Below are 225,482 nucleotides of genomic sequence, written 5' to 3'. Positions count from 1 at the left end.
GTGGTGGTCATGCGCTGGGCCTCAACAGGGCGGCAACGTTGCCGCGTGAACGGAAAATCAGGATGCAGAGCAGCACGATGGAAGCAGCCTGCCCGAGGCTGGTTTGCTGGCGGTCCAGCAGGATCTCCAGACCGCAGATGCACAACGTGGCGCCAAACACGCTTGCCAGCAGCGAAATGCTGCGCCGGTACCGCGCATCGCCTCGGGTGTAGCAAGCAAGGCGCAAGGCACTCAGCAGGTAGGCGATTGCCGCGATCAACTGCACGGCCAGTTCGATGTTCTGCATATCAGGTGCCCCCTCTGATGCGACGCCAGATGTCCCAGATATCCGCCTTTTCCACCCAAACCATCAGTTTGATGCTGATTGGGATGACCACCAGGGCACAGAGAAAGGCGCTGCCACCGCTGGTGATAAACGGAATTGCCTGTAAAGCCATTGGCGCGAACAAGTAGCCCACGCCGGCGGACAGAAATAGTGAGCCCAGCCGTTGCCAGACCTTCAGGTCCCGCTTGGTGCTGGTAACCAGCCATGCACCGAGGATGGCGCCGAATAGCGCCCCGTCATCGATGACTGGCGTGACGCTGGCCAGGCCCAAGCCAATGAGCAGGCCAGACACAACGCTGGAAGTCGGATCAGCCATGGTGTGGGTTTCCTTGGTTGCGGAGGGTCAGTTCCATAGCTGCACCATCTGCCGCTGGGGCGCGCTGGTTTGGGCTTCGGGCATGTTGACGACAAGGCCGTGCGGCAGGATTGGGCCGTGGTCAGCCAGGCCAGGGTTGGCTTCAAGCACGGCCTCGGTGACGCCAGCAGTGCGGCCGTAGAACCGCCAGCAGAGGGCGTCAACGGTGTCGTTTTGGTTCGTGCGGACAGCGACGGGCATCAGATCAACTCCACGGTGGTGCGGCTTAAACCGAGGAAGTCACGCACGGCCCAGCGCAGATCGCGGCGGTAGTCGTCGATGGTCGGGGCTGTTTCTTCTGCTTTATCGGTGCCGGTGTTGGTTGCGCTGTAGTCGCGGTACCGCTCGCAGACTTCGGCGCCGGTACCGGCCTCGATCGCACGCCGGTACAAGTGAGCCTGGACTGATACATCGTTGATCTTGTCGTCAGGGACGTCGGCCAGTGTGGTGTAGCCGGCGGCCAGTTGTTGGGCCTTCCACAACTTCAGCTCACGATTGAGGTTGATCGCTGCAGCGATGACGGCAGTTTCCAGGCGAGCGGGGGTGACGCTGTTGTCGATGCGTAGAGTGGCGCGAAGCTGCTCAAGGTCGATTGAGGGCCAGAACGGGTCGGTGTTGATGTGACCGCCGGTAACTGGGCCGCTGGCTACAAATGCGCTCATGGAACAGCACTCAGAAAATGGGTCGCCGGTGGTCGGGGCTTCATGTTCAGGAGGAGCGGCCTGGCCGATCCGCCCCGAGCCGGCGGGGTGCGTGGGGACGCTCGGTTAGCTGCTGGGAGCAGCAAATTTCTTGAGGAGGCGCTCAACGCGCTCCAGATCCTTCTTGCCGCCGCAGTTGGTGTTCAGCTCGATGGCGCGGGCCAAGTGAGTTCTGGCGGACTCCAGAGTGCCAAGGACGATCAAGCGGTTTTCTACCGGATCCTCGTCGGAGACTTTCTCGGCATATGCCTTACCCAGCGCCAGGTGTAGCTTGGCCTTGGCCTGATCAGGCATGTCCTCGTCACCTGCGATCTGCTCGGTGCGTAGTAGTAGATCCAGGTCAAAGGTTCCACCAGCCTTTTGCGCTTTCAGTGCAACTTCGGCGATTTCTTCCGCGACGATCGTGCCGGTGGTGCGTTCGAATCGGTCAGGCATCAGCAGCGCGTGGTGGATCACGTATTCCGCAATGTCCAGGGCGCCGGCAAAGTCCGTGGCGTCCATGCGCCAGACCATCAGCGTGGTCAGCACCTGGTCCTGGGCGCCTTTGCCTTCGGCGAGAACACCTTCCACATAGGGGACATACTCCGGCAGCAATTGCCGTTTCAGTTCCGCCTTGCCTTCGGTCGACTGCACCTGTTTCAGGCGCAGATAGTCCTGCTGGAGCTTCGCGAGGTGCAGCTCATAAACGGATGCGCCTTCCATGGTCATGGCTGGGCCTGCCACGGCAGCCGCCGCAACGGCTGCTGTGACGCGCTGGAAGTGACGGCGACAAGGGTTGGTCATGATCGCCGGCCTCAGCTCAGGGTGATGTTTTCGGCCATGGCAGCGCAGCCCAGGTCTTCAATCACATAACTTTCGTTGACCGATTCGAAGTTCTCGATGCGGTCGCGTTTGGCGTTGTCGACGACGGTGCGTCGGCGAGTGTTTTCCTGCCAGTAGATCGACAGGTTGTCGAGGCGGGTCACCAGCAGGCCGTTTGGCGGGAAGTGCGGCACGCGCACTGCGGGCAAGTTACCGATACGTTTCTGGCTGGTGACGATATCGGCCGCAAGCATTTCGGTCGGCGCCTGGGTTTTGTTGATAATCGGGAAGTACTTGTCGGCCAACAGTTGGCGACCGCAGATCACCACCAGGTCGGTGTCTTCCTGATACCAGGGCTCGATGAACTCGTTGACCATGCTCACGACCAGGGCGTCGATGTTTTCGAAGTCCTTGCCAGCGCCGATCTGGATCTTTCCGCTGCCGTCGACGACTTCCTTCATCACACGAGCAGGGTTTTCCAGGCGCATTTTCTCCAGCCAGCCAACGTTGACGTCCTGCAACAGTTGGTTGAGCGTCGGGTTGGAGGTGGAGGCACGACTGGTGCCGTTCCAGCCGATCATGATCCGGTTGAGTGCCTGGGCCTTGATGATGGCGTCGCGAATACGCGCCTGGAAGTCCTTGAACTTGGCCCACTGATCCAGCTTCTGGTAACGGATGCCGGTGTCGAAGTTGGTCTGGGTGCAGACGTACCCACGGTTGTCCAGTCCGCTCGGGTCGCGCGGCTCGCGGTCCTTGACGGTTGTGTCGGTGGTGCTGGCGATGGTGCCGTCGATACCGATGCCGATTTTTTCACCCGACTGCTCGGACACGCCAAACACGTTGATGGCACTGAGGAAGGCGCTGGACTCCTGGATACGGGTTTCCAGGGTCTGGGCCACGCTCGGTGCGGCGGTAAATTTGGTGGTGACGTCGCTCACGCCATGCAGTTGCGCGAGTTGTTGCAGGTAGGCGTTGTACATGACGCGGGTATCGTTACGCATGGTGTTCTCCGATGTTCCTTGGCTGGGTGTTGTCCGTGTGGTGGATCAGCAGTCGGTGACGAGCGCGCCGTCACCGCCCGTAGCCGGCGGGCGAACGGAGTGCTGCGTTTTTTGTCCCGTGGTGTCCGGGGTTTTTTCGAGCTGAGTAACCAGTGCCGAGAAGTCGGCGGACAGCTTGTCGTGGGCTATCTGCAACTTTTCGCGGGCCGACTTTTCGACGGCGAAGGTTTCGCCCTGGCTGGCGACATGCTCGGCCATGGCCTCGACGGCCTCGCCGAGTTCAGTGAATAGAGCGGCGTCCTTGCCTTCCTTGTCCTTGCTCTTGCCGAGGAGTTCGAGAACGCGGGTGAACAGGCCTACGACCTTTCCGCTTTCGTCCTCAACTTCTTCGAATTCAAGTTCGATCTCGACAGCCTCGGAAAACAGGTTGCCAGGATCGCGCTTACGGGCTGCCAGTGGGTTCATGTCCGGGTGTTGAGCGCTGAACGTCAGCATCTCGGTGCCCAGGCTGGCCGGGGTGTCGGTAACCGCGATGCCGTCCAGGTAGGCCCGCCCGGTGTCGGCGAATTTCGGACGAATCTCGATGCTGGTGTACATTTTTTGACGCGCCTTGTTCATCGTGATCAGGTCGGCGGTCGGTTCAATCCGGGCAAATAAGGCGAGCTTTTTGGCGCCGGCAATATCGACTTCTTCGGTCTTCAGTGCGACCACATCGCCGTAAGCACGGAATGGGCTGTCGGGCAGCAGGCTGCGCATGTGCTCGATCCATACCCGCGCACCGTAGGTGTTCTGGCTGTAGGTCTCGGCGGCATCGACCAGCCATTGCCGTTCGATCTGGCGACCGTCAGTGGTGGCGCCTTCGACGGCGACGCGGAAGAACTTAGAGAGCTGTTTTTTGCCTGGGTTGTCGGTTTTGCCGGCCATGCGTGGATCCTCAGAGCGGTGGCTGTGTGCCTTGGCGATGAGCGCATGTTGTTGAGCGCGAGCGCGACGGGCAACGAGACGCTGTTGTAGATCGAGGGACTACAAGGACCGGAGCGAGAACTGTACGCGCGCGGGCGGCAGCATCTGCGCCATGAATGCCATTGTCGAATTGCCCACTGATCACCGCCGCCATGCCAAGCACCTGTATTGGCAGGGCTATCGCGTGTGCGAGATCGCTGAGCTGATCGGGGAGAAAGAAAAGACCCTGCACAGCTGGAAGGCCCGCGACGAATGGGACCGGGCGACACCTCTGGAGCGTATCCAGGCGGCGACCGAAGCCCGCCTGGTGCAGTTGATCCTCAAGGACCCCAAGTCAGGATCGGACTACAAGGAAATTGACCTGTTGCACCGTCAACTGGAGCGGCAAGCCCGCATTCAGCGCTTCAATGACGGCGGTACCGAAACCGAGCTGAATCCGAACCTGGCCAAGCGCAACGAGGGGCCGAAGAAGGCGCCGAAGCGCAACGAGTTCGACGAAGAGCACATCGAAAAGCTGACTGAGGCGTTCATTGACGGCTGTTTCGGTTATCAGCTGGATTGGTACAAAGCGGGTAACCAGCGAACCCGGGCGATCCTCAAGTCACGGCAGATCGGCGCGACATACTACTTCGCCCGCGAAGCGCTGATCGATGCGCTGACGACTGGCCGCAACCAGATATTCCTGTCGGCCTCTAAAAACCAGGCGCATATCTTCAAGGCCTACATCCAGGCCTTTGCCCGCGAGGTGGTGGGTGTCGAGCTGACGGGCGACCCGATCATTCTGGGGAATGGTGCGGAGCTGCACTTCCTGGGCACCAACGCCCGGACCGCGCAGGGCTACCACGGCAATTTCTACTTTGACGAATTCTTCTGGACGTTCAAGTTCAAGGAACTGAACAAGGTCGCCAGCGGCATGGCGATGCAGAAGCAGTACCGCCGGACCTACTTTTCGACGCCTTCCAGCATGGCGCACGAGGCCTATACGTTCTGGACGGGCGAGCGGTTCAACAAGGGCAAACCGGCGGCGCAAAGGATAAAAATCGACGTCTCCCATGACGCCCTGCAGCAGGGGCGGCTGTGTGAGGACCGGGTCTGGCGGCAGATCGTCACCATCCTCGACGCGGAGGACCGTGGCTGCGACCTGTTCGACCTCGACGAGCTGCGCCAGGAGTACGACGCCGAGGCGTTCCAGAACCTGCTGATGTGCCAGTTCATCGACGACGGGGCGAGCATATTCCCGCTTGCGATGTTGCAGCCGTGCATGGTGGACAGTTGGGACCTCTGGGCCGAGGACTACAAACCGTTTGCCGCGCGGCCTTTCGGGGATCGTCAGGTCTGGGTGGGTTACGACCCAGCAGAGAATGGTGACAGCGCAGGGTTGGTGGTGATCGGCCCGCCCATGGTGCCTGGCGGCAAGTTCAGGGTGCTGGAAAAACACCAATTCCGGGGCATGGACTTTGCGGCCCAGGCTGAAGCCATTCGCCAGGTCACCAGACGCTACTGGGTGACCTACATCGGGATCGACATCACCGGCATGGGCTCTGGCGTGGCGCAGCTGGTGAAGCAGTTCTTCCCGAACATCACCACGTTCAGCTACTCGCCCGAAGTCAAAACCCGCCTGGTGCTGAAGGCTTATGACGTCATCAAAAACGGTCGTCTGGAGTTCGATGCAGGCTGGACGGACATGGCGCAGTCGTTGATGGCTATCCGCAAAACAATCACCGCCTCCGGGCGCATGTTCACTTACACGGCCGGTCGCACAGACGAGACGGGCCATGCCGACCTGGCGTGGGCGCTGTTCCACGCACTGCACAACGAACCCCTTGAAGGGCAGACCACGGCGAATACCGGATTTATGGAGTCCTACTGATGAGCAGACGTAAGCGCGGAACCCAACTGGCCACCGCTCAGCCACCCGTTGAAGGGGACTTGCTGCCGCCTGAGTCCGGGCCGGTTGAAGCGTTCACTTTCGGTGATCCCGCTCCCGTGCTGGATAGCCGGGAGATCCTCGACTATCTGGAGTGCTGGGCCAATGGGCGTTGGTTTGAAACACCGATGTCCATGGATGGCCTGGCAAAAACGACCCGGGCCAGCGTGTACCTACAGTCGGGGCTGAACTTCAAGCGCAACATGCTCGCCCGCACGTTCGTTCCCCACCGTCTGTTGAGTCGCCAAGCCTTTGAGCAGTTCGCCCTGGACTGGCTCTGGTGTGGCAACTGCTACCTGGAAAAGCGCAACAACATGCTCCGTAACACCATGGGCCTGCTGCCTCCACTGGCGAAATACATGCGCCGGGGTGTGGACATGGAGACCTATTACCAGGTGCGTGGCTGGAAGGATGAGCACGAGTTTGCCCCCGGCTCGATCTGCCACCTGCGTGAGGCTGATATCAACCAAGAGATCTACGGCCTGCCGGAGTGGCTGGCAGCGCTGCAAAGTGCGCTGCTCAACGAGAGCGCCACGCTGTTCCGGCGCAAGTACTACAACAACGGCAGCCACGCCGGTTTCATCCTGTACATGACCGACGCGGCGCAGAAGGAGGAGGACATCGACTCACTGCGCACCGCGCTGAAGAACTCGAAAGGGCCAGGCAACTTTCGCAACCTGTTCGTGTACGCGCCGGCCGGGAAGAAGGACGGCATTCAGCTCATCCCGGTGAGTGAGGTCGCTGCCAAGGACGAATTCAGCTCGATCAAGAACATCAGCCGCGACGACTTGCTCGCGGCGTTGCGCATTCCACCGCAGTTGATGGGCATCGTGCCGCAGAACGCGGGCGGTTTTGGGTCGTTGCGAGAGGCTGCTGAGGTTTGGGCGGTCAACGAGCTGGAACCGTTGCAGGCGAGGCTGGCCCAGGTCAACGAGTGGCTGGGTGAAGAGGTTGTCAGCTTCAAGGAGTTTGAGCTTCCAACGGGGGGGAAGTAGTACCCCCGCGCAGTAAACGAGGCGACGAGCTGGTGCGCTAACACCCGCTCGACGCTGAATCACTCGAACACGCCGAGTGCTCCAACCAAGGCCTCGCCCCACTGCGCAGGGGGTGCGAAGCCTAAGCGAATCCAATTATCGAAACAAGGATCACTTATGAGCACACCAATAATCCCGTGGATGGGCGGCAAGCGTCGCCTGGCAGATCGTCTTATTCCGCTGTTTCCGCCGCATGAATGTTACGTCGAGGTCTTTGCCGGCGGCGCAGCGCTTTACTTCATGCGGCCCCAGGCTGCGCCGGTTGAAGTCCTCAACGACATCAACGGCGACCTGGTGACGTTGTACCGTGTCGTGCAGAACCACCTAGAAGAGTTCGTGCGCCAGTTCAAGTGGGCGCTCAGCTCCCGCCAGGTGTTCGAATGGCAGAAGATGACCAGGCCGGAAACGCTCACCGACATCCAGCGGGCAGCGCGTTTTTTCTACCTGCAGCACCATGCTTTCGCCGGCAAGGTCAGTGGACAGACCTTCGGTACCGCAACAACTGGCCCAGCCATTAACCTGCTGCGGATTGAGGAGAACCTGTCTGCAGCTTGGCAGCGGCTGTCTGGCACCTATGTCGAGAACCTGGGCTGGCTTGAATGTGCTGAGCGCTACGACCGGCCGCACACATTCCATTACATGGACCCACCTTACTGGCAAACCGCCGGCTATGGCGTGGACTTCCCCTTTGAAAACTATGAGCGGATGGCCGACTTCATGCGGCGGTGCAAGGGCAAGGTGATGGTCAGCATTAACGATCACCCAGATATCCGACGTGTATTTGAAGGGTTCCATTTCGAGATGGTGGACATTCGATACAGCACGGCGAATCAACGACAGGGGAAAGTCGAGGTCAGCGGGGAGTTGGTAATCATGAATTGGGAGCCAGCAGTATTGGGAGGGCTGTTCTAGGGAACTGACTGAATCAGACTATTATCCTTGTTCCTCGTGTTGCCCACGGCGGTGCTGACCTTGAGTCATTCAATGGTCTCGGCTGGCTCGCCCTGGTGCAGCACATTGCTTGGGACGTTGACGGTCATATTCGCTCTCGGGTCAGACGTTGGCATCCTGTTTTTGGTGTACTCCTACGTTTCGCCAAATATTTGTGCTTCAGAACCGACCTATGTTTCGATAGTTGTGCGGTTTTTAGTTATTTAAATACTGGAAAATATCTTTTCAAGAAAAAGCTGCCCATTTCAAAAGCATAATCTGGTTGACCATCTTCCATTATGCGATAGCAATAGATTTTTCCAAGCCGTGCCGATGGAATCTCTCCTGCCTTTCCCTGAGAGATTTTTAAAAAGTCTCTAGCTATGCAAAAGCTAATAAAGTCTGCGACTTCAAGTAGGTAATGTGATCCGGGAATCATGAATTTTGGCTCAGGAATATAAATTCCGGCCGCTAGATACGTGAAGAGGCGAGTATATTGCAGTCCTAGGAAACATTCCAACGCCCATCCCTCTGTACGCTCCCCAGATGTCGAATCTTTTATATTATCAAAATGCCAAATAACTCCTTTTTTGTTAATTCGCATGGTGTCAAGTGTAGCTAGCAAAGCTTGCTTAAAGAGATCTTCTTTTTGAGTCTTTATAGCTGAAGCGTTGTCCTTGCGTGCGTCGCCGAGGACTATAGCGCTGGAGAAGTTAAAACACACAAGCTCCGGTGATAAGTCTTTAATCATCTTGGCGAAACGCTGGCCATAGTTGATTTTTTCAGCAACTCCTGGAAAGGCGAAACGCCTTTCTGGTCCACTATCACTCCAGATTTCAGTGAAATGATGAGTCCATGTTTCGGGTGCAAGATCGGGTCTGGCATCCAGTTTGAATTTGTTTAGTTTTGATTTTATTAATTCATGTTTGCTTCTGTGTAATCCTATCAGTGTTAAGCAGAAGAAGTGTATACGTTTTCCGTTGAATTCAACGATTCTTCCCGCTTCATCTCCATATAACCCCCATGTTCCATCACGGTCTATTATGGGTATATTGTGATGATAGTCTAGCATGCAGTTGCTACATTTAACCGGAACAGAGACGGGTATCCATCGACCATCACCATGGTTTGGTACTACTGCTTCGTGGGGGTACTTCATGTCCCCTAACCAGTCTATAGCGTTCTCCGTCCCACAAGCTGAGCAACTTGAAGTAGTAGCCTCAAGCTCTATCAGGTTCAATCCGGGATTTTTCCGATATTGTTTCTTATTGTTCGCCATGAACTTCATCCAGGTTTTTGGTGTCGAGAGGACGGGTAACTAGCAGTTGTGCGGTACATGCTTGCCTTTTCCGTAAAGGTGTCCGCTCTACGGACACCTTTCTCGCGGCAGTTGTTGCTGATCACCTGTCTTGAGTTGCTGTAGCCGAGAATCGTGCAAACATCCTCGGCACAAAACCAATGCTCTTCGTTCACTTCGCTCATAACTCGCACCGGCAACGCTTCAAACTCAAACAGTATGGGCATGATCATCGGTGCGTTCCTTACGAGTCTTGTCCAAAATGTGGCATCGAGCAGTTTGCCCAGCCTGGCTGCGATCGGCAACTCGATCTGCACCTGGCGCGCGCCGTCGTCCCCCCACCTCGCCTGCGGGCTAAATGGGTCGTTTTTTCTGCGCCCCTGCGGACTACTCCGGGCCGCTCAGGCTGGGCGGTAGCTTGGCGTTGTGGGGAGGTCGAAAGCCTGCGGAACCCTGCACCGAGGCGGTATTTCTTCTGAAGGTCTGGAGGCGTTGCTGTGATGGTAGAGGGGGGGGGATTTCAAAAAGAGTAATTTCAGTAATCACCTTCGGGAAAGGGGCTGGAGGCCGCGTATTCCGTGGGCTTTGAGATTACAAAAAGGAGTAACAGAGAAGTAATCGAAAAGGTAATTATTGGCCAATATATTGATTTTAAAGGGCTTTTTTGAAATGGGGAATTACATTTATAAAGAGTAATCAGATTACTTCAATATTACTTAAAAATTACCTTTTGATCGAAATTATAAATCCTTTATTTTCAATGGCTTGAGCGTAAAAATCGACCAAGATTACCTATGTTACTCTTTTTTTTAGCCCGGAAAATTTTGGCAATCATGGTCTCCACATGCAGGCGTGCACGTGTAAACGGCGGTTATCGATCATGCGATGTCTCTGGTCTGCGCCGACACAAAAAAGCCCCCGCACCAGGCTCGAGTGCGGGGGCTTTTTTACATAAGTGGCGTATTGGTAGCGCGATGACCTACCCTTCGCGTCAGTCCAAAATGCCACGACCCGGCTCGGCTGGCTTGCCAAGCACATAGGCCACATGCGAAACGCCAACGTTATTCGCATTGGGCACTACGGCCAACAACTTCCAGCCCTCGGCCAACTTCTTGTTGGCACTGGCTGCACCGGCCACCTGAACCACTTCTACCGCGTCACTCATCTGCATACGTCCTACTCCCTGTGGTGGTGGCCTATTGTAAGCGCAGCCGCAGATAAGGTGGGGGTTCCTTTCAGATCGGATGTTGTAGAAACTGATTTGACTCAGCGCGTACTTGGGCTTAGATGTCGCAAAAAACCTATAGGGAAAAATTTATGCCCTTACTACATCGATACGAATCCCTACTGCTTAAAAAAAACGTATGCCTATCAGAGTCCTACGCGCATCGTATGAGCCAGTGCCTAGCATTACGGCTTCAATACTGTTCATCGCTCAGAACGATCAATAAATTTTCGGTATTAGATGAGATCGCACTGCTTGAAAAACTATCGACAAGTCGGCCTACGGGTACAAAAGCAGCTGAAAAATTCAGAGGTCCCATTTTAGGACGGTTCTGGCACAAGCATTACTTTGACGCAAAGCATCTGCCCCAGAACATCTTGAACAAATGGTTCGGCGATTACGCAGTGAAGCAGGGACTGCTGAAGATGAAGCTACATGAAGTATTGAAGTCGGACGAGGATGATACGGATATGGAAAAGTACTGGGAGGCTAAGGCCAACCGTGTGGCACATGCACTCGTCTATGGCGGGGTTGAAGCGAGAAGAAATAGAGGGGCGTTGACAGGCGAATGGATAATTTATTATGAGCATGCCGGACTGAATTATTATTTAGATTTAGCTGACCACAAGGAATTAGAGGATCAGCAAAAACTTTTTGATCGCCTGATGGATGAATGCGCGTGGGAGTACCCCTTCGCGTTCAGCTCGTCAGATTAGTGGAAAGTTTAGGCTGTTTTATTGGTGTTAAGATAATGCAACGCCGAAGCGTTCTTTCTTAAGAGGAAGTGGAGGTTTTGTTCCTGTTAGGTTTTGAATTAATGTTTCTGTTAGTTTGATGTCTTCATCTATGTCCTTTATTTCTTTTTCGTAATCGTCGAGTGAGATTTTATTTGCTTTAAGAAGGTCGGAAAGCTGTTTTTGTTGGTCGTGAAGAGAGGCCAATTCTTTTGTGGTGATTTTTAATGCGTGCAGAGTGGTTTTTCTGAACTCTACCTGTGTGTTTTCATTGAGTTGCAGTAGTTCTTCGGTATATTTGCCAAACTTTGAGTGGGTGAGCATTGTGCCATTGGCTGCATCAAATTTTAGGTGCTTGCTCATTATGTAGTCACAGGGGTTAACAATGTAAGGCCCTTTCTTTTCGTCTGTGGGCCAATCATTGTTTTTTCGTGAATTACAGCTGCCGCAGCAGTAGTACAGATTTTGATAGTCGCATACCAGTCCGGCAAATTTTAAGATGCCTTTAGGTTTATAGTGATCAACGCCAAAGTTCAGGTTTGGGGCGCTACTGTCCGGTTGACGGCAATAAACGCACGTTCTTGAGAATTCGTGCTGCAAATAGCGTTTATAGGTTTGATATCGTTTGAATAGTCTAGGCGTCAAGGATCTTGAATGCTTTGACTTTGGGTATTGAAATACTGTGATTGTCAAACTGAAAGTCCTAGGCGTTGGGCGCGATTCAATCTCGATTGCTCAACTGACTTTATTGAATCTATAGAACTTTCCAAGTGGCTAATTTGCTCCGCCGTAACTCTTGGGGATTTTTCGATAAGCCTTGAGTTAAGGATTTCTAGTCGTGCAATCATTTCTGCTGACACAGAGTCGTTCGCGTATTTTATTGCAAGGAGTCTTATGCGTGATTCTGCAATTTTACTGACTTCTATATCCTTGGCGCTGACTTGATGTTCGTTGCCCAAAGCGCGGAAGGGAGCGCAATCAACAGCCTTCGGTACCAATGACGTTGAGTCAAGTTGACTGGTGGTTTTGGCGAGTTTTTGGAACGATTCAATGTTTCGATTAGCAGAGTTCGTGCCAGGATATGCTGTGGCTAAAAACTGAGTTGCGCCAAAGATCGAGTTGCTCGCTGGAGGATTAGACCTCAATGGTGCTTGCGACGTATAAAACATCGAAGGAGAAGGAATGGGGGCGACGTCTACGTAATATTCCATATTTAAACCCCTTTTCTAGATCTTAAGTCCGTTGATAGGAACTCTCTAGCTTTCTCAGTAATCGACCAGTCGAAAATGTCAAATGCCTGGCGGTGCATCACATCTACTGCGTCCAAGGCATCTGACACTAAGACTTCGGTACGATAAGTGTCAGTGTCAATTAAATAACTAGGTCTTACTGGCTGTTCCGGATTTCCATGGTTAAGTTGAATTCCATGTTGGAGTAGGCAACCCCCATCGTCAGCCAATAGCTGCATTCTTCCCCCAAAGTCATTAATGCCAATGAAATGTCTGGAGGTAATAGATGCCGTCAATAGTGGGTTGACCCAGGCTGTTATGTCTTCATCTGAGGTTTTCAGTATGTTGATATATCGAAGCCCAATTCTAGTGAAAAAGTCCGAGTCAATTATTTTTTCTGCAGCATCTATGACTTGAAGGATTCTTTCTCGTAGATTGCTAAATCCAGAATAAGTAGTTGTTTCAATCGCTATGCTATTTTCTTTTAAAGAAATGCTCCAGTTCGACTTAGCAGATCTAAAAACGTGAACATTGCTGGAGCCTGCGCTATTTGATCCGACGCCGAGAGTAAATTCATTATTCATCTCCAGGATTGGATAGTCTTTACGAAGCGCTTTCACAAATGAGGAAGGTGGGCGTTGTTCGCCCAGCTCAATTAGCGTCGGAAATCGTAATTCGCAAACAGCCTGCTTCAAAAAGTTATGCTTGAAGCGATTCTGGTTGTCAGACCGCGTAAGTACTAATTCGTCAGCTTTCCAACTTGCGCTCATGAGGTACTCGTCGCTAGGTACAAAAAAGGTGGCTATGATTGCACGGAATCTAAGTGCTGTCAGTATCCTAGGCGAAATCAGCCACACCTGCCCTAAAAAATCAAGCTATTCGTTCAAGTTGGCAAAGATTTTCCTTAATTTACGGTCGTTTGGCTTTCATCGTCCGAATGACTCACGGGAAAAGTCTTTGTGGCTCATCGCCATTCACGGGAGTTATTCGCGTCTTCTCAGTCGAGCTAGTCCCTGTTTCACAAAGCCTGAGTTTTCACCAATGGCATGAAGCGCCCCTCGCGCGTTCTCCCCGGCCTCCGAGCCGTTTTGCTGCTCTACCCATAGCGTCAGCTCCATGACTGCTGCCTCTAGGGCCAGTTGGTTGAGGTACATCCTTTCAAGCACGTCTACCAAAGAATATTCGTGTGCCATTGTCGGCTCCTGCATCAGACTGGTTTGAGCATAGCAGCGGCATTGAGCGGCTTAGATTTGATATTTTGATAACCCTCGCTCGTTACCAGGCGGTCGTTCACTCATAAGGCAGCGTGGGTGCTCGGGAATGTTCTACTTGGTACGAAAGTGGTACGGCCGATTAAGGGCAGCGCTGTAGTGCCCGTATTGTGAGGCCTGTAGGTTTAGGCGTTCCAATCCATCATCGGGGCGACGGAGAAGCGGCGGGAGAGGGCTTGCAGTGGAGCTATGACTGAAGGCATTGGGATCTGGAATGGAGAATGCGAAGGGTGAGCAGTTTATCAGGAACGGGTTTGAAAGGCCGGGTATTGATCGTCTGGCACGAGACTCAGTTTTAAATAAATCTGTCCCCTTTTTTCCTGGATTGCTACGCGAAGCAGTTGGACAGCGATATGGGCGAGCTCTTCGCTTATATCGATAGCTGCGCCTTAGTCAAATATTTTGGCCAACATCCACAGATCGAACTGCGTTATGTCCTGGCCTGTCTGCGAGATACCAATGAGGCAAATAAGACAATTTCATCAGCCCGCTGCATCGTCTAACGAGGCATCGCTCCGTCCATAGATGGGGTTCGCCGAACGAATCCAATTATCGGCGTATTGTGGACGCTCAGTTTGTAGGGCGTGTTTAACCACCCATTACAACCTTAAGCCTAAATCCCAAGGGAACGTCGAAATTTCTGAAGTTACTGACACCGCAGCCCAGTTGATCTTCAATTTATCCGCAGGAGTTATAAGCACGGCTTCGTTCCTGTCCCACTGGAAATCATCATCTATTAAAAGGGGCCCCGGAATGTGCGGGTTTAACACCCCGAAAGCGATGTGGTGAAAAGCTCCTCGTGGCCCTTCACTGCCTGTGATCAGTAGTTCACTATGCCGAGTGGAATCATTGAACGTTAATGAAAGATGATCCACTTGGAGATCAGCCACGACTATTTTCCCTAGCGGGGGCAGTCAAAATGTAATGCAGGGAAATCAAACGTCGTTTTTTCATCTGTGAGCGCTACGGCGAGTGTTAATAGAGAACGGTTAGCGTCGAATGTTAGAGAAACCAGGGAGTCGGAAAATCGGTAGCCCCACCAATTTTCGGCAATCCTATTCGGTGGTCCAAGTTGCTCTTTAATCCATTCCGCAGGGGCTCCCAATTCAATGCCCGTAAAGATGTTTTTAGGCGTTTTTTTTGCCTGTAGCAGTACAGACGGTCGTCCAAGTCTGGATCTCAAAGTCCTAATGCCTTGCGTTCCCATCGCTAGCCACAGAAGTGTAGCGCTGCCGAGAAACCCACCGATGGCGTTTATAGCAATGTCAGCAAGGTGTAGAGAATTAGCTAAATCAATGAATGTGCTCATGGCTCCACTCTAAATTATCTGAAGTTTTTAATGGTAGCCGTCATCGCCCCGCCCGTAGATAGGCACAGGGCAGCTTTTGGCCGAATATTGCCGTGAACGAACAGCACTCGATTTAGAGACGCACGTCAGGGATGGTTTGAAGGGCTATAGGGTGATGCGAGGTTCTTGTTACGGTTCAACTCAGTACTCGACGGGGCCAAAATGCCCTTTATACCCGACTTGGGTGAGGACTAAGCGATTGATGCGCTACTTAAGGCCGCTCTGTTCTCAGAGTGCAGCTTCCACGGCAGAGTTGAGCTCCTTACTCAGGTTCCCCAGGTGAGCCCGAAGCACATGGTCCTGTTCATCGAAAAATTGCTTGAGGGTATACAGGTAGTCCTTTTTTTCCCTGTAGCCATAGGGGGTGATGAGGTGTGTACGCATCACATTAGCTAACGGTGCCAAGTGCGCATGCTGCTCCAAATCACGCAGGGTCGTGAGCGCCACACCAAGCAATTCACCCTTGAGTCGGCGGGGCAAGCGCGGAGATGTCAAGATAGCCTGCATAACTCGGCCGATGGCTTCCGCGGCTTCGAAGGAGATGTAAACGTGATTGCCTTCGAGTTGGTTGGGTCTTAGCACGTCGCCAGGTTTCGTTAGCGATTCGGCATCTCTAACCCACACCGCGGTAGCGTCAACGATTTCGTACAACAGGTAGCCCAGCGGTGTTGGGAACTCATAGTCCTCGTCTTCGGGGCGAACTTCGCGAGCGCGATCGACTAAACGTCCAGCGAAATGAGGCATGTAGTGGAGCCACAAGTGATCAGCGGTACGCTGATGCAGGCCTTCCAGGACCATTATCCTGAAGAACCAGATGCCTGCATAAATCGGGTCGTGGTGTTTTCCAACATCTTTAAAGGTAAGCAGCCGCCCGTTGAATTTCTTTTCTAGAGCTTCATCTGCATCAATTCGCGCGAGTACGGCCTCGCCAATAGACCGGTAGACCCCGAGTCGGGCTGCTACGCCAACATCGGCAAAGTAGAACCGCAAGATGCGGTTCTCATCAGGCAGCCTCAAGCGGCGTCCGCCCTCGCCGAAGTTTTTGTTGTTCTTGAGCTCGCTGTACAAGACGCTAGCTTCATTTGCCAACAGTGCGTTGAAGAACTCGTCTTGGAAGTCCTCTTCAAAGCGTGTTGCGCGCTCCATGACCTCCATACAAAGGTATGGTCGAACGATTGCGAGGTGTCCAGCAAGTCGACGGGATGACAATAATCGTTTTACGACGATGGCGGCACGGCGCTGCAGCCGCTGCGAGGGGCCAACCAGGTCAGCAAGCCACTCGCGAAAACTGAACCATTTGCGGAATAACCAGTTTACCGGAGCACCTTCTCCTAACGAGAAGGATCCGTCGTCTCGGAAGATTAGTTGGAAGTCGGGTCGTGGGGGGCGAATAGCGCTGGCCAAATGGTTTCGCACGCTCTCTGGCGCCGCAAGATCAAGAGCAGATGCGAGATGACGATGCAGCAAGTCAGCAAGCTCATCTAGCTTACCTGCGTGCAATAGTGAGGTGCTCAGGTCATCGAATAGGCCTAGGTTCCACCGTGTAAGCTTCGTCCTGCGCGACCGCCAGTAGACAAATCCAGCGAGGAGTAGAAACAGCAGGTACTGGGTGGCGCTCTTGTCGAATCCCCATAGCCAGGGGCCAAAGCTAGGCACTCCTAGTGTGGAGAGTACGGGCTGGAAAAAAAAGCCATGGATGACTAGCAGGGCCGACCAAATAACCAGCCAGTCGAACCAATTCAAGCTTAACCGGAAGCTGAGTCTGGCAGTGCTAGGCACGATCGCCCACACCGCAGCGATTAAGCCTAGCATGGTGAGTAATGCGCTAGTGTCAATGCCAGCAGGGTTCATAAAGTGATTCAACCGTATAATAACTGTGGGGCCAAGGATTTTACTGAAGCAGTTGTGATTGTTACGGAGCAGCACCGTCTTCACGGACACATTGATGGCCTGCCCGGCACTCCCACTTTGCATAGCTCATATTGCAGTCAGTGGGTACTAACTGCTATTGCTGACGATTCGCTTCGAAAAGAACCAAGCATAGCACTGACAATGCTTGGGATTACTGCATCCAGCGAGAAAGGGACTGATTTTCAGTGCATAAGAATGGTGTTGATACGAAATTGGTGCTGATGGTCGGCGGTAGCGCTGTAGTGCCTGTACTGTGAGGGCTTTAGGTTTAGGCCTTCCAACCCATCATGGGTGCAACGCTGAAGAGACGGGACAGGGCTTGCGGTGGCGCTATGTCTGAGGAAATTGGGATCTGGGACGGAGATTGCTAAGGGTTAGCAGTTTATAAGGAATGGCTTAGAGAAGCTGGGGTTGATCGTACGAGACTAGATCAATATTAAATAAATCTGTCCCCTTTTTTCGATGAAAAGTGGTCGTGGTTAGAAAGGCTATATTAGAAGCTGAGACGATTTTCTTAATTCTTGGGGAGGAGAAATGGAATTTAATAATCGTGAGATTTCTATAATAATTTGGACTGCTGTCGCTATTATTGCTATGTGTTTCCTGAGAGATATCAGGAGTAATTTACTTGAAATATTTAAAGCTTTTTTTAGTCGTCATTTTCTAGGTTTTTTTTCGCTAGCTTTTTTATGGATGACTGTCTGCGTTTACGGCCTGTATCGAGTTGATTTGTGGGAGTATGCAAATCTCAAAACAACCATTGTATGGGGTGCGACGTTTGCCTTCAGCTCAATGTTTAGTTTATCTAAGATTAGATCCGACAGGTCTTTTTTTAGTGGGCTTGTTAGCGGTGCTGTAAAGCCGACAGCCATCGTTGTGTTCGTTACTAGTCTCTATTCTTTTTCTTTGTGGGTGGAGATTTTTCTCGTTCCGCTTGTGGTCTTTCTTAGTTTGCTTAGCGCGGTTTCTTCCCGTGAAGAAAAAAATGCAATGATTACAAAGTATTTAGATCGTTTGGTCATCGTTATAGGTGTCGCATATTTGACGAATGCTGCTTTTGAGATGGTCAATGATTTTACTTCTTTTGCAAGTGGGACAAACTTCAAGGATTTCTTTGGTCCGGTAATTCTCACTTTTATGTTTTTCCCTTTTCTTTATTTATTTGGGCTATACGGGGCTTACGATGTTGCATTTGCTCAAATAGGATTGAGGTTGAAAGATGAGAAGATAGCGGCTTACGCCAAGCGGACTGCATTGATGATGTTTAGAACAGATGTCGAGTTAATGCAGCAGTGGCTGCTAGAATTGCATAACTGGGCCGCATCAGGCCCCGCAGAAATCAAAGCTTCAATTGTTTCTATGAAATACCGAAGACGCAGAGAAAAAAAACCTTTGTCTGTAGCTAGCGCTGATGGGTGGGTGCCCCGAGACGCTCGAAGATTTTTGTACGGTTTTCGGTTGGAGATTGATACGTATAGACCTGCGTATGGGTACGAGAATTGGTTCGGAAACTCAAAGTATATCGAGGTTGGTGCTAACTTTCGATCTTCTAATATTTCCTATTACATAAGAGGTGGGGAGGATGTTGTAAGGCACGTGAAGCTCGTGCTTAACGTGAATTCGGAAGAGGATATAGCAATTGCTGAAGATAGCTTTAGGGAGATTGCTGAAAGTTTGCTTAGGGTAGTGTTTGACTGTGTGCCGAGTTCTTTGGAGGCACCATTGAATGAGGCTGAGAATATGAGGTGTGTTGTTGGGGGACGTGGGGTGCAGTTCTGTAAGGAAATGTATGTGCGCGGAGCGCCTGGAGGTTACACAAGATCTATTGGAATTTATAACGATGATGCCTTTTGTGATGAAGGGGATTGAGTCCGATTTGGTTAAAGTCGGACTCTGTTGATTATGCGGCTTTTCCCATAAGTTTCCTTTGCTCAGTTGTAGCTTTTTCGCATTGTCGATCAATGTAATCTGCTAGGTCTCTTATGTGTATGCCAAGCGCCGCTTTCTGGCTTTCTGGCTACCTGCGCCAAGAGGAGCGATTGGAATATCAATCTCGGCATCCAAACATTTTCGCCTGAATTTTTCGACTTTCAGATTCATATAATCATTGCAAATAATGTCTAGTGGGATTACGGCGCAGTCTTCGTATTGAGCCATCAGGAGGAATAGATGTGAACGGTACGGATTTATTTTACGCCTAATAATCTAGTTTCAATCTTAAATAAATCCGGCCCGTTTATTCAATCACCCGTGCGACGGAGAACCAGCGGGAGAGGGGAGCGGTTTGTAGGGGCATGAGGGATCAAAGTTAGCAAGGCGAATGGGGTGCAGTTTATTAGAGATAGATCCTGGGTGTGGGGAGGTCTTTCCACGCCGTTCACAATCTCTTTTCGTTTGGAATACGCCCACGTTCGCACGTTGATGATGCGTTGGTATAGTGGTCAGACCCCGACATTTGTTTTATTCGGGTGGACGTCGATTGAAACAAGTTAGATGACCGATGAGTTATCTAACTTGAACGCAGAACTAGACAGCTGGCGCGACTTTTTTTCCGTGAAGGGTTATTTGGACGTGAGGTGCCCCTTCTACTGTGCCGGATAGTGAAACTGTTCCACCTTCATAATCGATATTGCCGTTAGCATTTAGAAGGTAGTTGTCAACGCCTGCGACATTTGTATTGCCCGCACGCCACATGCTGACCTTAAACTGTCCAGTAAAAGCTCCTGAGGTAGTCGGTACTTGTCCTTGATAAAGATAGTTCGGGTCTCCTCCGTTAACGGAGCCGTCTTTGATTACTACGAGACCGTCTCCATGATCTGGGCGGTTAGATCTAAAAGCTACTGAAAAAATACCGTTAGACATTTTCATAATTCCTAGATTGATAGCGTTTTGATGCTAGCTCCCTGCTAGGAATTCGCAATTTATTAGGAAGGTTACATACGTGGAAATGTTACTTAATGTGTGTTCTGAGAAAAAAGTGGTCCGTAACCCTCCGGGAAATTTCCCACGCTTTTCTCAGCTTGTCCCTCAGACCTCGCATCGCTAACCTCCTCAAACCGCTGGAAAACCAGCGGCCGGATGTGGAAGTCCGTACCAGCTAAGACGCAATCGCCTATAAACACCAGCCGGCTTTTTTTCACGCCTGTATCATGTGTTTTGGCGGCTGTGCGCGGGGCACTTCGGTGCGCCGGGTCCTTAGCCCTGGTCTTCCACACCTGCGTACAGCTGCCACCCTCATGTGGAAGTGAGATTGGCAGTTCCTGAATAGTTAAGGAGCTTCGCCATGTACAAAGTCACGCCGAATCCGCCTCATGCCTCAACTGCTGCACCCACTGACGCCAAGCTTCAAGCTGCGGCTCAGCGTGCCATCCATCATTACTTGCCGTCATCTGATGAAGATGCACCCGCCGACCAGTCAAGCAACAACCTATTCCTCGTCAGCCCTGACATAGACACCGAAACTCTCCTAGCCAACGCCGCTGAAAACCTGGAATCCGCCAACCAAATGGCCGCGACCTTGGCTTTCGACCTCGATGAGCCCCATCGCGCCATAGTCTTGGGTATCCAGCAGCTAATCGACCTGAGTGCTCTACTCGTTGACCGAGCCTTGGAGCAAGTCGCGCCTGTAGGCAGCACGGCCACCGCCTGACGCCGAACCCTGCCGCCTTACCCCAAGGCGGCAACCTGAACCCATCCTGTCATCCAGCAAAGTTTCATAATTCCCTGCGCTTTTGAGGTCTACGATCCTCCTTAAGAGAGGACCTATACGCCTCCAGCCCAAAGGGAACTGAAAAATGATCTCCAATCTCGTCAAAGTCGTGATGGTCGCGGGCACGTTGCTGTTGGCCGCTTGTTCGACGGGTTCGTCGGACGTGAGTAGCGACCCGTGTTTTTCAGGGGGATGCCAGGCGTTTGGGGACCATAGCCCCAGCAAGGCCGCCAAGATGAATTTTGGGGGCAGCGCGCTGGGGAGCAGTTACGGGGAGTATGGTTCGGGGTTGATGCATGATGACTGAGTGAGTGGGTGGGGCAGTCATTTACTTGGTGACTGACCCACCGCTTTCGCGAGCAAGCCCGCTCCCACATTGGATCGTGGGTGGGGTTTGGAGGTGTGGCGTTAGTGGCCGCCTTTCATGCGGCGGGCGATCAGGTAGATGCCCAAACCCAGCAGTGCCGTGGCAGCGCCGATGTAACCCGTGCTGGTCCACCCATACCCCGCCGTAATCGCCATCCCACCGAACCACGGCCCCAGCGCATTCGCCAGGTTGAACGCCGCGTGGTTGGACGCCGCCGCCAGGCTCGGTGCCTCATGTGCAATGTCCATCAAGCGGATTTGCAGCGGCGCGGCCATGGCGATCATGGTGCCGACCAGGCCAATACCCAGCAGTACGCTCCACAGCGAACTCGCGGCAAAGGTGAAGAAGATCAGCACGGCCATCGACCACACCATGATCCAACCCACTGCGCGAAATTGCAGGCGGTCAAACAGTTTGCCGCCGGCGATGTTGCCGATGATGCCGCCTACGCCAAACGCGGCCAGACCGAAGGGAATCCACTGCGGCGAGACTTTGGTCACTTCGAGCATTGTCGGCGCCAGGTAGCTGAACACGCAGAACATCCCGGCAAACCCTATAGCGCCAATGGACAGCGCCATCCACACCTGCGGTTTGGTGAAAGCGCGCAGTTCTTTGCGCGGGTCGCTGCGGGGTTCGTCGTGGCGATCCGGTACGAATTGCCAGACCAGCGCGATGGTGCACAGGGCAATGGCGCTGACCAGTGCGAACGCCGAGCGCCAGCCCAGGTGTTGACCGAGGAAGGTGGCGATGGGGTTGCCGAGCAGCATGGCCAGGGTCAGGCCCATCATCACCCGCGCGACGGCGCCGGCACGTTTGTCGTTGGGCACCATGCTGGAGGCGACCACGGCGGCGATGCCGAAGTAGGCGCCGTGGGGCAGGCCGCTGATAAAGCGGAAGGCCACCAGCGAGCCGAAGGTTGGGGTAAACGCGGTGGCCAGGTTGCCGAGGGCATACAGCCCCATCAGCAGCAGGAGCATGTGTTTGCGCAGCAACTTGGCGCCGAGGATGGCCAGCAGCGGCGCGCCGACCATCACGCCCAACGCATAGGCGCTGATGGCATGGCCCACTTGCGGCTCACTGAGGTTGAGGTTGTGGGCGATGTCGGGCATCAGGCCCATGATGGCGAATTCGCCGGTGCCGATAGCGAACGCGCCCACGGCCATGGCAGCTTCCATTTTGGCGGCGCTGCGCGCGGGCAGCACGTGCCCGGGTGTTTGGTGGATAGACATGGATCGCTCTGTTTGGATGGATGACACGGTGGAGAGCCGCCGATGCTACGCAAGCAGCGACGAAGGTGTCTAGAACAGCCTTTTTCGGCAGAGTTCCCTCCCTGTGACCCCACGTCGCGCCTGTCGAGCTTGACACTGGGGCGTTAAAACCCGCGATTTAGAGCTGTCAATTGGCCAAACAGCGCATACCGGCTGTTTGCCGTGATATTCTGCGCGCCGTCTTGGTCTAGTCTTTCTCCGGTGCGTACACCCGTATACGTCCCGGCGGTTGGCTGTCGCCCAGGTAGCTGAAGCCAATAATGATAAGAAGTCAGCGCAGAAGGGACATAAAAGTGAGGTCGATACGTCGGCCTTGTGTGCCCACCCTGCGGTCCCCGAATGAATGTGCAAACCCCGCGGTGCGTTGCCTGGCGCAGCGTGATTGAGGGTTGCCCATGATCAGGGGCGGTGGGGCGGATGGCGTTTTATCATAGGTGCTACTGATGTTTAAAAAAGTAAACACTGCCCTGCTGGGGCTGGCTTTGTCGATGGGGATCACTTCCGTTCACGCGGAAGAGGCAAAGAAAGTCGATGTGCTGCTGATCGGCGGCGGCATCATGAGTGCAACCCTGGGTGTGTGGCTCAATGAGTTGCAACCGGATTGGTCGATGGAGATGGTCGAGCGCCTTGATGGCGTGGCCGAAGAAAGCTCCAACGGCTGGAACAACGCCGGTACCGGTCACTCGGCTTTGGCTGAGTTGAACTACACCCCGGAAGACAAGAACGGCAACGTTGAAATCCCGAAAGCGGTCGAGATCAACGAAGCGTTCCAGATCTCCCGTCAGTTCTGGTCCTGGCAGGTTCAGCAGGGCGTCCTGAAGAACCCGCGTTCGTTCATCAACTCCACTCCGCACATGAGCTTCGTGTGGGGCGATGACAACATCAAGTTCCTGAAGAAGCGTTACGAAGCGCTGCAAGCGAGCCCGCTGTTCGCCGGCATGCAGTACTCCGAAGACCCGGTTCAGATCAAGAAGTGGGTCCCGCTGATGATGGAAGGGCGTGACCCGAACCAGAAAATCGCGGCCACCTGGACCCCGATCGGTACGGACGTGAACTTCGGCGAGATCACCCGCCAGTTCGTCGCTCACCTGCAAACCACGCCGAAGTTCGACCTGAAACTGTCGAGCGAAGTGCAGGACATCACCAAGAACGCCGACGGTTCGTGGCGCGTCAGCTACAAGAACCTGAAAGACGGCACCAAGACTGAAACCGACGCCAAGTTCGTGTTCATCGGCGCGGGCGGCGGTGCACTGCACCTGCTGCAGAAGTCGGGCATTCCTGAAGCCAAGGAATACGCGGGCTTCCCTGTGGGCGGTTCGTTCCTGGTAACCGATAACCCAACGATTGCCGAGCAGCACCTGGCCAAGGCCTACGGTAAAGCTTCGGTTGGCGCACCGCCGATGTCGGTTCCGCACCTGGACACCCGCGTGCTGGATGGCAAGCGCGTGATTCTGTTTGGCCCATTCGCGACCTTCTCGACCAAGTTCCTGAAAGAAGGCTCGTACCTGGACCTGCTGACCAGCACCACCACCCACAACATCTGGCCAATGACCAAAGTCGGTATCCGCGAATACCCACTGGTCGAGTACCTCGCTGGCCAACTGATGCTGTCGGATGACGACCGCTTCAAGGCGCTGCAAGAGTACTTCCCGAACGCCAAGAAAGAAGACTGGCGCCTGTGGCAAGCCGGTCAGCGTGTGCAGATCATCAAGCGTGACGAAGAGCAGGGCGGCGTCCTGAAACTCGGTACCGAAGTGGTCAGCTCGGCTGACAACACCATTGCAGGCCTGCTGGGTGCATCGCCAGGCGCGTCCACCGCGGCTCCGATCATGCTGACCGTGCTGCAGAAAGTGTTCAAGGAACAGGTTGCTTCCCCGGCCTGGCAGGAAAAGCTGCACCAGATCGTGCCTAGCTACGGCACCAAGCTGAACGACAGCCCGGAAGCTGTGGCTAAAGAATGGGCCTACACCGCCAACATTCTGCAGCTGACGCCTCCGCCAGCGATTCCGCAACTGACTGCTCCAAAAGCCACCGAGGCTGCCAAGCCTGCGGCTGAGCCGAGCAAGCCAGCTTCTGACATCGCGTTGTAAGACGTTGGCGAGGTCCTGATTCAGGATCAACCCGATGTAAAAAAAGCCCGCTGAACCGGTAACGGTCAGCGGGCTTTTTTGCAGGTGTTACCAGCGCGCGGGCAACTCGACCTGGCGCTCTGCAGCCGCCAACGCTGCCTTCAGTCCTTCTTTATCCAGAGGTATGCAGTACGCCGGCTTGGCGCGTTCAAACCGCCAGCTCTCATCCAGTCCGCCGGCATCTACGGCGTCGAAGCCGATCTCGTCCAGCAGGGCGATGACTTGCGCCTTGGCCGCCGGGTCATCCGCTGCGACCGGGAGCGCACGCCGGTCCGGCGCACCGCGGGTGCGGGCGTCCTGGGTCAGGTCCGGCGCCAGGATGGCATTGAACACTTTCACCACCTTCGACTGCGACAGGTGCTCGGCCACCAACCGGCTGGTGGTGGTTTCAAAACGGTCGAGCACGGGAATATGGCCGCCGCGATTCGGGTAGTAGTTGTTGGCATCCATCACGGTTTTGCCTTCCAGCCACTGCGCCGGCACGCTGCGGTAGTGCTCGAACGGAATGGCCAGCAGCACTGATTCGCCAAATTGCGCCGCCTCTTGCGCGGTGCCCACTTGAACCCCGCGAATGCCACTCAGCACGCTGCTCATGGACTGCGGGCCACGGGAGTTGCTCAACATCACTTCATGGCCGGCGGCCAACGCCAATTGCGCAACAGCGCGTCCGATAAAGCCTGCTCCGATGATGCCAATTTTCATGTCGGTGCTCCTTCGTTGAGAGAGCCGTTATGATGATTGGCTACTGGATGGGGATAAATGCCCGTTCGGGTCTGGGTGTTGTTACTGGGAGTGGTGAATGATGGATCGCCTTTCAAGCATGAGTGCCTTTGTGATGGCTGCCGAGCTGGGGTCCTACGCCCGGGCCGCCGAGCGCCTGGAAATGTCGCCGCAGATGGTGGCCAAGCATGTGGCGGCCCTGGAGCAGCGGCTGGGCGCGCGTTTGCTCAACCGCACCACACGCCGGCAAAGCCTGACGGAACTGGGAAGCGCGTACTACGAACGTTGCAAACATATCCTGACGGAAGCAGAGGCGGCGGACTCCCTCGCGCAGATGATGAACGACACGCCACGGGGCAAGCTCAAGGTCAGCGCGCCCGTGACTTTTGGCTCTTACAGCCTGATGCCACTGGTGACCGAATTTTTACGGGACAATCCCGAGGTCGAAATCGACCTGCACCTGACCGACCGGTTTGTCGACCTGGTGGAGGAGGGCTACGAGGTGGCGTTTCGCATCGGCCCGCTGGCGAACAGCAGTCTTACCGCCAGGCCGCTGCAGCCCTATCGCCTGGTGGTCTGCGCGTCGCCGGAATACCTGGCCGAGCGAGGCACGCCAGTGACGCCCGCAGACCTTGAACACCACGAGTACCTGGGATACGCCTACTGGTCACGCCCGGCTGATCGCGAATGGTCGTTCTACCAAGGTTCCATCCTGCACAAGGCCCAGGTCGCCAGCCGCCTGCATGTGAATGAAAGCCGGGCGTTGATGACTGCGGCGCTGGATGGTTTTGGGATTGTCCTGGGGCCAGAAGAATTTTTACGCTCGGCTCTGAAGCGTGGCGAACTGGTGCGCTTGCTGCCAGAGTTTGAAGCGCCAAGCCGGCAGATGCATCTGCTCTACACGGCAAACCGCCAGCGCACCGCCAAGCTGCGGCGATTTGTCGACGCGGTGCTGCTGCGTTTCGGCCCGCCCTAAACGCTGTAGCCGGCTTTGACCTGCTCATGCACATGCAGCGCCAACAGGTTGCTGCTATCGCACAGCAAATACAGGTGATGCACCGGCAACGGCGGCAACTCTGCCCCGGCGATCACCCGCGTCAATCCCTTGCCCATCCGGCTCTCTTCCACCAAACCCACCGCCATCCCGCTGCGGATGCAGGCTTCAACGGCCGGCGAACTCGCGCTTTCCAGCAGCACCCGATAGTAAGTGCCGTGCTCTTTCAGGGCCCGAATCGCTGCGGCGCGATAGGGGCAACCTGACAGTTGCACGGCAATCGGCAGGGGCGCCTGCGGTGGATAGCTGAAGTGTTCGGCGGCGACCCATAGCGGCTGGATTTCCCCCAGGCGCTCGCCTTGCTCCAAGGGCTGGGCGCTGACAATCAGGGCCAGGTCCAGCTGCTTGCTGCTGAACAACGTCAACAGTTCGCCACTCGAGCGCGCTTCTACCTCCAGCTCCAACAGTGGGTTGTCGGCGACCAGGCGGGGCAGAAATTCCTGCATGAAGTCCGGGGCATATGAATCAGGTAGACCCAGGCGGATTTTGCCCTGCATGCGTTGCGGTGTGAGCGAGGCCAGCAAGCGGTCGTGGCTCTTGAGAAACTCGGTGGTATCGCCCAGAAGTTTCCTGCCGTACATGGTCAGCTCAACCCCTTGGTTGCTGCGGCTGAACAGGCGTTGGCCGACCTGATCTTCGAGCTTTTTGATTTGCGTGGTCACCGTCGAAGCACTGCGGTGCACGTGATTGGCCGCTTCGTTGAATCGCTGAAAGCGGGCAACGGCGTGGAAGGTACGCAGTAGATCGATGTTCAGTTGTTTGCTCATGATTCCACTTTTCAGGATTAGTGGTGCAGCTTATTCAAATATACAGAATCATGCGCGGCCCTTAGCCTTTTGGTCAATCAAGCGAACCGGAGGCTCAATGAAACGATCGACCTTAGGGCTGCTGCTGTTACAGATGGTGTTCGTCCTGTCCTGGAGTTCGGGCTTTATCGGCGCGAAATTGGCGACCCAGAGCGACGGCATTTTCAATGTGCTGTTCTGGCGTTTTTTACTGGTGTCGTTGTGCCTGGCGCTGTTTTTGAACGTGCGGCTGCTGAAGGTTTACTGGGCGCAGATCCGCCATCATGTGGTGATTGGTTTCCTCTCGCAGTTTCTGTATTTGACCTGTGTCTACGTGGCGATCCAGAACGGCTTGCCGCCGGGGATAGCGGCGATCATCGCGGCATTGCAGCCGTTGATGACGGCAGCGCTGTCATCGGGCAGCGTGGTCGAGCGCAGTGGTGGCTGGCAATGGCTGGGGTTGATGATCGGTTTTACCGGCGTGTCGATTGTGATCGCGGGTCAGTACCGCAACAGCGGGGTCGAAGTCGGGTTGGTCATGTATTTACTGCCCCTGGTGTCGGCGCTCGGTCTGACCTTGGCCACGCTGTACGAACGCCGGTCGGCCCAGACTCAGTCCGGTGACCTCGGCCTGGCGCTGTTTATTCAGTCATTGCTGACCTTGATCGGATTTGCGGCGGCAGTGCTTTACACCGATACGCTGAGCATTCCCCGGGCTCCCGATGTGTGGGTCTCCATCATTTGGCTGACGGTGTTTTCAACCTTCGTGGCGTACCTGAGTTTGTGGATGTTGCTGCGGTTCATGACAGCCACCCATGTGGCGGCCCTGGTATACCTGGAGCCACCGGTGACACTGGTGTGGGCGGCACTCATGTTTGGCGATGTGATTTATGCATCGACGTATATAGGAATCGTCGTGGTGGTGGCGGGGCTGATTTTGGTGCGTTTGAAGCAACCGGTCGCAGCGTGTACATCCTGAAAAGGTCAGTTTTTCTTTACCTACCGTCCACCCGTGGGTTCAGCAAGCTGACAGTTGGCACCTGTTAAAAAGTCTTATAGCCAAGCAGGAGCGCGGCTGGAACAAGGGGGCATTTTTTCTGGTGTAAACGCTGGGCGGTGACGCCCGAGGATTCTGTATGTTGTTACGTTATGCGGCATTGGCGGCTCTGGTCGTCGCGGCTTCCGGGTGTGTAGAGGAGCGGGTCGTGCATGATCGACGACCGGTGCAGCGTGAATATGTAGAAGTCGTCGCGCCGCAACCGCCGCCGGTGCAGGTCATTGAGGTCGAGCCGGAAGGGCGGCCAGGTTACCTGTGGTCGCGTGGCTACTGGCGTTGGGAAGGTGGGCGCTATGTGGCGGTGCATGGTCACTGGGAGCCGGAGCGCCCGGGTTATCGCTATGTGCATCCGCATTGGGTACAGCGCAATGACGGCTATCACTGGCAAGGCGGCGGTTGGGTTCGCTGACCGTTTTTCCGTAATTTAAATCGGCTTCTTCGTACCCAGAAGCCGAACTTCCCTGAGCAGCGCCGCGCCTAACTGGCCGGTGCCAAGCTCCTTGTAACCTACAGCTTTAACATCGCCATTCTCTTCCGCCTGGATGAGGATCACTGGTGTTTCCTTGCCGGTGCCTTCGTCGACATGCATGGCGTACTGCGGGATATCCAGCTTGATCGGCGTGCCTGCCGCCTTGCCCTTCACATTGATCAGAAACGCCGCACAACCGGTGTCCACATCCTGACTGGTAGCGGAGCGCCCGCTGACGAAGCAGGTGTCGGGCAGGTCGGGCCAGGTGATGGCTTCGGCGAGGGCGAGGGAGGGCATCAGCGTCAGGAAAAGTAGCGGAAGTTTGCGCACTTTGGTTCTTCCAGATTTGGGTCAGTCGTCATGCATATGACGTGGATAGGCCAAAGGTTACGCGAACCGTGAAAGAGAGTTCCAGCCAGCCAGGAGGATTTTGATGCCTGCTTGGCGCAGGCGTGTGTCATTTGATCAATGCTGATCGGTTTGTCGAGGCAAAGAATCAGACCTTATCAGCGCTTGAACGCTGACTGTTGTGGGTTGAGGCTCAGGTTTGTTGTTCATTGACCAGGTTCCTTGGGCAAACTTTTGGATGCGCTGAGTAGCGCCAGGCGGTAAAAAGATAGCCCAACCGCTTTCTTCCCGGCATCGAATACTGCTGCTCAAAGAGATACAACATATGACCGACCGCCACCTCATCATCCCCACCTCCATGCACCCCATCGTCGAACGCGCCGGCTACGTCCCGGCGGTAAAAGTCGGCAAGACCCTGTACTGCGCAGGCCAGGTCGGCCGCACGGAAAACCTGGAAGTCATCACCGACCCCGAGGCGCAGTTCATCGCAGCCTGGGAGAGCCTGCGGCTGGTATTGGAGGAGGGTGGGTGCACCTTCGAAGACGTGGTCGACATGACCACCTACCACGTGAACCTGAGCGAACACATGGCGGTTTTCCGTGAAGTGAAAAACCGCGTGTTCCCCCGAGGGTTGTGCGCCTGGACGGTCATTGGCGTATCAGAACTGGCCAATCCAGGCTTGCTGCTGGAGATCAAGTGCGTAGCGGTTCAGCGCTGACTCACTGCACCACGCGGTAGCACGGCACGTAGGCGGCGCCGCCTGGCAGTTTCATCCGGTGCTGCTCCACAAACGCCTTCAGCAACTCGTCCAGCGGCTTCATGATCGCCGGGTCGCCATGGATCTCATACGGCCCGTTCTGCTCGATCAGGCGGATGCCCTTGTCCTTGACGTTGCCCGCCACAATCCCCGAGAACGCTCGGCGCAGATTGGCCGCCAGTTCATGGGGCGGCAGGGCGTGGCTCAGTTGCAGGCTGGCCATGTTGGCATGGGTCGGATCGAACGGGCGCTGGAAGCCTTCGTCGATCTTCAGCAGCCAGTTGAAGTGGAACGCGTCGTTGCGCTCGCGGCGGAACTGTTTGACCGCTTTCAAGCCGACGGTCATCTGCCGTGCTACTTCAGCCGGGTCGTCGATGATGATCTGGTAGTGGGCTTGGGCCGCTTCGCCGAGGGTTGCGCCGACAAACGCGTGCAGCTGTTGCAGGTACGGCGCGGCGTGTTTCGGCCCGGTGAGGATCACCGGAAACGGCACGTCGCGGTTGTCCGGGTGCATCAGGATGCCCAGCAGGTACAGGAACTCCTCGGCAGTGCCGGCGCCGCCCGGGAAGATGATGATGCCGTGGCCGACGCGCACGAAGGCTTCCAGGCGCTTTTCGATGTCCGGCAAAATCACCAGCTCATTGACGATCGGGTTCGGCGCCTCGGCGGCGATGATCCCGGGCTCGGTCAGGCCCAGGTAGCGCCCGCCGGTAATGCGTTGCTTGGCGTGGGAAATGGTCGCGCCCTTCATCGGGCCTTTCATCACGCCGGGGCCGCATCCGGTGCACACGTCGAGGCTGCGCAGGCCGAGTTCGTGGCCGACTTTCTTGGTGTATTTGTATTCTTCGGTATTGATCGAGTGCCCGCCCCAGCACACCACGATCTTCGGCTCGACGCCCGGGCGCAGGGTGCGGGCGTTGCGCAGCAGGTGGAACACGTAGTCGGTGATGCCCTGGGAACTGCTCAGGTCGATGCGCTGGCTGTCCAGTTCGTTTTCGGTGTAGACGATGTCACGCAGGGCGCTGAACAGCATTTCCCGGGTGCTGGCGATCATTTCGCCATCGACGAAGGCGTCGGCCGGGGCGTTCAGCAGTTCCAGGCGCACGCCACGGTCCTGCTGGTGGATGCGCACTTCGAAATCTTTATAGGCGTCGAGGATGGTCTTGGCGTTGTCGATGTGCGCGCCGGTGTTGAGAATGGCCAGGGCGCATTGACGGAAGAGGGTGTAGATGCTGCCGGTACCGGCTTCGCTCAGTTGCTGGACTTCACGTTGCGACAGCGTTTCAAGGCTGCCTTTAGGGCTTACGGAGGCATTGATGACTTGTCTTTGGGGCATTCTGATTCCCTGAAAGCACGGCCACCGGACCATACATGGCCAGTGGCTTGAGGATAGTGCGCGCCGTTTTCGGTCGCATTGGACTGGCATTTTCCCCGGCACTGGAGCCGAGCGCAAACACCGTCGCGCACCATCATGCCGCAGAAGTTACTGAATCAGCTTCCAGTTTTTGTAGAAAAACCGCCGCAAGGTAAAGACCGCTCCGGCAAAGCCCGCGATCAGGCCGTTGAGCAACGACGGCACCAGGGTTGGCCGCACGATGTCGATGAACAGGCAGTAGCGCTTGGCGTCGTTCTTGTTGAAGGAGGCGTGCATCAGCGTGTCGTCGAAGATAAACAGCGGGTCATCGTGCCAGTAGTGCTTGTGCTTGCCGACCTGGATGTAGACGCCGTCGTGATGGGGCGCCGGTGCCATGTTGTAGAGCACGCGGAACATCATGCGCAGCGGGCCGAAGTGAAACGAGGTGGAACGGTTTTCGTTGAACACCGACACGCCGATGGTTTTCACGTAGGGCAGTTTTTCCCGCAGTTGAGGGATATCCAGGGTGGTCTCGATCGGGCGGCCGTACCATTGGAAAAACAGCATGCCGCGTTTTTTCTCGGCCATGCGCTCATCCAGGTACTGGATGATCTCGTCTTTGTTGGCCATGGCGTCGTCGATCACCTTTTGCAGGTCTTCGCGCCAGGCCGGCGGCAGGTCGTTCATTTTATAAACGTGGCGATTACGCTGGCTCAACAAATCGAACAGCGTGTTGAACGGTGCCAGCAGCCAGGTATTGCGCCCGTTGCCGATGAAATACTTCTTGATGGTCGCGCTGTCATACAGGCCATTGCGCAGGAAGTCATACAGTCCACAGAACACCACCAGCAGCAGAAACACCAGGGTGGTCTTCGGGAAGCAATAAATGAACAGCAATACGCCAAGGACCCAAGCGGCGGATGCCAGGCGTTTGCGGATGACACTCTTACTCATGAAACTGGGCTCCATCGGACGGTTTTCGATTGCTTCAAAACCGTCCGCGATTGACTGGCAGGCCAGGCAAAGGAGTCAGTCAACCCGTGGGCATCATGCCCGAGCCGAAACATATCGAAATAATATGGTCATGATAGGGTGTTATCGCCCTCACGTGGCGTTTTAAATGCTGGAAATTTGTGAAGTCGCAGCACAGATTTTTACCGTTGTCCCTCTAAAATGCCTCGGCGGATGGTCAGGTCGGCGGTGTTGCGGATAGCATTTTGTGAACAGAAGATTTGCGACTATCGTGACGCTTCGGTTTTCCGGGCGTCATAGACCGGTACGATTGACGCTGTAATGGCCACCATTGGCCTTCGGCACCTTGGAAGAGGCAGAAATTTTATGATCATCAAACCGCGGGTTCGTGGCTTTATCTGTGTGACCGCTCACCCGGTTGGCTGTGAAGCGAATGTCAAAGAGCAGATCGACTACGTGACCGAACACGGTGCCATTGAAGGCGGCCCGAAAAAGGTGCTGGTCCTCGGGGCTTCCACCGGCTACGGCCTGGCTGCGCGCATCAGCGCGGCCTTTGGCTGCGGCGCCGACACCCTGGGCGTGTTTTTTGAGAAAGAAGGCGAAGAAGGCAAGCTCAGCTCTGCCGGCTGGTACAACAGCGCCGCGTTCGAGAAGTTTGCGCTGGAAAAAGGCCTGTACGCCAAGAGCATCAACGGCGATGCGTTCTCTGACGAGATCAAGCGCCTGACCATCGAAACCATCAAGAAAGACCTGGGCAAGATCGACCTGGTGGTCTACAGCCTGGCCGCGCCACGCCGTACAGACCCGCAAGGCGTGGTGCACAACTCCACCCTGAAACCGATCGGCAAGGCCGTGACCCTGCGCGGCATCAACACCGACAAGGGCGTCGTGGTCGACACCACCCTTGAGCCGGCCACCCAGGAAGAAATCGACGGCACCGTGAAAGTCATGGGCGGCGAAGACTGGCAGCTGTGGATCGACGCCCTGCGTGACGCCGACGTGTTGGCCGAAGGCGCCAAGACCACTGCGTTCACCTACCTTGGCGAGAAGCTGACCCAGGATATCTACTGGAACGGCTCCATCGGCGAAGCCAAGAAGGACCTCGACAAGAAAGTCCTGACCCTGCGCGAAAACCTGGCGGCACTGAAGGGCGATGCCCGTGTGTCGGTACTCAAGGCCGTAGTGACCCAGGCCAGCTCGGCGATCCCGATCATGCCGCTGTACCTGTCGCTGCTGTTTAAAGTGATGAAAGAGCAGGGTACCCACGAAGGTTGCATCGAGCAGGTCTACGGCCTGTTCAAGGACAGCCTGTATGGCAAAGAGCCCAAGCTCGACGCCGACGGCCGCCTGCGTGCGGACCTCGCGGAACTTGAGCCGAAGGTTCAGGACGCGGTAGCGGCCCTGTGGAATCAGGTCTCTGACGACAACGTCAACGAGATCAGCGATTTTGCCGGCTACAAGGCGGAGTTCCTGCGCCTGTTCGGTTTCGAGATCGACGGCGTGGACTACGACGCTGACGTCAATCCGACCGTGAAGATCAAGGGCCTGGTTCAGGCTTAAGCGCTTCGGGTAATGAAAAAGCGGCCTCCAGGGGCCGCTTTTTTGTGCGCGTCATGCCAGACTGCGGCCGTTATCACACCCACGCTAACGGAGGATCTTCATGACGATTCGTGCAGTCGTTTTTGATTTCGGCGGTGTCCTGTTCGACTGGAACCCGCACCATCTCTACCGCCAGCTGATTGCCGACGACCATGAGCGCCAGCAGTTTCTGGACACGGTCTGCACCCAGGCCTGGAACACCGAGCAGGACGCCGGGCGCAGCCTGGCCGAGGCGACCCGCACGCTGATTGCCGAGCATCCACAGCACGAACCCTTGATCCAGGCGTATTACGACCGCTGGCACGAGATGCTGCGGGGCGCATTGCCGGAGGGTGTGGCGATCCTCGAAGCCTTGCATGAGGCAAAGATGCCGCTGTTCGGCCTCACCAACTGGTCCGCCGAAACCTTTCCCTATGCCCGGGCCAACTACCCGTTCCTGCAATATTTTCGCGACATCGTGGTGTCCGGCGAAATCAAGTTGATCAAGCCCGATCCCGCGATCTACCACGCCAGCCTGGCTCAGGTGCGCGCCCATCTGCCGGATATCCAGCCGGGTGAAGTGGTGTTTATTGACGACGTAGCCGGCAATATCGAGGCGGCCATTGCGCTTGGTTGGCAAGGGATTCACCACGTATCTGCCGCGCAGACCCGTGAGCGCTTGATCGAACTGGGGGTGAGCCTCTAGCGCGCCCATTTCTCCATGACGAAATCCACAAAGGCCCGCAGCTTGGGCAGGCGATAGCGGTCTTGGGCGTACAGCAAATGCATGGGCCGGCTGGGCAGTTGGTAGGACGTCAGTAATGCCACCAGTTTCCCGGCCCGCAAGTCTGGCTCGACCAGGGCGTCAGGCAGCATCACGATGCCCATGCCTTCCAGGGCAGCCTGGCGCAAGGCCTGCGAACTGTTGATGGTCAATGAGCCGGAAACCGGAATTTCCACTTCGCCCTCTGCGCCGCGCATTCGCCACAACTTGTCGGCGTTGCGCCAATCGTCGGTCGCCGGGTAAGCGAACGCCAGGCAGTCATGTTGTTGCAGATCATCGGGGCGTCGAGGTGTGCCACGGCGCGCCAGGTACTCCGCAGAGGCGCAGAGGGTGATGGTGTAATCCTGCATGGGGCGGGCAATCAGGCTTGGAGCGTCCAGCTCGCCCAAGCGGATGGCCACGTCGAAGCCGCTGTCGACCATGTCCATCCGCTGGTTGCTCAGCACCACGTACAGCTTGATCTGTGGGTAGCGCCGGGAAAATTCGCTGAGCGCCGGTGCCAGGCGTTCGGTGCCAAAGGCCGGGGGGGCGGTGATCCGCAGCAGGCCCTTGGGCACGTCACTGTTGGCTTGTTCGGCCATCTGCTCGGAGTCGGCCACCAGGCCCAGCACCTCCAGGCACCGCTGGTAATAAATCCCGCCAAACTCGGTCAGGCTTTGCTTGCGGGTGGTGCGCTTGAGCAGGCTGACGCCCAGGCGTTGTTCCAGCGCGCGCAGGTGATTGCCGACCATGGTGGTGGACATGCCGCACGCCTGCGCCGCCGCCGTCATGCTGCCGGCTTCCACCACTTTCACGTACACCGTCATCGCCTGGAACAGATCCATTATCAAGCCCTGATTTAAAGTGATTGCAGTGTTGTGCAGTTTATCCAGCTCAGGTGGCTAACGATACTGGTGCCATCACTACGATGCACTGGAGCCTGATGCCATGACCGCCGCCTGCCTGATGACCACTTATCAACCGTCGCCCCTGAGCTTTACCCGTGGCCTTGGCACGCGCCTGTGGGACCAGCAGGGCCGTGAATACCTGGACGCGGTGGCCGGTGTGGCGGTGACCAACGTCGGTCATTCCCACCCACGGCTGGTGGCGGCCATCAGTGAGCAGGCGGGTTTGCTGCTGCACACCTCCAACCTTTACAGCATCGACTGGCAGCAGCGGCTGGCCCAACGACTGACCCAGCTTTCTGGTCTGGACCAGGCGTTCTTCAACAACTCCGGTGCCGAAGCCAACGAGACGGCACTGAAACTGGCCCGGCTGCATGGCTGGAAAAAGGGCATCGAACAGCCGCTGGTGGTGGTGATGGAGAATGCCTTTCACGGGCGCACCCTGGGCACCATGTCCGCCAGCGACGGGCCTTCCGTGCGGCTCGGGTTTCAACAGTTGCCGGGGGATTTTATCAAGGTTGGCTTTGGGGACTTGAAGGCCTTGGAAGCCGTGACCCAGAAGTTTGGTGCGCGGATTGTGGCGGTGCTGCTGGAGCCGATCCAGGGCGAAAGCGGTGTGCAGGTCGCGCCGCCGGGTTATCTGAAAGCCTTGCGCGAGCACTGCACCCGGCAAGGCTGGTTGTTGATGCTTGATGAGATCCAGACCGGGATCGGCCGCACGGGTCGCTGGTTTGCTTTCCAGCATGAAGGCATCTTGCCGGACGTGATGACTTTGGCCAAAGGCCTGGGCAACGGCGTGCCGATTGGCGCGTGCCTGGCGCGGGCCTCCTTTGCGCAGTTGTTCACCCCCGGCAGCCACGGCAGCACCTTTGGCGGCAACCCGCTGGCCTGTCGCGTCGGGTGTACGGTGCTGGAAATCATTGAAGAGCAAGGCTTGCTGGACAATGCGGCGCAACAGGGCGAGCGGCTGCTGGCGCGCCTGCGGGTGGAATTGAGTGAGCATCCCCAGGTGCTGGCGATTCGCGGGCAAGGGCTGATGATCGGCATCGAGCTGGCAAGCCCGCATCGCGACCTGGCCCAGCGTGCGGCGCAAGAGCATGGCCTGCTGATCAACGTCACGCGGGCCAAGATCATTCGCCTGCTGCCGCCGCTGACCCTCGATGCCAAGGAAGTGGAAATGATCGTGCGCGCACTTTCCCGGTTGCTGGACTAGACATGGATGAGGCTGACGCGGAGCGTCACTGGCTGCATTCCCACGCAGAGCGTGGGAACGATCCTCAAACGGGGTAGCCGGAGCCCACCTGCACCCCGTTCAGCCATTCCTGATTCAGGGTCTCGGTATCCCCCAGGTAGTCCAGCAACCAGGCCATGGCCGGCGACAGTTTGTTCTGCGCCCACGCCACGCACGACGGGCTGGCGGGGAAGGGCCGGGACAGTTGCAGGGCACTCAGCTCGCCGCGGTCGATCCATGGCTGCACCAGGTGCGCCGGTGCCATGCCGACGCACAGGCCGTCCCGCAGGCAATCAATCGCCGAAGCCCAGTGCGGCACCACCAAGCGACGCTGGTTATCCAGGGTCCAGGTGTCGCGCTTGGGCAGGTTGCGCGAGGTGTCGGTCATGCACAGGGAGGCGAAGGGCCGCAATTGGTCATCGCTGAGCAGGCCTTCTTCCGCCGCCAGCGGATGGCGGCTGCTGACCACGCACAGCCAGTTCAGCAGGCCCATGTCGCGAAACGTGAATTGACTGGCCACCGGCACCGCGCTGGTGGCGCCGATCACGATATCGGTGCGGTCATCGGCCAGGGCATCCCACACACCGTTGTACACCTCGTATTCCATCAGCAATTCCACCTCCGGGAACTGCCGATAGAAATCCAGCACCAGTTGCCGACAGCGCTGCTGTTTAACGATGGAATCCACCGCGACCTTCAACTGGCCACTCCAGCCATTGGCCACTTGCTGGCACAGCCGGCGGGTGCCGAGCATTTTTTTCATGACGCCACGAGTTTCGTCGACGAACAATTTACCGGCGGGCGTCAGCTCCACGTCCCGATGACGTCGGACAAACAGCGGCACTGCCAGCCACTCTTCGATTTGCCGCACGGTGTAGCTGATGGCCGATGGCACGCGGTGCAGTTCCTGGGCGGCGGCGCTGAAGCTGCCGTGGCGGGCCACCGCATCCACGACATCCAGGGAGTATTCAGACCACATGGGGATTGCCTTCAAAAATATTGATAAGAGTGTTCAATTATTATCGCTTCACAGGGAAATGCTCAGCTTCATAATAGGCGCCAGTCAGCAAATAGTTTGATGGCAGTTTATACAAGGCTTCAATGAAAAATTCTTTTGGATTCACCTGGTACCTGGCGGGGCTGAGCATGCTCGGCTATCTGGCCATGGATATGTACTTGCCGGCGTTTGGCGCCATGGGCGAGCAACTGCAGATTTCCCCCGGCGCAGTGGGCGCAAGCCTGAGTATTTTCCTCGCCGGCTTCGCTGTCGGGCAGTTGCTGTGGGGGCCGCTGTCCGACCGGCTCGGGCGCAAGCCGGTCCTGCTCACTGGCCTCTCCCTGTTTGTGCTCGGTTGCCTGGGCATGTTCTGGGTCGAGACCGCACCGCAACTGTTGGCCTTGCGTTTTGTCCAGGCGATTGGCGTGTGTTCCGCCGCTGTCAGTTGGCAGGCGCTGGTGATCGACCGCTACCCGGCGGACAAGGCGCATCGTGTGTTCGCCGGCATCATGCCGCTGATGTCTCTATCACCGGCCCTGGCGCCGCTGCTGGGGGCGCTGATGTTGAATCACTGGGGCTGGCAGGCGATCTTCGGTGTGTTGTTGGTGGTCTCGCTGCTCCTGCTGCTGCCTACGTTGTTTCTCAGACCGCTGCCGAAACGCCTGACAACCGATGCCGAACGTTCCCGGCTCGGCTATGGGCAATTGCTCAAGTCGCGGGTGTTCACCGGCAACGTGATGATCTTTGCCGCGTGCTCGGCCAGTTTCTTTGCCTGGCTCACCGCCTCGCCGTTCATCCTCGGCGGCATGGGCTACAGCCCCAATGACATCGGCTTGAGCTACGTGTTGCCGACGCTGTCGTTCCTGATCGGTGGCTACAGTTGCCGCAGTGCATTGCAGCGGTTCCAGGGCAAGACTTTGTTGCCGTGGCTGCTGCTGGCGTACTGCATCAGCATGGTCGCGTTGTACCTGGTCGCGACCTTGACCGTGCCGACGCTCGCCACCTTGCTGATTCCGTTCTGCCTGATGGCGCTGGTCAATGGCGCCAGCTATCCGATCGTGGTGGCGAATGCGCTGATGCCGTTTGCAGAAAATTCCGGCAAAGCGGCAGCCTTGCAGAACACCTTGCAGTTGGGCCTGTGCTTTCTAGGGAGCCTGATTGTGTCGTCGATGATCGACCAGCCGCTGTTGATCACCGCGATCGTGATGCTGGCGACCGCGCCATTGGCCGTGTTGGGCTATTGGCTGGCGCGGCCGAAGGTTGACGATGCGGATGCCGACCTGGTGCGCGCCCGCTAGAACGTCACTTCCATGTTCACCGTCGGCGTTGATGTGCGGCTGCCCCGGCCGCCGTCTACGCCGAATTTGTTATGCCAATACTCGTAACCCACCCCCAGATACAGGTTCGGCTTGACGCTCTTTCCCGGGCGCACCGCCACCATCAGCGCGGCGCGCATCAGGGTTTCCGGCGCGGTGTCGCGGCCATGGAAGTCCTCGCCTTTTTCCCCGACGTGATTGATAAACCCCTGGAACTTCGCCCCGTGGGCGCCTATCTCGAAAGGCCGCATCCAGGCCAGGTTGAGCATGTAGGTATCGTCGAAGGTATGGTCGGGTTCTTTCGCGCCGGGAATGCCGGAATGGTTTCTTTCCTTGTAGTACATCAGGCTCAGGTCCAGCACGCCGACGGTGTTGAACTTCAAGGTCGGGCCAATCACCAGTGCACGTTTTTTCGCCGAGGCCAGGTTGTTGTTGCGGTTGGCGTCAAAGCCGAAGGTGAGGGCGTAATCCTTGATCACCCCGGTGCCCAGCGGCACATCGAATACCCGTGAGGCATACAGCTGATGCCGGTACACGGCATACACTTCGCTGCCGCCGTGGTCGGTGCCCTTGCGTGGGTCGCGGCTGTCGGACAGGAACACATCGAGGTTCAGGTAGTTGCTGCCGTACTGGTAGCCGCTGGCGTGGGTGAAGCTGTAGATACGCTTGCTGAATTCATCCGGGTTGTTCGGATTGGTGAACTGCTGGCCGTAGCGAAATCCTACGCTGTTGTTCATCCATTCCAGCGCGACAGCCTCCCCGCCGCCGAACAGGGTGAGTAATACGGTTGCGCCGTGCAGTGCCTTTTTCATTGTTTTAATTCCTTTGGCGTTTTGGCTCATGGCGACCGCGCAAGGGTCGCCGGGCGCAGTATCGGCACATCCGATGTGGGTTCCAAAGAACAGAATCTCGCCTGGGCCGATGCCGAAACGGCAGCACTGAAGCTGGCCTGGGAGTCAGGAAATACGCGGCGCCGAGGGCGTTTCCTGATGTTCGCGCAAGTTGATTTCTTCACTGAGCAGATGGGCCATCGCTTGTACCGCCATCGGCAAGTCCCGATCTTTGCGGGCGTACAAGCCGAGGTCGCTGAAGATCCCGCCCTGGTCGCTGAGTGGGATGTGCAAGAGTTCGCCACGGGCCAAATCGGCCTCCACGCCAATGCGCGTCTGGAACGCGATGCCCAGTTGCTGGCGCGCCAGTTGCCGGGCCAGTTCCATTGAGTTGCTTTGCAGCAGCGGCTTGTTCGCCGCCGAACGCTTGTGCAGCGGCGCGATCAGGTGATGAACCGAAAGTTCGCTCTTGGCCTGGATCACCCCGTGTTCACAGCAACGTGCATAACTCACGCACGCCTCGCCGGCCAATGGATGCCCCGGCGCCATCAGCGCACCCAAGCGGAAATGGCCGACACACACCTGGATGGTTTCGCTGCTGCGCGGTAAGGCAAAGGCCAGCCCCAGGTCAGCCTGGCCGTTGACCACCGCGCCGGGAATCGACTGCGAACCTTGCACCGTGACGCCAACGGTCACTTTCGGATAGCGCTCACGCATGCGCTTGAAGGCGGCGGGCAGCAGTTCCACGGTGGCGCCTTCCACCGTGGCGATTTCCACATGGCCGGTCTGCACGCCGTTCAAGCCGTCCAGTTCGCCGCGCACGCGCTCCACATCCTGCAACAGGACACTCACGTGGCGGGTCAGGATCTCACCGGCAGCGGTCAGGCGCAGCCCGCCGGGCAGGCGCTCGAACAGCGCCGCGCCCACTTCGTCCTCCAGCTTGAGGATCTGCCGGTTCACCGCCGAAGACGCCACATTCAGGCGGCGTGCGGCTTCGCGGATCGAGTGGCAACGGCGAACCATGTCGAAGTAGTAAATCGCCGGAGCGTGGATGCGCAGCTTGCGGTTGAGCATTTTTTTCAAGTCCTTGTGCGCAGCACTTCGAGCCACGGGGCAGGGCGGCTGAATGGATTTTTGTAACGCCGTTGGTGGTCTCTTTGTGAAACTGATTGTATACAACTCTATGGACATCCAATCTTTCTATTGCATACAGTGAGTGCACAACAAAAACAGAGAACCCCTCACCATGACTATCCCGAAGGCGTCACCGCAGCGGCCAGAAGACGAGAATCTCGGCGTCGCGGCCAACATGGCTTACGGCCTGCAGCATGTGCTCACCATGTACGGCGGCATCGTGGCCGTACCGTTGATCGTCGGCCAGGCGGCCGGGTTGTCCCCGGCCGATATCGGCCTGCTGATCGCCGCCTCGCTGTTTGCCGGTGGCTTGGCCACGCTGTTGCAAACCCTGGGGTTGCCGTTCTTCGGCTGCCAGTTGCCGCTGGTGCAAGGGGTGTCCTTTGCCGGGGTGGCGACCATGGTGGCGATCGTCGGCAGCGACGGCGCGGGCGGTATCCCGGCGATACTCGGGGCGGTGATGGCCGCGTCCTTGATCGGCTTGCTGATCACCCCGGTGTTCTCACGAATAACCAAATTCTTCCCGCCGCTGGTCACCGGGATTGTGATCACCACCATCGGCCTGACCCTGATGCCCGTCGCCGCCCGCTGGGCCATGGGCGGCAACAGCCGCGCGGCGGATTTCGGCAGCATGCCAAACATCGGTCTGGCGGCGTTGACTCTGGTGCTGGTGTTGCTGCTGAGCAAGATCGGCAGCGCGACCATCTCGCGACTGTCGATCCTGCTGGCAATGGTGATCGGCACAGTGATCGCGGTGTTCCTCGGCATGGCTGACTTCTCCAGCGTGACCCAGGGCCCGATGTTCGGCTTTCCCACGCCCTTCCATTTCGGCATGCCAACCTTCCATTTGGCGGCGATCATTTCCATGTGCATCGTGGTCATGGTGACCCTGGTGGAAACCTCGGCGGACATTCTCGCAGTGGGTGAAATCATCGACACCAAGGTCGACTCCAAGCGCCTCGGTAATGGACTGCGCGCGGATATGCTGTCGAGCATGTTTGCGCCGATCTTCGGTTCGTTCACCCAGAGCGCGTTCGCCCAGAACGTCGGGCTGGTGGCGGTGACCGGGGTCAAGAGCCGCTACGTGGTTGCCACCGGCGGGATATTCCTGGTGATCCTCGGCCTGCTGCCGTTTATGGGGCGGGTGATTGCGGCAGTGCCGACTTCAGTGCTGGGCGGTGCCGGGATCGTGCTGTTCGGCACCGTGGCTGCCAGTGGTATCCGGACCTTGTCCAAGGTTGATTACCGCAACAACATGAACCTGATCATCGTCGCCACTTCCATCGGTTTTGGCATGATCCCGATTGCGGCACCGAGTTTCTATGACCACTTCCCGAGCTGGTTCGCGACCATTTTCCATTCAGGGATCAGTTCGTCGGCGATTATGGCGATCCTGTTGAACCTGGCGTTCAACCACTTCACCACGGGCAACTCGGACCAGCAGTCGGTGTTTGTTGCGGGGACTGAGCGCAGCCTGTGCTTCCAGGATGTGGCGGCGTTGCGGGACGGGGATTACTTCAGCGGCGGCAAGTTGTTTGATGCCGAGGGCAAGGAGATTCCGTTGCTGGCAGAAGTGCCGAAGAAAGCGGTGGTGCAGGGCAGAGCGCAGACCAGCGAGGTGTAACAGCCACAAAGAGTCCAATGTGGGAGCGAGCAAGCCCGCTCCCACATTTTGATCTCAGCCAGTCTTGAGCGTTCTGTGGGGTACGGAACAAGCCTCATCCAGAAACTGCACCACTGTCCCCATGCACGCCTGTCGCTCTTCAACATGGGGCATGTGGCTGGAGTCTTCGAACAGCGCCCAGCGCACATCGGCGATCTCATCCAGGAACGGCTTGACCACCAGCGGCGTGGCCTCGTCATGCCGGCCGGAAATCACCAGGGTCGGCACATTGACCTTCGACAGACGGCCAATCACGTTCCAGTCTTTCAAACTGCCAATCACATGGAATTCCGTCGGGCCGCTCATGGCGTGGTACACCGTCGGGTCGGAATCCACCTGGGCGAAGGTGCGGGCGACTTCTTCCGGCCATGGATTGACCCGGCATACGTGCTGGTCATAGAAAATCCGCGAAGCCGCCAGGTACTCAGGGTCTTGATAGGTGCCGGCCTGTTCGTGCTTGAGCAGGGTCTCGTGCACGCCTTCTGGCAGCAGCTTGCGCAGGCGGTTGGCCTCGGCGACCCAGGTCCGCATGCAGGTCGGCGAGTTGGCCGGGATAAACGCACGCAGGCCCTTGGGTTGCAGGATGGCGTGTTCGCTGCCGAGCATGCCGCCCCAGGATTGCCCCAGGATTGCGTAGTTGTTGCTGATCTGCAGGTGGTCCAGCAGATTGTCCAGTTCTTCCAGGAACAGGCCGACGGTCCAGAATGAAGGGTCTTTATCGGGCAAGTGCGTGGAACGGCCATTGCCCAGTTGGTCGTAGTGAATGACCGCGTGGCCACTGGCAGCCACGTCCTTGTAGGCGTCGACATAATCATGGGTGCAGCCCGGGCCGCCATGGAGGATGACCAGTGGCGTGAGGCCGCTGTTCAGATCGCCGGTGACCCGATACCAGGTCTGGTAGTCGCGAAAAGCCGCATAGCCTTCGCGAATGGTGTCGATGAATTCCATTTCGTGCCCTGCCCTGAGGAAAAGTGATCAGGCACACGATAGTCGGCACAGAAAGTTTAAGTAACTAGCAAAACAGCTAGGTTTTGCCTTCGTATCAGTCTTCCAGCAACCGGTAATGGGTGGCGCGCACGACCGCTTGTACCCGGTTCTTGGCCCCCAGCTTATGCATGGCCGACGCCAGGTGCAGGGTGACAACGGCCAGGGAGCGGCTCAATTGCGTGGCGATTTCGGCGGCGGTCAGGCCGTCGGCGGCCCATTTCAGGCATTCGCGCTCACGCTTGGTCAGGCGGATGTGCGGGTACGAGCGCAGTTCCTTGCTGAACAGCGGGTAGGCGGCTTCCTGCAAGGCGTGGGTAATCAGGTTGAAATCCGACAGGGTCTGGCGAGCATCCTCCAGCACCGTGCTGGCCTTGCCGGTGCGCAGGCCGGTCAGTGAGGCGAAGCCGCCACGGGGCAAATGGATCGGCACGCTGACGCCGCAGGTCATCTGCCGGTCGTGCAGGTAGCTGGAAACGGGGGCGTGGCAGGGGTCGATGATCTTTTGCAGCGCGGTATCGGCCTTGGCCTCGTAGGACCAGACAAACGGTGAAACCGTCGACAGCGCGAGGTGTTGCACTGGATCGATCTGATAAAAACCGGAGCTGCACCACAAGCTGTACCAGTCGGGTGGCGTATTGCGCAGTTGCAGCACAGAAGGGGTGATCAGTGCACCATTATGGTCAATGGGCACGGGGGTGTAGTCGTAGACCAGCGCATCAAAACCCAGGTCCTGGGCCAGTACGAGGGTGTTGTCCATCTGTTCATCCAGGCTCCTGCCGGGGATGAGACGGTCATTAAAGGCAGTTAACCTGGCCAGCATCCGTTCTGCTCCCGAATTCGTTTGAATCTCGTCTTGCTGCAAGTAGAATGCCACGCCCCGGCGAAGGACTGCCAGACCAAACCTATAAGAATTACCAGGTTATGGACGCGCGGCATCCTCGGTAGTGTTGGCCTTTAAACGGCCACTATCCCCAGGGCCGACACACAACAAGGAATGTATGCATGTGGCGTGAAATTGCCCCCGACCAGCAGTACAACGTGCAAGTCGATGGCCACAACCTCGTGGCCTACAGCTTTGGCGAAGGCGATGAAGTGTTGCTGTGCCTCAATGGCGGCCCGGGGCTGCCTTGCGACTACTTGCGCGACGCCCATGGCTGGCTCAAGGACAACGGCCTGCGAGTGGTTGCATTCGACCAGCTTGGCACCGGCGCATCAGCCAGACCGACCGATGTTTCGCTGTGGGAAATCAGCCGTTATGTCGAAGAAGTCGAGACGGTGCGCCAGGCCTTGGGCCTGGGGCGCGTGCACCTGCTGGGACATTCCTGGGGCGGATGGCTGGGCATCGAATACGCCATTCACTACCCCGACGCGCTGAAAAGCCTGATCCTGGAAAACACCGTCGGCGACATTCCGCACCTGTCACTGGAGCTGGAGCGCCTGCGCGGCGCCCTCGGTAGCGAGACCGTGGCGATGATGCAACGCCACGAAGCCATGGGCACCCTCGACCATCCGCAGTACCAGGCCGCCATCACCTTGCTCAATTACCGCCACGTCTGCCGCCTGGACGAGTGGCCGGCGCCGGTCCAGCGCTCCCTCGGCGACTGGAACATGGGGCCCTACGAAACCATGCAGGGCCCCAACGAATTCCTCTACATCGGTAACCTCAAGGACTGGAATCGCATCCCCGAGATGGCCGAATTCAAGATGCCGATACTGATCACCACCGGCCAGCACGACGAACTGACCCCGGCCTGCGCCATGCGTATGAAAAGCGCGGCCAGGCACGCTGAATTGCACGTGTTCCCCAACAGCAGCCATATGCCGTTTTACGAAGAGCCCCAGGCTTACTTTCCGGTGCTGCTGGACTTCCTTGCTCGTCACCGAGGCTGACGGATGAACCTGGCGCGTTACCGTTTTGTGCTATCCCGGCCACTGCAATTGCTGCCGGTGCTGTTTGGCATCAGCCTGATCACCTTTGTACTGGTGCGTTCGATTCCCGGTGACCCGGCGCGGGCCCTGCTGGGTTCGCGCAGCACCCCGGACGCCTTGCTGAAGATCCGCGCCCAGTACGGTCTCGACCAGCCACTGTGGCTACAATATTTCTACTTCCTGAAAAACCTGCTCAAGGGCGACCTCGGCCAGTCCCTGCTGTACAAGGTCGACGCACTGAAACTGATCGTCACCCGCATCGAGCCGACCCTATTCCTGGTGCTCGGCAGCGTGCTGCTGGCGCTGTTGATCGCTGTGCCGCTGGCCACCGTGGCCGCGCGTAATAAAGGCGGATGGGCGGATAACCTGATCCGGCTGTTTACCACGGTCGGCCTGGGCATGCCGGCGTTCTGGCTGGGCCTGATGCTGATTCTGTTGCTCAGCGTGCAATGGGGCCTGTTCCCGGTGTCCGGGTATGGGCGCACTTGGCTGGACAAGGCGCACCACATGGTTCTGCCGTGCCTGACCATCGCCCTGGCCCTGTCGGCGGTGCTGGTGCGCAACCTGCGGGCGAGCATGTTGATGGAATTGCAGGCCGATCACGTCACCGCCGCCCGGGCCCGCGGCTTGTCGGAGGCGGCGGTGTTTCGTCGCCATGTGCTGCCCAACTCCCTGGTGCCGGCGGTCAACCTGCTGGCGGTGAACATTGGCTGGCTGATCAGCGGCACGGTGGTGATCGAAAGCCTGTTCGCGATTCCCGGCATCGGCCAGTTGTTGGTGCGCGGGATTTTCACCCGCGATTACATGGTGGTGCAGGGCGTGGCGATGGTGCTGGCCTGTGCCACCGTGCTGGTCAACTTTGTTGCCGATGTGGTGACGGTCGCACTGGACCCGCGAGTGAAGATGCAATGAGCAGCCGCCCCTTGATTGCCCCGTGGCGCTTGCGCCTGCGCTTTGGTTTCCGCAATGGCCGGCTGACGGCGGCCTGGGGTCTGTTGATTCTGCTGACATGGCTGGCGCTGGCGCTGTTCGCCCCGTGGATCGCACCGTTCGATCCAATTGCGCAAAACACCGACATCAGTTTGCTGGGCCCCAGCCTCGCCCATCCATTTGGCACGGACAACTACGGTCGAGACATTCTTTCGAGGGTGATCTGGGGCGCGCGCATCGACCTGCAACTGGCGGTGGTTGGGGTGATCTTCCCGTTCCTGATCGGCACCTTTGTTGGCGCGGTGTCCGGTTATATCGGCGGGCGTTTTGACAGTTTCTGCATGCGGGTGATCGACGTCATCCTCGCGTTCCCGTTCCTGGTGCTGATGCTGGCGATCATGGCCATTCTCGGCCCGGGTTTGAAGAGTTTCTATATCGCCATGGCGCTGGTGGGCTGGGTGTCCTACGCGCGGCTGATCCGCTCGCAGATCCTGGTGCTCAAGGAAAGCGACTTCGCCCTGGCCGCCAAAAGCCTGGGCTTTGGCCATGGGCGCATTCTGTTTCGGCATTTGTTGCCTAACGCGATGTTCGGCTCGATTGTGTTCTCGATGTCTGACGCGGTGCTGGTGTTGCTCAACGGTGCAGCCGTCAGCTACCTCGGCCTGGGCGTACAGCCGCCGACCGCCGAGTGGGGCACCATGGTTGCCGAAGGCCAGGCGTTTATCACCACCGCCTGGTGGATTTGCACCTTCCCGGGCCTGGCCATCGTGACCCTGGCCATGGGCTTCAGCCTGCTGGCCGATGGTGTGGCGCAAGTGCTGGGGGATCGCTCATGAGTCTTCTGCAGGTGCAGGACCTGAGTGTGATCGCCAACAACACCGGGCGCGATGTGACCTTGGTGGACCGAGTCTCCTTCGACCTGGCCGAAGGTGAAATCCTCGGCCTGGTGGGCGAAAGCGGTTCGGGCAAGACCATGGCCTGTCGCGGGCTGATGCGCTTGCTGCCGTCCCCGAGCTTGCGGGTGCAGGGCGGCTCGTTACGTTTGGCCGGCCAGGAGTTGCTCACGCTGGATGATGCCGGGATGCGCGCGGTGCGCGGCGGGCAACTGGGGATGATTTTCCAGAACCCCAGCAGTCACCTCGACCCGTTGATGCGCATCGGCGAGCAGATCGCCGAAGGCATCCGCCTGCATCAGGGTGCATCGAAAAAGACGCGCGCTTGCAGGCCATCGAGGTGCTGCGCCAGGTTGGTATTCCCGATCCCCAGGTGCGAATCGACAACTATCCTCACGAGTTTTCCGGCGGCATGCGCCAGCGGGCGATGATCGCCGTGGCCTTGGGCTGTAATCCAAAAGTGCTGATCGCCGATGAGCCGACCACCGCCCTCGACGTGACTGTGCAGGCCCAGATCCTGCGCTTGTTGTTGGACCTGCGGGACCAGCGCGGCCTGTCGATCATCATGATCACTCACGACCTGGGCGTGGTGGCGCAAACCTGTGACTCCATCGCCGTGATGTACGCCGGCCGCTTGTGTGAGCACGGCAGCAAATACGAACTGCTGGCACATCCGCAACACCCGTACACCGCCGGCCTGATCGAGTGCCAGCCCGCCACCAGCAGTGGGCACGCCTTGTTGCGCACCATCGCCGGGCAGCCGCCGCTGCTCGATGCCTTGCCCAAGGGCTGTCGGTTCAACCCGCGTTGCCCGCAAGTCGGCACCTTGTGCACCGAGCTGTTGCCGGAAGGCGCACGGGTTGCCTGCCACTATCCCCTGGGAGTTCGCCCATGACGTTGTTACAGGTGAATGACCTTGAAGTGCGTTTTGCCGCCGCTGGCAGTGGCCTGTTTGGCCTGAATAAACAGTGGGTGAGGGCGGTCAATGGGGTGTCGTTGACCCTGGCGGCCGGCGAAACCCTCGGGTTGGTGGGCGAGTCCGGCAGCGGGAAAAGCACTCTCGGGCGGGCGATCCTGCACCTGAATCCCATCAGCGCCGGGCAGGTGGTGTTTGATGGCATCGACATGGCCCACGCCGGGCCTGTCGACATCGCGCGTTTGCGGCACGAGACGGCGATGATCTTCCAGGATCCCTATGCGGCCCTGAACCCGCGTCTGACGGTCGGCGAAACCATCGCCGAAGTCCTGCGGGTGCAGCGCAAGGTGGCGTCAGAAAACATTCCACGCCGGGTCGACGAATTACTCGACCTCGTAGGCCTGCGCCCCGAACTCGCCAGCCGCAAGCCCGGCTCTCTCAGCGGCGGCCAGTGCCAGCGCGTCGGCATCGCCCGGGCGCTGGCGGTGGAGCCGCGGCTGATCATCGCCGACGAATGCGTGGCTGCCCTGGATGTGTCGATCCAGGGCCAGATCATCAACCTGCTGCTGGAACTGCAACAGCGCATGAACCTGGCGATCCTGTTTATCGCCCACGACCTGGCCATCGTCCGCCGCCTGTGCGACCGGGTGGCGGTGATGTACCTGGGGAAAATCGTCGAGGAAGGTCCGGTGGAGGCGGTATTCACCACGCCGCGCCATCCCTACACCGCAGCGTTGATCCAGGCGATCCCGGAGATTGATCCGTACCGCCCGTTGCCCAGCGAACCGTTGCCGGGCGAGCCGCCGAGCCCACTGAAGCTGCCCAATGGTTGCGCCTTTCACCCGCGTTGTCGGCATGCGCGAGCCGTGTGTGCCGAGGTATTGCCGCCGACTCACGTCGTGCAAACGCATCGGTACAGTTGCGTGCTTGAAGAACCTTTGCTTTGAACCCTTCCTGCCGATCATGAACAACCGCCGTTATAGACAAGGAGTTATGACATGCAATCCCGTCACTTGAAGTTGCTCGCCGCCGCCACACTCACCGCGTGGTCGCTGACCGCCGGTATCGCCCACGCGGCCGGTGTACTCACCATCGGTTGCCGCGAAGACAGCACCACGTTTGACCCGATCAAAAGCGCGCAGAACCGCGACACCTGGGTGTTCGCCAACGTCTACGACACCCTGGTGCGCGTGGACAACCTGGGCACCAAGATGGAACCGGGGCTGGCCGAAAGCTGGGACATTTCCAAGGACGGCCTGACGTACACCTTCAAACTGCGGGCTGCGAAGTTCTCGGATGGCTCGCCGATCACTGCTGACGACGCCGCCTTCAGCCTGTTGCGCATTCGCGACAACAAGGCCTCGCTGTGGAGCGACCCGTTCAGCCTGATCAACACCGCCAAGGCTGCTGATCCGCAGACGCTGGTCGTGACCTTGAAAACCCCGGCGGTCGCCTTCCTCTCGCAACTGGCTTCGCCGACGGTGTCGATCCTGTCGGAAAAAGCCATGACCAAGATGGGCGAAGACGCCTACTCGGAAAACCCGGTGACCTCCGGCGCGTTTACCGTGGACGAGTGGCGCAAGGGCGATCGGGTGATCCTGAAGAAGAACCCGAACTTCTGGCAGGCCGGTAAGGTGAGCCTGGATGGCGTGGAGTGGGTGTCGGTCACTGACGACAACACGCGCATGCGCATGGTGCAGAACAACGAGCTGGACACGGCGATCTTCGTCCCGTTTTCCCGGGTTGAAGAGCTGAAAAAAGACAAGAACGTGGTAGTCCACTCGGACCCGTCGACCCGTGAAGATCACCTGTTGATCAACCACGCCCACGGCCTGCTGGCCAAGCCGGAAGTGCGTCAGGCGCTGGACATGGCCATCGATAAACAATCGCTGGTGAAAACCGCCACCTTCGGCCAAGGCACCGTGGCCTATTCCTACATCCCAAAAGGCTCGCTGTACCACTACGCCAACAACCTGCAGCGCCCGTATGACCCGACCGAAGCCAAGAAACTGCTGGCTGCGGCCGGTGCCCAGGACTTGAAGCTCAACTACGTGGTCAACGCCGGCAACGAAGCCGACGAGCAGATTGCGGTGATGATCAAAGATCAGTTGGCCAAGGTCGGCGTGACGGCCAACCTGCAAAAGGTCGACCCGACCCAAAGCTGGCAGATGCTGGTGGACGGCGAATACGATATTTCGGTGATGTACTGGACCAACGACATCCTCGACCCGGACCAGAAGACCACCTTCGTGCTGGGCCACGACACTAACCAGAACTACATGACTCGCTACAAGAACGACAAGGTCAAGGACCTGGTGGCGGCCGCACGGATCGAGGCGGATCCGGTCAAGCGTGAGCAGATGTATGTGGACCTGCAGAAAATGGCGAAACAGGATGTGAACTGGATCGACCTGTACTACAGCCCGTACATCAACATCTCACGCAAGAACGTGAGCAACTTCCTGCAAAACCCGTTGGGGCGCTTCACCCTTGAGGAAGTGGTGAAGAACTAAGTTTTTAGCCGCACCACGAACCAATGTGGGAGCTGGCTTGCCTGCGATGCTGGCACCTCGGTGTTTCAGTTACACCGCGGTGATGCTATCGCAGGCAAGCCAGCTCCCACACAGACCGTGTCAGCTGTTATTGCGCGTCAAACGCCTGCCCATTGATGCCCGTACTGTCCGGCCCCATCAGGTACAGGTACACCGGCATGATTTCTTCCGGTGTCGGGTTATCGGTCGGGTTCTCCCCTGGATACGCCTGGGCCCGCATGCTGGTGCGGGTGGCGCCCGGGTTGATGCTGTTGGCCCGCACCGGTGCAACGTTATCCAGCTCGTCCGCCAGGGTTTGCATCAGGCCTTCGGTGGCAAACTTCGACACCCCGTACGCCCCCCAATAAGCCCGGCCCTTGCGGCCCACGCTGCTGGAAGTGAACACCACCGACGCATCCTGGGACAGCTTGAGCAGCGGCAATAGCGTGCTGGTCAGCATGAACATCGCGTTGACGTTCACGTGCATCACCCGCATGAAGTTCTCACCGGACAACTGCTCGATGGGCGTGCGCGGGCCGATGATCGAAGCGTTGTGCAGCAGGCCGTCGAGGTGGCCGAATTCCTTTTCGATCATCGCTGCCAGCTCATCGTATTGATGGGGCAGGGCGGTCTCCAGGTTGAACGGGATCACCACCGGCTGTGGCTGGCCAGCGGCTTCGATTTCGTCATACACCTGGGCCAGGTTGGCTTCGGTCTTGCCCAGCAACAGCACGGTGGCGCCGTGGGCCGCATAGGTTTTTGCCGCTGCGGCACCGATTCCGCGACCGGCGCCGGTGACCAGGATGACCCGGCCCTTGAGCAGTTCTGGACGTGCGGAGTAATCAAACATAAACAACCTCGACAAAGTTCACAGAAAATCCATGTGATTAATTGCGGCTAAGGCTGGCTAAGGCTTCTGTGGCGAGGGAGCTTGCTCCCGTTCGACTGCGCAGCAGTCGCGAAAAGCGGAGCTGCTTCGCAACCCAACGGGAGCAAGCTCCCTCGCCACAAAGTTGCATCTACCTCAGGCAGTCCCAATCAGCAGCTGCACAGCGCGCTATCCAGCACTTTGCGCAATTCCAGCGGGTGATCCACCACCACGTCGGCACCCCAGTTGCGCGGGTTGTCGTCCGGGTGGATATAGCCATAGGTGACCGCCGCGGTGCGGGTGCCGGCGTCGCGGCCCGATTCGATGTCCCGCAGGTCATCACCCACGAACAGCACGCTCGCCGGGTCCAGGTCGAGCATCTTGCACGCCAGGATCAACGGCTCCGGGTCCGGCTTGCTGTTCTTCACGTGGTCCGGGCAGATCAACAGTGCCGAGCGTTCCGCCAGGCCCAGTTGCTGCATGATCGGTTCGGCAAAGCGCAGTGGCTTGTTGGTGACCACGCCCCAGATCAGCTTGGATTTCTCGATATCCACCAGCAGCTCTTCCATGCCTTCGAACAGCTTGCTGTGAATCGCGCAGCCCTTGAGGTAACGCTCCAGGAATTCCTGGCGCAGCTCTTCAAAGCCTGGGGATTCGGGGTCCATGGAAAAGGTCACGGCAACCATCGCCCGGGCGCCGCCGGAGATTTCATCGCGGATGTGCTGGTCGTTCATCGGCGCCAGGCCGCGGTCAGCCCGCATGGCCTGGCAGATGGCGATAAAGTCCGGCGCGGTGTCCAGCAGGGTACCGTCCATGTCGAAAAGAACCGCTCGCAACTTCACAGGCTTACTCCTCGCGCAGGGTCTGGATCATGTAGTTGACGTCAACGTCGCTGGCCAGCTTGTAGTGCTTGGTCAGCGGGTTGTAGGTCAGGCCGATGATGTCCTTGACGGTCAGCCCGGCCTGGCGGCTCCAGGCGCCCAGCTCGGAAGGGCGGATGAATTTCTTGAAGTCATGGGTGCCGCGAGGCAGCAGCTTCATGATGTATTCGGCACCGATGATCGCGAACAGGTAGGCCTTCGGATTGCGGTTGATGGTGGAGAAGAACACCTGGCCACCGGGCTTGACCATACTGAAGCAGGCGCGGATCACCGAGGATGGGTCCGGCACGTGCTCGAGCATTTCCAGGCAGGTGACCACGTCGAACTGCCCGGGCATCTCTTCGGCCAGCTCTTCAGCGGTGATCTGCCGGTATTCAACGCTCACGCCGGATTCCAGCTGATGCAACTGGGCCACGGCCAATGGGGCTTCGCCCATGTCGATACCCATCACGGTGGCGCCGCGTTGGGCCATGGATTCGCTGAGAATCCCGCCGCCGCAACCTACATCCAGTACCTTCTTGCCGGCCAGGTTGACGCGCTCGTCAATCCAGTTGACCCGCAGCGGGTTGATGTCGTGCAGGGGTTTGAACTCGCTTTCGCGGTCCCACCAGCGATGGGCGAGGGCTTCGAATTTGGCGATTTCAGCGTGGTCGACGTTGCTCATGGGGAATCCTCTAAATCTGATAAAACGTTTTGCTGGCCCTGGCATGTGCTGCCAGGGCCAGCGTTATTCGCTGTGTCCGCTGATGCGCTGGCCCCAGGCGATGGCCGTGGCGCACACCTGTTGCTCATCCAGGCGGGTCAGTTGCCGGTCGTCGAGCAATTGCTTGCCGCCGACCCAAAGGTGTTTCACACAATCGCGTCCGGTGGCATATATAAGCTGTGAGACCGGATCGTAGATCGGTTGTTGCGCCAGGCCCGACAGGTCGAAGGCCACGATATCCGCAGCCTTGCCGACTTCCAGCGAGCCGATTTCACTTTCCAGGCCCATGGCCCGGGCGCCGTTGAGGGTGGCCATGCGCAAGGCGCGATGGGCATCCAGGGCGGTGGCCGAGCCGGCGACGGCCTTGGCCAGCAACGCGGCGGTGCGGGTTTCGCCCAGCAGGTCGAGGTCATTGTTACTGGCGGCACCGTCGGTGCCTACTGCCACATTGACGCCGGCTTGCCACAGGCGTTCCACCGGGCAGAAGCCGCTGGCCAGTTTCAGGTTGGATTCCGGGCAGTGGATCACGCTGGTGTTACTTTCTACCAGTAAAGCCAGGTCGTCATCGCTGATTTGGGTCATGTGAACGGCCTGGAAGCGCGGCCCCAGCAAGCCCAGGCGGCCCAGTCGTGCCAGCGGGCGTTCACCGCGCTGTTCAACGGACTGCTGCACTTCGAAGGCGGTTTCATGCACGTGCATGTGGATCGAGGCGTCCAGCTCCTCGGCGATCATGCGGATTTTTTCCAGGTTTTCATCGCAGACGGTGTACGGCGCGTGGGGGCCGAAGGTGATTTTGATCCGTGGGTGATGCTTGAGATCGCCGAACAGCTCGACGCCCTGGCGAATCGCCTCGTCGGCGTCAGCGGCACCGGGAATCGGGAAATCCAGGATCGGGATGGCGATTTGCGCACGGATGCCTGCGTTGTGCACGCGTTCGCTGGCGACTTTCGGGAAGAAGTACATGTCCGAGAAACACGTGATGCCACCTTTTATCTGCTCGGCGATCGCCAGGTCGGTGCCGTCGCGCACGAAGGCTTCGTCGACCCACTTGGCCTCGGCGGGCCAGATGTGGTTTTCCAGCCAGGTCATCAGTGGCAGGTCGTCGGCCAGGCCGCGAAACAGCGTCATGGCCGCGTGGCCGTGGGCGTTGATCAGGCCGGGGCTGAGCAGCATGCCCGGCAGTTCGCGCACTTCGGTCGCTGCGAGCTTCAAGGCCGCAGCGCGTGGGCCGATAAACGCAATGCGTCCGTCACGAATGCCCAGGCCGTGCTCCTTGAGCACTACGCCGGCAGGCTCGACAGGTACCAGCCAGGTGGGCAGCAGCAATAAGTCGAGCGGGGCGGCAGTCGGTGTCATCGAGGGCAGTTTCCCAAGCATCTATAAAGAACGGCGAAGTATACCCGAGCGTCCTGGCTGGCGGATCGCTATAATCGGCGGCTTTTGTTCATGAGTGCGGGGTGAGGGATGCGCGATCGACTGTTGGCAGCGGAGAAAGTGAAGGCCATCGACTGGCGTGATGGCGCACTGTACCTGCTCGATCAGCGTATTTTGCCGTCTGCGCAAACCTGGGTCGCCTGTACCAGTGCGGCGCAAGTGGCCGAGGCCATTCGCTTGATGGTGGTGCGCGGTGCACCGGCCATTGGCATCAGTGCGGCGTATGGTCTGGTGCTGGCCGCCCGTGCTCACATCGCTGAGGGCGATGACTGGCAGGCCGCCTGGGAAGAGGACTACGCGCTGCTGGCGGATTCCCGTCCGACGGCATCGAATCTTTTCTGGGCGATGAAGCGTATGCGCGATTGCCTCGATCGGCTCAAGAAACACGCCGACCCGCTGGCGGTACTCGAAGCCGAGGCGGTGGCAATTCACCAAAGCGACCGCGAAGCCAACCTGACCATGGCGCAACTGGGTGTGGAACTGATCCGCAAGCACCAGGGCAACGTCCAGGCGATTCTTACCCATGGCAATGCGGGCGCGCTGGCGACGGGCGGCGTCGGTACGGCCCTCGGCGTGATTCGCGGGGCGTTCCTGGAAGGCATGGTGGAGCGAGTCTACGCCAACGAAACCCGGCCCTGGCTGCAAGGCTCGCGGCTGACGGCCTGGGAGTTGGCCAATGAGGGCATCCCTGTCACCGTGAATGCCGATTCGGCCGGCGCGCATATTCTCAAGACCAAGGGCGTGACCTGGGTGATCGTCGGTGCCGACTGCATTGCGGCCAATGGTGACGTGGTCAGCAAGATCGGCACGTATCAGTTGGCGGTGTGCGCCATGCACCACGGCGTGCGCTTCATGGTGGTGGCAGCCAGCTCCACCATCGACCTGATGGCGGCCAGTGGTGATGACGTGCCGCTTGAAGAGCGCGACGCCCGGGAGCTGCTGGAAGTCGGCGGCACCCGTGTAGCCGCCGATGTAGACGCCTTCAATCCGGTATTTGACGTGACGCCAGCGGACCTGATTGATGTGATCGTCACTGAAAAAGGCATCGTCGAACGCCCGGACACGGCGAAGATGGCGCAATTGATGTGTCGTAAACGCCTGCATTAAGGCAATTCGCCTCCAAAAAACGCCCTGGATTCATTTCTAAGCCCCTCTCGTCGCCGTCAAGCCTGTCATCCGTCAACTTACTATGCTCCATGCGCATCAGGGGGATAGGTGCGTGGCGGCGATTGTGATAACATCCGGCGGTTTCCAGGGTCACCCCAAGGGGTAACCTTTAATGCGCAGATCCGTGTCATAACTCGTTGATTTGTCGTAAGTCGTTGCCAGGCATCATGCCGGCAGCGGCGAGCTTCGTTCGTCCCATAGGATGTGACGAGGTTTCACCCGAAAAAGGAATCAGGCTTCTCATGGGCGAACTGGCCAAAGAAATCCTCCCGGTCAATATCGAAGACGAGCTGAAACAGTCCTACCTCGACTACGCGATGAGCGTAATTGTCGGTCGGGCACTGCCTGATGCGCGCGATGGCTTGAAGCCCGTGCACAGGCGTGTGCTGTTCGCGATGAGCGAGCTGGGTAACGACTGGAACAAGCCGTACAAGAAATCTGCCCGTGTTGTCGGTGACGTGATCGGTAAGTATCACCCTCACGGCGACACTGCGGTGTACGACACCATCGTTCGGATGGCCCAGCCGTTTTCCCTGCGCTACCTGCTGGTAGACGGCCAGGGTAACTTCGGTTCGGTCGACGGCGATAACGCTGCGGCCATGCGATACACCGAAGTGCGCATGACCAAGCTGGCGCACGAGCTGCTGGCGGACCTGCACAAGGAAACCGTGGACTGGGTGCCGAACTACGACGGCACCGAAATGATCCCGGCGGTCATGCCGACCCGTATTCCCAACCTGTTGGTCAACGGCTCCAGCGGTATCGCCGTGGGCATGGCCACCAACATCCCGCCACACAACCTCGGTGAAGTGATCGACGGTTGCCTGGCCCTCATCGACAACCCCGAGCTGACCGTCGATGAGCTGATGCAGTACATCCCCGGCCCGGACTTCCCGACGGCCGCGATCATCAACGGTCGTGCCGGCATCATCGAAGCCTACCGTACCGGTCGTGGCCGCATTTACATGCGCGCCCGCTCGATCATCGAAGACATCGACAAGGTCGGTGGCCGTCAGCAGATCGTCATCACCGAACTGCCTTACCAGCTGAACAAGGCGCGTCTGATCGAGAAGATCGCCGAGCTGGTTAAAGAGAAGAAACTGGAAGGCATCACCGAACTGCGCGACGAGTCTGACAAAGACGGTATGCGCGTGGTGATCGAGTTGCGTCGTGGCGAAGTGCCTGAGGTGATCCTCAACAACCTCTACGCCCAGACCCAGCTGCAAAGCGTATTCGGTATCAACGTGGTTGCGCTGATCGACGGCCGCCCGCGCATCCTGAACCTCAAGGATCTGTTGGAAGCCTTCGTGCGTCACCGCCGCGAAGTGGTGACCCGCCGTACCGTGTTCGAACTGCGCAAGGCCCGTGAACGCGGCCACATCCTGGAAGGCCAGGCGGTTGCGTTGTCGAACATCGACCCGGTCATCGCCCTGATCAAGGCCTCGCCGACCCCGTCGGAAGCTAAAGAAGCCCTGATCAAGATGCCGTGGGAATCCAGCGCCGTAGTGGCGATGGTTGAACGTGCCGGTGCCGATTCGTGCCGTCCGGAGACCCTGGACCCACAATACGGCCTGCGCGACGGCAAATATTTCCTGTCGCCGGAACAGGCCCAGGCCATTCTGGAACTGCGTCTGCACCGTCTGACCGGCCTGGAACACGAGAAGCTGCTGGCCGAGTACCAGGAGATTCTCAACCAGATCGGCGAGTTGATCCGCATCCTCAATAGCGCCGTGCGCCTGATGGAAGTGATCCGCGAAGAACTGGAAGTGATTCGCGCCGAATACGGCGACGTGCGCCGCACCGAGATTCTCGATGCCCGTCTCGACCTGACCCTGGGTGACATGATCCCGGAAGAAGATCGCGTCGTGACCATCTCCCACGGTGGCTATGCCAAGACCCAGCCGTTGGCTGCGTACCAGGCCCAGCGTCGTGGCGGTAAAGGCAAATCGGCTACCGGCGTCAAGGATGAGGACTACATCGCTCACCTGCTGGTCGCCAACAGCCACACCACGCTGCTGCTGTTCTCCAGCAAGGGCAAGGTGTACTGGCTGAAAACCTACGAAATCCCGGAAGCGTCCCGCGCCGCCCGTGGTCGTCCGTTGGTCAACCTGCTGCCGCTGGACAGTGATGAATACATCACCACCATGCTGCCGGTGGACGAGTACACCGAAGGTCACTTCATCTTCATGGCCACTGCGAAAGGCACCGTGAAGAAGACCCCGCTGGAATCCTTCAGCCGTCAACGCAGCGTGGGCCTGATCGCCCTCGAACTGGACGAAGGCGACGTGTTGATCAGCGCGGCCATCACCGATGGCGAGCGTGAAGTCATGCTGTTCTCCGATGGCGGCAAGGTCACGCGTTTCAAGGAATCCGACGTTCGCGCCATGGGCCGTACCGCCCGCGGTGTGCGCGGCATGCGTCTGCCGGAAGGGCAGAAGCTGATTTCGATGCTGATCCCGGAAGAAGGCAGCGAGATCCTCACTGCTTCCGAGCGCGGTTATGGCAAGCGCACCGCTATCAGCGAGTTCCCGGAGTACAAACGTGGTGGCCAGGGCGTTATCGCCATGGTCAGCAACGACCGCAATGGCCGTCTGGTCGGCGCGGTCCAGGTGCTCGACGGCGAGGAAATCATGCTGATTTCCGACCAGGGCACCCTGGTGCGTACCCGGGTTGATGAAGTGTCGAGCCTGGGGCGTAACACCCAGGGCGTGACCTTGATCAAGCTGGCCAAGGACGAAAAACTGGTCGGCCTCGAGCGTGTCCAGGAGCCATCGGAAGTGGAAGGCGAAGAGCTGGAAGGTGAAGAGGGGATTGCACTCGAGGGGCAAGTGATCGGCGATGCCGATGACGGCGTCGACGAGCCAACACTCGACGCTGCCGCAGACGAAGAAGAACCGCAGGAATAAGCGGACACACAGGGGGCGGATGAAGATTCGCCCCCTTGTTGTTTGTCCCTTTTGAAAATGTTGAAACCCCGAATTATTGCACCACCCCACCAGATCAGAGTGAGATTGGATGTGAGCAAGAGAGCCTATAACTTCTGTGCCGGTCCCGCGGCGCTTCCTGAAGCAGTCCTGCAGCGCGCGCAGGGTGAACTCCTCGACTGGCATGGAAAAGGCCTCTCCGTGATGGAAATGAGCCATCGCAGCGATGAGTTCGTGTCCATTGCCACCAAGGCCGAGCAGGATATGCGCGACTTGCTGGACATCCCATCTGACTACAAAGTGTTGTTCCTGCAGGGTGGCGCGAGCCAGCAGTTTGCTCAGATCCCGCTGAACCTGCTGCCGGAAAGTGGCACTGCCGACTATATCGATACCGGTATCTGGGGGCAGAAGGCTATTGAAGAGGCGTCCCGTTACGGTCACGTCAATGTGGCGGGCACTGCCAAGCCTTACGACTATTTCGCCATCCCCGGGCAGAACGAGTGGAAGCTCTCGAAAGACGCGGCCTACGTTCACTACGTAGCGAACGAAACCATCGGCGGCCTGGAATTCGACTGGGTGCCGGAAGTGGGCGATGTTCCGCTGGTATGCGACATGTCGTCGGACATCCTTTCGCGTCCTATCGATGTGTCCAAGTACGGCATGATCTACGCCGGTGCGCAGAAGAACATCGGCCCGAGCGGCATCCTGGTCAACATCATCCGTGAAGACCTGCTGGGGCGTGCGCGCTCGCTGTGCCCGACCATGCTCAACTACAAGGTCGCGGCCGATAACGGCTCGATGTACAACACCCCGCCGGCCTTCGCCTGGTACCTGTCGGGCCTGGTGTTCGAATGGCTGAAAGAGCAGGGCGGTGTGGCTGCCATGGGCAAGCTCAATGAAGAGAAGAAACGTACCTTGTACGACTTCATCGACGGTAGTGGCCTGTACAGCAACCCGATCAACCTGACCGATCGCTCGTGGATGAACGTGCCGTTCCGTCTGGCTGACGACCGCCTGGACAAGCCATTCCTGGCCGGCGCCGATGAGCGCGGCCTGTTGAACCTCAAGGGCCACCGTTCGGTAGGTGGCATGCGCGCCTCCATCTATAACGCTGTCGATATCCACGCCGTCAAGGCGCTGGTGGCTTACATGGCAGAGTTCGAAAAGGAACACGGCTAATGTCTGAGCAAGAACTCAAGGCGCTGCGCGTACGCATTGACAGCCTGGACGAGAAAGTCCTGGAGCTGATCAGTGAGCGCGCGCGGTGCGCCCAGGAAGTTGCACGGGTGAAAATGGCGTCCCTGGCTGAAGGCGAAGTGCCGGTGTTCTACCGGCCGGAGCGTGAAGCCCAGGTGCTCAAGCGCGTGATGGAGCGCAACAAGGGCCCGTTGGGCAACGAAGAAATGGCGCGGTTGTTCCGTGAAATCATGTCTTCGTGCCTGGCGCTGGAACAGCCGCTGAAAGTGGCTTACCTGGGCCCTGAAGGCACCTTCACCCAAGCCGCGGCCATGAAGCATTTCGGCCACGCGGTGATCAGCAAGCCGATGGCAGCGATCGATGAAGTGTTCCGTGAAGTGGCAGCCGGTGCGGTGAATTTTGGCGTGGTGCCGGTGGAAAACTCCACTGAAGGCGCGGTCAACCACACCCTCGACAGCTTCCTTGAGCACGACATGGTGATCTGCGGCGAAGTTGAGCTGCGTATCCACCATCACCTGTTGGTGGGTGAAAACACCAAGACCGACAGCATCAGCCGCATCTATTCCCACGCCCAGTCCCTGGCCCAGTGCCGCAAGTGGCTGGACGCGCACTACCCGAATGTGGAGCGCGTGGCAGTGTCCAGCAACGCCGAAGCGGCGAAGCGGGTCAAGGGTGAGTGGAATTCGGCGGCGATTGCCGGCGACATGGCCGCTGGCCTGTACGGCCTGACGCGCCTGGCCGAAAAAATCGAGGACCGCCCGGATAACTCCACGCGCTTCCTGATGATTGGCAGCCAGGAAGTGCCGCCGACCGGCGACGACAAGACGTCGATCATCGTTTCCATGAGCAACAAGCCTGGCGCGCTGCATGAGCTGCTGGTGCCGTTCCACGACAACGGGATTGACCTGACGCGAATCGAGACGCGTCCTTCGCGCAGCGGTAAATGGACTTATGTGTTCTTTATCGACTTCGTCGGCCATCACCGCGACCCACTGGTCAAGGGTGTGCTCGAGAAAATCAGTCAGGAAGCCGTGGCACTCAAGGTGCTGGGCTCTTACCCGAAAGCGGTTTTGTGAGGCTTTAACATGAGTGGCAACTTCCTCGCCCTGGCACAGCCGGGCGTGCAACAACTGTCGCCTTACGTTCCGGGCAAGCCTGTGGATGAGCTGGCGCGTGAGTTGAATCTGGATCCGTCGAAGATCGTAAAGCTGGCCAGTAACGAAAACCCGATGGGCCCAAGCCCCAAGGTATTGGCTGCGATTCGTGACGCGCTGGCTGAGCTGACGCGTTATCCGGATGGGAATGGTTTTGAGCTCAAATCCTTGTTGGCGGAAAAATGCCGCGTTGAGCTGAATCAGGTGACCTTGGGTAACGGCTCCAACGACATTCTGGAGCTGGTCGGCCGTGCCTATTTGGCGCCGGGCCTGAACGCTGTGTTCAGCGAGCACGCGTTTGCGGTCTATCCGATTGTCACTCAGGCCGTTGGTGCCGAGGCGCGCGTGATTCCTGCGAAAGACTGGGGGCACGACCTGCAGGGCATGCTGGCGGCCATCGATGAGCAGACCCGCGTCGTGTTTATCGCCAACCCGAACAACCCGACCGGTACCTGGTTCAGCGCCGAGGTGCTGGACAACTTCCTGCAAGACGTCCCGGAGCACGTGCTGGTTGTGCTGGACGAGGCTTACATCGAGTACGCCGAAGGCAGCGACCTGCCGGACGGCCTGGACTTCCTCGCGGCTTATCCGAACCTGCTGGTCTCGCGTACGTTCTCCAAGGCTTACGGCCTGGCGTCGCTGCGGGTCGGCTATGGCCTGTCCACGCCGGTGGTGGCCGATGTGCTGAACCGCGTTCGCCAGCCATTCAACGTCAACAGCCTCGCGCTGGCGGCGGCTTGCGCTGCGGTGCAGGACGCTGAATACCTTGAAGAAGGCCGTCGCCTCAACGAAAGCGGCATGTTGCAGTTGCAGGAAGGCTTCAGTGAGCTGGGCCTGGGTTGGATTCCTTCCAAGGGCAACTTCATTTGTGTCGACCTGGGTCAAGTGGCCGCTCCTGTGTTCCAGGGCCTGTTGCGTGAAGGTGTGATCGTGCGTCCGGTGGCCAATTACGGCATGCCGAACCACTTGCGCATCACCATCGGACTGCCTGCTGAAAACAGCCGCTTCCTCGAGGCGCTGGCCAAGGTTCTGGCTCGTGGTTGATGTCACTGCATTGCAACCTGCTGTGCCTATGATCGGTCGCCTGGTGGTGGTCGGTCTGGGATTGATCGGCGGCTCCTTCGCCAAGGGCCTGCGGGAAAGTGGCCTGTGTGGCGAAGTGGTCGGTGTGGACCTGGACCCGCAGTCGCGCAAGCTGGCGGTGGAGTTGGGCGTGGTGGACCGCTGTGAGGCGGACCTCGCCGTTGCCTGTCGGGGTGCGGATGTCATTCAGTTGGCGGTACCGATCCTGGCCATGGAGAAGTTGCTGGCGCTGTTGGCCGGCATGGATCTTGGGCAGGCAATCCTGACCGATGTCGGCAGTGCCAAGGGCAATGTGGTGCGTGCGGCGCGGCTGGCCTTCGGTGGCATGCCTGCGCGCTTTGTGCCCGGGCACCCGATTGCCGGGTCTGAGCAGAGCGGCGTTGAGGCGTCCAATGCGCAGTTGTTCCGTCGCCATAAAGTGATTTTGACGCCGCTGAATGAAACTGATCCTGCGGCACTGGCCGTGGTGGATCGGCTCTGGCGCGAGCTGGGGGCGGATGTGGAACATATGCAGGTCGAGCGCCACGATGAAGTGTTGGCCGCGACCAGTCACCTGCCGCATTTGCTGGCGTTTGGCCTGGTGGATTCGCTGGCCAAGCGCAACGAGAACCTCGAGATTTTCCGTTACGCCGCCGGTGGTTTTCGCGACTTTACCCGGATCGCCGGCAGTGACCCGGTGATGTGGCACGACATCTTCCTCGCCAACCGCGATGCAGTGTTGCGTACCCTGGATACGTTCCGCAGTGACCTCGACGCCTTGCGCGACGCGGTGGATGCGGGCGACGGGCATCAGTTGTTGGGCGTGTTCACCCGTGCGCGGGTGGCGCGGGAGCATTTCAGCAAGATTCTTGCGCGTCGGGCTTATATGGATGCGGCTGCAAGTGCGGATGACCTGGTGTTTCTCGCCAGCCCCGGTGGCTGCTTGAGCGGGCAGATTCGGGTGCCTGGGGATAAATCGATCTCCCATCGCTCGATCATGCTCGGCTCCCTGGCGGACGGCGTCACCGAGGTAGAGGGTTTCCTGGAGGGTGAAGATGCCCTGGCGACCTTGCAGGCGTTTCGCGACATGGGTGTAGTGATTGAAGGCCCGCACCATGGGCGCGTCACCATTCACGGGGTTGGCCTGCATGGCTTGAAGTCGGCGCCAGGTCCGATCTATCTCGGTAACTCCGGCACCTCCATGCGGCTGTTGTCCGGTTTGCTGGCGGCTCAGAGCTTTGACAGTGTGTTGACGGGTGATGCCTCGCTGTCCAAGCGTCCGATGAATCGCGTGGCCAAGCCATTGCGCGAAATGGGCGCGGTGATCGAGACCGGACCGGAAGGACGCCCACCGCTGACGATTCGCGGTGGCCAGGCACTTAAGGGGCTGACCTACGCATTGCCAATGGCCAGTGCTCAGGTTAAATCCTGCCTGTTGCTGGCCGGGTTGTACGCCGAGGGTAAAACCTCGATTACCGAGCCGGCGCCGACCCGTGATCATACCGAGCGGATGTTGCGTGGGTTTGGTTATCCGGTGGAGGTGGCAGGCGCTACGGCTTCGGTCGAGTCCGGTCGCGCGCTGACCGCAACGCATATCGAAGTGCCGGGGGATATTTCCTCCTCGGCGTTTTTCCTGGTGGCGGCGTCGATTGCCGAAGGCTCCGAGCTATTGCTTGAGCATGTGGGCATCAATCCGACCCGTACCGGGGTGATCGATATCCTGCGGCTGATGGGCGCGGATATCACCCTGGAAAACCAGCGGGAAGTGGGTGGCGAGCCGGTTGCGGATTTGCGTGTTCGCGCGGCCCCATTGAAGGGGATCGAGATCCCAGAAGCTCTGGTTCCGCTGGCTATAGATGAGTTCCCGGTGCTGTTCGTGGCTGCGGCATGCGCCGAAGGCCGAACGGTATTGCGCGGGGCGCAGGAGTTGCGGGTCAAGGAGTCCGATCGGATCCAGGTCATGGCCGACGGTCTGCTCGCCCTGGGCGTGAAGTGTGAACCGACACCTGATGGGATTATCATCGACGGTGGCGTGATAGGCGGCGGCGAAGTGCATGCCCATGGTGATCACCGGATTGCCATGGCCTTCAGCGTGGCCTCCCTGCGAGCGGCTGCGCCGATTCGTATCCATGACTGTGCCAACGTGGCTACGTCTTTTCCGAATTTTCTTACATTGTGTGCCCAAGTCGGCATCCGTGTTGCCCAAGAGGCTCAATTGTGAATATCAAATCACCGGTGATTACCATCGACGGGCCAAGTGGCTCGGGCAAAGGCACGATCGCCGGCATCCTGGCCAAGCGCCTGGGCTGGTGCCTGCTGGACTCCGGGGCGCTGTACCGCTTGCTGGCGTTTGCTGCACGCAACCATGGCGTCGACCTGACCAACGAAGAATCGCTGAAGCTGCTGGCTGCGCATCTTGATGTGCAGTTCGTCGGGGCGACGGAAGGTCATCCTCAGCGCATCATCCTGGAAGGGGACGATGTGACCGATGACCTGCGTAACGAACAGGTCGGTTCCTGGGCTTCCCAGGTCGCCGCATTGCCGGCGGTGCGCGACGCTCTGCTGCAGCGCCAGCGGGCTTTTCAGGAGCCGCCGGGTCTGGTGGCCGATGGCCGCGACATGGGCACGGTGGTGTTTCCTGAGGCGCCGCTGAAGATTTTCCTGACTGCCAGTGCCGAGGAGCGGGCCCGCCGCCGTTACTTGCAGTTGAAGGGCAAAGTCGATGGTGTTAGTCTGTCGAGTCTGCTAGATGAGATCCGTGCACGCGATGAGCGTGATACCCAGCGTGCGGTAGCCCCGCTCAAGCCGGCGGCTGACGCCATACAGCTGGATTCCACGGAGTTGTCCATCGAGCAGGTGCTGGAACGCATCTTGAGTGAAATCGCCATTCGCGATATCGCCGGGTGACCAAGAAGGCCGCAGGGGACCAGTCATAGTCCTGTGGTGCTTCTTTTAATTGAAACTGACCCACACCGTCTGGGGTGTGGAGATGGGCGTATTCTTCGCCCTTATCAACAGGAATTAAAATGAGCGAAAGCTTTGCGGAACTCTTTGAAGAAAGCCTAAAAACCCTGAACCTTCAGGCAGGCTCCATCATCACCGGTGTTATCGTTGATATCGATTACCAAGCTCGCTGGGTAACCGTTCACGCTGGTCTGAAGTCTGAAGCTCTGATCCCGCTGGAACAGTTCTACAACGATGCTGGTGACCTGACTATCAATGTCGGTGACGAAGTTCACGTTGCTCTGGACTCGGTTGAAGACGGTTTCGGTGAAACCAAGCTGTCCCGTGAAAAAGCCAAGCGCGCTGAATGCTGGATTGTTCTCGAAGCAGCCTTCGCAGCTGAAGAAGTGGTCAAGGGCGTTATCAACGGTAAGGTTAAAGGCGGCTTCACTGTCGACGTTAACGGCATCCGTGCGTTCCTGCCAGGTTCTTTGGTCGACGTTCGTCCTGTGCGCGACACCACGCACCTGGAAGGCAAAGAACTCGAATTCAAGGTCATCAAGCTCGACCAGAAGCGCAACAACGTTGTCGTTTCCCGTCGCAGCGTCCTGGAAGCAGAGAACTCCGCCGAGCGTGAAGCTCTGCTGGAATCCCTGCAGGAAGGCCAACAAGTCAAAGGTATTGTCAAGAACCTCACCGATTACGGCGCATTCGTCGATCTGGGTGGCGTCGATGGCCTGCTGCACATTACCGACATGGCTTGGAAGCGTATCAAGCATCCATCGGAAATCGTCAATGTTGGCGACGAGATCGATGTCAAGGTTCTGAAGTACGATCGTGAGCGCAACCGTGTCTCCCTGGGCTTGAAGCAGCTGGGCGAAGATCCATGGGTCGCTATCAAGGCTCGTTACCCAGAAAGCACTCGCGTCACCGCGCGTGTTACCAACCTGACCGACTACGGCTGCTTCGCAGAGCTGGAAGAAGGCGTGGAAGGCCTGGTACACGTTTCCGAAATGGACTGGACCAACAAGAACATCCACCCTTCGAAAGTCGTACAAGTCGGCGACGAAGTGGAAGTTATGGTTCTGGACATCGACGAAGAGCGTCGTCGTATCTCCCTCGGCATCAAGCAGTGCAAATCTAACCCATGGGAAGATTTCTCTGGCCAGTTCAACAAGGGCGATAAAATCTCCGGCACCATCAAGTCGATCACCGATTTCGGTATCTTCATTGGTCTGGACGGCGGCATCGACGGCCTGGTTCACCTGTCCGACATCTCCTGGAACGAAGTTGGCGAAGAAGCTGTTCGTCGTTTCAAGAAGGGCGACGAGCTGGACACCGTTATCCTGTCGGTTGACCCAGAGCGCGAGCGCATCTCCCTGGGTATCAAGCAGCTGGAAAGCGATCCGTTCTCCGAGTACGTTCAAGAGAACGACAAAGGCGCAATCGTTAAAGGCATCGTGAAGGAAGTTGACGCTAAAGGCGCCATCATCACTCTGGCCGACGATATCGAAGCGACTCTGAAAGCCTCCGAAATCAGCCGTGACCGCGTTGAAGACGCGCGCAACGTTCTGAAAGAAGGCGAAGAAGTAGAAGCCAAGATCATCAGCGTTGACCGCAAGAGCCGCGTAATCCAGCTCTCCATCAAGTCGAAAGACGATGCTGAAGAGAAAGAAGCTATCCAGAGCCTGCGCGACAAGCCAGCTACCTCTGAGCCTTCTGCTGGTCCTACCACTCTGGGCGACCTGCTGCGTGCACAAATGGAAAAACAGAACTAAGTTCTGTCAGACCATAGAAAAAGGGCGACTTCGGTCGCCCTTTTTTGTGCCTGGAATTTGGTGTTGTGTGCAACGTCGCCTTGGCGTTATGCGGCTGAGGCGCTGTCGTCTCGCTGGCAGTTTATTCGACCTCGTAGGCTGTATCTGACAGTGAATGCGCTGAAGTGGCTCCAGCGAGGCTGAGCGAGAGCTGGCTGTCGTAGTGCGTAATGCCAACTCTCTTCGAGTTACACCCCAAGTCTTTGAATATAAGTCAATACATGGGCTGTTCAAATTCCTCCGGTCATGCTAAAACCTTCGAAGCGCTTTTCCTAGCTGCTTGAAAAAGAAGGGAAAAATATGACGAAGTCGGAGTTGATCGAACGAATTGTCACCCATCAAGGGCTGCTCTCATCCAAAGATGTGGAGCTAGCCATCAAGACTATGCTTGAACAGATGTCGCAGTGCCTGGCCACCGGCGATCGGATTGAGATTCGTGGGTTTGGTAGCTTTTCGCTGCATTACCGGGCGCCGCGTGTGGGGCGTAACCCGAAGACTGGCCAATCCGTTAGCCTCGATGGCAAGTTCGTGCCTCACTTCAAGCCGGGCAAGGAATTGCGGGATCGGGTGAACGAAGATGAGGAAGAAGGCGTCTGAGTGTTTTTGGGGTAGGAGAAGGTTATGCGTGGGGTTAAGCGCGTTGCGGCAGTAGTGACTGTATTGGTTGTTGCTTTGGTGGTTCTGGTTTTTGTGCTGGAGAACCAGCAGGGCACTTCGCTTTCGTTCTTTGGCTCGTTTACTGGGCAAATGCCGGTGTCGGTATTTGTCGTGATTGCTCTATTTATTGGCATGTTGATAGGGCCGTTTTTGGGCGCTTTGACGCGAGTTCGGCGTCCTAAGCCCGTTCCGGTGAGGCGGAGCTAGAAACCGTATCCATCGCCTGCGCCGGGATCGGTATGCTGGTGTAGTGACCGCCTGTCAGATAATTCTGCTTTCCGACTAACGCCTTGTTTTCTGCAGGCGTGCGTCCTGGGCCGCCGTAAATGTTGCAGAGTTGTCGATATTGGTCTGTTTACTCGAATTTTCTTTCTGTTACTCCCTCTCGGATGGGCTTGATAAGGGCGATCCCTAGGCGTTAGGGAAACCTCCTACAGTCATGTCAAGACTTGTAATATGTCAGAGAGGTGACAGAATGCCATCTGTTCTCGATAACGGGCATTTTGTGAGCTAAAAATTTGGCAAAGACGCCGGGTTTTTGGCGGTCAACCAATTAGAATAAAAAATACGCAATTTGGTCTGCATAACGAGCCCGCAGTTTCTCTTTGAAGGCAGGTTTTTGTTGTGAGTAGTAGCTTACGTTTTCCGCCAGTACCTCAGTCCGAAGAGATCGACATTGTCGAGCTCGTGCAATCCGTCTGGCAGCAGAAAAAGTTGATTTTGAGCCTCGCGCTCGGAGTAGGATTGCTTGCGACGGCCTATGCTTTTTTAGCGACTCCTGAATACTCGGTGAATAGTGTATTGCGGCCTTCTGCACTTAACGAGCTGGATGCACTTAACCGATCCGAGGTATATAAACTGCCTCCGGAGGCAGCGCTGATAGGGGTTGGTGCTTCACTTGAGTCCTATGAAACGCGTTTGAATTTTTTTAGAGAAAATCAAAAGCTTTTTGACGCATTCGTTCGTCCGGGTCAAACTCTGGAGCAGAGTTTTGAAGAGTTTAACCGTAATTCAATTGTTCTAACTCGATCAGACGCTCAAAAGGCTGGAGTTGTTGGTGCGGAGATTACCCTTCAGTTGAATTATCCGGCGGGTATCGATGGGGTTTCGATACTTAACGGCTTTGTTAACTATGCCATTGAAACCGAGCGAAGAAAAATTGCCTCGGATATGAGTGTTATCGTTCAGAATCGTCTGAATGAAATTAAAGGCAAGTTGAGTGCGGCAAGGGCTGGCTACGATAACGACAAGCAGGCCCGAATAGCTTCTTTGCTTGAAAATGATAATTTAAAACGTGCTCAACTAAAGGACGAACTCAGGGCCTTGCGGGCTCAGCTGAAAGCGTTACGTGCAGATAGAATTTCCCAACTCGATGAGGCAATCGCTATTGCGCGTTCGCTGGGTATTAATAAACCCACGACGCCGTCGTTGTTCGGGGAAGCGGGGCGTCCGAACGCCCATATGATGAAGACTGAGATAAATAATCAGCAGGTGCCTCTGTATTTTATGGGGACGCAGGCATTGCTTGCAGAACGGGCTGCTTTACAGCGTCGGACCAATGACGATTTCGCTGATGGTCGGATAGCTCAAATTTCGAAAGATCTTCAATTGCTGCGTTCAAACCGTGAAGTCGAGTTGTTGAATAGTCGTGCAAGCGAAGAACTCTTTGTCAATGGCGTTCAGCCTTTGCGTGCAGAAATGGCGCGGTTGCAGAATTTAAATATCGATTTGGATCGACTCAAGCTTGTAAGCATCGATCGGCAGGCTTTGGAGCCCACAAGTCCAATTAAGCCCAAGCGGTTTTTGGTGATTGTGCTCGGTGTTTTCTGTGGGATGCTTTTAGGGGGCGGTTTTGCAGTCGCTTCCTATTTTTTAAGGCGCTCTCATCGCTCGAAACCGAATGATTCGCCGTCTTTAGAGCTGGATCATGTCCAGTAAGGGCATCGCATGTCCGTGTGGTGTGGCGAAATAGTGGCCTTTGTGAGCGTGGGGTGGTCTCAGTTGCGTTCCATCCACTCGGTCGAAGTTAAGTGGCGCCAGGAATTGGGTAGCCTTGCACGGCGCGGATGAGGCGCTGTGAATAATTTTTCCATGCTTGCCTGATGGCAGACACATTGCGTGCTTGTTGAATTTATCCTTGTAGCTAAGGTCGTAAAGGAGGGAGGGATGCACGCTCCGGGCGGTATCGTGAGCTGAGCCTTTCAGGCATAATATCCATGCTTTTTGACACGGTACTGATGCAGAGTGTCAAGCATAAACAGGTATTCAACTCGCACCAACAACTGGCCTTGAGACGCCAGGGTGGTGATTCGATTTGGCCTGACGCTATAACAAGAGCTTGGAGTGTGGATGGACAGTAATCTAGTTAGTATTTTTGAATTTGTTGTGATTTTTACGTTGGTCGGGGCCCAAGTTTTTGATGTCTATGCCGTCATGGTGCGGGCGAAAGTAAACGTAGATGGCACTACACAGGTCTTAGCTGTTTCTAACTGGATTCAGTACTTGGCAAGAATTATGAATATGGTTTCCGTGTTCAGTATATCTTTATTGCTCGAGAGTAAAATAAGCACCATTGGCGTGCCAGCGATGTTTGGCTATTCAATGTGTCTTGGGTTGGTGATGATTGGGCTTGTTTGCAAGTTTAGCTTTACGGGGCCAGTACTCAGAGTGCTCCAGAGGTTAGGCTTTGCTCAAGTGTTCGGTGAGCCTGGAAAAAAAGCTTATTGGTGGCATGTTGAGTTTGATTTTTTCTCAAGGCTTACTTGGTTTTCAGTTCTAGTTAGTTTATTTATTAACTTGGCTATTATTATGCCTTTTATGTTGAGTGTCAGATATCCTGAAGTTAGGATGACGCTGGCATATACTGGGCAACTGCTTAATTTCTGTGCCTCAATTATTATGTTTACCTACGTTGATCGTGTTTTTTTCAAGGCGCTTGATGCAGGTAATGAATTTGCATGTGCGAATAAGATCATTACAGGCAAGATTATTGCCCAGCTTATATTAGTGTTCGGCGTATTTTGCTTTTATGTTGTACTGGGAGGGTGAGTTGTGAGTGCGGAAGCTAACGCCGTAGACAAACCTGATAGGGCTGGACCGCGCTCACGTTTATTTTCAGACAGAGGGTATGTTTACTTAAACGTTTTTTTTGTATGTGTGCTTTTGGTCGTGTATTACCTTATGGGGGGTGGCGCTTTTCCGGACTACCCAAATTACGTAACCATCGTGAATAACGGTGGTTATTTGTTCAGTAAAGATGAGTACATGGCGGAGTGGATCTCGCGATTTTTTTTAAGTCAAGGCCTATTTTTTTTCGATAGCGCTGAGCATGTGGTCGATCTTTTTGCGTTGATCGTCCAGGTTTTTTATATTTTATTCGTCTTTTATTTTGGTGTGGTTAAAGGCGGGATCTCTCGGCGGGGATGGTTTTTTTTTACGGCAGTGTTGGGGCCTTTGTTGATTACGACCGCGCTTCGTGCTTCGCCCGCTTATATATTGATTGCTTATATAGCGGCAACGGGCGGCCGGCTTAATCTGAAGTTTTTGCTGCTTTCTGTTCTGGCCGTTTCATTTCATGATTCGGCGCTCATATTGGTAGTTCTATATGCTGCCAGTTGTCTAATGGCGCGTGTATTTAGAGTCGTGGGTCCGGCTTTTTATCAGATTTTAATGTGGTGTTCCCTTGTGGTGATATTGTTGTCGCAGCAAGTAGCACTTGCGTTGTTTTCGGTTGTCTCTAAGCTGGATATGGGTATTCGATCGGTTTACTTTCAAGAGTTGCCGGAGACGTCGATTGTAAAAAAAGTTTTTTTGGTTGTGATATGGATCGTCGCGTATACAACGATTAAAAACGTAGCCGTGCATGCGCGGACGAAGATTTTCGTTTGTGGTTCCATGCTGCTCACTGCGCTTTCTTTTTCACTCAATGAAGTTGCCGGGATCCGATTTGCATTGTATGTACTAGGGAGCTGCGTGCTGGCCAAAGGCGCCTTTATATTTAGTGGGCAGCACAATAGCCGGTACCGTCAGATAGATGTTGTATTGGCGGTTGCATATTTTGGTTTGGTATTTATGGATATTCTTCGAAATGCGAGAGGTGCATGATGGCTAAAATTGCAGTGCTATTGGCAGCTTACAATGGCGAGTCATTTATTGTTTCTCAAGTGAATTCGATCTTGTCGCAATTGGATGTAAATGTTGACCTTTATATTCGTGATGATGGGTCGACGGACAAGACGGCTAGCATTATTGACGAATTCTCAAATTTGCTTGGCGTAAGAGTCATCAAGGATGGGGAAAGTACTCGGTCTGCTGCTGGGAATTTTTTCAAGATTCTTTCGCAGATTAATGTCGCGGACTATGAGTATGTTGCTTTTGCTGATCAGGACGATATTTGGGATCCTGAGAAGCTGAAGCGTGCCGTTTCAAAAATTGTCGAAGGCGGTCATCAAGGTTATAGTGCAGATCTGATCGCGTACTCAAACTCAAAAGGTCATGCTCAATACCTGAAGAAGTCTTATCCGGCTAAAGAGTTTGATTATCTGTTTCAAGGCGCGTCGGCGGGCTGCACTTATGTGATGACGTCAACGTTGGCTGCTCTTGTTGTTCGCTCTACGGTTGAACTTCGAAGTGAAGATTTTATAGGTCGTTCTCATGACTGGCTGGTTTATGCGATCGCCCGCGCTCATCAGATGAGCTGGTGCTATGACGCTTATGCTCCAATTTTCTATAGGCAGCATGCTAGCAATGTTTACGGTGCGATGACGACAGTGGGCAGCCTGCTGGAAAAAGTCAAACTCGTCCGTGGAGGTTGGTACAGGTCTAACGTGCTGTGGATAGCCGAGCATTGTGGCGCAGGCGAAAAAGAGAAAGATATTATTAAGTTGGTGAGAGGGAATAGTTTCTCTGATCGTCTAAGGTTGATGGTGCAGGTGGGGTCCTTCAGGCGCAAGGCATCTGAGAGTCGTGTATTGAGTGTGTTCTTATTATTTGGGCTTTTTTGATATTATGAAAAGATTAATGGATATAGTTGTTTCGGGGATAGGTTTGATTTTGCTGTCTCCTGTCATGATCGTTGTCTATTTTTTGGTGCGATACTATTTGGGCGGGCCGGTATTCTTCCGACAGGTCCGGCCCGGTTTTGAAGGTAAGCCCTTCGAAATGCTAAAATTCAGGACAATGCTTGATGCTACCGACGCGACTGGGGCGCCTTTGCCTGATTCGGAGCGCCTGACCAAGTTCGGACGATTTCTCAGGGCCAGCAGCCTTGACGAGTTGCCCGGTTTGATAAATGTGCTGAAAGGGGATATGAGCGTCGTAGGGCCGAGACCCTTGCTGATGGCCTATCTGCCCCTATACAGTGCAGAACAAAATCGCCGGCACCTGGTACGCCCGGGAGTGACAGGGCTTGCTCAGGTCAGTGGTCGAAATGCGCTCTCTTGGGAGGAAAAATTCAAGCTGGATGTCTGGTATGTGGATAACCAATCTTTGCTGCTGGACTTGAAAATTATTATTTTGACCTTCAAGAAAGTGTTCTTGCGAGAGGGCATCAATCAAGAGGGGCAAGCAACTATGGAAGCCTTCAGGGGTTCCGCCGACAATGCAATTGATGGGGAAAAGAAATGAGCAAAGAAATTCTGGATTTGATCGCTGAAGCCAAGGAAGCTGATGAAGGTTCCGTGAATCTGGGCGATCAGTTGGATTGGGATTCTATCGCTGTAGTAACCTTTATGGCTTTGCTTTCCGAGCGGGATATTAGCGTTTCTGCTGATGGTTTGAATAAGTGCGACACGGTAGATGATGTCGTGGCTCTGGTTGCTGCCAAAAGTGCTTGATAAGTATTAGGTTTGTTTGATCCATACTGCTCAGGTGTTTAACACGTTGGGCAGTTTGGTTTTTTATTTAATGGTTTATCGATTTTGCTCGGTATAGCGTTGCACAAGAATTGATGAGGAATGGGTGCTTATGAATGATGAACTAGACTCAAAAAAAATCGAAAGGGATTTGGTTGAGTCATATTGGCATCCCTTGTGCTTCAATTCTGACTTGCCGAACGATAGAGATTTTTTACGTTTTGATGTCTTGAATTTTGAAGTGGTCATCTTTAACGATAAGGGCCGCTTGATAGCTTTCGATAATCGTTGCCCCCACCGCGGCAGTCGATTTTTTACTGAGGATCATGGCAACCGCGGCATTATCTGCAAGTACCACGGATGGAGTTTTTCGGATGGGCGCCTGCGGATACCGAACGCAGCCTCGTTTGTGGGATGTGATATTGAAAACGCTTCGCTCAATCAGTTTAAGCTGGATACCTGCGGCGATTTGGTTTTCTTTGGTGTTAACCCTGAGGTGTCTCTCCAGGAGCAGATCGGAAGTCACGTGTACAGCGTCGTCGAGCGCTTGAGCAGAGACGTGCAGGCTTGTAGCGATTTTAACCGTTACGAGTTCGAGTGCAATTGGACTATCGCGCTGGAGAATGCGCTCGAGCCTTATCATATCCCTCTGATCCATCGTAATACGCTCGCCACGTTAAAGTTAGGTGTTGGAGAGAATGTATTTGAAGGTGAGAACTCTATCTGGTACTCGCCGGTAGAGGACGAGAGGGTGCAGCGTCGTCTCTCCGGGCTTAGTAAGTTTTTTGAGACGACGAATTCTTACCAAGGTTACATGAGTATTTTTCTTTTCCCTTTCGCGATGATCTCATCCACGTTCGGGTACTCATACTCCATGCAGAACTTTTTTCCTTCTCCCAAGGGGGATCGCGCATTTTTTACCAGTCGACTCTTTCCTGCCCGTGCATCAGACTCGCGTTACAGTGAAATTACAGACCTTTTTTCGAAGTCGACAGCTGAACTGAATCGCAAGGTTTTTGAAGAAGATCATGAAATATGTAAGAGAGTCCCTAGTGACTCTTGGACTGTTTCCGCTCCAAAATACTTGAGTTCCTTAGAGCAGAAAATTGCTCATTTTCGTCAGTCCTGTGCAAAGTGGGATAAATAGCGGTGTTCTCTCACTGTTTTTATTGCGGTCTTTTATTCCTGTTTGTCGGTGAGGGTGAGTGATTATGTCAGCCAGTCAGTTTAAAGATGTAAGGGTTGTAAATAACGTCCGGGTTGAAGGCGTTGCATGTTCGATGCCGGAAAATATTTCTGAAGTCTCCGACCTTGCCGAAAAGTTTGGCGAGGAAAATATTCAGAAGATTATGGCGAGTACGGGTGTCTTCCGTCGGCATGTAGTCGATAGCGAGTGTTCATCTGATCTTTGCGTCGCTGCGGCCGAGCGTTTGATTGCAGACCTTGCGGTGGATCGCGCTTCTATTGATACGTTGATTTTCGTGTCACAAACTCATGATCATACTTTGCCCGCCACTGCTTGTATCCTGCAGGAGCGCTTGAAACTTTCCCTCGGTGTTGCAGCGTTCGATGTTGCTTTGGGCTGCTCAGGCTACGTTTACGGCCTATGGCTAGCTTCCTCCTTGATATCCGGTGGCGGCAGCCGACGTGTGTTGTTATTGGTAGGAGATACCATCAGTAAAATTGTTTCAGAAGAAGATCGTTCGGTTGCGGCCCTATTTGGTGATGCCGGCTCGGCGACGTTGCTTCAATATGATGAATCGGCGCAACCGATTTCCTTTGCGCTAGGGACAGATGGGCGCGGTGCGAACAATCTTATTGTTCCTGCGGGCGGCTTTCGTGATCGTACCGGCGCGTTCAGTGATAATAGCGAACCGGAAGTACGTGGCCCATTCGACTTGTTTATGAATGGGGCGGAAATTTTTGCCTTTACTTTGGCGCGCGTACCCGCGTTGGTAAGGGCACTTCACGAAAGTCGTCAGGATAGCGGGGAAGGCATTGATCATTATGTCTTTCACCAAGCCAACAAATTCATGCTGGAGCATTTGGCAAAACGCATGAAGTTGCCTCGAGAAAAAGTTTTGCTTGATTTGGAAAGTGTAGGGAATACGAGCTGTACGTCCATACCACTTGCGCTTTCATTAGCTGACCTTGAAAAAGATAACAGGGTAACGGGCTTGATGATGTTGGCTGGTTTTGGTGTTGGCTACTCTTGGGCGGGTTGTATTATAAACTTTGATAACGTATGGGTAAGCCCTATGACTTATACCCGTGATTTGAAGGAGCCGGTATGACTATGGCTAATCCGTTTTCCCTTCAGGGCAAGCATATTTTGGTGACTGGAGCCTCATCCGGAATTGGACGGGAGGTTGCGGTATGGCTAAGTTCGCAGGGTGCCCGTATCACGTTGGTCGCCAGGGATACGCCTCGCCTGGAGGAAACGCTCCAGCGACTGGAGGGCGAGGGGCATGCCATCGCGGTAGTGGACTTTTTGACTGAGCCAGATGTGTCGGGCTGGATGAAGAAGATTGCTCGGGAAACGACAGCGTTTGACGGGTTGGTTCATGCGGCAGGTATTCAGGCCCCTATGCCCATTCGCGCGACTAGCTTGGCGCACTGGGAAAGAGTGATTTCGACAAACGTAACATCGTCGTTTTCTCTTATTAAGGCGTTCCGACAGAAAGGTGTATGTCAATCCGGCTCTAGTATCGTGCTTATTTCCTCGGTAATGGCTAAGGTCGGTGAACCAGCGCTTCTGGGATATTGCGCGAGCAAAGGCGCGGTGGAGTCAATGGTCAGGGCGGCAGCCATCGAGCTTTCTCGTGAGGGTATTCGGGTTAATTGTGTGGCGCCTGGCGTCGTGAAAACTGAAATGGCAGAGACGCTCAAAGACTTGGTCGGGGGAGAATCGATGGAGATTATCGAACAGAAGCACCCGTTAGGCTTCGGTTCTCCGGCAGACGTCGCTTATGCGGTCAACTATTTGCTTTCTCCTGCTGCTCGCTGGGTAACCGGTACTTCCCTGGTCGTCGATGGTGGGTACCTAGCATGAGTGCCAAAAAGTTTGTCATAGTTGGCGCGGGAGGCTTTGGGCGCGAGGTGTATGTCTGGTTGAAAGACTGGATTGAACTTAGCGCGAGTCCATCGGAGTACCAGATCATCGGATTTCTGGATGATGCACCTGCGGCCCTGGAGCGTTTTCCAGAGATGCCACCGATTATTTGTTCCATTGATGTTTATGAGCATCAGGACGACGTGGCTCTGGTCTGTGCTATTGCTGATCCAAAGATCAAGAAGATCGTTTCGGATAAGTTGCTCGAAAAAGGAGCGCAGTTTTTCTCTCTTGTTCACCCGACGGCGATCGTAGGCACGCGGGTGGTTATCGGCGAAGGGGTAGTCATTTGCCCTAATACGATTCTATCCACCGATCTGGAAATTGGTAATTTCGTGACGATTAACTCCGCTACTACTATTGGACATGACACGTCTGTAGGGAGTTATAGCACCGTTAGTGGACACTGTGATGTGACCGGTGGTGTTCAGTTGGCAGAGGGTGTTTTCATGGGCTCTCATGCGGTGGTTGTGCCCAAAGTGACCGTGGGTGCATATGCTGTCATTGGGGCATCTTCGGTTGTTATACGCAAAGTTGCATCGGGCTCCACAGTATTTGGTGTTCCTGCTAAACGAATAGCTGGGTAAAAAGATGAAATTTGCAAAAATCGTTGCCATTGAATATGAGCTGCCTAGCCACTCGTTAAGTAACGAAGACTTGGCGCGGGAATTTCCAGAATGGGATGTTCCCAAAATATTCGGAAAGACTGGGATTAATAACCGTCGAATAGTTGCTGCGGACGAGTGCGCGTCTGATTTAGCTTTTCGTGCTTGTGAAAAGATTTTTGATTCTGGCGTTATTGGCCGGTCAGACGTCGATTGCTTGATATTATGCACGCAAAGCCCGGACTATGTTTTACCCGCAACCGCCTGCATTCTGCAACATCGATTGAGCCTACCTACTTCATGTGCCGCTTTTGACTACAACCAAGGCTGTTCAGGCTTTATCTATGGTTTAGGTTTGGCGAAGGGGCTTATAGAGACGGGGCAGGTCAAGAATGTATTGCTGGTTACTGCTGAAACCTACAGTAAGTATATTCACCCAGGTGACAAGAGCGTGCGTACGCTTTTCGGCGACGCGGCGGCGGCAACGCTAATCCGTGCAGCCGATGAGACTGTGGCGCTTGATCGCTTCCGTTATGGAACCGACGGTTCTGGCGCGGAGAGCTTGATTGTTCCGGTGGGAGGCTCGAGATTTCCGGCAACGTTGAATCTTGACTTGGAAGCACGTCAGGATGAAAGCGGTAACATCCGGACCGACGCGAATCTTTACATGAATGGTCCGGCAATCCTGGAGTTTTCCCTGAAGCGTGTTCCAGAGTTGTTCGAGTCCATATTTGATGAAGACTTCACAATGGACATGGTCGATCATTTTGTGTTTCACCAAGCCAATAAGTTTATGCTTGATGCGCTAAAACGAAGACTGAAGCTGCCTGAAGATAAATTCGTCAGGGAGTTTGAGCATTGCGGTAATACGGTGTCCTCCACGATACCTATTGCGCTGAAGGAGTCCCTCAAGAAGGGCAATATTAAAGCAGGCGACAGGGTCGCTTGTGTCGGATTTGGCGTTGGCCTTTCCTGGGCGGCATGCACTGCCCGCCTTTGACTCTTGTGTGCTAGACGCGTTGCGATCTTAATTTTATAGGTATTGGTTATGCTGAATTCTCCATTCGCTCCTTGGCCGTCATTTACAATTGAAGAGGCAGATGCCGTTCGAGACGTGGTTCTCTCGAACAAGGTTAACTACTGGACAGGCCCAGAATGTCGAGAATTTGAAAAGGAATTCGCGGCTTTTACCGATACCAAATATGCCGTTGCGCTTGCAAACGGCACCGTGGCCTTGGATTTGGCATTGAAGGCATTGGGAATTGGAGCGGGTGATGAGGTCATCGTTACCTCCCGCACATTTCTTGCCTCTGTCTCAAGTATTGTCAATTCGGGTGCGACCCCGGTTTTTGCCGATGTTGACTTGAATTCACAGAATATCACTGCTGACACCATCAGTAAGGTCGTTACTCCTAAAACACGGGGTATTATCTGCGTCCATTTGGCAGGATGGTCCTGCGATATGGACGAAATAATGGAGTTGGCACGTATCCATGATTTGAAAGTCATTGAAGATTGTGCTCAAGCCCATGGCGCGCTTTACAAAGGGCGACCTGTTGGATCTATTGGGCATATTGGTGCTTGGTCATTCTGCCAGGACAAAATAATGACCACCGGCGGTGAGGGCGGTATGGTCACTACCAATGATTATGAGCTATGGGCCCGCATGTGGGCTTACAAAGATCATGGGAAGAGTTGGGAAGCCGTTTATCAGCGTGAGCATGCTCCTGGTTTTCGCTGGCTGCATGAGAGCTTTGGCACCAATTGGCGCATGTTGGAGATGCAAGCCGTCATCGGAAGAATTCAGCTTCGAAAAATGGCCCAGTGGCAGGCTACCCGACAGGTGAACGCGGAACGTATCTGGGCTTGTGCTGAAAAGTTGCCTGCGCTGAGGGTCCCAGCAGTCCCGACTGAAAGTCGACACGCTGCCTATAAGTGCTATGTCTTTGTACGTCCGGAACTTCTCAGTGAAGAGTGGTCCCGTGATCGTATTCTTGCTGAGATAAACTCTCGTGGTGTGCCAGCTTTCTCAGGCTCTTGCTCTGAGGTGTATCTTGAAAAAGCATTTGATAATACAGGCTGGCGCCCGGAGATTCGTCTGCCAAACGCACAGGTTCTGGGTGAGACCAGTTTAATGTTTTTGGTTCATCCGACATTAACCGCAGAACAGATCGATTTGACTTGCCAAGTATTAGCCAACGTCCTGAGTGAGGCGACCGCTACAGTATGAGCGTCCTGAGGAAAAATGGATTTGAGCAAGTGATGATTGACCGGTTCAGGAGCGACAGAGGTTGAAAGGGGTTATGGATAAGGTTCGTACACATTTGTTAAGCCTTTCGCGTCGTCAGAAACGCGTTCTGCAGGTTATCGCGGATATTACCCTTGTGTGGGTCGCGTTGTGGATGGCCTTTGTCGTGCGTCTGGGCATTGATGAAATGATCAACCCGGTCAAAATGCATTTCTGGCTCTTCATTTGTGCGCCGGTTGTTGCTATTCCCTTATTTATACGCTTTGGCATGTATCGCGCGGTAATGCGATATTTTGGTAACGATGCATTAATTGCTATTGTCAAAGCAGTCAGCCTGTCGTCGTTGATTCTGGCGTTTGTAGTTTACTGGTACAGTAATCATGAGAACGTTGTACCCCGTTCTATCATCTTCAACTACTGGTGGTTGAGTTTGATAATGATTGGGGGAATGCGTCTCGGGATGCGTCAATATTTCCTTGGCGACTGGTTTGCCGCAGTACAGCATGTGCCGTTCACCAGTCGCCAGGATGGATTGTCTAAAGTTGCCATTTATGGGGCTGGGGCTGCTGGTAACCAATTGGTCGCTGCGTTGAGAATGGGTCGAGTGATGCGGCCCGTGGCTTTTATTGATGATGACAGCAGTATTGCTGACCGCGTCATTTCAGGTTTGCAGGTGTTTAAGCCCAAACACATTCAGCAGATGATCGATGTGACCGGGGCTCAAGAAGTTCTCCTCGCAATACCGTCGTCCTCCAGGGGCCGCCGCCGTGAAATCCTTGGTCTGCTCGAAGGCTTTCCTCTGCATGTTCGAAGCGTTCCCGGCTTCATGGATCTGGCAAGCGGTCGGGTGAAGGTTGATGATATTCAAGAAGTGGATATCGGTGATTTGCTCGGCCGTGACTCTGTACCGGCTCAGGCGGAGTTGCTGGAGCGCTGTATCAGGGAGCAAAGTGTATTGGTAACGGGGGCAGGTGGTTCTATCGGCTCCGAATTGTGCCGGCAAATTCTCGATTTGCGCCCTACGGTCCTTCTGCTGTTCGAACACAGTGAATTTAATCTTTACAGTATTATGTCAGAACTGGAACTGCGAATTAATCGTGAGTCGCTGCCGGTCCGGTTGCTTCCTATTCTGGGCTCGGTACGCAACCAGGATAAGTTGCTGGATATCATGAAAACCTGGCATGTCAATACCGTGTATCATGCGGCGGCCTACAAGCATGTGCCCATGGTGGAGCACAATATTGCCGAGGGTGTATTAAATAACGTTATTGGTACCCTTAATACTGCCCAGGCAGCGTTGCAGGCGGGTGTTCAGAATTTCGTATTAATCTCCACGGATAAGGCTGTACGACCTACCAATGTAATGGGTAGCACTAAGCGGTTGGCCGAGTTGACGTTGCAAGCACTAAGTCGCGAGTCGGCTCCCGTGTTATTCAATGACAAGTTTAATGTTTCTCATGTGAACAAAACACGCTTTACGATGGTTCGCTTCGGAAATGTACTAGGCTCTTCAGGATCGGTCATTCCGCTGTTTCATAAGCAGATTAAGTCAGGCGGCCCATTAACTGTTACCCATCCGAAAATCACTCGTTACTTTATGACTATTCCTGAAGCCGCTCAGTTGGTTATACAGGCGGGGTCAATGGGGTTGGGGGAGATGTTTTTGTATTGGATATGGGGGAACCTGTCAGAATCGTCGAGTTGGCCGAGAAAATGATTCACCTGTCCGGGTTGAGTGTTCGGTCTGAAAAAAATCCCCATGGTGACATTGCTATTGAATTTACTGGGCTCCGACCTGGTGAAAAGTTATACGAAGAATTGTTGATAGGCGACAATGTGGTTGCGACACAGCACCCGATGATCATGAGTGCTAATGAGGACTTTATATCCTGGGATACGCTCAGGTTGAAGTTGACCGACCTCCTATCTGCTGTTGATGAAGACGATTACGGCCGAGTTCGTCAACTGCTGCGCGATACGGTTAGCGGTTATGCACCGGATGGTGAGATTGTTGATTGGATTTATCAGCAGCGTCGTCTTGAACCCTGATCTGACAATCTATACAAAGGCCATCTAGTGATCGGCCTTTGTATAATTTACGTAGCGTTTAATACTAAATTAATCAGGTGTGTGGTGTTGTCGTACTATTCCCTGGTGTCAAAGAGTTTTAATAACTCTTGCAGGAATGCCGGCCGCGACAGAGTAGGAGGGTATATCTTTTGTTACGACAGCCCCGGCACCTATGACAGAGCCTTTTCCTATAGTCACACCTTTCAGTATCGCCACTTTTTCACCGATCCAAACATCATCTTCGATGACGACAGGAGCATATACGAGTTTTCTTTGGTTGGGGTGTTTTAGAAGTTCTTCTTTGGTTATTTCCCCATGGTCATGATCAGTTATATAGACTTGGCTTGCTATTAATACGTTGTGACCAATGTTTATCGAGTGAAGTGCTGCAATATGGCAGGCGTCGTTGATTTCAACGTGGTTGCCTATGGTCAACGTTATTTTACCCTCATTATGATTGGCTGCTTCTATCCGACAATACTGTCCGGTTGTAAATCCACGTCCAATTGACATGTTTCCCCAACCTCTTATTCGGGTTGGTTGTCTGATAATTCGTGCAGGGCGATAGAATATTTTTGTCGTTGTAAAAGACCAGGCTAGCCTGAAGAAATCAAGCATTGAATACTTTGATCTCATGCTGGGTTCCATGGAACTCTCCATTTCCAATTTTTATGAATTTTATGTTGTATAAGTGGGGCGCGTGATTATACCCAAAGAAAGGCGCGGGAGAAAGGGGGAGTAGAAACTGGGGATTCTCCAATGAGATATTGGGGCGCGCGCGGTTAATAATTTTTTAAGTGGTGTTGTAAAGGTTTTTTATGGTTTTTATTCGGTATACACGTGTTTAATCAAGTCGGTAGCTGAGTCGAAGTAAATTCGTAAACTCGAGTGCGTCTGCGTTTTTGATTGTTGTGAATGATATTTTTGTTGCTTCTAATGAGTGCTGAGATTGGTTTAGCGATCACTACTACATGCTGATACTGGCGATACAATGCCGCTTTCGTAGCTTACACTTTGTAACGTCGCCATTTTTGACTAATGCTACATATCACCTAAGTTTGAAAAGCAGCTTCGGAAAAGCTGCTTTTCCCTTATCGATGTCATGGAGCGTCACCAATGCATAAAGCGTATCTCTCGTCCCTCGTCTTCGCCTTCCTCACCAGCCTCTCGCTAGCCACCACGGCCGCACCCGCCCCCAAACCCGAGACCCCAACCCCCATCGCCGCCCAAATGACCAAGGTCGACCAAACCACCAAAGTCAGCCTCAACTCCGCTGACGCTGAAACTCTGCGCCGTGATCTATTCGGCATTGGCGCCGCCAAAGCGAAGGCTATCATCGCCTACCGCGAAACCAACGGCCCCTTCACGGCGATAGATGAGTTACTGGAAGTAAAGGGAATCGGCAAGGCGCTTCTGGAAAAGAACCGCGACAGGCTTGAGGTGAAATAAGAACCTGAAAACAGCCGAGGAGGCCGGTCATCGACCGGCTTTCTTTTGTTCAACAACCTCCGCCTTCAAGCTCCCCCGCACCACATCAAGAATCCGTGTCGCCAACTCGGCACTCTCCACGCTTCTTGCCAGCACCAACGCCCCCACCAGCGTCGACATCAGCACCAGGCTCTGCTCCCCGGCATTCGGGTTGCCAAGCGCCGTTTCAACCTGTTTGAGTCGAGCATTGAGGACTTCATCGGTGGTGCGGCTGTTCTGCCCACGCAACCCCATCTCCGATGACATCGTCGTCAGCGGGCAGCCTTGATCCGGAGAGGTCTGGTGCCATTCAGACAGATAGCTGTCGATAAACGCTTCCAGCGGCCGTTCCTGGCTGAATAGCATTGCGCAATGCGCATCCAGCTCTGTCGCCGCCGCCTGTAACGCCTTCTCTACCAACTCATCCTTGGACTTGAAGTGCGCATAAAACCCGCCATGCGTCAGGTTCAGCGCTTTCATCAGTGGCTGCAAACCGGTCGCACCGATGCCGTCACGGCGAAAGCGTACCGAGGCTTCCTTGATGATGCGCTGGTGGGTTTGAGCTTTGTGGTCTTGTGAATAGCGCATAGGACGGCCTCCGAAACATCAGGCCATATTAACCAAGCTTGGCTGGGCATACGCGGGTGTTTACAAAATTGTGCGGCTCAACGGGGAGCCGCTTCAGCCTCAGCGATCCTGGGCATCCTTGGAGTCCGCCTGGGCATTTCGCTCTGCCACGCGCTGGCGTTGTTCATCGGTCAATTCAACCTTGTTGGCGCTGTCTCGCAGCATCAACAAACCACCGACGATCGAACCGATCGCGACCACTAATATCAACCAGGCATACCACGGCATAGGGCTCTCCTTGAGGCAGCAAACCGTGGGAAAATTTCCCACGGTAATGACTGCTTTGAGTAACGGGCTTTCTTAGTAGTTCATTGTAGGCCCGTTCTGCCCCGGTAACCTTAAAGCCCGGTCAACATCGCATCCGCCGGCGCATCGGCGCGGTCTTGCGCGGTCAGTTGGAAGTACACAAACCCCACGACCATGAAGCCCAGGAAGATCAGCCCTATCAGCGCGTTGAACCACGCCATCGCCACCAGGCACACCACGGCCAGTACCAGCGCGATCCCCGGTACGATGGGATAACCCGGTGCGCGGAAGGTGCGTTCCAGCAGCGGTTCGGTCTTACGCAGTTTGAACAGGCTGAGCATGCTCATGATGTACATGACGATGGCGCCGAACACGGCCATGGTGATCATTGCTGCGGTCAGGGTCATGCCACCCAGGTTAATCAGTCCGTCGCTGTAGATGGCCGCGATACCGACGATGCCACCGGCGATGATTGCCCGGTGCGGCGTCTGAAAGCGCGACAGTTTGGCCAGGAAAGCGGGCAGGTAGCCCGCGCGCGCCAGGGCGAAGAATTGGCGGGAGTAACCGAGGATGATCCCGTGGAAGCTGGCCACCAGGCCGAACAGGCCGATCCACACGAGCATGTGCAGCCAGCCTGAGCTGTCGCCGACCACGGTTTTCATTGCCTGGGGCAGCGGGTCGTTGATGTTCGACAGGGTGCGCCAATCGCCGACGCCGCCGGCAAAGAACATCACGCCCATCGCCAGGATTACCAAGGTGAGGATGCCGCTGATGTAGGCCTTTGGAATGGTGCGCTTGGGATCTTTCGCTTCTTCGGCCGCCATGGCGGCGCCTTCGATGGCGAGGAAGAACCAGATGGCAAAGGGAATCGCCGCGAACATCCCGGCAATCGCCGGCGCGCCGAAGGTGTCGGAACCGGCCCAGCCATTCAGGGCGAAGTTGCTGAAGCTGAACGCGGGCGCGACTACGCCCATGAACACCAGCAGTTCGGCGACGGCGAGCACGCATACGACCAGTTCAAAGGTCGCCGCCAGCTTCACGCCAAGGATGTTCAGGCCCATGAATACAATGTAGGCCCCGACGGCCGCGTGTTTCGGGTCGAGGGCCGGGAACTGCACATTCAGGTAGGCGCCGATGGCCAAGGCGATAGCGGGCGGGGCGAACACGAATTCAATCAGCGTTGCCAGCCCGGCAATCAATCCGCCTTTCTCACCAAATGCCCGGCGGCTGTAGGCAAAGGGGCCGCCAGCGTGAGGAATCGCGGTAGTCAGTTCGGTGAAGCTGAATATAAAGCAGGTGTACATGGCGGCGACCATCAATGAGGTCACCAGGAAGCCCAGTGTTCCTGCCACGCCCCAGCCATAGCTCCAGCCGAAATACTCCCCGGAAATCACCAGTCCGACGGCGATGCCCCACAAATGCAGGGTGCCCAAGGTGGGTTTGAGTTGTGTGTTCATCGTGTAGCGCTCCCTGAACGGTTTGGAATGTTTCAGGGCATTGCAGCGGACATGCCATTCATCAATGCCATGTCGTAAAGGCGCCGAACTGTCGCCGAGGGGACGGTTTGGCGTTTGAATCATTTCAAGCGCTGCACCAGATGAGGGCGTTGGTGTCTGGTCTGACGCTATCGCGGGCAAGCCCGGCTCCCACATTTGAAGTGCATACCCCCTGTAAACCCCGCATAAACCCACTCTTTACGCCGTCTTTACGCCCCACCCATACCGTCGCTCTCGTTCCTTTACGCCACTCCTGCGGACAATCCTCCTACACGCGGCAGTCGCCGCACGACGGAGAAACTTCCATGAGCGTTCTGGACGGGGTGTCACTGCTGTTGGCTGTGGCGCTGTTCATTTATCTGCTGGTTGCGCTGTTACGCGCGGATCGGAACTAGGAGCAGGCTATGCACAGTTATGACTATTGGCTGATCATCGCCTTCTTTGCCTTGGTGCTGATTCCGGCACCGGCCCTGGGGCGGTTCTACTACAAGGTAATGGAAGGGCAGCGAACCTGGCTCACGCCGGTGTTCGGTCCGGTCGAGCGCGTTTGCTATCGCCTCTCGGGTGTCGATGCAGATCAGGAACAGAGCTGGCAGAAATATGCGCTGGCGTTGCTGGCGTTCAACCTGGCCGGTTTCGTGCTGCTGTTCGCGATCCTGCTGTTCCAGGACTATCTGCCGCTGAACCCGCAGAAATTGCCGGGTCAGGAATGGACCCTGGCGTTCAACACCGCCATCAGTTTCATGACCAACACCAACTGGCAGAACTACAGTGGTGAAGCGTCCCTGAGCTACCTCAGCCAGATGGCTGGCCTCACCGTACAGAACTTCGTCAGTGCGGCCACCGGTCTCGCCGTCCTGGTCGCGTTGTGCCGTGGGATCGGTCGCAAATCCACCAAGACCTTGGGCAACTTCTGGGTCGACATGACCCGCGCCACCCTCTACGGCCTGTTGCCGTTGTGCCTGGTGCTCGCGTTTTTCCTGGTGTGGCAGGGTGTGCCACAAACCTTCGCTCATTATGTGAACGCTGTGACCCTGCAGGGCGTTGACCAGGTGATCCCACTGGGCCCGGCCGCCAGCCAGATTGCGATCAAGCAATTGGGCACCAACGGAGGTGGCTTCTTCGGTGTCAACTCGGCGCATCCATTTGAAGACCCGACCGCCTGGGCCAACCTGTTTGAGCTGGGCGCAATCATCCTGATCCCGGTCGCGCTGGTGTTCACCTTTGGCCACTACGTGAAAGACCTGCGTCAGAGCCGGGCGATCCTCGGTTGCATGCTGGCCTTGTTCATCATCGGTGGTGCGACTGCGATGTGGGCCGAGTACCAGCCCAACCCGGCGCTGAACAACCCGGCGGTTGAACAGGCCGCGCCGCAGGAAGGTAAAGAAGCGCGCTTCGGCACCACCGGTACCGTGTTGTGGTCGGTGGCCACCACCGCCGCGTCCAACGGTTCGGTCAACGGCATGCAAGACAGCCTCAATCCCCTGAGCGGGATGGTCTCGCTGGTCAACATGATGGTCGGCGAGGTGATCTTCGGCGGCGTCGGTGCCGGCATGTACGGCATGTTGCTTAACGTGTTGATCGCGGTGTTCCTCGCCGGCTTGATGATTGGCCGTACACCGGAATACCTCGGCAAGAAACTCCAGGCCAAGGAAGTGCAATTGCTGGTCGTGACCTTGCTGGTGATGCCGGTCGGCACCCTGGTGCTGGGTGCCATCGCCGCCAGTCTGCCTGGCCCGGCCGGTGCCATCAGTAACCCTGGCCCCCACGGTTTCAGCCAGTTGCTGTACGCCTACACCTCGGCCAGTGCCAACAACGGTTCGGCGTTCGGCGGCTTCAGTGCCAACACCACGTTCCACAACCTGATGTTGAGCCTGTCGATGTTGCTGGGTCGCTTCGGCTACATCCTCCCGGTACTGGCCCTGGCCGGCAGCCTGGCGATGAAGAAGACCGCACCGATTGGCCAGAACAGCTTCCCGACCCACGGCCCGCTGTTCGTGACCCTGTTGACCGTGACCATTTTGCTGGTGGGCGGCCTGACCTTCCTGCCGACGCTGGCACTTGGGCCTATCGCTGAACACTTGAGCATGGGCTTCTAAGGGGATATGAAAATGAATATGCCTGCAAAAAACGCGGCTCCGGTGAAAACCCAGGAGCCGGCCAAGACCGCAATGTCGGCCCTGTGGCGCCCGGCGCTGGTCCAGGCGTTCGTCAAGCTGAACCCGCGCCAGCTGCAACGTTCGCCGGTGATGCTGGTGGTCGAACTGACCGCGATCCTCACCACCATCCTGTGCTTCGTGCCGGATGTTGCCGTACCGACCTACGTCGCCGTGCAAATCGCCGTGTGGCTTTGGTTCACCGTGCTGTTCGCCAACTTCGCCGAAGCCTTGGCTGAAGGTCGCGGCAAAGCCCGTGCCGACAGCCTCAAGGCGGGCAGCGAGGGCCTCAGCGCCCGCCGCAAGGAAACCGACGGCAGCTTCAAAGTCGTGCCGGCCACCAGCTTGCGTAAAGGCGATGTGGTACGTGTGGTCGCCGGGGAAATGATCCCGGGTGACGGCGAAGTCATCGAAGGTATTGCCGCGGTCAACGAAGCGGCCATCACCGGTGAATCGGCCCCGGTCATCCGTGAATCCGGCGGCGACCGCTCGGCCGTCACCGGCAACACCCGCCTGGTCTCGGACTGGTTGATGATCCGCATCACCGCCAACCCGGGTGAGTCGACCCTGGACCGCATGATTGCCCTGGTGGAAGGCGCCAAACGCCAGAAAACCCCCAACGAAATCGCGTTGGATATCCTGCTGATCGGCCTGACGCTGATCTTCCTGCTGGTGGTGGTGACCCTGCAGCCGTTCGCCCACTTCGCCAATGGCAACCTGCCGCTGGTGTTCCTGGTGGCGCTGTTGGTCACGCTGATTCCGACCACCATCGGCGGCCTGTTGTCGGCCATCGGTATTGCCGGTATGGACCGCCTGGTGCGCCTCAACGTGATCGCCAAATCCGGTCGCGCGGTGGAAGCGGCGGGGGACGTGCACGTACTGCTGCTGGACAAGACCGGCACCATCACCTTTGGTAACCGTCGCTGCACCAACGTGATCGCCGCGCCCGGTGTCAGCGGCAAGGAACTGGCCGAAGGCGCGCTGCTGGCGTCCCTGGCGGACGACACGGCCGAGGGTAAATCCATCGTCGAATACCTGCGTGGCCTGCACCCGCAAGCCGAGCCGTCGACGGATGAGTTGACCTCGGTACCGTTCAGCGCCGAAACCCGCTTGTCCGGCGTCGACTACCAGGGCCGTGTGTTCCGCAAAGGCGCCGTGGATTCGCTGCTGGCCTTTATCGGCCTGCAACGCCGCGACCTGCAACCGGCGCTCTCCCGGGAAATCGACAAGATCGCCCAGAGCGGCGGCACGCCTTTGCTGGTGTGTGCCGACGGCAAATTGCTCGGCGCCATTCACCTCAAGGACGTGGTCAAGCCAGGCATTCGTGAACGTTTCGCCGAGTTGCGCAAGCTGGGGATCCGCACCGTGATGGTGACTGGCGATAACCCGCTGACCGCCGCCGCGATTGCCGCTGAAGCCGGCGTGGATGACGTGCTCGCCGAAGCCACGCCGGAGAAAAAGCTGGCGCGTATTCGTCACGAACAGAACGACGGCCGCCTGGTTGCGATGTGCGGCGACGGCGCCAACGACGCCCCGGCGCTGGCCCAGGCTGACGTCGGCATGGCAATGAACGACGGCACTCAAGCTGCCCGTGAAGCGGCCAACATGGTCGACCTCGACAGCGACCCGACCAAGCTGCTGGACGTGGTGCAGATCGGCAAGGAATTGCTGGTGACCCGCGGTGCGCTGACGACGTTCTCTATTGCCAACGACGTGGCCAAGTACTTCGCGATCCTGCCGGCGCTGTTCGCCTCGATCTACCCGCAACTGGGTGTGCTCAACGTGATGCACCTGCAAAGCCCGCAGAGCGCGATCCTCTCGGCCATCGTGTTTAACGCCCTGATCATCGTGGTGCTGATTCCCCTGGCACTGCGCGGTGTACGTGTGCAGGCGGCGAGTGCGGCGGCGTTGCTGCGCCGCAACCTGCTGATCTACGGCCTGGGCGGGATTGTGGTGCCGTTTGTGGGCATCAAGGCGATCGACATGCTGTTGACCGCGCTGCACCTGGTTTGACCCGATGCCTGCAGGCGCCGGCAAACCGGTGCCTGCAGGTTGCAATAACCGAATCGAGGAATTTGAAATGTCCAACATAATCCGCCCGGCCCTGAGCCTGCTGGTGTTGATGACCCTGATCACCGGCGTGGCCTATCCCCTGGTTGTCACTGGCGTGGCACAAGTCGCGTTCCCTGACCAAGCCAACGGCAGCCTGGTACACGATGCCAGCGGCAAGGTTCGCGGTTCGAGCCTGATCGCCCAGGATTTCACCGGTGACGGCTGGTTCCACCCGCGACCATCTGCCGGTGCGTTTGCTACGGTTTCCAGCAGCGCCAGCAACCTCGGCCCAAGCAACCCAGCGCTGGCCACTCGTGTATTTGAAGATGCCAAGAAACTGCTGGTACCAGACCAGGGCCCGGTGCCGATGGCATTGCTGACTACCTCCGGCAGCGGTCTTGATCCACACTTGCCACCGCAGGCGATTGCCTATCAACTGGCCCGGGTAGCCGCCGCACGTAATCTGCCGGTGGCGACCCTGGAGCGCTTGATGGACGAGCACATCGAAAGCCCGTTGGTGGGGCCGCCGGTGGTGAACGTGCTGGCGTTGAATATGGCCCTGGAAAAACTGTAAGCCGTGGCGCCGCTTTCGCGAGCAAGCCCGCTCCCACATTCGACTGAGTTTCACCTTTGGAATGCGGTCAAATGTGGGAGCGGGCTTGCTCGCGAAGGCGGACTCAAGAAACCCACATCAACACCTGAAGGAAGACCGCCCGCATGAGCGACTCCGGCCGCGCCGATGCCCTGTTAGCCGATCTACCCCGGGACGGCCGTGGCCGGCTCAAAGTCTTCCTCGGCGCCGCGCCCGGCGTGGGCAAGACCTACGCCATGCTCCAGGCCGCTCACACCCAGCTGCGCCAGGGCGTGCGGCTGATCGCCGGCGTGGTGGAAACCCACGGCCGCGCCGAGACCGAAGCCTTGCTCAGCGGCCTGCCACAACAGCCGCTGCTGCGCTCCGAATACCGCGGCGTGATGCTGGAGGAAATGGACCTCGACGGCCTGCTCGCCGCCAAGCCCAAACTGGTGCTGGTGGACGAACTGGCCCACAGCAACGCCCCCGGCAGCCGCCACGAAAAGCGCTGGCAAGACATTCAGGAATTGCTCTCTGCCGGCATCAACGTATTCACCACAGTCAACGTCCAGCATCTGGAAAGCCTCAACGACCAGGTGCGCGGCATCACCGGAGTGCAAGTGCGCGAGACCTTGCCTGACTGGGTCTTGCAGGAAGCCGATGAGCTGCTGCTGATCGACCTGCCATCGCGCGAATTGCTGGAGCGTCTGCGTGACGGCAAGGTCTACGTGCCGGAACAGGCCCGTGCCGCCATCGATGCGTTCTTCACCCAGACCAACCTCATGGCCTTGCGCGAGCTGGCGATGCAAACCGCTGCGGCCCACGTCGACGATGACCTGGCCCAGGGTTATCGCCAGTTGGGCCAGGCGGCACCGGCTGTGCGTGGCCGGTTGCTGGTGGGTGTGGACGGCGATGCCCAGGCCGAACGCCTGGTGCGTCATGCCAGCCGTGTGGCCCAGCGTCGGCATTTGCCGTGGAGCCTGGTGCATGTGGATAACGGCCGGGTGCGGGATGAACAATCGCGCCTGCGCCTGCAAAACGCCCAGCAACTGGCCGAGCGTCTTGGTGGTGAAGTGGTGTTGCTACGGGCGGGGGAGGTGGCGAAGACACTGATCCAGCACGCCGCCGAGCGTCGTGCCAGCTTGATCCTGGTGGGGCAATCCCGGCCGCGTTGGCATCGCACCGTGTTTGGGGGTGGCTTGGCCTCACGCTTGCTGCGCAATGCCCGGGGCCTGGAAATCAACGTCCTCGACAGCGACGAAGTGCCGGCTCCGCCACGCCTGCCGGATGTGCGTGGGCTGGTGTGGTTTGACTATGCCCTGGCCGTGGTCGCGACGGTCATCGCCGCTGCCGTGGCGTGGGGAGTATCGAGCGTTCTACCGTTGCCCAATATCTCGCTGGTGTTCCTCGCGGCGGTATTGCTGGTGGCGGTGCGCAGCAGCCTGGGCCCGGCGCTGGCCACGGCGGCACTCTCGTTTTTGACCTATGACTTCCTGTTTATTCCGCCGAGCTTCTCCTTCGCTATCCAGCGTGAAGAAGACGTGCTGACGTTGTTGTTTTTCCTGCTGATGGCTGCGCTTACCGGCAATCTTGCGGCCCGCCAACGCCGTCAGTTGCAGGCGTTGCGCGACACCCAGGAAGAAACCAGCGAGCTGCTCGACCTGTCCCGCAAGCTCACCGCCGCTACCGATCGGCAGGCGGTGATCAGTGCCGCCGCGCATCATCTGGAAGGCTGGAGTGACCTGCAATTGTGCCTGCTCAACCGTGATGGTCAGGGCGACTGGAAGGTCGAGACAGGTGGCCCAATTACCTTTACCGAAGCCGAGCGCGCCGCCGCCGATTGGGCCTGGCAGCACGATCAACCGGCCGGCATGGGCACCGGCACCTTGCCGTTCGGGCGCTGGTGGTGGTGGCCGTTGTCCGGTGAAGAAGGCCCGTTGGGCCTGCTGGGTGTCAGCCCAAAACCTGGGCTCGAATTGAGCGGCCAACGCCGTCGTCTGCTCACCGCCTTGAGCCAGCCATTGGCCCAGGCCCTGGCCCGTGCGCAGCTCGGCCAGGAACTGGAAGCGGCACGTCTGCACGGCGAAACCGAGCAATTGCGCAGCGCCTTGCTGGCTTCCGTGTCTCACGATTTGCGCACACCGCTGACCTCCATGCGTGGCAGCATTGACAGCCTGCTGGCCCTCGGCGAGGCGATTCCCCTGGAAGACCGCCGGGAGTTGCTGGAAGGTACCCGTGATGAAGCCGAGCGCCTGGATCGCTATATCCAGAACCTGCTGGACATGACCCGCCTGGGCCACGGCGCCCTGAAGCTGGCGCGGGATTGGGTCTCGCCCGGCGACATCGTCGGCAGCTCCCTGGGCCGTTTGCGTGCGGTGCTGGCGCCGCTGCAAGTGACCACCGACGTGCCGCCCGAACTACCGTTGTTGTATGTGCATGCGGCCTTGATCGAGCAGGCGCTGGTCAACGTACTGGAAAACGCTGCACGCTTCTCACCGCCCCAAGGCCGCCTGCAACTCAGTGCTGGCGTGCAGGGTAATCAATTGTTCTTTGCCGTTGCCGATGAAGGTCCGGGTATTCCCGAGGCGGAGCGCGCGAAGATTTTCGACATGTTCTACACCGCCGCCCGCGGCGACCGGGGCGGGCAGGGTACCGGTCTCGGCCTGGCGATCTGCCAGGGCATGGTCGGTGCGCACGGCGGGCATATCAGCGTGGCAGACGGCATCGAAGGCCGCGGCACCTGCATTACTTTATTTCTGCCATTGCAGGCCCAGCCTGGCCTGGAAAGCGAACCTTGAGCTACCCTCTTTTTTTCACGGATTTTGATTGGACACCATGAGCCAGACTGCGACGATTTTGGTCATTGACGACGAACCGCAGATCCGCAAGTTCTTGCGTATCAGCCTGGCCTCCCAGGGCTACAAAGTGATCGAGGCCGGCACCGGCAACGAAGGCCTGGCCCAGGCCGCCTTGAGTAAACCGGACTTGCTGGTGCTCGACCTCGGCCTGCCGGACATGGACGGCCAGCAGGTGCTGCGCGAGTTTCGCGAGTGGTCCACGGTGCCGGTGCTGGTGCTGTCGGTGCGGGCCAGCGAAGTGCAAAAGGTCGAGGCGCTGGACAACGGCGCCAACGACTACGTGACCAAGCCGTTTGGCATCCAGGAGTTTCTCGCGCGGGTGCGGGCGTTGTTGCGCCAGGCGCCGGCGGGGGAGGCCCAGGAAGCGGCACTGCGGTTTGGCCCGCTGACGGTAGACCTGGCTTATCGGCGGGTGCTGCTGGACGGTGTCGAAGTGGCGCTGACCCGCAAGGAATATGCAGTGCTGGCGCAACTGGCGCGGCATCCCGGGCGGGTGATTACCCAGCAGCAACTGCTCAAGGATATCTGGGGCCCGACCCATACCGAAGACAGCCATTACCTACGGATTGTGGTGGGCCATCTGCGCCAGAAACTGGCAGATGATCCGACTCAGCCACGGTTTATCGTGACTGAGGCCGGGGTGGGCTATCGGTTGTTGAACACCGAGGCCTGAAGCGTTAGCTCAACCTGTGGCGAGGGGAGCTTGCTCCCGCTGGGCTGCGCAGCAGCCCCAAAATCCTGGGAGCGCTTCGCACTCCAACGGGAGCAAGCTCCCTCGCCACAAACGCTCGGTTCATAAATACTCAGTGTTGCTCACTCTCATACCGATCCAGCGTATCGCTCGCGATCTCCCGCCCCAGCGCGATCAACTCCGGCGCTTTGTAAAACTCGAAAAACCGGCACACCCGCTTCGGCACGTTGATCAGAATATCCGGCGGGTACCCGGCGATCTTGTACTGCGCCAATGACGTCTGCATCACCTCGAAGCTCTGGTTGATCAAATCCAGCAGCGACGCGGGTCCCACGTTATCGATGATGAACGAGCCGGTCGCCGACTTTGGCGCCCCGGCCTTTTCCGGTGCCGCCGCCGGTTGTTGCGCCTCGGGTTCGGCAGAGTCCAGCCACGGGTTGATATCGGCGGCCTGGGCCAGCAGCGCTTCCTGTTCCAGCATCAACAACTGCTCGGCCTGCTTGCGCCGAAACGGCAAGTGCGAACCCAGTGAACGCACCAGGTTATCGAAGCGGCTCCTGAACGCCGGCGGACGCTGGATCACTGGAAGCTTGTACTGCTTCTGGTTGGTAGAGTTGAGGTTGACCGCAATGATCAGGTCGCAATGGCTGGACACGACCGGCACGATCGGCAACGGGTTCAGCAGGCCGCCGTCCACCAGCATGCGGTTGCCCTGCATCACCGGGGTGAACAGGCTGGGAATTGCCGCCGAAGCGCGCATGGCCTGGTGCAGGCAGCCTTCCTGGAACCAGATTTCCTGCTGGTTGGTGAGGTCGGTGGCCACGGCGGTGTAGGGGATGCGCAGGTCTTCGATATTGATCTCGCCGACGATCTTGCGGATCTGCCCGAACACCTTTTCGCCACGAATCGCCCCCAGGCGAAAGCTCACGTCGACCAGTCGCAGCACGTCCAGGTAATCGAGGCTTTCGATCCAGTTTCGGTACTCGTCCAGCTTGCCCGCAGCATAGATCCCACCCACCACCGCACCCATGGAACAGCCGGCGATGCAGGCGATGTCATAGCCGCGTTTTTCGATTTCCTCGATCACGCCGATATGGGCGTAGCCCCGAGCGCCACCGGAGCCCAGCACCAATGCAACACGTTTCTTCATGACCTGATCCTTCGCAAAACAGGTGCCCACAATGCACCCATCGAGGGTCGGGCTTCAATCATCACGGTCACAACCGAATATTTTCGCGAGCGAGCCATTGGGCTCGGGTATGCTCTGGCAATCCGCACTGCGGATTCAGGCAGTCGGATAAGGCACTTTTCGGTGTAGGCAACGTCTACACCTGTGACTGTTTTTTCTTTTCTTGAGGTGTCATTTGATGAAAGCCTGGATGTGTGTACCTGTGATCGTGTTGGCCCTGGCCGGTTGTGCCGGGAAAACTGCTTATCGCGACAGCTGCGGCACTCAACTGGACGCTGCGTGGCACGAACTGGACCTGGCCAAGGCCGAAGGTTTTGCCGGTACTGTGAGTTACTCCAAGGCTCTGTCGTTGTTGACTGGCGCCAAGACCCAGCAGCAGTTCGAAGCCTTTGAAGGTTGCTCGGAAAAGGCCGAGAAAGCGCGTTTCTATATTCGTGAGTCGCGCGCAGGACGTTGATCCTGATCAGGGTGCCAAGGAAAGGTAGTCGATAGTGTTGTGTGGCGTTTGCCCAAGCAGGCGCCCGATCTTCAACAGGGGAAACAGGCATGGCAGCGTTGGTCGATCAGCTAGTCGCTCAGGTCATCGGCCTGGAAGTAGGGTTACTGAGCTGCCAGGCGCGCCTCGCCGCCGTCACGGATGACGAGGCCCTGCACGATCTGCGCACCACGGTGCGGCGCTTGCGCAGCCTGTTGCGGCCATTACGCGGGTTGCCCGGCGTCGAGCAGCTCGAACAGGCCGCCAGTGCCGTGGGCCAACTGACCACGCCGTTTCGCGACCGTGAAGTGTTGGCGGCGTACCTCCACCAGCATGGTCATCACGAAGCAGCTGAGCGGCGTATGCGGCAGCAGCCAGCCACCTACCGCTCGGTGGCACAAGGGCCGGAGCTGGCGCAACTGCTGTTGATCCTCGAAGCATTCCCCCGCTTTATCCGCGCATCCCAACGGCAGAAATTGCTCAAGGGTTTGCGCACCCGCATTGAAAAACGCCTGGCCAAGCAATGGAAAAAACTCGGCGAAGCGTTGCACGATCCCAACCATGACCGCCATCGCCTGCGCCTGTTGATCAAGCGTGTGCGTTATGCGGCCGAGGCTTATCCCGAGCTGGATAAGCTGCCCCCCAAAGCGGTGTCCCGTCTCAAGGCCGCCCAAGGCGCCCTCGGCGATTGGCACGACTGCTGGCAATGGCTGGCGCAAGCCGGGCACGAACCTGATTTGCAGCCGTGCGTATCCGGCTGGCACCGCACCATGGCCGAGGCTGAAGGGCAGGCGGACCGTGTGTTGGATAAACTGAGCGCCGACTGCTTCGCTTGAACCTGCGGCCTATCTGTCCGGACTTTTGGCTGGAATAGGTGCTGTGCGGCGCAGGCCGGGTGGTTAAGATCCCTCAATCCTTTCTTCAAGTTGAGATCGCCATGCGCTTTAGTGATTTGCTCGACGCTGCCCGCAACCACCCGCTGGACGTTTCGATCCCGGCCGAATGGGCCCAGGGCCGTGCCACGTTCGGCGGCCTGGTCGTGGCGTTGGAGTACGAGGCCCTGCGTGCGCAGGTCCCGGCGGATCGCCCGTTGCGTTCGCTGGCGATTACCTTTGTCGGCCCCGTGGCGCCGGATGTGCCTGCCCGCTACGAAGTCGAAGTGCTGCGCGAAGGCAAGGCTGTCAGCCAGTTGCTGGGCCGTGTGGTGCAGAACGGTGAAACGATGACTTTGGTGCAGGCCAGTTTTGGCGCGTCGCGGCCGTCGCAAATCGACGTCGCCGCTGAACCCGCGCCCACCTTCAAACACTGGGATGAGTGCCAGGAGCTGCCCTACGTCAAAGGGGTGACACCGGAATTCATGCGGCACCTGGCGATGCGTTGGAGCGTCGGCGGGCTGCCATTCACCGGTAATAAATCCCGTGAGATGGGCGGCTGGGTGCGCTTGCGTGGCGACGTGAAAGAAGAGCCCCTGACCGAAGCGCATATCCTCGCGCTGGTCGACGCATGGCCACCTTCGGTGTTACCGCACCTGACCCAACCAGCACCGGGCAGCACCCTGACCTGGACCATCGAATTCGTCCAGCCGCTGCAAACCCTCAGCACCCTGGACTGGTGTCAATACCGGGTCCACATCGAGCATGCCCGCGACGGCTACGGCCATGCGGCTGCGCAGCTGTGGAGCCCCGACGGCCAGTTGATTGCTATCAGTCGCCAGTCGGTGGTGGTGTTCGCCTGAGCCCTCAGACCAACAGGTGTTGATCGTCGGAGGCATCGCTGGTGCGTGCCTCCAGGCTGCGACCGTGATGCTGCAATGCCAGCGCGGCCACAATGCCGACAACCCCGATAGCGACGCTCGCCAGGTTCTCGCTGAACACTCCGGACACCATCAGCAGAAAGCCGATCACCAGCAGCGGCAGCGCCAGCAGCTGCAACACTTGATTGGTCGCGTGCTGATGATTCTGCGGGTGAGTACGCCATTGCCAGGCGGGGAGATTTGGATGACGTTTGCCCATGATCGTGATTCCTCTGTCCGTTGAAATATCTTGAACAGAGTGTAGGGCGGGCAGGGCGGGGCGGCGAATCAAGGATGGCTATGGAGGCCATAGCCATCCCTTCAGTGTTTACAGCTTCAATTGTCCGATGGCCTTGCTCAGTTCTCCGGCCAGGGTCGCCAGCTCATTGCTGGTGGTCGCCGAGTCCACGGTTTGTTGCACGGTGTTCTCGGTGACGTCACGGATGCTCACCACCGCCCGATTCATTTCCTCGGCCACATGGCTTTGCTGTTCGGCCGCCACGGCAATCTGCGTATTGCTCTCACGCATCTGCGCCACGGCCCCGGTGATTTCAGCGAGGGCAATCCCGGCCTCTTGCGCCTGTTGCACACAGTCGTCGGCCTTGAACGAGCTTTCCTGCATAAAATCCACCGCGTCCCGGGTGCCGGCTTGCAGGGCGGACACCATGCGGGTGATTTCATCGGTGGAGCTTTGCACCCGCTTGGCCAGGTTGCGTACTTCGTCGGCAACCACGGCAAAGCCCCGGCCCATTTCGCCGGCGCGGGCGGCTTCAATGGCGGCGTTGAGGGCCAGCAGGTTGGTCTGTTCGGCGATGCTGTGAATCACCCCGACCACGCTGTTGATTTTCTGGCTGTCCTCGGCCAGTTTCTGGATCATTTCGGCGGTCTGCTGCACACCCGTGGACAGCCCGGCAATCGAGCGCTGCACCCGGCTGACCACTTCCTGGCCGCTGCCGGCGAGGGTGTCGGCAGTCTGGGACAGGTCGCGGGTGGCGCCGGCGTGCTGGGCGATGTGGTAGACGGTGGCGGTCATCTCGTTGATTGCAGTCGCGGCCTGGTCGGTTTCGCTTTGCTGGCCGAGCATGCCGTGTTGCACCTCGTTCATGCTGCTGGCCAGGCGTGCGGCGCCGTCGTCCAGTTGCTTTGCGGTGCGCGCGACGGTGTTGACCACTCGCTGATAACCCGCCTGCATCGCGTTAAAGGCACTGGCCATCTGCCCGACCTCGTCCTTGCATGCCAAGGGAACGCGGGCCGAGAGGTCGCCGGTTTTTTCGACGTGCAGCATCACGTCTTTCAAGGTGTTGAGCTGGCTGAGCAGAAAGCGGATCAGCAGCTGTGAGGCGCCGAGCATGGCCAGCATCAGAATCATCACCGCTACGGCGTAGTTGGCGAAACGGTCTTCGAAGACTTGGCTCAAGCTGGGTCCGTAGGCCAGCACGGCGACCTGCTGACCGTCGGCGCGGCTGATCACTTCGGCGCCCATCAGCGGGTTTTCGCCGAACAACGGCATGTGATTGAAATCCACCCAGCCACTGGCGGTGGCCAGGGCTGACAGATCCTCGTCGCCCAGTTGTGGGACTTTGCCCTTGGCATAGGTCAGCCAGTGCTCGCCCTTGGGCAGCGGTTGGCCGGCGGGCCAGGCACTGAGCAAGCGCGCCTGGGCTTGCGCCGAAGCCTGGGAGGCTTGACTGCGGGCCTGTTGTTCGAGCTGCACGGCGTACAGCACCAGCAATAGGGTGGTGATGAAGGCGACCGCGTTCACGGCCCAGAATTTGTACTTCAGTGAGATGTTGCTAAGCCAGGCACCCATGGAAGGTTTTCTCTGATAGCGGAAACAGCATTGGCAAGGTGCCATTATTGTGCCGCTATCGGCCCGGCAGGTTTTGATATGGGTCAATGCGCCGCGTCAATCCGGCACAGGCAATCCAAAAAAGGCGCGGGCGCAGGCTGTGCTGTGTTGCGCCAGGTCTTCCACGGTTTCTTCACGGTGCAGGGCGACTTCCCGCAGGACTTCCGGCAAATAGGCGGGTTCGTTGCGACCGTTTTTGGGCTTGGGCCGCAAGGTGCGGGGCAGCAGGTAGGGCGCGTCGCTTTCCAGCATCAGACGACCACGGGGAATTTCCCTGACCAGCGGATGCAGGTGCGTCCCACGGCGCTCGTCGCAGATCCAGCCGGTGATGCCGATGTGCAGGTCCAAGTCGAGGTAGCTGAACAGCGCGCGCTGCTCGCCGGTGAAGCAGTGCACCACGGCGGCTGACAGGTGATCACGGTAGTCCCGCAGGATTTCCAACAGGCGCTGGTTGGCGTCACGCTCATGAAGAAAAACCGGGAGCTTCAGTTCCACGGCCAGGGCCAGGTGTTCTTCAAGGACTTTTTCCTGCTGAGGGCGCGGCGAGAAATCCCGGTTGAAGTCCAGCCCGCATTCACCCACCGCCCGTACCCGGCTTTCCTTGAGCAGACCGCGCAGGCGCCTGGCGCTCTCGGCGTTCCAGTCACTGGCGGAGTGGGGGTGGATACCGGCGGTGGCGAACAGGCGTTGGCCGCTTTCGTCCAACTGCTGGCACAGTTCCAGGGCCTGTTCACTGCCGTCAACACTGGTGCCGGTGAGCACCAATTGGCTCACCCCGGCGGCGTAGGCGCGGTCGAGAACGGCCTGGTGCTTTTCGTCGAAACTTGGGTTCGTCAGGTTGACGCCGATATCAATGAGTTGCATGGTGCTACCTCCGCCTGCGGTCGGAAAGCATATCAGAGCTGTAGATTTATAAGAAAAGCCAAGAACTACAACGAGTTAAAGCTGTCTTTGAAAGTCGCAAGTAACACCGTGTTTGGTTTGTCGCCATCTGCCGTGCCACCCTTGCGCCCAAAGCCTGCGCTCATGGCGCTCTGTTTCTGTCCCCCAACGCCTCGTTTTTCGCGAAGCAATGGGCAGTATTCTTTCTTCCGGAGAGCGGATGATCCGACCCTCGGCGTTGCTTATGTTGTGCCTGACGTTACTGCTGCCCATGGCCGCGGTTGCGCGTCTGGACGGGCCGCTGGAAGTCACCAAGCCCGGCAAGGTCCGTGACCTCGCGCAGATCCGCAGCAGCCGCACCTTGCGAGTGCTGGTCAACCAGAGCCGTAACAGTTCCGGCGAAGTCCAGGGCCAGGCCATCGGTGTTGAATACCACCGGCTGCGTGCTTTCGAGCAATACCTCAACGGCCACGCCCGTGACGGTGAGGAGATCAGCCTCAAGATTATTCCCAAGGCCAAGGACCAATTGATCGGCGCGTTGGCGCGCGGTGAGGGTGACCTGGTGGCCCCCGGCGAATTACTGGATATGAAGGCCGCTCACAAGATTGCCACCAGTGACCCGATTGCCAGCGACGTGCCGCTGTGGCTGGTTGGGCTCAAGGGTGAGCGGCGGTTTACCAAACTCGAGCAATTGTCCGGGCGCACGCTGGCCTTGACCACCGGCAGCGCTGCGTCGGACGCGATCAATCAGGTCAACCAGAAGCTGGCGCTGCACAAGTTGCCGCCGGTGAAGGTGGAGTGGGTCGACCCCAGCCTGGCGGTGGAAGACGTGCTGGAGATGGTCCAGGCCGGGATTTTCCACCTGACCATTGTCGAGCGACCGATTGCCGAGCGCTGGGCGAAGATCCTGCCCAAGCTGCGGTTTGACCGGCAGGTAGCCATCAGTGAGCCGGGCGAAGAATATTGGTTTGTGCGCCAGGATGCTTCGATGCTGCGGGCCAGCATTGATCGTTTCCTCAAGACTTACCACACGCCGTCCGATCAGGACGTGGCGTTCCAGCGCATCTATCGCCGCCTGTACCAGGTGCGTTATCCATTGGCCCGTGCTGACCGCCAGCGCCTGGAAAAACTGCGTCCCGTACTGCAAAAGCATGCCCGAGAACAAGGCATGGACTGGCTGAACCTGGCCGCGTTGGCGTTCAAGGAATCGGCCCTCGATCCCGGCGCCCGGAGCAGCGGCGGCCCCACCGGGTTGATGCAGATCACCCCGTCGGCGGCCCAGCGGGTTGGGGTCAATAACATCGAAAGCCTGGACAGCAATGTGCAGGCCGGCGCGCGGTACCTGGCGATGATCCGGCGCAAGTTTTTCTCAAGCCCCAAGCTCAACGAGCGCGAGCGCATGGCGTTTGTGCTGGCGGCCTACAACATGGGGCCGGAGCGGGTCCAGGGAATGCGTGCCGAAGCGCGGCGGCGGGGACTTAACCCAAACCAATGGTTTTTCCAGGTTGAGCGCATTGCCATGGAGCAGGTGGGAATGAGCGGTGTCAGCTATGTTAATAGCGTGAACAAGTATTACCTGGCGTTTGATCGGGAACGGGAGTCGTTGGAGCCGGCAGCGCCGCGAGTTGCGTCACGGAAATAATCTATTAAATCGATGGTTATTAGCCGTTTTATCGGCTTTTATCATTACTTAAACTGATTAATATAGCGGCCAACCCAACCCCTACATCGAAAAGGATTATCAGCATGAGCCCATTGATCACCCGCATCCTCTCCACCCGCGCTGGCTATGGCCTGACGATCCTGAGGATTTTTGTCGGGATCATCTTCGCCGCCCACGGTTCGCAGAAACTCTTTGGCTGGTTTGGCGGTGGTGGCCTGGCGGGCACTGCCCAGTGGATGGAAAGTATTGGCCTGGCCCCAGGTACCCTGATGGCGGTTCTGTCCGGCGGTACTGAGTTCTTCGCCGGTCTGGCGCTGATCATTGGCTTGCTGGCGCGTCCTGCGGCTCTGGGCTTGTCGATCATCTCCCTGGTGGCGATTTTCTCGGTGCATATCCATAACGGTTTGTTCATGGCCAACAACGGTTACGAGTTCGCCCTGGCGTTGCTGGGCGGTACGCTGGCGGTGTTGTTGGAGGGGCTGGCAAATTGTCTGCCGACCGCGCCATCACTCACTGATACCGCGAATCTCCCTTTAAAGGCCCGCCTTGTGCGGGCCTTTTCGTTGCTCGGGATTCTTGACACCGCCCTACAGGCTTCTCTAGGATGTTGCTTGCGCCGATTTAAACAGCTAATTGCGGGGCGCCACCGGTGACTGATCACAGTCCCGACAGAAGCCAGAGCCATGGGCCCGCTTCGAAATTCCGCTAAAGCGCTGGTTCGGTGTTGCCTCTCACCTGCCCGCAGACTTTTGAGGCAGAGACACGACACGATGAATGCACTACGCCCCCTCATACGCTTGGCCCCGATCACCGCGGACCTTACCCAACGCAATCCGAAAATCCTCTTGGGCGGCAAGCACCAGCCGACGCTACTGCGTTATCTGGATGGTTGGCCACGTCGCACCGGGCGGCCTTCGGCCTTTTTGATTCAGTTTGTCGAAGACGGCGACTCCCTTGCGCGCTTTGCGTCCAACAGCTTTGACCTGGCCGTTATTCAAGCCCCCAGTGCCAGCGACGCGAGCGAAGTGATACGGCAGTTGACCCGGATTGCTCGGCAAGGGCTGATAGCCCGGCGTTGAACCCTCAGTGATTCGCCGCAGGAGGCAGATGCTGGCGACGGCGACGCAGCAGGAAAATACCCCACGCAATCAGGCACAGTATCAGCGGTACAGGCAGGGTATTGAGCAGCTTCACTTTGCGCTCCAGGGCGTGAACCTCGGCATATGACTGAACCTTCAGCGCTTGAATCTCCATGGGTATTCGCAAGCGTTCCCTGTTGAGTGCTTGCAGCAATGTGTTGGAAGGTACCGCCTGGGCCCCCGGGGAAAGCGTCCGGGGGTTCAGCAATTGCCATTCCTTTTCCGTTTGCTCCAGGCGTTGCGCACGTTCGGCGGACTTTTCCTGGAAGGCCCGTGCCGCCTCTTCGCGCATTGCCTGTAATACCTGCAGCGATCGACCGCCACCTACTCGGGGGCGAACGTTCATCAGGGTGTCAGGCGCTGCCAGGTTATCCAGGGTGTTCAAGACAAACATCGCGTTATCTGACGAGGGGCCACTCGGCGCGTGGTTGTCGTGGAGCATTCCAGCCACACGATCGCTGAGCAGATCAGTGTCCGCGACCACCACGACATGGATGTGCGCAGCCTTTTGCAAGCCGGCTTTACGCCCGCTGATCCCATCAGGAAAAACAGAGTAGGCGGGCCCCTCAATGCGGGCGGCGATGACCTGTTGCTGGCCACGGGCGGCAGCCTCATTGATCAGTGAATCGAACTGCGCCGGCAGGGCATAGCGCTCAGCATCAAACAGGGCCGCTTGCCCGGAGCTTTGCAGCAGTGGGGTGAAGGTGATGCGGCTCTTCTTGGCGGGGGCCAGGGCACCGCTGCTCAAGACATTGACGCTGTGGAGTTTCCAGGTGCTGATGTCATCCTGTGCCATCGCCGGGCGCGGCAAGGTCAACGCAGCAGGATGGCGCACGGCGGGCTGGCCTGTGGTCATGATCACTGAGGTGGCATGGTCGTGATCGGCGATGACCTTATTTGCGGGCATCTGGATGCCCCAGGCGCTCAGCAATGCTTCCAGTCTGGGGTTTTCCGGGGCTGTGACGCTGGTATCCAGCCCGGCAAGCGGGTCGATAAACATCATCAACTTGCCTGCACCCAATACAAACTGATCGATCGCGTACAGGGTTGGATCAGGCAGTTTGCCGGGATGGACCACCATCAAGGTTTTGACGTGTTCGGGAATTTTTTCGATGCCTGGCTCCAGGCTAATGAGGTTGAATTGGCGGCGCAGCGCCTGCAATGACTGCCAGGGAGGCGTATTCAGGCCGCTTTGCTCATCCCGTTCGCCGTCCATTGGCAGCGTGGAGATCAGGCCTATCACCGGTTGCTCCGGGTGGATCACTTTATGAAGCAGGTGGCTGATCTCATATTCCAGCAGCGACTCCCGGTCCAGGCTGAATGCCTGAATGCTATGTGGCCCATGAGCCGTGCTGGTGCCGACAAGGCCGAAGAATCCTTGTTGGTCGTCGAGCCCCAATAACCTGGCTTTGTATTCGTCTTCTGAAAAAGGCTTGGGATCGATGAGGTGCAGGTTGATTTTGCCCTTTGCCGCTTTTTCATACTCCTTGAGCAACCACTCGACCCGCTTACCGTAGCTTTTTACGGCATTGGATTTTTGCGGATGTTTGCTTGAGTTGAAAAAGTACAGGTCAACCGGTCGCTCCAGTGAGGCGAGCAGTGTCCGTACAGGTTCGGATAATGTATGGATTTTATGCTCTGAAAAATCCAGCCGTATAGTTGGAAGTTTAAGTGCCCACACCAAGTTAAAAGCAAGAAAGAGTAACAGTAGGGTGATGATAGTGATGCTGGCGCTTAACGGCGTTCTCATCGTGACGTGTCCTTCTCAACGGCTTCTGACGTTCAGGGCAATGGTCGTCATGGCGAGAAAGGCGACGATGATGCTGATGAAGTACAAACTGTCTTGAAGCGCCAGTACTCCTTGGTCTATGGCGTCAAAGCGTGTTGACGGACTGAGGGAAGTAATGCGGTCGATGAGCCAGATCGGGGCTTGATGTTCAATGGCATCAAGAATGGAAGACAGTTCGCTCGCGACCAGCAGCAAACACAGGGTGACCGTAAATATGATGATCCGATGGTTTGTCAGTGTGCAGATAAAACCGCCCACCGATAGGTAACTTCCGGCTAATAACCAACTTCCAAAGTATTGGGACGCAATGACTGCATTGTCCGGGTTTCCAAAGTAATTGACGGTGACAACCATGGGAAAGGTCAATATCAAGGCAATGCCAGAAATAATCCAGGCTGCCAAAAACTTCCCGACTACTCTCTCGAAACCTGTGACGGGCAGGGTGCTCAGGAAGTCCACGGAGCCCGCAGTGTGCTCATCCGCCCAGAGTTGTGTGGACAGCACAGGGGTCAACAGCAAATAAAGCCAAGGATGCAGCTGGAAGAATCCATGTAAGTCAACGCTGTTTTGCTCCAGTAGTTGGCTTGTATGCAAGCCAACTACGGCGGCGGCTGTCAGGAAAGCTGCAGTGCTCAGGTAAGTGACGGGCGCGGAAAAGTAACTGGCCAGTTGACGCTTGATGATGACCGGTAGAAGTTTCAAACCGAAGCCTCCTGGCTCATGTGATGGATGACGTCATCCAGGCGTCCAGGCTCCAGGTTCAGGGCATTTATTTTCCAGCGGCGGTGGGTGATCAGTGCGTTGATATGGGGGTAAATGGTTTGCCCCGGCATGGCGAGTACGGTCACTGTGCCGGGCGTCTCGCGGTCCTCCTCGATGCCGGCGACCCCGGGTAATACCGCCAGTGCCAACAGGTCCAGCGGCGTGTCGGCTGCAAGGGTGACTGCTTGGTAATGCCGGGAACTGCGCTGCAGTTCGGGCAAGGACGTGTCTGCCACTAATCGACCGTCGGCGATGACCAATGCCCGATTACAAATGCCGGTCAACGCTTCGGGCGTGCGGGACGCGACGATGATCGTCATTTCGTCGGTCAGCGACTTGATGAGCATTCTGACTTTGTGTTTCTGGTCGGCATTCAGACCTTCCGTTGGCTCATCGAGCAACAGCAGGTGGGGGTCATGCAGGATTGCCTGAGCGATGGCTACTTTGCGTTTCAACCCTGCCGGGAGGGTTTCGATGGGGTATTTGAGTATCCGACAAAGTTCAAGCCGTGCGGCCGCGCGGTCAATCATCTTGCGCTTTTCTGCGCCGCGGAATCCGCGTATGTCGGCAATAAAGCTGAGAAAGCCCTTTACGCTCATTGTGCCATGGCTCAGGCATTGTTCTGGCTGGTAGCCGGTGATTTTCTTCGCCTGGAGTGTATTGAGGACAATATCGTTACCGAATACTTTTACATGCCCTGAAGAGGGGAGAATCGAGCCTGCTATCATTTTGACGATAGTTGTTTTCCCCGCACCATCATTTCCAAACAATCCCAGGCATTCCTGAGGTTGGACATTAAATGAAAAGTCGTGGACGATGTTTTTCCCGCCCATCTTTTTTGTCAGGCTCGTTATCTCGATCATTATGCTTTTCTACTGAATGTTTATAGCAAGGCTCGTTAAGACGAGGCCTCGATTAACCTGCATGAGCGGCAGGTTGTGAATGTTAGAAAAGTCAAAAGTTGAAATATTTTGTTGTGTGCGTGTCCAGGGTCGTATTGTTAAAAAATGGTACGTTCAATAGGCAGTCTTGGAAACGTTGTAGCGCATGAATAAGATAAGTCCTACGTGTCAAGCGATGGCTCGCTGAAACAATTGTGAGGCTTTTGATGTTTTAATTATTGTCGTTGTTTATTTGGCGTGTATTTGTTCTGCCAATTTGAAATGGAGCCTGAACGTCATGCTGCTTCTACGTACCCTTGTTCTTGAACAATCCGGGCATGATGCGCCGGTCAACGGCGCACTGCTTTGTGGTTTTGCAGTGGCCCAGATCGCTTCGAACTTCCTTGCCTATAGTCTGGATGAAGAGACAGAACCCGGCAGTTCACGGGTATACATCGCAGCGTTGCGCAAAAAGTCCGATCGGTACTTTCTGGGCGCGATAGATTCCAAGGAAGACCTGCAGACAGCGACCCATGTCTTCAAGCAAATACTGACGCTTGCCGCGGCAGCCGGGACCAAGTCCGCAAACACCGGCGAAGCTCAGATTCCGTATCATTTTATTGACCTGAAAGGCTGCAAGCTGCCCCCGCCAGGCCTGAAGATCATCACTCGTTGACGATCAAGAAATCCCTGGTGATGAAGGTCATTACCCTGGGAACGTCGACGGCCGGTTTGCCTGCCATCGAAAGCAACTCATTGATTGTCCCGTCTATTCGTTTCTCCTCAAGGATGATTTCTCCTCCAAGGGCCGCGGACCCTTCCGAGCCCGCGCCGCCGGTGCCCGAACCGGAGTTACAGGCACCCGTGGATATGTTCGAGATAACCGAGCCACTGATCGAGCCGCCCATCGAGGCGCCGGTAGTCGTCGCGCCACCGCAGGCACCGGTAGCGCCACTGTCTGAACCCGCCCACCAGGCGTCGCCGCCTGTCCGGCAGGAAGCGCCTTCATTGTTCGAGGTGGACGATACGCTGGCCAATCTTTCCCGAGTGGCGCAAGAGTTGACACAGCAAAAGCTCAGCGTGCTCAAGCAGGAGGAGGCGCTTGAGCAACTACGCCTTGAACTGCGCCAGAAAAAGCTCGAGCTTGAGCAGGAGAGTCAACGGAGTGCCGAGAGAACTGCCGAAAAAGAAGCGTCCCTGGAACAGTTGGCCCGCACGCTGACTACCCGGGAGGAGCATCTGGCGGGGTGCTCGGTGTTAAACCAGGCAGAGCAGCGTCGAATGGATGAGCGTGCGCGCTACCTGGAAAGCGAGGAAGCCCAGGTGCGCAACCGTGAGCGGTTGGTTGGTCACAAGGAGCAACAACTTACGGCTGCACTGGTTCAGTTGCCTGCCCTGCGGGAAAACCTGAGGGGCGTGCTTCAAACCTTGGACGAGTCGCTTGCACGGCTGGCTGAGACCGGACGCAGCCAGCCTGAAAGCCGGCCACTTCAGCTGGATGCAGATTGACGCTGGGGGTCGGAATCCATCGGTGGGTCTGGCTACTTTCCTGTGTTCATTTATCATCGACCTCCACCGCTGGTATCGGGCGTTAAATGCGTTGTGCCGGATGCAGCAGCGAGTCTGAACATTGGAAACTTCCAGGGGATGTAGAGCTTTTGAGCACCAAGCTGATTACCAAAGAAGGTCATGAAGCCCTGAAAAAGGAGCTTGATTACCTGTGGCGAGAAAAGCGTCCTGACACCACCCGTAAAGTCACGTGGGCCGCCTCCCTGGGGGACCGGAGCGAAAACGCTGACTACCAGTACAACAAGAAGCTGCTGCGGGAAATTGATCGTCGGGTGCGCTATTTGCGTAAGCGCCTTGAAGACATGCGCGTGGTGGAGTACATGCCGGAGCAGGAAGGCAAGGTGTTTTTCGGCGCTTGGGTGGAGATTGAGAACGAGCAGGGCGAAACCAAGCGGTTTCGCATCGTCGGTTACGATGAGATCTATGAACGTATGGACTACATCTCTATCGACTCACCCATGGCGCGTGCGTTGTTGCGCAAAGAGGTGGATGACGAGGCGCTCGTGCAGACTCCAAGCGGCGAAGTGTGCTGGTGGATCACCGCCATCGAATATGTGAAGTGACAACGGATGGCCCGCCCTCTTTGCTGAGGGCGGGCCATTTGCGTTTTCAGCCCTCGCGCAGCACCGTCAACGGGCTGGCGTTCAGTGCGCGGCGAGTGCCGAACACACCGGCTCCGCCGATCAGCACGGCACCGATCACCGGCAGCAGCAACAGCCACGGATGCGGGTGCCAGGTCAGGTCGAACGCGTAGCGATACAGCACCAGTGTCACCAGTTCCGTACCCAACGCCGCCAACAGGCCGCTGACCGCGCCCAACAGCCCGAACTCGATACGCCGCGCCTTGACCAGCAACTTGCGCTCTGCTCCCAGCGCCCGCAGCAGGGCACCTTGGCGAATCCGCTCATCGAGGGTTGCCTGGAGCCCGGAGAACAACACAGCCATCCCCGCAGCCAGGACAAACAACAGCACGTACTCAACCGCCAGGGTGACCTGGGCCAGGATGCTGCGCAGCTGTTCAAGCAGTGCCTCCACTTGCAGGATGGTCACCGCCGGGAAGGCCCGGGACAGGTCGACGATCTGCTGGTCATGGCCGGGCGCCAGGTAGAAGCTGGTCAGGTAGGTGGCGGGCAGGTCCTTCAAGGTGCCTGGCTGGAAGATCATGAAGAAGTTCGGCTGGAAGTTGTCCCAGTTGATCTCCCGCAGGCTGGTAACCCGCGCTTCACGGTTTTCCCCGCCGACGGTGAAGACCAGGTGATCGTTGAGCTTGAGTTTCAGGCTGTCAGCGACCTTGGCCTCCACTGAAACGCCGGGAATCTCGTCAGCCGGTTGCGCTGTCCACCACGAGCCCGCCGTCAGCTTGTTGCCCGGTGGCAGGTCGGCGGCCCAAGTCAGGCTCAAGTCCCGCTGCACTGCGCGATCGCCGCTGGAATCCTTGCTGACGATCTCCTGCACCGGCGCGCCATTGATGCTGATCAATCGTCCCGGTACCACCGGATACAACGGAGCAGACTGTGCCTGCAATTCCAGCAGGCGTGCACCGAAGGTGTCTTTGTCGGCAGGCAGGATGTTCAAGGCGAAATAGTTGGGGGCGTCCTTGGGCAATTGGTTTTGCCAGGTGTCCAGTAATTCGCCCCGCAGCAATGCGATCAAACCCATCGACAACAGGATCAGCCCAAATGCCAGGGACTGGCCCGCCGCCGCCAAGGGATGACGCAGCAACTGGCCCAACCCCAGGCGCCAGGGCAGGGAGGCCCGGGCCAGCAGGCGCCGCAGGCTTTGCAACAGGAGCAGGAGCAGACCGCCGAGAACCAGTGCAGCAATCACGCCGCCACCCAGCAGGGCGAAGGTCAGCACCAGGTCGAGGCTCAAGCGCCACATGATCAGGCCCAGGGCGAACAGCGCGGCGCCGTAGACCATCCAGGTGCTGGAAGGGATCGGCAGCAGGTCGCGTCGCAGTACCCGCAGCGGTGGCACGCGCCCCAGTGCGGCCAATGGCGGCAGGGCGAAACCGGCAAGGGCGACCAACCCGGTACCAATCCCGGCAATCGCCGGCAACAGCCCACCGGGTGGAACGTCCGCCGGCAGCAGGTCATGCAACAGCGCAAACAGCCCCAATTGCGCCAGCCAGCCGAGCAGGGCGCCGGTCAGGCTGGCCAGCAGGCCCAGCACGGTCAATTGCAGGCTGAACAGCAACATGGTCTCGCGCCGGGACAGCCCGAGACAGCGCAATAAGGCACTGGCATCAAAGCGTCGACTGGCGAAGCGGTTCGCCGAGAGTGCCACTGCCACGCCGGAGAGCAGCACTGCCACCAGGCTGGCCATGTTCAAGTAACGTTCGGCCTTGCCCAGGGCGCCGCCGATCTGCTGGTTGCCGTCGCGCGCATCCTGCAGCCGCTGGTTGGCAGCCAGGCCGGGCTTGATCAGGTCGCGGTAGGTTTGCAGTACGGTGCCGCCTTGGGGCGCGCGCCACAGGTCGCGATAACTGACGCGGCTGCCGGGCTGCACCACGCCGGTGGCCTCGAGATCGGCCAGGTTGATCATCACCCTGGGTGTCAGGCTATAGAAGTTGCCGGCACGGTCCGGCTCGTAGGTCAGTACGCGGGCCAGGCGCAGGTTCTTCATGCCGACGTCGATGCTGTCGCCGATTTTCAGGCCCAGCGCTGTTAGCAACCGTGCTTCCACCCAGGCTTCGCCGGGCTTGGGCGAACCGCCGGTGGTTTCCTTGCCGAAGGGCTCGGCGGCGCTCTTCAGTTCGCCGCGCAACGGATACTCGTCGTTGACCGCCTTGATGCTGGACAGCTGGATGCCATTGTCGGTGGCAATAACGCTGGAGAACTCCACGACCCTGGCGTGCTGCAATCCCAGTTCGGTGCCACTCTGGATTTGCTCGGTACGGGCGGGTGAGCTGCCTTCCAGCACCAGGTCGGCCGCGAGGAATTCCGTAGCGCGCAGCATCATGGCGCCATTCAGGCGTGCACCGAAGTAACCGATGGCGGTGCTGGCGGCGACGGCCACCAGCAGGGCGAAGAACAGCACACGCAGTTCGCCGGCGCGGGCATCGCGCAGCAGCTGGCGAAGGGCAAGGCTGAACAGGCGCAACAAGGGCAAGCGTGCCATCAAGGCTCCAGGGGCGCGACCATCAGGCCGGCTTCAAGACGGATCAGGCGGCGGCAACGGTGGGCCAGGCGCTCGTCATGGGTCACCAGCACCAGGGTCGTGCCGCTCTCTTTGTTGAGTTCGAACAACAGGTCGCTGATGCGCTCGCCAGTGTGGCTGTCGAGGTTGCCGGTGGGTTCATCGGCAAACAGCACATCCGGTTCGGCGGCAAACGCCCGGGCAATCGCTACCCGTTGCTGCTCGCCACCCGAGAGTTGGCGCGGTGAGTGGGTGAGGCGCTGGCCCAGGCCGACGCGCTCCAGCAGGTGCCTGGCCCGTTCGCGGGCGTCCTTGCGGCCATCCAGTTCCAACGGCAGCATCACGTTTTCCAGGGCATTGAGGCTGTCGAGCAACTGGAAGGACTGGAACACAAACCCCACGTGCTCGGCGCGGATGCGCGCACGCTGGTCTTCGTCGAGAGTACTCAGGGCTTGGCCGGCGAGGGTGACTTCACCGCTGCTGGGCAGGTCGAGGCCGGCCAGCAGGCCGAGGAGGGTGGATTTGCCGGAACCGGAGGCGCCGACGATAGCCAGGCTATCGCCCTTGTTCAGTTCCAGGCTCAGTTCGTGCAGGATAGTCAGTTCACCTTCCGCGCTGGGAACCACTTTGCTAAGGTTTCGCGCGGTGAGAATGCTTGCGCCCATGGAGAATCCAATGCGAATGTGGTTTTTGAGTGCTGGCCTGGCCTTGATGTGCATGGCCCAGAACGCAGCGGCGGGTACAGTCCTGATCGTTGGGGATAGTATCAGTGCCGGTTTCGGGCTGGATACCAGCAAAGGGTGGGTAGCGTTGTTGGGACAACGGCTCAAGAGCGAAGGTTTCGACGATAAAGTGGTCAACGCCTCCATCAGCGGCGACACCAGTGCCGGAGGCCTGGCGCGGCTGCCGGCGGCGCTTGCAGAGCATAAGCCGGACCTGGTGATCATTGAGCTGGGCGGCAATGACGGTCTGCGTGGGCAGCCACCCGCGCAATTGAAACAAAATCTTGCATCGATGATCGACCAGTCCAAGGCCAGCGGTGCCAAGGTGCTGCTGTTGGGCATGCAGTTGCCGCCTAACTACGGCCCGAAATACACCACTGCGTTTGCGCAGGTTTACGGGGATCTGGCCAAGGAAAAAAGCGTCCCGCTGGTACCCTTTTTCCTTGAAGGCGTCGGCGGCCATCCCGAGTTGATGCAGGCTGACCAATTGCACCCGGCGGTTGGCGCGCAGGGCAAGTTGCTGGAAAATGTCTGGCCAACGCTAAAGCCACTGCTATGACGCTTTTCTAGCAGCGGTCTTTCGGCTAAGGTGGCGCCCCCCGATTTGGAGCCCCCGATGTCGCGTCCTGCCTGGTCCCTGTTTGCCTACCAACTGATCGAGCCTGACGAACAGCTGGATCTGTTCGCCTGCCAGGAAGTCCGGGTGCATCTGGTGACGCGTCAATTGGAGTTGGGTGGGTCCATCGATCGCACCCTCTGCGGTACGTTATTGCCCGCCCAACCGCGTTGGTCGTCGGTGGATCGCTCGATCTTCCAGGACCAGCGTTTGTGCCCCCTGTGCCGGGCGATCCTCGAGTCGCAAAAACGCGGCACACCGCCGATCTGGCCAGAGCTGCGCTTCGAACTTTGAATATGGGTGCCCGCCGGGCAGCCGTGTACAATCCATTTTTTACTACCCGTCGATCTGCGAAGGAATTCCCGGATGTTGTCGCGCCTTTCCGCCGTCACCTGCTGCCTGTCTCTTGCTGCGCTCTGCGCGGCTGGTCCTGCTGCAGCCTTGCAGTTGCCTTTGCCGCCACCGGGTGAAGATATCGTTGGCCAGGTCCAGGTGATCAAGGCCAAGTACGAAGATACCTTCGCTGACCTGGGCACCACCTACGACCTGGGCTATTCGGAGATGGTCGCGGCCAACCCGGGCGTCGATGCCTGGTTGCCGGGGGCGGGTACCGAGATCGTGTTGCCGACGCGCTTCATCCTGCCACCCGGCCCCCGTGAAGGCATCGTGATCAACCTGGCGGAATACCGGCTCTATTACTACCCCAAGGGCCAGAACGTGGTGTACACGTTCCCGTTGGGGATTGGCCGTGAAGGCTGGGGTTCACCGGTGGCTCACACCACCATCACGGGCAAGATCCCGAACCCGACCTGGACCCCGCCAGCCTCGATCAAGGCCGAGCACGCGGCCAATGGCGACCCGTTGCCCAACGTGGTGCCGGCCGGCCCGGACAACCCGTTGGGGCCGTTCAAGTTCACTCTGGGCACGCCCGGCTACCTGATCCACGGCTCCAACATGAAGTTCGGCATCGGTACCCGTACCAGTCATGGATGCTTCCGCATGTTCAACAACAACGTGCTGGAAATGGCCGACATGGTGCCGGTAGGGACGTCGGTGCGGATTATCAACGATGCCTACAAGTTTGGCGCAGCCGGTGGCAAGGTCTACCTGGAAGCGCATACGCCGTTGAACGACGATGGCACTCCATCGGTCGTCGACAAGCACACTGCGGTGATCAACGCGTTGCTCAAGCGTGAAGACCTGTCCAGCAACCTGCGGGTCAACTGGGACCAGGTGCGTGACGTCGTTGCGGCTGAAGACGGTATCCCGACGGAAATCGGCGTGCCCGGTGGGGCACCTATGGTGTCGAGTACGCCGGTCGATCTGCAGCAATAAGCCTGCACGATCCATAACCTGTTATCGCCTCGCGCGGTGACGGGTTTTTTATTGTCTGGAATCCAGCCAAATTGCGGGCAAAAAAAAGCCGATCCAAGAATGGACCGGCTTGATAACAACCCCGAAGGATTATTACTTGCGGCTTGCTTTTTCAAGCATGCGCAGAGCGCGCTCGTTAGCTTCGTCAGCAGTCTGTTGTGCTTTTTGAGCAGCAGCCAGAGCTTCATCAGCTTTACGATAGGCTTCGTCTGCACGAGCCTGGGAGCGAGCTGCTGCGTCTTCAGTTGCAGTCAGACGAGCTTCGGTTTCTTTGGAGACGCTGCTGCAACCGGTAGCCAGAACTGCGGCCAGAGCCAGAGCAGAGAATTTCAGAACGTTGTTCATCGTGTTCCCCTTCAAGGACTTTCTATTAAATGGCTACTTTCTCAGAGTGAGCTAATAGCCGGCGTACATACTACCCATTACTTGTAGTAAGTAAACTGACGTAGCGCAAGAAGCAAAAAAAATTCTCGCGCCCAATCTATTTTGGCTAATCTTTTGAGAGTCTGTATAAAAAATATCCAGATTTTTGCACTCGGCCGAGGATTGGATCCAGCCTGAAAGGGCCGGCTGGCATGTGTTAAGCCATGTAAACATAAGTCACTTTATATATCGTCCCTGACACTATTGTTCAGATTGTCTTTTCGGTCTTCGGTATCTTTTGTGCATGTTGAGGTGACTTTAAGAGCGCGTGTTCGTCTCAAGCTTCAACTGCCGGCAATGTTCAGGCCATCGACGTAAGGAATCTCGATTGGCCCTTTCTATGTCCGCCAGCGCAACGGAAGACGAGCGCGTCTTGAGCAATTGTGCGATTGGCGCCTACTATTTCCCTGTGCTGGTTGTGAGCGCTAGTGCAAGGCACTGGTGGCTTTTCTCGTTGTCGAAACCGGCACCGGGTGGCGTAGATGTTCCTTCGCCGGAAAAACATCGGTAAGGTAGGGGTCAGAAACCAAGACCCGCGAGGAGTAGTGATGAGCGAGGCGTTGTCCATCCACCATGACCAGGCTGGTCATCAGTTCGAGACCAATGTGGACGGTCATCGTGCCTATCTGACCTATATGGACCTTGGGAAGCAGACCCTGGATATCTATCGCACCTTCGTGCCCAACGCATTGCGAGGCCGTGGCATTGCTGCCGCGCTCACCGAAGAAGCGTTGAAGTTCGCCGAAGAGGCAGGTTATACGGTTATCCCGTCATGCTCCTACGTGGAGCGCTATATGGAGCGCCACCAGCGCCATGCCGCAAAGCTGTGAGCATTGAGTAGGGCGGGGCGCAGAGCATCCCAGGATGCATTCCCACGCAGAGCGGGGAACGATCAAAAAAAACGCCGGGTTTAGCCCGGCGTTTTTGTGTCCGCAGTGTTTGCTCAGCCGCGTTGGCGCTTGGGCAACACGTCCTTGAGCTTGGCATGCATGCTGCGCAAGGTGGTCTCGGTGGCAGCCCAGTCGATGCAGGCATCGGTGATCGACACGCCGTATTGCAGGTCGGCCAGATCCTTTGGAATCGCCTGGCAGCCCCAGTTCAGGTGGCTTTCGACCATCAGGCCGATGATCGACTGGTTGCCTTCCAGAATCTGGTTGGCCACGTTCTCCATCACCAGCGGTTGCAGAGCCGGGTCCTTGTTGGAGTTGGCGTGGCTGCAATCGACCATGATGTTCGGCTTGATCTTCGCCTTGTTCAGCGCCTGTTCGCACAGGGCCACGCTGACCGAATCATAGTTGGGCTTGCCGTTGCCGCCGCGCAGTACCACGTGACCGTAGGCGTTGCCCTTGGTGGTGACGATGGACACGCCACCTTCCTGGTTGATACCCAGGAAACGGTGCGGGCTGGACACCGACTGCAGGGCGTTGATCGCCACCGTCAGGCCGCCGTCGGTACCGTTCTTGAAACCCACGGCCGAAGACAGGCCGGAAGCCATTTCCCGGTGAGTCTGGGATTCGGTGGTACGTGCACCAATCGCCGACCAGCTGATCAGGTCTTGCAGGTACTGCGGGGAAATCGGGTCCAGGGCTTCGGTTGCCGTCGGCAGGCCCATTTCCGCGAGGTCCAGCAGCAGTTGACGACCGATGTGCAGGCCATCCTGGATCTTGAAGGAGTCGTCCAGGTACGGGTCGTTGATCAAGCCTTTCCAGCCGACGGTGGTACGCGGCTTCTCGAAATAGACGCGCATCACCAGGTACAAGGTGTCGGACACTTCTGCCGCCAGCACCTTCAGGCGCTCGGCGTATTCGTGGGCAGCCTTGAGGTCATGGATCGAGCACGGCCCGATGACCACGAACAGGCGGTGGTCGGTGCCGTCGAGAATCTCACGGATGACTTCGCGGCCCTTGGTGACGGTCTGCAGGGCAGCGTCGCTCAGGGGGATTTCGCGCTTGAGCTGATCGGGTGTGATCAGGGTCTCGTTGGATTCGACGTTAAGGTCGTTGATCGGTAAATCAGCCATCGTGTTACTCGTCAGGGTCACGGGTGCCGGCCGCCAGCGATCCCCGTGCGGCGGAGCACAGCATGATTTAAGTGCAGCGGGGAGCCGAACCTTAGCGCGTTACAAGGCTGCGAGACAATGGGCAAAGGCCGCTTTAATCCAGCGCTGGCTGCACAAAAGCCTCATGGGAGAACTCGCCGGCATGGCGCGTGACCCATTCCCGGGCCAGGGCTTCGCTTTGCCAGGGTGTCGGCCCGGAGCCTTCGTGGAGGCGGCAGTAGCGTTCGATCTGGCACACTTGCTCACCCATCCGCGCACCGAACAAGGCCTGTTCATCGGTAAAGGTAATACCGACGCGGTAACCGTTTTCAGCTTTGCGGCACCACGCTACGTAGCCCGGATAGCGGGCTGTCTGGCCCAGTGCAGGGATATGCATCTCGATGGCCATGCCTTGGCGCCAGGCGCGTGGGTAATTGCATGCGACGCCGCCCAGGCCGATAGTGTGCAGCCGTTGGCGGGAAATGCCGGAAATGGGACGTTGGGTTAATTCGACAGCGACATCATCAGGGTGAGGAAAGAAACGACCCATGCACACGGACTCCGAGCACCGTCCAGTTGACGGCGGTGGCAGCAGTATAGTGAAAGAACTGCACCTTACCGATCTGGATATCGACCAGCAATTATTGGGGCTTCCCGGCACCTCGCTGGTGGTGTTCACCGGTGACGGTTGCTCGCGCTGCCGCTTCCTGCACCAGCAACTGCCCGGTTGGGACTTGCCGGTGGACCGGGTCTGTTGGGTGGATGCTGGCCACAATGGCGGCGCGGTAGAGCGCTACGAGATCTTTCATTTGCCCGCGTTGTTTGTGGTGTGCGACGGGAAATTCCATGGAATATTAGCGTCACTGACGCGTCTGACCGCCGGCGACCTGAAGCAGGGTGTGCAGCAGGCGCTCAAACGACTACCAGAGGAATTGCCATGACCGAAGTTGCAAAAACACAGTCGCCCCGGATCGGGATTATCGGCACCGGGGCCATTGGTGGCTTCTACGGTGTGATGCTCGCGCGTGCCGGTTTCGATGTGCATTTCCTGCTGCGCAGCGAGTACGCGGCGGTCAGCGAGCGCGGCCTGCAGCTCAACAGCACCCTCCACGGAATCGTGCGCCTGCACCCGGTGCAGGCCTATGCCCGCGCCGCCGACATGCCGCCGTGCGACTGGCTGCTGGTGGGCACCAAGTCCACGGGTAATGTCGAACTGGCCCCAACCATCGCCCAGATTGCCGCCCCGGACGCCAAGGTCGTGCTGCTGCAAAACGGCCTCGATGTCGAAGACAGCCTGCGGGAACACTTGCCGCCGTCGCTGCACTTGCTGGGTGGCCTGTGCTACATCGGCGTGCACCGTTCCGGTCCCGGGATTGTCGAGCATCAGGCGCTGGGCCGGGTCAACCTGGGTTACCACAGTGGTCCCGCGGCCAACGATGACACTCATCGGCAGGCCATTGTCGAAGCAGGTGCCGCACTGTTTCACCAGGCCGGCATCGACTCCCAGGCCATGGCCAATGTGCATCAGGCGCGCTGGCATAAACTGGTGTGGAACGTGCCTTACAACGGTCTGTCCGTCGTGTTCGGCACTGGCACCACGGCGATGATGGCGGATGAATCCAGCCGTGAACTGATCCAGGCGCTGATGGCCGAAGTGGTGCAGGGCGCCCACGCCTGCGGGCATGAAATCCCCGCCAGTTACGCCGGGCAGATGTTCACCATGACTGAAAGCATGGATGACTACCTGCCCAGCATGTATCACGATTACGTGCACAAGCGCCCGCTGGAACTGGCGGCGATTTACGCACGCCCCTTGGCGGCGGCGAAGGCGGCGGGTTGTGAATTGCCAAGAATGCAGGCGCTGTACCAGGCCTTGAGTTTTATGGATCGGCATAACCGCTGATTGGGGGGAACACCATGGCAAAGGGATTGGGCGACAAACTGGTGCTGGCGATTTCCTCGCGGGCGCTGTTCGACCTGAGCGAAAGCCACAAGGTCTACCTGGCCCAAGGGGTCGAGACCTATCGCAAGTACCAGATCGACCACGAGGATGAAATCCTCGAGCCCGGCGACGCCTTCCCGCTGGTGAAGAAACTCCTGAGCCTCAACGCCAGCCTCGGCCGTGCCCGGGTCGAGGTGGTGCTGGTGTCGCGCAACAGTGCAGACACCGGCCTGCGCGTGTTCAATTCGATCCAGCATTACGGCTTGGACATCTCCCGCGCCGCGTTTGTCGGCGGGCGCAGTCCTTATCCTTATCTGGCGGCGTTTGGTTGCCACCTGTTTCTGTCCACCCATGCCGAGGATGTGCGCAGCGCCCTGGATGCCGGGTTTGCCGCAGCGACCATCCTCTCGGGCGGCGCACGTCGGGCCTCCAGCGCCGAGTTGCGGATTGCCTTTGACGGCGACGCGGTGCTGTTTTCTGATGAGTCCGAGCGCGTCTATCAGTCGGGAGGTCTTGAAGCCTTCCAGGCCAGCGAGCGGGAGTCGGCCCGCGAGCCATTGCGCGGCGGACCGTTCAAGGGCTTCCTGGCGGCGCTCAACTTGTTGCAACGTGAGTTCCCGGACGAGTCCTGCCCGATCCGTACTGCACTGGTCACTGCGCGTTCGGCGCCGTCCCACGAGCGGGTGATTCGCACGCTGCGGGAATGGGATATCCGTCTCGACGAGTCGCTGTTTCTCGGTGGCCTGGAGAAGTCGGCGTTCCTCGAGGCTTTTGCCGCCGATGTGTTTTTCGATGACCAGGAAGGGCATTGCGAGAAGGCCCGGGAGTTCGTGGCCACCGGGCACGTCCCCCACGGCATCAGTAACGAGTTGAAAATTCAGACCGAGGGCTGAGCACTGCCAAAGGCGCTGCTAAGCTGAATCAATCCCCGCCATCCTGGCTACCCAGGAGGTTCTATGATTCGTTCGATGCTGTACGCCACTGACCTCGGTCTATATGCACCTTATGTGATGCAACATGCCCTGGCGCTGGCGCGAACGTTCAAGGCCGATCTGTATGTGATTCACGTGGTCGAGCCCATCGGGCTGTTCGCCGAATCCGTGTTACAGAGCTACCTTGATGAGAAGGCCTTGAGTGAATGGCAAAGCCAGGGCCTGACGACAGTGATGGCGACCATCGAGCAGCGGGTGCTCGACAGTTTTCGCGAGGAACTGGGGGAAGGGGAGCAGGACCTCAAGTTGATCCGTTCGGTGCGGGTGATCCAGGGCGACCCCTGTGAAGTGATTCTCGACCAGTCGCAGAAACTCTCTGTGGATTTGCTGATCGTAGGTAGTCACAGCCAGGCGGTCGGTGTGGCGACGCCCCTGGGAAGAACCGCTGCTCGGGTGCTGCAGCTGTCTCAGGTGCCGGTGTACCTGGTGCCACTTTTACAGCGCCGCCGCAGTGATGACGTGTGATTGGTAGAAAACGATAAAAAGTTCTAGATTTATCAGTCCAACCTTTAATATAGTTATATACCGTCGCTGATACCCGTGGCGTCTATCCGCTTTGAGGGACACATATGAAGCTTCAACAACTGCGCTACATCTGGGAAGTGGCGCACCACGACCTCAACGTTTCCGCTACTGCTCAAAGCCTTTACACCTCGCAACCCGGTATCAGCAAGCAGATCCGCCTGCTCGAAGATGAGTTGGGCGTTGAAGTGTTCGCACGCAGCGGCAAGCACCTGACCCGCGTCACCCCGGCCGGTGAGCGCATCATCACCACCGCCGGCGAGATCCTGCGCAAGGTCGAAAGCATCAAGCAGATCGCCCAGGAATTCTCCAACGAGAAGAAAGGCACCCTGTCGATCGCCACCACCCACACCCAGGCACGTTATGCGCTGCCGCCGGTGATCAGCAGCTTTATCAAGCAGTACCCGGACGTGGCCTTGCACATGCACCAGGGTTCGCCGATGCAGATCGCCGAGATGGCCGCCGACGGCACCGTCGATTTCGCGATTGCCACCGAAGCGCTGGAATTGTTCGGCGACCTGGTGATGATGCCGTGCTACCGCTGGAACCGCTGTGTGGTAGTGCCTCAAGGTCACCCATTGGCCAAGCTGCCGAAGCTGACCCTGGAAGCCCTGGCTGAATACCCGATCGTGACTTACGTGTTCGGTTTCACCGGCCGTTCGAAACTCGACGAAGCCTTCAGCCATCGTGGCCTGACGCCGAAAGTGGTGTTCACCGCAGCCGACGCCGACGTCATCAAGACTTATGTACGCCTGGGCCTGGGTGTCGGTATCGTCGCCAAGATGGCGGTCGACACCAAGCTCGACAACGACCTGGTGGTGCTCGATGCCAGCGAACTGTTCGAGTCCAGCGTGACCAAGATCGGTTTCCGCCGCGGCACCTTCCTGCGGGGTTTCATGTGCGACTTCATCGAGAAATTCGCGCCGCACCTGACGCGCGAAGTGATGGCCAAGGCCATCCAGTGCCACAACAAGCAGGAACTGGAAGAGCTGTTCGACGGCGTTGAACTACCGGTTCACTGATCGTCTTACTTGACCTCGGTAACAGCAAACTGTTGCCGAGCGCCCCCCACCAGAATCTCCACCTCATCCCCTTCGAACTTGCCCACCAGGCTTTTGCCCAGGGGCGAGCGTGGGGTGATGACGGTCACCGGTTGTCCCACCACATCGACCTTCAAGCCTGCGCCGTCCGGCGCCAAGAATAGCCACTGCTGGCGATCGTTTTCATCCACCAGCCCCAGCAATGCGCCCACTTCGATCCCGCGCTGGTCATCGTAGGCACGCAGTTGCATGTTCTGGCAGAGCGTCAGCGCCTGCTTGATCTCCTCGACGCGCCGGGCCTGGCCGGCGGCCAGGTAGGACGCTTCCAGCCCCAGGGTGTCGTACTTGTTCTCGGCGATGTTTTCTTCATGAGTCGCGGTTTCGTACGCGGTTTGTGCCGCGCGCTGGGCGATATCAAGATCGACCGCGAGCTTATCCAGGACCAGTTGGTGAACGGCGTGCTTATTCATGGGTGGCTTTCGTGATCAATCGCAAAATTGCAGGACGTTGGCCCGGCTCTTGTCGTTGGGGGCGTTCTGGTCCTGTTGCAGCCAGAACTGGCATTTGGGGTTGGACAGGTTGCGCGGGTTGTTGCGGGCCTGGTCCAGGGTCTGCTGTTGCTCCTGCTTGCGCAGGTTCTCCTGGTACTGCTCGAACATCCGGTTAGGCGGCTCCGGTGCAACCACCTCCGGCTTGCCCAGTTGCTGCACCACTCGGGCCACCGGCGCTACGGTTTGCTCAGGCAGGTAGCGGGACGCCAGCCACAGGCTCAGCACAATGGCGATAAACCCCAGCCACAGGCCGAAGGCCACGGCGATACTGAGTTTGAACAGCGAGAACGAACGATCAGACATGGTGGCCTCCTGGCAGGCACGTGCGGCATGGCGCCGATTGTCCCACAGCCGCGCGCAGAATAATCGCGATCAACCCTTCGCAATCGAGGCATTTATACGGACAATCGAGCCTTTGAGCGTTGGAGCCCGGAATGAAAGCCCGCTGGGATATTTTTTGCAGCGTCGTCGACAACTACGGCGACATCGGCGTGACCTGGCGCCTGGCCCGGCAATTGGTGGCGGAACACGGTTGTGGGGTGCGCCTGTGGGTCGATGACCTGCGGGCGTTCGAACGCATGTGCCCCGAGATTGATGTGCAGGTGCACCAGCAGTGGCAAGAGGGCGTTGACGTGCGCTACTGGCCCTCCGACTGGCCGGCGACCGACGCGGCAGACGTGGTGATCGCCGCGTTCGCCTGTCAATTGCCGCCTGACTATATGGAAGCGATGGCCGCGCGCGACCGCACGCCGCTGTGGATGAACCTGGATTACCTGAGCGCCGAGGATTGGGTCGTGGGTTGCCACGGTTTGCCGTCGGTGAAATTCAAAGGCGTGCAAAAGTACTTCTTCTTTCCCGGATTCCGTCCCGGCACCGGAGGTTTACTGCGTGAGGCGGGGCTGCTGGAGCAACGCGATGCCTTCCAGCGAAATGCCGCCGCCCGGCAGCAGTTTCTGCAGGCGCTTGGGGTTTTCCCGGCCGCCGGCGCGCGACTGATGTCGTTGTTCGCCTATGAAAACACCGGGCTGGCCAGTTGGCTCGACGTGCTGGCCGCCGATGGGCGCGCCACTCATCTGCTGGTGCCGGAAGGGCGGATCCTCGGTGACGTGCAGCGCTGGCTGGGTGTCGAGTCATTGAAAACAGGCGACGTGCACCGGCGCGACGGGTTGACCGTGCAAGTGCTGCCGTTCGTGCGCCAGGAGCAATACGACCGCCTGTTGTGGTGCTGCGACTTCAACGCCGTGCGCGGCGAAGACTCGTTTGTGCGGGCGCAATGGGCCGGGCGGCCGTTGCTGTGGCATATCTATCGCCAGGACGAAGACATTCACCTGGACAAGCTGGACGCCTTTCTCGAGCTGTATACCGAAGGCTTGTCACCGGCCGCGAAAACCGCGTTGGTCAGCCTTTGGCAAGCCTGGAACGCTGATGGCAATATGGCACATAGCTGGAAAATGCTGCTGGAACACTGGCCGGAAGTGACCGCGAATGCCGAGAAATGGGCTCTGGAACAAGGCTCGCGGACCGATCTTGCGACGGCGCTGGTACAGTTTTATGTAAATTGGATATGATACGCGACCTTGATTTTTGTAAATCCCATCCAAATTTCGGATATTCGCAATGAAAACTGGTAAAGAACTGAAACCCGGTACAGTGATCCGTCTCGAAAACGACCCTTGGCTGGTTCAGAAAGCTGAGTTCACCAAGTCTGGTCGTAACAGCGCAATCATGAAGACCAAGCTGAAGAACCTGCTGACCGGTTACAAGACCGAGATCGTCTACAGCGCCGATGACAAACTGGACGACGTGATCCTCGACCGCAAAGAAGCGACCCTGTCCTTCATCAGCGGCGACACCTACACGTTCATGGACACCACCGACTACACCATGTACGAGCTGAACGCTGAAGACATCGAAGCCGTTCTGCCATTCGTGGAAGAAGGCATGGAAGACGTCTGCGAAGCTATCTTCTTCGAAGACCGTCTGGTTTCCGTAGAGCTGCCGACCACTATCGTGCGTAAGGTTGCCTACACCGAAGGTTCCGCTCGCGGCGACACTTCGGGCAAGGTGATGAAGCCTGCCAAACTGGCTAACGGTACCGAACTGCAAGTGGCCGATTTCATCGAAATCGACGACCTGATCGAGATCGACACCCGTGAAGGTGGTTCGTACAAAGGTCGCGCCAAGAAGTAATTCTTGCGCCACCGGTACGACAAAAAAAGCCCGACCATGAGTCTAATGCTGTTCACTTAAGCATTTGAGCCCACGCCGGGCTTCCTAGAAAATCCGATACCAGACCTCTGGCATCGGATTTTTTATGTCTGTTCAACAGGACCTGCTTGACCTCGGCGACCTTTTCAACTTCTGCGACCTGAGCACCTTTACCCAAAATATTCCCATTGAGTGGGTAGCGTCTGCGCTGGATCTTTCCAGTCAGGCCACCATTCGCCGGCGTCGCCTGCCCGCTGATCAAGTGCTTTGGTTGGTACTGGGGATGGCGCTATTTCGAGATGAGCCGGTTCACGAAGTGGCCAGACGTTTGAACATCTGCGCCCAAGGCCTGGCTTCTGACCACTTGTTGGCCCGCAGCGGTGTGACCGAGGCGCGAAAGCGGCTCGGTGCCGATCCTGTTGAGTGGCTGTTTCGCAAGACCGGTACTCAATGGGGGGCGGAGCGCTACGACGATGATGCCTGGCACGACCTGCAGGTATTCGCGGTGGACGGTGCACTTTTACGCACTCCGGATACGCCCGAGCTGCGAGATCACTTTGGATCGGGAAACACCCCGAGTGAGCGCCAGACACCGTTTCCCATGCTGCGCCTGGTGGCGCTGATGAATGTGCGTTCGCATGTGATCCTGGATGCTCAATTGAGCCCTTACCGACGCAGTGAAATGCGCTTGGCCGACGAGTTTTTGCAGCAGATTCCCGACCACTCAGTGACGCTGTTCGACAAAGGGTTCTGGGGCGCCGAGCTACTGTCGAGTTTGAGCCGTTCGGGCACCCACCGTCATTGGTTGATCCCGGCAAAAAAAGGACTGGTCTGTGAGGAAGTGGCCCGTTACAGCGTGCATGACCGTTTGGTGCGCATGAAAGTCTCACCGCAGGCCAGAAAGCGAAATCCGGTCCTTCCATCGCACTGGGAGGTACGTGAAGTCAGCTATGAAATACAAGGCAAAGTGAAGACCGTCATGACGTCCTTGCCGGCCGAGACCTACAACACCAAGGCCGTTGCCAAGCTTTATCAGGAACGCTGGGAGATCGAGCTGGGCTTCAGGGACATCAAGAGTTCGATGCAACAGAACGCTATGACCTTGCGCAGCAAAAAAGTCGAGCTGATTTATCAGGAGGTGTGGGGACTTTTGCTGGCTTACAACGTAATTCGTCGGGAAGCCAGTCAGGCAGCGGTGGCGTTTGGCCGAGCGCCCTCGGACATCCGTTTCAAACCGGCTTGTCAGTACATCGCGGTGCAATTGATTGTGATGGCTGCGGCCAACCCGATCTCAGCGACAGGGAGACGATTGGCAGAGTTAAGGGCAGGTATCGGAGGATTGTTTCTGGATCACCGTCCAAGGCCTTCGAGGCCAAGGACGGTGAAGATCTCAAAAACCCGATTTCCAGTAGACCGTAAGGCTGCTCCGCTTAAGTGAACAGCATTACGACCATGAGTCGGGCTTTTTTGTGGGCGCGGTTTGGATCAAACGGTCACGTGCAGGCGCACATCGACGTTGCCACGGGTGGCGTTGGAGTACGGGCAGACCTGGTGGGCCGCGTCGACCAGGCTTTGTGCTTCGTCCTGGGCCAGGCCGGGCAGGCTGACGTGCAGGTCGATGTCCAGGCCGAAACCGCCGGGGATTTGACCGATGCCGACATGGGCAGTGATCGAAGCGTCATCCGGGATCTTGCGTTTGGTCTGGCTGGCGACGAATTTCAGGGCGCCGATAAAGCAGGCGGAATAACCGGCGGCGAACAGTTGTTCCGGGTTGGTGGCCTGGCCACCCGCGCCGCCCAGCTCTTTTGGCGTGGAGAGTTTTACGTCGAGGATATTGTCGTTGGAAACAGCGCGACCATCACGGCCGCCGGTGGCGGTGGCTACTGCGGTATAGAGAGTTTGCATGGTGATTTCCTCGTTTGTATTTGCGCTAATTGTTTGTGCGCTAAGTAAGTGGCGAGGTGAATGTATCGCGCAAATAGTTGGCGCGCAATATATATTTTGAAAATATTTTGCCTGCCTTGATGGCGAGGCTCTGCACAAACAAATGTGGGAGCGGGCTTGCTCGCGAATGCAGTGGATCAGTCAATGCATCTAGTGACTGTCACACCGCATTCGCGAGCAAGCCCGCTCCCACATTTTTGATGCGTGGTGCCTTTAGAGGGAGACTTGCAGGTTTTTCCGCAGCGCGAGTAAATCCCCCTGAAGCTTGCGCAGTTGTTCGATGTCCATCCCGCTGGCGCCCAGAATGCACTGCGGAATATCCATCGCCTTGTCCCGCAGGGCACGCCCGGCATCGGTCAACTCAACCACCACCACACGCTCGTCTTCACGGCTGCGGGTCCGGCTGAGCAGGCCTTCGGCTTCCAGGCGCTTGAGCAGCGGGGTCAGGGAGCCGGGATCCGTCAGCAGGCGATTGCTGATTTCGCCTACGGTCAATCCATCCTCTTCCCACAGCACCATCATCGCCAGGTACTGCGGGTAGGTGAGGCCGAGGGCTTGCAGCAGGGGTTTGTAGACCTTGGTCATCAACAACGAGGTGGAATGCAGGGCAAAACACAGTTGGTTGTCGAGCAACAAGGATTCGCAGGTATCGAGGGGCTTGGTCATGGCGGTGCCTTAAAACGTATCTGGCTTCGAATCTAGCGGGCAAATGTTTAACGCGCCAGACAATTCTGTTCGCTCGGTCAGCCAAAGGCGCTTTGCAACGCAAGATCCCACGGCGGTACGGGGCTGAAGCGCGCCTTGAGGTATTCCAGCAATAACCGGCTGCGGGCGTTGGCGTGTTGCTCCAGGCGCAGGGCATAGATGCCGGCGGTTTCAGGCGTCGGCAAGCCGTTCTCGCAGAACAGCGGCACCAGTTCGCCGCGCACCAGGTATTCACTGGCGAGCCAGGTAGGGAGGTGGGCAACGCCAAGTCCGGCCAGCGCCCCGGAGAGCAGGGCTTCGGCGTTGTTGGCGCTCATGCGAATGCGTTGCGGGCGGTAGGTGGTCTTGCGGCCGTCCAGTTCAAATCGCCAGGCGAACATCGGTGCCAGGCCTTCCCAGTCCAGGCCGTCGTGTTCGTTCAACTGGCTGGGATGAGTCGGTGTGCCACGGCTTTTGAGGTAGGCCGGGCTGGCGCAGGCGATGCGCACGATGCTGGCCAGGGGCGTGGCGATCAGCCGGGTGTCGACGATATGCCCGGCCCGCAGCACCAGGTCGACTTTGCCCAAATGCTCGCCCTGCATGTCGACAAAGCTGTCGATCAGATGCAGATGTACGTCGAGGCCCGGGTACACGTTAAGAAAGTCACCAATGGCAGGCGCCAAGTGGCGCCGCCCGAAGGCAGCCGGGGCGTCCACGCGGATCAACCCTTCAGGCGCATGGCTCAGCGACACCGCTTCGGCCCGCGCCAGTTGCAACTCGCTGACAATCCGGCGGGCGCGCTCGGCAAACGCCAGGCCGGCGGGCGTCGGCACCACGGCATGGGTGCTGCGTTGAAACAGCCGGCTGCCCACCGAGCTTTCCAGGCTGTCGATGCGCCGCGCTACTGCCGAGGGCGTGAGCGGGTGTCGGCGCGCGGCCGCAGAAAAGCTTCCGGCTTCCAGCACGTCGAGAAACAGACTGAGTTGATCGGTCAGGGTATTGGGGTTCATCAGCGTCTGCTTATGCGAAGTCGGCACAGCCATTGTGCGTTGCTGTGCGTTTCCGCGCCAGAGCGGACTGCGTAGCATGCAAAGCCTGGGAATAGGCGGGGGCGAAGTGGTGGCAGATTTAGCGTTGTATTTGGCACTGGGTGTCGCGTTGGGCACTGTCGGCGGCTTGTTCGGCATTGGTGGTGGGTTAATTGCGATTCCAGTGTTGGGTGTGTTTTTTGGCCTGGACCAACAGATTGCCCAAGGGACAGCTCTGGTGATGGTGGTGCCGAACGTGATGCTCGCGTTGTGGCGTTATCACCAACGCAACCGGATTGAACTGCGCCACGCATTACCGCTGGGCGTGATGGGGTTTTCCTTCGCCTGGCTGGGCTCGATCTGGGCGGTGGGGATCGATGCAGACGTGATGCGCGTGGGCTTTATCGTCTTTTTGCTGGCATTGGCGTCCTACAACCTGCTGCGAATGTTTACCCACAATGCACCGCCTTCGGCGCAGATGCGCTACTCCTGGCCGTGGCTGGGGGTGCTGGGGGCGGCGTCGGGCTCCATGGGCGGCTTATTCGGTGTGGGCGGCGCGGTGGTGGCCACGCCGGTGCTGACCAGCATCTTCGGCACCAGCCAGGTGGTCGCCCAGGGGCTGTCGCTGGCCCTGGCCTTGCCGAGCACCAGCGTGACCCTGGTGACCTACGCCTGGCACCATGAAGTGGATTGGCTGATCGGCGTGCCCCTGGCCGTCGGCGGCCTGCTCAGCATCAGTTGGGGGTGAAAGTTGCCCACGCCATGCCAGAGCGTATGTTGCGCGGGCTGTTCTGCGGGTTCCTGGCGGTTTGCGCGGTGATGCTGACCTTTAAAGTTTGAAGCCTTCGAGGATGTATTCGGCGAGGCATTCGGTGATCGGTGAAGTGGTGCGTGGGTTGCGCAACAGCCGCAGATTGACCGAAGGCAACGGCGGAAAACCATCCGCCGCGCCCAATATGCGCAGGTCTTCGGTCACCAGGCTTTCCATGTTGATCGTGACTGCCAGGCCTGCTCCCACCACCGCCAGGATCGCGGCACCGTTAGAGCTGTGATACGCCAGTCGATATTCCTGGCCTTGGGCGTCCAGTGCAGCGCGTGCCCATTGTGTGCAAAAGCTGTCGAGGCCGGAAATCGCCAAGGGCAGGGCGCTGTGCTCATCCATGCAGAAGCAAGGTGCCGCTACCCAGACCATGCGTTCATGGCGCAGCAGTTCGCCGATTTCATTCCCCGGTTCGCGGCTGATAACCGTCAAGTCCAGATCCCGGCGCTGCATCAGCACCGGCGACGATTCGCAGTGCATTTCAATCTGGATCAGCGGGTAAGCCTTGGAGAAGCGCTTGAGAATCCCCGGCAAGTAGCGCATCACATAATCGTCCGGGGTGCCGATGCGCACCAGCCCGACCATGTGCGGCTCACGCAGGGTGTTGAACACCTCGCTGTGCAGCTTCAGGATCCTGCGGGCATAGCCCAGCAGCACCTGGCCTTCGGGCGTCAGCCGCACCTGACGGCCATCGCGCTCGAACAACTTGCGCTGCAACACGTCTTCTTCCAGGCGTTTCATCTGCATGCTCACCGCCGACTGCGTGCGGTTGACCTGCTCGCCAGCGCGGGTGAAACCACCCTGATCAGCGATGGCGACGAAGGTGCGCAGCACTTCAGTGTCGATACTCGGGTAGCTGGACAATCGATCAATCTCCGAGATGTATTGCATAAGAAACATTCGTTGGATTGATCATAGCGCCAGGCACAGACTTCAGTCATCCCCACTGGAGGGCGAGATGATGAAAGGTCAAAGAGGTTTTGTGCTGATGGCGAAGCGGCCGTTTTCCGGGCTGCTCCAACTGGGTTCCCGATGGCTGGCCGTGCACCGTGAACGCCAACTGTTGATGAGCATGAGCGATGAGGCGCTCAAGGACATCGGGCTCAACCGTGGCGATGTCGAGCAGGAAAGCCGCCGGCACTTTTGGGAAGATCCGCTGCGAAAATGACGCGGGATGCAGTAGGGTGGTTCGCGAGCACACAAGGAGAGTCACATGCCCGCAGAGTTATCCTTTTCCCTCAAGCAGGCGCGGCGCCTGGCGCTGGCTGCCCAAGGCTTTTCCGGGCGCCAGCCGCCGGCGTCGATCAAGCCCGCACAGGTCAACCGCCTGGTTGAGCGTTTGGGTGTATTGCAGATTGACTCGGTGAATGCGGTGGTGCGCTCGCACTACCTGCCGCTGTTTTCCCGGCTGGGTAACTATTCTCCGTTGATTCTTGAACAGGCCGCCTGGAGTTCGGGGCGGCGGCGTTCGCTGTTCGAGTATTGGGGGCATGAGGCTTCGCTGTTACCCATGGCGCTGTACCCATTGATGCGCTGGCGCATGGAGCGGGCGGCCCGGGGGCAAGGGATTTATCAGCAAATGGCGCGTTTTGGTCGCGAGCAGCAGGCCACCATCGCCCGGGTGCTGGGCATCGTCGAACAACAAGGCGCCCTGGGTGCGGGCAGTTTGTCGACCCGCGAGGAGCGCGCCGGCCCCTGGTGGGACTGGAGCGATGAAAAGCACGCGTTGGAATGGCTGTTTGCCGCCGGCCAGGTGACCGTCGCCGGGCGTCGCGGTTTTGAGCGGCTGTATGACCTGCCGGAGCGCGTGATTCCGGCCGACGTTCTCCGGCAAGCCCCGTTGGACGAGGCCGAAGCGCAGCGCGGCTTACTGCTGCATAGCGCCACGGCATTGGGTGTGGGCACCGAAAAAGACCTGCGGGACTACTTCCGCCTCGACCCGGCCGACAGCCGTGGGCGCCTGGCGGAACTGGTCGAAGACGGGCAATTGATCACGTGTGAGGTCCAGGGCTGGAAACAGCCGGCTTATTGCCTGCCCGAGCCAAAAGTCCCGCGCAAGGTGCCCGCCAGCGCGCTGTTATCGCCTTTTGATTCGCTGATCTGGGAGCGCAGCCGTACCGAGCGTTTGTTCGATTTCCGCTATCGGCTGGAGATCTACACGCCTCAGGACAAGCGGGTGTACGGCTATTACGTGTTGCCGTTCCTGCACAACGAGCGAATCGCCGCGCGCGTGGATCTACGGGCGGAGCGGGCGGCCGGACGCTTGGCGGTGCATGCCGTTCACGAGGAAGAGCCGGGGCTGGACGAGGAGGGGATGCAGGCGCTGGCCCTGAATCTGCGGCAGATGGCCGACTGGCTCGGGCTTGAGCAGATCCAGCTCAATTGCCAGCGGGCCAGTGCGGCACGGTTGCGGGTGGCGCTCTTAGCGCTTGACCTGTTTTAGCGTCTCGGCGATCAGGAACGCCAATTCCAGCGACTGATCGGCATTCATCCGTGGGTCGCAGTGGGTGTGATAGCGGTCCGACAGCCCGTCTTCGGTAATCGGCCGCGCGCCGCCGATGCACTCGGTGACATTCTGGCCGGTCATCTCGATATGAATCCCGCCGGCATACGTGCCTTCGGCTTCATGCACCTGGAAGAACTCCTTCACCTCACTGAGGATCTGCGCGAAGTCCCGGGTCTTGTAGCCGCTGCTGGCCTTGATGGTGTTGCCGTGCATCGGGTCGGAACTCCATAGCACCTGCTTGCCTTCACGTTGCACCGCGCGGATCAGGTTCGGCAGATGGTCGCCGACCTTGTTCGCCCCCATGCGCGCAATCAGGTTCAGGCGGCCTGGGTCGTTATCCGGATTGAGGATGTCGATCAGGCGGATCAGGTCATCGGGATTCATGCTCGGGCCGACCTTGACCCCGATCGGGTTGTTCACCCCGCGCAGGAATTCGACGTGGGCACCGTCCAGTTGGCGGGTGCGGTCACCGATCCACAGCATGTGTGCTGAGCAGTCGTAATAGTCGTTGGTCAGGCTGTCGCGGCGCACGAAGGCTTGTTCGTAGTTGAGCAGCAACGCCTCGTGGGCGGTGAAGAAACTGGTTTCCCGCAGTTGCGGCGAGCTGTCCATGCCACAGGCGCGCATGAACGCCAGGGTTTCATCGATACGGTCGGCCAGTTGACTGTACTTCTCGGCCAGGGCCGAGTTGGCGATGAAGTCCAGATTCCACTTGTGCACCTGGTGCAGGTCGGCAAAGCCGCCCTGAGCAAACGCCCGTAGCAGGTTCAGGGTGGCGGTGGACTGGTGGTAGGACTGCAGCAGGCGGTCCGGGTCTGGCACGCGGCTTTTTTCGTCGAAACCGATGCCGTTGACGATATCGCCACGGTAGGCGGGCAGGGTGATGCCGTCGATGGTTTCATCGTTGGAAGAACGCGGCTTGGCGAACTGGCCAGCCATGCGCCCGACCTTGACCACCGGGCAACCGGCGGCGAAGGTCATCACAATCGCCATCTGCAGCAGCACCTTGAAGGTGTCGCGAATCTTCGCCGCCGAAAACTCGGCAAAACTCTCGGCGCAATCGCCACCTTGCAACAGGAAAGCGCGACCCTGGGTTACCTCGGCAAACTGACGGCGCAATTCACGGGCCTCACCGGCAAACACCAGCGGCGGATAACTCGCCAGGTTCTGCTCGACCTGCGACAAGTGCGCAGCGTCAGGGTACTGGGGTTGTTGCTGGATCGGCAGGGCGCGCCAGCTGTCGGGGCTCCAGGGTTGGCTCATCATGAACTCGAGTGATTTGCGGTCGGGCGGTCATGTTATCAGCAATTAGTACGTGACCTGCTGCCGCCGGTTCGCCGACAATCCCGCCTTTCCCGTTGGCACGCCGTTAGGAGTTGCAATGTCTGAGGAGCGCGTCGAGCGCCTGCTGGCCGAGGTCCATGATGACTTCGGCATGATCCGCGTGCTGGAAGTGGCCGATTACCGCTTTCTCGAGTTTGGCGATGCCATTGAGCAGAGTTGCGTGTTTACCGCTGACCCGAGTTGGCTCGAGTATGACTATACCCGGGCGATGCTGATTGGGGCGTTGTGCCATGAGCAGCCGGAGAGTGCGTTGTTCCTGGGCTTGGGCGCCGGGACATTGACTCAGGCGTGCCTGAAGTTTTTGCCTTTGGAAGATGTTGAGGCCATTGAGTTGCGGCCTGATGTGCCGCGCCTGGCCATTGAGTACTTGGGGTTGGATGATGATCCTCGGCTGTATATCCGGGTTGGGGATGCTTTGGAATTGCTGCCTTCCGCTGAGTCGGCGGACCTGATTTTTGTCGACCTGTATACGGATGTTGGTCCCGGGGTGGGGCACCTGGCCTGGACGTTTCTGGAGAATTGCCAGAAGAAGTTGAATCCTGGTGGGTGGTTGGTGATTAATCAGTGGGCTACCGATGACGGCAAGCCGTTGGGCGCGGCGTTGTTGCGTGGGTTGTATCACCGGCATTATTGGGAGCTGCCGGTGAAGGAGGGGAATGTGATTCTTTTGGTGCCGGCGGACCTGGATCAGGAGCTTGATCTGGCTGCGGTGTCTGCGCGGGCTGAGGGGTTGGCGTCGCGGTTGGGGTATTCGTTGCAGTCGCTGATTAAGGCGATTCGGCCGGCTACGTAGGGTTTTGATTGTGTACATATCCGTTGCTGCGGTAACGGCTGCTTAGGGTTCCGCTCTTACAGCGGGTCACTTTTGGCAAACGCCCCAAAAGTAACCAAAAGGTCTTTGCCCCACCACTCGGTGCCTCGCCTAGGCTCGGCATGCCCGCACTCCGGCCCGATTCCGCGGGCCGCCGCGACGGGCCATCCATGGCCCGGCGCGGCTAAATCGGCATCCCTGCCGATTTACCCGCTCCACCGTGCCTACTTGCGGCCATCGTGGTTAACGGGGCCCGCAGATCAAAATCAAAAGCAAGAGCAAGAGCAAGAGCAAGAGCAAGAGCAAGAGCACAGCGGCCTACCGGCCGGCTTGAGTGTTAAGAGCAAAAGCAAAGACCAGAGCGAAAACAGATCTGCTTTTCTGTGGGAGCTGGCTTGCCTGCGATGCAGACAACTCGGTTTTTCAGATACACCGAGGCGATGCCATCGCAGGCAAGCCAGCTCCCACATTTGACCGTGCCCGCTTTAGCTTTTGATTTTGCTCTTCAACACTCAAGCCGGCCGGTAGGCCGCTGTGCTCTTGCTTTTGATCTTGATCTTAGGCGCCCCGTTAAACCACGCTGGCCGAACGCAGGCTTTGGAGCGTGGGTAACCCGGCAGGACGCCGGGTTAGCCGTCCTGGGCCAGGGATGGCCCATGACGGCGGCCCACGGTCCAAAGCCGGAGTGAGGGCACACCGAGCCTAGGCGAGGTGCCGAGTGGTGGGGCAAGAGCGTTTTGCTTACTTTTGCGCTCTTCAAAAGTGAGCCGCTGTAAGAGCGGAACCAATAGTGGCCGTTACCTAAATAACGGATATGTACCCCGCCCCAAGCCCCCTCTACAATCAACAGCCTTTAAAAACCCCAGGCCGCTTCTCGACCATCGCCCGTACACCTTCCTTGGCATCCTCACTGTTCAGCAGTTTCTCCACCAAAACGGGCAACCCGGCCGCCGCCGCGGTCTCCCCCTCGATTCGTGCCTGGCGCGCCGACATCAGCGTGGCCTGCACCCCCAGCGGTGCCTGCTGTGCAATGCGATTCGCCAGCACCACCGCCCGGGGCAACAAATCCTCGCTGGCCATCACCTCCTGTACCAACCCCAACCGCAGCGCTTCATGAGCATCAAACTCATCCCCGGTGAGCAACCAGCGCATGGCATTCCCCCACCCCGCGATCTGATGAAAACGTAACGTCGCTCCTCCAAAAGGAAAGATCCCACGCTGTACCTCCATCTGCGCAAAGCGGGTATTGCTGGCACACAGGTTGATATCCGCCGCCAGCATCAACTCGATACCAATGGTCAGGCAGTACCCCTGAGCCGCAACAATCACCGGCTTACTGACCCGGGGCCCCGCGAAAACTCCCCACGGATCACAGCCACCCAGAGGCGGTTGCCAGCCTTGTGCCATCGTCGGCCCCACATTCGCCAAGTCCAACCCAGCGGTAAAATGATCGCCATGCCCGAAGACAATGGCCACCCGCGCCTCCTCGTTGCGATCAAATTCGCCATACGCAAGGCTCAGCTCATTGAGCAATTCCAGGTCGAACGCATTGCGCTTGGCCACGCGATCCAGACCCAACAACAGGATATGACCCTGCTGTTCACGGCTGACGCGGCTGCTGCTGGCTTGGTTCATGGGGTGTGCCCTCGGGCGCAAAGGGAGGTTTCGGACCGAAGGGCCCGCTGTGAAAGGTGAAGCGTTTAAGCGTCATGACCAACAGGGCCGGGCCTTTGAAAAATAGACCCGCTCACCGCAATGCGCAAAGCCTTTGATGCAGAGCCGTTCACCTGTGTTTTCCGATAAAAAAAGCTCCCTTTTTCAGCGATTTCCGGTATAGTGCGCGCCGGCCTTTAACCGGGCCGCGTTTAGGTAGCGCAATTCCCCGAAGTCAGCTTCGGCTGCACGTCCGCATAGCGGACTCTTCCTTGACGAATCTTTTTCATTCATTCGTTTTCGCAAATCCCCGCCGACAAAGCAGCCAGGGCGACTCTTGAGTCTCAACACGGCATGCGCAGCTTTGGAGCATGGGTCTTTGCGGATGCACTTAGAGGCAGACCCATGACCCAGGAAACCGGCGGCTTCGCCGCTTTTAATCTTAACCCGAATATTCTTGCTGCCGTCATCGCGACTGGCTACGAAGAACCTTCGGCTATTCAGCAGCAATCGATCCCGATCATCATGGCCGGCCAAGACATGATTGGCCAAGCGCAAACCGGTACCGGTAAAACCGCCGCGTTCGCCCTGCCAATCCTGCACTGCATCGATCCTGCCAAGCGCGAGCCGCAAGCCCTGATCCTGGCGCCAACCCGTGAGTTGGCGCTGCAAGTAGCAACCGCTTTCGAAACCTACGCCAAGCAAATGCCGGGCGTTACCGTTGTGGCCGTTTACGGCGGCGCGCCTATGGGCCCACAACTGAAAGCAATCCGTAACGGCGCACAGATCGTTGTCGCCACTCCGGGCCGTCTGTGCGACCACCTGCGTCGCGACGAAAAAGTGCTGTCGACCGTGAACCACCTGGTTCTGGACGAAGCTGACGAAATGCTCAAGCTGGGCTTCATGGACGACTTGGAAGTCATCTTCAAGGCGCTGCCAGCAACCCGTCAGACCGTACTGTTCTCGGCTACCCTGCCACAGTCGATCCGTGCCATTGCCGAACGCCACCTGCGCGATCCGCAACACGTGAAGATCCAGACCAAGACTCAGACCGTTACCGCGATCGAACAGGCTCACCTGTTGGTTCACGCTGACCAGAAGACCTCGGCTGTATTGAGCCTGCTGGAAGTCGAAGACTTCGACGCCCTGATCATGTTCGTGCGCACCAAGCAAGCGACCCTGGACCTGGCCAGCGCCCTGGAAGCCAAAGGCTACAAAGCCGCTGCGCTGAACGGTGACATTGCCCAGAACCAACGTGAGCGTGTGATCGACTCCCTCAAGGATGGCCGTCTGGACATCGTTGTGGCGACCGACGTTGCCGCTCGTGGCCTCGACGTTCCACGTATCACTCACGTGTTCAACGTTGACATGCCTTACGATCCAGAGTCCTACGTTCACCGTATCGGCCGTACCGGCCGTGCCGGTCGCGAAGGTCGTGCATTGTTGCTGGTGACTCCACGTGAGCGCCGCATGCTGCAAGTGATCGAGCGTGTAACCGGTCAGAAAGTTGCCGAAGTCCGCCTGCCGGATGCCCAGGCTGTTCTCGATGCCCGCATCAAGAAACTGACCAACAGCCTGTCGCCGCTGGTGGCTGACGCTGAATCGACCCACGGCGACCTGCTGGACCGCCTGACTGCCGATATCGGTTGCACCCCGCGTGCCCTGGCTGCAGCCCTGCTGCGCAAGGCTACCAACGGTCAGGCCCTGACCCTGGCTGCGATCGAGAAAGAACGTCCACTGGTGCCGAACAACGCTCCGCGCGGTGATCGTCCAGAACGTACTGGCGACCGTCCAGACCGTGGTGATCGTGAGCGTCGTGCTCCGGTTCCATTGGCTGAAGGCCGTGCTCGCTGCCGTACCGCGCTGGGTGCGCGTGATGGTATTGCTGCCAAGAACCTGCTGGGCGCTATCCTCAACGAGGGTGGCCTGGCACGTGAAGCGATCGGTCGCATCCAGGTGCGTGACAGCTTCTCCCTGGTGGAGCTGCCGGAAGATGGGCTGGAGAAACTCCTGACCAAGCTGAAGGACACTCGCGTTGCCGGTAAGCAGTTGAAGCTGCGTCGCTACCGCGAAGATTGATCCGCCCTTGGGCTGATTGATCGAACATAAAAAATCCCCGACTGGTTCGGGGATTTTTTTTGCCTGCGATTAAGCGAAACGATAGATATCCATGCCCAGCGCGCCCATGGTGAAGCCTTGGTGGGCTGCGCTGAATTCACCGCCGGCGCCCCGGGCGAAATACAGCGGCAGCAGATGCTCATCGCTGGGGTGGCTGCGCACGGCATGGGGGGCCTGGCGACGATAGTCGTGCAGGGCGGCTTCATCGTTGGCCGCCAGCTTGCTGACCATCCAATCGCGAAAATCCCGGGCCCAGGGCTCGATGCTTTCGGGTCCGGCATGCCAGTCCAGTTCGCCGAGGTTGTGGGTAATGCTGCCGGAGCCGATCAGCAGCACGCCTTGTTCCCGCAGGCTCGCCAGTGCATGGCCGACACGGGTTTGCAGGGCAGGGCCCATACGGCTTGGCAGCGATACCTGCACCACTGGAATATCGGCCGCCGGGTACATCAACGACAGCGGGACCCAGGTGCCGTGGTCGAAGGGGCGCTGGTCATCAATCCGCGCCTCCAGGCCGTCAGCCTTGAGCAATTGGACAATCTCGGCGGCCAATGCCGGGTCACCGGGCGCCGGGTACTGTACGGCGAACAGTTCTCGCGGGAAGCCGCCGAAGTCGTGCCAGGTCTCGGGCGCGGCGCTGCCAGTCACGAGCAACCCCTTGCTTTCCCAGTGTGCCGAGACCACCACAATGGCCTTGGGGCGTGGCAACTCGGCTGCCAGGCGCTTGAGTGCCGGGCCGCTGGCACCGGGTTCCAGGGCAAGCATCGGTGAACCGTGGGAGATAAACAGGCTGGGGAGCATGATCGGGTCCTGAGGGTTAAGATGGGACCATCTTCAATCAGATCATTGATCTAAATCTAATATAAGTTTTAGCGCTATTTGATCAAGTTTTAGGGTGAATCATGGAGCCTGGATTTTGGCATGAGCGTTGGGCGCGCAATCAGACGGGCTTCCATCTGCCCGAGGTGAATCCTTACCTGCTGCGCCATTGGCCCGGCCTGGGCGTGGCGAACGGGGCGCAGGTGCTGGTGCCGTTGTGCGGCAAGAGCCTGGACCTGGTGTGGCTGGCGAGCGTCGGGCATCGGGTGATGGGGGTTGAACTGTCGGAAAAGGCCGTTGAAGGGTTTTTCAGCGAGCAGGAACTGACGCCACAAATCAGTCAGCGGGGTGTCTTCAAGGTCTTTCAGGCGGGCTCCATCGAACTCTGGTGTGGGGATTTCTTCGCGCTGGATGCTGGCGCAGTGGCTGATTGCCGGGCGCTTTACGACAGAGCGGCGTTGATTGCCCTGCCGCCGTTGATGCGGGAGCAGTATGCCGCGCACTTGAACGGGCTCCTGGCGGGAGGCAGCCGTGGCCTGTTGATCACCCTCGACTATGAACAGGCGCAGAAGGCAGGCCCGCCGTTTGCGGTCAGTGATGAGGAGGCGAGGCTGCTGCTTGGTGCGCAATGGGGCCTGGATGTACTCGAGGAGCAGGACATCCTGGGTGACAGCTGGAAGTTTGTTCAGGACGGCGTCACGCGCCTCGAAGAACGGGTGTATCGGTTGGCCAAGGGCTGAATCGCACCCACAAAAAAAGGGGCGATCAAATCGCCCCTTCTTCTTGTCGCTGTCAGCTGCGACGACGCAGTGCGTCAATCCGCTCTTCCAGCGGTGGGTGGCTCATGAACAGGCGAGCCATGCCTTGCTTGATGCCACCGTTGATGCCAAAGGCCGTCAGGGTGTTCGGCATATGTACCGGCAAGCCCTGTTCGGAGCGCAGGTGCTGCAGGGCGCTGATCATGGCGCCGGTACCGGCCAGGCGAGCTCCGGCTTCGTCTGCGCGGAATTCCCGTTTACGCGAGAACCACATCACGATCGAGCTGGCGAGGAAGCCCAGCACCAGTTCGGCGAAGATGGTCGCCACGTAGTAGGCCATGCCCTGGCCTTGTTCGTTCTTGAAGATCACCTTGTCGACGAAGTTGCCGATGATCCGCGCAAAGAACATCACGAAGGTGTTCACCACGCCCTGGACCAGCGCCAGGGTGACCATGTCACCGTTGGCTACGTGGCCGATCTCGTGGGCGAGCACCGCCTTGATTTCATCCGGCGAGAACCGCTCCAGCAAACCCTGGCTGACGGCCACAAGGGCGTCGTTCTTGTTCCAGCCGGTGGCAAAGGCGTTGGCTTCATAGGCCGGGAAGATCCCGACTTCAGGCATCTTGATCCCGGCTTCGCGGGACAATTGCTCGACGGTTTGCAGCAGCCATTGCTCATGACGGGTACGTGGCTGGGTGATGATCTGGGTGCTGGTGCTCATCTTCGCCATCCACTTGGAGATGAACAGCGAGAAAATCGAACCGGCAAAACCAAAGACCGCACAGAAGATCAGCAGCTGATTGAGGTTCAGATCAACCCCGTTGGCCGCCATGATCCCATTGAAGCCGAAAAGGCTCAGCGTGATGCTGGCAATCAGCACGACCGCCAGGTTAGTGGCCAAGAACAGCAGAATGCGCATCATGGTTGTAGAATTCTCCTCATGCTAAATATGTCGCGTACTGCGGGGTATATAAGGTGCAGCATGGGGCTATTCAACCGAGGGACTATTTCAAACTGTGTCCTACAGCCTGAATGTAGAGCCTTGAAGGGAATTTCCGAGGTTTGAGGCGGCTCGGCTGTCTCGCTCCATTACCTTGCGGCCCTGTAATTATAGGGTGATGCCCGAACAAGGGTGGGCCCGTTGAGTGTAAAAGGCGAAGGGCCCCGCGCAGGGCAGAGAAGTGTTGCCAGATAATCGCTGTACGACCTCAGTTGGGCCGTACAGCGCAATGTCCATTACTGGCGATAAGACTTCAGGAAGTTGCCGATGCGACCGATGGCCATCTCCAAGTCATCCACCCGCGGCAAGGTGACCACCCGGAAGTGATCCGGCCACGGCCAGTTGAACGCTGTGCCCTGGACCACCAGCAGCTTTTCCGACAGCAGCAGGTCGAGCACGAACTTCTCGTCATTGAGGATCGGGCACACTTTCGGGTCGATCCGCGGGAAGGCATACAACGCGCCCATGGGCTTGACGCAGCTGACGCCCGGAATTGCGTTCAGCAGTTCCCAGGTGCGGTTGCGCTGCTCCAGCAGGCGGCCTTGTGGCAGCACTAGGTCGTTGATGCTCTGGTAGCCGCCCAACGCGGTTTGGATGGCGTGCTGGCTCGGCACGTTGGCACACAGGCGCATGTTGGCCAGCATGTCGATGCCCTCAATGTAGCTCTGGGCATTGTGCTTGGGACCGGAAATCGCGATCCAGCCGGAACGGAAACCCGCCACCCGGTAGGACTTCGACAGGCCGTTGAAGGTCAGGCACAGCAGGTCCGGCGCCAGGGAGGCGGTGCAGATGTGCACGGCGTCGTCGTACAGAATCTTGTCATAGATCTCGTCGGAGAACACCACCAGGTTGTGCTGGCGCGCCAGTTCGAGCATGCCCAGCAGCACTTCCTTGGAGTAGACGGCGCCGGTGGGGTTGTTCGGGTTGATGATCACCAGGGCCTTGGTGTTCGGCGTGATCTTGGCCTTGATGTCGGCCAGGTCCGGGAACCAGTCCGCGCCCTCGTCACACAGGTAATGCACCGGATGGCCACCGGCCAGGGTGACGGCGGCGGTCCACAGCGGGTAGTCGGGGGCGGGCACCAGCACTTCGTCGCCGTTGTTGAGCAGGGCCTGCATGGACATGACGATCAGCTCGGACACGCCATTGCCCAAGTAGATGTCTTCGATGCCGACACCTTCAACCTGCTTCTGCTGGTAGTACTGCATGACGGCCTTGCGCGCGCTGAACAGGCCTTTGGAGTCGCTGTAGCCCTGGGCGGTCGGCAGGTTGCGGATCACGTCCTGGAGGATTTCGTCCGGCGCTTCGAAACCAAAGGGTGCCGGGTTGCCAATGTTCAGCTTGAGGATGCGATGGCCTTCCTCTTCCAGGCGTTTGGCGTGCTTGAGCACTGGGCCGCGAATGTCGTAGCAGACGTTGGCGAGCTTGTTCGATTTGCTGACCTGCATGGCGATGTGATCCTGAAAATGAACGATCCAGACGGTGTGAGGACTACCGTGCTGAGAATCCTGCGTTGGCCTGACCCATAAATACGTTTGAATGCCGGTAACGCGGGTGCCAGACTGGCGCTTTGAAGAGGCGCAATCATACGTGCCGCCTGATCCATGGAAAAGACACAGATCAGGCTTTTTCAGTTGCCGAGGTGTACCGATGGAAAAGTTGCAGAAAACCGTTGATGAATGGAAAGCCATGCTCGACCCGGAGCAGTACAACGTGTGCCGCCTCAAAGGCACCGAGCGACCGTTCAGCGGCAAGTACAACGGCACCAAGACCGACGGCGTTTACCACTGCATCTGCTGCAATGAGCCGCTGTTCGATTCCAGGGCCAAGTTTGACTCCGGCTGCGGCTGGCCCAGCTTCTACGAGCCGATTGCCGAGCAGGCAATGGTCGAGATTCGCGACATCAGCCACGGCATGATCCGTACTGAAGTCACCTGCGCCAAGTGCGATGCGCACCTGGGCCACGTGTTCCCGGACGGTCCGCCGCCGACCGGGTTGCGTTACTGCATCAATTCGGTGTGCCTGGATCTGGTGCCGCGCTAAACCGTCAAGCTCCTGCGGGCCTTCGCGTCCGCAGGGACCTTTATATCAAGGTATAAGTCTGAGCAATTAAATTGCACACAATTGAATTGCCTACTATCGTTCAGTTCTTCTCATTTCTTCCGAGGCACTGCCATGAGCGACAACCTGCTGAGCATCCCATGCACCACCATCAAGGGTGAGCAAAAGACCTTGGCCGATTTCGCCGGCAAGGCGATTCTTGTGGTCAACACTGCCAGCAAGTGCGGCTTCACCCCGCAATACAAAGGGCTTGAGGAACTCTGGCAGCATTACAAGGACCAGGGGCTGGTGGTGCTGGGCTTTCCCTGCAACCAGTTCGGCAAGCAGGAACCGGGCAACGAAGGCGCCATTTCCGAGTTTTGCGAGCTGAACTTCGGTGTCAGCTTCCCGCTGTTCAAGAAGATCGACGTCAACGGCAGCGATGCTCACCCATTGTTCGTGCAGCTTAAAAAACAGGCCCCGGGTTTGCTGGGCTCCAAGGGCATCAAGTGGAACTTCACCAAGTTCCTGATCGGCCGCGACGGCAAGGTGGTCAAGCGTTTCGCCCCGACCACCAAGCCTCAGGACCTGACCCAAGAGATTGAAGCCCTGCTCAAATGACCGACCTGTCTTTGGCGCTTGACGACCAACTGTGCTTCAAGCTCTACGCCGCCTCCCGCGCGGTTACCCGGGCCTACAAGCCGATGCTCGATCAGTTGGGGCTGACCTACCCGCAATACCTGGTGATGCTGGTGTTGTGGGAATGGCAGGCTGCAGCGGTGTCGCAGCCTACGGTCAAGGCCTTGGGCGAGCGCTTGATGCTGGATTCCGGCACGCTGACGCCGCTGCTCAAGCGCCTGGAGCAGCTGGCTCTGGTGCGGCGTCAGCGCAGTGCGCAGGATGAGCGTGAAGTGCACCTGAGCCTGACCGATGAAGGTCGACACTTGCGTGACCAGGTACAGCCGCTGAAGGCCCGCCTGTTGTGTGACAGCGGGGTTGACCTGAACCAGGCCGATGCCTTGCGTGACGGCCTGGATCAGCTGTTGCGACAGATCAAAGACTTGTCGTAGTCGGCACCCACAGGTCGAGCAACGCCTTGAGTTCTTCCCGGCGAAACGGCTTGGCCAGGTAGTCATTCATGCCTGCCGCCCGGCAGCGCTCACGCTCCTCGGACATGGCGTTGGCCGTCAGCGCGACAATCGGCAGGTCAGGCCAGCGCCCGCTGCGACGGATTTGCCGGCTGGCCTCATAGCCATCCATCACCGGCATATTGCAGTCCATCAACACCATGTCGAAGCTTTGTTCTTCCAGCAGCTTGAGGGCTTCTCCACCGTGGGCGGCGACGATCACCTCGCAGCCGAGCTTGCCGAGCATACCCTTGGCCACCAGTTGATTGACCGGATTGTCTTCCACCAGCAGGACGCGTGCCCGGTGAGCGAGTGGGCCGGTTTCCAGCTGGATCAGGTCAAGCACCACGTCCGGATCGATGCGCAGGTTGCGTTGCAGAATCTGATACAGCGCCGTGCGGCTCAGGGGCCGGGCTTGTTGTTGCAGCGGCGCCAGGGCCGCGACTTCTTCGCTGGGCATGAAGTTGCCGTAGGCGGTCACCACCAGGATCGGAGCGGTGATCGACGGGCGCAGGCGAAACAGGCATTCGGGGCAGTCGGTGATCAACAGGTCAGGGTTCTGCCCACTCAAGTCATCGTCAATGGAGTAGCAGCGCGGCGTCAGCCCCCAACTCGGCAGCAGGCTATTGAGCAGTTCCGCCAGGCCGCTACTGCTGCTGGTGATCGCGATCACGTCCCCAGCCAGCGGCGCCAGGCGCACAGCCGGTAAATGTGTCGGCAGTGGCAGGTCGGCGCAGAACTGGCTGCCAAAGCCGGCCTCGGAGCTGATGCTCAGGCGGCCCTTCATGGCCTCGCACAGGTTGTGGGTCAGCGCCAGGCCCAGGCCGGTCCCGCCAAACTGGCGGGTGATGCCCGCACCGGCTTGGGTGAACGGCTGAAAGATTTTGACCTGAGCATCCTGCGCAATCCCGATACCGGTGTCGCACACCTCGATTTTGACCCGGCCGGCCTGGGCGCTGAGGCGCACGTCCACCCGGCCAAAGCGCGTGAACTTCAGGGCGTTGGACAGCAAATTGCTGACGATCTGCCGTACCCGCGTCGGGTCGCCCAGCACTTGGGCGGGAAACTGCGGGTCGATCAGGCACGTCAGCTCCACGCTGGGTGCGGCGTTTTGCGAGAGCAGGTTGGCGGTGTCTTCCACCAGCGAGCCAAGGTCGAACGGGATGCTTTCCAGTTCCAGTTGGCCGGCGTCGAACTTGGACAGGTCGAGGATATCGTTGAGCAACTCCACCAGTACTTTGCCCGAGTCATGGGCGATCGACAGTTGCTGACGTTGCTCGGCATTCAGCGGGCTGTCGAGGGAGAGGGCGATCATCCCCAGCAGGCCGTTGAGCGGCGTACGGATTTCATGGCTCATGTTGGCGAGGAACGCCGCCCGTGCCTGGGCCATGGACAGGGCCGTCATCTTCGCCGCTTCCAGTTCGTCGTTCGACAGCGTCAGTCGATGATTGATGGCCTTGAGTTCGGTGGTGCGCGCAGAAACGATGTCTTCCAGTTGCCCGAGATATTCAGTCAGGCGGTTTTCGGCGTGTCGGCGTTGCTGGATCTCAGTCTCCATGTTTTCAAACTGCTGGTTGGCAACGTTGACCAGTACGCCGATCTCGTCGTGCTCGTGCCCCGGCGGGCAGTCCAGGCGCTCGTGCTTGCGTGAGCTCAGCTCGCGGATGATGCGCACCAGCGGCTTGGTCAGCATCACGTAGAACAGCGCCAACAGAATGCCGGTGAGGATCAGGCTGCGGGCAAAGCCGTTGAGCAGGGTAATCTCGGCGCGGCGCAGGAAGCGGCTGCCGAACGCGTAGGTGTCGACGTCCAGGCGCAATACGCCAAGGGCGTCATTGGGCATATGAGTGAGGTACAGCCGGTCTTCGAATTGGCGGTTGGCGCCAAACAGGAAGTCGCTGATGGGACGGTAGCTGCTTTCCTTGCGCGGGCGTTGGACATCGGCCAGGACCAAACCGTTGTTGTCGATCAATTGGGCGCGGGTGATGGCAGGGGAGTGCAAAAGCCCCAGGGTCAGCTCCTGGGCCAGTTCGGCGTCGATGTTATAGGCGATGCGTGAAGCCGGGTTATGGCTGATTTCAATCAGCGCACGTATTTCCCGGTTGATGGAAGCGTCTTCGCTGGCATAATCAATCCCAATCTGTATCAGGCTGAGCAAGGTTCCCAAGACGAATCCGACCAGCACTGTCAGTCTGGCTTGTTTATAAGACAAGCGGTGGGCGAACTTGATATCCATCGGGTGCTGTACCACTTTACGTTTCCTTTCGCCCGGCAAGCATAGCTGAACATCCACAGGCTCAAACTTGCCCGGCATGAATCGATTTTATTCGGTGCAGCCCTGCACGGTCTGCCCCAGGGTTGCCAATACGCCATCTTTTACAAGAACTTGCCAGAGGAATAGTCGTGGATTCTCGATTGAATGCCTTTCTTGAGCGTGCCGACGCGGTACTGGCTCGCCTGGAGCCCTTGTTACCCGCGCCACGCGAGGCCGTTGACTGGAACCATTGCCTGGCTGCCCGCTGGCAGCGCGAAGGTCGCAGCGGCTTTTTATTGCCGCTGGAAGTCAGCCTGGACATGCGCCTGTCCGACTTGATCGGCGTGGATAAACAGCGCGAACAATTGGCCCGCAACACCCAGCAGTTTCTCGACGGCCTGCCGGCCAACCATGCGTTGCTCTGGGGTTCGCGCGGCACCGGTAAATCGTCCATGGTGCGCGCCTTGCTGGCCCAGCATGCCAAGGCCGGTTTGCGCCTGATCGAGATCGAGCGCGATCACCTGGCGGATCTGCCGCGAGTGGTCGAGCAACTGATCAAATTGCCACAGCGCTTTGTGTTGTTCTGCGATGACCTGTCCTTCGAAGCCGGCGAGAGCGATTACCGGGTGCTCAAGAGTGTACTCGACGGTTCCCTGGAGCAGGCGCCGGAAAACGTCCTGTTGTATGCCACCTCCAACCGTCGTCACCTGGTGCCCGAGAACCAGAGCGATAACGAAAACTGGAAAACGATAGACGGCGAACTGCATCCGAACGAAGCGGTGGAGGACAAGATTGCCCTGTCTGACCGTTTTGGTTTGTGGCTGTCGTTCTACCCGTTCAATCAGGAGCACTTCCTGGATGTGGTCGAGCACTGGATCGGTGAGTTGGCGAACAAGGCCGGTTTGCAGTGGCAGCGCGATGAAGAGCTGGACATCCTCGCGGTGCGCTGGGCAACCGGGCGTGGCAATCGCAACGGCCGTTGTGCCTATCAGTTCGCCCGCTATTGGGTGGGCCTCAAGTTGTTGGAGCGTCAACCATGATCGATTTGCAACAGTCCGGAGTCGGCCTTGATGGCTACGCCATGCTTCATGCACAGCTGGAATCGCTGTTGGCGGATGAGCGGGATTTCATCGCCAATGCGGCGCAGTTTTCGGCGTTTCTGTTCAACCAGCTGGATGACTTGAACTGGGCGGGCTTCTACCTCAACCGCAATGAAGAGTTGGTGCTCGGGCCTTTCCAGGGGCAGATCGCCTGTGTGCGCATTCCGTTTGGTCGCGGTGTGTGCGGTGCGGCAGCGGCCTCGCGGCAAACCCAGCGGGTGGAAGACGTGCATGCATTCCCGGGGCATATCGCCTGTGACAGCGCGTCCAACAGCGAGCTGGTGGTTCCGCTGGTCAAGGACGGGCGCTTGATTGGTGTGCTGGACCTGGACAGCCCGTCGCTGTCGCGGTTTACCCCGCAGGATCAGGCCGGCATCGAGCAGTTGGCGGCGATTTTCCTGCGGTTGACCGATTGCTGATGGACTGAGTCTTTTTGTAGGAGCGAGCAAGCTCGCTCCTACAAATTACCGACGGTCGAGCACGTCCAGTTGCATCTGCAGCATCCTTTCCAGTTCAAGCATGGATTTCTCCATCGCCTTGATACCCACCTCGATAACGTGCTGATTCTCGCCTTGGCCACAGGCCTGCTCCAGCGCCTCGCATTGTCCGGCCAGGATGTCCGCCTGGATGATCCGTGCGGCGCCCTTGATCTTGTGAGCCTGCTCGATCAGGTCCTGGGGGCCGCTTGTTGCGCCAGCAGGACCATCAGTTCGGCTCGATCATGCCGGCTGCTGCTGAGTAACTCTTCAAGCAGGCGCTGGCTCAACTGAGGGTCGCCGCCTGTCATCGCGTCCAGGCTTTGAAGGGTGAACACGCTGCGCATTGGCAGCGGGCAGACTTGTGCCAGTTGCTGTTCCAGCGCGGTGAGGCTGATGGGTTTGAACAGGCAGTCATTCATGCCCGCGTCGAAGCAACGTTGTTTCTCCTCGGGTTGGGCGTTGGCGGTAAAACCGAGTATCACACAGGGCGTTTTTTGCTCACGCTGCTCATACTCGCGGATGGAATGACTCAACTCGTAGCCGTTCATGATCGGCATATTGCAATCGGCAATGACCAGGTCGAAGTGTTCCTCGCGCCATGCCTGGAACCCCGCAGCGCCATGATGGGCCGCGGTGAACTGATGCCCCAGGAAGCCCAGTTGCTGGCACATGAGCAAGCGGTTGGCAGGATGGTCATCCACCACCAGCACATTGAGTACCGGTGCCGGCGTGGTGGCGGCAGGCTCCAGTTTATCTACCGCCTTGACCGGCTGCAGGCTGGTCATCTTCAGGCTGACGTGCACCTGGGTGCCCACCATGGGCACGCTGCTCAGGCTCAATTGCCCGCCCATCATGGCGCATAGGCTGCGACAGATCACCAGGCCCAGGCCGGCGCCGCTCCTGGCCAGGTGCCCGGAGTTGTCGGCTTGGGCAAAAGGTTCGAACAGGCGTAACTGGTCTTCGCGATTGATCCCGATGCCGGTGTCCTCCACCACCAGCTTCATCTCGATTTGTTGAGGTTGCCCGGTCGCCTTCAATTGCACCTTGATCTTCACCTGGCCGCGTTCAGTGAACTTGATCGCATTGCTCACCAGGTTCGACAGCACCTGCTTGAACCGCAACGGATCGATCAGTACGTCGGTGTCGCCGGCATCGGGTGTGAACTCCAGCACCAGGCTCAGGGTTTTCTGGCGCGCCAGGCCGTCGAACACACGGACCACCGACTCGATCACCTCGCGCAGGTTGACCCGCTCCGGCGCCAGGCTAAGGCGGCCGGATTCGATGCGTGCGATGTCCAGAATGTCGCCGATGAGCTCCAGCAAGTCCTTGGCCGAGTTGTAGGCGACCTCAATGGCGGGGCGATCGAGGTGCCCCTGGTCGGCGCGCTTGAGTGTCAACTCGAGCATGCCGATGACGGCGTTCATCGGTGTGCGGATTTCGTGGCTCATGGTGGCCAGGAACGTGCTTTTCGCACGGTTGGCTTCGTCGGCACGCTCCTTGGCGGCGCGAAGTTCATCGAACAACTGGCGCCGTTCGCTGATATCGATCCAGCCGCCAATGATGCCCTGGACCTCGCCCATGGAGTCGCGGTACGGGAGAATCCAGTGGTAGATCGTGAGTTTTTTCCCATGGACATGCAGGGTGCGATCAAGGATCAGTGGTTTGCCCTCGGCCACTACCCGCTGATAGTCGGCATGGTATTGGGCCGACTCCGTCTCTAGCGCCATGCTCATCTGGGTGATGCTCTTGCCGATGACGTCTTCACGCTTGACGTCGAACGTCTGCAGGTAGCTGTCATTGCAGGTTTGCAGAAAGCCGTTGTGGTCGCGTACGTAGATCGGATGGGGCGTTTCATTGACCAGCGCCCGCATGAACTCGAACTGGTCGTTCAGGGCGCGCTCGGCCAGTTTTCGATGCTTGATCTGACGCTGCAGGTAGCCGTTCCAGGCCAGGGAAATCAACAGCAGCAGACCGGTGCCGATGATGATCTGTGCAATCAGGCGGTGGTAATTGCGCCAGTAGCCATCGGATGCCGCGTTGTAGCCGCGCCAGCGGCTGTTGATCGCCGCCATCTCATCCGGGGCGATACTCAGCAGCGCCTTGTCCAGAATCGAACTCAGCTCCGTGGCATCACGGGACGTCGCCAGGGCAAAGGTCGCGGGCAACGTGCCGATGCTGGAGCTGATCTGCAATTTGTCCTGGAATGCCGGAGAAGAAAGTAGATAGTTGGCGATCACCAAGGGGTTCACCGCGCCGTCCACCTGCCCTTGTGCCAACAATTCCGATGCTTTGAAGGTATCCCCGGTTTCCACCAGGTTTATCTGCGCAAACGCCTGTTGCAGGAATTTTTCCAGCTGATTGCCCTGGGTAATCGCCAGGCGCTTGCCGGCCATTTGTTCAAGGCTTGTGGGCGCGCCCGGCTCTTTGCGGGTCAGCAATACATAGGAGTTTTCCAGGTAGGGGCGGCTGAAGTTCAACCGGGACTCGCGGCCGGTGCTGGGGGTAATTGCGCCGATGATGTCGGCTGCGCCGGTTTGCACCAGTTCAATCATGTTGGCGACGTTACGCTCGTGTTGAATCTTGAAGCGCAGGCCGGTTCGCAGGCGGATCAGCTCCAGCAGATCGGCTGTGACACCCCGGAAGTTGCCGTCGGTATCGAAGAATGTCAGGGGCGCAAGGGTTTCATTGACCACCACCTTCACCACCGGGTGATTCTTGAGCCAGCGCTCTTCACGCAGGGTCAGTTGCAGCTTGCGGTCGGTCAGGAGAATGTCGCTGCCCGCACTCCAGCGCTTGGCGATGCTGTCGCGTTCATAGGTTGATATGCCATCGAGCACTGAGTCGATGATGCTCAGGAGAGTGGGTTGATCCTTGCGCAAGGCGAAGCTGAATCCGTGGGCCTCGTGCTTGCCGAAGTTGGCCATGCGGATATTTTTCAGGTAGCCCTTGTTGATCATGTAATGAGTGGAAATGGTATCGCCCAGGAATACATCAGCCTGGTCGAATGCCACCGCGTTCAAGGCATTTTGATAGGACGGGTAGGCGTGGATGGTCGCCTTTGGATACAGCGCCTGCACTTCATCCATGGGCAGGTAGTGGTAGACAAGGCTCAGGCGCAAGCCCGCCAGGCCGTCGCCAAGGTTACGGTTTTCACCTTCACGGGTGACCAGTACCGGCTGATCCACCGCGTAGGGCAATGACAGGGCGATGTCGGGATTCGCCGCTTCAAAGCCGTTGGCGGACCCCAGAAAGTCGATATCACCGTTTTGCAGTGCCTGGATCGCGGCTTCCCGGGTGGAGTAGCGCAATACCTTCAGCGGTATTGCCAGCGTCCTGGCCACCAGGCCGGCGTAATCGGCGGTCAACCCTTCATAATCCCGCCCACTGGAGGTGATGTCGAAGGGCGGGTAGTCTGGCGCTGACGTGCCCAGTATCAGTTCCCGTTTGTTCTGCAGCCACTGGCGTTGTGTCTTGTTCAGTGATGTGTCCAGTTGAACGGCACCGGCGCGCCCCAGCAGCGCGTATTGCTCGGGAGCCGTTTGTTCGGCAGGCACGGCAGTGCTGAGGCACACCCCGATACTCAATATGATTAGATAGTCCTTTAAACGCCTGGGCATCCGATTTCTCACACTAGCGCGTTACGTTTTGCCATCTCGATAAGTTCTACCAAGGATTTGGCTTTTAGTTTTTGCATGAGCCTTTTTTTTGTAGGTGCTGACAGTCTTGTTACTGAGAAACATGCCCTTGGCTATTTCCTTGTTCGTCCGGCCTTGTGCGAAAAGTTGCAATACCATGAGTTCGCGATCATTGACGACTTTGAAAAGTTCGAGCTCTTCATTGCAATCTGTTTCACTAGTGCTGCCATTAAGGGCCTGGCTCGGAAAGTAGTTGTAACCTGACAAGACTGCCCTGATGGCACTCAGTAGCTCACTTAAGTCACCTTCCTTGCAGACATATCCGTCGGCGCCGGAGCGCATGCACCGTGTGGCGAACAGCTTCGGGGTCTGGGCGGTGAGTATCAACGTCTTGGTCGGCGTGCTCATTGAGTTGAATCGGCACAATACTTCCAGGCCGTCGAGTTTAGGAATACCGATATCAAGGATGATCAGGTCCGGCTGGCACTCCTTGACCATTTGTATGGCGTCACAACCATTGTCGGCTTCTCCAACTACTTTATAACCTTCATGTTCCAACAACATTCGAATGGCAAGTCGTATAACAGGGTGGTCGTCGATAATAAAAACTGAGTTCATGATCATATTCCATACAAGCGCAAATAAAGTCGGCACATTAGCTCACATGGCAATGCAGGAGGATGAGCTTGATGTGGAACAAACGTAAAACAAGAATATTCCTACATCAAAAAAAGCAACGGATTACGCTCTGTCGGGTATTTGTTGTTCGGGTGTAAGAATTTTGCGTGAGTGGAATTTAAAAATAAGTGCCCGTGGCGGAGCAGCGTTATAACGAAGAGTTTTCGAAGTGGGCGGGCGTTTAACTTCCTACTTTCCTGTTGAGCGGGGAGGGGCGCGATTGGCGTATGAGTTCGCTCAGCTCAAAGTGGTTCAGCGGCTTCGACAAGTAGCCAAGTAACGGAAAGTTGCGCTCGTGTGCCTGGGCGTTGAGGTTTTGCAGTTCGTTCACGGGCAGGCCGCTGAGCAATATCGCGGATTTTATAAAGCCTCTGCGGTTGGCGATTTCAATCAACTCCAGCCCGGGCAGGTCCGGCAAACATTGATCACACAGCAGAATATCGAATGGCCTGTCGGTTTCTGTCATCAGGCGCATTGCCTGCTCGGCGTTCTCAGCCAGGGCCAGGTTGTGGTAGCCATAGTTTCGCAACAGGCACTGGGTGGCCAGCAATTGAAAGGGGTGATCCTCCACCAACAGGATACGAAGTTGTTCGAGCATGGGTTTTTCCATGAAATGGCCAAGTGCCCTGAAGACGCTCCGCCAGGGCGTGTAGTTAGAAGGTAATGGGCCCGCCAGCGATGGGGCGCAGAAATGTGTCGAAAGACTGCGGTTTGGGCGCGCGATTATTCATCGCGGCGGGGAGGAACTTCGATCAGGCCGCTCTGTTCCGTGCGTAGGGCGATTCTTTGAAAAGCAGCCCTGGCCATAAGCCAAGGCGCTGCTTCATTGCGGGCTGGAACGCCCGGTCATTTCTCGGGCCATCTCACTGGCGTAGCTGTCGGTCATGCCGGCGATGAAGTCGATCATGCGCAGGAAGGAGGCGTGCAATGACCACGACGGGTCCGGGGCGCTATTGCCCAGCAGGTCGAGGATGCGCCGGTTCTTGAACGACGGGGTGCGACCGCCATGTTGTTCCAGGGCCGCACCGCAGAAGGCGTTCAAGAGAATTTCCAGGGTGGTGTAGGCGCCGATTTCATGCAGGGTCTTGCGCTTGTCCTGGAAGATTTTCTTGCGCGCCATGTCCTTGGCATCCAGTACGCAACGCTTGGCGGGGCCGTGCATATGTTCCACCAGGTCCCCCGGCAGGGTGCCGGCCAGCAACGCTTCCTGTTGTTCGACGAACGCCCGGGCAGCGGCGTTGGTCAGGTGTTCGATGGCCTTGCCCCGCAGAATCGCCAGTTTGCGTCGCCGGGAATCCTGCGGGCCGAGTTGCCGGTAGGTTTGCGGTAAATCATCGCCCACCAGGTCCAGTAGCAGGGACTCGACCTCGGCGTATTCCAGCAGCTCCATTTCCAGTCCGTCTTCGAGGTCGATCAACGCGTAGCAGATATCGTCGGCCGCCTCCATCAGGTACACCAACGGATGCCGGGCCCAGCGCTGTTCTTCCAGTTGCGGCAAGCCGAGCTTCTGGGCGATCTGCTCAAGAATCGGCAGCTCGCTCTGGTAGCAGCCGAACTTGTGTTTCTTGTAGCCCAGTGAGTCGGCGTGGCGCGCGGTCCAGGGGTATTTCAGGTAGGTACCCAAGGTGGCGTAGGTCAGCCGGGTGCCGCCGTCGAACTGGTGGTATTCCAACTGCGTCAGTACCCGGAAGCCCTGGGCATTGCCTTCGAAATTCAGGAAGTCATTGCGTTCGGCGCTGGTCATGTCATCCAGCCAGCCACGCCCCGACGCCTGCTGGAACCAATGCCGGATCGCGTCCTCGCCGGAGTGACCAAAGGGCGGATTGCCGATGTCGTGGGCCAGGCAGGCCGACTGCACCACCATGCCCAGGTCGCTCGGGTCACACCAGTCGGGCAGGGCGCTGCGGAGGGTCTCGCCCACACGCATGCCCAGAGACCGTCCCACGCAGCTGACTTCCAGGGAATGGGTCAGCCGCGTATGGATGTGATCGTTGCTGGTCACCGGATGCACTTGGGTCTTGCGGCCCAGGCGGCGAAATGCGCCGGAGAAGATGATGCGGTCATGGTCTTTGTGAAACGGGCTGCGGCCCAGCTCTTCGGGACTGTGCAGCGGTTTTCCAAGGCGTTCGCGGGTAAGCAGGGTGGGCCAATCCAAGGCGGGTACTCTCCGTGCGGTGAATGACGCCTCCCAGCTTCCCGGTTCAGCCGGGCCTTCGCAAGCGAAAAACTACAAGCCGACGGCGTCGATATCGATTAACAGCAGGCGCCGACCGTTATCAAAGAATTGTCCGGCAGTCAGGCAGTATTGGTTGGTCGTGGCATCGCGATAGGTCGAAGACAGGGTCAACCGCCGCTCCTCCCAACCTTCGGCCAGCAGGTGATAAAAATACGGGCGCCATGACCAGTTATGGCCCAGGTAGCGGCCGTCGGCTTGCCACGCGCCCTGGTGCCATTCGAAGTTGGGCGTCAGTTGCGTGCCATGCCGGTCGCACTGGTAAAAACGCAGCAGCCAGGGAAATGCTGGCAATTGCGGCAGTTGGCTCAGCGGTGCATGGGTGTGGGCCCAGGTTTGCAGGATCTGCATCAGTTCCGCCAGTTGCTGGCGCAGTTGCATGATCCGGCCACGCTCCGCCAGCTTCTGTTGGACATACGCGGTGCGCAGTTGGGCGAAGCGCGGCACGAATGCGTCGGTGGCGAACCAGTCCAGTTGGGCCTGGGCGAACAGGTAACCCTGGACATAACGGGAACCGCATTCCAGGGCGAAATTCAGCTGGGCCTCGGTCTCGACGCCTTCGGCAATGATCCAGCAGCCGGTTTTTTCCGCCATTTGTGCCAGCGCCCGCACCACGTCCCCGCTCGGCCCTCCCCGGGCAGCCGCCTGGAACAGGCGCATGTCCAGCTTGAGGATGTCGGGCTGCAAGGCCAACACGCGGTCCAACTGCGAATACCCGGCGCCGAAGTCATCAATGGCAATCCGCGCTCCGGCCTCGCGGTAGCGTTCCACGACTTCGGCCAAGCGCAGGATATCGCCACCCAGCTCAGTGATCTCGAACACGATGCGGCGCGGGTCGACGTTATGCACCTGCAACTGCTTCAGGCTCGGCAAGGCCTGCCCCGGGCGCAGCCGGCTGATCCAGCGTGGCGAGATATTCAGGCTGAGGAACCACTCTTGCGGGGCCTCATGCAGACGGCTCAGGGCATTGTCGCGGATCTGCCGGTCCAGGCGGCGCAAGGCCACGGAGGGCGTGCGCGGATCAGCAAACAGCGGACCCACCGAGCGCAGTTGGCCATTCGCCTGGCGTAGTCGGCCCAAGGCTTCTACGCCGGCGATGCGGCCGGTGGCGGTGTCGATGAATGGCTGGAAGCTGGCGAGCGGTTGCCCGTCGATCACAGGGCCTCCTTAAAAGACCGGAATAAAAAGGCCCGACCCTCAACGGTGAGGGCCGGGCCTGATCTGTTTGCAAGAATGCAGCCAGCGCGGCTCAACTTTTGCGCGAAGCACCTTGCATGGCCAGTTTGATCAACGGGATCAGACCGGCGCCAAGCCGTACCAGGCGAGTCATGGTGCCGATCCCGCCGCTCTTGGCGCCTTTGCCGGTAAGAAAGCCCAGCAGCGTCACCACGCCTACGCCCCACAGCGGCGCGTGCTTGATGCCGAAACCGTCCTGCCAGCTCTGGCCCATGTTGCGGACCTTTTGCAGCGGCAGCATCAGTTGCTGGGACTCGTGACGAATTTCCTGGCGGTGCATTTCCATGCGCAGGCGGATCAACGCCTTGCGCATCTCCCGCCGGGAAGTGTTTTGCGGCAATTCAGTCATGCTCATGGCAGCAGGCGCTCCCGGTCGTTGGCCAACTCTTCGAGGGTGGCGTGGAACGGCGTGGACTCATCGAACACCGCCGCCTTCAGGCGCAACCCGCAGAACGCTGCGGCCAGTATGTAGAACACACACAGGCTGATGATCCCGGTCAGGCGGTAGGTATCCCACACCAGAATCATCACCAGCGCCGACAAACCCACCAGTAACAGCAAGGCAAACACCAGCGCCAGGCCGGCGAACAGCAACAGGCTGACGGTGCGGGCCTTCTGCTCCTGCAACTCGATGCCAAACAGCTCGACGTGGCTGTGCAGCAAACCCAGGACAGCCGCGCCCAGGCGCCGCGATGTAGAACTTGGGCCCGTGGTCGAGCCGGATTCGCCGATAGACATGATTAGCGCCTTGTAGCCAGCAGGCCGATCAAAAAGCCTACGCCGGCTGCAATGCCGACGGACTGCCATGGGTTGGCCTGGACATAATCCTCAGTGGCCGTGACCGCCGCCTGCCCGCGTTCGCGCAGCGAGTCTTCGGTCAGTTGCAGGGTTTCACGGGCCTTGAGCAGGCTGTCGTGAATCTTGCTGCGCAGCTCGTCTGCCTGGTCACCGGCGAGGATCGCCGTGTCGTCCAGCAGCTTCTCGGTATCGCTGACCAGGGTTTGAAAATCCGCCATCAGTATATCTTGAGCAGTCTTTGCCGTTTTTCTGGCCATGGTTATCTCCGTGAGTAGCGGGTCTGTTTACTTTTGGTTTCGAGTCACCGGCATCGGTGAAGGTTCACTGCAATTGTCTGGTACAGCTTTTGCTTTGCCTTGGTGCGCAGGCCTGGGGCCTTGCGCTGAATCCGGGCGGTTGGGGCTAAAACCCCGAAAAACCTTACCCTAAATAACTAAAACTCGCGGAAAAACCCTGTCGGATTCTGCCTTTCTCAATGATCGCTGCGCTAAAGCGGTTCACGGCCTCAACAGAGGGTCGGACCGCCGGTGCCAATTTAGTGCGCATCATGAAGGTCATGAACTGCTTTGGTGCTTTTTCCTGCATGTGCAGGCCTGCCATCCTCCATGGAAAATTTGCAAAGTGCGGTGGATACCCTCGTCCACAGTTCCAACACGCTGTTCATTCTGATTGGTGCGGTCATGGTCCTGGCCATGCACGCCGGCTTTGCCTTCCTGGAAGTCGGCACCGTGCGCCAAAAGAACCAGGTCAATGCCCTGTCGAAAATCCTCAGTGACTTCGCCATCTCCACACTGGCCTATTTCTTTATAGGCTATTGGATCTCCTACGGCGTGACCTTCATGCAACCGGCGGCGGTGATCAGCGCCGACCACGGCTACGGCCTGGTGAAATTCTTCTTCCTGCTGACCTTCGCCGCAGCGATCCCGGCGATCATTTCCGGGGGGATTGCCGAGCGTGCACGTTTTGCGCCGCAACTGTGCGCCACCGCGTTGATCGTAGCCTTCATCTACCCGTTTTTCGAAGGCATGGTGTGGAACGGAAATTACGGGCTGCAAGCCTGGTTGCTGGCCAGCTTCGGCGCGAGCTTCCATGACTTTGCCGGCAGCGTGGTGGTGCACGCCATGGGCGGCTGGCTGGCGCTGGCGGCGGTGTTGCTGCTCGGCCCGCGCCAGGGACGTTATCGGGAAGGGCGCCTGGTGGCGTTCGCGCCGTCGAGCATTCCATTCCTGGCGTTGGGCTCGTGGATCTTGATTGTCGGCTGGTTCGGCTTCAACGTCATGAGTGCGCAAACCCTGTCCGGGGTCAGCGGGCTGGTGGCGGTCAACTCGTTGATGGCGATGGTCGGTGGCACCGTGGCGGCATTGGTCATCGGGCGTAACGACCCAGGCTTCTTGCACAACGGTCCGTTGGCCGGGCTGGTCGCGATCTGTGCCGGCTCCGACCTGATGCACCCGGTAGGCGCGCTCGTGACAGGTGTAGTGGCGGGCGGCTTGTTCGTCTGGTTCTTCATCGCGGCCCAGGACCGCTGGAAGATCGACGATGTGCTGGGTGTGTGGCCGCTGCACGGGCTGTGTGGCGTGTGGGGCGGGATCGCCTGCGGGATCTTCGGCCAGACCGCCCTGGGCGGCCTGGGTGGCGTGAGCCTGATCAGCCAGTTGATCGGCACCGCGCTGGGGGTAGTGGTAGCCCTGGCCGGCGGCTTCCTGGTGTATGGGGTGATCAAGCGCGTTTACGGGCTGCGCTTGAGCCAGGAAGAGGAGTATTACGGCGCGGATTTGTCGATCCACAAGATTGGCGCGGTCAGTCAGGATTGAGGGGCGGTTTCCATTTAGGGTGTTATGTCTTGCCGCTGATAGTATGGGCAAACAACAATAGCCAATAGCCAGGCGACGCCCTTTCAAACGGAACTTGAATGCCAACCTCTCAACGATTGCCCCTCGCCTGTAGGCCAATAAACATCTTGGGGTCGGGGCATGCACTGCCTGAACACATCGTCACCAGCGCGCAACTGGATGCTGAACTTGGCCTAGTGGCCGGCAGCGTCGCGCGCATCAGTGGTGTCACCCAGCGGCACGTTGCCGGCCGTAGCGAAAACGCCGCGAGCCTCGGAGCCATCGCCGCGCGCAGGGCATTGCTGGCAGCGGGGCTGGCGCTCGACCAGATTGACCTGGTCGCTTGTGCCAGTGGTACCATGGACCAGGGCATGCCGTGTAACGCCGCATTGTTGCACCGCGAATTGGGGCTGGGCGATTCCGGCATTCCCGCCATGGACATCAATGCCAGTTGCCTGGGGTTTATCGCCGCGGTTGATACGCTGTCCTGGCCACTGCTTGCCGGACGCTACCAACGCATTTTGCTGGTGTGTTCGGATATCGCTTCCTGTGGCCTGGACTGGCAGCAGGTGGAAGTCTGCGCAATCTTCGGCGACGGTGCCGCAGCGGTGGTGCTGGCCGTCAGCGACGGCGGGTCGAAAATCCTCGCCTCGAACCTCAAGACGTATTCCGAAGGCGCAGATATGTGCCAGATTCCTGCCGGTGGTTCGCGTCATCACCCACGGCGAATAGATGGGCCGTTCGAACCGCTGACCAGTTTTTCAATGCAGGGCAAAAGCGTGTTCCGACTGGCCGCCAAACATCTGCCCATGCTGGTGGATGAGCTGCTTAGCCAGGCCGGTTTGACCAAGCCCCAGATCGATTGGGTCATCCCTCACCAGGCCAGCCAACAGGCGATGCAACATGCGGCCCGGCGCCTGGGGTTTGCCCCGGACCAGGTCATCGATATCTTCGCCCGGCACGGTAATCAGGTGGCCGCGTCACTGCCCACCGCACTGGATATCGCCATTCGTGACCAGCGTATTCAGCGCGGCCAGCGGCTGATGCTGATTGGCACCGGCGCGGGCTTGTCCCTTGGCGGCATGGTGCTGGAATACTGATGAAAATTCTCGTCACCGGTGGCACCGGATTCATTGGCCGGCACATTGTCTGGCGCCTCGCCGGCCAAGGGTGTGAAGTGCAGTTTACCGGCCGTAATGCCCGCGCTGCGGCCGAGGTCATTGGCCTCAGCCCTGGTGTGGCATCTTGGGTACCGCTGGAGCACGGTACGTCAGGGGCTTGCAGCACAGTGCTCGATGCCTCGCAGGATTGTGCAGCAGTGGTTCATTGCGCGGCGTTGTCCTCGCCATGGGGCACGCCGTCGGCATTTGCCCGGGCCAATCTTGATTCCACTGCCGAGGTGCTACATGCCTGCCGCGTCAACCAGGTGAAGCGGTTGGTGCATCTGTCCACACCCAGTCTGTATTTTGCGTTCCGTGATCGTCTCGGCATTCGCGAAGACGAACCGCTGCCACCGCCGGTCAACGAATATGCCCGCAGCAAGGCGTTGGCGGAAGGACGGGTGCACGAAGCCGGGCTTGCTGAAGCGGTGATCCTGCGCCCACGGGCGGTGTTTGGCCCATGGGACGCCACCTTGATGCCACGTTTGCTGCGGGTGATGCAGCGCGGGCCGGTTCCTCTGATGCGTGGCGGACAGGCGCAACTGGACCTGACCTGCGTCGACAACCTGGTGCACGCGGTGATGTTGAGCCTGACCCAACCGCTACCGCGGGCGGTGTGCACCTATAACGTCAGCAATGGCACGCCGTTGACTGTCGGGGACTTGCTGCAACGCGTCGCCAATCAGTTTCAACTGAACCTGCGCACCCGGCGCTTGCCATGGCGATTGATGGACGCAGTGGCTCGGATGCTGGAAGCCAGCGCACACCTGAGGGGCAGCGGCGAGCCTTTGCTGACGCGGTATGGTGCCGGTGTGCTGGCATTCAGCCAAACCCTGGACCTGAGCACCATCCGAAACGAGTTAGGCTACCGCCCGCTAGTGACGCAGGACGAAGGCATTCGCCAGCACGCGCAGTGGTGGCTTGCCCAACAAGGAGTGGGAGCATGAGTCGTACGGTGAGCCTGAGTGTGCTGCGGGCCGGCTGGTGCCAACATCTGGAATGCATGGCCGACCGGGGAGGGCGCTGGGCACCGACACGCTTTCCGGCGTTGTGCGGCTTGATCCGACATCCCGACGCGGGCTGGATACTCTACGACACCGGTTACGCCGAACACTTTTTTAGCGCCACACAAGCACTGCCTGAGCGCCTGTATCGCACCGCGGTGCCGGTCGAGTTACCGGTGAAAGAACAACTGCTCGCGCAATTACGCGCGTTCGGTATTGGTCCCGATGACATACGCACGGTGATCATTTCGCATTTTCACAGCGATCATATCGCCGGGCTCAGAGACTTTCCCAAGGCCACGTTCATTGCCCTGGATGCCGACCGCAAACACATCGAAAGCCTGCGTGGCCATCGCTGGCGAGCGACCCTCGGCGGTCACCTGCCGGCCTTGTTGCCCGACGATTTCGCCGCGTGCTTGACCCTCGCCGATACCTGCAAAAAAGCTGCGTTGCCGCAGTGGATGGCGCCTTTTCGCCAAGGCATCGACTTGCTTGGCGACGCCAGCCTGCTGGGCGTACCGCTGCCGGGGCATAGCGAAGGACAGTTGGGGTTGTTCATACCCGATGCCCAGGGGCGGCCAGTGTTTCTGGTGGCCGACGCGTGCTGGTCGATGCCTGCCTGCCGTGCTGGGCGGCTGCCAGCGCCACCGGCCTTATGGTTTGCCAGCCACGATGCCCAACAGTATCGTCAAACCTACAGCGGCTTGGGCACCTTGATCCGCCGCGAGCCGGCCGTAGCGGTCTTGCCTTCTCATTGCACCCATGCCTGGGAGGCGTTCGGCGATGAGCGGTGAGCGCTTGATTGGCACATTGCGCAGCGCGCTCAGTTTCCTGCATAGCCGCTACCGGTTGAGATTTACCCGCCGGGAACAATTGGAAGCCTGGCAGGCTCGGCAGCTGAAGTACTTCCTGCGACGGGTATTGCCTCAGTCTCAGCGTTTCAAGGGCAAGGTGGTGACGGATTTGAGCACGTTGCCGCTGATGGACAAAGCCACGTTGATGGGGGATTTCGCCGGGTTCAACACCCGCGGCTTGAGCCTGGAGGAGGTGCTGCCGCTGGCACGCCAGGCTGAAGTATCCCGGGATTTCAGCCCGACGCTGGGTGACATCACCGTCGGCTTGTCGAGCGGGACCTCGGGAAATCAAGGCGTATTCCTGGTCAGTAGCCTGGAGCGGCAACGATGGGCCGGGATCCTGCTGGCTCGCGCTTTACCGCGTCATCTACTGCCACGCCTGCTTCTCCCATGGCATGCGCCGCTGCGCATTGCGTTCTTTCTACGGGCCAACAGCCGGCTCTATACGACACTGGCGAGTCGTCGCATCGACTTTGCTTTTCACGACCTGACCCTGGGATTCGACGCAGCGCTGGCGCGTCTCAACACTCAGCAGCCCGACGTACTGGTGGCGCCGGCTACGGTACTGCGCGGGTTGGCCGAAGCAGAGCTGGCAGGGCGACTCTCCATCCGTCCCAGCCATATCCTGTCAGTGGCGGAAGTCCTCGAAACAGCCGATGCTGAAGGGGTACAGGCAGCGTTTGGCGTGGCTCCGCGGCAGATTTACCAGGCCAGTGAAGGCTTTCTTGGCTACACCTGCGAAAACGGCACTTTGCACCTGAACGAAAGCCATCTGCACATCGAAGCGGATTGGCTGGACGCCGCGCGCACACGTTTTCAGCCGATCATCACCGACTTCTCCCGACGAACCCAGTTGATCGTGCGTTACCGTCTCAACGACGTTCTCCGGGTTGCCCAGGCGCCTTGCGCTTGTGGGCGTGTCGAGCGTGCGATTGCCGCCGTCGAGGGCCGTGTGGATGACATTCTTTGGCTACCCGACTTGAGCGGTGTTCAATTGCGAGCGCTCTATCCGGATGTGCTGCGGCGCACCTTACTGATGCATGGCGAGTGCTTGCAGGAGTATGAAATCCATCAGCAGGGCTTGCACTGGCAGATCAACGTGCAATCTGCTGCCAACTACGCCGACCTGTGCCAGGCCTTGATGCAGAGCATTCACGCATTGTGCTGCCAACAGGGGCTGCAACTTCCCGCATTGAGCTTTGGCCAGTGGCAGCCGCCGCCGGCGTATGCCAAGCGCCGCCGCCTGAAACTGCTGCAACTGCCCGAGGGTATGCCATGCATGTACTGATTCTTGGCGCGCGCGCCCCAGCCTGCCTGGAATGGGCGCGGGCCTTTGATGAGGCGGGCTGGACGGTCAGCGTGGGGGATTCCTTGGGCCAGCCGCTGAGCCGTTTCAGTTGTTCGGTGCAGCACTTTGTACGCCTGCCGGAACCTCGACAAAATCCAGCAGCCTGGATCACGGCATTGGCACAGGTGATCCAGGCGCAGCGCATCGATTTACTGCTGCCCACCTGCGAGGAAGTGTTTTACCTGGCCCACGGTCTCGAACGCCTGGCGCCGCTTTGCAGGGTGTTGACCGGCGATTTTGCCTTGCTGCATCGCTTGCATCACAAGGGTCGTTTCGCAGCCATGACGGCGGGCTGGGCGTTGGCGGCTCCTGAAACCCGCCTGTTGACTGATCGCCTGGAGGTACAGGCATTGACGTGTGAAGCGAGCCAGTGGGTGTTCAAGCCGGCATATTCGCGCTTTGCCTCCCAGACGTTGATCCGCCCGACAGTCAGGCAACTGGCAAAGGTACAGCCCAGTGAAGCGGCGCCTTGGGTGGCGCAGCGGTTTATCGAGGGCCGTGAATATTGCAGTTTCAGCGTCATGATCGACGGTGAGTTGCGCGCCCATAGCTGCTACCACCCGCGCTACCGGGTGGGACGTGGGTCGGGGATTTATTTCGAGCCTTGCGCACCGGCGCCGGTGCGCCAGTTCCTCGAACAATTCGGTCGCGAAACTGGCTACACCGGGCAGGTGGGTTTCGACTTTATTGAAGATACGGCTGGACATTTTCATGTGTTGGAGTGCAACCCACGAGCCACCAGTGGTGTGCATCTGTTCGATAATCAGCGCAGGCAACTGGTCGCCAGCCTGAGTGGCAGCGGCGTGCTTGAGCCGACCTGCGAACCCCGGATGATTGCGCTGGCGATGCTCCTGCTGGTGGCGCCAAAGCAGGTGTTGAACGCGGGGTTCTGGCGTGACTATGCCGATGCCCGCGATGTGATTACCCGCAAAGGTGATTTCTGGCCGCTGACCGCGCAAGTGCTGAGCCTGGCTGAAATTATCGCGCGCGCGGCTTCCCGGCGTTGCGGCCTGCTGGCCGCGTCCACCGCAGACATCGAGTGGAACGGCCAGCCGTTGAGCGAGGACCTGCCATGAGATTGCTACTCGAAGAGCAACTGCTCAGTGAGCCCGTCCGCGCCCACGACAGCCTCGCCCGGCGCTATGTGCGTACGTGTGCCGGCGGCGCGCTGATCGGCAACGTCATTACCCGCATGGCGCTGCTCGACACAGGGACGCAGCAGTTTCCCGTCAGTATCACCGAGGGCCTTGAGCCGGATGACAACTGCTACGTGGTGTCGCCTCAAACTGCTTATAGCGGCTACGCCCGTGAAGAGATCAAACGCCTTGGCCGGCCCTGGCTGACTTGGCCGCTTAAGATCCTGACTCAGGGCGTGAACCATCTGCTGCGCCGGGCCAATGTCGACAAACTGGTGCAGGTCAACAACTGGCTGCTGTCCACCAACCTCTACCCAGGCGACTGGGACATCACCGAACTGTCGGCGATCACCGCCTTGTTGCGTCGAACGTTTCCCGATCATGGGTTTGGTTTTCGCTCTCTGAATGACTTCAGCAATCGGGAGCTACGCCTGAATCTGGAAAGCCTTGGCTACCTGAGTATTCCCAGCCGACAGGTCTATCTGTTCGATGGACGGGCTGGGGCGCAGGCTTCATTTCTTAAGCACCACAACACTCGGCTGGACGCCACGTTGCTGCGCCGCAGCCCCTATGAAGTGGTGCCGGGCGCGGCGCTGGATGACGCCGACTTTCAACGCATCGAGCATCTTTATAACCTGCTTTACCTGAACAAGTATTGCAGGCTGAACCCGCACTATAGCGCCCAGTGGATGCAGCGCGGCCAACGTGAAGGTTGGTTGGAGATGCGGGCTTTACGCAATGCTGAGGGGCGCATTGACGGTGCCCTTGGCTGGTTTGCCAACGCTGGGACGCTCAGCACCCCGATAGTGGGTTACGACACCGCCCTGCCGCAGCGGGCCGGGTTGTATCGCCAACTCACGCGGTTGTGCTTGCAAGAGGCGGTTGAGCGCGGCGTGGTGTTGAACTTCAGCTCGGGCGCTGCCGAGTTCAAACGCTTGCGCGGGGGCCAGCCGCAGATCGAGTACAGCCTCATCCATGTCGCCCATTTGTCCTGGGGTCGCAGGTGGGTGTGGCATGTCCTGAGCCACCTGTTGCATGGCATCGGTGTGCCCTTGATGCGTAAGTTAAAACTATGAGTCAAGTAAACGGCTGGTGGCCGGTAGCCTTGAGCCACGAGCTGCGAAATGCGCCGTTGGCACGCCAGTTATTTGGCCTGCCGTTGGTGCTGTTTCGGGGTGAAGGTGGGGACGTCGCTGCTTTACCTGATCGCTGCCCGCATCGCTTTGCGCCATTGAGCGCAGGCAAGGTTCGCGATGGGCAGATCGAATGCCCCTATCACGGTTGGCGATTTGCCGCCGATGGACGTTGTACGCGGGTGCCGGGCACAAAACTGGCAACCTGCAGCAAGCCGTTGCTGGATAGCTGGCATAGTTGCGAGGCCGACGGGCTGGTATGGGTCAGTCTTGGTCCTGAGCGTCCTCAAACACCTCCCACTGCGCCTGCCCCGCAACAGCAGGATCTGGACACGTTCTGGATGACCGATCAGGTGCAGTGTTCACTACAAGACGCTGCGGAGAATTTTCTCGACGGTTTTCACACGCATTTCGTGCATGCCGGGTGGATACGCCACGACAGGCAGCGGCAAAAACTCAGTGTTCGTGTGCGCGCCCTCGCAGATGGTGTCGAGGCAGTCTATAGCGAAGAGGGCAAGCAATCAGGGTTAATCTCGCGCTGGTTCGAGGGGGAGCGTGGCGTCAGCATGGGACGCTTTCGCTTGCCGGGTTTGGCAGAGATCGAATATCGCGATGCGCGCGGCGGACTTAACCTGCTGGTCAGCGCCTGGATGACGCCGGATGGCGATGGCCAAGTGCGCTTGTTTGCCCGGATTGCCACGACGCGCGGGGTATTGCCGGGGCTACTCAAACGGTTGGTATTGCGCCGGTTGTTCCGGGTGATCTTGCGCCAGGACCGTCAGATCCTGGAGCGTGTCAGCGCTAATCGAGTGCGCTTTCACACCACACCTGCGACGCCCCTGGATGGGCCGCAAGACCTGCTTGGGCCGAGCATTCGGCAGTTGCTGGAGCACGGCCAGCCACTGGTCTTTGCCGAGCGGGAGCTGGAGATCTGGCTCTAGGGGCATGAGGATGGGGTCGTGTTGCCAAGAGCCGATATCCGGGTGTACCTCATCCACCCGTGGTGGCTCCTGTTGTTGGCCATGCTGATCTGCACTGTCCCGACGCTGGTAGAATAGGCACCTGATTCTTCTCGGACCCTTTGCCATGCTTCCTGAATGTCAGTTGTTCGGCACCTTGGGCTGCCATCTTTGCGAGTTTGCCGAAGCGGAAATCATGCCGTTGGTCGAACACGGCCTGCTGGTGGAGTTGGTGGATATCGCCGATTCCGAGGCCTTGTTCGAAGCCTACGGCCTGCGGATTCCGGTGCTGCGCCGGGTGGACACGGGCGCTGAGCTGGACTGGCCGTTCGATGAAGCGCAGGTGGTGAGCTTTCTCCTCTAGTACTCGGCGATGGCGAGTTCCCGATTATTCAGTTACTGTATGTTTGTACAGCGATTGAATGAGAGGGAACGCCCGTGGTGAATGTTGAACAACTGAAAAGCAGCGTCAATCGCATGTCCGCCGACGTCGTGCGCGATGCGGTGAACGAGCTGCGCCTCGATGGCCTGGTCACGGAAGGCAAGACGCCGTTTAACAAAGTGCATTTCAATACCTGCTTTGCCGAGATCGAAGCGCTGTTTCAGCGTGCCGGTTATCACAAGCAGTTGGATGTGGTGGGCTATCAGGGCTTGCTGTATGCGCTTTACGATCCGGGCCGTTGGGAAGCGGTGGATGTGCTGCGCTGGCTCAAGGAATTCACCGAAGCAGCCAGTGCGTCGCCAGCGCTGCGTGGGGAATTGGCCAAGGCCTGAATCTGTGCTGGGCCTGATCCGGTTGCATGCGGGATAATGCCCGCCTGTATGTCCACGCTTTGAGCCTGCCCATGTCCGTTTTTTCCGCTGCCCAGCATCAAGCCAGCACCTTGTACCTGCCGCCGGGCGCCTGGGCGACCGTGCTGGATTGCCTGTGCGAGCACTTCCCGGCCATCAGCCGCGAACAATGGCTGGACCGCATCGCCCGGGGCCGGGTGCTGGACATCAACGGTGCACCTATTACTCAGGACCTGGCCTACCGCGAAGGCTTGTGCATCTACTACTTCCGCGAAGTGCCGAACGAGAAAGTGATCCCGGTGCAGGAGACGATCCTCTACGCCGATGAACACCTGGTGGTGGCCGACAAGCCGCACTTCCTGCCGGTCACGCCTGCCGGCGAGTACGTCGAGCAGACCCTGTTGCGGCGTTTGATCCGTCGCCTGGACAACCCGTCTCTGGTGCCGCTGCATCGCATCGATCGGCATACCGCGGGGCTGGTGCTGTTTTCGGCAAACCCTCAGACGCGCTCGGCGTATCAACAGCTGTTTCCCACGCGCAAGATCGACAAGTTCTACGAAGCCATTGCTCCGGCATTGCCTGGGCGGACTTTTCCGCTGGTGCATAAAAGCCGGTTGGTGGACGGCGAGCCGTTCTTTCGCATGCAGGAAGGCGAGGGGGCGAGCAATACCGAGACGGCGGTCGAGGTGCGGGAAAAAAATGGCGACCTGTGGCGCTATGGCCTGTTTCCGGTGACCGGCAAGAAACATCAGTTACGGGTGCACATGACGGCGTTAGGCGCGAGTATCTGCAACGATCCGTTCTACCCCGACGTCATCAAGGATGCCGAGGACGATTACGCCAACCCACTCAAGCTGCTGGCCCAAGGCGTGCGCTTCATCGACCCGGTCACCGGTCTGGAGCGAAACTTCCGCAGCGAGATCAGCCTGGACTGGTAAACCCCAGGAACGAAAAAGCCCGCATTACGCGGGCTTTTCGTATCTGGCGTTAAGACTTACAGGTCTTTAACGGTGCGAACCTGATCCTTGTTGATCTGGGTGCGCTTGCCATCCAGCTGTTCGAATTCGTAGAAGCCGGTGGACTTATCGAATTTAGGAGTGTCGACGGCCTGGATTTCGCGACCGTCATTCAGGGTGATCACTGTAGGCGAGGCGCAACCGGCAAGGGTAGCGAGGCCCAGTGCAAGCATGAGAGCGGCGATGGTCCGTTGAGTCATGAGTTTGTCTCCGAGAGAATGCTTTGTTGAGTACTGACCTTGTGACGTGTGCAACGTCGGCAAAGTTCCTTGTTCGATGTTCATTCTGACACGCTGGGCGGGCGGTGCAACAACTCAGGTGTATTGAGGTTGGCCAAGCGTGGGTCGTCGGCAGGACAATCCAGGGCTTTGGCCCCCAGTGCCTGCATGATTCGGCGCGGGCTGCGCTCGCCGGTTGCCCAGGCTTCATCGAACCGCTCGCGCAGCAGCGTCGGTATGACGCAGAGCAGAGGCTCCCAGAAATCGCCGTGGCGCACCATCACCGGCAGCAATGGATTCTGCTGCGCTGTGCTGCGCAGGTCGGCGAGCAATCGCGCGTCGATCTGCGGCACATCGCACGGCAATACCAGCAGATGCCCATGCTGCGCCACCGCCAGTCCTGCACGAATGCCGGCCAGTGGCCCCGGGAAGTCCGGGCTGTCATCGCCGACCAATTGATCGGCGTAGGCCGCGTACTGCGGCTGGTTGCGGTTGCAGGAGATGATCAGGTCGTCGGTCAAAGGCCGTACCAGGCGATGCAGGTGCGCAATCAGCGGCTGTCCGTGCCAGTCGAGAAGACCCTTGTCGAGGCCGCCCATGCGCTGGCCACGGCCGCCGGCCAGCAACAGGACGGAGCAGGGCAGTGGGAAGGAATGGCTTGGCATGGCAGCTCCAGCGGGCAGTGAAATGGGGGGCTGTGATATAACATCGGGCTGTTCCTTCGACAACCGGACCGAGCCATGAAAGCCAAGGCTGATGCGCCCTTTGTACCCCTGAATATCGCTGTATTGACGGTCAGTGACACCCGCACCCTGGAAACCGACACCTCGGGCCAGGTCTTCGTCGACCGCCTGACCGCCGCCGGCCACCTGCTGGCCGAGCGCGTGTTGCTTAAAGATGACCTGTACAAAATCCGTGCGCAAGTGGCGCACTGGATTGCCGAAGACGTGGTGCAAGTGGTGTTGATCACCGGCGGCACCGGCTTCACCGGCCGCGACAGCACCCCGGAAGCGGTGAGCTGCCTGCTGGATAAACAGGTGGATGGTTTCGGCGAACTGTTCCGGCAAATCTCCGTGGCCGATATCGGCACCTCCACCGTGCAGTCCCGCGCCCTGGCCGGCCTGGCCAATGGCACCCTGGTGTGCTGCCTGCCTGGCTCCACCAACGCGGTGCGCACCGGATGGGACGGGATTCTCGCCGAGCAACTGGATAACCGTCACCGCCCGTGCAACTTCGTTCCGCATTTGAAACAGGCCGAGCCCTGTGAATCCCGTGGGTAAGCCGGGCAAGACCGGCGCGTTGATGCCGGTGGAAGATGCCCTCGAGCAACTGCTGGCGATGGCCGAGGCTGCGCCGATTCGCGAGCAGGAAACGTTGCCGTTGGCCGAGTGTGATGGGCGGGTGTTGGCCCAGGCGCTGATCTCTACCCTGGACTTGCCGCCCTGGCCCAACAGCGCCATGGACGGTTACGCCCTGCGCCTGGCGGACTGGACCGGCGAGCCATTGGTGGTCAGCCAGCGCATTTTCGCAGGCACGGCACCGGAGCCTTTGGCCGCCGGCACCTGTGCGCGAATCTTCACCGGTGCCCCGGTGCCGGAAGGCGCGGACTGCGTTGAGATGCAGGAAAACGCAGTGGTCCTTCCCGATCAGCGGGTGAGCTTCACCGAAGCGTTGCAGGTGGATCAAAACATCCGTCCCCAAGGCCAGGAAACCACGGTGGGCGAGTTGGTGTTGCCAGCAGGTACACGCCTGGGCCCGATCGAGTTGGGCCTGGCGGCTTCACTGGGTCGTGATCGGCTGGAGGTGGTGCGACGCGCCCGCGTGGCCGTGCTGTCCACCGGCGACGAGTTGATCGAGCCGGGCCTGCCGCTGGGTCCCGGGCAGATCTACAACAGTAATCGCCGGGTGCTGTGCAGTTGGCTGGAGCGCCTGGGTTGCGAAGTGGTAGATGCCGGGATCCTGCCGGATGATCTGGAAAAAACCCGCGAGCGCCTGGGTGCATTGGGCTCGGTTGACCTGATTCTGTCCACTGGCGGTGTGTCGGTGGGCGAGGCGGATTTTCTCGGGATTGCGCTGCGGGAAGAGGGCGAGCTGGCGCTGTGGAAGCTGGCGATCAAGCCGGGCAAGCCGCTGACGTTCGGGCATTTCCGTGGCGTACCGGTGATCGGCTTGCCGGGTAATCCGGCGTCGACCCTGGTGACCTTTGCCTTGCTGGCGCGGGCCTACCTGTTGCGCCGCCAGGGTGTGGAAGACGTGCAGCCATTGCGCATAGAAGTCCCGGTGGGATTTGTCTGGGCCAAGCCGGGGAATCGCCGTGAGTATTTGCGCGGGCGGCTTGAGCAGGGCAAGGCGATCATCTACCGCAACCAGAGCTCGGGTGTGCTGCGCAGTGCGGCGTGGGCTGAAGGTTTGGTCGAGGTGCTGGAAGGCACGACGCTGGAGATCGGTGATCGGGTCAACTTCATTCCGTTGAGTGAAGTCTTGAACTGAGCCCGGTCTATCAAACAATGAAAATCAAAATGTGGGAGCTGGCTTGCTCGCGAAAGCGGTGGATCAGTCGCCCGATGTATTGACTGACCCTCTGCATTCGCGAGCAAGCCCGCTCCCACATTTGATTTGTGTTCATCCTGCAATCAAGGCAAATCACGACTCGCGTAAAACGCACTCAACACCTTCACCAGGTGCGCCAGGTCGTGGCTGCCGCACAGCTCGCGAATCGAGTGCATGGCAAACGTCGGCAGGCCGATATCCACGGTGCGCACGCCCAGGTGGCTGGCGGTGATCGGGCCGATGGTCGAGCCGCAACCCATGTCGCTGCGAACCACAAAGCTCTGCACCGGCACTTCTTCGGCCATGCACAGATGGCGGAAGAACCCGGCGGTTTCGCTGTTGGTGGCGTAGCGCTGGTTGCTGTTGACCTTGATCACCGGGCCGGCATTGAGTTTCGGGCCGTGGTTGGCGTCGTGCTTCTCGGCGTAGTTGGGGTGCACGCCGTGAGCGTTGTCGGCAGACACCAGCAGCGACTTCTGGATGGTGCGTACGAATTCATCACCTTCCGGCAGCAGGCGGCGCAATGTCTGCTCCAGCATCGGGCCGTCGGCACCACAGGCGGAGCATGAGCCAACTTCTTCGTGGTCGTTGCACACCAGCACGCAGGTTTCGTCGGTTTCGGCGGTGAGCAAGGCTTGCAGGCCGGCGTAGCAGGACAGCAGGTTGTCGAGGCGGGCGCCGGCGATAAAGTCGCCATTGAGACCAATCACAGCGGCGCTCTGGGTGTCGTAGAAACTCAGCTCATAGTCGAGCACCACGTCAGCGTTCAAACCGTGTTCACGGGCCAATTGCTCGGTAAGCACCGCGCGGAAGTCCACACGCTCGTCACCGGCAAACTGCGCGAGGATCGGTGGCAGCTCGGTCTGGGCATTGATCGCCCAACCCTGGTTGGCTTCACGGTTCAGGTGAATGGCCAGGTTGGGGATGATCGCGATGGGCAGCTTGAAGTCGATCAGTTGGCTTTCGACCTTGCCGTCGCGGCGGAAGGTCACACGGCCGGCCAGGGACAGATCGCGGTCGAACCACGGTGCCAGCAACGCGCCGCCGTACACTTCCACACCCAGTTGCCAGAAGCCCTGGCGTTGCAGTTCGGGCTGTGGCTTGACCCGCAGGCACGGGCTGTCGGTGTGGGCGCCGACCAGGCGAATACCGCCTTGCAGGGGCGAGTGACGGCCGAGTTTGAAGGCGATGATCGAGGAGTCGTTGCGGGTGACGTAGTAGCGACCGTTGGCCTCGGTGGTCCAGGTCTCGCGCTCGTCAAGACGCTGGAAACCGGCCGCTTCCAGGCGCTGTGCAAGGGCGGCGGTGGCATGGAATGGGGTAGGGGAGGCCTTGAGGAAGTCGATCAGGCCTTGGTTCAACTCTTCGCGCATAAGTAGCTCCAGACAGCAATGGCGCGAGTTTACCGTCCGACGGGATAAGTGCACAGAACAAATGTGGGAGCGGGCTTGCTCGCGAATGCGGTGGACCAGTTAGCTCATTCAGCGACTGACACACCGCATTCGCGAGCAAGCCCGCTCCCACATTTTAATTGCGTTTACAGGTTAAAACGGTGCGGGGCACTCGAAGCGCAGGCGCTCGCCGCTCTGGGGATGGGTGAAGCTCAACATGCTGGCGTGCAGGCACAGGCGCGGCCAGGCAGCCAAGGCCTGCTCATGGGCGTACAAGCCATCGCCCAACAACGGATGCCCGATGGACAGCATATGCACACGCAGTTGATGTGAGCGGCCGGTAATCGGCGTCAGCTCAACCCGGCACCAGTCGCCGCAACGCTCCAGGACTTTCCAGAAGGTCAGCGCGTTCTTGCCGAACTCATGGTCCACCACGTGCCGTGGCTTGGTCGGCGGGTCATAGCGCAATGGCAAGTCGATGCTGCCGCTGTCCAGTTCCGGTTGGCCCCAGCAGAGTGCGGTGTAGGCCTTTTCGGTTTCCCGGTCATGAAACTGGCGCGACAGTTCACGGTGGGTATCCGCGTCACGGGCCAGCAGGATGATCCCCGACGTTTCCCAGTCCAGTCGATGGACGATGCGGGCTTCGGGGTAGCCGTTTTCCTGCAGGCGGGTGATCAGGCAGTCCTTGTTGTCTTCGGCGCGACCGGGCACCGAGAGCAGCAGGGTAGGCTTGTTCACCACCAGGACAGCGGCGTCCTGATGAAGGATGTGGACATTGGACAACGGCATTAAAACAGCCTCGTAACAAACGCCAACGGCGGCTCGCTCACCCGGCCCCGTGAGGGGAGCCAGGTAACCGAGCCGCCGTGGCGACCGCCTTTTCGATCAACGATCAGGCAGGGTGATATTGAGTTCCAGAATCGAGCAGCTGCCGTCATTTTCCAGGGCGACATGCACGTCATCGTTACCGATATTGACGTACTTGCGGATCACCTCCACCAGTTCCTTCTGCAAGGCTGGCAGGTAATCCGGGGTGCTGCGTTGGCCGCGTTCGTGCGCCACGATGATCTGTAGACGCTCTTTCGCTACCGACGCGGTACTTGGCTTTTTGTTGGCGCGAAAGAAGTCGAGAAATTTCATTGTTTAGTTGCCTCCAAAGATACGCTCGAAGAATCCCTTCTTCTTAACATCGAGGAAGCGATGTTCCACGGTCTTGCCCAGCAAGCGATCAACTGCATCGCTGTACGCCTGGCCGGCGTCGCTCTGGTCGTCAAGAATCACCGGCACGCCTTGGTTGGATGCCTTCAGGACGGCCTGGGATTCCGGGATCACACCCAGCAGGGTCACGGCGAGGATTTCCTTGACGTCTTCAACGCCGAGCATTTCGCCGTTGCTGACGCGCTCCGGGTTGTAGCGGGTGAGCAGCAGGTGTTCCTTGATCGGGTCTTCACCTTTCTCGGCGCGCTGGGACTTGCTGGCCAGCAGGCCGAGCATGCGGTCCGAGTCACGTACCGACGACACTTCAGGGTTGGTCACGACGATGGCTTCGTCGGCGAAGTACATCGCCAGGTGAGCGCCGGTTTCGATACCTGCCGGGGAGTCGCACACTACGTATTCGAAGGTTTCCTTCAGTTCAGCGAGGACTTTGCCTACGCCTTCCTTGGTCAACGCATCTTTGTCGCGGGTCTGGCTGGCGGCCAGCACGTACAGGTTCTCAAGGCGCTTGTCCTTGATCAGGGCCTGTTGCAGGTTGGCTTCGCCGTTGACCACGTTGACGAAGTCGTATACCACGCGGCGTTCACAGCCCATGATCAGGTCGAGGTTACGCAAGCCGACGTCGAAGTCGACGATGACTGTCTTGTGGCCGCGCAGAGCGAGGCCGGTACCGATAGCGGCGCTGGTGGTGGTCTTACCCACACCACCCTTGCCGGATGTAACCACGAGAATCTTGGCCAAGGTGTTTCACCCCTAAGGAAAAAGGACGTTCAGTCCCTGAAAAACATCTCTTGAAACTCGCTGCAGGCGGACAGCCTTTGTAGGAAAAAGATGTGGTTTCCGTAGGGGAAACGCCAACTTTCAATTATTCCTACACAAGTATTGCCGGTTTCGCTGTGCTATCAGAGTCTAGAGATGCTTGGAAAATGCGGCAGTATCCGTTAAAGACGGATGATGTTCAACACATCGCCCGACAGGCTGACTTGTACCCCGGCCCCCACAGCGGATCGCGGCGCAAATCTTCCGAAACCTTGTACTGGCCTGCGATGGACACTAGCTCAGCGGTCAACTGCTGGCAAAAAATACGGGCCTTGGTGTCACCCTTTATGCCGGCCAGTGCACGACCGCGCATGGGGCCGTATACATGGATGTTTCCGTCGGCAAGAAGTTCCGCCCCCGGGCTTACCGGGGCGATGACGACAAGGTCGCCACCCTGGGCGTAAATCTGCTGCCCGCCCCGTACGGGAGAGGTGATGATCTTTGTAGGCTTGACCGTCGGCTCCGGCGGTTTCTCCGGTTTTTTCTTCTCTTCGCCGACCAACGGGTCGAGCGGACGCTCGCGGGCACCCGACGGCGGCAGTACTGGCAATTCAATGGCGATTGCGGCGGCAATGTCTTCGATACGGCTGGCACGAATCGCCAGGGTGCGCAGGCCATGTTGGCGGCACACACGCATCAATCCGGGCAGGTCGACAGCGCCCTGGCCGGCGGGGAGTTTGTCCAGGGCCAGCACCAGCGGCGCATTGTTGAAGAAGTTCGGCGCGAGGGCGACCTTGGCGGCGAGCTGGCGGTCCAGGGCGTCAAGGTCATTGCGGGCCAGTTCCAGCACGGTAATGGCGAGCATGCTGCCTTTCAACTGGAACACGGGATCTTGGTCTAGCGGTTCGGTTTGGCTCATGGTCGGCAAAGCGGCTTGTCACGAAAAGTGTCGAGACTTATAACGAGAACATCCGCTAGCCGCAAGCCGGGTCGAACCGTTGTAGAATGCGCGGCCGTTGTCTTTACCGGAATCTTTAATGGATCGCCCGCGTTTTCGAGCAGTATTTTTTCACCCGCGCTTCTGGCTGTTATGGCTGGGACTCGGTTTGCTGTGGCTGATTGTGCAGTTGCCGTACCGGGCGTTGCTGGGGATTGGCCGTACCTTGGGGGCGGGAATGTACCGGGTAGCCGGTGAACGTCGGCGCATTGCCGCACGTAACCTGGAACTGTGCTTCCCGGAAAAGTCTGCCAAAGAGCGTAAACATTTGCTCAAGGAAAACTTCGCGTCCACCGGCATCGCCTTCTTCGAGATGGCCATGAGCTGGTGGTGGTCCAAGCCGCGCCTGGCGCGCCTGGCCCATGTCGAAGGGCTGGAGCACCTCAAGCAGGCGCAACTGGAAGGCAAGGGCGTGATCCTGATGGCCCTGCATTTCACCACCCTGGAAATCGGCGCCGCCTTGCTCGGGCAGAAGCACACCATCGATGGCATGTACCGCGAGCACGGCAACCCATTGTTCGATTTCGTCCAGCGCCGTGGCCGCGAGCGGCACAATCTTGATTCCCTGGCCGTAGAGCGCGAAGACGTGCGCGGCATGCTCAAGCTGCTGCGGGCCGGCCGTGCGATCTGGTACGCACCGGACCAGGACTACGGCGCCAAGCAAAGTATCTTCGTGCCGTTGTTCGGCATTCAGGCCGCTACCGTCACGGCCACCAGCAAATTTGCGCGTCTGGGCAAGGCGCTGGTGGTGCCGTTCACTCAGGAGCGCCTGGCTGACGGCAGCGGCTATCGCCTGGTCATTCATCCGCCGCTGACCGACTTCCCCGGTGAAACCGACGAGATCGATTGCCTGCGCATCAATCAGTGGGTCGAAGCCTCCGTGCGCGAATGCCCCGAGCAATACCTGTGGACCCACCGCCGCTTCAAGAGCCGGCCGCCAGGTGAGCCTAAGCTGTATGAAAAACGCCGTCGTTGATCTGAAGTCCCCAAGCACCATGGAGTGATGCAATGCGCTCAGCTGAACCGGTCACAGGCTTGATTCTTTCCGGCGGCGGGGCGCGGGCCGCCTATCAAGTGGGGGTATTGGCGGCGATTGCCGAGCTGTTGCCGCCGGGGGCCGCCAATCCGTTTCCGGTGATTGTCGGCACCTCGGCCGGGGCGATCAATGCGGTCAGCCTGGCCAGTGGCGCCATGGACTTTACCGCTGCCATCGAGCGCCTGACCGCTTTCTGGCAAGGCTTTCGCAGCCACCTGGTGCTGCGCAGTGATTGGCCCGGGGTGATCAGCCAGGCCAGTCGATTCCTTATCCACAGCCTGCTGGGGCTGGGGGCACAGGTGCCGGTGGCGCTGCTCAACAGTTCGCCGTTGCGGGATTTGTTGCGTGACAAGCTGCACCTGGAAGGCATCGAGCAGTCGATTCGCGAAAAACACCTTCACGCCGTGGCTGTAACTGCCTTCGGGTACGAGTCCGGGCAAGCCGTGACCTTCTACCAGGGCGGCGGCACCATCGACGCCTGGCTGCGACATCGGCGTATCGGTATTCCCACCCAACTGACCGTTGAACACCTGCTGGCCAGCTCGGCGATTCCATTGCTGTTTGCCCCGGTCAAACTCGATCAGGAATATTTTGGTGACGGTGCAGTGCGGCAATCGGCACCGATCAGCCCCGCGCTGCACCTGGGAGCCAGCCGCGTGCTGGTGGTGGGCGTCAGTGGCAACCCGCGCGGCAACGACCCTTCGAACCCGGCACGTACCTTCACCGGCCAGGAGCCGACCTTGGCGCAGATCGGTGGGCACATGCTCAACAGCACGTTCATCGACAGCCTGGAAAGCGATATTGAATTGCTCGAGCGCCTGAACCAGTTCAGTCATGTGTTGCCGAGCAACGCGGCGATACAAGGTTTGGCGCCGGTGGAGGTGCTGGTGATTGCACCAAGCCAACCGATCGACGAAATCGCGGCGCGTCATCGCCAGGAATTGCCTGCGGCATTGCGCCTGTTTCTGCGCGGGCCGGGGGCGACTAAAACCAGTGGCGCGGGCGTGCTCAGTTACCTGCTGTTCGAGGCGGGGTATTGCAGCGAATTGATCGAATTGGGAAGGCGGGATGCGCTGGCCAAGCGCGAAGAGTTACAGCGGTTTCTAGGCCTGACACCGAACTGAATGTGGGGCTGGCTTGTGTGGGAGCTGGCTTGCCTGCGATGCAGGCACCTCGAAGTTTCAGTTACACCGCAGTGATGCTATCGCAGGCAAGCCAGCTCCCACATGGAGGCGCGGTGTTACTTAGAAGTGGTACTTCACCAACAAACTCGCCGTGTCCTGATTGGTCTCGAACGCGCCGCTGTCCTGGATCCCGTACTTGTTCTTCCAGTAGTCGTATTCGATACCGACATACAACTGCTTCTCGCCCCAATGCAGCGCCTTGCCCAGGTCATATTTGATCTGTGGGTTGAAGTGCAGGTTGGCGTGGTAAGTACCACGGGCGTTCTTGTCGTTATCCACGACCCAGTCCATAAAGCCGTCGATCAGCACATTGGAGTTGCCCACCGGGATCGTGTACGACCACACCGGTGTGATCTGCCACACCCCATCACCCGGGCGGTTGCCTTCGGTCTGGCGCTGGTAGAAGTTCAGCTGGAAGTAGTCGAAACCAGGGATTGCCAAGTCGAAGCCCGGGCCGAGCAAGTACGACTCGTTGTCGCCTTCGCCGAACTCGTAAGTGAACGCCAGCAACACGTCCTTGATCGGGCCGAACGACAAGTCTTTGTCGAAGATCTTGCCGAACGACAAGCGTGGGCTGAACTCGCCGTAGTAAGTACTTGGGCCGACATTGCCGTCTTCCTTGCCGTTGTAAAAGATGCGGTCGAGGAAGAAGAAGTTGTCGCCGTACTTCCACGCGTCGGCGTGTTCGAAGGTCACGGTTTGCTGGATCTGCGGGTTAACAGTGAAGTTCTTGCCCCACAGATAAGTCAGGCTGTTGTTCTGCCACTGCAGCAGATCACCGGCCATGGCCTGGCCCCCGGCCAGCAGGGATCCTGCCAGCATCAGGCTGTTCACAGTACGTTTCATTCGGTTGCTCCCGAGGTAAAGGTTTCTGGTTTTTTTTCTAAGCGGACGCTCTGGTGTGGCGTCTTTTTGCTTGCCGCAAAAATCGTCTGTTCGGTCAGCTTTAATGCGTTTAGCAAGAGCTGCGCCAAGGTGTTTAAAAAGCCAAAAAATCCCCGTCGGCTGTGATGAACACAGTCGAATTCGGAGAGTTTTTGCACACGTTGGCTGCGGACTTGGGGCCCGGGTAAGTTGGCCTTGCAGTCAGCTTTTACATTCGCTGTTTTTTTTTGAGTCGATTTGAGCGGGCGCCGAGAATACTGACTCCGAAGCCGGTGCTCAAGTGCGCTGTTACAGCGCGCGCGGGGCGAGAATGGGGCACGGCGCGTGGCCGGTCCCGGATGAATGGCGTGCATGGTGTGTTCCCTGATCGTTATTGTTTTTGTTGTGACGCAGGAATCAATGTGGGTGTGCGTGAGCGCTTGCGGCCGCGCGTTCGGCGCCGCCCAGAATGTTGAATAACAGGTTCAGCGACAGCGCGCTGAGGGTGGCCATGGCGATGCCGCTGTGAGTGATCGGGCTCATCCACAGTGGCAACTGCGCAAAGAACTCGGGACGCACGACCGGGATCAAACCCATGCCGATACTCACCGCCACCAGCAACTGGTTACGGCGGTCGGCGATGTCGGCTTCCTGGAGGATCTTGATCCCGGTGGCCGCCACCATGCCGAACATGGCAATCGCCGCACCCCCCAGCACTGCGGGTGGAATCGACGCTACCAGGAACGCGGCCTTGGGCAGCAGGCTCAGCACGATCAGAAACGCCCCGGCCATGATCGTCACCGAACGGCAGCGCACACCGGTCATCTGCACCAGGCCGATGTTTTGCGCGAACGAGGAGTGGGTAAAAGTGTTGAAGAAGCCGGCAAAAAACGACGCGCCGGCATCACACAACAGGCCGCGACGCAGCATCTTCGGCGTGACTTCCTGGCCGGTGATCTTGCCCAGGGCGAGGAACATCCCGGTGGACTCGACGAAGATAATCACCACCACCAGGCACATCGACAGAATCGGCGCCAACTCGAACTTCGGCATGCCGAAATGCAGTGGCGTCACCACTTGCACCCACGGTGCTTGAGCCAGGCCGCTGAGGTCGACCATGCCGATCATCCCGCACAACCCATAACCAAGGGCCATGCCAATCAGCACCGAGATATTCACCCAGAAGCCGCGCATGAAACGGTTGATCAGCAGGATAGTGGCCAGCACTAGCGCGGCAATCGCCAGGTAAATCGGTGAGCCAAACGTGGACGCCGCCGCGCCACCGCCGGCCCAGTTGACCGCGACGGGAAACAGCGAAAGGCCAATGGCGGTGATCACAGTGCCGGTCACCAGCGGCGGAAAGAAGCGTACGACCTTGGACATGAACGGCGCGATCAGGATGCCGAAAAAGCCGGCGGCGATGGTCGCACCGAAGATCCCTTGCAGGCCGATGCCGGGCATGCCTGCCATGGCGACCATGCTGCCGACTGCGGCGAAACTGGCGCCCATCATCACGGGCATGCGAATGCCCACCGGGCCGATGCCGAATGACTGGACCATGGTTGCGATGCCCGCCACCAGCAGGTCGGCGTTGATCAGGAAGGCGATTTCTTCACGGCTCAGGCCTGCGGCCTGGCCGATGATCAAAGGCACGGCGACGGCGCCACCGTACATCAGCAAGACGTGTTGCAGGCCTACCAGAATCAGTTGCAAGAGGGGCAGCCGCACCATGGCGGGCGCGGCAGGAGTCTGCGTTTCTAGCTGGGACATGCAACACCTCGGATCTTTTTATTGTTGTGTTGTTCGGCATTCAATTGCCGGGTGGAACTCATTCGTCAAAGCACACCGCAGATCTCAACTGTAGGAGCTGGCTTGCCTGCGATAGCGGCGGTGAATTCAACATCGCTATCGCAGGCAAGCCAGCTCCCACATTGGGTCCTGCGTTAATCAGTCAGTTGGTACGTGCCCCCTGATTGATCCAGGTGCCAATCAAGTCCCGTTCCTGCTGGGTCATCTGGGTGATATTGCCCAGCGGCATGATCTGGCTGGCCACGGCCTGCGCCTGGATGCGCGGGGCCATCTGCTGGATCTGCTGCGGCGTATCAAACATCACCCCGGCCGGTGCGGTGCTGAACAGCGGGCTTGTCGGTTTGGCCGAATGGCACACCGCACAGCGCTCCTGAATCACCCCGTGGACCTTGTCAAAATCAATCGAGGCCTGGGCCGGTGCTGCTTCGGCAGGCGCCGGTGCAGGTGTCGCGGGTGCAGCCGGTTTAAGCCCGCCACCCAACGCCGTTTCCGGCAGCGGCTGGTACTCGATGGCCGCCGGTGCCTTGGCCACTTCCGGTGCAGTCGCCACCGGTTTTGGACCGGTCACGTAGGCCAGGCAAATCATCGCCAGCGCGCCAACCGGCAAGGTCCAGGCATATTTCTGGCTGTTATGACGGGTGTTGAAGTAGTGACGCACCAACACGGCCGCCACCGCGATGCCCGCCAGGATCAGCCAGTTGTATTGGCTGCCGTAGGTGCTCGGGAAGTGGTTGCTGATCATGATGAACAGCACCGGCAAGGTGAAGTAGTTGTTGTGGCGCGAACGCAGCAAACCCTTGGCCGGCAGTGCCGGGTCGGGCGTGCGGTTTTCCGCGATGGCCGCCACCAGCGCACGCTGGGCCGGCATGATGATGCGGAACACGTTGCCCACCATGATGGTGCCGATCACGGCGCCCACGTGCAGGTACGCACCACGACCGCTGAACACCTTGCTGAAGCCGTACGCGGCGGCAATCAACAGCACGAACAGGATCAGGCCGAGCAGGGCGGGGCGCTTGCCCAGTGCCGAGTCGCAGAGAAAGGAGTAGATGAACCAGCCGGCCAGCAGCGAGCCGAGGCCCAGCAACACACCTTCCGGACCGCTGAGGCTGCTGCCCGGGGCCAGCAGGTACAAGGTCGGGTTGGCATAGAACACCACGCACAGCAGCGCGATGCCGGACATCCAGGTGAAATAGGCTTCCCATTTGAACCAGTGCAGGTTATCCGGCATGGTCGGCGGGGCCAGTTTGTATTTTTCCAGGTGGTAGATACCGCCACCGTGGATCGCCCACAAGTCACCGGCGAGGCCGTCCTTGGGGTTCACGCGATTGAGGTTGTTTTCCAGCCAGACGAAGTAGAACGAAGCGCCGATCCAGGCGACGCCAGTGATCATGTGAACCCAGCGCACGCTCAGGTTCAGCCATTCCATCAAATGTGCTTCCACAGTCTTTACCTCTCGCCTGTCACTCTGTCGTCGAGTGATCAGACCTTCTCTTATTGGTGGGGGGCGAGGATCAACCGCTCATCCTCTTTGAAAAAATGCTCATCGCAGTTATTGCCTGTGCCACTGCGATCAACCACCAGGAAGTCATCCCGCTTTTCGATCGTCAGCACCGGGTGGTGCCAGACGCCGCGATGGTAATTAATGCCCTGCCTGCCGTTGGTAACGAAGGCGCGGACCAAGCCCGATACAGGTTCATCGCCAAGTGGCGCGACCACGATCAGAAAGGGGTTGCCGAGCAGCGGGATGAAAGCCTGGCTGCCCAGCGGGTGTCGTTCCAGCATGCACACGGTCAGCGGCATGTCCTGCGCGTCGGCGCGGAAGATGCTGATGATCGCGTTATCTTCTGGCGTGGCGGTTTGCACCGTCGCCAGTTTATGAAAGCGCATGGTCGACCCGTTGTTGATCATGAAGTGATCGCTGCCATCGGTTTCGATAACGTCTCCGAAAGGGGCGAAGGCTTCTTTGGTCAGGGGTTCGATCATCAGTGTGCGCATGGCTGTCTTCTTAATCTTGTGTATGGATCGTTCCCACGCTCTGCGCGGGAACGCCGCCCTGGACGCTCTGCGTCCGCTCTTGTGACGCAGAGCGTCACGGTATGCATTCCCACGCAGAGCGTGGGAACGATCGGGTGTTACTTCGAGACCTTGCCCAAAACCCGCAGGCGGCTCACACCACCATCCGGGAACACATTCAGACGAATGTGGGTGATCGGGCCCAGCGCCTTGATCTGCTCGGCAAACGTGTGTTCAGCGTGCATTTCCAGTTTCTGCGCCGGCAGCAGTTCGCGCCAGAACAGCGATTGGGTTTCGATCTGGCTGTCGGTGCCGCCTTTCACGAACGCGCCCTGGATCGAGCAAGTGTCCGGGTAGTTGCCCTTGAAGTGCAGGGTGTCGACCACGATCTTCTCGATCTCGCCCGGGTGGCCCAGGGCGACGATCACCCAGTCATTGCCCGGCGTACGACGACGTGCGGTTTCCCAGCCATCGCCCATGTTGATGCCACGGCCCGGGTTGAGGATGTTGCTCATGCGCCCGAAGTGTTCATCGGAGCAGGCCAGTGCGCGGCCGCCGTTCAATGCAGCAGCCAGGTCCACCTGTTCGTTGTCGCCCACCGCCGACCAGTCGCGGAACGGAATGCCGTACACACGCAGACGGGCCACGCCACCATCCGGGTAGATGTTGAAACGCAGGTGGCTGAACGCCTGGTCGTTGTTGATCTCGTGGAAGTGATGGCTGTTGCCTTGCAGCTCCACCGCCGACAGCACTTCAACCCACTGGGTGTTGTCATCCGGCTCGCCGGACGCCAGGAAGCAGGCTTCCAGGGACGCCGATGGCGGGAAGTTGCCGGTGAAGAATGAAGTGTCGATGTCCACGCCTTTGATCGAACCCGGTACGCCCAGGCGGATCACCGCGCTGTCGTAACCTTCGAAGCGCTTGCGGCGCGACTCCCAGCCGTCCATCCACTTGCCGTTGTCATCGAAAACGCCCTCCTTCCACACGGCCGGGGTCGGCTGGAACAGGCGGTTGGCGTCGGCGAACCAGTCATCGGTAACAGAGATGATCTTGGTGCCCAGGCGGGCGTCGGCCAGGTTGACGAACTTCTCGAAAGGTACGGCGTAAGCTTTCATTCTTCTTGTCTGCCTTAAAGTAAGTGGCTTGGGATGCTCGCCAGGCCCTGGGCGTTCATGAACCGCTCGGGCCAGGTCTGCTAAAGGGTCAGTAATCGGAACAACGCGATTTTATTGATCTCGGCCAGCGCGCATTTGAACTCGGCTTCCACCGAGTTGTGAATGCGCGTTTCAAACGCGGCGAGGATCTGGTGCCGGTTGCTGCCTTTTACCGCCATGATGAAGGGAAACTTGAACTTGGCCTTGTAGCCATCGTTCAGCTCGGTGAAGCGAGAAAACTCTTCGGCCGTGCATTGGTGAATACCGGCGCCAGCCTGTTCATTAGTGCTGGCTTCGGTCAACTGGCCCTGGACGGCCGCTTTGCCCGCCAGGTCCGGGTGAGCGTTGATCAGGGCCAGTTGACTGGTGTGATCAGCGCTCAACAGGATGTCGCTCATGCGCTGGTGCAGGGTTTCGATCTCGTCGATCGAAGCGTCCTGGCCCAGGTCGAAGGCCTTTTCGGCCACCCATGGCGAATGTTCGTAGATGTCGGCGAAGGCTTTGACGAACGCGTCGCGGCTCAGGGTCGAGGGTTTCAGGGTCTGGAACGCAGTCATTTGGCGGCTCCCTGGAAAGGGTGCACGTCATGCCAGTGACGGGCGATGTCGACGCGGCGGGTAAACCACACCTGATCATGGCCCTTGGCGTATTCGATAAAACGCTTGAGGGCGGCCAGGCGTGCCGGGCGGCCGATCAGGCGGCAGTGCAGGCCGATGGAGAGCATCTTCGGTGCGTCAGCGCCTTCGGCATACAGCACGTCGAAGGCGTCCTTGAGGTATTCGAAAAAGTCGTCGCCCTTGTTGAAACCCTGGACCTGGGTGAAGCGCATGTCGTTGGTGTCCAGGGTGTAGGGGATCACCAGGTGCGGCTTGCCGGTCGGGTTGTTGGGTTCCCAGTAAGGCAGGTCGTCGTCGTAGGTGTCGCAGTCGTAGAGGAAACCGCCTTCCTCCATCACCAGCCGCCGGGTGTTGGGGCCGGTGCGCCCGGTGTACCAGCCCAGGGGGCGTTCGCCGGTGAGCTCGGTGAGGATGCGGATCGCTTCGAGCATGTGCTCGCGTTCCTGGGCCTCATCCATGTATTGGTAGTCGATCCAGCGGTAGCCGTGGCTGCAGATCTCGTGGCCGGCGGCGACCATCGCGCGGATCACGTCCGGGTGGCGCTGGGCGGCCATGGCCACGGCGAAAATGGTCAGCGGGATATCGAATTCCTTGAACAGCTTGAGGATGCGCCACACGCCGGCCCGGCTGCCGTATTCGTACAGCGACTCCATGCTCATGTTGCGCTCGCCTTGCAGCGGTTGCGCCGAGACCATTTCCGAGAGGAAGGCTTCCGACTCTTTGTCGCCGTGCAAGATGTTGCGCTCACCACCTTCTTCGTAATTGAGTACGAACGACAGGGCGATACGGGCCTTGCCCGGCCAGTGTGGGTGAGGAGGGTTACTGCCGTAACCGATCAGGTCGCGTGGGTAGTCAGCGCTCACTGCAGTCTTCCTTCTTGTTCGTGGTAGCGGTGTGTGTGGCGGCCGGGCAGCGGAAAGACTGGGTGGCGTCACAACGATGACTGATTGTATACAACTTAGTGTGCACTTTGTAAGCCTGTATTTCTGCATTTTTTCCGCAGGGTCTTTGCAGAGTAGCACTGCAAGAAACCTGCCTGACTGGTCAGCTAAATTGAAAAAAACCTCATTCACTGTAGGAGCGTGCTTGTTCGCGAAAAACCTGAGAACGCCTCGGTAACCCTGAAGCGCTGCGTTATCGTTGACGATCTTCGCGAGCACGCTCGCTCCTGCAGAATCGGCGTCAGCAACGGAGAGCGGGCTTGTTGAATTTATTGTGTACAATTTTTTTGAAAAGTGTCTTAATCAACCATCACCGGCTTTTTCAGTGACCTGAAAAGGTGCGGTCTTTCACTTTACTGACTTCGGGAGGCGCGCAGACGCTATGGGACGTTTGACCACACACGTATTGGACGCCGCACATGGCTGCCCCGGCAGCGCGATCAAAGTTGAGTTGTACCGTGTCGAGGGCGCACAGCTTGAGCTGGTCGCCAGCACCCTGACCAACAGCGACGGCCGCTGCGATGCACCCCTGCTGCAAGGCGATGACTACCGCAGCGGTGTCTATCAGTTGCAGTTCAGCGCCGGCGATTACTACCGCGCCCGCGGTGTGCAACTGCCCGAACCTGCGTTTCTCGATGTGGTAGTGCTGCGCTTCGGCATCAGCGCTGAACAGGATCACTACCACGTGCCGTTGCTGATTTCGCCTTACAGCTACTCCACCTATCGCGGTAGCTGAGTCGTCACCGCGCTTCACACCCCCAAAGCTCTTCGTTGGTTTTTCGCCCGCTCACACTGCGGGCTTTTTTTCGCCTGCTGATCGGGCCCTATCTATGTAAGGCCCGCCGGGTGAACGCAGTGCCTACCCTCGCAGTTTTCATCTGGAGCGGTTGGCAACATGACCATGGAACCCGATCAACCTGAGCCTGCGGACGAAGGGCAGGACCTGCCTGCGATGGACCTGGCGCGCATCCGCCATAGCCTGATGCGCCGGCTCAACGCCAGCCCTACGCCCAGTCGCTTTATCAACGACCTGCACGCCGCCCATGGGCGCTGCAACGAGTCGGGTCGGCAACTGCGCCGGATCATGTACCACGCACCACGAATCCAGCGGCTGGTGCGTGGAGTGCTGCGTGAGCATTTCAGCCTGGACCCCGACACCCTGTGGTTCACCGTCGCAGCACTGCCCGGCCAGCCTGGCCGGGTGGACAGCCTGACGGAGCGGGCCATGGCCTTGCTGCACGTGCGGGTGTTTCCCCTCAACATCAATCAATTCACGCGCTTGAGCCTCCAGGGCGAACCCGCCGCCAGCGTACGGTTGACCCCGCGGGAAATCCTGAACCGGGTGAATGCGCTGGACCTTCCGGCGCGTATCGGTGCGGCAAGGGCGGACTATTGGCAGGGCTTGTCGCCTGGCAGCGCGTTGTCGCGCACCGAGCACTGTGTGCAGTTGCAGCGCCGTTTTTGGGTGGATAAGGCCCTGCTGGCCCATGCCCTGTGCCAACTGTCGGACGACGGCCTCGACATGGTCCTGGGCCTGGTCGATGCTTCCACACCGCAAGCGCGGCAGCGTGCGGGCGGCGACTGGGCATCCTTGTACGCCAGTGAATTGCAGTGGGGCGCAGTGCCACTGGGCGGCGCGCTGCACCTGTGCCGGCGTGGCGCGGGCCAGGACCTTCGGCAAGTGGTTTACCTGCCCGGCGCGGCCCAGGGGTTTTATGAGTTTGCCAGTTGGGCGGCGATGCAGCGGGATCTGCCGGCGGTGATCCTCGGCCTTGGGCGCGCGAGTCTGCCGCTGCGCCGTCAAGATGAATGGGCAACGCAGCCTTTCAGCGTAAGCCGTGGGACTGAACTGACCGCCGATGCCCTGCGGTACAGTGCATGGGTCCAGATCCAGGTTCAGGGCGACAACGAGTGGGAGTGCCTCGATCTCCGGCGTGCAGGCGGGACATCACCCGGCTTGAGTTTGCAACAGCGCCTGCACCAAGTGGAGCGCGCGCGGCGGCCCGTGACCGGCTCGCCTTTGTTGAACCAGGCCATCGAGCAATTGTTGGTGTGGGACCACAAGCGTCGCGCCAGGGAAATCACCTGTGGGCTGCTTCATCCCGGCATGGCGGTACGAACCCGTGAGGCGCTGGTGCAGCGCCATGAGCGGGGTGTGCTGGCGTTGCTGGACTCGAAGGATTTGCTCAGGGACTGCCCGCCGTATGACGGCTTCATCGCCCTGCAAACTCAATGGCAGGAGCAGGTGTCAGTGGTTTCTACACTGCTGGAAGGCCAGGAGGCGCAACTGGCCGTGCGTGAGTTCTGGCTACAGACGCCAGCCGGAAGCGCGCATAACCGGGTTGCGCAATTGTTGAGCGGGCAGCGCAACGCCATGCTCCACGAGGCGCACTTGCAGCGACGGTTGGGGCTGATCACCGAGGCCAATCTGGCGGCGCTGAAAGAGGCCCTGAACAAAGGCGACGCGCCCCGCAGTTGCCGTGTGTTAAGCCTGTCCTTTGGCCAGTCCGGGCAACCGCTTTTCCCGTTGCATGGAGTGTTTGTCGTCACCACGCCTCAGGGCCTGAGCCAGCCGGCACTGCCGGAGCCCGTGCTGTTGCAGGTGCCGGGCAAGGAGGGCGGATTGCAGACGTTTACTTCCCTGGACGATCTCTCTGCCAGCCTCGATGCCAGTCTCAAAAGCCCGGATGGCTCTGCATTATGGCGTTGTGTAAGCCGTGACCAGCGGCAATCTGCGCGGGAGCTGGTGCGCGGCCCAGGCGTTGCTACACTGGTGCTGGTCTACTTTCAGGTGATAGAGGGCAACCTCCTGTCCGAGAGTTTTCAGGCATGCATCCGGCGTGCGCAGCAGCACCTGCGTTGGGTGGACGCCGGCGGGCGGCCGTTCAGCGAGGTCAGCGATACCGGGTTGGCGCGTACGTTGTTGTCCCTGGAGCTGGCGCATCAGCTACACGTGCCGGACAGTGCCGCCCGGGCACTGGCGCTGGCCAATATCAGCCTGCTACGGCTGGCGGCGGCCCAGGCGAAAGCGCTGCCGACGTGGCTCGCGAGCGCTGGCCAGGCAGTGCGCAAACGTTATCAGCGCCAATGGCTCCAGCACCTCGACAACAGCGCGGTGCTTGAGCATCAGTTGGCGCTGGCGTTGCCCAGCCTGGAAGCCTTTGCGCGCAGCACCTTGATCGAGCGGCTGCGCCGGGACGGGCTTTACCCGCAGCTGGATATCGACCAACCCTTCCTCGACATGCCCGACGATGTCAGTAGCCATTGGCAGTCTCACCCTCAACGGCCGGCGGGAGATTCCGGGGTGCGGGTGGTGGTCAGCCCGCAACGCAGCACCTACAGCCTGTTGCAACTGGCATTGCACAACCTCGATGCAGAGGCGCCCTGGACCGGGCTGCGCCTGCACTACAGCCGCTACCTGAGTGAGCAGTGGGCCAGGCGCTTGCCGGCCAAGGCGTTGATCGAACTGGTTTCCAGCCTGGATGTGGCAGGGCAGTACGAGCAATTGGTGACCCGGGCCTTTTACCCCGCGAAGGACCAGGCGCCTGCGTTACCGCCGGGGCTGGCCGAACGGCCCTTGAGCCAACAGGCACGCCTGGCCTTGTTCAGTGCCACTCAACAAGGCCTGAGTGCGGCGGGCCAACGCCTGTTTGCCAGCGCGCTGGCCGCGCGCACATCGCAGGACCTGCACAAGGACGGTCACGCGCTGCAACTGTGTTGCGTGCACCTGGCGGCCCTGACGCTGAAACAGCCTCGGCATGTCACGGGCCTGCTGTTGATCCATGACCTCACCTCGGCCACGACGCTGCTCTACTGGCCCCGGGTCAAGGGTCATGCACCATTGACCGAGCATGCCAACCTCACGATGGCGATGCAGGTGTTGATGGCGGTGGCGGCGCGTCCGGAAAATCGAGCGGCGCTGGCGCTGCAGATTGCGCCGGGGTGGGAAGAGGAAGCGCTGGCAAGTTACCCGGTGCCGGTCAGTCCCTTGCCGTGGACGTTTGACTGGCGCTCGGTGGCCGAGCACGTCCATGTGCCTTTTGCGCAGTCAATGATTGCCAGCCTGATGTGGGCCTACGAAGGCATCAAGCGCTGGTTCGCGTTGCGCCGCCAGCAACCGGCCGCGACGCTGGCGGAAATTGAACGGGAGATTGGCGAGCAGATCGAACAGGATCCCCGGCAGTGGCTGGGTATTACCCGCACCACGGGCAGCGACATGTTGCGAATCCTCGCCCATGGCCAATTGCTGGGCCTGCACCGGGAGGTGCGAGCCATGGCCAATTCACGCCGTGCGCTGCAAGACTACCGTCAGCTGCGCCTCGACGAACAGTCGGCGGCGCGTGCGCGGGGCTTGTTATCGTTTATTCCGGGCGTGAGTATCGGAGTCAATCTGTATGAGCTGTTGCTCGCCGCCCGCCGTGCCCATCACAGTGGCGACCCAGCGGATGCGGTGGCCGCCGGTTTTGCGGCATTGGTATTGGTGGCTGATGTGGCCCTGTCTTTGGCGCCTCAGGGCAAAGCCAGCCCCAGGTTGGGGGCGCTGCTAACCCGGGTCAGACACCGCCAATGGCTGCAGGACGGTGGTGTTGGCAACCTGCGTCTGCCATCCCCGGTCAGAAACCTCAAAGGGTTGGACGCGTTCAAGAAGCCACCAGTGATCGAGGAGGCCGTGACATTGCATGGACCGGTCAACAAGGGCAGCTACGTCAAGGGCGGCGAGCAATTTATCCTCGACGGGGATTCCGCGTACCCGGTGTACCGTCGTAATTCTGAACAAACCCTGCGCTTGAAAAATACCCACAACGAAGGCCAGGACGAGCTGCTGCTGTACGTGGAGCAATCCGGCGAGCGATTGCTGGGAGCCGATGCGCCCGAACCCCGGCCCGGGCCCAGTTCCGGGATCTATCGGCCGTGGGAAGCGCCGCGGGTAGGGAGTGAATGGATTGCCCCGGTTGTGCCACATACTGAGCGCCTGGCCCGGCAACCGCCGTTGGCTTCCAGTCATTGGCAAGCCTGGGGCCAAGGGTTGGAAGGGCCTGGAATCCAGGAAATATCGCCGTCACGGAGGTTGTATCGCATTCAGGGAGAGAGGCCCTACGACGCGGTCAGGTTTGGGGATAAATATTATGAATTGTTGCCCAATGGTTCGACGGCTCCAGCGGGCATCATATTTTTAAAGCAGCCCGAGTTGCTTCCTGTAGCGATCAGGGATGAGTTAACGCGGTGGATGCTGCCTGGCCCGCGCGAGCAGCCGATCCCGGCCACCTTTGGTGCCGATCAGTTATGGACCCCACGCGCGCCGCTCTTCACCCGGCCCATTGCGGAGTACGTTGGCGACGCTTTTCCGGACCTGACGCCGGCCAGTCGCTATTTCGTCACCACACGGCTGCTGGAAATAGCCGACACCGGCCGTTCGATGACTGCCACCCGCATGCTGAACATTCGCGCAACCCTGGATGAGTGGCTGCCACCTTTTCCCGAGGCGTCGGGCCAGACCGACGACCTGTTTCGCATGCTCAGGCCACTCACGCGACGGCAAAAATTGAGCGTCAATATTGGCCGGGAGGGGACAACACCGGGGCTTGAGCGGGTCGATTTCGTGCCGTTGACGCCGATCGCCTCCGACGTACTCATCAAACCTGCCGAGGGCTCCGGTCACGCTCGGCCGATCGTTGCCCAGCATGCGGTGTTACAGGTGCTGGAGCGTCAGGGCTTTGCCATTAAAAAAATACACAAAAGCAGCACCGCAGGACTGTACAACTTATCGTGCACGCATCCGAAGTCCAGCAACCTGTATTACGTATTGACGCGCTGGAGCGACTCGTCGAACGTTCGTCTGAACTCGGGCCGCATGGTGCAACTGTCTGACGCTTGGTTGCGCCATAGTGCCCAGCAGCAACCGCAGATTTACAAGCCGATCATACGGGCACTGGAGGAGGGGCGTCTGGTCCGGATAATTGGGGGCATTCAACAGATCGGGCAAGGTAATCCGGTGACGGTGTTCTTTGTCAAAATGGAGCGTTTCTAGGCGGGCCCGGTAGCGTCGGCGCCACCGGGCCAGGCGGGTCAGCGACTCAATAAAGAGGCCGCCCCCGCGCCACTAAACAACCCGGCGCTGATCCGGTTGAACCAGCTCTGGCCCTTGCCGCTGCGCAGGTAGCGCGCGGCACCATGGGCGCCGAGGCCGTAGGCCAGTTTGCACAGCAGGTCGAGCACGGTCCAGGTGGCGATCATGATCAGCAACTGCGGCAAAAAGGCCTGCTGGGCACTGAGGAATTGCGGCAGGAAGGCGGCGAAAAACAGAATGTCCTTCGGGTTGCTGGCGCCCAGCACAAAGGCGCGCCCGAACAGCGCACGAAAACGCGGAGTCGCCGCCACTTGTGGTACGTCGGCACTGTGGGACGGTTGCCGCGATTGCTGCCAGCTCTGCCAGGCAAGGTAGAACAGGTACAGCGCGCCGACGATCTTCAGGGCGCTGAACAGCTGTTCCGATGCCAGCAACAACGCACCCAATCCTAGCGCCGAAGCGCTCAACAGGCAGATGGAAGCGATCACCCCACCGAGAAAGGCCGGGTATGAACGGCGCAGGCCGTAGTTCAGGCTGTTGCTGATCATCAGCAAGGACAGGGGGCCGGGGATCAGGATCACCACCAGCGCAGCGCCGCTGAACAGCAGCCAGGTTTCCAGACTCATTGCATTCCTCCATTCGTACAAAAGCCCCACCCGACGGGGTGAGGCAGGGTCAAGCAGGTTGGCCTACAGGAACGCGAACTTGGCGATGAAGATCGCGCAAAGCACCCACAGGCTGATGGAAATTTCCTTGTGTTTACCGGTGCCGGCCTTCAGCGCCACGTAGGTGATAAAACCCAACGCGATGCCATCGGCGACGGAAAAGGTCAGAGGCATCATGATCGCCGTGACGATCGCCGGAATGCTGTCGGTGGCGTCGTCCCAATTGATATGGGCCATGCCGCTCATCATCAGCATCGCCACATAGATCAACGCGCCTGCGGTGGCATAGGCCGGAATCATGCCAGCCAGCGGCGCGAAAAACATCGCTGCGATAAACAGCACACCCACGGTGACGGCGGTCAGCCCGGTACGGCCACCGGCGGCCACCCCGGCGGCGCTTTCCACATAACTGGTGACGGGCGGCACGCCGACCATGGCGCCGAACACGCTGGAGGCACTGTCGGCTTTCAGGGCGCGGGAAAGGTTTTCGATCTTGCCGTCGGCATTCACCAGGCCTGCGCGCTGGGCGACGCCCATCAAGGTGCCGGCGGTGTCGAACATGTGCACAAACAGGAAGGCGAACACCACGCTGATCATGCTGACGTTGAACACGCCCATCACGTCCATCGCCATCCAGGTCGGTGCCAGGCTTGGCGGGGTGGCCATGATGCCGTGGTATTCCACCAGGCCCAGGCCCCAGCCGGCGAGGGTCACGGCGATGATGCTGATCAGGATCGCGCCGAATACCCGGTGGTAGCTGAGGATCGCAATCAGCAGGAAGCAGATGGCCGCCAGCAGCGGAGCGGGTTCATGCAGGGAGCCGAGCTTGATCAGGGTGGCCGGGCTTTGCACGATGATGCCGGCGGTTTTCAGGCCGATCACCCCGAGAAACAGCCCGACACCGGCGCCCATCGCGTGGCGCAGGCTCACCGGAATGCTGTTGAGCAGCCACTCGCGAATACGCGAGAGCGTCAGGATCATGAACAACACCCCGGAGATAAATACCGCACCCAGTGCGGTCTCCCAGTTGTAGCCCATGGTCCCGACCACGGTGTAGGTGAAAAACGCGTTCAGGCCCATGCCCGGCGCCAGGCCTACTGGCCAGTTGGCGTAGAGCCCCATCAGCAGGCAACCCAGCGCGGCGGCGATGCAGGTGGCGACAAACGCCGCGCCGTGATCGATGCCGGCGTCGGCCATGATGTTGGGGTTGACGAAGATGATGTAGGCCATGGTGATAAAGGTCGTGAGGCCAGCGATCAGCTCGGTCTTCACTGTGGTGCCATGCAAGCGGAGTTTGAACAGGCGTTCCAGCCAACCGTTGTGGGTTGGCGAGAGGTCGAGCGTAGGGGCTTCGGATTTGCGGCTTTCCACAGCAAGTACTCCTCAAGAGTTTTATTGTTATTTCCAGCGCCGGACACATGAGTGGGCAGCAGCGCTTTGAGGTACCAGCGGGTTTTGTTGACCAATAGGTCAGGAACTCGCACGAAGCGAATTATGCTTTTGTATACAAATAAAGCAAATAATGTTTTGTATTTTGTGTGCGAAAAGGATCAAAGGCAATTCAGGATTGGCCACTGAGTGCCTTGTTTACCGCCAGCCAGCCTTCTACTGCCGTCTCGCCAGCCTCGGCAAACGCCCGTTGCAGCAGCTTCACTTGCTCGCGCCGCAGGGATTGTTCGAAACGCTGACCTTCCTCGGTCAACTCCAGCAAGCGCTTACGTTTGTCGGTCTCGGACGCCACGCTGTTTACCAGGTGCATTTCCTGCAGTTGGCGCAGCGGCATGTTCAACGCCTGTTTGCTCACCCCGAGCAATTCCAGCAACTCCTTGACGCTCAAGGTCGGGTAGCGCGCGATAAAAAACACAATGCGTTGATGCACCCGGCTCAAGCCGCGACGTTCAAGCATTTCGTCGGCCTTGGCGGTGAACGCTTGGTAGCCGAAGAAGAAGGCTTCCATGGCGGTTTGTTGGCTGGTCTGGTTTTTAAGGTCAAGCATATTGACGTATCCGCCCAAGTCGTCGTAATTTCGGTCAACCAGTTTGACGTATTTCCCTCAGGCTTCGCTACCGGTGACCCTTATGGCCTTTTCAGAACGTGTTTCGCGCCTTAAAAGCTCCTTGATCCGTGAAATCCTCGCGGCGGCGCAAAAGCCGCAGGTGATGTCCTTCGCCGGTGGCCTGCCTGCTGAAGTGATGCTGCCCAAGCTGGATTGGACGGACATGCCGCTGAACATCGGCCAGTACGGCATGAGCGAAGGCGAGCCGCAGTTGCGTGAACTGCTGGCGGCCGAGGCGCGGGTGCTGGGTATTCCGTGCGAGGCCCGTCACATCATGGTGGTCAGCGGCTCCCAGCAAACCCTGGATCTGGCGGCCAAGCTGTACATCGACAAGGGCACCAAAATCCTGCTGGAAGGCCCGACCTACCTGGCGGCGTTGCAGATATTCCAACTGTTCGGCGCTGATTGCCTGACCGTGCAGCTTGAGGCGGACGGTCCGGACCTTAAGGCGCTACGCAACAGCCTTGAGCAGCACCGTCCGTCCTTCGTCTACTTGATCCCGACCTTCCAGAACCCCTCGGCCGTGCGCTACAGCGAGGCCAAGCGCGAGGCCGTCGCCGCGCTGCTGGACGAGTTCGGCGTGACCCTGGTCGAGGACGAGCCCTACCGCGAACTGACCTTCGACGGCGGCAGTGCGCAACCCATCGTCAGCCGGTTGAAGAAGGCCAGCTGGATCTACACCGGCACCGTGTCCAAGACCCTGCTGCCCGGCCTGCGGGTCGGTTACCTGATCGCCAGCCCGGACCTGTTCCCGCACCTGCTCAAGCTCAAGCAATCGGCGGACCTGCACACCAACCGCGTTGGCCAGTGGCAGGCAATGCAATGGATCGGCACCGAGAAATACCAGCACCACCTGGTGGAACTGCGCAGTTTCTACCGAGGCCGCCGCGATGCATTCCAGGCTGCACTGGCGCGGCATTTCAGCGACCTGGCCGACTGGCAAATACCCCAGGGCGGATTATTCTTCTGGCTGACCTTGAAACAGCCGCTCGATACCCGCACCTTGTTGGCACCTGCGCTCGACCAGGACATCGCGTTCATGCCCGGTGAGCCGTTCTTTTCCGAGCCGGATAACCATCACGGTCACTTGCGGCTCAATTTCAGCCATATCGACCCGGCGCGCTTGGACGAAGGTCTCAAGCGTCTCGCTGCGGTGGTCCGTCAAGCACAGCACGCGCAAGCGGCATAGGGGAGCCTCCATGTATAAGGTTTACGGCGATTACAAATCGGGCAACTGCTACAAGGTCAAACTCATGCTCAGCCTGTTGGGCATCGACTATGAGTGGATTGATATCGACATCCTGAAGGGCGATACCCAGACCCCGGAGTTCCTGGCCAAGAACCCCAACGGCAAGATCCCGGTGCTGGAGCTCGAAGACGGCACCTGCCTGTGGGAATCCAACGCGATCCTCAACTTCCTCGCCGACGGCAGCGAGTTCCTGCCCACCGAACCGCGCCTGCGCACCCAAGTGCTGCAGTGGCAGTTTTTCGAGCAGTACAGCCATGAGCCGTACATCGCGGTGGCGCGGTTTATTCAGTTTTACCTGGGGCTGCCGGAAGATCGGCTGGAGGAATACAAGAAGCTGCACAAGGGCGGTTACAAGGCCCTGAAGGTGATGGAGCGCCAGTTGCAGTTGACACCGTATCTGGTGGGCGACCAGTTCTCGATTGCCGATGTGGCGCTGTATGCCTACACCCATGTGGCGGATGAAGGTGGTTTTGACCTTGGCGCCTACCCAGGTGTGCAGGCCTGGTTGAAGCGCGTGGCCAGCCATCCAAAGCATGTGCCGATGCTGGGCTGACAATGCGGTCAAAAATGTGGGAGCGGGCTTGCTCGCGAAGGCGGTGGATCAGCCAACGTATGTATTGGCTGACACACCGCTTTCGCGAGCAAGCCCGCTCCCACATTTAGTTTTGCGGTGCGCCAGGTAATTCTTCACTGAGCAACTCAAAACAGCGCTGCGCCGCCGGGCTCAACGGCTGCCCACTGCGACTGATCAGCCCGATCTCCCGGTTCACCCCCGGATGATCAATCGTAATCCGCTTCAACCCCTCCAGACTGTCCGCCGCCGATTCCGGCAACACGCTGATCCCCAAGCCCTGCCTCACCAACGCCAGCACGGTCGACATGTAATTGGCCTCCATCCCAGCGAGCATCGTCAGGCGCGTCTCGTCGAACAACGCGTCCACCTGTTCCCGCACGCTGCTGTCGCGGCCGGTGAGGATGATCGGCTGTTCGGCCAGTTGCTCCAGGCTTAGCTTGGCATAGCGCGTCAGCGGATGATCCAGCGGCACAAACGCACACAACCGGTCATTCAGCACCGGCACAAACGCCAGCCCATGGCTCAGCCTCGCCCGCACACCAATACCGAAATCCACCTCGCCCGAACGCACTTGTGCATGAATGCGGTGAGCAACCAGGTCATGCAAGCGCACCTCGATCCCGGCAAAACGCTCGCGAAACAGCCGCAGGGCAGGCGGCAATGCACCGGCGCACACGGAGGGCAGGGCGGCGATGGTCACCACGCCCCGGCGCAAGGCAGCGAGGTCGCGGGAGCCGGTGACGATGTTGTCCAGGTCCAGCAACAGCTTCTCCATCGGCCCGCGTGCGTCCAGGCCGGCGGCGGTGATGCTGACGTGGCGCGGGCTGCGGTCGAGCAGAGCAACCCCCAGCCATTCCTCCAGTTGTTGCACCTGTACGGTCAGGGCCGAGGGCGATAGATGCAGTTCGTTGGCCGCCTTGGTAAAGCTGCCCGTACGAGCAACGGCGAGAAACGCCTGGATATGCTGGATCGAATTTTTCATTTTTATTTTGCTCGAGCGTTTTGTTTTTTCGAATATGGAGTGCCGAATATTCCAATTTACAAAGCCTAACGCGATTCCAATACTCCAGGGAAAACAATAACCGGCCGAAAACGCCGTTCTGGAGCTACCCCATGCTCGCTACCCTGGGTGTCATCACCATTCTGTGCCTGCTCACCGCCGTCATGAGCAAGCGCCTGTCGCCACTGGTGGCCCTGATCGCCTTGCCGATCATCGCTGCACTGCTCGGCGGTTTCGGCCTGCAAACCAGTGCCTTCATCATCACCGGCATCAAGAACGTCGCCCCCGTGGTGGGCATGTTTGTGTTTGCGATCCTGTTTTTCGGGATCATGACCGATGCCGGCATGCTGGATCCAATCATTGATCGCATCCTGCGCACGGTAGGGACGCGTCCTACAAGGATTGTCGTCGGTACCGCGACGCTGGCCCTGCTGGTGCACCTGGACGGCTCCGGCGCGGTGACCTTTCTGGTGACGGTGCCGGCGATGCTGCCGCTGTACACGCGGCTGGGGATTGATAAACGCATCCTCGCCTGTGTGGCGGCGATGGCGGCGGGGGTCAACTTCCTGCCGTGGACCGGCCCGGTGTTGCGCTCTTCGGCGGCGTTGCATGTACCGGTGGCGGACTTGTTCCAGCCGCTGATCCCGGTGCAGATCGTCGGCCTGGTCTTTGTGTTTGCCTGCGCCTGGTGGCTGGGCCACCGTGAAGAAAAACGCCTGGGGTTGGGCGCCGGTTCCAGCGTGGATGCCGTGCCGCAACGGGTGCTCAGCGACGATGATATTGCCCTGCGCCGCCCGCGATTGTTCTGGGTCAACCTGGTTCTGACCGTACTGGTGATGGTGGTGATGATTGCCGGCTGGGTCGACCCGGTGGTGATGTTCATGCTCGGCACCGTGGTGGCGCTGTGCATCAACTACCCGAACGTCGACGCTCAGCGCGCGCGGATCGATGCCCACGCAAAAACCGCCCTGACCATGGCCAGCATCCTGCTCGCCGCCGGTGTGTTCACCGGCATCATGCAAGGCACCGGTATGCTCAAGGCCATTGCCGAAGTGGCGGTGGCGCAGATTCCGGCGGGCCACGGCAAGTTGATCCCGGCGGTGGTGGGCTTCCTGTCGATGCCGTTGAGCATGCTGTTTGACCCCGACTCCTACTACTTCGGCGTGATGCCGGTGATCGCCGAAGTCGGCAAAGCCTTGGGGGTCGATCCGTTGCAAGTGGCTCAGGCCTCGTTGCTGGGCGTGCACACCACCGGCTTCCCGGTCAGCCCGCTGACGCCCGCGACCTTCCTGCTGGTGGGCCTGTGCAAGATCGAATTGGCCGATCACCAGCGCTTCACCATCCCCTTTCTGTTTGCCGCGTCGGTATTGATGACCCTGACGGCTTTGCTCCTGGGAGTGATTTGAAATGAAAACCTTGCGCATCGGTTCCGGCGCCGGCTACTCCGGCGACCGTATCGAACCTGCGGTGGAATTGGCCGAACAGGGCGACCTGGATTACCTGGTCTTCGAATGCCTGGCTGAACGCACCATCGCCCTGGCGCAACAGGCGCGGATCAGCGATCCACAAGGCGGTTACGACCCGCTGTTGAGTGAGCGCATGCGCCGCGTGCTGCCCTTTGTCGGCCAGCCCGGCGGGCGCCGGCGCTTGCGGGTAATCACCAACATGGGGGCGGCCAACCCGGCGGCGGCGGCAGTGGAAGTGCGCCGGATTGCCGGTGAGCTGGGGCTGAACCTCAAGGTGCTGGCGGTGATTGGCGATGACGTACTCGAGAGTTTGCGGGGCCAGCCGGAGCAGTTGCTCGACAACGGCCAGACCCTTGGTTCATTGGGCGACCGGCTGATTTCCGCGAACGCCTACCTGGGCGCCGAGGGCATTATCGACGCCTTGCACGCCGATGCCGACGTGGTGATCACCGGCCGGGTGGCAGACCCTTCGTTGTTCCTGGCGCCACAGATGTTTGAATTCGACTGGGCTGCGGATGATTGGCAACGGCTGGGACGCGGCACGTTGGTGGGGCATTTGCTGGAGTGTGCCGGGCAGGTCAGCGGTGGCTACTTTGCCGATCCGGGCTTCAAGGACGTGGACGACCTGGCACGCCTGGGCTTTCCGTTGGCCGAGATTGATGCCGACGGAGAGGCGTTGATTACCAAGGTCGTGGGTTCCGGCGGGCGGGTCAGCCGGGCCACGTGCACCGAACAACTGATCTACGAAGTGCATGATCCGGCCGCCTACCTTACGCCGGACGTGTGCGCGGATTTTTCCGGGGTGGCGTTTACCGAAGAGGCCGTGGACCGGGTGCGGGCCCATGGCGCGAGCGGACGGCCCCGTCCCGAAGCGTTGAAAGTCAGCGTCGGTTATCTGGACGGCTGGATCGGTGAGGGGCAGATTTCCTACGGCGGCCCGGGCGCGGTCGCTCGTGCGCAACTGGCTCGCGATGTAGTCCTGAAACGCTTGGAATTGACCGGCGTGCGCATGCAGGACGTGCGTGCCGAATTGATCGGCATCGACTCCCTGCATGGCCCGCGCAGCACTGTTGAACCGTGGGAAGTACGCCTGCGCATTGCCGCCCGCTGCGAAGAGCGCAGCGAGGCGGTGCGCGTCGGCAATGAAGTGGAAACCCTCTACACCAACGGCCCGTCCGGCGGCGGTGGCGCCAGCAAGAGCTTGCGCCATGTGGTGGCGGTGGCATCGTTGCTGTTGCCCCGTAACGCGGTCAACCCGAGGATCGAAGTATGAAACTGCATACCCTGGCCCACTCCCGTACCGGCGATAAGGGCGACACCTCGAACATCTCGATCATTGCGTATCGGGCCGAGGATTATTCGCTGCTCTGCGAGCAATTGACGGCTGAGGTGGTGGCGGCATTTTTTGCGCCGTTGCTGGAGGCGGGCGCTGCACCAGTGCGGCGTTATGAGTTGCCCAATGTGCAGGCACTGAACTTCGTGTTGCCGGGCATCTTGCGGGGCGGGGTGACGCGGTCGCTGGCGCTGGATGCCCATGGCAAGTGCCTGGGCTCAGCGTTACTGGATATTGAATTGGCAATACCAAACTAATGTGGGAGCGGGCTTGCTCGCGAATGCGGTGGATCAGCCAGCCTATGTATTGGCTGACCCACCGCATTCGCGAGCAAGCCCGCTCCCACATTGGATCCTCGCTGTTTTTCAGGCCGCCGCAAACCGCTTGTCCAGGTAATCGATGATCACCTTGGAGTCGTACATCCAGGTGGTCTGGCCGTTCTCTTCAATGCGCAGGCACGGCACCTTGATCTTGCCGCCTTGTTCCAGCAGGGTCTGGCGATCCTGCTCGTTGTTCTTCGCGTCCTTCAAGGCCACCGGCACGTTCAGGCGGTGCAGGGTGCGGCGGGTCTTCACGCAGAACGGGCAGGCGTGGAATTGATACAGGGTCAGGTCCTTGGCCGCTGCGTTCACCTGCGCCTGCTGTTCGGCAGGGCGCTGCTTTTTGCGCGGACGGGTCAGGAAGTCGCCGGCGATGATGACGTGGCCGAGGCCCACTCGAAGTGCTTTGACGAACATGGCTGAAACCTCTTGCCCTAGACTGAAGGGGCCGCAGCTTACCTGATTTTTCACAGGCGAAAAAAAACCGGCGATGAACGCCGGTTTTTCCAGGTGCTGCGTATTACTTGATCAGGCTGAGAAACTCGCTGCGGGTCGCCGCGTTTTCGCGGAACTCACCCAGCATCACCGACGTGATCATCGACGAATTCTGCTTCTCCACACCGCGCATCATCATGCACATGTGCTTGGCCTCGATCACCACGGCAACGCCCAGGGCGCCGGTGACCTGCTGGACCGCATCGGCGATCTGGCGGCTGAGGTTTTCCTGGATCTGCAGGCGGCGGGCATACATATCGACGATACGCGCGACCTTCGACAGGCCCAGCACTTTGCCGCTCGGGATATACGCGACGTGAGCCTTGCCGATAAACGGCAGCAGGTGGTGTTCGCACAGCGAGTACAACTCGATGTCCTTGACCAGCACCATTTCGCTGTTGTCAGAGCTGAACAAGGCACCGTTGGTGACTTCTTCGAGGGTCTGTTCATAACCGCGGCAGAGATACTGCATGGCCTTGGCGGCACGTTTTGGCGTGTCGAGCAGGCCCTCGCGGGAAACGTCCTCGCCGAGCTGGCCGAGGATCGCGGTGTAATTCTGTTCCAGGGACATGAAACTACCTAGTGGGATTTTCGCAAAGGGCAAGGGTACGGCGGCCAACACATCGCTGCAAGCCTGACGATGGCACTTGTTACTCGTCGCGGCCTTCCATCATGGTGCGCTTGAGCATCACATACACCGCGCCAGCACCGCCGTGACGTGGCTGGCAAGAGGTAAAACCCAGCACCTGGGAGTGTTGGCGCAGCCAGGTGTTGACGTGACTTTTGATCATCGGCCGCTTGCCGTCCAGGCGCACGGCCTTGCCGTGGGTGACGCGCACGCAGCGGATTTCGAATTTGGTGGCTTCGGCGAGGAACGCCCAGAGGGTTTCACGGGCTTTTTCGACGGTCATGCCGTGCAGGTCGAGGCTGCCTTCGAACGGGATCTGGCCGACCTTGAGCTTGCGCATTTGGCTTTCCTGCACGCCGTCGCGGGCCCACATCAGCTCGTCTTCGGGGCCTACATCGATAACGAACTGATCCGACAGGCCGTCCACGGTGGTGGCATCCGTGCGCACGGTCGCGGCCTGGCGCAGCTTGGCGATCTGGGCGCGGTCGGTCTTGGGTTTGCCGGTGTCGGCGCGATCGTGCTTGATCGGCTTGACGCCGCGCAGCTCGTTCTTGAATAGGGAAAAATCGTCGTCTTGCATGTCAGCCTCCGCGAAGGGCGGGCAGTTTACCTAATCGCGGCGGCTTGATGCGCAACAAACGCTAACTGGATGCCATCAGTCGTGCTTTTTCATCAGGTGCGAGGCGATGTTCAGTGACAGGGGCTGGCGCATGCGCCGACGGCAACGGCGCCACAGCCATACGCCAAACCACAGCACCAACAGGCCGATGACCAACAGTATTGCAGAACCACCAGGGCTGGCGTTCAGTTCGCCCAAGGCCGGTGAATGTCCAACCAAACCAGCGCCGCCGGCAATTGCCAGTAGTACGCCACCTATCGCCAACAGCGCGGCAAAGCCGGCGCCGATGCGCAGACGCCAGTTGCTCGGGCCCTTGGGGCGCAAGCGACGAGCATCAAAACCATCGGATATCTTCATTCCGACCTTTCCTCCAGGGTATCGGCCCTTCGACCGGAAGATACACAGGTTGTTCCGGGTACAGAGGCAATTGCAGCAAATGACAGGTTTTTGCGGATGAGCGGGCGGCTACCCGCTCATCTGAGGTCGATCAGATCAGATCTTTGGTCAAGGCGAGGGTGGCGAAGTTGTCGGCCATGATGGCCATTTCAGTCTGCTGCACATGGTCGGCGCTGAGGATGCCGCCCTTGTAAGGCAGGTCGCGGGTGGCGCAGGCGTCTTCTACCAGGGTGCAGCGAAAGCCCAGGTTCTTCGCCGCGCGCACGGTGGTGCTGACGCTGGAGTGGCTCATGAAGCCGCAGACAATCAGGTCCAGGGAGCCGAGGTCTTGCAGGTGCTTCTCCAGGCCGGTGCCGTGGAAGGCGCTGGGCAGCAACTTGCCGATGATGGTTTCATCGGCCTGGGGCTCGAGGCCTGGAATGAACTCACCGCGCTCGCCCTGGGGATCAAACAGCCCGCCGACCGTACCCAAGTGGCGCACGTGCACGATCGGGCGCCCGGCGTTGCGCGCGGCAGCGGCCAGTTGCTTGATGTTTTCGACAGCAGCGTCCATGCCCGAAAGGGCGAGGGGACCGCTGAGGTATTCCTTCTGGGCGTCGATGATCACGAGGGTCGCATGGTTCAGGTTCGCCGCTGCGTAACCACGACCGCTGAGTTGAAACATCGTCTTTGGAACGGACATTCTGGGGCTCCTGTGAGTGGGGCTTTTGTGACATTGTCCTCTGGCTGAGCGCTTCTGTGAATCGCTACCATCGTAAGGTACGCCGTTGTTGGCGTGTAGCGATGTCAATAGGGCACTACGTTTAGGCAAAAACCGTGTTTAAGATGAAATCCGACGTGCGGCAAAGGGTTTTTTCGTACATCGTCGGTACAGCTTAAGACTGTTAGAATCGCCGGTCGTTTTTTCCAGGAGCTTGCCCCCGTGATCACTTCTCGCCTGCGCACCTTGCGCGACCACATCCGATGGGCCGTCAGCCGTTTCCATGGGGAAGACCTGTTTTTTGGCCATGGCACCGACAACGCCTGGGACGAAGCCCGGCAACTGGTGCTCGGCGCCCTGCATCTGCCGTGGGAAATTGCCGACAGCTACCTGGATTGCAACCTGGAAGAAGAGGAAATCTCCCACGTGCAACGGTTGCTGCACCGCCGCATCCATGAGCGGGTGCCTACCGCTTACCTGCTGAAGGAAGCCTGGTTCTGCGGCATGTCGTTTATCGTTGATGAGCGCGTGCTGATTCCACGCTCACCGATTGGCGAACTGATCGAAAACCGCTTCGAACCGTGGCTTGGCGCGCCGCCAGCACGCATTCTGGACCTGTGCACCGGTTCCGGTTGCATCGGTATTGCCTGCGCCTACGAGTTCCAGGACGCCGAAGTAGTGCTGGGTGATCTGTCCTTTGAAGCCTTGGAAGTGGCCAACCAGAACATCGAGCGCCATGGTGTCGACGAGCGCGTCTACACCGTTCAGGGCGACGGCTTTGATGGTTTGCCGGGCCAGCGTTTTGACCTGATTGTGTCCAACCCGCCGTATGTCGATGCCGAAGACTTCGCCGACATGCCGGATGAATACCAGCACGAACCGGAACTGGGCCTGGCCTGCGGGGATGACGGTTTGAACCTGGTTCGACGGATGCTGGCCGAAGCGGCGGATCACTTGACCGAGAAGGGCTTGCTGATTGTCGAAGTGGGCAACAGCCAGGTTCACGTCGAGGCGCTGTACCCGGAGGTGGACTTTGCCTGGCTGGACTTCCAGCGCGGTGGGCATGGCGTGTTCATGTTGACGGCAGAGCAATGCCGGGCGCATCAGGCGGTGTTTGCCGCGAGGGTCTGATCTAACGGCAGGAATGCGGTCAGTGTGGGAGCTGGCTTGCCTGCGATAGCGGAGTGTCATTGCCGGGGATGCTGGCTGACACACCGCTATCGCAGGCAAGCCAGCTCCCACATTTGTATCCGGTTTCTGCAGAAGGATTACCTATGCGTCGCAATCCAGATCAACAACCCCGCCTGAAACACGGTAAACGCCACCAAACACGTAATCGTGAAGCGCAACCCGCTGTCTTCGCGCTTGAACTTGGTGACCTTTTCCTCTTCCTTGCGCAGCTTCACTTCCTGTTCGGCCAGGTTCTGCTCGGCCTGTTGCAGCATCTGCGCCGCTTCCAGAATCTCCACGAACTGCAGCTTTTCGGTGTTCCAGCTGTCCAGCACATCGCTGACCTTGCCCGGTTGCACGTTGCCCTTCAAATGCTGGACATCGGCATACGCCACATCAAAGCCCTGGATACGCAGGAAGTGATCCCGGCGCAAGCGTGTGGCTTCGTTCAGTGCGTCCTTGTTGGCCAGGTCGACGCCATCAACGCGGTAGTGCGACCACTTCTTTTTCGCCCAAGCGGCGCCCTGGGCCACGAGGAAGCGGCCGATGCCGCGGTTCGCCGGTTCGATCTCCAGGCTGTTGCCCGGGCCAAAATGCACGCGGTGGGTGGCGTGATCGACCCAGATATCCAGGTGATTCTGTTCCCGGCGCACCCGCTGGCCCGGCAATTGAATGACCATGCGCAGCAGGCTGTGGTCCTTGTTGTTGCGTTCGGCCCAACCGAACTGCACAAAGCGCAGGGGCCGCACGCCGGTGGCGCGGTCGGTGGCCAAAGGGGCCAGGCGCAGCATCTTGAAATGTTCGGCCTGTACCTCCGCCCACGGTAACGCGGCCGATGCGGCGGCCTCGGTGTCTGCCGTGGTGTCGGCGGTAGGTTCGGGTGTTGCTTCGGTGTTCGTCATTCGGCGCGATCCTGTCCAAGCTCTGCGGGCCGACAGGCTTTTTGCTGTCGACCCAGGGCTTATCGGCCGTTTTACTCAGGACTGGAGGGGGAATACTCGCTTAACTGGCGCGAAGTCCGTCGATAAAGCGAACCAGACGTGTGCCCAGTTCGGCAGCCAGCGGCAGCTGTGGGTCGTTATAGGACTCCAATTGTTGCTTCACGTCATTGGGCACGATCCGCATCACGTGGTTCATGCCCTCGATCACCGTCAGTTCGGCGTCGGGCTTGGCCTTCTGCAATTGTTGCGCATCGGCCACGCCGACCTGCAGGTCATTGGTGCCCTGGACGATCAGCGCCGGCATCTTCAGTTTGGCAAATGCTGCCGAAGGATCGGCGCGGAACAGGCTGATCAGATAAGGCTGCACGCTGGGTCGGAAGATGCCCTCAAGCGGTGTAGGCACATCGGCGTCCACTTGGCCGGCCTTGAGGTGATCGAGAATCTGGTTGCTGCGCAGCAACAGTGCGGGAGGCATGTGGTCGGCCAGTTGCTGGCGGATAACCTGGTCCACCGGGCGTGCACTGCCCGACAGGGAAATCACCCCGGCCGGATTCAACTGCGGGGCGGCGAGGGCAGCTACCAGCGCACCTTCACTGTGGCCCAGCACAATCAACGGGCCCATGCGCGGGTCGGCCTTGAGCAACTTGCCCCAGGCCACGGCGTCGGACACATAGGCGTCCAGGGTCAGGTTGCGTTCATCGGGGGTGGCGGCAAGGCTGGCGGCTACACCGCGCTTGTCGTAGCGCACGCTGGCGATGTTGTGCCTGGCCAGCACCCAGGCCAGCCGCTTGAGGCTGTCGTTGCGTGCGCCGTCGGCGCTGTTGCCGTTGCGGTCGGTGGGCCCGGAGCCGGCGATGATCAGCACCACCGGCACGGGCTTGTCGGATTTGGGTAACAACAACGAGCCAAACAGCTCACCACTGCCGGTGTCCAGGCTGATGGGCCGTTGCAGCACGACAGGGGAGGCGGCGAAGCCAAGGCTGGAAAACAGGGTAAGGGTCAAAAGCAAAACTCGCAGCATCATCGCGCCATCATGAGGAAGGTGCCGGTTGGACCAACGTCTACCGGTAAGGTTTCGAGGATGAACTAGTCGGTTAGCCTGCGTATACTGGCCGCCTTAAGTTATTACGGTTGACTTGATTCAACTGATTTCACGGAGCGCCCTGCATGTCCGGCAATACCTACGGCAAGCTGTTCACTGTTACCACCGCGGGCGAAAGCCATGGCCCGGCGTTGGTCGCCATTGTCGACGGCTGCCCGCCGGGCCTCGAGTTGTCCCTGGAAGACCTGCAGCGTGACCTCGACCGCCGCAAGCCCGGTACCAGCCGCCATACCACCCAGCGCCAGGAAGCCGACGAAGTCGAAATCCTCTCCGGCGTGTTCGAAGGCCGCACCACCGGTTGCGCCATCGGCCTGCTGATTCGCAACACCGACCAGAAGTCCAAGGACTACTCGGCGATCAAGGACCTGTTCCGCCCAGCCCACGCCGACTACACCTACCACCACAAATACGGCGAGCGCGACTATCGTGGCGGTGGCCGCAGTTCGGCGCGGGAAACCGCGATGCGTGTGGCGGCCGGTGCGATTGCCAAGAAGTTCCTGGCGACCCAGGGCATCGTGATCCGCGGCTACATGAGCCAGCTGGGTCCGATCGAAATCCCGTTCAAGACCTGGGACAGCGTCGAAGACAACGCTTTCTTCTGCCCAGACCCGGACAAAGTGCCGGAGCTGGAAGCCTATATGGACCAGTTGCGCCGTGACCAGGATTCCGTCGGCGCCAAGATCACCGTGGTCGCCGAAGGCGTAATGCCCGGCCTGGGCGAGCCGATTTTCGACCGCCTTGATGCCGAGCTGGCCCACGCGCTGATGAGCATCAACGCGGTCAAGGGCGTGGAAGTCGGCGCCGGGTTCGACTGCGTTGCCCAGCGTGGCACCGAGCACCGTGACGAGATGACCCCGGAAGGTTTCCTCAGCAACAACGCCGGCGGCATTCTCGGTGGCATCTCCTCCGGCCAGCCGATTGTTGCGCACCTGGCCCTCAAGCCGACGTCCAGCATCACCACGCCGGGCCGCTCGATTGATGTGCACGGCAACCCGGTGGACGTGATCACCAAGGGCCGTCACGACCCGTGCGTCGGCATCCGTGCCACGCCGATTGCCGAAGCGATGATGGCCATTGTGTTGATGGACCACCTGCTGCGCCATCGTGGGCAAAACGCCGACGTAAAAGTCAGTACTCCGGTATTGGGCCAGCTGTGACCGTGTGTGGCGAGCGAGCTTGCTCGCGCTGGGCAGCGAAGCGGCCCCAAAGCCTGCAACCCGGTAGTACCTGGAGAACTGCGGCGCTTCTAGTGGGGCCGCTTCGCGCCCCAGCGCGAGCAAGCTCGCTCGCCACAAGTCACTTATGCTGACGCAAGGCCTTCCATACTGGCGACTCTCCAGCTTCTACCTGTTCTATTTCGCCCTGCTGGGAGCGACGGCGCCGTTCCTCGCGTTGTACTTCGATCACTTGGGGTTCTCCAGCGCGCGCATTGGCGAGCTGGTGGCCATCCCCATGTTGATGCGCTGCGTGGCCCCCAACCTGTGGGGCTGGCTGGGGGATTACACCGGCCGGCGCCTGGCCATCGTGCGCTTTGGCGCGGTGTGCACCCTGGTGAGTTTCTCGCTGATCTTTGTCAGCAAGACCTACGCTTGGCTGGCGCTGGTCATGGCCTTGCACGCGTTCTTCTGGCATGCGGTGCTGCCGCAGTTTGAAGTCATCACCCTCGCGCACCTGCAAGGCCAGACCTCGCGCTACAGCCAGGTACGGTTGTGGGGCTCCATCGGTTTTATCCTCACCGTGGTGATCATGGGCCGCCTGTTCGACTGGCTGAGCCTGGACATCTACCCGGTGGTGATCGTGGTGATCATGGCCGGCATCATCGGCGCGAGCCTGTGGGTACCGAATGCGCAGCCGCCGGCCCAGGGCAACCGCCTGGCCGGTGACGGCTTTTTGCGGCAACTGCGCAGCCCCGGCGTCCTCGCGTTTTATGCCTGCGTGGCGCTGATGCAGATGAGCCACGGCCCGTACTACACCTTCCTGACCTTGCACCTTGAACACCTAGGTTACAGCCGTGGCGTGATCGGCATGCTGTGGGCGCTGGGCGTGGTGGCGGAAGTCTTGATGTTCCTGGCCATGAGCCGGATTCTCTCGCGCTTTTCGGTACGCCGGGTGCTGATGGCGAGTTTCCTGCTGGCGGCGCTGCGCTGGTTGCTGCTGGGCTCGTTCGCCGAATTCTTCTGGGTGCTGTTGTTGGCGCAGGTGTTGCACGCGGCGACCTTCGGCAGTTTTCACGCGGCGGCCATCCAGTTCGTGCAACGCAGCTTTGGTGCTCGCCAGCAAGGGCAGGGCCAGGCACTGTATGCGGCACTGGCCGGTACCGGCGGTGCGCTGGGCGCACTCTATTCAGGTTACAGCTGGAACCTGCTGGGGCCGACCCTGACCTTCAGCATTGCCAGCATTGCGGCCCTGGCCGCCGCCCTAATCATTGGCATTCGATTGCAAGAGGAGCGGCCATGAGCGGCTCCCGTGACAGAGGAAGAATTTGATGAGCTATCTCGCGGTTTACCACGTCTCCACCCCCGACACCCCGAACAAGGTCCTGACTCACCAGGACGACATTGCCTCGACCCTGGCCGAGCTGGGCGTGGGGTTTGACCGCTGGCAGGCCGCTACCCGGCTTGAGGCGGACGCCAGCGAGATTGAGATCATCGCGGCCTACCAGGCGCCCATCGACACGCTGATGACCGAGCGCGGCTACACCACCGTTGATGTGATCCGCGTCAGCAACGATCACCCGCAAAAAGCCGAATTGCGCGCCGAGCGGCTGGAGGAACACCGCATGGCCCAAGATCACGTACGTTTCTTCGTCGCGGGCCGTGGGCTGTTTACCTTGCACATCGAAGACTATGTGTACGCGGTGTTCTGCGAGAAAAACGACCTGATCTCGGTGCCGGGCGGCATCCCACACTGGTTTGATATGGGGGAGAACCCGCATTTTGTGGCGATCCGCCTGTTCAGTGATTCTGAAGGGCTGGCGGTCAACCTGACCGGCGACGCGATCGCCGAGGGTTTTCCCCGGCTTGAGGACTAAGGTTGCCTGCCAATGCCTCCTGAATAGGGGGCTTTTTTTTTAGTTCAATTCCTGCCGATTGGAAATCACTGTAGGAATAAACTTTAAAGTTTGTGGGCAACAGCTGTTTATCCTTGGCCTTACTTAATACTTCCTCTCTTTGTGTAACTCTCTCTGGTCGAAATATTTACTCGCCTGTCAATAGGAGGAATCCGACTTCGGGCGTTACAAGACCCATATGAAGAGGAGGCCTGCATGAGCGGTACAGAGCCACAGGAACAACCGTCCACGCACACTGATAACGCGCCGGTTGCCAGCCGCAAGACGCGTGCGATGTTGTCGGGTAAGCCCTTGACCCCAAAGGAACGGGAAATTCTGCATTGGGCGGTCGAGGGTAAGACGGTGTGGGAAATCAGCAGGATTCGCTCAATTTCCCAGGCCACGGTGAAGTTTCACCTGCGCAATATCTACGGCAAGTTGCAGGTGACTAACCGCGTCCAGGCTGTGAACGAGGCGATCAAGCAGGGATTGTGCGAATAAAAAAAGGCCGTGGTGCGCAACGGCACCACGACCTGTTCGGGTCCTGCATGTCAATCAAGCCGAATGGTAAGTCGGCAGGGCAAAGCGGTTCTGGCTCTGCAGCATCGAAATCTGTGGCAGGTCGCTGGCTTGTTCAGCCAGGTCGCGACGAATCGCGCTGATGACCCACGTCAGTTGGTCGGCCGTGTGCAGTTGCTGATAAGAGATCGAACGTTTGATCTGCTTGCCTTCGCTGTTACGCAAGGTCAGCAAAATGCCGCCATCAGGACGGGCCTGGGTGGTGACGTCGAAATTGGAGAACACAGAAGAAAATTTATCTTGGATCAGGCTCATATCTATCAGCTCCGTTTGCTCATGTTTTGCAGCGTGGAGTGATAGGTGCAGTGATTGTGCCAGTACTGGGTATCTTAAAAAATCGTTATAAATCAGCGCCTTATAAATTTTTTAGATTTTCGGTTTCGTGCAATTTGCATGAATGGCCATCGTACATCCTGCATTTTGCGGGGTTTTGCCAATTGTTTCGCCACGGGTGGGCGAGGCAGGTCTTCCATAGTGACCGCGTCACCGGCCGTTAAATTCCTTTTCCTTTTGGGATACAAAACTTTTCAAATCCTGCGTGTACAGCCGAAGAATGGCAGGCGTATTTTCCTGCAAGGCATTCGGCGCCGGTCTTACGGTGCGAAGGGTGCTTGAGGTCATACGAACAATAAGAAAAAGGACGTTCCTGCCATGAACCACCCGCCGAGTGACATGATCACCTGGGGCAAGATGCTGCGTAAGGTGCCCACCATTGTCCGTGCCCTGCCACGCCTGGTCCGCGGTATGCGCGCCGCCAACGTCACAGACCCGGCGCAACCGTGCGGTCTGGGCTGGACGTTCGAGCAAGCCACTCAACGCAATCCCGATGGCGCTGCGCTGCTGTATGGCGACCGCGTGCTCAGCTATTGCCAGGCCAACCAGCAAGCCAACCGCATGGCCCATTACCTGCAGCAGCAGGGGATCAGCAAGGGCGACGTGGTGGCCTTGTTTATCGAGAACCGCCCCGAGTTGTTGCTCAGCGTGCTGGCCGTGGCCAAGGTGGGCGGCATTTGCGCCATGCTCAATACCTCGCAAACCCAGGCGGCGCTGGTCCACAGCCTTAACCTGGTGACGCCGGCGGCGATTGTTGTGGGGGCCGAGTTGGTAGGCGCCTACGACGCTGTGCGCAGCCAGGTGGCAATTGAGGCCGATAACACCTGGTTTATTGCTGATCAGCAGCACACCCATGTGCCGCCGAATTACGTAGACCTGATGGCCGCCAGCGCCGATTGCCCGGTGGAAAACCCCGCCAGCACCCAGCAGATCTACTTCAACGACCCTTGCTTCTATATCTACACCTCCGGCACCACCGGCTTGCCCAAGGCCGGTATTTTCAAACACGGCCGCTGGATGAGGACCTCGGCCAGTTTCGGCACCATCGCCCTGGATATGGGCCCCGAGGATGTCGTGTATTGCACCTTGCCGCTGTATCACGCCACCGGCCTGTGCGTGTGCTGGGGTTCAGCGATTGCCGGGGCGTCGGGGTTTGCGATTCGCCGCAAGTTCAGCGCCAGCCAGTTCTGGGACGATGCGCGCCGATTCAATGCGACCACCCTCGGTTACGTCGGCGAACTGTGCCGCTACCTGATCGACCAGCCTGTCAGCGAGCAGGACCGGGATAACCGGGTGACGAAGATGATCGGCAACGGCTTGCGCCCTGGCGTCTGGGCCGAATTCAAGCAGCGCTTTGGCGTCGATCACATCTGCGAGCTGTACGCCGCCAGTGACGGCAATATCGGTTTCACCAACGTGCTGAATTTCGACAACACCATCGGCTTTTCCCTGATGCACTGGGCACTGGTGGACTACGCCCATGACAGCTGTGAGCCGATTCGCGGCACTGACGGCTTCATGCGCGAAGTGCCGAAGGGCGGCCAAGGGCTGCTATTGGCCAGGATTGATGACAAGGCACCGTTCGACGGCTACACCGACCCCGAGAAGAATCGCAAGGTGGTACTCAGCGATGTGTTCGAGAAGGGCGACCGCTACTTCAACACCGGCGATCTGTTGCGCAACATCGGCTTCGGCCATGCCCAATTCGTCGACCGCCTGGGGGATACCTATCGCTGGAAAGGTGAAAATGTCTCCACCACCGAAGTCGAGAACATCTTCCTGCAGCACCCGCAGATCTCCGAAGTGGTGGCCTACGGGGTGGAGATTGAAAACACCAATGGCCGCGCTGGCATGGCCGCCATCACCCCTGCGGAATCCCTGGCATCCCTGGACATGCGCGAACTGCTGACGTTTGCCCATGGGCAACTGCCCGCGTATGCGGTGCCGTTGTTCCTGCGGATCAAAGTGAAGATGGAAACCACCGGCACCTTCAAATACCAAAAGGTAAAACTCAAGGAGGAGGCGTTCGACCCAGGCAAGGCCGGTGATGATCCGATCTTTGCCTGGCTGCCGGGATCGGACAGTTACGTGCCGGTGACCGGGCAACTGCTGGCGGAAATCCAGGGGGGCAAGTTCCGTTATTGATTCTGCCTATTGGCGCTTTTGGGAAAAAAGGCATGACAGTGGGGAACTCCATCGCGAGACTGGGCGCCTTATGAAACACCAGACAAGGAGCCCCACATGTCAGACCAAGCCAAACAAATGACCGAAGACGAAGCCGCCGAATTTGCCGAGCAAGTGTTCGACGTGGCGCGCAAGGGTGATGCCGCGATGCTGGCTGCGTTGCTGGCCAAAGGCTTGCCGCCGAACCTGCGTAACCACAATGGCGATACGCTGTTGATGCTGTCGGCCTACCACGGTCACGTGGACGCGGTAAAAGTGCTGCTGGAATTCAAGGCCGATCCCCAGATTGCCAATGACAAGAACCAGTTGCCGATTGCCGGCGCGGCGTTCAAGGGCAACCTGCCGGTGGTCAAGGCGTTGATCGAAGGCGGTGCGTTGGTCGAAGGCGCATCCTCAGATGGCCGCACAGCCTTGATGATGGCGGCGATGTTCAACCGTACCGAAATGGTGGATTACCTGATCAGCCAGGGCGCCAACCCCAAGGCCACCGATGCCCAGGGCGTGACCGCGCTGGCAGCCGCGCAGACCATGGGCGCAATGGATACGGCGGCGCAGTTGCAAAAACTGGTGTAGGCTTTGCGCCCTCAAAATCAGCCCCGCCACAGGACCACCCCATGAAAACCGCACTCGTCGAACTCATCAGCAAAATCAGCTCCGGCTGCATGAGCGAACCCGAGATCGCCAAGGTGGCGGACGAAGCGGCCCAGGCCTACGCCGATCCTGAAGCTTTCCTGGCCGCCAACCCCGACATCAACTACGACGACACTTTCCCGATTCCCCTGGGCGAGTGGATCGTTGTCGGCAGCCTGCCCGAGACCGTGCTGTTCCAGGCCGACACCTACCTGGATCTGTTCGCCCAGATCGTCGCCTCGTTCGGCCCGGGCGTGGCCTTCAACCTCAAGCCCAAACAACTGGCCAAGACCGAAGCCCTGACTGCGCTGAACCGCATCCAGATCCAGATGAGCGCGCTTAATCCGGAGAACGGCGGCTATGTGCTGATGAACTTCAGCCAACTGCTGGACGACGAGATCCAGACCGTGCTGGTTTACGGCAATGACGTGCCGCGGGTGCTGGAGTTGTGTGCCGAAGTCGGGATCAAGGGCGAACCGTCCCTGGAAGCCCTGCGGGTTGCGGTACACGTCTGAAATAAAACGGAACCCCTGGCCACGGCTGACTATCCTAAGCAGGCAAGCCCTCACTTAGGAGCGACACCATGGGTTCCACTTTTAATGGTCTGATCGGGTTGATCATCCTCGCGCTGGATATCTGGGCGATCATCAATGTGTTCAAAAGCGGCGCGAGTACCGGCGCCAAAGTGCTGTGGATCCTGCTGATCCTGCTGCTGCCGGTGTTGGGTTTGATCATCTGGGCGATCGCCGGGCCGCGCGGCAACGTGCGGATCTGAAGATCTGCAACGTAGACGTAGCAGCTGTCGAGCGTGAGCGAGGCTGCGTTCGCGGTGTGCCTGACACACCGCAGACGCAGCCTCGCTCGGGCTCGACAGCTGCTACGGTTACTAGATCAACCAGCTGCCTTCCAGCTCCAGCAACTTCACCTTGTTTTCAATCCCGCCGCCAAACCCCACCAGTGTTCCATCGCTGCCCACCACACGGTGACAGGGGATGATGATGGAAATCGGGTTGGCGCCATTGGCCGTGCCCACCGCGCGGATCGCCTTGGGATTTTCCAGGTACTTCGCCTGTTTGCCATAAGTCCAGGTGTGCCCATAGGGAATTCGCAACAACGCCTGCCAGACTTGCTGCTGGAAGGGCGTGCCAACCGGCGCCAGTGTCAGATCGAATACTTCCCGCCTGCGCGCAAAATACTCATCCAGTTGCCGTCTTGCTTCATCCAGCTCATTAGTTGCCAGGCGCCAGTCTGCCTGCACCGGGCTTTGATGCACGTCCATATATAAGAGGCGTAGCCCTTGCTCATCCGCTGCCAATAACAGCGGGCCGAGGGGACTTGGGTGGTAGCAATAAAACATCATGGGCAATCCAGAAGGGCAGCGGGCAAAGATACGGCGGTAAGTTGGCCGCTACAATCCCGGCTGTTTTTTGTGTGTCGAGATATTCGCTGTACAAAATTTTCACATTCCATCCAAGACAATTCGCCGGCTATTTCCCCTGTCGAGTGCTCTAAAACGAGTGCCCACCTACTGCAGGAGTGAGTAATCAATGGCGTTGCCGGCGTTGATCGGGCACCATTTGCGCCATTGCGTTCACCGTCTCCCCCAGCCTGCCTGGGCGAGGGCAGGGCGCCGCTGTATTCATTCGCAACTTAAACTTCCAATGGGTCCTAAAACGACATGGCAAACCCGGACGCCCTGAATCAGCAGCGAGCTTCTAATCGCTTGCTGCAACCGACCGTCAAATCCCATCTGGCGTACACGCTGCTTTGTGCCTTGATCATGATGGTGATGTTCTCCCTGCTGCGCCTGGCGCTGCTGGTCTACAACCGCGAGATGATCCTCGACACACCGGCCTCGACCTTCCTTGAAGCGTTCGCCAACGGCCTGCGCCTGGATATCCGCCTGGTGATGTACGTGCTGGTGCCGCTGCTGCTGGCCTTGTTCAGCGTGCGGGCCATGGCGGCGCGCGGGTTTTTCCGCTTGTGGCTGACGGTCGCGTCCAGCATCGCCCTGTTCCTGGGCCTGATGGAAATGGACTTCTACCGCGAATTCCACCAGCGCCTCAACGGCCTGGTGTTCCAGTATGTGAAGGAAGACCCGAAAACCGTGATGAGCATGCTCTGGTACGGTTTCCCGGTGGTGCGCTACCTGCTGGCCTGGGCCGTGGGTACGCTGATCCTGAGCATCGCCTTTAAAGGCGCCGACCGTGCAACGCGCCCACGTGGCCCGTTCAGCGGTGGCACCATCGGCACCCGCCAGGTGGCGCCGTGGTACACCCGCATCGCGGTGTTCGTGGTCTGCCTGCTGGTCGCCGTGGTCGCCATCCGTGGCACCCTGCGCCAGGGCCCGCCGCTGCGTTGGGGTGACGTGTACACCACCGACTCGAACTTTGCCAACCAGTTGGGCCTCAACGGGACCTTGTCGCTGATCGCGGCGGCGAAGGCGCGCTTCTCCGAAGAGCGCTCGAACATCTGGAAAGCCACCCTGGAACAGCCGTTGGCCACCCAGACTGTGCGCGACATGCTGGTACTGCCGACCGAGAAACTGGTCGACACCGACACCGCCGCTGTCCGCCGTGACTTCACGCCGCCGGCCGAGAAGACCCTGCCGATCAAGAACGTCGTGGTTATCCTGATGGAAAGCTTCGCCGGTCACTCGGTAGGCGCCCTGGGTCGTCCGGGCAACATCACGCCGTACTTCGACAAACTGTCCAAGGAAGGCCTGCTGTTCGACCGTTTCTTCTCCAACGGCACCCACACCCACCAGGGTATGTTCGCCACCATGGCGTGCTTCCCGAACCTGCCGGGCTTCGAATACCTGATGCAGACTCCGGAAGGCAGCCACAAGCTCTCGGGTCTGCCGCAGTTGCTCAGCGCCCGCAAGTTTGACGACGTGTATGTCTACAACGGCGATTTCGCCTGGGACAACCAGTCGGGCTTCTTCAGCAACCAGGGCATGACCAACTTCATCGGGCGTAATGACTTCGTCAACCCGGTGTTTTCTGACCCGACCTGGGGCGTGTCCGACCAGGACATGTTCAACCGTGGCCTGGAAGAGTTGAAGGCGCGTGAAGGCGGCAAGCCGTTCTATGCGCTGCTGCAAACCCTGTCCAACCACACGCCGTACGCGTTGCCGACGCCATTGCCGGTTGAGAAGGTCACCGACCGTGGCAGCCTCAACGAGCATTTGACCGCCATGCGCTACTCTGACTGGGCCTTGGGCCAGTTCTTTGAAAAGGCCCGCAAGGAGCCGTACTTCAAGGAAACCCTGTTCGTGATCGTGGGCGACCACGGCTTCGGCAACGAGCAGCAGATCACCGAGATGGACCTGGGCCGCTTCAACGTGCCGATGCTGATGATCGCACCGGGCATGCAGGAGAAGTTCGGCGAGCGTAACCACACCGTGGGCACCCAGATCGACATCGTGCCGACCATCATGGGCCGCCTGGGGGGTGACACCCTGCACCAGTGCTGGGGCCGTGACCTGCTCAACCTGCCGGAAGGCGACAAGGGCTTTGGCGTGATCAAGCCGTCGGGCAGCGACCAGACCGTCGCCTTGCTCACTGGTGATCGCGTGCTGGTCCTGCCTAAGGAAATGCCACCGAAGTTGTGGGAATACGAACTGGGCGCCAACCCGACCGGGAAGGTGATTCCAGAATCGCCGGACGAAGCTGCGTTGAAGCAGAAGCTTGAATCGTTCCTGCAGACCGCTACCAAGAGCCTGCTGGATAACACCGCAGGTGTAGTGGACGGCAAGCCGGACTAAACACCCGCGCATAAAAAAAGAGGCCTTTTTAAGGCCTCTTTTTTTTGCACGCTGGAACGCGTTATATCTTGCCGAGCAACAACAGAATCAGCAGCACTACCAACACAGTACCGAGAATACCCGATGGCCCGTAACCCCAGTTGCGTGAGTGGGGAAACACGGGAAGACCGCCGACCAGCAGGAGGATCAGAATAATGATAAGAATGAGGCTCATGTTTTGTTTTCCTTATTGTCTTCTGAAAAGACCTGTTATTTAACGAATAGGCCCGACAACTGATACGGACGCCTTAATAACTCCGACCAATGTGTTTGGCAGAAAATTCCGTGTTTTTTTAAAGCTTTTCGCTAACTTGCTTATTTCCTTTAACCCCGTTGCAAATAACCGCCCTTAGTTCAAATAAATTGAACTTGGCAGGTTTCCAGCTATCCGACCCGGCCCACGGTTTGCCTCGGGCATTCAGCAGTCTGATGGTGCGTGGGTGCAGGAAAAACCTTCGCTACACTGCGGCTCACTTCTTCCGTGAACCACAAGGCTACTTTCCTATGCAAAATCGCATGATGATCACCGGCGCCGGTTCTGGCCTGGGTCGCGAAATCGCTCTGCGCTGGGCCCGTGAGGGTTGGCAACTGGCCTTGTCGGACGTCAGCGAAGCAGGCCTGCAAGAAACCCTCAAGCTGGTGCGCCAGGCCGGCGGTGACGGTTTCACCCAGCGTTGCGACGTGCGCGACTACAGCCAGCTCACCGCCTTCGCGCAGGCCTGTGAGGAAAAGCTCGGCGGCATCGACGCGATCGTCAACAACGCCGGTGTCGCATCCGGCGGGTTCTTCAGCGAACTGTCCCTGGAAGACTGGGACTGGCAGATCGCAATCAACCTCATGGGCGTGGTCAAGGGCTGCAAGGCCTTCCTGCCATTGCTGGAACAGAGCAAGGGCCGCATCATCAACATCGCCTCCATGGCCGCCCTGATGCAAGGCCCGGCCATGAGCAACTACAACGTGGCCAAGGCCGGCGTGGTGGCGCTTTCGGAAAGCCTGCTGGTGGAGCTCAAGCAGCAGGAAGTCGGGGTGCACGTGGTGTGCCCTTCCTTCTTCCAGACCAACCTCCTGGACTCGTTCCGCGGGCCGACGCCGGCGATGAAGGCCCAAGTGGGCAAGCTGCTGGAAAGCTCGCCGATCACCGCCGCACAGATCGCCGACTACATCTACCAGCAGGTGGCTGAAGGGCAATTCATGATCCTGCCCCACGAGCAGGGACGCATGGCCTGGGCACTGAAGCAGAAGAACCCGCAACTGCTGTATGACGAGATGACCGTGATGGCGGACAAGATGCGGGCCAAGGCTCAGTCGCTCAAAGCCTGAACATCGCGTTTAGTTCTGAGGCGCAATTCGCGATTTGTCATCGCTTGTCTGTAAGGCAAATTACCTGCGCGTGTAAGGCATGCCTGTTTAGCCTGAAGGCCATTGATGGCGATGGGCGGGGGGCGCATGGTCGGGGTTCGGTAACTTAAAAAGGACGAACCCCATGCTGGTATTAAGCCGCGCGGTAGGTGAAATAATTTCGGTGGGCGACCAGATCACTTTGCGCATTCTGGAAGTGAACGGCACCCAAGTGAAGCTGGGTGTGGAAGCGCCGGTGGGGGTCAATGTGCACCGGGCGGAGGTCTATCAAAAGATCCTCAGTCGCCAGGGACAGCAGACCAACACCCATCCAGTGCCTGTGCCCAATCCCTGAGTATCAGTCGAACAGATGCTTGGGCACATCGTGCTTGAGCATCAACTGGCACTGCTCGCTCTCGGGGTCGAAGACAATCAGCGCCTGGCCCTTGGTCAATGCCTGGCGTACCCGCAGCACCCGGGTTTCCAGGGGTGTGTCGTCACCATTGTCGGTGCCGTCGCGGGTCACGAAGTCTTCGATGAGGCGGGTCAGGGTGTCGACTTCAAGTGCATCGTAGGGAATCAGCATACAAGCCTCGGCTAAGGAATCCCGGCGATGCTACTGCGCCGGGATCCGAGTTGCCAGTCTCAGGTTTTTTGACCCACCAGGCTGTCCACCGACGGCACGCGGGTATCGCTCTCCATTTGCGTGTCGTGTTCGATCTGGTGACTGAACCGGTCGAGGGAGCCTTTGGCCGGCTGTGCATCGCTGGCGAACACCGGCGGGCTGAGGATGTACGCGCCCAGCAGGCGACTCAGCGCGGCGAGGCTGTCGATGTGCGTGCGCTCATAGCCATGGGTAGCATCGCAACCGAATGCCAGCAGTGCGGTGCGAATGTCGTGGCCGGCGGTCACCGCCGAATGCGCGTCGCTGAAATAATAGCGAAACAGGTCGCGGCGCACCGGCAACTCATTCTCCGCCGCCAGGCGCAGCAGGTGGCGGGACAGGTGATAGTCATACGGCCCGCCGGAATCCTGCATCGCCACACTTACCGCGTGTTCGCTGGAGTGCTGCTCGTGGGCCACCGGTGCGATATCGATCCCGACGAACTCACTCACATCCCACGGCAAGGCTGCGGCTGCACCACTGCCGGTTTCTTCGGTGATGGTGAACAGCGGGTGGCAGTCGATCAGCAACGGTTGGCCGCTGTCGACAATCGCCTTGAGCGCCGCCAGCAGTGCGGCAACCCCGGCTTTATCGTCCAGGTGGCGGGCGCTGATATGCCCGCTCTCGGTGAACTCCGGCAGCGGGTCGAAGGCGACGAAATCGCCGACGCTGATGCCCAGGGAATCACAATCGGCGCGGGTGGCGCAGTAGGCGTCCAGGCGCAGTTCGATGTGGTCCCAGCTGATGGGCATTTCATCCACGGCGGTATTGAACGCGTGACCGGAGGCCATCAACGGCAACACGCTGCCACGGATCACGCCGTTATCGGTAAACAGGCTGACACGGCTGCCTTCGGCAAAGCGGCTGGACCAGCAGCCCACGGGTGCCAGGGTCAGGCGGCCATTGTCCTTGATTGCCCGCACGGCGGCGCCGATGGTGTCCAGGTGCGCGGAGACGGCGCGGTCAGGGCTGTTTTTCTGGCCCTTGAGGGTGGCGCGGATGGTGCCGCGCCGGGTCATTTCAAAGGGGATTCCCAGCTCTTCGAGGCGCTCGGCAACGTAGCGCACGATGGTGTCGGTAAACCCGGTGGGGCTGGGAATGGCGAGCATTTCCAGCAGCACTTTTTGCAGGTAAGCGAGATCCGGTTCGGGGATGGTTCGGGTCATGGAAACTCCTGATGAGTTGAGGGCATCGATGGTTTCGATGAAAGGGGCGCCTCAGAGATTGTGTTGGCTGTACCGGCGTCTTCGCGAGCAAGCCCGCTCCCACATTTGGAATGCATTCCCCTGTGGGAGCGGGCTTGCTCGCGAAAGCGCCAGTCAAGGCAACACCTTTCTCAAGCCGTCGGCTGGCTATGGGGAAACAGCAGGTCCACGAACTTTTCAGCCGTCGGCTGCGGTTCATGGTTGGCCAGCCCGGCCCGTTCGTTGGCTTCGATAAAGACGTAGTCCGGTTGGTCGGCGGCCGGCACCATCAGGTCCAGGCCCACCATGGGAATGTCCAGGGCCCGGGCGGCGCGCACGGCGGCGTCCACCAGGGTCGGGTGGAGGATGGCGGTCACGTCTTCCAGGCAACCACCGGTGTGAAGGTTGGCGGTACGCCGCACCGCTAGGCGTTCGCCACGGGGCAGGATGCTGCTGTAGTCGTACCCGGCAGCGTGCAGGGTGCGTTGGGTTTCGTGGTCCAGGGGGATTTTGCTTTCGCCATCGGTGGCGGCCTGGCGCCGGCGGCTCTGGGCCTCGATCAACGCGCCGATGGAGTGCTGGCCATCGCCGGTGACTTCCGCCGGGCGGCGAATGGCAGCAGCGACTACTTCAAAACCGATCACCAGAATCCGCAGGTCGAGGCCTTCGTGGAAGCTTTCCAGCAGCACACGCGAGTCGAACTGGCGTGCAGCTTCAATCGCTTTCTGCACGTCCTCGATCGTCTGCAAATCCACCGCCACACCCTGGCCTTGCTCACCGTCCAGCGGCTTGACCACGACGCGCTGGTGCTCGTCGAGAAACTCCAGGTTGTCATCGGCACTGCCGGCCAATTGCTGGGCCGGAAGGTTCAGGCCGGCGGCCTTGAACACCTTGTGGGTCAGGCTCTTGTCCTGGCACAAAGTCATGCTGATGGCGCTGGTCAGGTCGCTCAATGACTCGCGGCAGCGCACCCGGCGGCCACCATGGCTCAGGGTAAACAGCCCGGCATCGGCATCGTCCACCTGCACATCAATCCCGCGCCGATGAGCTTCCTCAACGATGATCCGCGCATAGGGATTGAACTCCGCCTGCGGGCCGGGGCCGAGGAACAGCGGCTGGTTGATCCCGTTCTTGCGCTTGATGGCGAAGGTGGTCAGTGCGCGAAAGCCGAGTTTGGCGTAGAGACTTTTTGCCTGGCGGTTGTCGTGCAGCACTGACAGGTCAAGGTAGCTCAGGCCACGGCTCATGAAGTGTTCGATCAAGTGGCGCACCAACACTTCACCCACACCGGGGCGGGTGCATTGCGGGTCCACCGCCAGGCACCAGAGGCTGCAACCGTTCTCCGGGTCGTGGAAGGCTTTCTGGTGGTTCAGGCCCATCACGCTGCCGATCACCGCGCCGCTGTCTTCGTCCTCGGCCAGCCAATACACCGGACCGCCTTGATGACGTGGAGTCAGCAGCGCCGGGTCCACCGGCAACATGCCGCGCCCCTGGTACAGCTGGTTCACCGCCTGCCAGTCCGCCTCGCTTTGTACCCGACGAATCCGAAACCCGCGAAACACCCGGGTTGCCGGACGATAGTCGGTGAACCACAGGCGCAAGGTGTCGGACGGGTCGAGAAACAACTGCTGGGGATCAATCCCGAGGATCTGCTGTGGCGCCGCCACATACAGCGCGATATCCCGCTCGCCGGGCTGCTCGTTGAGCAACTCCAGGGCCAGGCTCGCGGGGTCCGGAAAAGTGTGGCCGATCAACAGCCGACCCCAACCGCAATGCACGGCAATCGGCGTGGGGTCCAGTTCGCTGCCGTCTTCGGCGAAGCGGGCTTGCAGGCGCTCGTAGGAGGGCGCCTGGCCCCGCAGCAAGCGTTGGCTGTAAGCCGTGGCATGAGGTTTCATGAATCAGATTCCTTGTTCGCTGAGCCACAGGTTCAGCGCCGCCAGTTGCCACAGCTTGGAGCCGCGCAACGGGGTCAATTGGCCTTGGGGATCGGTGAGCAGGCGGTCGAGCATGGCCGGGTTGAACAGGCCGCGATCCTGGCTTGGGTCCAGCAACAGGTCGCGCACCCAGCTCAAGGTATCGCCCTGCAAATGCTTGAGGCCGGGCACCGGGAAATAACCTTTCTTGCGGTCGATGACTTCGCTCGGGATCACCCGGCGCGCGGCTTCCTTGAGCACTTGCTTGCCGCCGTCCGGCAGTTTGAATTTACCCGGCACGCGGGCCGACAGTTCCACCAGGCGGTAGTCGAGAAACGGCGTGCGCGCTTCCAGGCCCCAGGCCATGGTCATGTTGTCGACGCGCTTGACCGGGTCATCTACCAGCATCACGGTGCTGTCCAGGCGCAGGGCTTTGTCCACCGCCGCATCCGCGCCGGGCTGGGCGAAATGCTCGCGAACGAAGTCACCGGCGGCGTCATTCGCGGTCAGCCATTTCGGCGCGACAGTGGCGGCGTAGTCGTCGTAGCTGCGGTCGAAGAACGCATCGCGGTAGGCGGCATACGGGTCGCTGGCGCCGTCCACTTGCGGGTACCAGTGGTAACCGGCGAACAGTTCATCGGCGCCCTGGCCGCTCTGCACCACCTTGCAGTGCTTGGCGACTTCCCGGGACAGCAGGTAGAAGGCGATGCAGTCATGGCTGACCATCGGCTCGCTCATGGCGCGGAACGCGGCCGGCAATTGCTCGATGATTTCGCTTTCGGCGATGCGCAGTTGATGGTGCCGGGTGCCGTAATGCTTGGCGATCAAGTCCGAATATTGGAACTCGTCGCCGCGCTCGCCACCGGCGTCTTCAAAGCCGATGGAGAAGGTCGACAGGTCCTGCACGCCGACTTCCCGCAAAAGGCCCACCAGCATGCTGGAGTCGACACCGCCGGAAAGCAGCACGCCCACGTCCACTGCCGCCCGCTGACGAATCGCCACGGCTTCGCGGGTGCTGTCGAGCACACGGTCGGTCCAGTCTTCGAGCGTCAGGTTGGCTTCATCGGCGTGAGGGCCGTAGGGCAGGGTCCACCAGGTTTTCTGTTCAGTCTTGCCGTCGGCGTCGATGCGCATCCACGACGCAGGCGGCAGTTTTTCAATGCCCGCCAGCAAGGTGCGCGGCGCAGGCACCACGGCGTGGAAATTCAGGTAGTGATTGAGGGCCACCGGATCGAGGATCGGGTTGATATCGCCACCCTTGAGCAGCGCCGGCAATGCCGAAGCAAAACGCAGGCGCTGGCCGGTGCGCGACAGGTACAGCGGCTTCACGCCGAGGCGGTCACGGGCGATAAACAGGCGCTTAGCATCGCGCTCCCAGATGGCGAAGGCGAACATCCCGTTGAGCTTGGGCAGCAAGGCTTCGCCCCAGGCGTGGTAGCCCTTGAGCAGCACTTCGGTGTCGCCACCGGAATAGAAGGCGTAGCCCAGGGCTTCCAGCTCTTCACGCAATTCCGGGAAGTTATAGATCGCGCCGTTGAACGCCAGGGACAGGCCCAGTTGGGCGTCGACCATCGGTTGGGCGGAGCCGTCCGACAGGTCCATGATTTTCAGGCGTCGATGGCCCAGGGCAATCGGCCCTTGAGCATGGAAGCCCCACGCGTCAGGACCGCGTGGCGCCAAGTGATGGGTGATTCGTTCCACCGCTGCCAGGTCGGCAGGTTGGTGATCGAAACGTAACTCTCCAGCTAATCCGCACATAAATTCCTTACCGGTTTTTCCGTTGGGGAGGGATAGAAATGCAGCCCGCCAAAACGGCGGGTACCCAGAGACTGACCCGGGTAAATTGTGGGAGTTTTAGAACAATACGTTATAAGGCAATGAGCCTTGACGGGCTGGGGGTCCGTCTTGGCCCTCAGGATTTGCTTGGGTTACCGCGAATCAGCGCCCGCAGCGCGAACCGATTGGGGTGACAGGCTTCGCTGACACTGCGCGGCAGCGGCAGCGGCTCATTGTCGAGCCAGGCGGCCAGCAGCTCTGCGCAGAGGGGCGCGGTGACCAAGCCGCGTGAGCCATGGCCACTGTTGATATACAGGCCGTGCAACCAGGGGCATGGTGCATCCGGGACGTGCCGGGCGTCTTTGCTGAGGGCGGCGTAGGTCTGATCAAACATCTCGCGTTCCGCCAGCGGCCCGACGATCGGCAAGTAGTCCGGGCTGGTGCAGCGGAACGCGGCGCGGCCCTCGAGCTGTTCGGGTGCCAGGCTGTCGGCGCCCAGGCGTTGCAGCAGGTCGGGGGAGATTTCCCGCAGCATCTCGAGGTTGCCCACGTGCTCGGCCACCGTGGGCGTAAGGTCGTCGCTCTTGAAGTCAAAGCTGGCGCCGAGGGTGTGCTCGCCCAGGCGTGGCGGGGCGACGTAACCCTCGGCGCACACCACCGTGGCCAACGCCTGGCTTTGCGCTGTTTGCGGCAGCCGGGTGATTTGCCCGCGGATGCGTTTGAGGGGGAGGTCAGCGCTGAAGGAAAACCGCTTGATCTCGGCGGCACCGGCCAGCACTACCACGCTGGCCTGCGCCAGAACCGTATCGCCCTGCAGCGCCTGCCACTCACCGTCGACCTGCTTAAGCTCAAGGGCGTCATGGTGCTGCAGCACCTCGATCAGCGGGTGCCTGGCTTGCCACTGGCACAGCGCGGGCGGGTGTACCCAGCCGCCCTCGGGGAAGAACAAGCCCCCTTGCTCCAGGGTTATTCCGGCACGTGCCTGGGCCTGCTCTTTATCCAGCAGGTGCAACAGGTCCGGGGCAAAAGCGCTGGCCAGCTGTGCCTGGCGCTCGGCTTCCTTGGCATTGAAGGCCAGTTGCAGCACGCCGCAGCCATCCCAGTCCACGCCACGTTGCAGGTGTTCCAGCAGGCGCCGCGTGTGACCGAAACCGCTGAGAATCAATTGCGACAGTGCCGTGCCGTGGGCTGAAAGCTTGAGGTACAACACCCCTTGCGGGTTACCGGAGGCTTCCTGTGCGAGCGCTGCGTGGCGTTCCAGCAAGCTGACCCGCCAGCCCCGTGCCGCCAGGCTGGCGGCCGTGGCGCAACCGGCCAGGCCACCGCCGATGACGAGCGCGTGGCGCTCACCAGCAACAGCAGGCGGGCGCGCAAACCAGGGTTTTGTCGCGGCCGGTGCGGGCGTTTCAGTGGGCCAGCCGAGAAACTCACCCCGCAGGATTTCCCACTTGTGGCCGATGCCCGGGGTGCGCTTCATCTTGAACCCGGCCCCATTGATCAGCCGGCGCACCCAGCCGGTGCTGGTGAAGGTGCTGATGGTCGAGCCCGGCGCCGCCAGCCGTGCCAGTTCGGCGAACAGCTCGGCAGTCCACATGTCCGGGTTTTTGGCCGGGGCGAAACCGTCGAGGAACCAGGCGTCGACCTGAGCGTCCAGCTGTGGCAATTGCTCCAGGGCATCGCCGATCAACAGGGTCAGGGTGACGCGACCGTTATCCAGCACCAGCCGCTGGAAGCCCTGATGGATCGCGATGTACTGCGCCAGCAGTTGCTCGGCGATCGGTGCAAGTTCCGGCCAGAGGGCGAGGGCGCGTTGCAGGTCGGCGTGGCTCAGCGGGTACTTTTCCACGCTGACAAAATGCAGGCGCGCACCCGGCACTGCGTGTTGCTCGAACAACTGCCAGGCGCACAGGAAATTCAACCCGGTGCCAAAGCCGGTCTCACCAATCACCAAGCGCCCACCCACCGGCAGCGCAGCAAAGCGTTCCTGCAAACGGTTCTGTTCAAGGAACACGTAGCGGGTTTCTTCAAGGCCCGACTTGTCGGAGAAGTACACGTCGTCGAACACCCGCGAGTGCGGGCGACCTTGGTCATCCCAGTCGAGCTGGGCGTGGGATACGGGGTTCATGGGCGGCTCATAAAATACGGCAGGCAAAGACAAGGCGGCCATTCTAGCTGATCAACAGGGGTGTCATTGATCCATGACAACCGGGTGTGGAATTTCCTCCGGCGCTGCACCGTCCAATCCGCTAGTCTTGCCTCATTCTGGAACGGAGCCGCCCATGTTCGAATCTGCCGAAATCGGTCACGCCATCGACAAAGACACCTACGACGCCGAAGTGCCGGCCTTACGCGAAGCCCTGCTGGAAGTGCAGTACGAACTGCAGCAGCAGAAGCGCTTCCCGGTGATCATCCTGATCAATGGCATCGAAGGCGCCGGCAAGGGCGAAACCGTCAAGTTGCTGAATGAATGGATGGACCCGCGCCTGATCGAAGTACGCACCTTCGACCAGCAGACCGACGAAGAACTGGCCCGCCCGCCGGCGTGGCGCTACTGGCGCCAGCTGCCGGCGAAAGGCCGCATGGGGATCTTTTTTGGCAACTGGTACAGCCAGATGCTGCAGAGTCGCGTGCATGGCGAGATCAAGGATGCGCGGCTCGACCAGGCCATCGCCGGTGCCGAGCGCCTGGAAAAGATGCTGTGTGACGAAGGCGCGCTGATCTTCAAGTTCTGGTTTCACCTGTCCAAAAAGCAGATGAAATCCCGGCTCAAAGCCTTGCAGGATGACCCGCTGCACAGCTGGCGCATCAGCCCGCTGGACTGGCAGCAGTCAAAGACCTACGACAAGTTTGTGCATTTCGGTGAGCGGATCCTGCGCCGCACCAGCCGTGACTATGCGCCGTGGTACGTGATCGAGGGGGTCGATGCACACTACCGCGGGCTGACCGTCGGCAAGATCCTGCTCGAAGGCCTGCAAAACGCCTTGAAAGTGCCCAAGGGTAAAGTCAGCGGCATGAACCCGGCGCCGCTGCCGTCGGCGGTTGACCAGATGAGCTTGCTGAACAGCCTGGACATGAGCCTGAGCCTTGAAAAGGACGATTACGAAGAACAACTGATTACCGAACAGGCGCGGTTCTCCGGGCTGATGCGCGACAAGCGCATGCGCAAACACGCGTTGGTGACGGTATTTGAAGGCAACGACGCGGCAGGCAAGGGCGGTGCTATCCGCCGCGTGGCGGCAGCCCTCGATCCCCGGCAGTACCACATCGTACCGATTGCCGCGCCCAGCGAAGACGAACGCGCCCAGCCTTACTTGTGGCGTTTCTGGCAGAAAATTCCGGCGCGGGGCATGTTCACCGTGTTCGACCGCTCCTGGTACGGCCGGGTGCTGGTGGAACGCATCGAAGGCTTCTGCACGCCGACGGACTGGATGCGCGCCTACGGCGAGATCAACGACTTTGAAGAGCAACTGCGGGATGCCGGGGTGATCGTGGTCAAGTTCTGGCTGGCGATCGACAAGCAGACGCAGCTGGAGCGGTTCCAGGCCCGCGAGGAAATCCCGTTCAAACGCTTCAAGATCACCGAGGATGACTGGCGCAACCGCGACAAGTGGGACGACTACCGAGCGGCGGTGGGTGACATGGTAGACCGCACCAGCACCGAGATTGCCCCGTGGACGCTGGTGGAAGCCAATGACAAGCGTTGGGCGCGGGTGAAGGTGTTGCGCACCATCAACCGGGCGCTGGAGGAAGCGTTCGACAAGACGGACAAGCACGACAAGAAGGACAAGAAGAAGTAACGCCATGCTTTTGCATACGCGGGATGAATGATTGTCGCGGTTGAAGAGGGCGGGATCTATGCTCGATCCATCTCTCAACAACCCCAACAATAGAGGTAGCCCATGCGTGAAGTAGTGATCGTCGACAGCGTGCGAACCGGCCTGGCCAAGTCCTTTCGCGGCAAGTTCAACCAGACCCGTCCCGATGACATGGCTGCCCATTGCGTCAACGCGCTGCTGACCCGCAACGGCATCGACCCGGCCACGGTCGAGGATTGCATCGTCGGTGCCGGCTCCAACGAAGGTGCCCAGGGCTACAACATTGGCCGCAATGTGGCGGTGTTGTCGCAGCTGGGCACCGGCACGGCGGGCATGACCCTTAACCGTTTCTGTTCCTCTGGCTTGCAGGCGATCGCCATTGCGGCCAACCAGATTGCTTCCGGTTGCAGCGACATCATCGTGGCTGGCGGGGTTGAGTCCATCAGCTTGACCATGAAAAGCGTGAACACCGATAACCTGATCAATCCGTTGCTCAAGGAGCAGGTGCCGGGTATCTATTTCCCTATGGGGCAGACCGCGGAAATCGTTGCGCGGCGGTATCACGTGAGTCGTGAGGAGCAGGATTTGTATGCGCTGCAAAGCCAGCAGCGTACGGCTCAGGCCCAGGCTGACGGGTTGTTTGATGATGAAATCGTGCCGATGGCGGTGAAGTATAAGGTCGAGGACAAGAACTCCGGCGCGGTGCAGGTGTTGGATGGGGTGGTGGACCGTGATGACTGCAATCGTCCCGATACGACCTTGGCCAGTCTTGCGGGGTTGAAGCCGGTGTTTGCCGAGGATGGGTCGGTGACGGCGGGGAATTCGTCGCAGTTGTCTGATGGGGCTTCCATGACACTGGTGATGAGCCTGGAGAAGGCCCTGGAATTGGGGCTGAAGCCGAAGGCGTTTTTCCGTGGGTTTACGGTGGCGGGTTGTGAGCCGGATGAGATGGGGATTGGGCCGGTGTTTTCGGTGCCCAAGTTGCTCAAGGCTCGCGGGCTGACGGTGGCGGATATTGATTTGTGGGAGCTGAATGAGGCATTTGCTTCGCAGTGTCTGTATGCGCGTAATCGACTGGAAATTGATAATGCCAAGTACAACGTCAACGGTGGGTCGATTTCCATCGGGCATCCGTTTGGGATGACGGGGTCGCGGCAGGTGGGGCATCTGGTGCGTGAGTTGCAGCGGCGGAAGTTGCGTTACGGCATCGTTACCATGTGTGTTGGGGGGGGATGGGGGCTACTGGGTTGTTTGAGGCGGTGCGGTAGGTTGGGGGGCATATCCGTTATTTAGGTAACGGCGGCTTATGGTTTCGCTCTTACA

At 59.0% G+C, this 225,482-nt stretch carries 217 protein-coding genes and 10 pseudogenes (1 of these 227 running past the window's edge); 121 read left to right on the top strand and 106 right to left on the bottom strand.

All coding sequences use genetic code 11. The features are described from left to right. The 8 genes from JFU58_RS26585 to JFU58_RS26550 form a co-directional block, all read right to left on the bottom strand. Positions 1–11, bottom strand: partial view of an N-acetylmuramidase domain-containing protein gene (locus JFU58_RS26585; RefSeq protein ID WP_201142755.1) — the start only. 835 nt of this gene lie to the left of the window's left edge; 11 of the gene's 846 nt are visible here — the first part of the coding sequence; the start codon lies at positions 9–11; its stop codon lies beyond the left edge, outside the window. Beyond that, positions 8–286: a phage holin family protein gene (locus JFU58_RS26580; protein WP_201142754.1), complete on the bottom strand. Its 279-nt coding sequence runs from the start codon at positions 284–286 to the stop codon at positions 8–10. The genes JFU58_RS26585 and JFU58_RS26580 overlap by 4 nt, the downstream gene beginning before the upstream one ends. A gap of 1 nt (position 287) precedes the next feature. Beyond that, on the bottom strand, positions 288–641 hold the full coding sequence (locus tag JFU58_RS26575) for a putative holin (RefSeq protein WP_019818195.1): 354 nt from the start codon (positions 639–641) through the stop codon (positions 288–290). A gap of 27 nt (positions 642–668) precedes the next feature. Continuing rightward, positions 669–881, bottom strand: coding sequence for a tail protein X (locus tag JFU58_RS26570; protein WP_201142753.1), 213 nt, complete (start codon positions 879–881; stop codon positions 669–671). After that, complete coding sequence (locus tag JFU58_RS26565) at positions 881–1,342, bottom strand: head completion/stabilization protein (protein WP_057709716.1); 462 nt, start codon at positions 1,340–1,342, stop codon at positions 881–883. Before JFU58_RS26565 ends, JFU58_RS26570 begins: the two co-directional genes overlap by 1 nt. Positions 1,343–1,447: 105 nt before the next feature. Next, positions 1,448–2,164, bottom strand: a complete 717-nt coding sequence (locus JFU58_RS26560; RefSeq protein ID WP_201142752.1) for a phage terminase small subunit — start codon at positions 2,162–2,164, stop codon at positions 1,448–1,450. Positions 2,165–2,175: 11 nt separating this feature from the next. Then, complete coding sequence (locus JFU58_RS26555) at positions 2,176–3,183, bottom strand: phage major capsid protein, P2 family (RefSeq protein WP_201142751.1); 1,008 nt, start codon at positions 3,181–3,183, stop codon at positions 2,176–2,178. Positions 3,184–3,228: 45 nt separating this feature from the next. After that, a complete protein-coding gene (locus JFU58_RS26550) occupies positions 3,229–4,107 on the bottom strand; it encodes a GPO family capsid scaffolding protein (protein ID WP_201142750.1) in 879 nt (292 codons plus the stop codon). A gap of 151 nt (positions 4,108–4,258) precedes the next feature. Between JFU58_RS26550 and JFU58_RS26545 the strand changes: the two genes are divergently transcribed. The 3 genes from JFU58_RS26545 to JFU58_RS26535 all read left to right on the top strand — a co-directional run bounded on the left by JFU58_RS26545 (position 4,259) and on the right by JFU58_RS26535 (position 8,019). Next, positions 4,259–6,016 carry a terminase ATPase subunit family protein gene (locus JFU58_RS26545; protein WP_201142749.1) on the top strand — a complete coding sequence of 586 codons (1,758 nt, stop codon included), beginning with the start codon at positions 4,259–4,261 and terminating at the stop codon, positions 6,014–6,016. Next, on the top strand, positions 6,016–7,068 hold the full coding sequence (locus JFU58_RS26540; protein ID WP_017477265.1) for a phage portal protein: 1,053 nt from the start codon (positions 6,016–6,018) through the stop codon (positions 7,066–7,068). The genes JFU58_RS26545 and JFU58_RS26540 overlap by 1 nt, the downstream gene beginning before the upstream one ends. A gap of 156 nt (positions 7,069–7,224) precedes the next feature. Further along, positions 7,225–8,019, top strand: a complete 795-nt coding sequence (locus tag JFU58_RS26535; RefSeq protein WP_201142748.1) for a DNA adenine methylase — start codon at positions 7,225–7,227, stop codon at positions 8,017–8,019. 238 nt (positions 8,020–8,257) lie between these two features. Here JFU58_RS26535 and JFU58_RS26530 read toward each other — a convergent pair whose 3' ends face one another. The 3 genes from JFU58_RS26530 to JFU58_RS26520 all read right to left on the bottom strand — a co-directional run bounded on the left by JFU58_RS26530 (position 8,258) and on the right by JFU58_RS26520 (position 10,499). After that, positions 8,258–9,316, bottom strand: coding sequence for a hypothetical protein (locus JFU58_RS26530; protein WP_201142747.1), 1,059 nt, complete (start codon positions 9,314–9,316; stop codon positions 8,258–8,260). Between the two features lie 5 nt (positions 9,317–9,321). After that, positions 9,322–9,567 (bottom strand): BRO family protein, encoded by a 246-nt coding sequence (locus JFU58_RS26525; protein ID WP_201142746.1) that lies wholly within the window; start codon positions 9,565–9,567, stop codon positions 9,322–9,324. Between the two features lie 758 nt (positions 9,568–10,325). Then, positions 10,326–10,499: a hypothetical protein gene (locus JFU58_RS26520; protein ID WP_177026827.1), complete on the bottom strand. Its 174-nt coding sequence runs from the start codon at positions 10,497–10,499 to the stop codon at positions 10,326–10,328. 227 nt (positions 10,500–10,726) lie between these two features. Here JFU58_RS26520 and JFU58_RS26515 point away from each other — a divergent pair, with 227 nt between their 5' ends. Then, positions 10,727–11,275: a hypothetical protein gene (locus tag JFU58_RS26515; protein ID WP_177026826.1), complete on the top strand. Its 549-nt coding sequence runs from the start codon at positions 10,727–10,729 to the stop codon at positions 11,273–11,275. 27 nt (positions 11,276–11,302) lie between these two features. Here JFU58_RS26515 and JFU58_RS26510 read toward each other — a convergent pair whose 3' ends face one another. The 7 genes from JFU58_RS26510 to JFU58_RS26480 form a co-directional block, all read right to left on the bottom strand. Then, complete coding sequence (locus JFU58_RS26510) at positions 11,303–11,656, bottom strand: hypothetical protein (RefSeq protein WP_177026825.1); 354 nt, start codon at positions 11,654–11,656, stop codon at positions 11,303–11,305. Positions 11,657–11,982: 326 nt separating this feature from the next. Beyond that, positions 11,983–12,504, bottom strand: a complete 522-nt coding sequence (locus JFU58_RS26505) for a hypothetical protein (protein WP_177026824.1) — start codon at positions 12,502–12,504, stop codon at positions 11,983–11,985. 2 nt (positions 12,505–12,506) lie between these two features. Next, entirely contained in the window at positions 12,507–13,292 is a 786-nt protein-coding gene (locus tag JFU58_RS26500) for a TIGR04255 family protein (RefSeq protein WP_177026823.1), read from the bottom strand. A 213-nt stretch (positions 13,293–13,505) separates the two neighbouring features. Further along, positions 13,506–13,715, bottom strand: a complete 210-nt coding sequence (locus tag JFU58_RS26495; RefSeq protein WP_010176277.1) for a hypothetical protein — start codon at positions 13,713–13,715, stop codon at positions 13,506–13,508. 677 nt (positions 13,716–14,392) lie between these two features. Beyond that, positions 14,393–14,683 (bottom strand): hypothetical protein, encoded by a 291-nt coding sequence (locus JFU58_RS26490; protein WP_201142745.1) that lies wholly within the window; start codon positions 14,681–14,683, stop codon positions 14,393–14,395. An 11-nt stretch (positions 14,684–14,694) separates the two neighbouring features. Then, positions 14,695–15,102: a hypothetical protein gene (locus JFU58_RS26485; protein WP_201142744.1), complete on the bottom strand. Its 408-nt coding sequence runs from the start codon at positions 15,100–15,102 to the stop codon at positions 14,695–14,697. Between the two features lie 267 nt (positions 15,103–15,369). Beyond that, positions 15,370–17,082 carry a hypothetical protein gene (locus JFU58_RS26480; RefSeq protein ID WP_201142743.1) on the bottom strand — a complete coding sequence of 571 codons (1,713 nt, stop codon included), beginning with the start codon at positions 17,080–17,082 and terminating at the stop codon, positions 15,370–15,372. A gap of 504 nt (positions 17,083–17,586) precedes the next feature. Here JFU58_RS26480 and JFU58_RS26475 point away from each other — a divergent pair. Continuing rightward, on the top strand, positions 17,587–18,921 hold the full coding sequence (locus tag JFU58_RS26475; protein ID WP_177026820.1) for a hypothetical protein: 1,335 nt from the start codon (positions 17,587–17,589) through the stop codon (positions 18,919–18,921). Positions 18,922–18,952: 31 nt separating this feature from the next. Here the strand turns inward: JFU58_RS26475 and JFU58_RS26470 are convergent. Both JFU58_RS26470 and JFU58_RS26465 read right to left on the bottom strand, forming a co-directional pair. After that, positions 18,953–19,209 (bottom strand): annotated as a pseudogene (locus JFU58_RS26470) (pyocin activator PrtN family protein). A 369-nt stretch (positions 19,210–19,578) separates the two neighbouring features. Further along, on the bottom strand, positions 19,579–19,914 hold the full coding sequence (locus JFU58_RS26465) for a GrlR family regulatory protein (protein ID WP_177026819.1): 336 nt from the start codon (positions 19,912–19,914) through the stop codon (positions 19,579–19,581). 421 nt (positions 19,915–20,335) lie between these two features. Here JFU58_RS26465 and JFU58_RS26460 point away from each other — a divergent pair, with 421 nt between their 5' ends. Together JFU58_RS26460 and JFU58_RS32360 are read left to right on the top strand one after the other, a co-directional pair. Further along, positions 20,336–20,701 carry a DUF6124 family protein gene (locus JFU58_RS26460; protein WP_017477275.1) on the top strand — a complete coding sequence of 122 codons (366 nt, stop codon included), beginning with the start codon at positions 20,336–20,338 and terminating at the stop codon, positions 20,699–20,701. 145 nt (positions 20,702–20,846) lie between these two features. Continuing rightward, on the top strand, positions 20,847–21,068 hold the full coding sequence (locus JFU58_RS32360; protein WP_242488332.1) for a hypothetical protein: 222 nt from the start codon (positions 20,847–20,849) through the stop codon (positions 21,066–21,068). Positions 21,069–21,169: 101 nt separating this feature from the next. On the opposite strand, the gene JFU58_RS26455 is transcribed toward JFU58_RS32360, so the two are convergent. Then, the gene (locus tag JFU58_RS26455; protein ID WP_201142742.1) at positions 21,170–22,357 is read right to left on the bottom strand and encodes an MFS transporter; all 1,188 of its coding nucleotides are present in this window, start codon (positions 22,355–22,357) and stop codon (positions 21,170–21,172) included. A 482-nt stretch (positions 22,358–22,839) separates the two neighbouring features. Here JFU58_RS26455 and mqo point away from each other — a divergent pair, with 482 nt between their 5' ends. Then, complete coding sequence (mqo, locus tag JFU58_RS26450) at positions 22,840–24,486, top strand: malate dehydrogenase (quinone) (protein ID WP_201142741.1); 1,647 nt, start codon at positions 22,840–22,842, stop codon at positions 24,484–24,486. An 87-nt stretch (positions 24,487–24,573) separates the two neighbouring features. On the opposite strand, the gene JFU58_RS26445 is transcribed toward mqo, so the two are convergent. Next, entirely contained in the window at positions 24,574–25,227 is a 654-nt protein-coding gene (locus tag JFU58_RS26445) for an NADPH-dependent F420 reductase (protein ID WP_201142740.1), read from the bottom strand. A gap of 97 nt (positions 25,228–25,324) precedes the next feature. Here JFU58_RS26445 and JFU58_RS26440 point away from each other — a divergent pair, with 97 nt between their 5' ends. After that, positions 25,325–26,221: a LysR family transcriptional regulator gene (locus tag JFU58_RS26440; RefSeq protein ID WP_201142739.1), complete on the top strand. Its 897-nt coding sequence runs from the start codon at positions 25,325–25,327 to the stop codon at positions 26,219–26,221. Here JFU58_RS26440 and JFU58_RS26435 read toward each other — a convergent pair. Further along, positions 26,218–27,066 carry a LysR substrate-binding domain-containing protein gene (locus JFU58_RS26435; RefSeq protein WP_201142738.1) on the bottom strand — a complete coding sequence of 283 codons (849 nt, stop codon included), beginning with the start codon at positions 27,064–27,066 and terminating at the stop codon, positions 26,218–26,220. The genes JFU58_RS26440 and JFU58_RS26435 overlap by 4 nt on opposite strands. A gap of 97 nt (positions 27,067–27,163) precedes the next feature. Between JFU58_RS26435 and JFU58_RS26430 the strand changes: the two genes are divergently transcribed. Continuing rightward, positions 27,164–28,063: a DMT family transporter gene (locus JFU58_RS26430; RefSeq protein WP_201142737.1), complete on the top strand. Its 900-nt coding sequence runs from the start codon at positions 27,164–27,166 to the stop codon at positions 28,061–28,063. A 157-nt stretch (positions 28,064–28,220) separates the two neighbouring features. After that, complete coding sequence (locus tag JFU58_RS26425) at positions 28,221–28,550, top strand: YXWGXW repeat-containing protein (protein ID WP_063032202.1); 330 nt, start codon at positions 28,221–28,223, stop codon at positions 28,548–28,550. Positions 28,551–28,565: 15 nt separating this feature from the next. On the opposite strand, the gene JFU58_RS26420 is transcribed toward JFU58_RS26425, so the two are convergent. Beyond that, positions 28,566–28,907, bottom strand: coding sequence for a hypothetical protein (locus JFU58_RS26420; protein ID WP_063034030.1), 342 nt, complete (start codon positions 28,905–28,907; stop codon positions 28,566–28,568). Between the two features lie 376 nt (positions 28,908–29,283). Here JFU58_RS26420 and JFU58_RS26415 point away from each other — a divergent pair, with 376 nt between their 5' ends. Continuing rightward, positions 29,284–29,676 (top strand): RidA family protein, encoded by a 393-nt coding sequence (locus tag JFU58_RS26415; RefSeq protein WP_017477292.1) that lies wholly within the window; start codon positions 29,284–29,286, stop codon positions 29,674–29,676. Between the two features lies 1 nt (position 29,677). On the opposite strand, the gene ppnN is transcribed toward JFU58_RS26415, so the two are convergent. Both ppnN and JFU58_RS26405 read right to left on the bottom strand, forming a co-directional pair. Next, positions 29,678–31,051 carry a nucleotide 5'-monophosphate nucleosidase PpnN gene (ppnN, locus tag JFU58_RS26410; protein WP_003218868.1) on the bottom strand — a complete coding sequence of 458 codons (1,374 nt, stop codon included), beginning with the start codon at positions 31,049–31,051 and terminating at the stop codon, positions 29,678–29,680. Positions 31,052–31,198: 147 nt separating this feature from the next. Further along, positions 31,199–32,023, bottom strand: a complete 825-nt coding sequence (locus JFU58_RS26405; protein ID WP_017477294.1) for an aspartyl/asparaginyl beta-hydroxylase domain-containing protein — start codon at positions 32,021–32,023, stop codon at positions 31,199–31,201. Positions 32,024–32,407: 384 nt separating this feature from the next. On the opposite strand from JFU58_RS26405, the gene fabV reads away from it, so the two are divergent. Further along, entirely contained in the window at positions 32,408–33,601 is a 1,194-nt protein-coding gene (gene fabV, locus JFU58_RS26400; protein ID WP_017477295.1) for an enoyl-ACP reductase FabV, read from the top strand. A gap of 100 nt (positions 33,602–33,701) precedes the next feature. Next, positions 33,702–34,325 carry an HAD family hydrolase gene (locus JFU58_RS26395; RefSeq protein WP_177026811.1) on the top strand — a complete coding sequence of 208 codons (624 nt, stop codon included), beginning with the start codon at positions 33,702–33,704 and terminating at the stop codon, positions 34,323–34,325. Here JFU58_RS26395 and JFU58_RS26390 read toward each other — a convergent pair. After that, positions 34,322–35,227, bottom strand: a complete 906-nt coding sequence (locus tag JFU58_RS26390; protein WP_201142736.1) for a LysR family transcriptional regulator — start codon at positions 35,225–35,227, stop codon at positions 34,322–34,324. The two genes, JFU58_RS26395 and JFU58_RS26390, sit on opposite strands and share 4 nt — an antisense overlap. A 103-nt stretch (positions 35,228–35,330) precedes the next feature. Between JFU58_RS26390 and JFU58_RS26385 the strand changes: the two genes are divergently transcribed. Continuing rightward, on the top strand, positions 35,331–36,500 hold the full coding sequence (locus tag JFU58_RS26385) for an aspartate aminotransferase family protein (protein ID WP_201142735.1): 1,170 nt from the start codon (positions 35,331–35,333) through the stop codon (positions 36,498–36,500). A 64-nt stretch (positions 36,501–36,564) separates the two neighbouring features. On the opposite strand, the gene punR is transcribed toward JFU58_RS26385, so the two are convergent. After that, positions 36,565–37,497 carry a DNA-binding transcriptional activator PunR gene (gene punR / locus JFU58_RS26380; RefSeq protein ID WP_017477299.1) on the bottom strand — a complete coding sequence of 311 codons (933 nt, stop codon included), beginning with the start codon at positions 37,495–37,497 and terminating at the stop codon, positions 36,565–36,567. Positions 37,498–37,619: 122 nt separating this feature from the next. On the opposite strand from punR, the gene punC reads away from it, so the two are divergent. After that, positions 37,620–38,813: a purine nucleoside transporter PunC gene (gene punC, locus JFU58_RS26375; RefSeq protein WP_093200278.1), complete on the top strand. Its 1,194-nt coding sequence runs from the start codon at positions 37,620–37,622 to the stop codon at positions 38,811–38,813. Here punC and JFU58_RS26370 read toward each other — a convergent pair. Next, entirely contained in the window at positions 38,810–39,643 is an 834-nt protein-coding gene (locus JFU58_RS26370; protein WP_177026808.1) for a nucleoside-binding protein, read from the bottom strand. The genes punC and JFU58_RS26370 overlap by 4 nt on opposite strands. Positions 39,644–39,787: 144 nt before the next feature. Then, the gene (locus JFU58_RS26365; RefSeq protein ID WP_201142734.1) at positions 39,788–40,735 is read right to left on the bottom strand and encodes a LysR family transcriptional regulator; all 948 of its coding nucleotides are present in this window, start codon (positions 40,733–40,735) and stop codon (positions 39,788–39,790) included. A gap of 172 nt (positions 40,736–40,907) precedes the next feature. Here JFU58_RS26365 and JFU58_RS26360 point away from each other — a divergent pair, with 172 nt between their 5' ends. Continuing rightward, complete coding sequence (locus JFU58_RS26360) at positions 40,908–42,419, top strand: nucleobase:cation symporter-2 family protein (protein WP_177026806.1); 1,512 nt, start codon at positions 40,908–40,910, stop codon at positions 42,417–42,419. 54 nt (positions 42,420–42,473) lie between these two features. On the opposite strand, the gene JFU58_RS26355 is transcribed toward JFU58_RS26360, so the two are convergent. Together JFU58_RS26355 and JFU58_RS26350 are read right to left on the bottom strand one after the other, a co-directional pair. Then, the gene (locus tag JFU58_RS26355) at positions 42,474–43,406 is read right to left on the bottom strand and encodes a proline iminopeptidase-family hydrolase (protein ID WP_177069600.1); all 933 of its coding nucleotides are present in this window, start codon (positions 43,404–43,406) and stop codon (positions 42,474–42,476) included. Positions 43,407–43,500: 94 nt separating this feature from the next. Next, a complete protein-coding gene (locus tag JFU58_RS26350) occupies positions 43,501–44,265 on the bottom strand; it encodes a LuxR family transcriptional regulator (protein ID WP_063032184.1) in 765 nt (254 codons plus the stop codon). A 182-nt stretch (positions 44,266–44,447) separates the two neighbouring features. Between JFU58_RS26350 and JFU58_RS26345 the strand changes: the two genes are divergently transcribed. From JFU58_RS26345 to JFU58_RS26320, 6 genes and pseudogenes are all read left to right on the top strand, one after another. Further along, positions 44,448–45,335: a proline iminopeptidase-family hydrolase gene (locus JFU58_RS26345; RefSeq protein WP_017477306.1), complete on the top strand. Its 888-nt coding sequence runs from the start codon at positions 44,448–44,450 to the stop codon at positions 45,333–45,335. 3 nt (positions 45,336–45,338) lie between these two features. Continuing rightward, positions 45,339–46,286, top strand: coding sequence for an ABC transporter permease (locus tag JFU58_RS26340; protein ID WP_010176243.1), 948 nt, complete (start codon positions 45,339–45,341; stop codon positions 46,284–46,286). Continuing rightward, positions 46,283–47,140: an ABC transporter permease gene (locus JFU58_RS26335; RefSeq protein WP_201142733.1), complete on the top strand. Its 858-nt coding sequence runs from the start codon at positions 46,283–46,285 to the stop codon at positions 47,138–47,140. Before JFU58_RS26340 ends, JFU58_RS26335 begins: the two co-directional genes overlap by 4 nt. After that, a pseudogene (locus tag JFU58_RS26330) lies at positions 47,137–48,092 on the top strand (ABC transporter ATP-binding protein). The gene JFU58_RS26335 and the pseudogene JFU58_RS26330 overlap by 4 nt, the downstream one beginning before the upstream one ends. Then, a complete protein-coding gene (locus tag JFU58_RS26325; RefSeq protein ID WP_177019495.1) occupies positions 48,089–49,060 on the top strand; it encodes an ABC transporter ATP-binding protein in 972 nt (323 codons plus the stop codon). The pseudogene JFU58_RS26330 and the gene JFU58_RS26325 overlap by 4 nt, the downstream one beginning before the upstream one ends. Before the next feature lie 51 nt (positions 49,061–49,111). Beyond that, positions 49,112–50,626 (top strand): ABC transporter substrate-binding protein, encoded by a 1,515-nt coding sequence (locus tag JFU58_RS26320; RefSeq protein ID WP_201142732.1) that lies wholly within the window; start codon positions 49,112–49,114, stop codon positions 50,624–50,626. Between the two features lie 127 nt (positions 50,627–50,753). Here JFU58_RS26320 and JFU58_RS26315 read toward each other — a convergent pair whose 3' ends face one another. The 4 genes from JFU58_RS26315 to JFU58_RS26300 all read right to left on the bottom strand — a co-directional run bounded on the left by JFU58_RS26315 (position 50,754) and on the right by JFU58_RS26300 (position 54,452). Further along, positions 50,754–51,494: a YciK family oxidoreductase gene (locus JFU58_RS26315; RefSeq protein WP_003218829.1), complete on the bottom strand. Its 741-nt coding sequence runs from the start codon at positions 51,492–51,494 to the stop codon at positions 50,754–50,756. A 188-nt stretch (positions 51,495–51,682) separates the two neighbouring features. Continuing rightward, positions 51,683–52,354, bottom strand: coding sequence for an N-acetylmuramic acid 6-phosphate phosphatase MupP (gene mupP / locus JFU58_RS26310; protein ID WP_063032175.1), 672 nt, complete (start codon positions 52,352–52,354; stop codon positions 51,683–51,685). Positions 52,355–52,358: 4 nt separating this feature from the next. Further along, entirely contained in the window at positions 52,359–53,057 is a 699-nt protein-coding gene (gene ubiG, locus JFU58_RS26305; RefSeq protein ID WP_093200259.1) for a bifunctional 2-polyprenyl-6-hydroxyphenol methylase/3-demethylubiquinol 3-O-methyltransferase UbiG, read from the bottom strand. Between the two features lie 63 nt (positions 53,058–53,120). Next, complete coding sequence (locus JFU58_RS26300; protein WP_017477313.1) at positions 53,121–54,452, bottom strand: TRZ/ATZ family hydrolase; 1,332 nt, start codon at positions 54,450–54,452, stop codon at positions 53,121–53,123. A gap of 108 nt (positions 54,453–54,560) precedes the next feature. Between JFU58_RS26300 and mtnA the strand changes: the two genes are divergently transcribed. The 23 genes and pseudogenes from mtnA to JFU58_RS26185 all read left to right on the top strand — a co-directional run bounded on the left by mtnA (position 54,561) and on the right by JFU58_RS26185 (position 81,317). Then, the gene (gene mtnA, locus JFU58_RS26295; protein WP_201142731.1) at positions 54,561–55,637 is read left to right on the top strand and encodes an S-methyl-5-thioribose-1-phosphate isomerase; all 1,077 of its coding nucleotides are present in this window, start codon (positions 54,561–54,563) and stop codon (positions 55,635–55,637) included. 302 nt (positions 55,638–55,939) lie between these two features. Then, positions 55,940–58,603: a DNA gyrase subunit A gene (gene gyrA, locus JFU58_RS26290; RefSeq protein WP_017477315.1), complete on the top strand. Its 2,664-nt coding sequence runs from the start codon at positions 55,940–55,942 to the stop codon at positions 58,601–58,603. A 111-nt stretch (positions 58,604–58,714) separates the two neighbouring features. Then, complete coding sequence (gene serC, locus JFU58_RS26285) at positions 58,715–59,800, top strand: 3-phosphoserine/phosphohydroxythreonine transaminase (protein ID WP_201142730.1); 1,086 nt, start codon at positions 58,715–58,717, stop codon at positions 59,798–59,800. Then, a complete protein-coding gene (pheA, locus tag JFU58_RS26280; protein WP_003218812.1) occupies positions 59,800–60,894 on the top strand; it encodes a prephenate dehydratase in 1,095 nt (364 codons plus the stop codon). Before serC ends, pheA begins: the two co-directional genes overlap by 1 nt. Positions 60,895–60,903: 9 nt before the next feature. After that, positions 60,904–62,016 carry a histidinol-phosphate transaminase gene (gene hisC / locus JFU58_RS26275; protein ID WP_201142729.1) on the top strand — a complete coding sequence of 371 codons (1,113 nt, stop codon included), beginning with the start codon at positions 60,904–60,906 and terminating at the stop codon, positions 62,014–62,016. A gap of 28 nt (positions 62,017–62,044) precedes the next feature. Next, complete coding sequence (locus JFU58_RS26270) at positions 62,045–64,255, top strand: bifunctional prephenate dehydrogenase/3-phosphoshikimate 1-carboxyvinyltransferase (RefSeq protein WP_242488337.1); 2,211 nt, start codon at positions 62,045–62,047, stop codon at positions 64,253–64,255. Beyond that, positions 64,252–64,941 (top strand): (d)CMP kinase, encoded by a 690-nt coding sequence (gene cmk / locus JFU58_RS26265; protein WP_053132468.1) that lies wholly within the window; start codon positions 64,252–64,254, stop codon positions 64,939–64,941. The genes JFU58_RS26270 and cmk overlap by 4 nt, the downstream gene beginning before the upstream one ends. Before the next feature lie 119 nt (positions 64,942–65,060). After that, a complete protein-coding gene (gene rpsA / locus JFU58_RS26260; RefSeq protein ID WP_003218806.1) occupies positions 65,061–66,755 on the top strand; it encodes a 30S ribosomal protein S1 in 1,695 nt (564 codons plus the stop codon). Between the two features lie 339 nt (positions 66,756–67,094). Further along, complete coding sequence (gene ihfB, locus JFU58_RS26255; protein WP_003218804.1) at positions 67,095–67,391, top strand: integration host factor subunit beta; 297 nt, start codon at positions 67,095–67,097, stop codon at positions 67,389–67,391. Positions 67,392–67,415: 24 nt separating this feature from the next. After that, entirely contained in the window at positions 67,416–67,658 is a 243-nt protein-coding gene (locus JFU58_RS26250; protein ID WP_201142727.1) for a LapA family protein, read from the top strand. Between the two features lie 417 nt (positions 67,659–68,075). Next, positions 68,076–69,389: a Wzz/FepE/Etk N-terminal domain-containing protein gene (locus JFU58_RS26245; protein WP_201142726.1), complete on the top strand. Its 1,314-nt coding sequence runs from the start codon at positions 68,076–68,078 to the stop codon at positions 69,387–69,389. A gap of 411 nt (positions 69,390–69,800) precedes the next feature. Then, positions 69,801–70,499: a hypothetical protein gene (locus tag JFU58_RS26240; RefSeq protein WP_201142725.1), complete on the top strand. Its 699-nt coding sequence runs from the start codon at positions 69,801–69,803 to the stop codon at positions 70,497–70,499. Positions 70,500–70,502: 3 nt separating this feature from the next. Next, positions 70,503–71,555, top strand: coding sequence for a hypothetical protein (locus JFU58_RS26235; protein ID WP_201142724.1), 1,053 nt, complete (start codon positions 70,503–70,505; stop codon positions 71,553–71,555). Further along, positions 71,552–72,454 carry a glycosyltransferase gene (locus JFU58_RS26230; protein ID WP_201142723.1) on the top strand — a complete coding sequence of 301 codons (903 nt, stop codon included), beginning with the start codon at positions 71,552–71,554 and terminating at the stop codon, positions 72,452–72,454. Before JFU58_RS26235 ends, JFU58_RS26230 begins: the two co-directional genes overlap by 4 nt. 1 nt (position 72,455) lies before the next feature. Then, entirely contained in the window at positions 72,456–73,076 is a 621-nt protein-coding gene (locus tag JFU58_RS26225; protein WP_342215322.1) for a sugar transferase, read from the top strand. Continuing rightward, the gene (locus JFU58_RS26220; protein ID WP_201142721.1) at positions 73,073–73,285 is read left to right on the top strand and encodes an acyl carrier protein; all 213 of its coding nucleotides are present in this window, start codon (positions 73,073–73,075) and stop codon (positions 73,283–73,285) included. Before JFU58_RS26225 ends, JFU58_RS26220 begins: the two co-directional genes overlap by 4 nt. Before the next feature lie 130 nt (positions 73,286–73,415). Then, on the top strand, positions 73,416–74,450 hold the full coding sequence (locus JFU58_RS26215) for a Rieske 2Fe-2S domain-containing protein (RefSeq protein WP_201142720.1): 1,035 nt from the start codon (positions 73,416–73,418) through the stop codon (positions 74,448–74,450). 64 nt (positions 74,451–74,514) lie between these two features. Beyond that, positions 74,515–75,597, top strand: a complete 1,083-nt coding sequence (locus tag JFU58_RS26210; RefSeq protein ID WP_201142719.1) for a 3-oxoacyl-ACP synthase III family protein — start codon at positions 74,515–74,517, stop codon at positions 75,595–75,597. 2 nt (positions 75,598–75,599) lie between these two features. Beyond that, a complete protein-coding gene (locus tag JFU58_RS26205) occupies positions 75,600–76,355 on the top strand; it encodes an SDR family NAD(P)-dependent oxidoreductase (RefSeq protein WP_201142879.1) in 756 nt (251 codons plus the stop codon). After that, on the top strand, positions 76,352–77,002 hold the full coding sequence (locus JFU58_RS26200) for an acetyltransferase (protein ID WP_201142718.1): 651 nt from the start codon (positions 76,352–76,354) through the stop codon (positions 77,000–77,002). Before JFU58_RS26205 ends, JFU58_RS26200 begins: the two co-directional genes overlap by 4 nt. A 4-nt stretch (positions 77,003–77,006) precedes the next feature. Next, complete coding sequence (locus JFU58_RS26195) at positions 77,007–78,020, top strand: ketoacyl-ACP synthase III (protein ID WP_201142717.1); 1,014 nt, start codon at positions 77,007–77,009, stop codon at positions 78,018–78,020. Positions 78,021–78,068: 48 nt separating this feature from the next. Then, a complete protein-coding gene (locus tag JFU58_RS26190; RefSeq protein ID WP_201142716.1) occupies positions 78,069–79,250 on the top strand; it encodes a DegT/DnrJ/EryC1/StrS family aminotransferase in 1,182 nt (393 codons plus the stop codon). A 73-nt stretch (positions 79,251–79,323) separates the two neighbouring features. Then, positions 79,324–81,317: pseudogene (locus tag JFU58_RS26185) on the top strand (polysaccharide biosynthesis protein). Positions 81,318–81,425: 108 nt separating this feature from the next. Here the strand turns inward: JFU58_RS26185 and JFU58_RS32445 are convergent. Then, entirely contained in the window at positions 81,426–81,986 is a 561-nt protein-coding gene (locus JFU58_RS32445) for a DapH/DapD/GlmU-related protein (protein WP_274610136.1), read from the bottom strand. 468 nt (positions 81,987–82,454) lie between these two features. Between JFU58_RS32445 and JFU58_RS26175 the strand changes: the two genes are divergently transcribed. Then, positions 82,455–82,787: a ComEA family DNA-binding protein gene (locus JFU58_RS26175; protein WP_201142714.1), complete on the top strand. Its 333-nt coding sequence runs from the start codon at positions 82,455–82,457 to the stop codon at positions 82,785–82,787. Positions 82,788–82,814: 27 nt separating this feature from the next. On the opposite strand, the gene JFU58_RS26170 is transcribed toward JFU58_RS26175, so the two are convergent. The 3 genes from JFU58_RS26170 to eat form a co-directional block, all read right to left on the bottom strand. Further along, positions 82,815–83,393, bottom strand: coding sequence for a TetR/AcrR family transcriptional regulator (locus JFU58_RS26170; protein WP_063032133.1), 579 nt, complete (start codon positions 83,391–83,393; stop codon positions 82,815–82,817). A 99-nt stretch (positions 83,394–83,492) separates the two neighbouring features. Then, complete coding sequence (locus JFU58_RS26165; RefSeq protein ID WP_088425709.1) at positions 83,493–83,660, bottom strand: DUF2897 family protein; 168 nt, start codon at positions 83,658–83,660, stop codon at positions 83,493–83,495. 110 nt (positions 83,661–83,770) lie between these two features. Continuing rightward, positions 83,771–85,135 carry an ethanolamine permease gene (gene eat / locus JFU58_RS26160; protein ID WP_201142713.1) on the bottom strand — a complete coding sequence of 455 codons (1,365 nt, stop codon included), beginning with the start codon at positions 85,133–85,135 and terminating at the stop codon, positions 83,771–83,773. 344 nt (positions 85,136–85,479) lie between these two features. Between eat and kdpF the strand changes: the two genes are divergently transcribed. The 6 genes from kdpF (at position 85,480) to JFU58_RS26130 (ending at position 93,484) form a co-directional block, all read left to right on the top strand. Continuing rightward, positions 85,480–85,569 (top strand): K(+)-transporting ATPase subunit F, encoded by a 90-nt coding sequence (gene kdpF, locus JFU58_RS26155; RefSeq protein ID WP_003218754.1) that lies wholly within the window; start codon positions 85,480–85,482, stop codon positions 85,567–85,569. Between the two features lie 9 nt (positions 85,570–85,578). Then, complete coding sequence (gene kdpA / locus JFU58_RS26150; RefSeq protein WP_201142712.1) at positions 85,579–87,273, top strand: potassium-transporting ATPase subunit KdpA; 1,695 nt, start codon at positions 85,579–85,581, stop codon at positions 87,271–87,273. Positions 87,274–87,285: 12 nt separating this feature from the next. Further along, positions 87,286–89,343 (top strand): potassium-transporting ATPase subunit KdpB, encoded by a 2,058-nt coding sequence (kdpB, locus tag JFU58_RS26145; protein WP_201142711.1) that lies wholly within the window; start codon positions 87,286–87,288, stop codon positions 89,341–89,343. Between the two features lie 67 nt (positions 89,344–89,410). After that, complete coding sequence (gene kdpC / locus JFU58_RS26140) at positions 89,411–89,956, top strand: potassium-transporting ATPase subunit KdpC (RefSeq protein WP_201142710.1); 546 nt, start codon at positions 89,411–89,413, stop codon at positions 89,954–89,956. Positions 89,957–90,099: 143 nt separating this feature from the next. After that, on the top strand, positions 90,100–92,751 hold the full coding sequence (locus JFU58_RS26135; RefSeq protein ID WP_177026773.1) for a sensor histidine kinase: 2,652 nt from the start codon (positions 90,100–90,102) through the stop codon (positions 92,749–92,751). Between the two features lie 37 nt (positions 92,752–92,788). Continuing rightward, positions 92,789–93,484: a response regulator gene (locus JFU58_RS26130; RefSeq protein ID WP_003218747.1), complete on the top strand. Its 696-nt coding sequence runs from the start codon at positions 92,789–92,791 to the stop codon at positions 93,482–93,484. 130 nt (positions 93,485–93,614) lie between these two features. Here JFU58_RS26130 and JFU58_RS26125 read toward each other — a convergent pair whose 3' ends face one another. Then, on the bottom strand, positions 93,615–94,652 hold the full coding sequence (locus tag JFU58_RS26125; RefSeq protein ID WP_063032122.1) for a patatin-like phospholipase family protein: 1,038 nt from the start codon (positions 94,650–94,652) through the stop codon (positions 93,615–93,617). Positions 94,653–94,869: 217 nt separating this feature from the next. Between JFU58_RS26125 and JFU58_RS26120 the strand changes: the two genes are divergently transcribed. From JFU58_RS26120 to JFU58_RS26110, 3 genes are all read left to right on the top strand, one after another. Continuing rightward, entirely contained in the window at positions 94,870–95,148 is a 279-nt protein-coding gene (locus tag JFU58_RS26120) for a hypothetical protein (protein ID WP_017477350.1), read from the top strand. 89 nt (positions 95,149–95,237) lie between these two features. Further along, positions 95,238–96,002: a CHAD domain-containing protein gene (locus JFU58_RS26115; RefSeq protein WP_201142709.1), complete on the top strand. Its 765-nt coding sequence runs from the start codon at positions 95,238–95,240 to the stop codon at positions 96,000–96,002. Positions 96,003–96,103: 101 nt separating this feature from the next. Beyond that, positions 96,104–96,901 carry an acyl-CoA thioesterase gene (locus JFU58_RS26110; RefSeq protein ID WP_093200166.1) on the top strand — a complete coding sequence of 266 codons (798 nt, stop codon included), beginning with the start codon at positions 96,104–96,106 and terminating at the stop codon, positions 96,899–96,901. A 19-nt stretch (positions 96,902–96,920) separates the two neighbouring features. On the opposite strand, the pseudogene JFU58_RS26105 reads toward JFU58_RS26110, so the two are convergent. The 3 genes and pseudogenes from JFU58_RS26105 to JFU58_RS26095 all read right to left on the bottom strand — a co-directional run. Beyond that, a pseudogene (locus JFU58_RS26105) lies at positions 96,921–97,178 on the bottom strand (terminase); the annotation flags it as partial. Positions 97,179–97,286: 108 nt separating this feature from the next. Continuing rightward, a complete protein-coding gene (locus JFU58_RS26100) occupies positions 97,287–98,768 on the bottom strand; it encodes a methyl-accepting chemotaxis protein (RefSeq protein ID WP_063032116.1) in 1,482 nt (493 codons plus the stop codon). A 96-nt stretch (positions 98,769–98,864) separates the two neighbouring features. Next, a complete protein-coding gene (locus JFU58_RS26095) occupies positions 98,865–99,671 on the bottom strand; it encodes a TatD family hydrolase (protein WP_003218739.1) in 807 nt (268 codons plus the stop codon). A 238-nt stretch (positions 99,672–99,909) separates the two neighbouring features. On the opposite strand from JFU58_RS26095, the gene JFU58_RS26090 reads away from it, so the two are divergent. From JFU58_RS26090 to JFU58_RS26080, 3 genes and pseudogenes are all read left to right on the top strand, one after another. Beyond that, positions 99,910–101,331 carry a transglycosylase SLT domain-containing protein gene (locus JFU58_RS26090; RefSeq protein WP_063032114.1) on the top strand — a complete coding sequence of 474 codons (1,422 nt, stop codon included), beginning with the start codon at positions 99,910–99,912 and terminating at the stop codon, positions 101,329–101,331. 104 nt (positions 101,332–101,435) lie between these two features. Beyond that, positions 101,436–101,869: pseudogene (locus JFU58_RS26085) on the top strand (DoxX family protein). Positions 101,870–102,122: 253 nt separating this feature from the next. Next, on the top strand, positions 102,123–102,431 hold the full coding sequence (locus JFU58_RS26080) for a hypothetical protein (protein WP_063032110.1): 309 nt from the start codon (positions 102,123–102,125) through the stop codon (positions 102,429–102,431). A 4-nt stretch (positions 102,432–102,435) separates the two neighbouring features. Here the strand turns inward: JFU58_RS26080 and JFU58_RS26075 are convergent, their stop codons facing one another. Genes JFU58_RS26075 through JFU58_RS26065 form a run of 3 tightly spaced genes read right to left on the bottom strand, consistent with a single transcriptional unit; the run spans position 102,436 to position 105,905 of the window. Continuing rightward, on the bottom strand, positions 102,436–104,241 hold the full coding sequence (locus JFU58_RS26075; protein ID WP_201142708.1) for a Gldg family protein: 1,806 nt from the start codon (positions 104,239–104,241) through the stop codon (positions 102,436–102,438). Between the two features lie 15 nt (positions 104,242–104,256). Then, on the bottom strand, positions 104,257–104,982 hold the full coding sequence (locus tag JFU58_RS26070; RefSeq protein WP_201142707.1) for an ABC transporter permease: 726 nt from the start codon (positions 104,980–104,982) through the stop codon (positions 104,257–104,259). Continuing rightward, on the bottom strand, positions 104,979–105,905 hold the full coding sequence (locus JFU58_RS26065) for an ATP-binding cassette domain-containing protein (RefSeq protein ID WP_201142706.1): 927 nt from the start codon (positions 105,903–105,905) through the stop codon (positions 104,979–104,981). Before JFU58_RS26065 ends, JFU58_RS26070 begins: the two co-directional genes overlap by 4 nt. Positions 105,906–106,221: 316 nt before the next feature. On the opposite strand from JFU58_RS26065, the gene JFU58_RS32690 reads away from it, so the two are divergent. The 3 genes from JFU58_RS32690 (at position 106,222) to greB (ending at position 108,055) form a co-directional block, all read left to right on the top strand. Continuing rightward, positions 106,222–106,599 carry a hypothetical protein gene (locus JFU58_RS32690; protein ID WP_446739993.1) on the top strand — a complete coding sequence of 126 codons (378 nt, stop codon included), beginning with the start codon at positions 106,222–106,224 and terminating at the stop codon, positions 106,597–106,599. Next, entirely contained in the window at positions 106,596–107,432 is an 837-nt protein-coding gene (locus JFU58_RS32685; protein ID WP_446739992.1) for a hypothetical protein, read from the top strand. The genes JFU58_RS32690 and JFU58_RS32685 overlap by 4 nt, the downstream gene beginning before the upstream one ends. Positions 107,433–107,581: 149 nt before the next feature. Next, positions 107,582–108,055, top strand: coding sequence for a transcription elongation factor GreB (gene greB / locus JFU58_RS26055; RefSeq protein ID WP_008437752.1), 474 nt, complete (start codon positions 107,582–107,584; stop codon positions 108,053–108,055). 46 nt (positions 108,056–108,101) lie between these two features. Here the strand turns inward: greB and JFU58_RS26050 are convergent, their stop codons facing one another. Both JFU58_RS26050 and JFU58_RS26045 read right to left on the bottom strand, forming a co-directional pair. Further along, positions 108,102–110,612 carry an ABC transporter permease gene (locus JFU58_RS26050; protein WP_201142705.1) on the bottom strand — a complete coding sequence of 837 codons (2,511 nt, stop codon included), beginning with the start codon at positions 110,610–110,612 and terminating at the stop codon, positions 108,102–108,104. Further along, complete coding sequence (locus JFU58_RS26045) at positions 110,612–111,295, bottom strand: ABC transporter ATP-binding protein (protein ID WP_010176179.1); 684 nt, start codon at positions 111,293–111,295, stop codon at positions 110,612–110,614. The genes JFU58_RS26050 and JFU58_RS26045 overlap by 1 nt, the downstream gene beginning before the upstream one ends. Positions 111,296–111,305: 10 nt before the next feature. On the opposite strand from JFU58_RS26045, the gene JFU58_RS26040 reads away from it, so the two are divergent. From JFU58_RS26040 to JFU58_RS26030, 3 genes are all read left to right on the top strand, one after another. Continuing rightward, positions 111,306–111,911 (top strand): arylesterase, encoded by a 606-nt coding sequence (locus tag JFU58_RS26040; RefSeq protein WP_063032098.1) that lies wholly within the window; start codon positions 111,306–111,308, stop codon positions 111,909–111,911. Between the two features lie 57 nt (positions 111,912–111,968). Beyond that, positions 111,969–112,262, top strand: a complete 294-nt coding sequence (locus tag JFU58_RS26035; RefSeq protein WP_003218723.1) for a hypothetical protein — start codon at positions 111,969–111,971, stop codon at positions 112,260–112,262. A 72-nt stretch (positions 112,263–112,334) separates the two neighbouring features. Continuing rightward, positions 112,335–113,303, top strand: a complete 969-nt coding sequence (locus JFU58_RS26030; RefSeq protein ID WP_017477366.1) for a L,D-transpeptidase family protein — start codon at positions 112,335–112,337, stop codon at positions 113,301–113,303. A gap of 132 nt (positions 113,304–113,435) precedes the next feature. Here JFU58_RS26030 and oprI read toward each other — a convergent pair whose 3' ends face one another. Continuing rightward, positions 113,436–113,687: an outer membrane lipoprotei OprI gene (oprI, locus tag JFU58_RS26025; protein WP_003172710.1), complete on the bottom strand. Its 252-nt coding sequence runs from the start codon at positions 113,685–113,687 to the stop codon at positions 113,436–113,438. Positions 113,688–114,313: 626 nt separating this feature from the next. Between oprI and JFU58_RS26020 the strand changes: the two genes are divergently transcribed. Next, a complete protein-coding gene (locus JFU58_RS26020; RefSeq protein ID WP_003189869.1) occupies positions 114,314–114,595 on the top strand; it encodes a GNAT family N-acetyltransferase in 282 nt (93 codons plus the stop codon). A 113-nt stretch (positions 114,596–114,708) separates the two neighbouring features. On the opposite strand, the gene JFU58_RS26015 is transcribed toward JFU58_RS26020, so the two are convergent. Together JFU58_RS26015 and JFU58_RS26010 are read right to left on the bottom strand one after the other, a co-directional pair. Continuing rightward, positions 114,709–115,785 carry a 3-deoxy-7-phosphoheptulonate synthase gene (locus JFU58_RS26015; protein WP_017477367.1) on the bottom strand — a complete coding sequence of 359 codons (1,077 nt, stop codon included), beginning with the start codon at positions 115,783–115,785 and terminating at the stop codon, positions 114,709–114,711. A 133-nt stretch (positions 115,786–115,918) separates the two neighbouring features. Beyond that, positions 115,919–116,353, bottom strand: a complete 435-nt coding sequence (locus tag JFU58_RS26010; RefSeq protein ID WP_093200137.1) for a PilZ domain-containing protein — start codon at positions 116,351–116,353, stop codon at positions 115,919–115,921. On the opposite strand from JFU58_RS26010, the gene JFU58_RS26005 reads away from it, so the two are divergent. From JFU58_RS26005 to cysB, 5 genes are all read left to right on the top strand, one after another. After that, on the top strand, positions 116,352–116,744 hold the full coding sequence (locus JFU58_RS26005) for a hypothetical protein (RefSeq protein ID WP_063032094.1): 393 nt from the start codon (positions 116,352–116,354) through the stop codon (positions 116,742–116,744). The two genes, JFU58_RS26010 and JFU58_RS26005, sit on opposite strands and share 2 nt — an antisense overlap. Further along, complete coding sequence (locus JFU58_RS26000) at positions 116,741–117,706, top strand: putative 2-dehydropantoate 2-reductase (RefSeq protein WP_201142704.1); 966 nt, start codon at positions 116,741–116,743, stop codon at positions 117,704–117,706. Before JFU58_RS26005 ends, JFU58_RS26000 begins: the two co-directional genes overlap by 4 nt. A gap of 14 nt (positions 117,707–117,720) precedes the next feature. Continuing rightward, positions 117,721–118,638: a 5'-nucleotidase gene (locus JFU58_RS25995; protein WP_063032090.1), complete on the top strand. Its 918-nt coding sequence runs from the start codon at positions 117,721–117,723 to the stop codon at positions 118,636–118,638. Positions 118,639–118,701: 63 nt separating this feature from the next. Then, entirely contained in the window at positions 118,702–119,202 is a 501-nt protein-coding gene (locus tag JFU58_RS25990) for a universal stress protein (RefSeq protein WP_017477371.1), read from the top strand. A gap of 104 nt (positions 119,203–119,306) precedes the next feature. Further along, the gene (gene cysB, locus JFU58_RS25985) at positions 119,307–120,281 is read left to right on the top strand and encodes an HTH-type transcriptional regulator CysB (RefSeq protein WP_003218707.1); all 975 of its coding nucleotides are present in this window, start codon (positions 119,307–119,309) and stop codon (positions 120,279–120,281) included. Positions 120,282–120,286: 5 nt separating this feature from the next. Here the strand turns inward: cysB and JFU58_RS25980 are convergent, their stop codons facing one another. Both JFU58_RS25980 and JFU58_RS25975 read right to left on the bottom strand, forming a co-directional pair. Then, entirely contained in the window at positions 120,287–120,769 is a 483-nt protein-coding gene (locus JFU58_RS25980; RefSeq protein ID WP_093200101.1) for a GreA/GreB family elongation factor, read from the bottom strand. A gap of 15 nt (positions 120,770–120,784) precedes the next feature. Then, a complete protein-coding gene (locus JFU58_RS25975) occupies positions 120,785–121,153 on the bottom strand; it encodes a hypothetical protein (RefSeq protein ID WP_017477373.1) in 369 nt (122 codons plus the stop codon). 131 nt (positions 121,154–121,284) lie between these two features. Here JFU58_RS25975 and earP point away from each other — a divergent pair, with 131 nt between their 5' ends. The 3 genes from earP to JFU58_RS25960 all read left to right on the top strand — a co-directional run bounded on the left by earP (position 121,285) and on the right by JFU58_RS25960 (position 124,496). After that, positions 121,285–122,418, top strand: coding sequence for an elongation factor P maturation arginine rhamnosyltransferase EarP (gene earP, locus JFU58_RS25970; protein ID WP_201142703.1), 1,134 nt, complete (start codon positions 121,285–121,287; stop codon positions 122,416–122,418). Between the two features lie 49 nt (positions 122,419–122,467). Further along, on the top strand, positions 122,468–123,040 hold the full coding sequence (locus JFU58_RS25965) for an elongation factor P (RefSeq protein WP_003218698.1): 573 nt from the start codon (positions 122,468–122,470) through the stop codon (positions 123,038–123,040). Between the two features lie 124 nt (positions 123,041–123,164). Continuing rightward, positions 123,165–124,496: an IS4 family transposase gene (locus JFU58_RS25960; RefSeq protein WP_093197129.1), complete on the top strand. Its 1,332-nt coding sequence runs from the start codon at positions 123,165–123,167 to the stop codon at positions 124,494–124,496. A 47-nt stretch (positions 124,497–124,543) separates the two neighbouring features. Here JFU58_RS25960 and JFU58_RS25955 read toward each other — a convergent pair whose 3' ends face one another. From JFU58_RS25955 to JFU58_RS25945, 3 genes are all read right to left on the bottom strand, one after another. Beyond that, the gene (locus JFU58_RS25955; RefSeq protein ID WP_017477375.1) at positions 124,544–124,963 is read right to left on the bottom strand and encodes an organic hydroperoxide resistance protein; all 420 of its coding nucleotides are present in this window, start codon (positions 124,961–124,963) and stop codon (positions 124,544–124,546) included. 252 nt (positions 124,964–125,215) lie between these two features. Beyond that, on the bottom strand, positions 125,216–125,668 hold the full coding sequence (locus JFU58_RS25950; RefSeq protein ID WP_017477376.1) for a MarR family winged helix-turn-helix transcriptional regulator: 453 nt from the start codon (positions 125,666–125,668) through the stop codon (positions 125,216–125,218). A gap of 77 nt (positions 125,669–125,745) precedes the next feature. Continuing rightward, the gene (locus JFU58_RS25945; protein WP_093210140.1) at positions 125,746–126,696 is read right to left on the bottom strand and encodes a LysR family transcriptional regulator; all 951 of its coding nucleotides are present in this window, start codon (positions 126,694–126,696) and stop codon (positions 125,746–125,748) included. A 109-nt stretch (positions 126,697–126,805) separates the two neighbouring features. Here JFU58_RS25945 and JFU58_RS25940 point away from each other — a divergent pair. Next, positions 126,806–127,554 (top strand): annotated as a pseudogene (locus JFU58_RS25940) (sulfite exporter TauE/SafE family protein). On the opposite strand, the gene JFU58_RS25935 reads toward JFU58_RS25940, so the two are convergent. After that, on the bottom strand, positions 127,544–128,425 hold the full coding sequence (locus tag JFU58_RS25935; protein WP_032882278.1) for a LysR family transcriptional regulator: 882 nt from the start codon (positions 128,423–128,425) through the stop codon (positions 127,544–127,546). The pseudogene JFU58_RS25940 and the gene JFU58_RS25935 sit on opposite strands and share 11 nt — an antisense overlap. Before the next feature lie 70 nt (positions 128,426–128,495). Between JFU58_RS25935 and JFU58_RS25930 the strand changes: the two genes are divergently transcribed. Beyond that, a complete protein-coding gene (locus JFU58_RS25930; RefSeq protein WP_172834525.1) occupies positions 128,496–128,702 on the top strand; it encodes a DUF1127 domain-containing protein in 207 nt (68 codons plus the stop codon). 45 nt (positions 128,703–128,747) lie between these two features. Then, a complete protein-coding gene (locus JFU58_RS25925; RefSeq protein ID WP_201142702.1) occupies positions 128,748–129,977 on the top strand; it encodes a winged helix-turn-helix domain-containing protein in 1,230 nt (409 codons plus the stop codon). Here JFU58_RS25925 and JFU58_RS25920 read toward each other — a convergent pair. Beyond that, a complete protein-coding gene (locus tag JFU58_RS25920) occupies positions 129,957–131,303 on the bottom strand; it encodes a class II 3-deoxy-7-phosphoheptulonate synthase (protein WP_003218681.1) in 1,347 nt (448 codons plus the stop codon). The genes JFU58_RS25925 and JFU58_RS25920 overlap by 21 nt on opposite strands. A gap of 118 nt (positions 131,304–131,421) precedes the next feature. Here JFU58_RS25920 and JFU58_RS25915 point away from each other — a divergent pair, with 118 nt between their 5' ends. Next, positions 131,422–132,177 carry a spermidine synthase gene (locus tag JFU58_RS25915; protein WP_063032076.1) on the top strand — a complete coding sequence of 252 codons (756 nt, stop codon included), beginning with the start codon at positions 131,422–131,424 and terminating at the stop codon, positions 132,175–132,177. 861 nt (positions 132,178–133,038) lie between these two features. On the opposite strand, the gene JFU58_RS25910 is transcribed toward JFU58_RS25915, so the two are convergent. Further along, on the bottom strand, positions 133,039–133,830 hold the full coding sequence (locus JFU58_RS25910; RefSeq protein ID WP_017479951.1) for a crotonase/enoyl-CoA hydratase family protein: 792 nt from the start codon (positions 133,828–133,830) through the stop codon (positions 133,039–133,041). A 423-nt stretch (positions 133,831–134,253) separates the two neighbouring features. On the opposite strand from JFU58_RS25910, the gene JFU58_RS25905 reads away from it, so the two are divergent. Next, complete coding sequence (locus tag JFU58_RS25905; protein WP_003209050.1) at positions 134,254–135,927, top strand: DEAD/DEAH box helicase; 1,674 nt, start codon at positions 134,254–134,256, stop codon at positions 135,925–135,927. Between the two features lie 69 nt (positions 135,928–135,996). Here the strand turns inward: JFU58_RS25905 and JFU58_RS25900 are convergent, their stop codons facing one another. Beyond that, positions 135,997–136,764, bottom strand: a complete 768-nt coding sequence (locus JFU58_RS25900) for a DODA-type extradiol aromatic ring-opening family dioxygenase (RefSeq protein ID WP_201142701.1) — start codon at positions 136,762–136,764, stop codon at positions 135,997–135,999. A 101-nt stretch (positions 136,765–136,865) separates the two neighbouring features. Between JFU58_RS25900 and JFU58_RS25895 the strand changes: the two genes are divergently transcribed. Next, entirely contained in the window at positions 136,866–137,522 is a 657-nt protein-coding gene (locus JFU58_RS25895) for a thiopurine S-methyltransferase (protein ID WP_201142700.1), read from the top strand. A 52-nt stretch (positions 137,523–137,574) separates the two neighbouring features. Here JFU58_RS25895 and htpX read toward each other — a convergent pair whose 3' ends face one another. Both htpX and JFU58_RS25885 read right to left on the bottom strand, forming a co-directional pair. Next, a complete protein-coding gene (htpX, locus tag JFU58_RS25890) occupies positions 137,575–138,462 on the bottom strand; it encodes a protease HtpX (RefSeq protein WP_201142699.1) in 888 nt (295 codons plus the stop codon). Between the two features lie 314 nt (positions 138,463–138,776). Continuing rightward, positions 138,777–139,988 carry a pyridoxal phosphate-dependent aminotransferase gene (locus JFU58_RS25885; protein ID WP_063032067.1) on the bottom strand — a complete coding sequence of 404 codons (1,212 nt, stop codon included), beginning with the start codon at positions 139,986–139,988 and terminating at the stop codon, positions 138,777–138,779. 202 nt (positions 139,989–140,190) lie between these two features. Here JFU58_RS25885 and msrB point away from each other — a divergent pair, with 202 nt between their 5' ends. The 3 genes from msrB (at position 140,191) to JFU58_RS25870 (ending at position 141,650) form a co-directional block, all read left to right on the top strand. Continuing rightward, the gene (gene msrB / locus JFU58_RS25880) at positions 140,191–140,583 is read left to right on the top strand and encodes a peptide-methionine (R)-S-oxide reductase MsrB (protein ID WP_010176145.1); all 393 of its coding nucleotides are present in this window, start codon (positions 140,191–140,193) and stop codon (positions 140,581–140,583) included. A gap of 132 nt (positions 140,584–140,715) precedes the next feature. After that, on the top strand, positions 140,716–141,201 hold the full coding sequence (locus JFU58_RS25875) for a glutathione peroxidase (protein ID WP_076017357.1): 486 nt from the start codon (positions 140,716–140,718) through the stop codon (positions 141,199–141,201). Next, positions 141,198–141,650, top strand: coding sequence for a MarR family winged helix-turn-helix transcriptional regulator (locus JFU58_RS25870; RefSeq protein WP_017479956.1), 453 nt, complete (start codon positions 141,198–141,200; stop codon positions 141,648–141,650). The genes JFU58_RS25875 and JFU58_RS25870 overlap by 4 nt, the downstream gene beginning before the upstream one ends. Here the strand turns inward: JFU58_RS25870 and JFU58_RS25865 are convergent. Next, entirely contained in the window at positions 141,634–143,943 is a 2,310-nt protein-coding gene (locus JFU58_RS25865) for a hybrid sensor histidine kinase/response regulator (RefSeq protein ID WP_063032065.1), read from the bottom strand. The two genes, JFU58_RS25870 and JFU58_RS25865, sit on opposite strands and share 17 nt — an antisense overlap. Before the next feature lie 167 nt (positions 143,944–144,110). On the opposite strand from JFU58_RS25865, the gene JFU58_RS25860 reads away from it, so the two are divergent. Beyond that, positions 144,111–145,001: an ATP-binding protein gene (locus JFU58_RS25860; RefSeq protein ID WP_063032063.1), complete on the top strand. Its 891-nt coding sequence runs from the start codon at positions 144,111–144,113 to the stop codon at positions 144,999–145,001. Next, positions 144,998–145,480: a GAF domain-containing protein gene (locus JFU58_RS25855; protein ID WP_063032061.1), complete on the top strand. Its 483-nt coding sequence runs from the start codon at positions 144,998–145,000 to the stop codon at positions 145,478–145,480. The genes JFU58_RS25860 and JFU58_RS25855 overlap by 4 nt, the downstream gene beginning before the upstream one ends. Positions 145,481–145,525: 45 nt before the next feature. Here the strand turns inward: JFU58_RS25855 and JFU58_RS25850 are convergent. From JFU58_RS25850 to JFU58_RS25815, 8 genes and pseudogenes are all read right to left on the bottom strand, one after another. Further along, positions 145,526–149,157 (bottom strand): annotated as a pseudogene (locus JFU58_RS25850) (transporter substrate-binding domain-containing protein). Positions 149,158–149,165: 8 nt separating this feature from the next. Beyond that, positions 149,166–149,793: pseudogene (locus tag JFU58_RS25845) on the bottom strand (response regulator). A gap of 241 nt (positions 149,794–150,034) precedes the next feature. Next, complete coding sequence (locus tag JFU58_RS25840; RefSeq protein ID WP_201142878.1) at positions 150,035–150,451, bottom strand: response regulator; 417 nt, start codon at positions 150,449–150,451, stop codon at positions 150,035–150,037. Positions 150,452–150,676: 225 nt separating this feature from the next. After that, complete coding sequence (locus tag JFU58_RS25835; RefSeq protein ID WP_017479963.1) at positions 150,677–152,008, bottom strand: deoxyguanosinetriphosphate triphosphohydrolase; 1,332 nt, start codon at positions 152,006–152,008, stop codon at positions 150,677–150,679. A 72-nt stretch (positions 152,009–152,080) separates the two neighbouring features. Further along, entirely contained in the window at positions 152,081–153,244 is a 1,164-nt protein-coding gene (locus JFU58_RS25830; protein ID WP_177027320.1) for an EAL domain-containing protein, read from the bottom strand. 91 nt (positions 153,245–153,335) lie between these two features. After that, positions 153,336–153,677, bottom strand: a complete 342-nt coding sequence (locus JFU58_RS25825) for a hypothetical protein (protein WP_063032051.1) — start codon at positions 153,675–153,677, stop codon at positions 153,336–153,338. Beyond that, positions 153,674–154,060 (bottom strand): phage holin family protein, encoded by a 387-nt coding sequence (locus JFU58_RS25820; RefSeq protein WP_063032049.1) that lies wholly within the window; start codon positions 154,058–154,060, stop codon positions 153,674–153,676. The genes JFU58_RS25825 and JFU58_RS25820 overlap by 4 nt, the downstream gene beginning before the upstream one ends. A gap of 2 nt (positions 154,061–154,062) precedes the next feature. After that, on the bottom strand, positions 154,063–154,377 hold the full coding sequence (locus JFU58_RS25815; protein WP_201142698.1) for a DUF883 family protein: 315 nt from the start codon (positions 154,375–154,377) through the stop codon (positions 154,063–154,065). Between the two features lie 348 nt (positions 154,378–154,725). Here JFU58_RS25815 and JFU58_RS25810 point away from each other — a divergent pair, with 348 nt between their 5' ends. The 11 genes from JFU58_RS25810 (at position 154,726) to JFU58_RS25760 (ending at position 165,276) form a co-directional block, all read left to right on the top strand. Then, positions 154,726–155,934 (top strand): ammonium transporter, encoded by a 1,209-nt coding sequence (locus JFU58_RS25810; RefSeq protein ID WP_093200067.1) that lies wholly within the window; start codon positions 154,726–154,728, stop codon positions 155,932–155,934. Positions 155,935–156,032: 98 nt separating this feature from the next. Then, positions 156,033–157,052, top strand: a complete 1,020-nt coding sequence (locus JFU58_RS25805) for a beta-ketoacyl-ACP synthase 3 (protein ID WP_201142697.1) — start codon at positions 156,033–156,035, stop codon at positions 157,050–157,052. Continuing rightward, positions 157,052–158,059, top strand: coding sequence for an NAD-dependent epimerase/dehydratase family protein (locus JFU58_RS25800; RefSeq protein WP_201142696.1), 1,008 nt, complete (start codon positions 157,052–157,054; stop codon positions 158,057–158,059). The genes JFU58_RS25805 and JFU58_RS25800 overlap by 1 nt, the downstream gene beginning before the upstream one ends. Then, a complete protein-coding gene (locus JFU58_RS25795; RefSeq protein WP_201142695.1) occupies positions 158,056–158,910 on the top strand; it encodes an MBL fold metallo-hydrolase in 855 nt (284 codons plus the stop codon). Before JFU58_RS25800 ends, JFU58_RS25795 begins: the two co-directional genes overlap by 4 nt. Then, positions 158,900–160,258, top strand: a complete 1,359-nt coding sequence (locus JFU58_RS25790) for a F390 synthetase-related protein (RefSeq protein ID WP_063032039.1) — start codon at positions 158,900–158,902, stop codon at positions 160,256–160,258. Before JFU58_RS25795 ends, JFU58_RS25790 begins: the two co-directional genes overlap by 11 nt. Beyond that, a complete protein-coding gene (locus JFU58_RS25785) occupies positions 160,246–161,394 on the top strand; it encodes an ATP-grasp domain-containing protein (protein WP_063032037.1) in 1,149 nt (382 codons plus the stop codon). Before JFU58_RS25790 ends, JFU58_RS25785 begins: the two co-directional genes overlap by 13 nt. Next, entirely contained in the window at positions 161,391–162,530 is a 1,140-nt protein-coding gene (locus tag JFU58_RS25780; protein WP_063032035.1) for a hypothetical protein, read from the top strand. The genes JFU58_RS25785 and JFU58_RS25780 overlap by 4 nt, the downstream gene beginning before the upstream one ends. After that, positions 162,527–163,528 (top strand): aromatic ring-hydroxylating oxygenase subunit alpha, encoded by a 1,002-nt coding sequence (locus JFU58_RS25775; protein ID WP_063032033.1) that lies wholly within the window; start codon positions 162,527–162,529, stop codon positions 163,526–163,528. Before JFU58_RS25780 ends, JFU58_RS25775 begins: the two co-directional genes overlap by 4 nt. A 145-nt stretch (positions 163,529–163,673) precedes the next feature. Next, positions 163,674–163,910: a glutaredoxin family protein gene (locus JFU58_RS25770; RefSeq protein ID WP_026078284.1), complete on the top strand. Its 237-nt coding sequence runs from the start codon at positions 163,674–163,676 to the stop codon at positions 163,908–163,910. 74 nt (positions 163,911–163,984) lie between these two features. After that, positions 163,985–164,320 (top strand): hypothetical protein, encoded by a 336-nt coding sequence (locus tag JFU58_RS25765; protein WP_063032029.1) that lies wholly within the window; start codon positions 163,985–163,987, stop codon positions 164,318–164,320. 65 nt (positions 164,321–164,385) lie between these two features. After that, entirely contained in the window at positions 164,386–165,276 is an 891-nt protein-coding gene (locus tag JFU58_RS25760; RefSeq protein WP_085988745.1) for a pseudouridine synthase, read from the top strand. A gap of 56 nt (positions 165,277–165,332) precedes the next feature. Here the strand turns inward: JFU58_RS25760 and JFU58_RS25755 are convergent, their stop codons facing one another. Both JFU58_RS25755 and mobA read right to left on the bottom strand, forming a co-directional pair. Continuing rightward, positions 165,333–165,554 (bottom strand): YgdI/YgdR family lipoprotein, encoded by a 222-nt coding sequence (locus tag JFU58_RS25755; protein WP_003209090.1) that lies wholly within the window; start codon positions 165,552–165,554, stop codon positions 165,333–165,335. A gap of 80 nt (positions 165,555–165,634) precedes the next feature. Continuing rightward, positions 165,635–166,237 (bottom strand): molybdenum cofactor guanylyltransferase MobA, encoded by a 603-nt coding sequence (gene mobA / locus JFU58_RS25750; protein WP_201142694.1) that lies wholly within the window; start codon positions 166,235–166,237, stop codon positions 165,635–165,637. A gap of 75 nt (positions 166,238–166,312) precedes the next feature. Between mobA and moaB the strand changes: the two genes are divergently transcribed. Together moaB and JFU58_RS25740 are read left to right on the top strand one after the other, a co-directional pair. After that, positions 166,313–166,852: a molybdenum cofactor biosynthesis protein B gene (gene moaB / locus JFU58_RS25745; RefSeq protein WP_003209092.1), complete on the top strand. Its 540-nt coding sequence runs from the start codon at positions 166,313–166,315 to the stop codon at positions 166,850–166,852. Further along, on the top strand, positions 166,836–168,062 hold the full coding sequence (locus JFU58_RS25740) for a molybdopterin-binding protein (RefSeq protein ID WP_201142693.1): 1,227 nt from the start codon (positions 166,836–166,838) through the stop codon (positions 168,060–168,062). Before moaB ends, JFU58_RS25740 begins: the two co-directional genes overlap by 17 nt. 143 nt (positions 168,063–168,205) lie before the next feature. Here the strand turns inward: JFU58_RS25740 and JFU58_RS25735 are convergent, their stop codons facing one another. From JFU58_RS25735 to minC, 5 genes and pseudogenes are all read right to left on the bottom strand, one after another. Beyond that, on the bottom strand, positions 168,206–169,495 hold the full coding sequence (locus tag JFU58_RS25735; protein ID WP_003209095.1) for a M18 family aminopeptidase: 1,290 nt from the start codon (positions 169,493–169,495) through the stop codon (positions 168,206–168,208). Positions 169,496–169,666: 171 nt separating this feature from the next. Beyond that, positions 169,667–170,302: an RluA family pseudouridine synthase gene (locus JFU58_RS25730; protein ID WP_063032017.1), complete on the bottom strand. Its 636-nt coding sequence runs from the start codon at positions 170,300–170,302 to the stop codon at positions 169,667–169,669. Positions 170,303–170,398: 96 nt separating this feature from the next. Further along, complete coding sequence (gene minE, locus JFU58_RS25725; RefSeq protein WP_003175252.1) at positions 170,399–170,653, bottom strand: cell division topological specificity factor MinE; 255 nt, start codon at positions 170,651–170,653, stop codon at positions 170,399–170,401. 3 nt (positions 170,654–170,656) lie between these two features. Then, a complete protein-coding gene (gene minD / locus JFU58_RS25720; RefSeq protein WP_003209098.1) occupies positions 170,657–171,469 on the bottom strand; it encodes a septum site-determining protein MinD in 813 nt (270 codons plus the stop codon). Between the two features lie 200 nt (positions 171,470–171,669). Further along, positions 171,670–172,406, bottom strand: a pseudogene (minC, locus tag JFU58_RS25715) (septum site-determining protein MinC). A 118-nt stretch (positions 172,407–172,524) separates the two neighbouring features. On the opposite strand from minC, the gene JFU58_RS25710 reads away from it, so the two are divergent. Together JFU58_RS25710 and JFU58_RS25705 are read left to right on the top strand one after the other, a co-directional pair. After that, a complete protein-coding gene (locus tag JFU58_RS25710; RefSeq protein WP_177027316.1) occupies positions 172,525–173,460 on the top strand; it encodes a lipid A biosynthesis lauroyl acyltransferase in 936 nt (311 codons plus the stop codon). 32 nt (positions 173,461–173,492) lie between these two features. Next, positions 173,493–174,644, top strand: coding sequence for a patatin-like phospholipase family protein (locus tag JFU58_RS25705; RefSeq protein ID WP_063032013.1), 1,152 nt, complete (start codon positions 173,493–173,495; stop codon positions 174,642–174,644). Between the two features lie 120 nt (positions 174,645–174,764). Here the strand turns inward: JFU58_RS25705 and JFU58_RS25700 are convergent, their stop codons facing one another. The 8 genes from JFU58_RS25700 to puuE all read right to left on the bottom strand — a co-directional run bounded on the left by JFU58_RS25700 (position 174,765) and on the right by puuE (position 182,027). After that, positions 174,765–175,550 (bottom strand): outer membrane protein OmpK, encoded by a 786-nt coding sequence (locus tag JFU58_RS25700; protein ID WP_003209104.1) that lies wholly within the window; start codon positions 175,548–175,550, stop codon positions 174,765–174,767. Then, entirely contained in the window at positions 175,547–175,942 is a 396-nt protein-coding gene (locus tag JFU58_RS25695) for a hypothetical protein (RefSeq protein ID WP_177027315.1), read from the bottom strand. Before JFU58_RS25695 ends, JFU58_RS25700 begins: the two co-directional genes overlap by 4 nt. Before the next feature lie 43 nt (positions 175,943–175,985). Further along, the gene (locus tag JFU58_RS25690) at positions 175,986–177,338 is read right to left on the bottom strand and encodes a nucleobase:cation symporter-2 family protein (RefSeq protein WP_063032011.1); all 1,353 of its coding nucleotides are present in this window, start codon (positions 177,336–177,338) and stop codon (positions 175,986–175,988) included. Between the two features lie 181 nt (positions 177,339–177,519). After that, positions 177,520–178,821, bottom strand: a complete 1,302-nt coding sequence (locus tag JFU58_RS25685) for a urate hydroxylase PuuD (protein ID WP_201142692.1) — start codon at positions 178,819–178,821, stop codon at positions 177,520–177,522. 50 nt (positions 178,822–178,871) lie between these two features. After that, a complete protein-coding gene (locus JFU58_RS25680) occupies positions 178,872–179,375 on the bottom strand; it encodes an ureidoglycolate lyase (RefSeq protein WP_017479983.1) in 504 nt (167 codons plus the stop codon). A 137-nt stretch (positions 179,376–179,512) separates the two neighbouring features. Further along, on the bottom strand, positions 179,513–180,508 hold the full coding sequence (alc, locus tag JFU58_RS25675; RefSeq protein ID WP_063032007.1) for an allantoicase: 996 nt from the start codon (positions 180,506–180,508) through the stop codon (positions 179,513–179,515). 80 nt (positions 180,509–180,588) lie between these two features. Continuing rightward, entirely contained in the window at positions 180,589–181,104 is a 516-nt protein-coding gene (uraD, locus tag JFU58_RS25670; RefSeq protein WP_063032005.1) for a 2-oxo-4-hydroxy-4-carboxy-5-ureidoimidazoline decarboxylase, read from the bottom strand. Then, a complete protein-coding gene (gene puuE, locus JFU58_RS25665; protein ID WP_008432189.1) occupies positions 181,101–182,027 on the bottom strand; it encodes an allantoinase PuuE in 927 nt (308 codons plus the stop codon). The genes uraD and puuE overlap by 4 nt, the downstream gene beginning before the upstream one ends. Before the next feature lie 460 nt (positions 182,028–182,487). Here puuE and uraH point away from each other — a divergent pair, with 460 nt between their 5' ends. Both uraH and JFU58_RS25655 read left to right on the top strand, forming a co-directional pair. Continuing rightward, the gene (uraH, locus tag JFU58_RS25660; RefSeq protein WP_003209117.1) at positions 182,488–182,841 is read left to right on the top strand and encodes a hydroxyisourate hydrolase; all 354 of its coding nucleotides are present in this window, start codon (positions 182,488–182,490) and stop codon (positions 182,839–182,841) included. Positions 182,842–183,000: 159 nt separating this feature from the next. Beyond that, positions 183,001–188,133: a dermonecrotic toxin domain-containing protein gene (locus JFU58_RS25655; RefSeq protein WP_242488331.1), complete on the top strand. Its 5,133-nt coding sequence runs from the start codon at positions 183,001–183,003 to the stop codon at positions 188,131–188,133. A 38-nt stretch (positions 188,134–188,171) separates the two neighbouring features. Here JFU58_RS25655 and JFU58_RS25650 read toward each other — a convergent pair whose 3' ends face one another. From JFU58_RS25650 to JFU58_RS25640, 3 genes are all read right to left on the bottom strand, one after another. Further along, complete coding sequence (locus JFU58_RS25650) at positions 188,172–188,798, bottom strand: LysE family translocator (RefSeq protein ID WP_201142691.1); 627 nt, start codon at positions 188,796–188,798, stop codon at positions 188,172–188,174. A 63-nt stretch (positions 188,799–188,861) separates the two neighbouring features. Beyond that, the gene (locus JFU58_RS25645; RefSeq protein WP_063031998.1) at positions 188,862–190,208 is read right to left on the bottom strand and encodes an NCS2 family permease; all 1,347 of its coding nucleotides are present in this window, start codon (positions 190,206–190,208) and stop codon (positions 188,862–188,864) included. 190 nt (positions 190,209–190,398) lie between these two features. Beyond that, positions 190,399–190,833 (bottom strand): MarR family winged helix-turn-helix transcriptional regulator, encoded by a 435-nt coding sequence (locus JFU58_RS25640; RefSeq protein WP_063031996.1) that lies wholly within the window; start codon positions 190,831–190,833, stop codon positions 190,399–190,401. Positions 190,834–190,915: 82 nt separating this feature from the next. On the opposite strand from JFU58_RS25640, the gene JFU58_RS25635 reads away from it, so the two are divergent. Beyond that, positions 190,916–192,082, top strand: coding sequence for an aminotransferase-like domain-containing protein (locus JFU58_RS25635; protein WP_093200016.1), 1,167 nt, complete (start codon positions 190,916–190,918; stop codon positions 192,080–192,082). 10 nt (positions 192,083–192,092) lie between these two features. Next, a complete protein-coding gene (locus JFU58_RS25630; protein WP_063031992.1) occupies positions 192,093–192,695 on the top strand; it encodes a glutathione S-transferase family protein in 603 nt (200 codons plus the stop codon). Positions 192,696–192,801: 106 nt separating this feature from the next. Here the strand turns inward: JFU58_RS25630 and JFU58_RS25625 are convergent, their stop codons facing one another. Next, the gene (locus JFU58_RS25625; protein ID WP_063031990.1) at positions 192,802–193,698 is read right to left on the bottom strand and encodes a LysR family transcriptional regulator; all 897 of its coding nucleotides are present in this window, start codon (positions 193,696–193,698) and stop codon (positions 192,802–192,804) included. 131 nt (positions 193,699–193,829) lie between these two features. Between JFU58_RS25625 and JFU58_RS25620 the strand changes: the two genes are divergently transcribed. Genes JFU58_RS25620 through JFU58_RS25610 form a run of 3 tightly spaced genes read left to right on the top strand, consistent with a single transcriptional unit; the run spans position 193,830 to position 196,772 of the window. Then, positions 193,830–195,122, top strand: a complete 1,293-nt coding sequence (locus tag JFU58_RS25620; RefSeq protein ID WP_003213142.1) for a CitMHS family transporter — start codon at positions 193,830–193,832, stop codon at positions 195,120–195,122. 1 nt (position 195,123) lies between these two features. Beyond that, positions 195,124–196,455, top strand: coding sequence for an acyclic terpene utilization AtuA family protein (locus tag JFU58_RS25615; protein WP_201142690.1), 1,332 nt, complete (start codon positions 195,124–195,126; stop codon positions 196,453–196,455). Further along, positions 196,452–196,772, top strand: coding sequence for an AtuA-related protein (locus JFU58_RS25610; protein WP_063031986.1), 321 nt, complete (start codon positions 196,452–196,454; stop codon positions 196,770–196,772). The genes JFU58_RS25615 and JFU58_RS25610 overlap by 4 nt, the downstream gene beginning before the upstream one ends. A 108-nt stretch (positions 196,773–196,880) precedes the next feature. Here the strand turns inward: JFU58_RS25610 and JFU58_RS25605 are convergent, their stop codons facing one another. The 5 genes from JFU58_RS25605 to JFU58_RS25585 form a co-directional block, all read right to left on the bottom strand. Beyond that, entirely contained in the window at positions 196,881–197,252 is a 372-nt protein-coding gene (locus JFU58_RS25605) for a glutathione S-transferase N-terminal domain-containing protein (protein ID WP_017479997.1), read from the bottom strand. A gap of 103 nt (positions 197,253–197,355) precedes the next feature. Continuing rightward, positions 197,356–197,901, bottom strand: a complete 546-nt coding sequence (gene folE, locus JFU58_RS25600; RefSeq protein ID WP_003204506.1) for a GTP cyclohydrolase I FolE — start codon at positions 197,899–197,901, stop codon at positions 197,356–197,358. Positions 197,902–197,980: 79 nt separating this feature from the next. Continuing rightward, positions 197,981–198,538 carry a Smr/MutS family protein gene (locus JFU58_RS25595; protein ID WP_003213135.1) on the bottom strand — a complete coding sequence of 186 codons (558 nt, stop codon included), beginning with the start codon at positions 198,536–198,538 and terminating at the stop codon, positions 197,981–197,983. 75 nt (positions 198,539–198,613) lie between these two features. Beyond that, positions 198,614–198,934 carry a hypothetical protein gene (locus JFU58_RS25590; RefSeq protein WP_003213133.1) on the bottom strand — a complete coding sequence of 107 codons (321 nt, stop codon included), beginning with the start codon at positions 198,932–198,934 and terminating at the stop codon, positions 198,614–198,616. A gap of 130 nt (positions 198,935–199,064) precedes the next feature. Continuing rightward, positions 199,065–199,655, bottom strand: coding sequence for a cysteine hydrolase family protein (locus JFU58_RS25585; protein WP_008433198.1), 591 nt, complete (start codon positions 199,653–199,655; stop codon positions 199,065–199,067). Positions 199,656–199,895: 240 nt separating this feature from the next. Between JFU58_RS25585 and prmB the strand changes: the two genes are divergently transcribed. Next, positions 199,896–200,804, top strand: coding sequence for a 50S ribosomal protein L3 N(5)-glutamine methyltransferase (gene prmB / locus JFU58_RS25580; protein ID WP_177027311.1), 909 nt, complete (start codon positions 199,896–199,898; stop codon positions 200,802–200,804). A 137-nt stretch (positions 200,805–200,941) separates the two neighbouring features. Here the strand turns inward: prmB and JFU58_RS25575 are convergent, their stop codons facing one another. Further along, positions 200,942–201,745, bottom strand: a complete 804-nt coding sequence (locus JFU58_RS25575; protein ID WP_003213127.1) for a hypothetical protein — start codon at positions 201,743–201,745, stop codon at positions 200,942–200,944. Positions 201,746–201,845: 100 nt separating this feature from the next. Further along, a complete protein-coding gene (locus tag JFU58_RS25570) occupies positions 201,846–202,808 on the bottom strand; it encodes an alpha/beta hydrolase (protein WP_017480001.1) in 963 nt (320 codons plus the stop codon). A 143-nt stretch (positions 202,809–202,951) separates the two neighbouring features. On the opposite strand from JFU58_RS25570, the gene aroC reads away from it, so the two are divergent. From aroC to JFU58_RS25550, 4 genes are all read left to right on the top strand, one after another. Then, on the top strand, positions 202,952–204,043 hold the full coding sequence (aroC, locus tag JFU58_RS25565) for a chorismate synthase (RefSeq protein ID WP_201142689.1): 1,092 nt from the start codon (positions 202,952–202,954) through the stop codon (positions 204,041–204,043). A 148-nt stretch (positions 204,044–204,191) separates the two neighbouring features. Further along, positions 204,192–205,343: an MFS transporter gene (locus tag JFU58_RS25560; protein ID WP_201142876.1), complete on the top strand. Its 1,152-nt coding sequence runs from the start codon at positions 204,192–204,194 to the stop codon at positions 205,341–205,343. 28 nt (positions 205,344–205,371) lie between these two features. Next, the gene (locus tag JFU58_RS25555; protein WP_201142688.1) at positions 205,372–205,917 is read left to right on the top strand and encodes a 1,2-dihydroxy-3-keto-5-methylthiopentene dioxygenase; all 546 of its coding nucleotides are present in this window, start codon (positions 205,372–205,374) and stop codon (positions 205,915–205,917) included. A gap of 234 nt (positions 205,918–206,151) precedes the next feature. Further along, on the top strand, positions 206,152–206,436 hold the full coding sequence (locus tag JFU58_RS25550; protein ID WP_063031976.1) for a response regulator transcription factor: 285 nt from the start codon (positions 206,152–206,154) through the stop codon (positions 206,434–206,436). Between the two features lie 54 nt (positions 206,437–206,490). Here the strand turns inward: JFU58_RS25550 and JFU58_RS25545 are convergent, their stop codons facing one another. Further along, positions 206,491–206,769 (bottom strand): DUF3509 domain-containing protein, encoded by a 279-nt coding sequence (locus tag JFU58_RS25545; RefSeq protein ID WP_003216777.1) that lies wholly within the window; start codon positions 206,767–206,769, stop codon positions 206,491–206,493. 396 nt (positions 206,770–207,165) lie between these two features. On the opposite strand from JFU58_RS25545, the gene JFU58_RS25540 reads away from it, so the two are divergent. The 4 genes from JFU58_RS25540 to JFU58_RS25525 all read left to right on the top strand — a co-directional run bounded on the left by JFU58_RS25540 (position 207,166) and on the right by JFU58_RS25525 (position 210,436). Beyond that, positions 207,166–208,992: a long-chain-acyl-CoA synthetase gene (locus tag JFU58_RS25540; protein WP_063031974.1), complete on the top strand. Its 1,827-nt coding sequence runs from the start codon at positions 207,166–207,168 to the stop codon at positions 208,990–208,992. A gap of 96 nt (positions 208,993–209,088) precedes the next feature. Continuing rightward, complete coding sequence (locus JFU58_RS25535) at positions 209,089–209,604, top strand: ankyrin repeat domain-containing protein (RefSeq protein ID WP_201142687.1); 516 nt, start codon at positions 209,089–209,091, stop codon at positions 209,602–209,604. 41 nt (positions 209,605–209,645) lie between these two features. Further along, positions 209,646–210,176, top strand: a complete 531-nt coding sequence (locus JFU58_RS25530; protein ID WP_177027307.1) for a hypothetical protein — start codon at positions 209,646–209,648, stop codon at positions 210,174–210,176. Between the two features lie 68 nt (positions 210,177–210,244). Beyond that, complete coding sequence (locus tag JFU58_RS25525; RefSeq protein ID WP_003172956.1) at positions 210,245–210,436, top strand: PLDc N-terminal domain-containing protein; 192 nt, start codon at positions 210,245–210,247, stop codon at positions 210,434–210,436. Positions 210,437–210,547: 111 nt separating this feature from the next. Here the strand turns inward: JFU58_RS25525 and JFU58_RS25520 are convergent, their stop codons facing one another. Beyond that, on the bottom strand, positions 210,548–211,018 hold the full coding sequence (locus JFU58_RS25520; RefSeq protein ID WP_177027327.1) for a methylated-DNA--[protein]-cysteine S-methyltransferase: 471 nt from the start codon (positions 211,016–211,018) through the stop codon (positions 210,548–210,550). A 321-nt stretch (positions 211,019–211,339) separates the two neighbouring features. Here JFU58_RS25520 and JFU58_RS25515 point away from each other — a divergent pair, with 321 nt between their 5' ends. Beyond that, the gene (locus JFU58_RS25515; RefSeq protein ID WP_201142686.1) at positions 211,340–213,427 is read left to right on the top strand and encodes an LTA synthase family protein; all 2,088 of its coding nucleotides are present in this window, start codon (positions 211,340–211,342) and stop codon (positions 213,425–213,427) included. Between the two features lie 61 nt (positions 213,428–213,488). On the opposite strand, the gene JFU58_RS25510 is transcribed toward JFU58_RS25515, so the two are convergent. Then, positions 213,489–213,641: a DUF3309 family protein gene (locus JFU58_RS25510; RefSeq protein WP_003216767.1), complete on the bottom strand. Its 153-nt coding sequence runs from the start codon at positions 213,639–213,641 to the stop codon at positions 213,489–213,491. Between the two features lie 329 nt (positions 213,642–213,970). Here JFU58_RS25510 and JFU58_RS25505 point away from each other — a divergent pair, with 329 nt between their 5' ends. Both JFU58_RS25505 and csrA read left to right on the top strand, forming a co-directional pair. After that, positions 213,971–214,786, top strand: a complete 816-nt coding sequence (locus tag JFU58_RS25505) for an SDR family oxidoreductase (RefSeq protein WP_177070704.1) — start codon at positions 213,971–213,973, stop codon at positions 214,784–214,786. 163 nt (positions 214,787–214,949) lie between these two features. After that, positions 214,950–215,159: a carbon storage regulator CsrA gene (csrA, locus tag JFU58_RS25500; RefSeq protein ID WP_063031965.1), complete on the top strand. Its 210-nt coding sequence runs from the start codon at positions 214,950–214,952 to the stop codon at positions 215,157–215,159. A gap of 3 nt (positions 215,160–215,162) precedes the next feature. On the opposite strand, the gene JFU58_RS25495 is transcribed toward csrA, so the two are convergent. The 5 genes from JFU58_RS25495 to mnmC all read right to left on the bottom strand — a co-directional run bounded on the left by JFU58_RS25495 (position 215,163) and on the right by mnmC (position 222,469). Next, complete coding sequence (locus JFU58_RS25495) at positions 215,163–215,390, bottom strand: YheU family protein (protein ID WP_003192759.1); 228 nt, start codon at positions 215,388–215,390, stop codon at positions 215,163–215,165. A gap of 59 nt (positions 215,391–215,449) precedes the next feature. Next, positions 215,450–216,634: an osmoprotectant NAGGN system M42 family peptidase gene (locus tag JFU58_RS25490; protein ID WP_003216760.1), complete on the bottom strand. Its 1,185-nt coding sequence runs from the start codon at positions 216,632–216,634 to the stop codon at positions 215,450–215,452. 170 nt (positions 216,635–216,804) lie between these two features. Then, positions 216,805–218,550: an N-acetylglutaminylglutamine synthetase gene (gene ngg / locus JFU58_RS25485; protein WP_063031964.1), complete on the bottom strand. Its 1,746-nt coding sequence runs from the start codon at positions 218,548–218,550 to the stop codon at positions 216,805–216,807. Between the two features lie 3 nt (positions 218,551–218,553). Continuing rightward, the gene (locus JFU58_RS25480) at positions 218,554–220,326 is read right to left on the bottom strand and encodes an N-acetylglutaminylglutamine amidotransferase (protein WP_063031962.1); all 1,773 of its coding nucleotides are present in this window, start codon (positions 220,324–220,326) and stop codon (positions 218,554–218,556) included. A gap of 154 nt (positions 220,327–220,480) precedes the next feature. After that, positions 220,481–222,469, bottom strand: a complete 1,989-nt coding sequence (gene mnmC, locus JFU58_RS25475; RefSeq protein WP_201142685.1) for a bifunctional tRNA (5-methylaminomethyl-2-thiouridine)(34)-methyltransferase MnmD/FAD-dependent 5-carboxymethylaminomethyl-2-thiouridine(34) oxidoreductase MnmC — start codon at positions 222,467–222,469, stop codon at positions 220,481–220,483. A gap of 154 nt (positions 222,470–222,623) precedes the next feature. Here mnmC and pap point away from each other — a divergent pair, with 154 nt between their 5' ends. Then, complete coding sequence (gene pap / locus JFU58_RS25470) at positions 222,624–224,141, top strand: polyphosphate:AMP phosphotransferase (RefSeq protein WP_177027304.1); 1,518 nt, start codon at positions 222,624–222,626, stop codon at positions 224,139–224,141. Between the two features lie 102 nt (positions 224,142–224,243). Then, positions 224,244–225,427 (top strand): annotated as a pseudogene (locus tag JFU58_RS25465) (thiolase family protein). Positions 225,428–225,482: the final 55 nt, after the last annotated feature.

The organism is Pseudomonas sp. TH34 (assembly GCF_016650865.1).
GTDB lineage: Bacteria > Pseudomonadota > Gammaproteobacteria > Pseudomonadales > Pseudomonadaceae > Aquipseudomonas > Aquipseudomonas yamanorum.
The sequence above is the reverse complement of the archived record's forward strand: the minus strand, read 5'-3'. Positions and strand labels throughout refer to the sequence as shown.

Coding starts and splice junctions, on each gene's coding strand:
- JFU58_RS25895 (WP_201142700.1), top strand. CDS start 136,866: ATGGAGCCTGGATTTTGGCATGAGCGTTGGGCGCGCAATCAGACGGGC.
- JFU58_RS25885 (WP_063032067.1), bottom strand. CDS start 139,988: ATGCAGGTCAGCAAATCGAACAAGCTCGCCAACGTCTGCTACGACATT.
- JFU58_RS32445 (WP_274610136.1), bottom strand. CDS start 81,986: ATGGAACCCAGCATGAGATCAAAGTATTCAATGCTTGATTTCTTCAGG.
- JFU58_RS25615 (WP_201142690.1), top strand. CDS start 195,124: ATGAAAACCTTGCGCATCGGTTCCGGCGCCGGCTACTCCGGCGACCGT.
- JFU58_RS25780 (WP_063032035.1), top strand. CDS start 161,391: ATGAGATTGCTACTCGAAGAGCAACTGCTCAGTGAGCCCGTCCGCGCC.
- JFU58_RS26170 (WP_063032133.1), bottom strand. CDS start 83,393: ATGCGCTATTCACAAGACCACAAAGCTCAAACCCACCAGCGCATCATC.
- JFU58_RS25925 (WP_201142702.1), top strand. CDS start 128,748: ATGCCCGCAGAGTTATCCTTTTCCCTCAAGCAGGCGCGGCGCCTGGCG.
- JFU58_RS26520 (WP_177026827.1), bottom strand. CDS start 10,499: ATGAGTGACGCGGTAGAAGTGGTTCAGGTGGCCGGTGCAGCCAGTGCC.
- JFU58_RS26370 (WP_177026808.1), bottom strand. CDS start 39,643: ATGAAAAAGGCACTGCACGGCGCAACCGTATTACTCACCCTGTTCGGC.
- JFU58_RS26420 (WP_063034030.1), bottom strand. CDS start 28,907: ATGCCCTCCCTCGCCCTCGCCGAAGCCATCACCTGGCCCGACCTGCCC.
- JFU58_RS25935 (WP_032882278.1), bottom strand. CDS start 128,425: ATGCAATACATCTCGGAGATTGATCGATTGTCCAGCTACCCGAGTATC.
- JFU58_RS26045 (WP_010176179.1), bottom strand. CDS start 111,295: ATGGGCGCAAGCATTCTCACCGCGCGAAACCTTAGCAAAGTGGTTCCC.
- cysB (WP_003218707.1), top strand. CDS start 119,307: ATGAAGCTTCAACAACTGCGCTACATCTGGGAAGTGGCGCACCACGAC.
- JFU58_RS26015 (WP_017477367.1), bottom strand. CDS start 115,785: ATGGCTGATTTACCGATCAACGACCTTAACGTCGAATCCAACGAGACC.
- JFU58_RS32360 (WP_242488332.1), top strand. CDS start 20,847: ATGATCTCCAATCTCGTCAAAGTCGTGATGGTCGCGGGCACGTTGCTG.
- JFU58_RS25730 (WP_063032017.1), bottom strand. CDS start 170,302: ATGCCGTTGTCCAATGTCCACATCCTTCATCAGGACGCCGCTGTCCTG.
- JFU58_RS26035 (WP_003218723.1), top strand. CDS start 111,969: ATGTCGCGTCCTGCCTGGTCCCTGTTTGCCTACCAACTGATCGAGCCT.
- minE (WP_003175252.1), bottom strand. CDS start 170,653: ATGAAATTTCTCGACTTCTTTCGCGCCAACAAAAAGCCAAGTACCGCG.
- JFU58_RS25595 (WP_003213135.1), bottom strand. CDS start 198,538: ATGCAAGACGACGATTTTTCCCTATTCAAGAACGAGCTGCGCGGCGTC.
- JFU58_RS25755 (WP_003209090.1), bottom strand. CDS start 165,554: ATGACTCAACGGACCATCGCCGCTCTCATGCTTGCACTGGGCCTCGCT.
- JFU58_RS25775 (WP_063032033.1), top strand. CDS start 162,527: ATGAGTCAAGTAAACGGCTGGTGGCCGGTAGCCTTGAGCCACGAGCTG.
- JFU58_RS26020 (WP_003189869.1), top strand. CDS start 114,314: ATGAGCGAGGCGTTGTCCATCCACCATGACCAGGCTGGTCATCAGTTC.
- punR (WP_017477299.1), bottom strand. CDS start 37,497: ATGTGGTCTGAATACTCCCTGGATGTCGTGGATGCGGTGGCCCGCCAC.
- JFU58_RS26485 (WP_201142744.1), bottom strand. CDS start 15,102: ATGAGCACATTCATTGATTTAGCTAATTCTCTACACCTTGCTGACATT.
- JFU58_RS25965 (WP_003218698.1), top strand. CDS start 122,468: ATGAAAACTGGTAAAGAACTGAAACCCGGTACAGTGATCCGTCTCGAA.
- JFU58_RS25790 (WP_063032039.1), top strand. CDS start 158,900: ATGAGCGGTGAGCGCTTGATTGGCACATTGCGCAGCGCGCTCAGTTTC.
- JFU58_RS25735 (WP_003209095.1), bottom strand. CDS start 169,495: ATGCGCGAAGAGTTGAACCAAGGCCTGATCGACTTCCTCAAGGCCTCC.
- JFU58_RS25855 (WP_063032061.1), top strand. CDS start 144,998: ATGATCGATTTGCAACAGTCCGGAGTCGGCCTTGATGGCTACGCCATG.
- JFU58_RS26230 (WP_201142723.1), top strand. CDS start 71,552: ATGATGGCTAAAATTGCAGTGCTATTGGCAGCTTACAATGGCGAGTCA.
- JFU58_RS25900 (WP_201142701.1), bottom strand. CDS start 136,764: ATGCTCCCCAGCCTGTTTATCTCCCACGGTTCACCGATGCTTGCCCTG.
- JFU58_RS25795 (WP_201142695.1), top strand. CDS start 158,056: ATGAGTCGTACGGTGAGCCTGAGTGTGCTGCGGGCCGGCTGGTGCCAA.
- JFU58_RS25575 (WP_003213127.1), bottom strand. CDS start 201,745: ATGACGAACACCGAAGCAACACCCGAACCTACCGCCGACACCACGGCA.
- JFU58_RS25515 (WP_201142686.1), top strand. CDS start 211,340: ATGGCAAACCCGGACGCCCTGAATCAGCAGCGAGCTTCTAATCGCTTG.
- JFU58_RS25490 (WP_003216760.1), bottom strand. CDS start 216,634: ATGACCCGAACCATCCCCGAACCGGATCTCGCTTACCTGCAAAAAGTG.
- JFU58_RS25955 (WP_017477375.1), bottom strand. CDS start 124,963: ATGCAAACTCTCTATACCGCAGTAGCCACCGCCACCGGCGGCCGTGAT.
- JFU58_RS25930 (WP_172834525.1), top strand. CDS start 128,496: ATGAAAGGTCAAAGAGGTTTTGTGCTGATGGCGAAGCGGCCGTTTTCC.
- JFU58_RS26445 (WP_201142740.1), bottom strand. CDS start 25,227: ATGAAAATTGGCATCATCGGAGCAGGCTTTATCGGACGCGCTGTTGCG.
- rpsA (WP_003218806.1), top strand. CDS start 65,061: ATGAGCGAAAGCTTTGCGGAACTCTTTGAAGAAAGCCTAAAAACCCTG.
- moaB (WP_003209092.1), top strand. CDS start 166,313: ATGAAAGCCAAGGCTGATGCGCCCTTTGTACCCCTGAATATCGCTGTA.
- JFU58_RS25910 (WP_017479951.1), bottom strand. CDS start 133,830: ATGAACCAAGCCAGCAGCAGCCGCGTCAGCCGTGAACAGCAGGGTCAT.
- JFU58_RS26200 (WP_201142718.1), top strand. CDS start 76,352: ATGAGTGCCAAAAAGTTTGTCATAGTTGGCGCGGGAGGCTTTGGGCGC.
- JFU58_RS26430 (WP_201142737.1), top strand. CDS start 27,164: ATGAAACGATCGACCTTAGGGCTGCTGCTGTTACAGATGGTGTTCGTC.
- JFU58_RS25690 (WP_063032011.1), bottom strand. CDS start 177,338: ATGTCCCAGCTAGAAACGCAGACTCCTGCCGCGCCCGCCATGGTGCGG.
- JFU58_RS26530 (WP_201142747.1), bottom strand. CDS start 9,316: ATGGCGAACAATAAGAAACAATATCGGAAAAATCCCGGATTGAACCTG.
- eat (WP_201142713.1), bottom strand. CDS start 85,135: ATGAACACACAACTCAAACCCACCTTGGGCACCCTGCATTTGTGGGGC.
- JFU58_RS26565 (WP_057709716.1), bottom strand. CDS start 1,342: ATGAGCGCATTTGTAGCCAGCGGCCCAGTTACCGGCGGTCACATCAAC.
- JFU58_RS26560 (WP_201142752.1), bottom strand. CDS start 2,164: ATGACCAACCCTTGTCGCCGTCACTTCCAGCGCGTCACAGCAGCCGTT.
- JFU58_RS26390 (WP_201142736.1), bottom strand. CDS start 35,227: ATGGATCTGTTCCAGGCGATGACGGTGTACGTGAAAGTGGTGGAAGCC.
- JFU58_RS25990 (WP_017477371.1), top strand. CDS start 118,702: ATGATTCGTTCGATGCTGTACGCCACTGACCTCGGTCTATATGCACCT.
- JFU58_RS26385 (WP_201142735.1), top strand. CDS start 35,331: ATGACCGCCGCCTGCCTGATGACCACTTATCAACCGTCGCCCCTGAGC.
- JFU58_RS26005 (WP_063032094.1), top strand. CDS start 116,352: ATGCACACGGACTCCGAGCACCGTCCAGTTGACGGCGGTGGCAGCAGT.
- JFU58_RS26440 (WP_201142739.1), top strand. CDS start 25,325: ATGATGGATCGCCTTTCAAGCATGAGTGCCTTTGTGATGGCTGCCGAG.
- JFU58_RS25510 (WP_003216767.1), bottom strand. CDS start 213,641: ATGAGCCTCATTCTTATCATTATTCTGATCCTCCTGCTGGTCGGCGGT.
- JFU58_RS26040 (WP_063032098.1), top strand. CDS start 111,306: ATGCGAATGTGGTTTTTGAGTGCTGGCCTGGCCTTGATGTGCATGGCC.
- JFU58_RS25975 (WP_017477373.1), bottom strand. CDS start 121,153: ATGTCTGATCGTTCGTTCTCGCTGTTCAAACTCAGTATCGCCGTGGCC.
- JFU58_RS26525 (WP_201142746.1), bottom strand. CDS start 9,567: ATGATCATGCCCATACTGTTTGAGTTTGAAGCGTTGCCGGTGCGAGTT.
- JFU58_RS26315 (WP_003218829.1), bottom strand. CDS start 51,494: ATGTTTGATTACTCCGCACGTCCAGAACTGCTCAAGGGCCGGGTCATC.
- JFU58_RS25875 (WP_076017357.1), top strand. CDS start 140,716: ATGAGCGACAACCTGCTGAGCATCCCATGCACCACCATCAAGGGTGAG.
- JFU58_RS25995 (WP_063032090.1), top strand. CDS start 117,721: ATGGCAAAGGGATTGGGCGACAAACTGGTGCTGGCGATTTCCTCGCGG.
- JFU58_RS26515 (WP_177026826.1), top strand. CDS start 10,727: ATGAGCCAGTGCCTAGCATTACGGCTTCAATACTGTTCATCGCTCAGA.
- JFU58_RS26405 (WP_017477294.1), bottom strand. CDS start 32,023: ATGAGTAAGAGTGTCATCCGCAAACGCCTGGCATCCGCCGCTTGGGTC.
- JFU58_RS25770 (WP_026078284.1), top strand. CDS start 163,674: ATGCTTCCTGAATGTCAGTTGTTCGGCACCTTGGGCTGCCATCTTTGC.
- JFU58_RS26190 (WP_201142716.1), top strand. CDS start 78,069: ATGCTGAATTCTCCATTCGCTCCTTGGCCGTCATTTACAATTGAAGAG.
- JFU58_RS25905 (WP_003209050.1), top strand. CDS start 134,254: ATGACCCAGGAAACCGGCGGCTTCGCCGCTTTTAATCTTAACCCGAAT.
- earP (WP_201142703.1), top strand. CDS start 121,285: ATGAAAGCCCGCTGGGATATTTTTTGCAGCGTCGTCGACAACTACGGC.
- JFU58_RS25960 (WP_093197129.1), top strand. CDS start 123,165: ATGTCTGTTCAACAGGACCTGCTTGACCTCGGCGACCTTTTCAACTTC.
- JFU58_RS25635 (WP_093200016.1), top strand. CDS start 190,916: ATGGCCTTTTCAGAACGTGTTTCGCGCCTTAAAAGCTCCTTGATCCGT.
- JFU58_RS26345 (WP_017477306.1), top strand. CDS start 44,448: ATGTGGCGTGAAATTGCCCCCGACCAGCAGTACAACGTGCAAGTCGAT.
- mobA (WP_201142694.1), bottom strand. CDS start 166,237: ATGCCAAGCCATTCCTTCCCACTGCCCTGCTCCGTCCTGTTGCTGGCC.
- kdpF (WP_003218754.1), top strand. CDS start 85,480: ATGAGCGTTCTGGACGGGGTGTCACTGCTGTTGGCTGTGGCGCTGTTC.
- aroC (WP_201142689.1), top strand. CDS start 202,952: ATGTCCGGCAATACCTACGGCAAGCTGTTCACTGTTACCACCGCGGGC.
- JFU58_RS26090 (WP_063032114.1), top strand. CDS start 99,910: ATGATCCGACCCTCGGCGTTGCTTATGTTGTGCCTGACGTTACTGCTG.
- JFU58_RS25520 (WP_177027327.1), bottom strand. CDS start 211,018: ATGTTTTATTGCTACCACCCAAGTCCCCTCGGCCCGCTGTTATTGGCA.
- JFU58_RS26535 (WP_201142748.1), top strand. CDS start 7,225: ATGAGCACACCAATAATCCCGTGGATGGGCGGCAAGCGTCGCCTGGCA.
- JFU58_RS26425 (WP_063032202.1), top strand. CDS start 28,221: ATGTTGTTACGTTATGCGGCATTGGCGGCTCTGGTCGTCGCGGCTTCC.
- JFU58_RS26335 (WP_201142733.1), top strand. CDS start 46,283: ATGAGCAGCCGCCCCTTGATTGCCCCGTGGCGCTTGCGCCTGCGCTTT.
- JFU58_RS25555 (WP_201142688.1), top strand. CDS start 205,372: ATGAGCTATCTCGCGGTTTACCACGTCTCCACCCCCGACACCCCGAAC.
- JFU58_RS25980 (WP_093200101.1), bottom strand. CDS start 120,769: ATGAATAAGCACGCCGTTCACCAACTGGTCCTGGATAAGCTCGCGGTC.
- JFU58_RS26075 (WP_201142708.1), bottom strand. CDS start 104,241: ATGAGAACGCCGTTAAGCGCCAGCATCACTATCATCACCCTACTGTTA.
- JFU58_RS25505 (WP_177070704.1), top strand. CDS start 213,971: ATGCAAAATCGCATGATGATCACCGGCGCCGGTTCTGGCCTGGGTCGC.
- JFU58_RS25710 (WP_177027316.1), top strand. CDS start 172,525: ATGGATCGCCCGCGTTTTCGAGCAGTATTTTTTCACCCGCGCTTCTGG.
- JFU58_RS26115 (WP_201142709.1), top strand. CDS start 95,238: ATGGCAGCGTTGGTCGATCAGCTAGTCGCTCAGGTCATCGGCCTGGAA.
- JFU58_RS26555 (WP_201142751.1), bottom strand. CDS start 3,183: ATGCGTAACGATACCCGCGTCATGTACAACGCCTACCTGCAACAACTC.
- JFU58_RS25800 (WP_201142696.1), top strand. CDS start 157,052: ATGAAAATTCTCGTCACCGGTGGCACCGGATTCATTGGCCGGCACATT.
- JFU58_RS26120 (WP_017477350.1), top strand. CDS start 94,870: ATGAAAGCCTGGATGTGTGTACCTGTGATCGTGTTGGCCCTGGCCGGT.
- JFU58_RS25630 (WP_063031992.1), top strand. CDS start 192,093: ATGTATAAGGTTTACGGCGATTACAAATCGGGCAACTGCTACAAGGTC.
- JFU58_RS26395 (WP_177026811.1), top strand. CDS start 33,702: ATGACGATTCGTGCAGTCGTTTTTGATTTCGGCGGTGTCCTGTTCGAC.
- JFU58_RS25915 (WP_063032076.1), top strand. CDS start 131,422: ATGTCTGAGGAGCGCGTCGAGCGCCTGCTGGCCGAGGTCCATGATGAC.
- JFU58_RS26165 (WP_088425709.1), bottom strand. CDS start 83,660: ATGCCGTGGTATGCCTGGTTGATATTAGTGGTCGCGATCGGTTCGATC.
- JFU58_RS25590 (WP_003213133.1), bottom strand. CDS start 198,934: ATGAAGATATCCGATGGTTTTGATGCTCGTCGCTTGCGCCCCAAGGGC.
- JFU58_RS26545 (WP_201142749.1), top strand. CDS start 4,259: ATGAATGCCATTGTCGAATTGCCCACTGATCACCGCCGCCATGCCAAG.
- JFU58_RS26250 (WP_201142727.1), top strand. CDS start 67,416: ATGCGTGGGGTTAAGCGCGTTGCGGCAGTAGTGACTGTATTGGTTGTT.
- JFU58_RS25700 (WP_003209104.1), bottom strand. CDS start 175,550: ATGAAACGTACTGTGAACAGCCTGATGCTGGCAGGATCCCTGCTGGCC.
- JFU58_RS25815 (WP_201142698.1), bottom strand. CDS start 154,377: ATGGCCAGAAAAACGGCAAAGACTGCTCAAGATATACTGATGGCGGAT.
- JFU58_RS26460 (WP_017477275.1), top strand. CDS start 20,336: ATGTACAAAGTCACGCCGAATCCGCCTCATGCCTCAACTGCTGCACCC.
- alc (WP_063032007.1), bottom strand. CDS start 180,508: ATGAAAGCTTACGCCGTACCTTTCGAGAAGTTCGTCAACCTGGCCGAC.
- JFU58_RS26465 (WP_177026819.1), bottom strand. CDS start 19,914: ATGTCTAACGGTATTTTTTCAGTAGCTTTTAGATCTAACCGCCCAGAT.
- JFU58_RS26360 (WP_177026806.1), top strand. CDS start 40,908: ATGACTATCCCGAAGGCGTCACCGCAGCGGCCAGAAGACGAGAATCTC.
- JFU58_RS25945 (WP_093210140.1), bottom strand. CDS start 126,696: ATGAACCCCAATACCCTGACCGATCAACTCAGTCTGTTTCTCGACGTG.
- JFU58_RS26300 (WP_017477313.1), bottom strand. CDS start 54,452: ATGACACCGACTGCCGCCCCGCTCGACTTATTGCTGCTGCCCACCTGG.
- JFU58_RS26415 (WP_017477292.1), top strand. CDS start 29,284: ATGACCGACCGCCACCTCATCATCCCCACCTCCATGCACCCCATCGTC.
- JFU58_RS26125 (WP_063032122.1), bottom strand. CDS start 94,652: ATGAAGAAACGTGTTGCATTGGTGCTGGGCTCCGGTGGCGCTCGGGGC.
- JFU58_RS25950 (WP_017477376.1), bottom strand. CDS start 125,668: ATGACCAAGCCCCTCGATACCTGCGAATCCTTGTTGCTCGACAACCAA.
- JFU58_RS25570 (WP_017480001.1), bottom strand. CDS start 202,808: ATGATGCTGCGAGTTTTGCTTTTGACCCTTACCCTGTTTTCCAGCCTT.
- JFU58_RS26195 (WP_201142717.1), top strand. CDS start 77,007: ATGAAATTTGCAAAAATCGTTGCCATTGAATATGAGCTGCCTAGCCAC.
- JFU58_RS26080 (WP_063032110.1), top strand. CDS start 102,123: ATGAATGCACTACGCCCCCTCATACGCTTGGCCCCGATCACCGCGGAC.
- JFU58_RS26215 (WP_201142720.1), top strand. CDS start 73,416: ATGAATGATGAACTAGACTCAAAAAAAATCGAAAGGGATTTGGTTGAG.
- pheA (WP_003218812.1), top strand. CDS start 59,800: ATGTCTGAGCAAGAACTCAAGGCGCTGCGCGTACGCATTGACAGCCTG.
- mqo (WP_201142741.1), top strand. CDS start 22,840: ATGTTTAAAAAAGTAAACACTGCCCTGCTGGGGCTGGCTTTGTCGATG.
- JFU58_RS26580 (WP_201142754.1), bottom strand. CDS start 286: ATGCAGAACATCGAACTGGCCGTGCAGTTGATCGCGGCAATCGCCTAC.
- oprI (WP_003172710.1), bottom strand. CDS start 113,687: ATGAACAACGTTCTGAAATTCTCTGCTCTGGCTCTGGCCGCAGTTCTG.
- JFU58_RS25585 (WP_008433198.1), bottom strand. CDS start 199,655: ATGTCCGTTCCAAAGACGATGTTTCAACTCAGCGGTCGTGGTTACGCA.
- mnmC (WP_201142685.1), bottom strand. CDS start 222,469: ATGAACCCCGTATCCCACGCCCAGCTCGACTGGGATGACCAAGGTCGC.
- JFU58_RS25810 (WP_093200067.1), top strand. CDS start 154,726: ATGGAAAATTTGCAAAGTGCGGTGGATACCCTCGTCCACAGTTCCAAC.
- JFU58_RS26550 (WP_201142750.1), bottom strand. CDS start 4,107: ATGGCCGGCAAAACCGACAACCCAGGCAAAAAACAGCTCTCTAAGTTC.
- JFU58_RS26340 (WP_010176243.1), top strand. CDS start 45,339: ATGAACCTGGCGCGTTACCGTTTTGTGCTATCCCGGCCACTGCAATTG.
- JFU58_RS25650 (WP_201142691.1), bottom strand. CDS start 188,798: ATGAGTCTGGAAACCTGGCTGCTGTTCAGCGGCGCTGCGCTGGTGGTG.
- JFU58_RS25480 (WP_063031962.1), bottom strand. CDS start 220,326: ATGTGCGGATTAGCTGGAGAGTTACGTTTCGATCACCAACCTGCCGAC.
- JFU58_RS26030 (WP_017477366.1), top strand. CDS start 112,335: ATGTTGTCGCGCCTTTCCGCCGTCACCTGCTGCCTGTCTCTTGCTGCG.
- JFU58_RS25825 (WP_063032051.1), bottom strand. CDS start 153,677: ATGAGCATGACTGAATTGCCGCAAAACACTTCCCGGCGGGAGATGCGC.
- JFU58_RS26110 (WP_093200166.1), top strand. CDS start 96,104: ATGCGCTTTAGTGATTTGCTCGACGCTGCCCGCAACCACCCGCTGGAC.
- JFU58_RS26010 (WP_093200137.1), bottom strand. CDS start 116,353: ATGGGTCGTTTCTTTCCTCACCCTGATGATGTCGCTGTCGAATTAACC.
- fabV (WP_017477295.1), top strand. CDS start 32,408: ATGATCATCAAACCGCGGGTTCGTGGCTTTATCTGTGTGACCGCTCAC.
- JFU58_RS26435 (WP_201142738.1), bottom strand. CDS start 27,066: ATGAGCAAACAACTGAACATCGATCTACTGCGTACCTTCCACGCCGTT.
- JFU58_RS26475 (WP_177026820.1), top strand. CDS start 17,587: ATGGAATTTAATAATCGTGAGATTTCTATAATAATTTGGACTGCTGTC.
- JFU58_RS25695 (WP_177027315.1), bottom strand. CDS start 175,942: ATGCACGCCATTCATCCGGGACCGGCCACGCGCCGTGCCCCATTCTCG.
- kdpC (WP_201142710.1), top strand. CDS start 89,411: ATGTCCAACATAATCCGCCCGGCCCTGAGCCTGCTGGTGTTGATGACC.
- JFU58_RS25605 (WP_017479997.1), bottom strand. CDS start 197,252: ATGTTCGTCAAAGCACTTCGAGTGGGCCTCGGCCACGTCATCATCGCC.
- JFU58_RS26575 (WP_019818195.1), bottom strand. CDS start 641: ATGGCTGATCCGACTTCCAGCGTTGTGTCTGGCCTGCTCATTGGCTTG.
- ubiG (WP_093200259.1), bottom strand. CDS start 53,057: ATGAGCAACGTCGACCACGCTGAAATCGCCAAATTCGAAGCCCTCGCC.
- JFU58_RS26130 (WP_003218747.1), top strand. CDS start 92,789: ATGAGCCAGACTGCGACGATTTTGGTCATTGACGACGAACCGCAGATC.
- JFU58_RS25680 (WP_017479983.1), bottom strand. CDS start 179,375: ATGCGCACACTGATGATCGAACCCCTGACCAAAGAAGCCTTCGCCCCT.
- JFU58_RS26100 (WP_063032116.1), bottom strand. CDS start 98,768: ATGGGTGCCTGGCTTAGCAACATCTCACTGAAGTACAAATTCTGGGCC.
- hisC (WP_201142729.1), top strand. CDS start 60,904: ATGAGTGGCAACTTCCTCGCCCTGGCACAGCCGGGCGTGCAACAACTG.
- msrB (WP_010176145.1), top strand. CDS start 140,191: ATGGAAAAGTTGCAGAAAACCGTTGATGAATGGAAAGCCATGCTCGAC.
- JFU58_RS26325 (WP_177019495.1), top strand. CDS start 48,089: ATGACGTTGTTACAGGTGAATGACCTTGAAGTGCGTTTTGCCGCCGCT.
- JFU58_RS26495 (WP_010176277.1), bottom strand. CDS start 13,715: ATGGCACACGAATATTCTTTGGTAGACGTGCTTGAAAGGATGTACCTC.
- JFU58_RS25495 (WP_003192759.1), bottom strand. CDS start 215,390: ATGCTGATTCCCTACGATGCACTTGAAGTCGACACCCTGACCCGCCTC.
- JFU58_RS25545 (WP_003216777.1), bottom strand. CDS start 206,769: ATGAGCCTGATCCAAGATAAATTTTCTTCTGTGTTCTCCAATTTCGAC.
- JFU58_RS25535 (WP_201142687.1), top strand. CDS start 209,089: ATGTCAGACCAAGCCAAACAAATGACCGAAGACGAAGCCGCCGAATTT.
- JFU58_RS25610 (WP_063031986.1), top strand. CDS start 196,452: ATGAAACTGCATACCCTGGCCCACTCCCGTACCGGCGATAAGGGCGAC.
- JFU58_RS26240 (WP_201142725.1), top strand. CDS start 69,801: ATGGACAGTAATCTAGTTAGTATTTTTGAATTTGTTGTGATTTTTACG.
- uraD (WP_063032005.1), bottom strand. CDS start 181,104: ATGACTGCGTTCCAGACCCTGAAACCCTCGACCCTGAGCCGCGACGCG.
- JFU58_RS26500 (WP_177026823.1), bottom strand. CDS start 13,292: ATGAGCGCAAGTTGGAAAGCTGACGAATTAGTACTTACGCGGTCTGAC.
- ngg (WP_063031964.1), bottom strand. CDS start 218,550: ATGAAACCTCATGCCACGGCTTACAGCCAACGCTTGCTGCGGGGCCAG.
- JFU58_RS25840 (WP_201142878.1), bottom strand. CDS start 150,451: ATGCTCGAACAACTTCGTATCCTGTTGGTGGAGGATCACCCCTTTCAA.
- JFU58_RS26220 (WP_201142721.1), top strand. CDS start 73,073: ATGAGCAAAGAAATTCTGGATTTGATCGCTGAAGCCAAGGAAGCTGAT.
- JFU58_RS25550 (WP_063031976.1), top strand. CDS start 206,152: ATGAGCGGTACAGAGCCACAGGAACAACCGTCCACGCACACTGATAAC.
- JFU58_RS25705 (WP_063032013.1), top strand. CDS start 173,493: ATGCGCTCAGCTGAACCGGTCACAGGCTTGATTCTTTCCGGCGGCGGG.
- JFU58_RS26175 (WP_201142714.1), top strand. CDS start 82,455: ATGCATAAAGCGTATCTCTCGTCCCTCGTCTTCGCCTTCCTCACCAGC.
- JFU58_RS26570 (WP_201142753.1), bottom strand. CDS start 881: ATGCCCGTCGCTGTCCGCACGAACCAAAACGACACCGTTGACGCCCTC.
- gyrA (WP_017477315.1), top strand. CDS start 55,940: ATGGGCGAACTGGCCAAAGAAATCCTCCCGGTCAATATCGAAGACGAG.
- mtnA (WP_201142731.1), top strand. CDS start 54,561: ATGCGCGATCGACTGTTGGCAGCGGAGAAAGTGAAGGCCATCGACTGG.
- ihfB (WP_003218804.1), top strand. CDS start 67,095: ATGACGAAGTCGGAGTTGATCGAACGAATTGTCACCCATCAAGGGCTG.
- JFU58_RS26095 (WP_003218739.1), bottom strand. CDS start 99,671: ATGCAACTCATTGATATCGGCGTCAACCTGACGAACCCAAGTTTCGAC.
- kdpB (WP_201142711.1), top strand. CDS start 87,286: ATGAATATGCCTGCAAAAAACGCGGCTCCGGTGAAAACCCAGGAGCCG.
- JFU58_RS26135 (WP_177026773.1), top strand. CDS start 90,100: ATGAGCGACTCCGGCCGCGCCGATGCCCTGTTAGCCGATCTACCCCGG.
- JFU58_RS25865 (WP_063032065.1), bottom strand. CDS start 143,943: ATGGATATCAAGTTCGCCCACCGCTTGTCTTATAAACAAGCCAGACTG.
- JFU58_RS26505 (WP_177026824.1), bottom strand. CDS start 12,504: ATGGAATATTACGTAGACGTCGCCCCCATTCCTTCTCCTTCGATGTTT.
- JFU58_RS26365 (WP_201142734.1), bottom strand. CDS start 40,735: ATGCTCAACCGCAAGCTGCGCATCCACGCTCCGGCGATTTACTACTTC.
- JFU58_RS26205 (WP_201142879.1), top strand. CDS start 75,600: ATGGCTAATCCGTTTTCCCTTCAGGGCAAGCATATTTTGGTGACTGGA.
- JFU58_RS25620 (WP_003213142.1), top strand. CDS start 193,830: ATGCTCGCTACCCTGGGTGTCATCACCATTCTGTGCCTGCTCACCGCC.
- JFU58_RS26355 (WP_177069600.1), bottom strand. CDS start 43,406: ATGGAATTCATCGACACCATTCGCGAAGGCTATGCGGCTTTTCGCGAC.
- pap (WP_177027304.1), top strand. CDS start 222,624: ATGTTCGAATCTGCCGAAATCGGTCACGCCATCGACAAAGACACCTAC.
- JFU58_RS25625 (WP_063031990.1), bottom strand. CDS start 193,698: ATGAAAAATTCGATCCAGCATATCCAGGCGTTTCTCGCCGTTGCTCGT.
- JFU58_RS25655 (WP_242488331.1), top strand. CDS start 183,001: ATGACCATGGAACCCGATCAACCTGAGCCTGCGGACGAAGGGCAGGAC.
- JFU58_RS26320 (WP_201142732.1), top strand. CDS start 49,112: ATGCAATCCCGTCACTTGAAGTTGCTCGCCGCCGCCACACTCACCGCG.
- csrA (WP_063031965.1), top strand. CDS start 214,950: ATGCTGGTATTAAGCCGCGCGGTAGGTGAAATAATTTCGGTGGGCGAC.
- JFU58_RS25530 (WP_177027307.1), top strand. CDS start 209,646: ATGAAAACCGCACTCGTCGAACTCATCAGCAAAATCAGCTCCGGCTGC.
- JFU58_RS26350 (WP_063032184.1), bottom strand. CDS start 44,265: ATGCTGGCCAGGTTAACTGCCTTTAATGACCGTCTCATCCCCGGCAGG.
- JFU58_RS26000 (WP_201142704.1), top strand. CDS start 116,741: ATGACCGAAGTTGCAAAAACACAGTCGCCCCGGATCGGGATTATCGGC.
- folE (WP_003204506.1), bottom strand. CDS start 197,901: ATGTCCCTGGAACAGAATTACACCGCGATCCTCGGCCAGCTCGGCGAG.
- JFU58_RS25920 (WP_003218681.1), bottom strand. CDS start 131,303: ATGAGCCAACCCTGGAGCCCCGACAGCTGGCGCGCCCTGCCGATCCAG.
- JFU58_RS26065 (WP_201142706.1), bottom strand. CDS start 105,905: ATGATCGAGATAACGAGCCTGACAAAAAAGATGGGCGGGAAAAACATC.
- JFU58_RS25820 (WP_063032049.1), bottom strand. CDS start 154,060: ATGTCTATCGGCGAATCCGGCTCGACCACGGGCCCAAGTTCTACATCG.
- JFU58_RS25640 (WP_063031996.1), bottom strand. CDS start 190,833: ATGCTTGACCTTAAAAACCAGACCAGCCAACAAACCGCCATGGAAGCC.
- JFU58_RS25540 (WP_063031974.1), top strand. CDS start 207,166: ATGAACCACCCGCCGAGTGACATGATCACCTGGGGCAAGATGCTGCGT.
- htpX (WP_201142699.1), bottom strand. CDS start 138,462: ATGATGCGCATTCTGCTGTTCTTGGCCACTAACCTGGCGGTCGTGCTG.
- JFU58_RS25805 (WP_201142697.1), top strand. CDS start 156,033: ATGCCAACCTCTCAACGATTGCCCCTCGCCTGTAGGCCAATAAACATC.
- JFU58_RS26270 (WP_242488337.1), top strand. CDS start 62,045: ATGATCGGTCGCCTGGTGGTGGTCGGTCTGGGATTGATCGGCGGCTCC.
- ppnN (WP_003218868.1), bottom strand. CDS start 31,051: ATGCCCCAAAGACAAGTCATCAATGCCTCCGTAAGCCCTAAAGGCAGC.
- JFU58_RS25785 (WP_063032037.1), top strand. CDS start 160,246: ATGCATGTACTGATTCTTGGCGCGCGCGCCCCAGCCTGCCTGGAATGG.
- uraH (WP_003209117.1), top strand. CDS start 182,488: ATGGGACGTTTGACCACACACGTATTGGACGCCGCACATGGCTGCCCC.
- JFU58_RS26210 (WP_201142719.1), top strand. CDS start 74,515: ATGTCAGCCAGTCAGTTTAAAGATGTAAGGGTTGTAAATAACGTCCGG.
- JFU58_RS32690 (WP_446739993.1), top strand. CDS start 106,222: ATGCTGCTTCTACGTACCCTTGTTCTTGAACAATCCGGGCATGATGCG.
- JFU58_RS26510 (WP_177026825.1), bottom strand. CDS start 11,656: ATGAGCAAGCACCTAAAATTTGATGCAGCCAATGGCACAATGCTCACC.
- punC (WP_093200278.1), top strand. CDS start 37,620: ATGAAAAATTCTTTTGGATTCACCTGGTACCTGGCGGGGCTGAGCATG.
- JFU58_RS26050 (WP_201142705.1), bottom strand. CDS start 110,612: ATGGCACGCTTGCCCTTGTTGCGCCTGTTCAGCCTTGCCCTTCGCCAG.
- JFU58_RS25870 (WP_017479956.1), top strand. CDS start 141,198: ATGACCGACCTGTCTTTGGCGCTTGACGACCAACTGTGCTTCAAGCTC.
- JFU58_RS26455 (WP_201142742.1), bottom strand. CDS start 22,357: ATGTCTATCCACCAAACACCCGGGCACGTGCTGCCCGCGCGCAGCGCC.
- JFU58_RS26540 (WP_017477265.1), top strand. CDS start 6,016: ATGAGCAGACGTAAGCGCGGAACCCAACTGGCCACCGCTCAGCCACCC.
- JFU58_RS25525 (WP_003172956.1), top strand. CDS start 210,245: ATGGGTTCCACTTTTAATGGTCTGATCGGGTTGATCATCCTCGCGCTG.
- kdpA (WP_201142712.1), top strand. CDS start 85,579: ATGCACAGTTATGACTATTGGCTGATCATCGCCTTCTTTGCCTTGGTG.